Raw genomic sequence first — 230,686 nt, 5'->3', positions numbered from 1 at the left:
GACGAGGGCCTTCAGACGCCGGAGCACCCCGGGCTCGATGCAGTAACAGACGCGGGGGCCGTCGACGTCGCCGCGGATGAGGCCGGCCTCCTTGAGCACCTTCAGGTGCTGCGAGACCGTCGACTGGGCGAGCGGCAGCTCGTCCACGATGTCGCCGCAGACGCAGGCGTTCTTTCGGATCAGGATGCGCACGATCTTCACGCGCGCCGGGTGTCCGAGCGCCTTCGACAGGCTGGCCAGCTCCTCGTCGGCCTCGTCGCCCTCGATCGGCCGGAGGTCTACCTGCTCGCGCGCAGGCGGACAGCAGCGGTCGGCCGCCTCGAGCTTCGCTTTCATCGTAAAGCAACGATAGGAGATGATGCGCCCTCTGTCAACCGGCGGATTTCGCGCCCTGATCCTCGCCGTGAGACGCTCGGGCGTCGAGGAGAGGAGAGCACAGCCCGGAGCGGGGTGGCCTCAGGCGAGGCCAGGCCGCGCGAAGCGGAGCGCGACGGGGCGCAGCCCGAGCACGACGTGCACGAGCGCCGTGAGCGCCGCGCCCGGGAGCAGGTTGAGCGCGATGGTGTGCGTGAGCGCCGGAAGCGCGGTGTCGAGGACGACGGGCGCATCGAGCGACCAAGCCGAGGCGGGGCGGGCGGCGAGGACGAGCGCGACCGAGGCGGCGTAGAGCGCGATCAGACCCGCGTGGAGCGCGTATTCACGCGGCGTGAGCCCGCCGAGGTCCTCGCGGGAGCGCCGCTCCTCGAGCACGTCGAGGATGGCGACGACGAAGGAGGCTGCGACGGCGCCCAGACCGGCCCAGAGGAGGAGACCGGCGCTCGGAGCGAGGTAGAGCGTGCCAACGACGATGGCGAAGAGCGCCGCGTGGATCGTGTGAAGGTGGTGCTCGCGGCGCGAGGCCTCCTGGGCGAAGAGGCGGTATTTCCAGAGATGATAATAGATCCCGTCGATCGCGCCGACGGCGGCGTAAACGGCGAGCAGGATGGATGCGATCTCGTTCATGTCGATTACCTCCGCCGAGGAGGACGGGGTTCGAGCGACGAGGACGCAGGAAATCGAACGAGACGCAGAGCGTCCGAGGAGATGAAGAGGAGCGAAGGGATGGACCGCGAAGGGGGCGGGAAAGCAGCGAGCGCTGGGCCAGGCAGGGAGCGGGAGCTTGTAGTGGACCGGCCAGGAGGACGGGTCGCGCGTCAACCGCAGGAGCAGCGGGGCCCGTTGCCGGGAGCACGCGGCACGCAGTCGATGACGTGCCCGCGCGCGTCGATGGCCACCTCGCAGCACTGCTCCACGAGCGAGCGCAGCTTCTCCCGCCCGCGCTGGACGCGGGACTTCATCGCCGTGAGCGAGATGCCGAGCATGTCGGCCGCGGCCTTCTGGGAGAGGCCTTCGAGCTCGGTGAGGGTGAGGGCCTCACGGTAAGGCGACGGGAGCATGGCGACGAGCGGACCGATCGCCAGGGCGAGGAGATCGGCGGCCCCGTCCTCACCGCTCGGGGGTTCTGCCTCCATCTCGGGGACGTCCCCCTCGACGAGGAGATGCCGCGCGCGGGCCCGGTGGTGCTCGGCGATGGCGCTGCGGGCGACCTGGTAGACCCAGGGGCCGAAGCGCTCGTCGTCGCGCAGCCCACCCACGCCCCGCTGCATGCGCAGGAACACGTCCTGCACGACGTCATCGACGTCGGCCGCCGTGGAGACGCGACGCACGACGAAGGGGCGGAGGCGCGCCTCGAGCTGATGCCAGGCGCCGCGCGCGTCCGCGTCGATCATGCTCGAGCCTCCGGCCGAGCGGGTTTGAGCGCCTCGATCGTCGCGGAGGTGATGTACTGCTCGGCGCCCGACCCGGGCACCCAGTCACGGATGAACTCGCGGCTTTGGGGCTTCACCCCGATGCGTATGTCGGTGAATCCGGCCTGATGCAAGAGCCCCTGGAGCTCGTCGGCCCTCACCGCCCCCGCGACGCACCCGGTGAGCGCGGCGACCTGCTCGCGCAGCGCGGCAGGAAGCTCCGCGGTCGCGAGGACGTCGGCGATCGCAAGCCGGCCGCCGGGCCGGAGGACGCGATAGGCCTCGCGGAACACGGCGGGCTTGTCCGGGGAGAGATTGATGACGCAATTGGAGAGGATGACATCGGCGGTCGCGTCGGCGACGGGCAGGTGCTCGATCTCGCCCAGGCGGAACTCCACGTTGTCCGCGTTGATCTTTCGCGCATTCTCCCGCGCCTTGGAGATCATTTCCGGGGTCATGTCCACGCCGATCACCCGCCCGTCGGGGCCGACCTGGCTGGCGGCGAGAAAGCAGTCGAACCCGCCGCCGCTGCCGAGGTCGAGCACGGTCTCGCCCGGCCGGAGGGCGGCGATCGCCTGGGGGTTGCCGCATCCGAGGCCCATCTCCGCGCCCTCCGGGACGGCGGCGAGGTCTTCGCGTGTATAGCCGAGCTTGAGCGACGCCGCCTGCGCTGGCGCGCAGCAGCTCGGGGCGCAGCAGCCCGTCCCGGCCACGGCTACTTTTCCATAATGATCTCGGACAGCTTCACGGGTCTGGTCGATGGTTCGGTCGGTCATCTCGGGCCTCCTGCCTGGAGGACGGGGATCCGAGCGGATGGACGCAGGAAATCGACCTGGCGCTCGTCGAGCGGCGCGCGAGGCCGGCGCGGAGGCGGCTCCATCGTGGGGCAGTGTGGCTCATGTGCTCCCTGAGGACGCGGACCATCACCCCCCGGCACCGTCCTCCCGCGGCAGAGACCACCACCGCCACCGACCTATTCCTAAGGAACGCGCCGCTGCGGTTCGTTGTCACGCGCCAGCGCCAGCAGGCGGGCGGGACCGGCCGGCTCCTCGGTCACCCAGGGCACGATCGCCACCCTCTTCGCGTGAAGGGTGCGCACGACGTCGATCTGCTCGAGCTCGGCGGCAACACGCTGCTTCAGGCACGGGTCTGCCGAGTCGGTGGCCGCCAGGCTGCCGTTGATGACCCATCCGAACGGCTCGATCTGAGCACGACGCAGATCGGCTTGGAGGCGGGCCGCTTCGGAGACGGGCGTCGTTTCGGCGAGCGTCACCAGAAGAATCTTCGTGTAGCCGGGATCCCGCAGCCTCATGAGCGGTGTGACGAGTCGCATGGACGCCTGCTTCGGCTCCGGACCCGTTCCGATGACCTGCCGGTGATAAGAGCCCGTCGTGTCGAGGAGGAGGAGCGTGTGCCCGGTGGGAGCGGTGTCGAGGACGACAAAGCTCGAGCGAGCCTGGGAGACGATCCGCGAGAACGCCGCGAAGACGGCGACCTCCTCGTAGCACGGCGACCGAAGATCCTCGGCGAGCAAGGCTCTTCCGGCATCATCGAGGCTCGCGCCGCGCGTCGCCATCACGCGGTCCACGTAAGCCTTCGCCTCGGTGGCCGGATCGATGCGGCTGATCGTCAGGTTCTCGATCTGCCCATCGAGCGTCGAGGCGATGTGGGCCGCCGGATCGGTGGTGCTCAGGTGCACGTGGTGACCGCGCGAGGCCAGCTCGGCGGCGATCGAGGCAGCGATCGTCGTCTTTCCCACACCGCCCTTTCCCATCACCATCACGAGCCCTCGGCCGGGCATCGCGATCTCGTCGATGAGGGACGAGAGACGCGGGAGCGATGGCCTCGCGATCGGGGAAACGGCATGTGACAGGGCTTCGGCCGCGCGCTCGTCGAGGAGCGCGCGGAGCGCCGGGAGGCCGACCATGTTGAACGCGCGCAGAGGGATGCGCAACGTGGGCAGTCCCTGCAACCGAGGAGGCAGCGCGCGGAGCGCCGCTCGCCCGCGCTCCGTGAGCGCAGCAGCGACGGGATCGGCCTGATCGGCGGCCTCGAACACCGCGTTGATGACGAGCTGTTGGTTCTCGATGCCGATGGCCATCAGCTCACCCGACGTCCGCTCGGCCTCGCGTAGAGCGGCTCGATCAGGCCGTGTCACCAGGACGATCGTGGTGCGAGCGCTGTCGGCCAGCGCGCCCATCGCCGCGGCGAATCGCGCCTCCTGCATCCTCAGCCCCGTGTGCGGACCGAGACACGAGGCTCCCTGCGCGGTCGACTGGAGGAAGCTGGTCCAGGCGCGTGGCAGGCTGAGGAGCCGCAACGTGTGCCCGGTGGGCGCGGTGTCGAATAGCACGTGGTCAAACGCCGCGGACGCCTGGTCGCCGGCGAGCAGCTCGGCAAACTCGTCGAATGCGGCGATCTCGACGGTGCACGCGCCGGCGAGCTGCTCGCGCAGCTCGGCGAGCTGGCCCTCCGTCCAGAGTTTGCGATACGGCGAGATGACGCGCTCGCGGTAGTCGCTGGCTGCCCGCTCGGGATCGATGTTGAGGGCCCAGAGTCGGTCGACACCGGGAACCTCGGTCGGTCGGTTCGAGAGCGCGACGCCGAGCATCTCGTCGAGGTTCGAGGCCGGGTCGGTGCTGACCAGGAGGATTCGCTTCCCTGCATCCGCCAGGCGGATCGCTGTCGCACACGCGAGAGCCGTCTTGCCGACACCCCCCTTTCCGGTGAAGAAGAGGAAGCGACCCGGCTGGTCCAGGAAGATCGTCATCGATGTGGCCTCCGTCAGTCAGATTTATGAGGAGGCGCTGCGCGCGTCGACCGGCTCCTCGGCTCGACGTCGAGCGGACGCGCGCACGCGGGCGGCGCGCTCGCCGTCACCCAGGCGCCACGACCACCATCGCCGCGCGCTCCCCGCCGTCGCTCCCGGCGAGGGAGACGGCGCACGGGTGCGGCGCGAAGCCGCGCGCGAACGCCTCCGACGCGATGACGAGGTGCAGCGGCATGGCCGCGGCGCCGAGCGCGCCGATGCGCTGGGCGGGGCACTCCAGCTGCTGCGGATCGCAGAAGAGCTGCTGCGTGCGCACCGACGCGGCCTGGAGCTCGAAATGGCGGAAGGTCTCGAAGCTGATGTCGGTGAGCATCCAGCCGGCGCGCAGCCCGCGCTCGGCGAGCGGCGCGAGCGCGGCGCGCAGCGCTGCGGTGAGGCCCGTCGCCTGGAACGCGGACTCGTCGTTGTCCGGGCGGGCCCGCTCGTGCGCGGTGGAGAGGCCGACGATCTGCCCGAGCTCGCGGAGGAGCGCGCGCCGAGCGACGTCGGGGCGCGTGAGGACCACGAAGGCCGCGCACTCGCCGGGGACGAGGGCGTCGAGGTTGTCCGGCCGGAAGAGCCGACCCGCGGCGTCGAGCGCGGCGATGCGCGCGGGGTCGTAATCGGTGTGCACGCCGCCGAGCAGCGCCGCGTCGATCGCGCCTCGCGCGAGCGCGTCGCAGAGCTCCGGCAGCAAGAACCCCGGCGCGGCGGGGCCGCGCGTCGAGACCTTGACCGCGATCTCCGGCGCGCCCCCGTACGACTGCGCCCGCGCGGCGAGCTCGGCGGCGACCCGCTGCGCCGGGGCCTCGCCGCCCTGCGGCCGCTGCCCGAGGTGCTCGTCGAGGCACAGGCCCATCTGCAGGCGCAGCCCCCGCGCGGCGGGGCCGAGCTTCTCGAGCGCCTCGCCGAGCGCGCGCTCCGCGAGCAAGACGGCGCGCGCCGCGCCCGTGACGCGCGGATCGAGCGTGGGCAGGAAGCACATCGTGACGCGCTCGCCCTGCCCGTCCACGAGCGGCGACTCGCGCATCGCCGCGGCCGAGGCGCGGTGCGAGAAGGCGGTGTCGATCGAGCGCAGCCCGACGGGCGTGACCGCGCCCGCGGCCACCATGACGGCGAGGGGCCTCACGCTCGCCCCCGCTCGCGCACGATCACGCGCGCGTCCTTCATCCGCCGGGGCGCCTTGACGTGCGCGCGCCAGACCATCTCGACGGCCACCGGCTTCTGCGGGCCGGTGGCGTAGAGGTCGACGAGCACGGTGTCGAGGTGGGGCGCGAAGGCGACCGGCGCGCGGTCCTTCACGTGGAACTCGATCTCCACCTGCACCTTCGGGAGCTCGAAGCTGAGCGCCCCCTCGGGCGTGAGGTTGAGCGTCCGCACCGGCTCGCCGCCCGCGAGCGGAGGATCCGCGATGAGGCCCGGCGAGGCGCAGAGGTTGAAGCGGTGGTCGAAGTCCTCGGGCAGGAACGGCGCGCGGTTCTCCCGCCACGCGGCGTCGTACGTCCCGGCGTACCCGCGGCGCGGCTCCCAGTGCCGGCCGACGGCCCCGATCCCCGCGGGCGGCGGCGCGGTCTTCGCGGTCCGGATCGGGTACGAGGGATCCTCGATGGCCGGCGCCGGCTGGTGGGTGAGCGAGGCCGGCACGCGCGTGACGCCCGTGCCGATCGGGTTGCGCGGCTCCTCGAGGGGCGCCGCGGGATCGTCGTCGTCCAGCCCACCCCAGGCGTGGTCGTAGCGCATGTCGATCTGCTCGATGGGCGCCGGCGCGGTGAGGCCGCCGCCCTTGTCCACCCAGAGCCGCTTGCCGAACACGACGAGCGATTTCCTGAGCGGGCCCACCTCGACGCGCACGTCGAAAGACGGCACCGCCTTGCCGTTCGGCGCGTACGCCGTGGCCACGAAGATCACGTCGGTCGCCGGCTTGAACAGGCAGATGTCGGCCGGGTACGCGACGCTCTCGGGCTTCTTCTCCTCCCAGGGCAGGTCGGCGAGGCGGACCCCGCGCGTGCGCTCGGGGGGCGCGAGCTCGAGGCTGCCGTCGCCCTGGAGCTCGAAGCTCGCCTTCACGATCGTGACCAGCTGCTCGCCGTCCCGGTCGACGAGCAGCTGTGGGTGCGCGGCGAAGTCGGTCTTGTTGTCGAGCGGGGGCTGGCTCATCGCGGGCGCATTATCGACAGGATCGGAGGCGATGTCTCTCCGAGTTCGACGGAGGCGCGCGCGATCACCCGGCCATGGCCGCCTCGGCGGCGTACGCGTCGAGGCCGTGGCCGCGCAGCATCGCCTCCACGAGCGCGATCGGCTCGGCGCAGGCCGGGTCGTCCGCGCCCTCCCCTGCGATGACCGCCGGCAGCGCCCGGGCCACGACGAGCCGCACGGCGCGATCGCGGAGCGCGAGCGAGAGCGGCAGCGCCCCGAGCAGGCGGTGGCCGTGCAAGGCCGCGCGGAGGGTGAAGCGCTCGCGGTCGCCGACGCGCGCGCGCACGGGCGAGAGGAGCAGCGCGCCGAGCAGGTCGGGCTCGCCGAGCGCCAGGGTCGCGTCCGCGATCCACCGCGTGGCCCTCCGGGCGAGGTCCCGCTCGCTCCGCCAGGAGGCGTCCTCGCGCGCCCGCCGCGCCGCGCGGCCGTGGAGCGCGGCGAGCCAGGGCGCGAGCGCCGCCGGATCATCCAGCGGATCGGGCCGCTCGAAGCGCGCGATCGCCCCGACGGTGAGCCCCTCGGCCTCGAGCGCGCCGGCGAGCGAGAAGAGGCCCGCGGCGACGTCGGGCGGGGGCGCAGCCGCGGCGAGGCGCCGCGACCAGGCGACCACCTCGGCGCGGGAGGCGGTCACGCCGGGCGCCACCTGCGCGCGCTCCGGCAGCCGGGCGACATCGATGCGCTCGTCCAGATCCCCCCGCGTGATGAGCCGCGGATCGAGCAGCGGCGCGCCGCCGGGGCGGCCCACGCTGGCGAGCACGCAGGCGCACTCCACGGCGACCGAGACGCGCACCGACTCGCCGTCGTCGATGAAGCTTGTCGGGAAGGTGCGGCACCCCAGCGGCTTGGCCTCGGGCCCGCCCTTCGCGTGGAGCGAGCAGCGCCCCTCGCCCTCGAGGTAGGCGCACCGGCCGTCCCGCATCGCCACGACGGAGGCCGCGCACGGCCACGTCCCGCGCTCCGGCGTGAAGGCCCGCTCGTGGCGCGCGCCCCCGCTCAGCACGTCGGGGCGCAGCGCCCGCGCCCGCGCGGCCTCCTCGGGATCGAAGAGGATCGAGGCGTAGATCCGGCAGCAGCTCCCGCGACCGTCGCAGTGCAGGCCGAAGTCGGGCAGCACCTCCAGCGGGCGCTCGCGAGGATCGCGCTCTCCCGGGTCGAGCGCGGGCGCCGCGGGCGCCGCGGCACGCCACGGCCCCGCGTCCTCGCCGGCGTCATCCGCTCCGAGCAGCCCCGCGGCGTGCAGCTCGGCGAAGAACGCCTGCGCGGCGGGCACACGCGCGTGTGCGCCCTCGCGGGCCGCCGCGATGACGATGCCCTCGACATCGCGCGTCCCGTCGGCCGCGGAGAGCAGGACCCACTCCCGTGGGCCGAGCTGGAGCAGCTGCCCGGTGCGGACGTCGTGGAGAATGACGCGTTCCTCCTCGCCGACCACGTGGCGCCGCGCGAGCACGTGGTCGGCGAGGCGAGGGCGCGCCGGCGGCGTGCTCGGGCTCACCCGAGCGACGCTATCCGACGCCGGCGGCAGCGCGCCACCGAAACGAGGCGCGGCGGCGCAGGCCGCCCCCGCCGCGCTCTCCCCGGGCGGCGCGCGACGGCCGCGGCGGCGCCCTCAGCGCACGCACTTCACCCATTGGGCGTTGCTGACGATCCCGTCGCTCAGGTTGAGTACGCCTCGGAAGGAGGGGTCAAAACACATTTCCTGCCAATCCACAGAAATCGCTCAGCACCGCCGTCTCAGCTCCTGCTCGATGTGCCGAGTCGCAGACCCTACGCGCCTTTGGCAGGCGCAACGCGCCTGAACGCACCGGGCGACCGCGGGTTCCCGTGCCCTGACAATTCTTCGATCAGCCTTAACCCGTGACGTCCCGCGCGCAGAGCACCCACCGATCGTAGTTGACACCGAAAATGTGAACGTTCACAGTGCATTCCTGCGGGTGTCCTTTGTCCTCCAGATCCATTCCGATGGTAAGACCAAGGAGTGGTTCGGGCTCCAGGGACGCGGAGGGTAGACCCCAGCCACCGGGGCGCACTGTGGGAAGAACGCGCCGCCAGCTTTGCGGCAGATCACGGGGACAACGGCCGGGTAAGGGCGACGCCGCGCGTGATGTCAACACGTTCTTGAATGTGAATCAGCAAGGAGACCAGCCGTGAAAGAGACGAAGTCCTGGCGCAAGGGTTGGGCGGTCGTGGCGCCCTTCGTGTTGGCGCTGCTCGCGATGACGGGGTGCAACGAGAAGAGCGAGGGGACGGGCGCCGCGCCTGCCGAGGGCGGCGGCGCGAAGCCGAAGATCGTCAAGCTCGCCTTCGTCACCAACAACGCGTCCGAGTTCTGGAAGATCGCCCAGGCGGGCGTCCGGAAATATGAGCAAGAGAGCAAGGTTCAAGTCGACGTGAAGATGCCGTCGAACGGCACCACGGAGGAGCAGAACCAGATCCTCGAGAACCTTTCGAGTCAGGGCTACGACGCCATCGCCGTGAGCGCCATCGCGCCGGCCGATCAGGTCCCGGTGCTCAACAAGGTGGCCGGGAAGAGCAAGCTCATCACGTTCGACTCGGACGCCCCGGCGTCGAGCCGCCTTCTCTACATCGGGACCAACAACCACGAGGCCGGCAAGGCGCTCGGCGCGCATATCGTGAAGCTGCTCCCCGAGGGCGGCAAGATGGCCGTGTTCGTCGGCACGCTCTCCGCGGACAACGCGAAGCAGCGCCTGCAAGGCATCCAGGACGCGATCGCCGGCAAGAAGATCGAGATCGTCGACAAGCGGGAGGACAACACCGACCGCGCGAAGGCGCGCTCCAACGTGGAGGACATCATCAACGCGCACCCGGACCTGAAGCTCGTCGCAGGCCTGTGGTCTTACAACGGCCCCGCCATCGCGGCCGCCATCGAGGCGCTCGGGAAGAAGGGCAAGGTCCTCGCGGCGGTGTTCGACGAGGAAGAGGAGACGCTCACGGCCATCGAGAACGGCACGATCTCGGCCACGGTCGTCCAGAAGCCGTTTCAGTTCGGTTACCTGGCGAGCAAGTGGGCGCATGAGCTCTCGGTCAAGCCCGACACGGCGATGGGGCAGATCCCGGCCAACAAGAGCATCGACACCGGCATCGACCTGATCGAAAAGACCAACGTGGCGACCTTCAAGCAGCAGCTCGCCGAAATGAAGAAGTGAGCGTGACAGCGTCGGCTCCGGATCTGCTCGCGATGCGCGCGATCACCAAGCGGTTCGCCGGGGTGGTCGCGCTCCAGGGCGTCTCTCTCTCGCTGAAGCCGGGCGAGGTGCTCGCCCTCATGGGCGAGAACGGCGCCGGCAAGAGCACGCTCATGAAGATCCTCGGGGGCGCCCTGCAGCCCGACGAAGGCGAGATCCGCATCGACGGGAAGAACGTCGCCATCGAGAGCGTGCGCGCCGCCAAGCGCCTCGGCATCGCGCTCATCCACCAGGAGCTGATGCTGGCGCCGAACCTGGACATCGCGGCCAACATCTTCCTCGGCAACGAAGGCGGCGCGACAGGGCTGCTCCTCCGTCCGCTGCCGAAGGGCGACATGGCCGCCCGCGCCAGTGAGCTGCTCCTGCGCGTGGGCTTGCGGCTCCCGCCCTCGACCCCGGTGTCCGCGTTGACCGCCGGTCAGATGCAGATGGTCGAGATCGCCAAGGCGCTCGCCCTGAGCGCGCGCATCCTCATCATGGACGAGCCGACTTCGTCGCTCACGAGCGGTGAGTCCGAGCATCTCTTCGGGATCATCCGCAAGCTCCGGGCGGACGGCATCGGCATCGTCTACATCTCGCACCGCATGGAAGAGGTCATGACGCTGGCCGACCGCGTGACGGTCCTGCGCGACGGCCGCCACGTCGGGGACCTCACGCGCGCGGGAGCGACGCGCGAGCGGATCGTCTCCATGATGGTGGGCCGCGAGCTCAGCGCCCACTACTTCCCGGAGAAACGGCCCCGTGCGTCGACCGAGCCCGTGCTGGTGGTCGAAGGGCTCGTCGTGCCCGGCGCGCCCGCGCAGATCTCTTTCTCGGCCGGACGCGGGGAGATCCTCGGCTTCGCCGGCCTGGTCGGCTCGGGCCGCACGGAGCTCATGCAGACGATCTTCGGTGTCACGCCGGCGCTCGGGGGCCGCATGACGCTCGAAGGCAAGGAGTTTGCTCCTCGAAAACCCAGGGACGCCATCGACCGCGGCGTCTACCTGGCGCCGGAGGATCGCAAGCGCCACGGCCTCGTGCTGCCGCTCAGCGTCGCAGAGAACACCTCCCTGCCCGACATCGGCAACTACAGCCGCTGGGGGTTCCTGAACAGGGAGACGGAGCGCCGGGTCGCCGAATCGGAGGTGGAGCGCTTGAGGACGAAGACGCCCGGCATCCGTCAGCCCGTCGTGAACCTCTCCGGCGGAAACCAGCAGAAGGTGGTGCTCGGGAAATGGCTGGCCATGAACCCGCGCGTGCTCATCCTGGACGAGCCGACGCGGGGCATCGACGTGGGCGCCAAGGCCGAGATCTACCGCCACATGACCGCCCTCGCGGATGAAGGCATCACGATCTTGATGGTCAGCTCGGACATGGAAGAGATCATCGGAATGAGCGATCGCGTCGCCGTCATGCACGAGCGGCGCATCAAGGGCGTGCTGCCGCGGGAACGGCTCAGCCAGGAGCGGATCGCGACCTTGATGACGGGGCACGCCGACAAGGAGGATCTGTCGTGAGGCGCGAGCTCGGGATGACCATCGCGCTCGTCGTGATGTGTCTGGGCCTCTACATCTCGAACCCGGATTTTCTCGGGCAGTCGAACTCGATCAACACCCTGCGGCAGATCTCGATGCTCGGGATCTTCGCGATCGGCATCGGGTTCGTCATCATCGCCGGCGGCATCGATCTGTCGATCGGGTCCGTGATCGGCCTGACGGGCGTCCTCATCGCCAAGCTCTCGTCGACCCAGCTCGGCGGCCTGGGTTACCCGCTCTGGATCGGCATTCCGGTGGCGCTCGGCGTGGCGCTCCTGATCGGCCTCGGCCAGGGCCTGTTGATCACGCGGCTCAAGCTGCAGCCGTTCATCGTCACGCTCGGCGGCATGCTGTTCTTGCGCGGCGTCTCGCAGACCATCGCCGGCGGGGGCACGCTGAGCCTCGGTGGCTCGCCGCTGCTCGCCCTCGCGAACGGCGGGCTGCTCAAGAGCGGGAGCGACGCGCTCGTCCCGTATCCGCTGCTGATGTTCCTCGCCGTGGGCGGCGTGGCGGCCTATGCGCTGCACTTCACGGTGTTCGGTCGTTACGTTTACGCGATCGGCGGCAACCGCGACGCGGCCGAGTACTCCGGCATCAACGTGAGGCGGGTGGAGACGTCGACCTATGTGATCTCGGCGGGCCTCGGCGGCGTGGCTGGCGTCTGCTACGCGTCGTACATCGGGCAGATGTCGCAGCAGGTCGGCATCGCGTACGAGATGTACGCGATCGCCGCGGCCGTGCTCGGCGGCTGCTCGCTTCGCGGGGGTGAAGGCACGGTGCTCGGCATCATCATCGGCTCCGCGGTGATGCGCGTCATCGACAACGGCATCAACATGTTTCAGCTGCCGTACGAGGACGCCGACCGCATCCAGCGCATCTGGCGCCTGGACCCGAACTGGACCTTCATCATCATCGGCGCCGTGATCCTCGTCGCCGTGATCCTCGACCAGATCGTGCACATCGTGCAGACGAAACGGCGCATCCGGCATGCCTCCGCGGGCGCCGCCGAGGCGGCGCCGAGCCTGCAGGCGGCCGCGGCGGTCAGCGCAGCTGGGCCGCCCGCCGCGAGAGCGCCCGATCGCGAGAGCGTCTGAGCTTTCCGGCGACGGGAGACGAACCGGCAGGTCGCCAGGAGCGCCCCGCCCTGACCCTCAGAGAAGTCGTTGCCTCCTCAGCCCGGCGGTCCGGCCTGACGGGCGCCGGAGCTTAAGACCCCTGTCGCCCGCCCCGTCTCGGCGCCATGACGGGTCCATGTCAGTCCACTCGAAGAAGACGTCTATCGGCCTGTCCAGCAACAGCAGGCCGAAGAACAAGAACAAGCGACATCACTGGAAGCGCTACCGCGGCCAGGGCAAGTCACACCACGGGTGATCGCGTCATGGCGAGGTGAGCCGGCGAGCATAGCCCGCCGCCGGGCCCACGAGCGCGGCGGCCGCGATCACGCCGCGCGCCCGGAGCGTATCCCGGGGCGAGCGCGCCTCCGGCGGCGCGACAAACGCCTCGAGCCAGGCCTCGGCCGGCGGCCGCGCCAGCACCCCGCCGAGGTCGAACAGCGAGAGATCCGAGACCCCGGCCGCCTCGGCGGCGGCCACGTCCTCGCGGAGCTCGGCGACCGAGCGGTAGACAGGCTCGTCGCCGAGCGCGCCTTTGCCCACGGCGCCCAGCGAGGCGCCCGCCCTCGGACCGAACCGCCGGGCGGCGGCGCGGCACCCCCAGGCGAGCAGCGCGAGCGCGTCCTCCCGGCCGAGCGCGCCGCGCGAATACCCCTCGAACAGCGACGTGTACAGCATCGCGCCGACGCGCCCCCACGACGGCGCGGACACGGGCGTCCCGAGCAGCCGCTCCCAGCCGCGTTCCGGCCCGTCGCGCCCGTCCGCCAGGACGAGCGGCACGATCGCCGCCGAGGTCGCCACCCCGCGCGCGTGCACCGCGCCCGCCAGCTCGGTGTACGCGCGCTGCGCCTCGTCCCACCGCGGGCTCCCCCGCGCTCCCCGCGGCCCACCGCCGAGCAGATCGAGCGCGCCGCGCCCCCCCGCGAGCGCCCGCCGCACCGCCTCGATCGGCGGCTCGAGATCGAACACGACCTCCGTCGCGGCCAGGCGCCGCGCGTCGAGCGCGTCCAGCAGCCGCGCGACGAACGCGCCGAACGCCGCCGCATTGCCGGCGCTCGCCCAGCGCCCGTCCTCGTCCGCGATCATCGGCCACACCGCGACCGACACCCCCGCGTCCGCGCACGCGGCCACGAGATCCGGCAGCCCCGCCGCGGTCTCCGGCCGCACCGCGATCGAGAGCTCCAGCGCATACCGCCGTAGCAGCGCGAGCGTCCCGGGCGCCCGCACCACCTCGAGCGGCAGCAGCTCGCTCCAGATCCGGCGGCGGGGCGTCACGCCCCCCGCCCGCGCCGCGGCGCCGCCTGCGCTCGGTCGCCGCCCGCGCCGCCCGCGCCGCGGCGCCGCGGTTTCCTTCCGAACGCCCCAGAGCCCCCGCTACACTCGCGCGTCATGAAGATCCTCTATGGCGTCGTCGGCGAAGGGATGGGGCACGCCATGCGCTCGCGCGTGGTGATCGAACACCTGCTCGCGCAGGGACACGAGCTCGAGATCATGGCGTCGGGCAGGGCGACCGACTTCCTGTCCAAGCGCTTCGCGGGGGTGAACCGCATCCACGGGCTCCACATGATCTACGAGGAGAACCGGGTGCGTCGCGGCAAGACGCTGTGGTCCAACGTGCTCTCCGGCGCGACGGGCACGCCGAAGAACATCGCCGCGTACTTCGAGCTCATCAAGGACTTTCGCCCCGAGCTCACCGTCAGCGACTTCGAGTCGTGGACGTACCTCTACGCCAAGCTCCACCGGCTGCCGATCCTCTCGGTCGACAACATGCAGATCATCAACCGGTGCACCCACGACGCGGAGATCCTCGCCGGCCACGAGGCGGGTTTCCAGCTCACGCGCGCGTTCGTGAAGAGCAAGCTGCCGTTCTGCAACCACTACGTCATCGCCACGTTCTTCCGCCCGCCGGTCCGCAAGCAGGAGACGACGCTCGTGCCGCCGATCCTCCGCCCCGAGATCATCGCCGCGAACCGCCGCCCCGGGGAGCACCTGCTCGTCTACCAGACCGCCGAGGGGAACGACGCGCTGTCGGCGACGCTCGCGAAGACCGGGCTCGAGTGCCGCATCTACGGGATGCGCCGGAACATCACGGAGGAGCAGGTCGAGGGCAACCTGCGCTACCGCCCCTTCAGCGAGGAGGGCTTCATCGACGACCTCGCCTCGTGCCGCGCCGTCATCGCCGGCGGCGGGTTCACGCTGATGGGGGAGGCGGTCTACCTGCGCAAGCCGATGCTCGCCGTCCCCCTCGGCCGCCAGTTCGAGCAGGTGCTCAACGCCCGCTACCTCGAGCGCGAGGGGTTCGGCCGCGGCGCCGATTCGCTGGACGACCCGGCCGTCGTCGCGGATTTCGTGAAGGCCATCCCGGCCTGTGAAGAGAAGCTCGCGAGCTACTCCCAGGACGGCAACCGGAAGCTGTTCGAGGTGATGGACGGCCTGCTCGATCGCGCGCACGCCGGCGTGCTCTGAGCGCGGAGCGGCGGCCGGCGCGCCGCGCTCCGCCGGGATCCCTCCCCTACTTCGGCCTGCAGCCCTTGAGGTCCGAGCCGGAGACGCCGTTGCACTCCTGGTCCGCGGGGCAGTCCGTCTGCTCGACGCACGTCTTCAGGCACTCGAGCGCCGCGCTGTCGTCGGGCTTGCCGCAGACCGCACCGCTCTCACACTCGCCGTCGGCGCCCTCTTCCTCACACGCCTCGCCGAGCGCCGCCTCGCCGCCGCAGCCCCACGCGAGCAGCGCGCCGACGAAGAGCCCCATCCCGATCCACCTGGTTCGCATGCATGACCTCCCTTGTCTTCAGCCCACCTGCAGGCGGCAGGGGCGCGGCGGCGCCGCTCACCTGATGGCGCGGCGCGCGCTCGGCCCCCTCCGCACGCAGCCCGATGCTACCGCGCGCTGCGGCTCTTGACGCCCTGGCGCTGGCTCCACGACGCCGATGCCGTCTCCTCGATCCGGATGAGCACGGCGGTGATGTTGTCGCGGCCACCGTTCTCGTTGGCGCAGTCGATGAGCTTGCCGCACGCGTCGGCGAGCACGGCGTTGTCCTCGACGATGCGCGCGATCTCGCGATCGTCCACGAGCCCGTGGAGGCCGTCGGAGCAGAGGAGGAACACGTCGCCCGCCTCGACGCGCTCCGCGCGCAGATCGATGTCGACGCTGGGGCCGATGCCGAGCGCCCGGGTGATGACGTTGCGGGGCAGGTAGGCGAGGTCGCGCTCGGTGAGGTCGGGCCGCTCGAGGAGCGCCTCCGCGATGAGCGAGTGGTCGCGGGTCAGCTGCGAGATATCGCCGTTGCGGAGGAGGTAGCAGCGGCTGTCGCCGGCGTGGGCGACGTAGAACTTCCGCTCCCGCGGCGAGAACGCCGCGGCGACGACCGTGGTCCCCATCCCGCGGTAGAACCGCGAGTCGTCGGCGTGCGCGAAGATGCGCGCGTTCGCGTACGTCACGGCGGCGCGCAGCCTGTCGCCGGTCGACGCCTTGCGCCGCTTGCCGTTCGCCTCGCGGAAGTAGCCGGCGATGGCGCTCGCGGCGATCCGGCTCGCGACCTCGCCGGCCTCGTGCCCGCCCATGCCATCCGCGACGACGTAGACGTTGAACTCGGGGAGGAGGATGTATCGGTCCTCGTTGTGGACCCGCTCCCTGCCGACGTCGGATAGACCTGCCGCGGTGGCGCGCATTCGCCCCGAGTCTAGACGACGCTTGGCCCCCCAGGGAACTAGGTTAATCTCCCCGCCATGTCCGACCTCGTGATCGACAACCCGTATACCCTCGAGGAAGCCGTCCGCCGGCCTCTTGCAGACGAGGCCGCCGTCGACCGCCTCCTCGACACGGCGACCGCCGCCGCGCGGCGCTTCTCGCGCACATCCATCGCCGAGCGCGCCGCCCTGTGCCAGCGCGCGGTCGAGCACATCGAGGCCAACACCCCGTCGATCGCCGCCGACATCACCCGCATGATGGGCAAGCCCCTGCGCCAATCCCGCAATGAAGTCGCGGGGATGGCCAAGCGAGCCCGGCACATGATCGCGATCGCCGAGGGCGCGCTCGCCGATGTGATCCTGCCGGAGCTCCCCGGGCTCGAGCGGCGGATCGTGCGCGCTCCCCTCGGTGTGGTCTTCAATCTCCCCGCCTGGAATTATCCGCTCCTCACCGCCGTGAACGTGGTCATCCCCGCGGTGCTCTCGGGCAATGTGGTGCTGCTCAAGCACTCGCCGCGCTCGCCGCTCTGCGGAGAGCACTTCGCGACGGCGTTCGCGGAGGCCGGCGCGCCGCCCGGCCTCGTCCAGGCCTTCCACTGCAGCCACGCCACGTCCGAGCGCATCGCGTCGGACCCGCGGGTCAACTTCGTCGGTTTCACCGGTTCCGTCGAAGGCGGACGCCGGATCTATGCGGCCACATCGAAGAAGGTGGCCGTCGACGCCGGCCTGGAGCTCGGCGGGAAGGACGGCGCCTACGTCGCGGCCGACGCGGACCTGGAGAAGGCGGTGGACGGGATCGTCGACGGCGCCTGTTACAATGCCGGACAGAGCTGCTGCGCTGTCGAGCGCGCGTATGTTCACCGCGACCTGTATCCGAAGTTCGTGGAGGCCGCGCTGGAGCTGATGAAGCGTTACGTCCTCGGCGATCCGACCGATGAGCGGACGAACCTGGGTCCGATGGCGCAGCCTCACGCGCCGGCGTTCCTGGAGGCGCAGGTGAAGCAGGCGCTCTCCCGGGGGGCGAAGGCGCTCTGCGGCGGCCGGGCGACCCAGGTCGACGGCCGCGGCCGCTTCTTCGAGCCGACGCTCCTCGTGGACACGGCGCCCGATCTCGACGTGATGCGCATCGAGTCGTTCGGGCCGGTGCTGCCCGTCGTGCCCGTTTCGTCCGACGAGGAGGCGCTCGCGCTGATGAACGACAGCGATCTCGGGCTCACCGCGTCGGTCTGGACGCGCGACCGCGAGCGCGCCGCGCGGCTCGCGCGCGAGCTCGACGTCGGCACGGTCTACATGAACCAGTGTGACACCCTGGATCCGGCGCTCCCGTGGACGGGCGCGAAGAACAGCGGCAAGGGCGCGACGCTCTCGACGCTCGGGTTCCTGCACCTGACGCGGCCGAAATCGATCAACTTCAAGATCGGCTGAACTCCCGGGCGCGCGGCGCGGCGCGAACACCGCGCCTCGCGCAGCCCGCGAGCAGATGAGCTCGAAGGGACGGCTTGCGCCGGGGGGGAAGTGCGGTATCCCGAGGCGATGGAAACTCAAGAGATCTATCGCGGGCGCCTCATCGATCACGTTCAGCTCGTCGTGGCCGACCTGGCGGCGAGCAAGAAGTTCTATCGTGCCGTCTTCGAGGTGATCGGGATCCCGATCGCAGGCGAGGCCGACGATTACTTCTGGGCCGACGAGCTCTTCATCTCGAGCGCGGACTCGCCGGCCGCGACCGGCGTGACCACCGGCCGGACGCACCTCGCGTTCCAGGCGAGCGACCGCGCGACGGTCGATCGGTTCCACGCCGCCGCGATCGCCGCGGGCGGCAAGGACAACGGCGCTCCGGGCAAGCGCCCATACCACCCCGGCTACTACGCGGCGTTCGTGCTCGACCCGGATGGCAACAACATCGAGGTCGTCCACCACGGCCAGGCAAACAGGTCGGCGGACGCGATAAAGATCACGTTCTGATCGCGAAGATGTCGCGAGAGCGTTGAAGAGCCGACACAGAATCGATTGAGATCGGCACGGGCGCCAGCGCATCGCCGCTGCTCCTCCCGCGCTTCTTTCCCTGCTCCCCCTCTCGGCGCCTGCTCGTCTCTCCTCAGACGGACTGCCCTGCTGGCTCTCCATCGATGCAGACCCGCTTCCTGGCGACGGGCCTCGGCGCGACGTCGTTCAGGACCACCCCGAGGATGCGGCGATCGCCGAGCTGCTCGGCGGCCCTCGTCAGCGACGACGCCCGGGTCAGCGAGGCGCGCGCGACGAGGACGATGCCGTCGGAGGCGTCCTCGATGACGTTGGCGTCGCCCGAGCCAAGGACCGGAGGGCCGTCGATGACGACGTAATCGTGGTAGCGCCGCAGCGTCCGCATCGCGGCCTCGAAGTGGACCGAGTGGAGCGCCGCGGGATAGCTCGCCTCGGGCGAGGGCTCCGCGAGCACCGAGAGCGACTGGCTGACCGCGATGACGCCCAGCGGGCGGATCTCGCCCGCCATCCGCCGCCGGAGCTGCTCCGAGAAGCTCGCGTGCGCGGGCAGCCGCAGGCCGAGCGTCGCCGCGACGCGGGGGCACGCGAGGTGGCCGTCGACGAGCAGCACCCGGGCGCGCTCGGCCTCGGCGAGCGTCATCGCGAGGCGGACCGCGAGCGCAGTCTTGCCCTCGGCCCGGCCGGGGCTCACCACCGCGACCGCGAGCGGCTCGCCCGCCCGCCGCTGATCGAGCCGGTGCCGGAGGACCCGGAGCGCCGCGAGCGCGGGCGCGGGCGCGCCCCGGAGCAGCTCGAACACGCCGTGCCCCTCGGGATCGAGGTCCGCGCCGATGATCTCCACCTCGGGCCCATCGAACGCGGGGCCGCTGGCGCGCGCAAACGAGCGCACGCCCATGCAGGCGAGCGGCGCCTCGGGCGCGCTCCAGGACGACCGGTCGGCCACCTCGCAATCGCCGAGGTCGAGGCCGTCCCGGAGCGTGTCCTCCGGGGCGGCGGCGGCCGGAGCGGCCTCGTCCGGCGCGCCGGACGGCTCTGCGCCGTGCCCGAGCCCCCAGGGCGGCGAGGCGCCAGGCCCAGCCGCGCCAGGCGGGTCTGCGCCATGCCCGCGCCCGTCGGGCGGCTCCGTGCCGTACTTCGGCTCGACGGGCGGCTCCGCGTAGTACGCGGGCACGATCGTGCGCTCGCGGAGCGGCGGGCGCGCCGGGAGCTCCGGCATCGCGGCCAGCAGGGCGGGGCCGCCGAGCGCGTGGATGTCGCCGCCGTCGTAGAGCGTGTCGTTGAGCAGCACCCGGGCCCCGGCGACGCCGAGCGCGAAGAAGAACGTCACCGCGGCGCCAGCGAAGAAGACGCGGCCACGCCCCCGGTCAGGGCGGCTCGGCAGGTAGGCCTGGTCGAGCACGTCGAGCTCGGTCTCGCTCTTGTTCTCGGCGGCGTCCGCGGACAGGTCCGCCGCCCGCTCGTTGGCCTGAACGGTCTTCAGGTACTCGCGCGCCCGCTCGAGGTCGAGGCGGAGCCGGTGCCACTCGGTCTCGAGCTCGATCACGCGCTCCTCGGCGCCCCCGTCGGCCGCCCATGGCGGCGCGCGCGGCGCCTCGCCCCTGGCGGCGCTCTCCGCCGGCGCGCGCGGCGCCTCGCCCCCCGCCGGCGCCCTGCCCCCTCCCCCGCGCGCGCGCAGCCCCGCGATCTGCCGGAGGAGCGCGGTCCGCTCCGCCGAGAGCGCCGCGCGCCTCGACGGGGTGAGCGCGCGCGCCTCGCGCGCCTCGCCGATCGACGCCTCGGTGACGCCCGCGCGCACGAGCCCGAGCGCGCTCTCGGCCGCGGTGAGCTGGCTCTTCGCCGCCTCGACGCGGCGCTTCGCGGCGACGGCGTCCGGGTGGATGGGGGTCACGGTCGTGAGCTTCTCGGCGAGCGCCGCCTCGGCTGCCGCGACCGCGGCGACCGCGGCCGTGCGGGCCCGCTGCGCCTCGACGACGCTCTGGGGCAGCGGCTGCCCGGGCGCCGCCGCTGGGGATCGCCCGGCCCCGAGCAGCGCCTCGACCCGCGCGAGCTGCCGCTCGAGCGCCGCGAGCTGCGGATCGACCGGGCGGACAGGCTGCGCTGACGACAGGGCGCGCCCCAGAGCCGCGGGCGCGGGGGCGCCGGGCGAGCCGAGCGGCTGGGGCGCCGGCGCATACGGAGAGTCGTTGAGCCCCCACTGGAACTGCGGATTCCTGGCGAGGAACGTCGCCAGCGCGCGGCTCGCCGCGTCGACCTTGGAGCTGGCCTCGGCGAGCTCCTTCCGCAGGAAATCGCGGGTCATCGTCGCCGTGCCGAGGCTGTCGCGGCGGTAGTCGTCGAGCAGGATCTGCGTGAGGCGGGCGGCGACCTGCTGCGCCACGTGCGGATCGTCGTGGGTGAACGAGACGACGTACGTATCGCTGCTCTGCGCGCGGAAGCCGACGTGGTTCTTCATCTCCTCGACGGCCTCGACCATCGAGCGGGCGGTCTTCTCCGGGTAGAGCCCGAACGCCTCGACGACGCCGGCGAGCGTCCCGCGCGCGGTGAGCGCGTCCTTGAGCTTCGACCCGAGGCGCGCCGCGCGCGCGGTGCTGCTCTGGGGATCGCGGCCGGTCTGGATGGTGTCGCGGTAGAGGATCGTGGCCTCGCTCCGCCACACCCGCTTCGTGGCGAGCGCCAGGGCGAAGGAGATCGCGAGTCCGACGGCCAGCATCGCGGCCGCTCCGCGCCAGTACATCCGGACCCTGCCGAGGACGCTGATCGCGCGATCCAGGCGCTCCCGGGGTGTGCTCTCCGTGCTCAGGCTGGCCATGGTGTTCCTCGCCCCGCGGGCAGCGCGTCCAGCGCCGCGCGGCGCGGAGGGCGCGCGCGCGGGCGCTCCGCCTCCGCACGGCAAGGCGCGTGCTCGCGGGCGCGTCACCCCGGGACGCACCCGGCTCGGCGCCACCACGCGGGCTGACCGCGTGAGAGAGGGCCGATGCCGACGCACGCCATGGACATTCGGCGTCCGGCGCGCGCGGCTCGCTGCGCGGACGCTCCCGGGAAGGCGGGCGCTTGTCGCGACCGCCCCGCGTCGAGGGAGGCGGGCTCGCCAGCGCGGCGAGCCCTGGTCCTCGTCACAGCCGCTGCGAGTAGTACTCGATGATCAGCTGAACCGCGATGGGGAACGGGATGCTCGTCTCGTCCGGGAGCGCGGCCACGCGCGCCTGCCGGGCGTCCTTGTCGACAGCGAGCCACGTGGGGGCCTCCATGTCCGTCCTCGCGAGGCCCTCCACGACGGTCCGGTGGTCACGGCGCTTCTCGCTCACGCTCACCGTCTCTCCGGTGGTGACGCGGTAGGAGGGGATATCGACGCGCTTTCCGTCGATGAGCACGTGCCCGTGCGCCACCAGCTGTCGCGCGGCCGGGATGGTGCGCGCGAAGCCCGCGCGGAAGATGACGTTGTCGAGCCGCCGCTCGAGCAGCTCGATGAGCTTCGCCCCGGCGGCGAGATCGCTCCTGCGCGCCTCGAGCATGAGCGTCTTCAGCTGCGTATCGGTGAGGCCGTAGTTGAGCCTGACCTTCTGCTTCTCGCGGAGCCGCAGGGCGAACTCGCTGAGCTTCTTGCGGGCCTGTCCGTGCTGCCCGGGCGGGTAAGGCCTCCGCTCCGTCTTCCTGGCCGACAGCCCGGGGAGCTCGACCCCGAGCGCGCGCATGACCTTGACGCGAGGTCCGGTATAACGGCTCATGCCCGGGCCCTCCCCAGGGACGCGCGCGCGTCGCGATGGTGGAGCGCGGCGCCGCAGGGCGCCGGTGCGTCAACGTAGTCCTGGATGTTCATCGAGCTTCTCTGTCCTTGTGCATGGGTCTTGCTGTTACTTGTTATGGAGGTGTTACCGAGGGTGCCATCGAGGGCTCACACGCGCCGGAGGTGGCGGAGGATCGGGAACTGCGCTTTACGGAAGAAGCGCGCGAGTCCATTCGTGGTCCGGATGCGGGCGCCGAGCGGCTCGGGATAGTCGTTATCGCCCAGGACGCGCAGCCATGGAAACGTCTCGACGATGCCTCCCTCTCGGTGGAGCTCGACGTGACGCGCGCCCCTCGCCGCGGTGGGACGGAGCTGGAGGCACGGGCTCGCGTCGAGCAGGAGCTCCACGTCCTTGGCGAGGCGCAGGGAGACCTGGGTCAAGAAGGCGCCGATCCGCTCGGGGCCGAGATGGGAGAAGAGGCCGAGGCCGAGGATCAACGTGGGCCAGTCCTGCGCGTCGGCGAGCTGATCGATCCAGTGATCGCAGCCGGGGGACGCCGTGGCCAGCGCATACCGTGACGTCTGCGGGGCGCGCCGGGACTTCCACGCGACCACGCGGGGAACGTCGATGTCGATCCAGTGGAGCTGCCCGTTGTCGACGCGCGAGAACCGGGTGCACGGCCCGGAGAAGAGCCCGATGGCCAGCCCGTCCGGGTGACGGCGGAAGAAGTCGTCCACGACGTCGTCGACCAGCCGCGTGCGGGTCGCGAGGGGGCGGAGCTCCTGTTCCGTGAAGCCGGCGCGCTCGACCTCGAGCACGCGGGCGAGCTGGCGCGCTTCCTCGTCGTGGAGCCCGAGGTCGGGAAACGCGTCGGAGGCGTACGCGCACGCGGCGACTCCCGCGAGCTCGCGTCGAGCAAACGAAGGGGCAGCGTCGATACTGAAAATCATTTTCACTTTCGTTACAGGGACGAGCGTCACGTGTCAAGCAGCGAACAGCCGGCGATCAGCCGCGACCCCACCCAGGTTGAGCCCGGCGGACCTCACCCAGGTTGAGCCCGGCCGGCGGACCTCACCCAGGTTGAGCCCGGCGGACCTCACCCAGGTTGAGCCCGGCGGACCTCACCCAGGTTGAGCCCGGCCGGCGGACCCCACCCAGGTTGAGCCTGCGACCCAGGTTGAGCCTGCGACCCCACCCGCCCCGCCTCTTGACGGCCGACAGTCGAGAGCTATCTTTTAGATATATCTTTTAGAATATCGACCCGGCCGCCACAGGGCCGCCGGGCCGTGGAGCCGGGGCGGTCTGCGCACGAGCGCGCGGCAGCTGAGTGTTCGCCGCCGTGGTGGTCCGCCGCCTAGCCAGAGAGGGATTTTGTCTATGTTCTGGGGATACGAACACCATCACTGCGCAGGCCCGCGAGGGCCGAGGGGGGGTCCGTTCGGGAGGGGTCGGCCCGGCATGGGTGGCGGCCCGCCGGGCTGGTGGGGCGACTGGTTCGGAGGGCCGCCGCTCCGCGCCGATCGCGGCGGCGTGCGCTACCTCGTGCTCGACGTGCTCGCCGAGCGAGCTCGCCATGGCTACGAGGTCATCCAGGCGATCGAGCAGCGCAGCGGCGACACCTACCGGCCGAGCCCCGGTGTCATCTATCCGACGCTGCAGATGCTCGAGGAGCTCGGCCACGCGCGCGTCATCGAGGCCGAGGGGCGCAAGATCTACGAGATCACCGACGCGGGGCGCGAGGACCTCAAGGCGAACCGCGAGTACGTCGACGAGTTCTACGAGCGCTTCGTCGAGACCTCGTGGGAGCGCTTCGCCGAGGATTTCGGCGACGTCATGAAGCGCATCGGCTCGCTCATGAAGATGCTGCGCCACGCGATGCGCCGGGGGCGCATCACGCCGGCTGTGCTCGCGCGCACCGTGAAGGTGCTCGACAAGGCGGCGGCCGAGATCGAGGAGCTGCTCGCCGAAGATCCGGAGGGGCGCGCCGGCCGGCGCCCGTGATCCGCGCCGCCGTGGAATCAGGGCGCGACGCGCTCAGGCACGCTCTCGAAGCAGAACACCCGCCAGGCGTGTGGCTGGCCAGGACGCACGAGCTCCGTCACAGCGCCGCGCGTGAACTCCGCGACGACACCGCGCCAGAACGCCAGAGCGCCCCGGTTCCCCTCGGCGACGCGCACGGTCCACTTCCCGGGGAGGCCGTTCCATAGGAGGCACGCCGCCTGGCGGCCCACGCCAGAGCGGCGATAGCGGCGAAGGACGAAGAACTCGGCCACATCCAGGGTGTCCGGGTCCTCCACCGCCGGCGAACCGCGCGTCACCAGCACAACCCCCGCGACGCGCCCGCCGCATCGAATGAGAAACGCGAACCGCCGCTCCCGCTCCGACCAGTAGAGAGGGAGCTTGGGGTAGCCGAAGCGCCCGTCCTGCCCCAGCTCGATCGCGGGGAACACATCGCTGAGATCGTGAATGTACAGCTCGAGAAGGTTGGACAGGATCACCGCATCCGCCGGCGTCGCCGCGTCCAGAGAGACCGTCTGCGCATCTGCCATATCCAGTTCTCCCATCCGCCAGCGCGCGCTCGGGCGCTCCTCGGCGGCGCGCAACGCCTCGTCGCACGCGTCGATTCACGACGACAAGCACCTTCGCTCGCCAGCCGCGCGCCGAGCGACGCGGCCTGCGCTCCTCGGCTCAGCCGAGGAAGCCGCGCGCGCGGGCGATCGCCTCGATCGCCGGCCTCCGCCGCTCCAGCTCCTCGACGTCCTTGACGGGAAGGAACCGGGCCGCGAGGCCCTCACGCGGGACGCGAACGAACCGGGCCGGCAGCCCGAACGTGACCTCGTTCAGGATGCGCTCGAACTGGATCGCCTTGCGGTCGTCCACCTTCTTCTCGACCTCCACATAGATCCAGTCCAGCGCGAGCGTGCTGAGCGCCTCGGCGCTCGCCAGGAAGGTGTTGGTGTTGAAGACGGGCACGACCTTCGGATCGAACCCGACCGGCAGCCGGAAGTCCTCCGCCATCACCGGTCGGCCGTTCCACCGGAACGGCCCACCGCCCTTGTCGCCGCCCTTGTCGACCACCTCGACGGAGAGCGGCCCGCCGTGGCCGAGGTGCCAGCCGAGGAGGACCGGATCGACGGTCGCGCCGAGGTTGTCGAGGTTGGCGATCCAGACGATCTTCCCGCCGCGGGCGATGAAGCGGCCGAGGAGGCCGCTCTCGCGGAGGGCATCCGGGAGATCGCCGTGGCCGGTGGCGTAGACGCTCGGCTCGCCCGCCTCGTCCAGGAACAGCCCGCCTTCCGGCGTCAGGCGCAGCGAGACGTGCTGCTCGAACGTGGCGCACAGATCGCCCGGCTCGTCGAGGCGCGGGCCAAGCGCCGCGCGGATCGGTCCGTTCGTCGCCTCGCTGGTCATCAGCCACAGCGGGACCGGGACCCCTGTCGTGCGCCGGAGGTGATCGCTCTCGGCGAGGCGCAGATCGAGGAAGGTCCGACCGGGCAGCACCTCGACGAGCGCCTTGACCACGCCGCCCATCCGGGTGGCCATCCCGCCGGCGAGGACGCAGAGGGCGACCTCGCCCCGGCGCAGCGCGGCCAGGCCCGCCTCGCGGCAGCGGGCGTGCTCGGGCGTGCCCTCGGCGGGCAGGTCGGCGACATCGCCGGGCGCGGGCGGCTCGACCGTGCCCTGGAGGCGGTTGCGGGCGTCCCGGTCCTTGCCGATGGACGCGGCCCACCGGGCGACGCGATCGGGGTCGAACCCGCGAGCCCGGAGGCGAGCGAGGAGAGGGCCAGGGAGCGCGGCGATCTGCTGGGTGAGGGAAGACACGGTATCCTCAAAAGACCACGAGGCGATGCGCGTGGCAACGGCAGTCAGCGGCCGGTCGACTCCAGGAACAGCTCCTCCACCGCCGCCGCGGTTGCCGCGCGCTGGAGCCAGCGTCCCAGGACGTCCACGTCCGTCTCGCGGAGGATCCGGCCCCGCGCCTCCTCGCTCGCCGGGACGCCGCGCGCGTCCAGCAGCATCAGGATCGCCGCCGACAGCCGCCCCACCGCCTGCTCCGCCCGCGCCTGCTCCTGCTCTGCCCGCGCCTGCTCCTGCTCGATCCGAGCCTCGGCGGCCTCGATCATCCCCTCCAGCTTGCCTACCAGCTCGCTGGCGGTGACCAGCTCGGCGGTATCCGCGTAAAAACGGAGACGCCCCGCCTCCACCGCCAGATCCAGATCGAGGACCTCCGATCGGTACCGCCCGGCGCGCGAGGGGATGCTCTCGTAGCGCCGCTCTCCGGTGGACGGTAACCGGTGAGCTTTGAGGTGCCCGCGCGGGATGTCGTAGATGAAGTACTCACGGATCCCGAGGGTCGCGTAGCGCACGACGTTGTCGACGAAGTCCTTGCGCCAGTTGCCGGCGTAGTGCACCTCGATCGCGAGGTCGATCCCCTTGCCCTCGGCGCTGACCATCCAGCAGAGTCGCGGGGTGGGCTCGACGTCGGTCACCGCGATCACGTCGGGCGTGAAGCCCTTCTCGCCCGGATAGTGGACCTTCATCTCGGCGCCGATGTAGACGCGCCGCCCGCGCCGGCCGAACCAGGCGCGGAGCGTGTCGCGGGCTTCCACCTTGGCGTCGAAGTGCGGGTCCCCTTCGGCCATGGCCAGGCGCTCGTCGATCTCCTCCTGGGACATGGAGTCGACGAGCGCCGCGATCGCCTGCTGGCGCTGAGCGGGCGACATCGCGGCCCACTCGGCCTCCGTCGGGGCGCGCGGCGCCTCGGCCGGGATGGGCGCCGCTGCGGGGTCGACGGGCTTGCGGATGGGAGCCGACATCCCGCCCAGCATACCACCATTCCAGGGCGCTCCCGTCGGACGACCTGCCAGGCCGCGCCGCGGCCATCCCAGGAGCGCCCGGCGCTCGCGGCGCGCTCACCCGAGGAACCGGAGCAGGACGTTGAGCAGCACGAGCACCAGGGACATCCCGCCGCACACGAGCGCGACCTCCCTCCCGGACACGCGCACCACGACGCGGCTGTCCTCGGCCCGCGCGGCGCCGTAGAGCGCGGCGGAGGCGCCGAACACCATGTAGAGGATGTCCTTGTAGGCCCACGAGAGGAAGAAGATGCCGATCAGCGCGCCGCACAGGCTCACGAAGATCGCCGGCGCGAACCGCCTCGCCGTGGGGCCGACATCGACGTCGCCCAGCCAGATCGACAGCGGCACCTTGATCGACGCGTACAGGACGAGCGCGAACAGGCACATCCCGAGCAGGCCCGTCTCGGCCGCTGCGAGGAGATACGAGTTGTGGGCGGTCAAGCCGAGCGACGACTCGTCGCCGAACTGCCCTGCGCCGACGCCGATCCCCTTCGTCCGGCGGATCATCTCGAACGCTTCCCGGAGCAGCTCGACGCGCTCGCCCGAGCTCTCGCTCGCCTCATCGCCGCTCCGGCCCCCGAGCAGGAGCATGGGCGGCCCGACGAAGCAGGCGGCGATGACGCCGAGGGTCCCGCTCCGCCGGATGAAGCTGATGCCGAGGACCGCCAGGTACACGATGACGCCCGAGCGCGAGCGCGACAGGACGACCATCGCGCCGATCGCCGCGATGACGGCCGTCACGGGGAGCGCGCGGAGCGCCCCGGCAACGCGCGAGATCAGCCGATCCGTGAGCAGGACGGGAAGCGTCAGCGCGCGGCGCGCCCCGCAGGCCCGCGCGGGCCCTGGCGCAGCGCCGCCGGGCGGCGCGCCAGCCGACGAGGGTGAGCCCCCGCGGACGGACCTGCGCGGCCGGCGCGGGCCGAAGCGCCGCTCGGCGAGCGCGATCGCGAGCGGGATCGACATTCCGGCCATCAGCGAGAGCTCGTTGGGATCGGCGAGCGAGCCGCGGTAGCGGACGCGGCCATCGATGGTCGACGTGCCGAGCGGCCCGGGGCGCTCGCACCGGTAGTTGCCGTCGGGCACGGGCGCCTCGATGCGGCAGTCGAGGTTGGTCTCGCAGGGGCGCCCATCCGGCTCGAGCTCGCCCTTGCCTTCCCAGTCATCGGGAGCCGCGATCATGCAGCCGTGGGGCTGGAACGCCTGCACGATCGCGACCACGGTCGTGAGGACGGCGCAGCCGACGAGCGTGATCGCGAGCGCCCGCAGCCCTCGCGGCGAGGCGGCGGCGACGGCGACGGCGACGAAGATGCCCGCGACGGTCGCGAGCTGCATTCCGCGCTCCTCGAGCGCGGTCGGGCGCTTCAGCGCGGTGGTCAGCGCTGCCCAGGCGAGGAACGCGAGCGCATAGACGACCTGAGGCGCGAGCGTCGGTTTGAGCCGGCGCCACACGACGTCGAGGGCGACACAGAGCAGGGTGATCCCGAACGCCGCGTGCACGAGCGGAATCCCCGAGAGCGCGGGGATGAACTCCTGCGGCTTGATGATGACGAGCGCGCACAGCGCGCACACGACCCACGCTGCCATGGTGTGGCGCGCCGTTCGCGTGGCGCGCGCCGCGCACGGGCGGCCCGCGCCGCGCCCTCGTGACGGCCGCGCGGAGGCGCCCTGCGCGGGCGCGATGAGGCGCGGCGCGCATTCCCCCCTTCCGCGCGACGGATCTAGCACCGCGGGCCCGAGCGGCACGCGGGAAGAGCGCCAGTGCGCGCGCGAGGAGCAGGCGCGGAGCGCGGCGGCGGGATCGGCGCTTGCTGGAGCGCCATCGCATCAAGGAGGCTGGAAACCGCATGTGCTCCCGCTGTGTCCGGATTGCCCTGCTCTGCTCCGCGCTCACGGTCCTCATGGCGCTCCCGGGCTGCGGCGCGGGCGCGCGCGCACCACGCGTCGATTTCGATGCGGAGCGTCGCGCGACGAGCGCCTATGCGGTCGGCCCCGGCGACGTGCTGGAGGTGCGCGCCTGGAAGAACGAGGCGCTGAGCCAGCGCGTCACGGTGCGACCCGACGGGTTCATCACGATCCCGCTCGTCGGCGACGTCCTGGCGTCGGGGCGCACCGTCATGGGCGTCGCCGAGGACATCGCGACGCAGGCCGCCAAGTTCTATCATGAGAAGCCGGTCGTCAGCGTCGAGGTGGCAGAGCTCCACAGCTACCGGGTCTACGTGATGGGCGAGGTGTCGCGTCCTGGCGAGTTCACGCCGAGGGCGCAGATCACCGTGCTCCAGGCGCTCGCCCTCGCGGGCGGATTCACGCGCTTCGCCGATCCCGACGAGGTGGTGATCGTCCGGCGCGACGCGATCGGCGAGCGCAGGATTCCGTTCGTGTTCGATGAGGTCGTCGGGAAAGGCGATCTCCGCGGGGATCTGCCGCTGCAAACGAACGATACCGTGGTGGTGCCGTAGGAAGGCCCGCGACGAACGCGCATCGAGCCCAGCAGAGCGTCAGCCGGACGCAGAAACTATCTGACGAGCCGGAGCTACCCTGACCGCTCCCGCTCTGCACGCGAGAGAATGAGGCGAATCAGAGCGGCGAGCTCAGCCGGCGGCTCCCGGCACTGGTCGAGGTAGCGCTCGGCCAGATCCATACGGTCCGGCCGCTTCCGCGCGCAGGGAATCGTGCGATGGAGCTCCTGGAACACGAGCTTCCCGGAGACGTGCTTCCGCAGCTCGTCGAGATCGTCCTCGCGGGCTCGCAGGAACGCGAGCCGCTCTCGAAATACCTCGCGCGCAGTGTCTTGCGCACCGAACGCGCTCGCCCAGGTCGCGAGCGCATCCTCGGCGTTCACGGTCGCGAGCGCCTGCACGGCGGTGAGATAGCTTCGGCCGACGAAGCTCGGCTGCGCTCCGTGGGCATCGGCCAGGCGCCGCACGGTCCAGTTATGCGCTCCGATCGGAAGCGCCTCGCGATAGAAGCCGCGGATGCGATCGGCCACCGCGTCCACCGTGTCCCATCCCTCAGCCACACGGCCTTCGCGTCGCCACAACTCCCTCCGCAGCACGCTGAGCCACCCTTCCGGATCCAGCAGGTAGCTCTCCAGGTCGTAACGAGAAAGCCGGTAGCAGGTGCCGTCGAATGACGGCTCCGACTGGCGCGCGAGCTCCTCGTCCGGCGTGAAATCCCTGTCCAGAATGCCGTATACGGGCACCGGCGTGCCGCGCCGCCTGAGCTCCTTGACGGCGTCCTGCACGTACTTCCAGCCATCCTGGGCGTGAAATGTGACCATCCGTCCGAGATCGCCGAACCATTCCTTGTAAAAGAACTCGTCATCTCGGTAGTCCTCGCCCTCGCAGATGATCGCGATGCCTGCGCCGCTCCGCAGGACAATTTCGAGCTCGTCGAGGCTCTTGTAGCCGCTCATGGTGCGCCCTCGTCGGGCACGTCGAAGCGACTTTCCGGATAATCGAGGCTCTTCACCTCCACCGGTGGAACGCTGCGCACGATCTCCGGTGAGTGCGTCGCGAGGAACACTTGCATCTCGAGGAGGCGCGCGACACGCCGCAGCTGGGCGAGGAGCTGACGCTGCAGGGTCGGGTGCATGCTGATCTCGGGCTCATCAATGAACAGCACGCCGTGCGGCCGCTTGCGTCGCGCGATCTCGCCGAGGAGCATCACGCACTGCCGCTCGCCCGAGGGGAGCTGGTCGAGCATCACTTCCGCGGGTTTGCCGGATGCGTCGTTCCAGGGCGCCGTCACGCGCACCCTTCCCTCGCGAACGAACACCTTGCGCCCGGGACCGAGCGCTTCTTGGAGGAGCTCGACCGATCCCGCCAGTTCCCCGGGGTCCTCTCCGCGGCTCTTTCGTTCGAGGTCCAGGTAGTTCTGCCAGACCCAGAGCTGCTCGAGGGAGCCAGTCCACTGGCCCGATGGACTGTACCGGGAGAGCCACCGCGTCTCAGCGGGCGGGGGTTCGATGGTGCCGCCACGGACAGAGCGGAGCTCGCGGTCATGGGGAAAGTAGATCAGGCCGCCGACCGGCTGTGCCCTACCCTGCTCCACCTCCTCGAGGTGACGACGCAGCCCTTGGATGTATGTCCTCGCGGACAACTGGCTCGACGCACCGCCGTCCTCCATCTTCACATGGAGTCTGCCATCGATGAGGTGGAAGCCTCGCGGGGAATAGCGAGGTGCCTTCTCGTAGACGATCGTGCAGGGCAACTGCTCGCCTACAAAGCGTTCGCTCGGCGTTGGCTCGATCGTCAACGACACGAGCCCAGCCTCGTCGAGGATCGGCGCCGGTCTCTCAGGCTCGACAACAACGGCGAGCATGGCTTCGATGACGTCGAACACCGTCGTCTTCCCCGACCCGTTGCTCCCGACGAGGACGACGCGATCCCGGGCGTCGCCCGTGACCGGATCGGTAAAGTCGAGGACGTGCTTGCCCCGGAAGCAGCGCAGGTCGTGGATCTCGAGGCTCCTCACGCGCATGACGGTCCTCCCTCTACCTCAGGCAGTACCACGGCAGAAGGGCCATGGGCCGAGCGAGCGCCTCATGAACGCCGATCTGCGAAGCCGATCTGAAAAACGGACGAAGTCCACGTGGACACGCGACCGCTCGCCCGCAGCGCGCAGGTGTCGAGCTCCGCGACTGGCCCCCCCACCCGCCTCGACGTCGTACCGCCGCAGCGCCCGCCACACACCGGCGGCGGGGCGTCTACGGCCGGGCGTCTGCTGATGATGCGCGGCCGCGATTTTGGCATCCTGGACAGGATGCGCCCCGAGGCCACGCCGCTCGTCGCCGTATTGACCCTCGCGTTGCCGGTGATCCTCGCGGCGTGTGCCCCCGCGAGCCCCGGCCCCCCGGGCCCCGCCGGCAAGGCCGCGGCGGCGCCAGGCACGCCAGCCCTCGCGGTGGCCAGCGCGCCTTCTGGCCCGGGAACCCCTGGGCCTGCCGGCGCCGCGTCCGCGGGAGCGGCGCAGGCCGATGGCGCGCACGGCGCCGCGCCCTCCCCCGCCCCAACCGAGTCGGCCCCCGCCATCTCGGCCGACGAGGCCGAGGCGATCCTGTTCCCGGGCGACGCCGCCGCCCACCGGGACGCCATCGACGCCTGCCGGCGCGGGAACGGCGGGACAGCGGCCGCGCCAAGCCCAGCGCACGAGCGCATCCGCTGCCTGCTCGCGCTCCGCTACCAGGGCGACCCGCAGGCCGCAGCGAGCGCCACCGCGCTCTTCGACCAGAACGGCAGCGTCGCCGGGCTGGAGCGGGAGCACATGATGGATGGCGGTTACCGCGGCATGCTCCACCTCGTCCCGGAGCTGCCGGTGCGCGCCGAGCGCCGCCATCTCGAGTGGACGGTGTCGGCGATCGCCGACTTCGACGCCTTCGTCGCGGATCTCGCGGCCACGGCCAGCTCGCCCGTGCGCTACCGGCACCGCGCCCTCGCGCTCCGGTACTTCCGGTCCGTGCGGGCGCGGACGCCTTCCGCGTATGCCTCGGGCTGGACGGTCGCGTACAACCTCTCCGGCTCGCTCCACCGCTCCGCGGACGACGTGCGGGAGACGCTCTTCCACGAGCTCTTCCACCTGAACGACGGCGCGCACGGCGGGTGGTCGCAGGCGGCGCTCTCGCCGATCTACGACGGGATCGTCGCGCGCTGCGGGACGAGGATCACCTGCCTCACGCCGTACTCGCCGAACGAGACCATCGTGAAGGGCGGCACGTATTACTCGTTCCAGCCTGGAAACGGCGTGGTGGAGTACGCCGCCGAGCTGGCGATCCGCTACTACCGCGAGCAGCGCGCGGCGCTCCGCGGCAAACAGCTCGCGAAGGCGCCGTTCAAGTGCGGCCCGCCGGAGAACGCGCGGGCGTGGTCGCTGCTCGCGGGAGAGTTCTTCGGCGGCGCAGATCGGGTGGCGCCCTGCCGGGAAGGACCTCCGGCAGCGCCCTGAGCCACACCGCAGCACGCGCTTTCATCCTCCAACATGCTGGGCATGCCGTGACGAGGGGGCGCAATCCCCATCGGAGGCCCGGTCGCGCGCAGGCGCGTCACCCCAGCTGCGACCGGTGGACGATCGAGGGTCGCGGCAGCTCGAGCGGCGGCATCGGATCGAAGAGCGAGCGCTCCGCGTCGGCCACCTCCTCGGCCGAGAAGGGCCGGAGGGTCTGGCAGAACTCGACCATGATGCCGTTGGGATCGATCGTGCAGATCGAGCGGCAGAACTCGCGATCTCGCTCGGTCACCTCGAGGCCGTGCGAGAGCCACCGCGCGAGCATCCGACCGTAAACCTCGCCCGTCGGGGCGCTGAAAGCCAGGTGGTTCATCCACACCGGCAGCCCGAGCCCTGTCGAGAGATCGGTCCTGAAGCGGCCCCGCACCGTCTCCTCGTGCAGATCCCAGAACGCCAGCAGCGGACCATCGGGCTCGCTGGTCCGATACAGGGCGTGCCTCGCCCAGCCCCCGTCGCGGCTGCCCTCGTAAGGCACCGCGATGACCTTCACGAGACGGAACCCCATGGCCCGGGTATAAAACCGGTGTGTGGCGACCAGATCGCTGGTCGCCAGCGCGATGTGATGCACCGCCATCGTCCCCCCCTTTTCGTGCATGTCGAGGATGCCACGAGCCGGAGCGCTCGTTCAAGCTGGATTTCGAGCGCGGCGGGATCGGCGCTGAGCCCCCGGGCGTCTGCGCTATCCTCGGCGCACGCCATGTCCGACGGCGATCTCGTGTTCGCATCCATGCCTGCCGGGCTCATCGCCTTCGCCTCGTCGTGCGGAGTCCCGCAGGAGGATCTCCTCCGGGCGGCCGGCGTCTCGCCCGAGGTCCTCGCCGCGCCCGACGAGCTCGTGCCGTATGCATCGCTCTTCTCGCTGTGGGAGGTCCTTCTCCAGCGCCTCCCCGGCGAGCCGCTCGGGCTGCGTTATGCGCGCTGCATCCCGGTTTCGGTCGTCGGCATCGTGGGGCACGTCCTTCGCCACAGCGAGACCGTGCGGCAGGGCGTCGCCGTCTATGGCCGCTTCTGCCGGCTGATGGACCCGCACCTCCGCATCACGCTCGAGGAGCACGGCGGGGTCGCCCGGCTCGCGCTCGAGCACGAGCCGCGCGTCGTCGCCATGGCCGAGCCGATCGAGATGATGATCGCGACGCTCGCGCGCTTCATCGCGCTCTACCTCGGCGGCTCGGCGCGGCCGATCGAGGCGCTGTTCCGCCATCCTCGCCGGCACCCGCCGTCTCTCTACGAGGAGGCGATCGGGGCCCCCGCCCGCTTCGACGCGGGCGCCACGGGCCTCGTCTACGATGCGCGTTTGCTCGACGCGCCCCTCGTCGGCGCGGACCCGTCGGTCCGCGATTACCTCGTTCGCCACGCCGAGCAGCTCCTCGCCGCGCGCGCCGCGCCCGCCAGCGCCGCGGCGCTCGACGCGCGCGTGCGCGCCCGCATCGACGAGCGGCTCGACCGCGGCGACGTGGACCAGGAGGGGGTCGCGCGCTCTCTGGGCATGAGCACGCGCTCGCTCCAGCGCGCGCTCAAGGACATCGGCACGTCGTTCACGGCGCAGCTCGACGAGGCCCGGCGGGAGAAGGCGCTCGATCTCGTCCGCCGGCCTGACCTCGCCCTCCAGGAGATCGCGTTCCTGCTCGGCTATGGCGAGCCGCGCCACTTCTACCGCAGCTTCCGTCGCTGGACGGGCACGACCCCGGGAGAGTACCGGCGCGCCCGCGCCCGGTAGCTCCGCAACCCCGAAAGACCTCGACGGCCTGGTCGATGAAATCGAGGTGCTGCTGCGTGAGGGGCAGGCCGGCGCGCTGGTTCGCGGCCATCTCGCCGAGCGTCCGCGCGACGTCGCGGAGCTGCGAGAAGCGCGAAGCTCGACGAGAGGGGCATCGTGCCCTTGCCCAGCCCGTTGATCATGACGTGGCTCGCGATCCGCTGCGTGCCGGCGCGCAGGCAAAGCGCGTGCTCGCCGCCATCCCGTGAATGGCCGCAAAACCGCGATCGATCAACGCGATGAACGCAGCGTTCGCCTTCTTCGCCGAGCCTCCGCGCTCGAACACGCGGATGGCTTCGCCGTACGCCGTGCGCCACGTCAGCACGACCATGCCGGCGACGAGCCGCACGACGCCATCGGGCTTCGGACCAGCGAGCTCGACCGCGAGCGCCTCGACCGTCTCATCCCCGATTTCGCGGAGGCGCGCCTGGAGCGACGGGCTCGCCGCGACGACGCGCCCCCAGCCGACCGTCTGGCTGTCGATGCGAGCGAACGGATGTTTCTGCTCGCACAGCCTGTCGACGAGGCGGCGGAGCGCGTCGATCGGCGACTGCCCTTGCGGCCTCTCGCCGATCGCCTCGCGCAAGAGCCGCTTCACCTCGTCCTCGCGATCGAAGAGGAGGTCCTCCTTGCGCGCGAAGTAGTTGAACACCGTCATCTTGGAGACATGGGCGGCGGCGGCGATCTCCTCGACCGTCACCGCGTCGAAGCCGCGCGCGAAGAACATCGCCGTCGCGACGTCGGAGATCCGCTGCCTGGTCTCGCGCTTCTTGCTTTCCCGGAGCTCGCCCATGGATCGAATCTTAGACTAAGACAAATATTTGACTTGCGCAAACATTTACCGAGTCTAACATTTGGATCATGACGCACGACGTGGTCATCGTAGGCGCCGGCCCGGTCGGGCTCTTCCTCTCAATCGAGCTCGCGATCGCGGGCGTGAAGCCGCTCGTGCTGGAGCGGCTCGTGGAGCCCGACCGCACGATCAAGGCCGCCGGGGTCGGCGCGGTGGCAGCCGAGGCGCTGGAACGACGCGGGCTCGCGCGTGCGCTCGACGACGAGCGCCGCGCCACCATGGCGCGGATGATGCCGGCGCTGAAGGCGCGCTTCGGATCTGGGACGATAAAGAGGCCAGGAGGCCATTTTTCTGGGATGTTCTTGATTGACCAGGACCTCCAGCGCGACCCGGAGCGCCTCATGCGTCTCGTGCCGCAAGAGGCGCTCGAGAGGATCCTGAGCGCGCGCGCGACCGAGCTCGGGATCGAAATCCGTCGCGGCATCACGGTGGAAGGCTTCGAGCAGGACGACGACGGCGTGACCGCGCAGACGAGCGCGGGCCCGCGGAGCGCGAAGTACCTCGTCGGCTGCGACGGCGGCCGGAGCCGCGTCCGCAAGCTCGCCGGCTTCGAGTTCCCCGGCACGGATCCGACCATCACCGGCTATCAGGCTGTCGTCGAGCTCGATGCGCCCGAGAAGCTCGCGATGGGTTGGCATCGAACGCCGCGCGGCCTCGTCGCGTCCGGACCGATGCCGGGGCGCGTCTTCACGGCGGAGTTCAACGGGCCGCCGCCCCATCGGGATGCGCCGATCACGCAAGCCGAGGTCGAAGCGGCGATTCAGCGCGTGAGCGGCACCGACGTCAAGATCCTGTCGATGACGATGGCGACGCGCTGGACCGATCACGCGCGACAAGCGACGAGCTACCGAGCTGGCCGCGTCTTTCTCGCCGGCGACGCCGCGCACGTCCACTCGCCCTTTGGCGGCCAAGGCTTGAACCTCGGCCTCGTCGACGCCGCGAACCTCGGTTGGAAGCTCGCCGCGGCGGTGAAGGGGCGCGAGCATCTCCTCGACTCGTACACCGCCGAGCGCCATCCTGTGGCCGCGCGCGTCCTCGAAAATACCCGCGCGCAAGTCGCGCTCATGCGACCTGACCCGCTGACGAGCGCGCTCCGCACCATCGTGAGCGACCTGATGAAGCTGCCCGAAGGCAACCGCTACCTCGGCGAGATGCTCTCGGGCGTCGGCATTCGTTACGACCTCGGGGACGACGACCCGCTCGTCGGCACGCTCGCGAAGGACCAGCTCCTCACGCTCGAAGGCGGCAGCGAAGAGCGGCTCTACGTGCTGATGGAGAAGGGCGGCGGCCTCTTCATCTCGCCTTCGGAACGGTCACTCCCGCGCGACGTGCACGTCGCACGCACCAACGACGGCCCGTCGATGCTCGTCCGTCCCGACGGCTGCATCGCGTGGACAGACGCGTCGTCGAAGTCGCTCGACGACGCGCTCGCGCGCTGGTTCTGAAGGAAAGCACCGGATTGCGACGGTTCGCCCCTGCGGAATCGTCCCGCCGGAGATTGCTGGCGCGCGGAACCTGGGCGGCCGCGAAGCGGGATGCTCGGAAAAAATCTACAATCGCCGGCGCGCGCGAGGGCCCATGGTGCTTGCATGACCCGACACGAGCCCCACGCTTTTCATCTCTCCGACACCTACGTGCAGCTCCTCGACGGCGGCGCCGCGAAGCTGATCCCTGTGGACGCCGAGTTCTGGGCGAAGATCGGCGAGCGCGAGGAGCTGCACGCCGGCCGCATGGTGGGCCTCTTTCACATGAACGAGAGCCCCGATCACCGCGAGGTCCACCCCCGTGGCGACGAGATCCTGATCCTGCTCTCCGGCTCGGTCGACGTCGTGCTGGAAGACGAGGGCGGCGAGCGCGTGATCCAGCTGCGCGATCAGGGCACGTGCATCGTCCCTCGCGGCGTCTGGCACGGGCAGATCGTGCGCTCGCCGAGCGTGATGATCTTCATCACGCCCGGCGAGGGTACTCAGCACCGCGCGTGCTGATCCCACGCGATGACCGGTAACATCACGCTTTGGAGCGCGCTGGAGCGCGTTGACGCGAACCAACGATTCTGCGTCGCGGCTTGACACTGAACCACGGCGCTCGCTTGACAATCCATGGGGGATTTGCTTCGCTCGTCGTGGGCGTTGCGCCCATCCTTGGACGTGACTACGGCGTCCGCCGAGCTGAACGACTTCGCATGATCCACGATGCTCCGCCTGGAGCGGTGAGCGACCGCTTCGACATGGTCACGCGCGCAGAGCGCGCAGATCTCGGCGCCCTGATGGATGTCGTCGTCGCGCAGGCATGGGCCGCGACGCCGTTCATCTACTCCAACGACGTCGAGGACGCCTATCTGGAGATCCTGCGGGAGACCCCCGCGTTCACGTTCGGCCTCGTCGAGAGGGCGACGGGGCGCCTGGCCGCGGTCGGTAACGCCGCTCCGGTCGCCGTGCTAAGCGACGATCTGGCGGCGCTGCCCGACGGCGGCTGGAGGTGGCAGGTCCTCCGTGCGAAGGCGGTCCGCGACGGCGACCCGCCAACGCACCTGGGCGCCTTCACCGCCTCGGTGTCGCCGCTGTTCCGCGGCCAGGGCGTGAGCGCGCTCGTGCTCGCCGGCTTCAAGGCCCTGGCGAGGCGATCGGGCCTCGCCGGCGTGCTCGCCCCGGTGCGCCCCCCGTCCAAGGCATCCTGCCCAGGCATCGACATCGAGGAGTTCCTCGATCGCGCCCGAGAGGACGGCTTGCCCACCGACCCGTGGATCCGAACGCATGTCCGCGTTGGGGGCCGGATCGCCGGGACTCCCCGTTGCGCCCTCGTGGTCGACCTGGAGCTCGATTTCTGGGAGGTCTGGCTCGGCAGGCCTATCCTGCCTTCCGAGCGGTCTTTCGAGATCCCCGGCGGCCTTGCCCCCGTGTACGTCCAGGGTCGGCGCGGACGTTATGAAGAGCCAGCCGTCTGGATCGTTCACTCGCTCTGACCCAGAGCTGCTGGACCCGACTGGCGATGTGGATTTCGGGCCCTATGGCCGCCCAGCACAGGCCTCGTCGCTGTCCCATCGGGGGTGCACCAGCCGCTCGGCGGTCGCAACCGTGCCTCGCGCGTCGGTCACCACCCCCCTGATCCGGAGCGGTTGGCCGATGGCACAAGCTGGCTCGCGGAGCACGGCCGGCCATCCGATGAACTCGCACCGGCCGTCCTCGAGCTCCTCGAGCTCGATTCTCCCCCGGCTGGTCGTCGCCGAGGACGGATCGCCGATCACGGTCGTCGTGACCTCGAGCTGGGCGCCCTCCGGCTCCAGGCCGAGCGTCCTGACGCTCGTCCACACGTGCCAGCCGCCCTGCGCGCCGTGGGCGAGCTCGACCTCCTGGCCGTCGGCGAGCGGCTCGAACTGCCACTCGCCGGTGCCGAGCTCGGCGATGCCCTGCGCCGGCGGCTCGTCCCCGCCGGCACAGCCAGGAGCGAACGCGAGGAGCACGACGAAACCGGCGGCGGAGGTCGAGCTGGCCACGGCGTGGACTCCTACGAGCGCCGGCGGCGGCGCGCGGCCGCCAGCAGCCCGAGAAGCGCGCCGCTGAGACCGACGGCGCCGCCAGCATGACCGCCGGCGTTGCAGCCTCCAGAGGCGGCCCCGACGGCGGGCGGCGGCACATCGACCGGCCGGCCGCCCGGCAGCGAATCGGGCAGCGGCGGGACGCGCCGGTCGTAGAAGGACGTGGGGACGGGCTCGTCGGGAAGCACGCAGGTCGTCGTGCGGCTGCCGTCGGCGGCGATCGTGCCTACCGCCACATAGCCGGTCGAACAGCGGCAGGTCGGCGTCATGTTCATCGGCACGCACTCGCCGTTCCCGCCGCAATCGAACGTCGCGCAAGGATCCGCGAGCGGCGGCGCGTCAGGGAGCGCCCGGTCACCCGGGTTGAGGAACGACATGCGGAGGTCCTGGCAGGTCACCGTCGGCCGACCCGACGGATCGAACGTCGTGCGCGCGGTCGTCCCGGGCACGCACGCGCAGGCGGCGACGGGCTGGGCGCCGTCCGCGCCCTCGACGACGCGGCACAGGCCGCCTGCGCCGCACGCCGCGAAGTCGCACGGCGACGCAGCGCCGGCAGCCTCGGCGCCCGGCGGGCCCACGCACAGGTCGCGATCATCGACGTAGCGCGGGAGCAGGCGGGTGTTCGACACAACGGGACCGTCGGTGCGCCGGAAGATCGGATCGACGGTCATCTCCTCGGGCGACAGGCGGGTATAGAGCCGGGTGATCGTCGCGTTGCCCTCCAGCAGCGGCAGCAGCGCGTCGCGCGCGGCCAGCTGATCCTCGTCCGAGGTCATCGTGTTGCGGACCTGCTCGGCGATGTCGGTCGTCGGTCCGCTCATCTCCGTGACGAACCCTCGACCGCCGGCATCGTCGACGCCGCGCGCGACGAGCGCCGTCCAGTTCGTCTGCACCGGCCACTGGTTCGCGCTCCAGACGATCTGGTTGTCGTCGATCTCGACGTCCGGCCAGTTGGCCGGCCCATAACGCCGGTCGCCGAGGATCATCACAGTGATGCCCATCTCCGGCTCGGCCGCGATCGCCGTCAGCCGGATCGGGATCGACGGCGACCCCGACGGAAGCGTGAAGCGGAACGGCTGGATGTCGGTGACCTCGGCGTCCGGCTGGAGCCGCAGCGCGAGGAACTTCATCCCCTCGCTCGTATAGATGCGGATGTACGGCACCATCGCGTCGTTGACGCGGAAGTTGTTGTCGCGAAGCCAGGCGACGAGCGCCGTGGGATCGGTCGACTCGACAACGGCCACGTCGTACGGGCCGACCTCTTCCCGGATGTGCACCGTGACGTCGCCGTCGTCGGCGCCGTCCGCGGTGCCCCCGCCCCCCGCGGATTCGGGGAAGGCGGGGTAGCAGCTCGGGTCGTCGGGCCACTGGAACTGCGGGCCCGTCGCTGTATCGAGGGCGGTGAGCGCAAGCTGCGGGAACACAGCGAGGCTCTCCACCGCCGGCACCTCGGCCAGCGGGACCACCCAGGCGAAGTCCGGCGCCGCGCCGGCATACTGGATCTGCGTCACCATCGTGACCGAGCCGTCCTGGTTCGTCGCGAACAAGATCCGCTCCGCGGTCTGGTCCACCGGCTGTCGTCCGCAAAAGAATCCGCCGCACGCCTCGGCGGGTCGTGGCGCAGTCATCAGCGCCGCCGCCGCCATCACCGGAGCCATCCATAGCTTGCGCATGGTCTACATCCTCCTCGCCCGACCGATCGGGCGAACGCCCCCCAGGCAAACACAGTGCCATGCACAAGAAAAGGCGATTCCTGAGTACGACGCCGGGGGCGACCGATCCAGGCGAGCGCGCGTCAGGCCACCTCCATGGCCCGCATCTCGACGAGCTGACACCAGCGCGCCAGTCGACGTCGACGCGCCACACGCGCGGCGCCGTCTCGATCTCCTCCCAGGCCGCCGTCGACGTCGGCGCTGGCGGCGATGGTCGCTCCGGCCTGGATGCGGAACCCATCCGGGCCCACCGCACCCGCGAGCTCCTCGCGCAGCGTCACCGGCGCCGAGAGGCGCGCGCCGCAGGCGGCCGTGCCGCCGCCGCCAGACTCCAGGATCGAGAGCACGTGGGTCAGGCACTACGGGGCTGTGCCCATTCGCATGCTGCCGACCTTGTGCGTCCTCGGCCTGTTCGTATAAGCTTGGCGCGTGGACCTGCGCGATTTGCGCCACGTGTTGGGCGAAGTGGTCACTCCTGCCTTGTTCGCCGCTCAAGAAGGGCGGCCGGGCACGCGGCCACGGCTGGCGAAGCTCCATCAGGCCGCGCAGGAGCTGATGCCCGAGGCGTGGGTGGATTTCGAGGGGCGAGCGTTGCTGGCGGAGATTATAGCGCACACGCACGAGACCGCGGACCTTCACGCGCTGCGCGAGGCGAAGCTGGCCGCCTTCGCAGACCTGCTTCGACGGCGGATCTCTCAACTCGAAGCCCAGGGAGCCCACCCGTCGGCGTCCGAGGCCCCCGGCGCTGCGCCACGCGCCCCGGCCAAGCCAACGACCAACGACGAGGCGAGCGCGGACGGGGCGCCCCGCTCGACAGAGCCCGCCGGCACGGGGCTGAAGGCGCGGAGGCCATGGCTGCTCGGCGCTGGCCTGGGATCGTTCGTCGTGTTCGGCGCGCTTGGCGCGCGCGCCCTCATCTCGCGTTCAGAGGAGCAGGATTGCCCCTCCGGGTTCTACCGGCGCGGCGACGCCTGCGTCAGTCCAGACGACCCGCTCGAGCGCTACGCGAATTGCATCCTTCGGGACGTCAAGACCTCCACGTCGAGCGACAAGGGCACCCTCGTGCAGGTGAAGGTGGACGAGGCGAAACGCGGCGCGGCCAGCGCGCTCGAAGTGAAGAACAAGTTCGAACAGAGCGTCGAGTCGAACACGGATCGCTGCGTCGTGCTGGACGTCTCGGCGCGCTGCTTCGCGCTCGCGACGGGTGATAAAAACATGCCCGCGCTCCCGCGTAGTTGCATGGAGGGAGCTCTTCCGGAGCAGCCCTCGGCGCAACCTTCGGCCCAGTCGCCGAGAACCCAGCATCCGAGCGCGCCGCCGTCGCCGCCTTGCGTCGTCGACCTCGCCACGTTCAACCTTGGCAAGCCGGAGTGCCCAGACAAGTCGAAGAGCCGTGCGGCGACCGACGCCGAAGCGAGACAATTGGCGACGATCCACCGGAACTGCGGCGCTTTCACGGTCGTCTCCTGTGAGCCCTGACGCATGAGCCGCGCGCTCTGCGTCCTGCTGCTCGCGGCCCTCTCGTTGGTGGTTCGCCGTGCGCACGCAGACGGCTTCATTTCCCTCGAACTGCAGGTACCTCTCAAAGAAGAGCCTGCTCATCTGTGTATCGTCACGGCCCGCGCCACGAAGCTCGTCAATCCGGACAAGAAGACGTCGTCGTACAGTTCGTTACCGCTCAAGGCGTTAGCGCTCGACGAGCAGGGGCGCATAACGGCCATCCCACAGGAGGCGGAGAGCAATCCCGCGCTCGAAGGGGTTTCGCGAGCACTGACGATGGCGCTCCCCGCAAGAGCTTCGCCGGGGGCCGACGGGGATGACCAGGAGCTCTCTGCCTGTGCCGAGCCCTTCGCCGAATGCGACGCGCGGCTAGACCAGACTCCCGCCATACGCGAGTGGTTCGACAAGGACCTTCTGGACAAACAGAAGCTCGATCTACACGTCACGTGCGGATGGAACGTCGCGCGTCCCAACAGCAGAGGCTCGGTGGTCTTCGTTGGTCTCAACCTGATCCACGGCGCGGATGCTCCCATCACCGAAATCAGGCTCGACGGGACCGTAGCGGCGATCCGCTTCGCCGGGACGCTCGGAGGCGCCGAAGCCGCTGCGGTCCGGGTAATCGGCGGCCACTACGCGCCTAGCCTGACGGTGTTCACCACCAGCGGGCGCGCCGTGCTCCCGCTGCAGCCGCGCTGCCTGACCTCGGTTGCACAGCTCCCTCTGGTCTCCGGTATTGCCACCCAGATTCGTCGCGTCACCCTGGAGCGGCAGAACGCAAGCGCCCGACCGCTTCGCGTGTGCAGACCTGAGATTACCGAGCAGTCGTTCGTGATGCGCCTGCCCGTCCACGACGAGCGCGTCGAGACTCGCATCAAGGCGGAGCTGGGAGCAGACGCGACGCTCGAGGCGCACTGGTTCGAACCGACGCCGCCGTCACAGCTCAGCATGCAGCTGAAGCAGGTCGGCTTCTCCTGGCGGCCCGACTGCGCCTACCCGTTCAGCTCTCTTGGATGTCCGCGAGCTTGGCTGGAGGGCATCGAATGCTCCCAGCGAGAGCCATCGACCGAGGGGACGTGCGCTTATGCGTGTAGCGCCGCCGGGTCGTTCAAGCTGCCTACATCCGTGGAGTTTTCAGCCGATGAGTCTCGACAACGCTGGCCCGATCGGCTGGGGCGTCCGGCGGAAGAGCTGTTCGGCCTCCCCGATACTCGCGTACGGCAAATCGCAGTGGATTTCTCGAGCTGGCGCAATCTACCGGACATCGAGCGCGCCAGCATCGATGGAGTAGAGGTTCAGCTACCTGATCGCAGCACCACGTTCATCGACCTGCGTGGAAAGATCTTCAACCTGAACCAGACCCCCGGCCAGAATGTGGAGCTGCCAAACCAGGAAATCTCGGCGGTGAGCTTCGCCTGTGGTGCCCCAGTACAGTACCGCGTGCGCGGCCTCCCGCGCTACTCGCCCCACGGAACAGTCGACGTCGAGGATGGCCGAGTTGTCGTCCGCTCCCCCGCGTGCGACGATTTTGCCCACTGCTCGAGCATCGAGTCAGCGCTGAGCCTCGGGCTCCTCAGCCGCGGCCCCCAGGACGGCATCGCTTCGTCCAAATTTGGAACTGGACTCTACGTCCAAGGCGACTTGATGGCCAAGTACATCCCATGGGGCGGATGGTGGTTTGGAGGCGCCGGCTATACGTTCGGCATCGGGAGCCGCGAGTACGTCGCCGCCGACGACACCGGATATCATCAAAAATGGGCACCGTACGGCCGCATCGGATATCGTGTTGCGATAGGTGTGCGTTCCCTGGATCTTCGCCCCGTGATACCGCCGGCGCAACTGGGGATAGGCATCGAGGGGGGCTATGGCCACGTGCTCACCCTCGGCCGCGCGAGCGCCATGGGAGGTGACTTTTACCTTTCGCCCAACGCTTTCGTCCGCTTTGGGCGCGCCGCGATCGCCTTCAGAATGCTCTGGTTCGAAGAGCTTGCATTCATCGACGAGCGCGCGTCCGAGCTGCTGCGCGCCTCATCGACCACGTACTACGGCTACGAGCTTCGCTACCACTTCGACCGCAATCCTTGAGCCGAGATCGTCGGCCAGGACGAGGCGTGAGCGCGACGGCCGCGCTCCGCCTCCGCGGCGGATGTGGGGCAATGTGCTGGGAAACGGGAGCGAGAAGCCGCCCAGCGTGTCGTGGACGGGCTCCCTCAATGCCTGGATGGGTTGCGAATACAGCGTCACCATTCCGGGAGGGAGCCATTCGCTCGGGTTGAGCAACTGGGTTGGCGCCGCGCGCCGCCGCGTTGGCATGGAGCGCGCTTGGCCTCCTTCGGATACCGCGGGAATAGCGCGCTTGTCGGCCTGGAGAGCGGCGCCCTCGCTGGTACGCGTGTTGCCAACACCGCCCGTGATGTGGCCAATGAGATCTGTTCATCTCGCATGGTTGACGCTCGCCGCCGTGGCGTGCGGCACGGATCCGGTGGCGGTGGACCCGCGGACAACCTCGCAGCTGGTCCTCGAGGGAGGGCTCGTCGCGGAGTCTCCGAAGGTCATCGTGCTGGTCGTCGATGACGCGGACACGGCCGAAGCCGCGCAGCTCCGCGAGCGCGTCGCCCAGAGCGTGCGCGCAGGCCTCCTTGCCGTGATCGAATCGCGGTGGGGAACATGCGGCAGCGCGGATCCGGCCCAGTGGCACCCCGGCGATATCCGGGTGGTCGTCGCGCGGCCGAGCGCGCCCGACGCTGCGGCGCTCGTCACGTCGAGGGAAATCCCCGCGCTCGCGTGGACCACGCAGACCTCGCACGAGGAGGAGGTCGAGGCGGTGATGGCAGGCGTGACAGAGGCGCTGGGACAGCGGCTCGCCGAGCCCGGGGAGGAGTACCGCCCGCTACGGACGGCCACGCGCGCGCTGGAGCTCGTCACGGGCGCGCGCGCACCCGTGGGGGATGCCGAGGTAGCCCTCGTCAGGTCGCTGCCCCAGGACAGGATCGCGAGGCTGCTCGTCGCGAGCACGCGCGACGACGAGGGGCCCGGGCTCGTCGCCGACGAGGTACCCAGCCAGACAGCGCTGTCGATGACCCTGGACACGGAGGTGGTCGGGCCTTTCACCGCGCCCGATTGGACCTGTCACGCCATCGACGAAGGCGGCGGGCGACTCGCGGCGTGGAGCGAGCTCGTGAGCGCGGAGCCGATCGCCTCGAGCTGCGACGATCAGCACACGTGGGACATGCTCCTTCACCCGGGCTTCGCCGATTGCGGCCCCATCTGCCAGGCCCACCCGCTCGCCGTGGACGCCGGAGGCGTGGTCGCTTGCAAGATCATGATCGATCAGGCCGATCTCGAGCGCTGCGATGCCGCGCTGGGTCGGCGCGATCCAGGCGAGCAGCCCACGCTCGTCGAGCGCGGCGGCAAGGAGCTGCGCCGCTGCGAGGTCGTGCAGCTCGCCGGCGCCGACCTGGAGAGCTGCCGGCATTCGCTCGATTGTCCAGGATGCCCGAGCGGCTTCTGCGCGACCGAGGTGCCGGAGCTCGTGTCGCAGTGGCGCTGCGGGCCCTCGGAGCACCCATGGCCGCTCCGGTTCATCGGCGGCGCGCTCGAACGCCGTGGAGGGTGGATCAACATCACCTGCAGCACCGAAGCAGCGGAGTGAGAGACCACACCGTCCGGCGCGCCGTGTCCGGTCGTCGACACCTCGTTCCGAACCTGACAAATCCTCTCATTTTGTTGACATTGCAGCGAAGAATAAATTGAACAGGGAGACGGGGAGATTGATGGGATTCTACTCCCCGTCTCCCCGCCTCCCTGTGAATTCTCCCGGAACGGAACCAGCGGAGTCGGGTTCAGTCGATGAGGGTCCAGGTGGCCTTGGCGGTGCAGCCGTAGGCGTCGAGCGCGCCGGGGTGCGAGAGGGGGACGAGCTTGGTCTGGCCCTTGGCGAGCGGCCCGGTGACCGAGCGGGTGTAGGGCCCAGGATCGCCGTAGTAGTGCGTGACGGTGAAGGTGATCTTCGCCGTGTCCGGAACGCCAAAGAGCGAGGTGTTCTTGATCGCCGCGTTCGGGTTGAAGATGCTGGGAAAGGTGATCGAGCAGGAGAGGTTCACGGTCTTCGTGACCGGGCCGCCGCCGTCATCCCCCCCGGGGCCGATGATCGCCTCTGCGCCCTCACCCACGACCTCGGCGACGTCGCTCGCGCCCTCGTCAGCGCTGTCGGCGTCGAGCGGCTCGGCGACGCAGCCGACGAGCGAGAAGGACGAGATGAGCGAGCAGAGGAGCAGGTTCTTGAGTTTCATGGTGATGTCTCCTTGGGTCGGGGTTCACGCTCACGAGATCACGTGTCAGCGGCCTCTGGCGATACCGAGTCGCCCGGGAGGCCCTTGTCGCTGTCTCGCGGCGTCGCATTCCGATAGAGCAACCGGCGGGCCAGGTTGTCGGGGCGCTTCGGAAGGCCGCCCGGCGCGCCCAGGATCCACGGGGAAGACGGCTTTTTTCGGGGTTTTCGCGCTCGTCCGCGCGGCGCCGGGGGGGGGCACCCGCGCGGCGCGGTGGAGGTCAGAGCCCCCACGCCGACGGCGCGAGCCTCCACCACGTGACTTCTCAGGTGCTCTCTGGCCCGGGAGGCCGGGGCCGGCTCAGGCTCTGTGCTCGTTCGACGGGTCGGCGCCGCCCGCGTTCCGCAGGCTGTGGAGGGAGCGCGGCGCCTTCGATGCACGAGCCCGAGGAGTCGAGCGCCCGTCCGTCGCGATCCGGCGGCCTCCTTGACGGCGATCGGCGCCCCATGGGATCGTCGGACATGCAGGCCGAGGCGCGATTCTCCGAGGCGCGCAGCGTGCAGCGCGCTGCTCGGCGCCCGGGTGGTCCTGCCGTGGGCGGGGCACCTCGGTGAAGCTCGAGGAGCGTTGATGCTGGCGCCGAACGATCATCCCCCCTCTTTCTCGTCGGCGCCTCCGAGGGTTCACGCCGCGTGCGTCGGTGTCCTGGTTGGCCCCTGCGTCGTGCTCGCCGTCCTCGCGGGCAGGGAAGTGGCCGTCCCGTGGTTCGTGATGGAGGCGGGCTTGCTCGTCGCGCTCCTCTGCGTCGCCGCCGCGGCCCGCAGCGCTGCGCTGCGCGTCTCTCTCCCCCTCTTCGTTTTTCCGCTCGCGTACCTGTTCTTCCGCATGACCCGGGAGGGGATGACGTGCCCCGACATCCCCCCTTCCTGGTACGCATGGCGAGAGTGGTTGCCGATGATCGGGCGCGTGTTCGGGCTCCTGTCCGCCGTCGTCGGCGCCTTCGGGGCGGTGTTCTTCGCTGCCATGGCGAGCACCATGGTCCGCGTGCCGCCGCGCGCTCTCCACGCGGTGAGCGTCGCCGTCCTCGCGCTGACCACGGGCCTCCTTGCCGTATCGACCGCTCACGCCGTGCGAGAGCCCGATCCGGAGGATCACATCGCGTCCCTCCCGACCATCGGAGTCGTCCCGCCCATCGAGGGGGAGCCCTCGATGATCGACGAGGGCCCGTCGGACCCGTCCGGACCGCCCCTCGTGACGCGCATCCACGACGTGACCATCGGCCGGCTGGGCGTGCGCCGGTTGTGCCCGAGCCTGTCCGAGAGGTGTTTTCTCGATGTGGAGGAGGCCGGGAGGCCTTTCGACGCTCACCTCGTGACGTGGCTGTCTCAGCGCGGCACGTACACGATGGTCGACCCCGAGGCGTGCCGGCAGCAGCCGGGCTGGGTCAATCCCCGCGATTCTTTCATCATCCGCCAGGCGTCGCCGCTCGTTCGCGAAGCGTCTCTGTTCGCCAAGGACCGCGAGCTGGGCGAGCTGCTCATGCTCGACGGAGCGATCTACGATGCCCATCGCGGCGGCGAAGCAGGTCCGGTCGTCCTCGCGGCGCCGCGGTTCTTCGCGATGCCCGCGTCCATGCGCCTCGTCGCAGGCGTGATCGGCGCCCACCGGCGCGCGATCGCCGTCGCTGCCTGCGGAGCGCTGCTCTCCCTGGCGCTGCTCCGCCATCGCTGGCGCGCCCGCCGCGCCCTCGCGCGGATCGCGGGGGCGCGGGCCGCGGTGCTCGCGGAAAACGGCTGGCTCGACTTCGCGGACGGCTCGCCTCCCGTGCGCGCCGCAGACCGCGGCTTGCCGCCCGGACCGGTGGTGGTCCTCGGACCGACGTCCGCGGGCACGTACCGCGGAGGGGCTCTCTCCGGCGCCGAGATCGTCGCCGGAGAGCAGGCCCGGCTGCTCGAGCGAGGGAGCGCGCGGATCGCGCAGCTCGACGTCCTCGTCTTCTTCGTCGCGGTGCTCGCGCCGCTGCCGCTGCTGACCGTCGCGGTCACGCTGGGCCTCTGGTAGCGCCCTGCCCGCCGTTGCGCGCCCCATGCGGGTGCTAGGGTGGCGCTCATGTCGAACGCGCTCCGAGCGACGCTCCTGAGCCTCTTCGGCAGCCTCGCCCCGAGCTGTGCCTCGCCGGGCCTGCTCGCCGCGACGGCGGCGCCCGAGGCGCCCGCCGATCTCGTGATCTCCGCCGGCGTCGTCCGGACCATGGACCCCGGGAACCCGCGCGCCGAGGCGGTCGCCGTGCGCGGCGAGCGGATCGTCTTCGTGGGCAGCGCGGCCGACGCGAAGGCCTTCGTCGGGCCGGGGACGCGCGTCGAGGAGCTGCCGGGGCGCGCGGTCGTGCCCGGCCTCGTCGACGGGCATGCCCATCTCTACGGGCTCGGGGTCGCGCTGGAGACGCTGAGCGTGCGCGGCGCGAAGAGCGCCGAGGCGGCGGCGGCGCTCGTGGCCGAGGCGGCGAAGGCCCGCCCGAGGGCCGAGTGGATCACCGGGCGCGGCTGGGACCAGAACCTCTGGCCGGGCGCCGCGTTCCCCACGCACGCCCCGCTCGACGCGGCGGCGCCGGAGCACCCGGTGGCGTTGCGCCGCGTCGACGGGCACGCGCTCTGGGCGAACGCGGCGGCGATGCGCGCGGCCGGGGTCGGCCGAGGCACGCAGGATCCGCCGGGCGGGCGCATCCTGCGCGACGCCGCGGGCGAGCCGACAGGCGTCTTCATCGACAACGCGATGGGCCTCATCGAGGCCGAGGTCCCGGCCGACCCGCCCGCCGTGCGCGAGCGGCGCATCCTGCGCGCGGCCGAGGCGGCGCTCGCGTCCGGGCTCACGGGCGTGCACGAGATGGGCATCGGCGACGAAACCGTGGCCGTCTACCGCGCGCTCGCCGCCGCCGGGCGGCTGCCGATCCGCGTCACCGCGTACCTCGCCGGCGAGGGGAACCTCGATGGGCTGAAGGCGCGCGCGCCCGACGTGGACCCGACGGGCACGGCGATGTTCGTGCTGCGCGGGGTCAAGCTCTTCGCGGACGGCGCGCTCGGCTCGCGCGGCGCGGCGCTGCTCGCGCCGTACGCGGACGAGCCCTCGACGAGCGGGCTCCTGCTGATGGATCGCGAAGCGCTCGCGCGCGCAGCGCGGATCGTCGCGGACGCGGGCTTCCAGCTCGCTGTGCACGCGATCGGCGACCGCGCCAACCGCGCCGTGCTCGACGCGTTCGAGGCGCTCGGCCCGGAGCGGGCGGCGGCGCTGCGGTTCCGGGTGGAGCACGCGCAGATCCTCTCGCCCGACGATCTGCCGCGCTTCGCGGCGCTCGGGGTGATCGCGTCGATGCAGCCGACCCACGCGACGAGCGACATGCCGTGGGCGCCCGCGCGGCTCGGCGCCGATCGCCTGAAGGGCGCCTATGCCTGGCGATCGCTCCTGTCGTCGGGCGCGCGCGTCGTGTTCGGCTCGGATTTCCCGGTGGAGGACGCCTCACCGCTGCTCGGCATCCATGCCGCCGTGACCCGGCAAGATCTCTCGGGCCACCCCCCGGGCGGGTGGATGCCCGAGGAGCGCCTCGACCTCGACGAGGCGCTCCTGGCCTTCACCAAGGCGCCCGCGTACGCGGCCTTCGCCGAGGGCCAGCGGGGCCGGATCGCGCCTGGCTACGTGGCCGATCTGACCGTCCTCGGCCGCGATCTCTCGCCCGATCGCTCGCTCGTCGACACGCCGATCGACATGGTGGTCGTCGGCGGCCGCGTGGCGCACGCCCCGGCGCCGCGGTGAGCGGCGCGCGCTGCGCTTCGTCCGGACCGCCATGAGACCTCACGGCCGACGCATGCAAACGACGAACGAAAGGAGGAATGAGCACCGATGCTTGCACGCTACCAGATCGTCCGCGGGCGCCGTCCGGAGGGTGATCCGCTGCCAGAGGGCAAGCGGTACGACACGCGCAAACACACGCACCACGTCCTGAGGCCCACCCCGGAGATCGTCGAAGAGTTCCTGTCGGATCCCTCGCAAGCTGGCTTCAAGAGGTTTCGCGCCGCCTACTTCGCGGTGCTCGACAAGAGGTTTGCGGAGCAACGACCGTACTTCGACGCGCTGGCGCAGGAGGCCCTGCAAGGCGACGTGTTCCTCGGCTGCAACTGCCCCACGGCGCGCCAGCCCGAGGTCCGGCATTGCCACACGTGGCTGGCGCTGGAGTACCTCGCCCGCAAGTACCCGGACCTGGACGTGAGGTTCGATGCGCGGTGAGCGGCGTTCACTCACGCCCGCGGCGAGCGAGGCCGCTCGGACGTCGCGCGTTCGCAGGGTGCGGCGAGGGCCCCGCGGTTCAGCGCCGCATCCGTGAGCAACAGTCGTCCGCCTCGGGAGCGGCGACCGCGGGCCGCGCGCCGCTCGAGTCGGACAGGTCGTCCTGCTCGTCGGGGTAGCGGATGCGCTCGTCGCCGGCCTTGGCGCGCAGCCCGGTGCTGCGCCCCTTGGGCTCCTCCCATTCCTCCTGGCGCCCGAGCGCGGTAGCGCCGGCCGACTCCGACGGGGTGGTCACGGGGCCTTGGTCGGACGGACACCGCGCGGCGCGCCCCCGCCTGGCGCCGTCCGTCGCAACATTGGCGCCCGACGCCGCTGCCGCAGCGGCGCGCCGAGCCCATCCTTGCGTCGATCCCGGTGAGGCGCCGCGCGCCCCCGGGATCGAGCCCCCCGCCGAGGTACGCCATGAGCCAGTTGCCCCGAGGCCCGCGCAGCCGACTTCTTACGACCTACAAGTTCCTCACCCGTCCGTTCGAGCTCCTCACGCATTGCGCCGCCACCTACGGCGATGTCTTCAACGTCCCCGTGCTCAGCGGCGACGTCGTGATCGCCGGAGGCCCCAGGACGGTGCAGGACGTGATGACGGCGCCGCCCGAGACCTTCCTTCCCTTCGCCACCAAGGCGATCGCGCCGCTCGTGGGGGAGCACTCGCTGCTCATGCTCTCGGACGAGCGCCACAGGCGCGAGCGGAAGCTGCTGACGCCGCCGTTCCACGGCGATCGCATGCGCGCCTACGCGGCGGCGATGGCGGACACCACCGCGCGACGGCTCACCGAGGCGGCGCGCGCGCCCCGCGCCATCGCCCAGGAGCTCACGCAGGCGATCTCGCTCGACGTCATCATCCGCGCCGTCTTCGGCGTGGAGGAGCCGTCTCGAACGAGCGCGTTCGCTCGGGCCGTCGTCGCCATGACCGACGCGCTGACCCCGGCGCTGACCTTCCTGCCGCCCTTGCAGCGGGAGCTCGGCGGCCTCGGCCCCTACGCGCGCTTCCGCCGGCGCGTCGGCGACCTGGACGCCCTGTTCCGGGCGCAGATCGAGCGGGCGCGCGCGGCGCCGGGCGACGACATCCTGAGCCTCATGGTCTCGGCCCGTTACGACGACGGATCGCGCATGAGCGATCAGGCCATCTTCGACGAGCTCCGGACGCTGCTGTTCGCCGGGCACGAGACCACGGCGCTCGCCCTCGCGTGGGCCCTCGATCACGTGCACCGCCACCCCGGCGTCCTCGCGCGCCTCCGCGACGAGATCGACGCCCTCGGCCCGGAGCCCGACCCCGAGCGCCTCGCTGCCCTGCCCTACCTGGAGGCCGTGTGCAAGGAGGCGCTGCGCATCTATCCGATCGTCACCGAGTCCCCGCGCCTCCTGGCGCAGCCGTTCCGCCTCGGCGAGCACGAGCTCCAGCCGGGAACGGGGGTGGCGCCCTGCATCCTGCTCGTGCACCACCACCCCGAGCTCTACCCCGAGCCGTCCCGGTTCAGGCCAGAGCGCTTCCTGGAGCGCAAGTTCTCGCCGTTCGAGTACCTGCCCTTCGGCGGCGGACACCGCCGCTGCATCGGCGCGGCCTTCGCGATGTTCGAGATGAAGATCGTGCTCGGCGTGGCGCTGTCAGCATGGGAGTTCCGCCTGCTCGACGAGCGTCCGCCCCGCCCCGTGCGCCGCAATCTGACGCTGAGCCCCTCGGGCGGCGTCCCGCTCGTCGTACGCGCCCGGGACCGCAGCCGTCTTGATGCCGTCGCCGCCTGATCCTGGCGCGAGGAGGCGCACGGGAAGCCCCGGCACGGGAGCGCGCCACCGTGGATGCGACGACACGGCGGACATGGAGGAGAGCGAGAAGATCACGACATAAAACCTCCGTGCTCTCAGCGCTTCGGCGATCGTCGGGGGTGGTTCTGGAATAGAGGGGCTCCCCCGCTTGCCGCATCGCCCCCATGCCGAGACGCCTCCTCCGCTCGACCGCCGCCTCCTCTCCCTGTGCATCTCTCTCTGGACCGGTCGTGCCGATCGGCGCGGCCACGGGCGCCCCTCGGCAGCGCGCCCCGGGCCCATCGCGTCACGCGCGGCCGCTCACCCGGCTCGGATGGGCTGCCGCGCTGCTCCTGGCGGCGCCCTCGTGTGAATCGGTCACCCCCTCGGGTTCGCCGCGCCCCTCCGCGGCGGCGCAAGCCCGGCTGGAGCTGCACGCCGGCGATGCCGACGTCTGGGCCTTCAGCGCGCGCGTCCAGGGCGCCCTCGCCGGAGCGGGCACGCTGGAGGACTGCGCGATCCGGGTGGGCGGCGACGTGTTCCCCGCGGCGATCGAGCAGCAGCGGTTCTTCGCGGACGTCCCGCTGCTCGAGGGCGAGAACGAGATCGTCGCGCGCTGCCGGGTGGCGAGCGCGGGCGACCTGGACTCTCCGCCCGTCACCTACCGCGTCCGGCTGGAGGACACGCCGCGCGCCCGCGCCCGCGCCGCGCTGGCCGGCGGCAAGCTCGTCCTCGACGCGACGAGCAGCGAGCCCAGCGAGCGCTCCCGCGCCGACATCGTCGCCTTCGACTGGTTCCGCGTGCGCGGCGGCGCGGCGCCGGAGCCGCTCGGACAGGGCGCTCGCCTCGAGCTGCCGGCGCCCGACGCCGGCGGTCAGGCGCTGGTCGAGCTCAGGGTGCGCGACGAGCGCGGCCGAGGCGACGCCGCGCGGGTCGCGCCGCCGCTCGAAGCCGCCTCCGGCAGGGCCGCACCGGCGTGGATCGACGACGCCGTCCTCTACGGCGTCGTACCGCCGTTCTTCGGCGATCCGCCGCTCCGGAGCGTCCGCGCCGCCCTCCCCGCGATCGAGCGGCTCGGCGTCACGGCGATCTGGCTATCTCCACTCTTCGCCGCGCCCGAGGGCGACTTCGGGTATGCCGTCACCGATTACTTCAGCGTGCGCCCCGACTACGGGACCGAGCAAGATCTCCGCGAGCTCGTGGACGACGCGCACCGGCGCGGCCTGCGCGTGCTGCTCGATCTCGTGCCCAACCACACCTCGGCCGAGCACCCGTATTTCCGGGAAGCCGAGCGGCGTATGCGCCACGCGCACAGCTTCGCCTTCTACGATCGCGACGACGGCGGGGAGCCGACGCATTACTTCGACTGGGAGCACCTGCCGAACCTGAACTACGACAGCGCCGAGGTGGCGCGCTGGATGCTCGAGGCGTCGCTGCACTGGGTGCGCCGGTTCGACATCGATGGCTATCGCGTCGACGCCGCGTGGGGCATCAAGCAGCGGCGGGGCGAGCTCTGGTCCCCCTGGGCCGCCGAGCTCCGGCGCGTGAGCCCGCATGTCGCGCTGATCGCCGAGGCCTCGGCGCGCGATCCGTACTACCTGCAGAACGGCTTCGACGCGGCGTATGACTGGACCGAGGAGCTCGGACACTGGGCCTGGAAGGACGTGTTCGGCGCGCCGCGGGGCATCGCGGCCCGGCTCGGCGCGGCGCTCGCCGCCACGGCGGCGCGCTCCGCGCGCCCCGAGCGCACGCTCAGGTTCATCAACAACAACGACACGGGCGCCCGCTTCGTCACCCGCCACGGGCCGGGCCTGACGCGCGTCGCCGCGGCGGCGCTGCTGACGTTGCCGGGCATCCCGTGCGTCTACACGTTCGACGAGCTCGGCGCCGAGTACGAGCCTTACGGCGGCCTCGCCCCGGTCTCACGGCCCCCGCGCGGCCAGCTGGCGCGGCATTACGAGCAGCTGATCCGGCTCAGGCGCGGTGTCGCGGCGCTCCGGTCGCCGGGACACATCACGGTGCACGCCGGGGGGCCGGACGACGAGGTCTTCGCCTATGTCAGGCACGGTGACGACGCGTCTCGCTTCGCGCTCGTGGTCCTGAATTTCAGCGAGCGATCCGTGAAGAAGCGGCTCACCGTCCCGGAGCCGTTCGCCGCCCACGCGCGAGGCGGCCTGCGCGACGCGCTGAGCGGCGCCGGCGCGCATCTCCGGGCCGGCGCCCTCGCGCTGGACCTCGCGCCCTGGGACGTCCGCGTCCTCGTGCCGCGCTAGGACGAAGAACGAACCCCGCGCGTCAGCTGGGCGCTCCTCGCGCCCTGCCGCGCCGGGCCACAAAAAAACAGAGCGCCCATTCGACGGCGGGGGGGGGAAGCCGTCACGGGCGCTCTGCCGTGGTTACCTAGCAGGACACGGGCCAGGGCTTCTCCGTACTTATTTCAAGGACTTACCCATCAGGAAGTCCCTGAAGCTTTCGATCCTGAGAGCTCCGCTTGCAGACCTGACGGATGCGCTCGCGTCGCGGCCCAGGGCGGGGTGCGGTGGCGGTCCAGCGCGATCACCGCTCGTCGTCGCCGGGCTCGACGCTCGCGCCACGTTTCGCGCCTTTTCACGGAGCTCGTGAGCGCCTCGCTTCAGGTCGTGATTTGCTTGCGCGCGACCAGGAGCGAGCGGCCGTTCGAGCCAGGTGGGAGCAGCTCGATGTCCGTGAAGCCGGCCGCGGCGACCAGCGCATGCAGCTCGCTCGGGCGCAGGCTCGCGCCGTTCGAGGCGAGGAGCAGGCATAGCGAAAGCATGGCCGGCACGACCGGGCCGGGGACGTCGTCGGAGAGCAGCGTCTCGCTGATCACCACCCGGCCGCCCGGATCGAGGGCGGCGTGCACGTTGCTCAAGATGAGCGCGCGTTCGTCGGCCGACCAGTCGGCGAGCACGGCGGACAACAACACGACATCGGCGCCGCCAACCTCGCGCGCCCATGCTGCATCGCGCGCGTCCCCGGGGATGCAGCGAACGCGCTCGGATGCGCCGGCACCGCGGATCCGCCGCTCGGCATACGCGCAGGCGAGCTCGAGATCGACGAGCGTGATCGCGAGCTCGGGTAGCGCGGCGGCGAGCTCGAGCGCGACGGCGCCTCCCCCACCGCCGAGATCGACGAGGCGACGGCTCGACGTCAGGTCCACGCGCGCCGCCAGCTCGGTCCCGGTCCCCGCGCTCGAGCGATCCATCGCCGCCAGGAAACGCTCGAGCTCGGGCGCGCTGTTCGCCATTGCCCGGTAGCCGTCGTCCTCGCCTCGCGCGAACGCCCACAGCGACGCCTGCGGCCTCCCGGCGCGGATCGAAGCCGGCAGGTGCGCGAACAGCGCGTAGAAGTGCTTCCATTGGTGACTCAGGACCGGGACCAGCGAGGCCGGACCATCGACCGTCAGCGCCGCGCGCGCCAGCTCGGTCGCGCGATAGCCGTCCTCCGTGCGATCGAGCAAGCCGAGCGCTGCGAGAAGCTCGAGCAACCGCTCGAGCGGAGCGGGCGCTGCGTCGAGGCGCGCCGCGAGCGCCGCCGCGATGGCAGGCCCGCCCGCCGTCGCGTCGAATACTCCAAGCTCGACCGCCGTGAACAGGCTGGCCGACAGCGCGTAGCCGACGACGAGACGCTGGAGCTCCGCAGCCTCCACTACGCCACCCGTCCCTTCCTCGGGGCGCCCGCGCGCTCCAGCGCGGCCGCGAGGGCGTCGACGACGAGATCGCACTCCTCCTCGGTGCAACACGGGTGAGGCCCGATCCGCACGCCGGCATTCGGGCGCGCGTCGACGTCGATGCCCTGCTCGCCGAGCGAGTCCACGACCGCGCCCGCGACGGCCTCGTCCATCGGCACGCACACGAAGCCCCCGCGCGCGGAGGCATGCGACGGCCGTCGCATGAAACCCGCCGACGTCGCGGTGCCCGATCCATCCCGGATAGGCGGGTTCCCATCCCGCGGCGAGCTCGGGGCGCACGTAGGCGAACGCGAGGCCGGTCCCACCGCCGCACATCCACTTGTAGAGGCCGCCCACCAGCACGTCGGGATCGAGCACGCCGACGTCGATCGGGACCACGCCGACGGCCTGGAACGCATCCAGGATCACGAGCGCACCCGCGCGCCGCGCCGCCGCCACGAGCCGAGCGGCATCGAGCAGCGCGCCGGTCCTCGGCGACACCATCGCGATCGCGATCGCGGCGACGCGCTCGTCGAGCACGGCGGCGAGCTCCTCGGGCTGGAACCCACGACCGTCAGCCGGCGCGATCTCGACGATCTCGAACCCGCGCCGCTCCTGCGCGGCCCACAGGTAGCGCGACGAGTGAAAATCGATCGTCGAGATCACGATACGCCGGCGCTCGCCCCTCGGCTCGAGGCACGCCGCGATCGTCCCCTGAGCCGCCGTCGCGCTGCCGTGCAGCCCCACCGACCCCGGCGCGGCGCCGAGCAGCTCCTCGATCGCGCGTGTGGTCTCGAACATCGCCTGGATCCACGGGCCGATCGAGCGGCTGCGAAGGTGGAGCGTGCGGACGTACTCGTCGAGATCCTGCTGCACATCGCGCGGCAACGGCCCCAGGCACTGCGACGCGAAGTAGCGCCGCTCGCCGAGCAGCGGGAACCGCGAGCGGGCAGCGAGCACGGCGTCGGTCATCGCGGATACCAGAGCTGATACATGGCGTCGAAGAAGCGCCACGACGCACGCGCGACGGCCTCCGCGCCGCGCCACGCGCGCTCGGCCTCGCTGGCCCCCGCCGGGACGAGCCTGGCCAGCTCGCGCGCCTCGTCGACGTGCTCGATCTCGAGCTCCTCGTGCAGCGTGAACCACGGCATCGCATCCGCCGCGATGAGCTCCTGGCGGCGCAGCAGGTCTCCTACGCGCGCGTCCACCTGCCGGCCGTACACCTCGATCAGGATGCTGGCGCCGATGCCCACGTGGGGATCGGGATCGGCGTAGACCGCGTCCAGCTCCTCGAGGAGCTGCCGGCCCGGCGCGAACATGTCGACGCCGTCCTGTTCCGGCGGCCGGTGCGCCTCGAGCGCGGCCACCATGCGCTCGAACAGCACGCGGTGGGCCTTGTTGTCGTAGTCGCCGTGGCCGAGCTCGTCGTCGAGCTGCTTGGCGAGGACCGATCGCGCACGGTCGTCGCTGATGCGCGCTACGACGGCGGCGAGCCGGCGCGGAAACGGCCACCGCAGCGCGGTAGCCATCGGTGGCGACGGCTCCCGCGAGGTAGCGCTCGACGCGGTCGCGGACGACCTCGTCGTTCGGCAGGTAGTGCGAGATCGGGACGTGCAGCGTCGCGACCCCGGGGCGCGCATCGCCGGCCACGAGCGAGAAGCAGGAGCCGATCGGCTTCGACAGGAAGGGGCCACGGTGGCCGACCACCGCGTCGAAGTACGCCGTGGCGGCACCCGGCGTGTACGTGCGCGCCGCGGCGAACGCCCGCTCGAGCTCATCCGCCGTCACCGCGTGGTGGCGGTAGTAGATCTTGACCCGCGCCGTCGGGCCATCGCTCAGATCGAGCGAGAAGAACGCGAGCCGATCGAGATCGGGACCGCGCTGCCCGGCGACCGTGGTCAGCGCCGACCAGGCGGAGCCGAGCCGGAGGCGGTGCAGCGCCTCCTCGACGAGCGCCGCCGCGCGCGCGGGGCCGCGCACGTTCGGGTTGACGTAGACCTTGAACTCGGGCGCGCGGCCCGGCCAGAAGGAGACGGCATGCCACAGCGCGAACACGCCGTCGGGGTCGTCGGGGAGAAACAGGTCCTCGATCGCGGCCAGCCGGTCGGTGGCGGCGCCGTGCTCGCGGGCCAGCCGCGCCGTCAGCGCCCGCGCCGCGCGCAGGTTGGCGGCGTTCGACGGTGGATCACCTTGCGCCTCGAGCAGGATGCGGAGCTCGGGCCGATCACCGCCGACGACGAACGACAGCTCGAACGGCGTGTGATCGTCGCCGATGTCGGAGGCGTATGACGGCCGGCGGCCGACGGGCCGATCACCCCACGGGCGCAGCAGCCGTTCGAACAGCGCGATGATCTCGTGCTGGCGCTCTTCGAAGCCGAGCGCGCGGCACACGGGGAGGAGCAACGATCGGCCGAGTTCGATGTGGGTGGGGCCTTCGTGCGAGTGGATCATGGTACGTCTCGTCCTGTGATCACGTGGGCGCAGTCCCGTCGGTGATGCGCAGCCCGCGACCGAGCCGGTGCTCGGGATCGAACCGTCGCTTCGCGGCGACGACCTCGGGCCAGCGCTCGCCGTAGTGCCGGCGCCAGTCGTCGGGGGTCAGCTCCACCGCGCTGATCGGGTAGAGCGTCGCGCCGATCGCGAGCGCGCGTTCGTAGAGGGCGCGGTTGTCGCGCGCGAGATCGGCCGCACGCGCGGGCGTCCCCGGGACCGCGTTGCGGAGCACGTCGAACAGCAGCAGCTGCTCTGCGTCCGGGACGCGACACAGCGGCGCACGCAGCCGTGATCGTGCGAGCGGGGTCAACAGCACGAGCCCGCCGCCGAGATCCGCGCGCTGGAGCGCGGCCAGCTCGGCGGCGATGAACGCCTCCGCGCGGCCGGCGGGCACGATCACGTCGATCCACGGGTGCGGCACCGTCCACATGCCCGCGCGCTGGAACTCGGCGACCACCGCGTCGGTGCGCGCGACGAATGTGGCGAAGTCAATCCGACGATGCCTGTCGCGCGAGATGTTCGGCGTCGAGCCACCCGAGCGCGTTGATGAGCTCGAGGCGCGAGCGCACGCGCAGCTTGGCCTGCGCATGCGCGAGATGCGTGTTGACGCTGGAGACGCTGATCCCGAGCTCGTAGGCGATCAGCTTGTTCGAGTGGCCGAGCGCGGCGTACCCGGCGACCTGGCGCTCGCGCGTGCTGAGGACGCGGGCCGGACGCGCCGCGGGATCGTTGCGGCGCGCGATGAGAAAGCGCCGGCCGTCGCTCTCAAAGCGCTCGAGGAGCGACCACCGGCCTGCGACGAGCCCCTGCCAGATCTCGACGGCCTCGTCGGCGTCGCTCCGGCGCAGCGCGCCGCGCGCACGGTCGATCGCCAGCGCGGCCCGGCGCAGCTCCTCGCGCATCGGCGCGGGCTTGGCCGCGATCTCCGCGTGAAGCACGGATCCATCAGGCGCGAGCACGGCCTCCGCGGTGTCGCGCGCGACGAGGCTCCGCAACCGGAGGCCGGCCGCCATGTGGGCGGACAGTCGGGTCCACAGCTCGCGCCGGCCGGCCGCGAGCCGGGTCTTGCGAGGCAACGCGAACCCCAGCACCGCGAACCGCGGCCCGGGATCCGCCGCGATGAGACCGAAGCCATCGCGCGCATCGACCGATCGCAGCCTCGGGCGCTCGTCGACGGGACGCGCGAAGTGGTCGCTGAGCAGCGCCACCGGGAACGAGCGCAGGCGTCGCCAGATGTGGGCGTCGTCGAGCGCGAGCGCCTCGCGTACGACAACCTCCGGGTAGCCACGCAGGTCCGCTGCGAATGCACGGAACGTCGCGCGTTGCTCGTCGAACTCGGCGATGAAGGCCGCGACGGCGCGCGCCGAGCCCCAGGCCGGGCCCGCGGCATCGACGATGCCCTGGAGCCACGCTTCGTTGCCCCCTTCTACCCGGTACGCCGCCTCGATCACGTTGACGAAGTCGAACCGCCGCCGCATCTGAACCGCTCCACAATCGTATCGCGATAGCGCCGCAACCTCCGCGTGACGCCCGTCCAGATCCAGGCGGCCGGCGACGAAAGCCCCATGCGCGCCCGCTCTCGACGCCGACAAGCCGAGGAATCCCGACTACTTCGCGTGGACGCTCGAGCTCTCCCGCCGCGGCAGCGTCATCGCGATCGACAACGTCGTGCGCAAGGGGGCGGTCATCGACCCCGAGAGCGCCGATCCCAACGTCCAGGGGGTGCGCCGCCTGAACAAGCTGCTCGCCGCCGAGCGACGCGTGAGCGCGACGGCGATCCAGACCGCGGGCAGCAAGGGATACGACGGCCTCGCTGTCGCCCTCGTCACCGAGGATCCGTAGCCGCAGCGGCCGAGCCTCTGCCGGGCGCTCCTCGCGCCCTCCCGCGCCGGCCCACAAAAAACAGAGCGCCCATTCGACGGCGGGGGGGAGCCGTCACGGGCGCTCTGCCGTGATTACCTAGCAGGACACGGGCCAGGGCCTTTCCGCACCGTTTTCAAGGATTTACCCCTCAGGAAGTCCCTGAAACTTTCGATCCTGAGATGATCGCTTGCAGACCTGGCGGATGCGCTCGCGCTGCGTCCCCAGGGCCGCGCGATGACGGTCCAGCGCATCACCGCTCGTCGTCGCCCGGAGCGACGTCTTCCGCCGCCTCGGCATCGGGCTCACCCTCTGATGAGCTGCTGCGCGGAGCTCGCGCTCGAGGAATGCTTCGGTCGCGTCGGTCGGGGGTGGCATGAGCGCGGAGAGTCCGGTGATGCACGAGAACGTGGAGGGCCTGCGGGCGGCTCTGGAGCAGCTCCGGATGGTGACGGAGCGGATGGCCGCCGCGGTCACGTACTGCAGCCGCGACCTGCGTTACCTCTGGGTGAGCCCGGAGTACGCCGCGTGGATCGCGCGGCCCGTAGCGGAGATCGTGGGGCAGACGATCGTCGAGGTCCTCGGCGCACAGGCGTACGATGATCTCAAGCCGTACTTCGACCGTGTGCTCCAGGGAGAGCGCGTGGAGTATGAGCAGCAGCTCCTCTTCCGAGGCCTGGGCCTGCGCTGGATCAAGGCGATCTACGTCCCCACCCACGACGCACACGGGACGCCGGATGGCTGGGTCGCCGTGGTCACCGACATCACGCGCCGCAGGGAGCTCGAGGAGATGCTGCGGGAGTCCGATCGTCGCAAGGACGACTTCCTCGCGATGCTGTCGCACGAGCTCCGCGGCCCGCTCGCGCCGATCCGCAATGCGGTGGCCATCATGCGCGTCCTCGGCCTGGAGGATCCAAAGTTCGTGTACGCGCGCGACATCATTGATCGGCAGGTCTCCCACATGGCGAGGCTCGTCGACGATCTGCTCGACGTCTCACGCATCAGCCGGGGGAAAATCGCGCTCCAGCGGGAGACACTGGAGCTGGCTGACCTGGTACAGGAGGCGGTCGAGGCCACCCGCCCGGTCATCCAGACCCCTGGACACACGCTCTCGGTCACCCTCCCGGCCGAGCATCTCCGGATCGAAGCGGATCGGATCCGCATCCTCCAGGTGATCGTCAATCTGCTCACCAACGCCGCCAAGTTCACGCCGCCGGGCGGACGCATCGGGATCGAGGTGAGCCGCGCGGAGACCGGAGAAGCCGTCATCCGGGTGACGGACACCGGGGTGGGCATCGAGGAGGCGATGCAACCGCGCGTGTTCGAGGCGTTCGTGCAGGAGACATCCGATCTCGCGCGCTCCCAGGGCGGGTTGGGCGTCGGCCTCTGGCTGGCGAAGCAGCTTGTCGACCTGCACAGCGGGCGAATCGACGTCGAGAGCGCGGGACGGGGGCGGGGGGCCGCGTTCACCGTGACGCTGCCGGCGCTCCCCAGGAGCGCGCGCGAAACGCAGCCGGCCGGCCTGCGCGAGCCGACCGCCGGGAGCCCGCTGCGGATCCTCGTCGTCGAGGACAACCTGGACACGGCCGAGAGCCTCAAGATGCTCCTCGAGCTTCATGGCCACGAGGTGTGGATGGAGCACGATGGGCTCGCTGCGATCCATGCGTTTGGCCGTCTATGCCCCGACATCGCCTTCATCGATCTCGGGCTGCCGCTCCTCGATGGGTTCGAGGTGGCGAGAAGGGCGCGCCGGGAGCACGGGACGGCGGGCTGCCTGCTCGTGGCGCTCTCCGGCTACGGCCGCGACGAGGACAAGGCCGAGGCGCGGCGCGCCGGCTTCGATCTTCACTTGACCAAGCCGGCCGACACAGAGGCCATCGCCGAGCTGCTCGCCAAGCGCTGCGCGGCGCGCGGTGGGGGCGCGGACCCGTGACCGCAGCGGCCCAGCGGGCGCTCCTCGCGCCCTCCCGCGCCGACCCACAAAAAACAGAGCGCCCATTCGACGGCGGGGGGGAAGCCGTCACGGGCGCTCTGCCGTAGTCACCTAGCAGGACACGGGCCAGGGCTTATCCGTACTTGTTTCAAGGACTTACCCATAGGGGAACCCCTGAAGCTTTCGATCCTGAGATGGTCGCTTGCAGACCTGGCGGATGCTCTCGCGTCGCGACCCCAGGGCCGTATGGCGGCGGTCCAGCGCGATCACCGCTCGTCGTTGTCGCCTGGATCGACGTCTTCCGTCGCCTCGGCTTCCGTCTCGCCCTCGTCCGCCTCCCCTTCCCCGGCGGATGCAGCACCGCCAGAGGTGGGAAACGGCGCGTAGCCTTATCTTGTCGGTGCCGGCGTACCAGTACTTGCATCCCCACGATGCGGGAGGAGTGGCTGCACCGCCTGATGGATGCCTTCGAGCGGCTCGTCCGCGAGCACGAGTTCTTCAGCCATCCCTTCGATGGTCAAATGGGGGAATACCTCGGGACCCGATTGCCACGCTAACCGGGATCTGCACCCATCAACGTTGGGGGCCTATAGCGGTCATGGCATACCGGGCGGAAACGGACGCATCTCGTGTGGCGAACGTGACGACGGGCGTGGATCAGTGGAAGTCGATCGTGACAACCCGCAAGCCACTGATCGAGGTCGTGCTCGAAGCTAAGTTCGCAGCGAACTTGCGCAGGTGCTCGGCAATGCCTTGAAAATCAAGCTTTCCGAGCGAGGGCTGCTCCCAGTGCTTCCGTGGTCCTGAAGAACACAGAACGAGGACGCCGTACTTGGAATTGTTCGCCTTCATGTACGTGCCCACGAGCTGATCACGAATCGCCTCTTCCAACTGAGGAAGGGTCCAACGTTCCGCGATCTTCACCTCGAGCGTCACCGGTCCTTCGCAGCGAGGATTCGCGACTCGAATGTCCGGTTTCTTCTTTCTGGTGACCTCGGGTTCACGAGCGACAGTGTACTGCTGACGGCGAGCGTCCTCAAGGCGTTGAGCAAGAAGGTTCTGGACAGGCTCCTCCAGGATGGGCGCCTTTGCCGGGCTGTAAGCGTCCCGAACGCTGAAGTCGTCGTGAGCGAGGTTCAGCCGAATATCCTCAAGGCGGTTGAGGACAATGCCAAAGAGTTGCGCGACCGTCGTGGGTTCGAGAACAAGGTTGCGCACGAATGCTGCGGCCTGCGTGACCGTCAGCGCACGTGCGGTCGCATCATCAACCGCCCGCACTGCGGCGAGGTGCCGGATCCATTCGGCCCCCTGGGCGAGCCACGGCTCCGTCGCGAGGTGCTCCAAGGCCTCGACGGTCGGGGTCCCTTCCACGCCAGAGAGCCAGGGCAGGAGAGCCGCTCGTAGGTCCTGACAGTGGTCTCGCCGCTCGACGATGTGGGCCCCCTGGTGGACAATGTCGTCCGCCGCCCGGATGTACCTGAAAACTATCGGAATGAGGCAGATGAGTGCGTCCCGATTCGACTTCAGCGGGACGCGTCCTTGCGCCGAGCGCGAGTCCGTAAGCATCCACAGCCGCGAGAACGTCTCTTCAGCGAGTTCGCGCGGCCCGGGGTGCGCGCCGAGGAGTGCCTCGAGCGCGGCGAGAGCCGGCATAGCGTCGAGAGCGAACCACTGACACCACCAGATCGCAAACCGCGCCGGATCGTTCGCCGAAGCCCGACAACGCTGCTCAGCCAGCGCGATGAACTGTATGCGAGGGATAGCGCTCACGCCATCAATAACATCGAGAGTATCCTGGAGAACGCGAACGTACGGAGGGTCGCTGACCAGGAGCAGTTCGGTGAGTTCCGGAGCGCATGCTTGGCGAACAGCTTCTGGCGCTCTCGAAATCTTGTAGAGGACGCGTCCAAGCTCAGGCTCTTGCTTCGGCGGGAGCGCTGCATAGTCAAGTTGAATCGGTGGCCTCAGAACATCTCGAACGAGCTGCGCATGATCTCGCGCCACATTCTCGAACCATTCGGGAAAACGATTCAGACTCCATGGGGCATACTCAACGACGGCGCGCTGGAGCTCGTAAGAGAGCGTCGACACGCTCAGGCCATCGGCGACGTCGAGAGCGATGCCCAGGAGCCCGATGATCGCGTGAAATGGAACCGAATGAGGCTCATGGTCTTCAATGCGTATAGGGCGATTGATCCGCCAGAATGCCTTCAATCCCCGCCGGGTAGCCTCAGCAACTGCTGAGCCATAGCGCTCCGATATTGCCGTGAACGAAATGGTGCCACGCCCTCCGGGCTCTCGAGATCGGCACCGTTCAAACAGGTGAAGCAGCACATCAGATCGCGCGCCGGCAGCGATCTCCGGAAGGATACTATTCAGGATTTGCCGATTCGACTCCAAGGTACGTGTTTCACGAAGAGCTCGGGCACGCTCTCGGAGTCTCATGCGACTGAATGCTTCGCGGGGCACATAGAATGGCGGATTCGCTTTTCGTTGAAGCTTTCGGACCAATGCCTTGTCGCCATGTGCCGCGTCTGACTCCTGTGCGATGCGGCTTAGCACGGCTTCTCTTTGAGATGCGTCTTCGATCCCTCGCTGTGAAAGATGCCATAGACAGTCGAAGGTCAACGCACGCTCTCGTGACTGAGCACGCAATAGGGCGTCTTCAGCAAGCCATGCAAGGTCTTGCGTTCCAAGTCGCGCGCATGCTGCTGTCGCATCCCAATACGTCCGAGCTTGTCGCCGCTGCTCGTCCTCGAATGCACCGATCGCACGCCAGAAAATCGCACGACGTAGCTGCGGATGTCGGTCCAGAGCCGCCGAGACATGAGGCATCGGAGGTCCATCAGGATGGTACCGCGCCTCGTCAATCAATTCGAGCGCTTCTGGTGCCTCGTCCGGAAGGGGTGTTCCATCCTCCACGATAAGCCCCAGGAGTTCGGCAACGCATTCCGCAAGCCAGGCTCCTTGCGGTTCGAGCACCGGTCGACCTGGGCTGCTTGCGGGGGCACGCAGAAGGAGAATAAGACCTGCGAGGAGCTCTCTCCGTTGGTCTGGTGAGCATCGTTCCGGAAGCTTCGGCACGAGGACATCGATACTCGTGATCGTGGATCGCGGTAGACGCGTCACGCGCTGCAGCAGCGCAACCGCGTCGGGTACCGCGAGAAGAGTTGGGAACAATGCTTCCAAGAGAGCGGCTGCCACCTCGGGGTCCTGAGCAGCGGAGGCCGTCAGGAGGTTCGCCAACTGAGCGCGGTCAGCATCTCCTCCGGAATCACGAACCGCACGAATCGCAGCAAGACGAACAATAACCGACGTTGCAGGGCTGAGGGCAATCGTTAGCGCCACATCCGTGAGAATAGCCAGACGACCTTTCGCGATCAGACGCAGGAGGAGCTCACGTAGATGCTCGGGTTCTCCCGACGCAGTCAGAAGCTCTCGAATTGTCGTCGTGAGCTCAACGCATGCGAATCGTCGAAGACCGATGGAGTCGAAGTGATGGAACACGCGTTCGCGATCACGGAATCTATCCGCGTATGCGCGGAGGATGTTACGCCGCTCATCCGCGGGAATGCCTGATGGATCCCCCTCATCGACAAGGTACTCGGGGGCGATCCGAGTTGCGAGTCGTCGAATCTCCGGATCGAAAAGCGCGAGCCACGCGAGGATCGCCGTAAGGTTCCGCGGAACGACCGTGCGTCCGGAGCTTTCACGAAAGAAAAGGGCATTGAGATCGCTACGTGGGAATCCGTCCTTCAGCATCTGCGCGAGACGCGCGGCGGCCAGGTACTCGTGGACGGTACGGTGGTGCACGCGAACACGGCCGTATGTTGCTTCATCAAAGAGACCGCGGGCGAGCAAATCTTGGAGCTCCTCGTTTCTCCAGTCGCTCAACACATCCTTCGGGTCGAGCGCATCAACCGCGCGCGGATCAACGTCGTCCCCAGGCACGAGGAAGGCGCTGCGCCGAGCGAGCGATGCCACGAGCGATATAGTCGCCGCGCCGTCTTTGGCCCTTGCGGCAGCGATCAGAGTTGGCCGCCCCTGTTTCTCTTTGAGTCGCTCATCGATATTGAACTCCACGAGATCGCGAAGGCTGCCGAGTCGACCCTCCGTGGTCCAGTAACGGCTAAGCCAGCGCACGTCGAGCGGTCGCTCGAGGAAAGACCAGGCATTGGCATCGCGAACGGCTTGAAGGAACGCGGCAACATCAGTCATACCCCAGTGAACGCAAAGGGCCGTCACCTGTGCCTCGGTCAGCGGCGCGAGCTGGACCAAAGCGAACAGTTCGGCGCCGCGCAATGGCGGCGCCAAGCGCTCCGCGAGCGTGCGAAGCTCGGCGTCGTCGGCCGAGCGCCAATCACTCGCCCGGCTCGAGACGATGAGACGGGCTCGCGAGAGGTTGTGATCGAGTTCATCGCACAGGTTCGAGAGCGCGTCCGAAAGTGTGCGACCACGCAAGGCCGACTCGTCGACAGCGTCGAGCATGAACCACGCCTCTCCATCCGTCGCGCTCCGCCACGTCCGGAATAGCTGCGGATCGGCCGCAAGCGTTCGCTCTGCTCCGCGGGACGCTAGGGCATCGACAGGTAAAAAAAACGCCGCGTTACCAGATTGCACGATCGATGTGACGCACCCCCGAAGCTCGGCCGTCTTACCAATGCCGGCCTCGCCGAGGACGACGACACACGACTGCTCGAGCAGCTGCGCCCATCTAATCGGGCCGACGCCGAAACGCCGACGATCAGTGAATGCGATGACATTCGATACGTCGTCCGGGACGCGGACGAAGGTCCGGTCGAGGGGGATTATCTGGGATTCCTTAGGTCGATTCATGCCCGTGAGCGAGGTCGAACCTCGGCCGCCTCACTCCACGAATGAGCTGACCACTGAGCTGAACGCAAGTCAAGTAACAGTCGCATCCCGCTCTCTCGGTACGCGGGGTGACGACGCTCAACGTGGTCTCGAGAGGTTGGCAGAGGACGTCGACCGTCTCGCCCGTCGCCGCGCTCAACCCGACCGGAAGCGCCCGTCTGGGCCACGGTACCGGTCCACGCTCGGGTCGTAGCGGGAGCGCCCCTTCGCTAGCGCACCGACACCCCAGGTGGCGAGACTAAGAAGACCAAGGCCGAACAGCACATCTCCGGCCGAGGTCGAGGTGCGTGGCGGTGTAGGAGGAGCCGGAGCGGGTTGACGAAACGCAGGCGTGACTGGCGTACGTGCGAGCGCAACACGCAGCTTTTCGACAGCCTCGCGCATGCGGGCCGCTCGGAGACTCGCGTCGTACTGCGCACGCTTGGTCGGGTCGGAGAGCACGTCGTGCGCCGCATTGATCCTCTTGAAGCGATCACCTGCTGCCGGATCGCCACCGTGCAGGTCGGGGTGATGCTCCTTCGCCTTCGCTCGGTACGCCGACCTGATCTCATCGGCGGTTGCGTTCTCGGCCACGCCTAATATCTGGTAGTTGTTATTCATCGGGCCCTCCTTTTCGCTGATGGCTGCTTTTCATACTGATCCAGTTCATCGTCCCCGAGGAAGTGCGCTATCGTGGCGACCCCAGTCACCGCGGCGACACCCGCCAGTATCGAAGCCGTGCGACTCGACTTCTTCGCCTCCCCGAGTTCGTTCTGCAGATCGCCGACCCGCTTCTTGAGCTCGGAGAAGTCGGCGACTGCGCGCGCGAGCGCCCGCTGGTAGCGAAGTAGCTCCGCGGTCTGGGCCGCGTGCAGCGTCTCGAGCTCCTTGAGCCGTCCGCTCGCGCGCTCGGCGATCACGGCTGCGTTCTTCCCGCTCTCCTCGGCGACACGGCGCGCATGTTGTTCACGTTCCAGCGTCTCGTTCAGGGAGCGGACACGCGCGTCGAGATCGCGGTTCTTCTGCTCGTACTCAATGAGGCTCTTGACTGCTTCCTCGTAATCAGCACGGCGAACGAGACCCTCACCTTCGCGAAGTCGCTCCTCCGCCGTCGTCCCCCGGACGAGCTCCGCCAAATCCACGCCCAGCGCCGGCGCGAGGCACTGCAGAGCCTCTAGCGTGGGCTCGCGGTTACCTCTGATCACGCGCGAGATGAGCGATCGATCGAGCCCAGAACGCGTGGCGAGCCAAGCCTGAGACGCGTCCGGGCCGCGAGCTTCAAGTAGCTGCCGAAGTCGCTTCCCGAAGGGCAGAACTGAACCATCGTCAAGCATGCAGGGGGCAAGCTAATTGCCGCCGGCATGAAAGCAAGTACCTGGACGATGACGGTCGTCAATGACATCGTCAACCATCGGATAACACTGTATTTTTATGGCGAACCTAGTTTCGCAGAGCAATCTTTCGGGCCTCTGTGCCTGTATCCGCGGGGATCGGATGGGCGCTCAACACCTCGTTACACTCTTCGCGTGCCCGCTCGGCCTCCGTTCGGCGTCCTCGTTCCGGGCCCGTCTCGATCCCGCACGCCGCGCATTGAGCGCGCGGCTCGGCGCGATGCGCCTCTCGATTTCCGAACGCGACGAGGCTGGAGGTCGCCATCTTACGCCTCACCTGAGTACGGAAGCCCTCGTGACCGCGGGGCTCGATGCGCTTCTTCGGGCGTCCGGAACACGCGGAGCCTCGCCTCGCTCGCGGCCCGCTCCCGAAACCGTCGTGCACTGGGCGCACGCTTCTCGCTCGGCTCTCGCCCGACGGTTTCGCCATCGCTCTCGTCACCGCGGAGCCGTAACCGCCGCGGCCCGGCGCTCCTCGCGCCCTCTCGGGCCGGCCCACAAATAACAGAGCGCCCATTCGACAGCGGGGGGAAGCCGTCACGGGCGCTCTGCCGTGGTTACCTAGCAGGACACGGGCCAGGGCTTCTCCGCACTTGTTTCAAGGACTTACCCGTAAGGGAGCCCCTGAAGCTTTCGATCCTGAGATGGTTAGTTACAGACCTGGCGGATGCTCTCGCGCCGCGGCCCCAGGGCCGTGCGGCGGCGATCCAACGTGATCACCGCTCGTCGCTGTCGCCCGGATCGACGTCTTCCGCCGCCTCGGCCTCCGTCTCGCCCTCGTCCGTCGCGCCGGCCTCGCCTTCCTCCCCTTCCCCGGCGGACCCGGCGCCGCGGGAGGTGGGACGCCTTGTGGATGGCCTCCTCGTGCTCGGCGCAGAGCAGGAGGCGATCGGAAACGTCCTAGACCAGACCAGCGTAGCCGTTCCCCGCGCGGATCGCCATGAGCCGCTTCTGGCCCTGGGGCTCTTCTTGACGCAGCGATCGAAGAAGCGGAGGAGCGTTTGCCGGTGCAGGGCGGCCTCGACTGCCGGCTTCTCGAAGGTCGCGGCGGCCCGCTCCTAGTACAGCGTTCCCCAAGTTCGTCCCTGGATCGGCGATGTGCCAGCCCCGCTACGAGCTGAGCCGGCCGGGCTTACGAACAAGGCGAGTTCGTCGCTGGCCGTCGATGCAACGCCAGCGGCGCAACGTCAGCGCCGGGCCAGCTACTCGATAGGCGCGAGCGTCCAGGGGAAGTCGGTCATCATCAACTTGAGCAAGTCCTGCCACAGGCCGCGGAAGCCGGTCTTCTCCCACTTGCCGGTGTGGGTTGCGATCTCGAGCGTCCAGAGGTGGACGGTGTCACGGCGCAGTCTGGCGTGCGCGATTGGGTCGGTTTCAGGACCCGACTCGATGATCACCAGCTGCCCGTACTTCCGGGCCCTCAGGTGGGGCAGTCCGTGCGCTTCGAGGTAGGAGCGGACCGCGGCGGCGTGCTCCGGGGCGGCGTGCGGCTTGGACATCGGCCCGCACGGAAGCTCAGGCTGCGTACGATGGCAAGGTCGCCCTCCACTGGCCGCGGAACTTCCAGCGGAAGGGCCGGGCTTGGTGCGCGTTCCAGTGGCGCACGAAGCCGAGCACGCACCGGCTCAGCTCCTCGGCGGAGGCGAAGGAGGCGTGCTTGAGAACCCGACGGCTCAGGATGCTGAACCACAGCTCGATCTGATTGACCCACGACGCGTGGATGGGCGTGTAGACGAAGTGGAAGCGCTCGCCGTGCCGCGCATTGAACTCGTTCCACCTGGCGCCGTGGTGGATGTTGAGGTTGTCCCAGATGATGTAGACCTCGCCCGTGGGGTAGCGCTTCGCCACCTCGTCCATGAACGCGAGCAGATCGGCGGCGGTGCGTGTCGGTCCACAGCGCGACACCACCTCGCCCGTCTTGACGTTGAAGGCGCCGATCAGCGTGAGCGTGCCGTGGCGTTGGTACTCGAACTCCCGGCGTGCGGCTTTTCGGCTGCGGCACGGCTGCATGGGGAACCGATGCTCCAGCGCCTGCATGCCGGTCTTCTCATCGACGCACAGCACGGTCGCGCCTGCGGGAGGCTCCAGGTACAGCTTGCAGATCACCTCGACCTTGGACCGGAAGTCCGGGTCCGGGCTGTGCAGCCACAGCCGGACCCGATGCGGTCGGAGGCTGGCTCCCTGCAGCACGCGCCAGACCTCGGTGCGGCTCAGCTCCACCTTGGTCTCGAGCTTCAGGGCCTTGGCCAGCTGGTCCAGGGTCCAGACCTGCTCGAACGGGACCTTGTGCTCATCGGGGCGGCAGCAGGCCAGCTTGATGAGCTCGTAGTGCACCGCGGTCGCCACGCGCGGCGGTCGGCCCGTGCGCGGCTTGTCCTGCAGCACCGCCTCGTCCGCGATCGCTGCGACCCGGTTGCGCCACTTGCGCACCGTCTTGATGTCGCAGCCTACGGCACGCTGGATCTGCTCGTTGCTCCATCCCTCGTCGGCCAGGAGCGCGATCCGGGCACGCTGCGCTTCGCGCTGCGAGGTCTTGGGCGAACGCGCCGTCTGCTGCAGCTTCTGGCGCAGCGGCGCGGGCAGCAGGACGGTTTTTGCGCGAGCTCGGGGCACCTACGCGCGTGGGACCTGCCCCGAGCCGAGGGCTTCAAAAACGCATGCGGTCGCAGGTGACCCGGCAACCTCGCCTCGCAGAACTCAATGCGCTGCGCGTGCTCGCCACGCTCTGGCCGCGCACGACCCCGATGGGCTCGGCTGGCTCACCTCGGATCCAGGGACGAACTTGGGGAACGCTGTACTAGCGCTGCTGCGCAGCTTGCCAGCGCGATTGCGCGACGCGCAGGAGCTCGAACAAGCCTTGCGCCGTGACGACGAATCAGCGCTTGAGCCCGGTCCGCGCGAGCCCCTCCACGAAATACCGCTGCGCGAACAGGAAGAGCACCACGAGCGGCAACATCGCGAGGGAGGCGCCCGCCATGAGCACGGCCGGCTCGCCGCCGTAGGCGTTCTGGGTGCCGGCGATCATCTGCTGGATGTTCATCTTCTGCGGAGAGGTGATGTAGACGAGCGGCCCGAAGTAGTCGTTCCAGGCGGCCTTGAGCCCGAGGACCGCGAGCGTGGCGATGGCCGGCCCGGCGAGGGGGAAGACCACCCGCGTGAACGTCTGGAAAGGGTTCGCGCCATCCAGCGTCGCGGCCTCGATGAGCTCGTCCGGAATGCTCGCGAAGTACTGCCGCATCAGGAAGATCGCGACCGCGCTGCCCGTCGCGCCCGGCACGATGAGCGGATAGTAGGTGTCGATCCAGCCGATCCGGGCGAAGCCAACGAACTGCGGGATCAACGTGACCACGCTCGGCAGCATCATCGTCGACAGGAGCGCGGCGAAGATCGCGTCGCGCCCCGGAAAACGGAGCTTCGCGAAGGCGTAGCCGGCGAACGAGGCGGTGAGGAGGCCGCCGAGGGTGGAGGGGACGGCGATGAGGAGCGTGTTCCAGGTGCCGCGGAGGATGTCGATCTCGGCGAAGGCCTGCCGGTAGTTGGCGAGCGTCGGGCGCGCCGGGATCCAGCGGATCGGGACCGCGTAGATCTCGTCCGCCGGCTTCACGCTGGTGCTGATCATGAACGCGAAGGGCGCGAGCACGAAGACGGCCACCAGCGCGAGGACCGCATAGGAGAGGAGCCGGAGCGCGCGGCGCCCTCGGGACCTCCGGCCGCTACTCATCGTGCACCCAGCGCCGGGCGAGGCGGAACTGGAGCACGGTCACGATCATCACGAGCGCGCCGAGCACCCAGGCCATCGCCGACGCATAACCCATCTGGAAGTACTGAAAGCCGGTGAGATAGAGATAGAGCATGAACGTCGCCGAGCGGAACTCCGGGCCGCCGCGCGTCATCACGTAGACCTGATCGAAGCTCTGCAGCCCGCCGATGACGCTGGTGACGGCGATGAAGAACGTCATCGGGCTGATGGCCGGCAGGGTCACGTGCCGGAAGCGCTGCCAGGCGTTCGCCCCGTCGAGCTCCGCCGCCTCGAGCAGCGATCGCGGCACGCCCTGGAGCGCGGCCAGGAAGAGGACCATGTTGTAGCCGAGCCCGCTCCAGATCCCCATCACGACGAGCGCGGGCTTGACGAGGTGCGGGCTCGAGAGCCACGCGGGCGGGTCGGCGACGCCGAGGGCGCGGAGGTACGTGTTGATGAGCCCGTAATCGGCGTTGTAGATCCACTTCCAGAGCAGCGCCGCGGCCACGATCGAGCACACGGAGGGGATGAAATAGACGGTGCGGAAGAACCCCTCGAGCCTGAGCTTCTGGTTCAACAGGAGCGCGAGCAAGAGGGAGATGGTGATGCCGATCGGGACGCCGAGGAGGTAAAAGGCCGTGTTGGCGAGCGTCCGCCAGATGAAGAAATCCCGGGCGAAGAGGCGAGCGTAGTTGTCGAGGCCGACCCACTGCGGCGGCGTGAGCACCTCGAAGCGGGTGAAGCTCAGATAGAGCGACGCCAGCATCGGGCCAAGCGCGAACACGACGAAGCCGAGCACGGGGATCGCCACGAACGCACAACCCCAGCGCGCGTCGGCGCGGGCGCGCGGTATCTGCTTCTTCAACGCGCTGCCTCCGGTCCGGGGTTGTTCTCCCGCATGGTTTGCTCGACGAGCGGCGCGAGGGCCGGGAGCAGCTCGCGCGCGCGCAGTTCGCCGCGCCAGACCTGGGGGATGAAGCTCGAGAAGACCTCGTGCCAGAAGGCGTTGGGCATCTCGGTCTCGGGGCTCGGGCGGCTCGTCTCGGCGGCGCGCAGGAAGACCTCGGCGTGGGCCGGCCGCTGCCCGGGCTGGAGGAAGGCGGCGGTCGCGGCGACCGATCGCTGATTGGGCACCTGGAGCCCGGATCGGGCCAGCTCGCTTTGCCCCTCGGGGCCGGCCAGGTACTCGATCAACGTGAACGCCTCGGCGATGCGCCGGCTCGCGGCGCTGACGGCGAGCCCCACGGAGCCCGACCAGCTCACCGAGGTCATGCCCGGCTTCGGCACCGGCACGGGCGCGACATCCCAGTCGAAGCGCATCCGGCGGTACCGCGGGACCATCCAGCGACCGTCGATGTGCATGGCGACGAGCCCGGCCTCGAAGAGCTCGCTCTGCCCGGCGCCGCCGCTGCGGGCGAGGTTGGGCGCCACCTGATGGCGGAGGGCCAGATCCGCGCACCACTGCACCGCGTCCATCGACACGTCGGAGTCCATGAGCCACCGGCGCTGCACCGCGTCCACGATCTCGCCGCCCGCCGACCACACCGCGGCTTCATAGGGATATCCGGTGATCCCCCAGTGCTGGACATACCCTTCGCGGTACGTGAGCGCGCGAAAGGCGGCGATCGCCTGGTCCCAGGTCATCGGCACCTCGGGATCCGGCGCGGGCACGCCGCGGCGGCGCAGCACGTCCTTGTTGTAGTAGAGCACCGTGGGGCCGATGTCCTTCGGCAGCGCGTAGAGGCTGCCCTCGTGGAGGACGCGGCCATTCCAGCGATAGCGGTCCAGGGCGGTCGGCCAGATGTCGGCGAGGTCGAGGGTCCGACTCTCCTGCACGAGACCGTCGATGTCGCGCAGGACGCCCTGACTGACCATCTCGCCGAACGCGCCGTCGGGCACGTAGAAGACGTCGGGCGCGCGCTTCGCCACGATCATCAGCCGGAGCTTGTTGAGGTAGTCGTAGCCGACGCCGGGCACCTGCGTGTACTCGACGTGGATCTCCGGGTGGATCCGCTCGAAGGCGGCGAGCGCCGACCGCATGATGGCCCGCTCCTCCGGCATCCCCCAGCCGACGAAGGTGATGGTCGTGCGCGCGACGTGCGAGGGGGGATCGGCCTTCGAGGCGCATCCGGCGGGCGAGATGGACGCGCACAAGACCACGAGCCGGAGCGCGCGACGGGCCATCTCAGACCCGCTCCTCGGTGCGCGGATCGAACAGGTGGACGTGCTCCGGCGCGGCGGCCAGCGCCACGCGCGCGCCGACGGCCGGCGTCGTGCCGCGATCCAACCAGCGGCACACGATCGCGGCCTCGCCGACGCGCAGGTGGACGTACGACTCGAACCCCATCGCTTCGACCATCTCGACGTCGCCCTGCACGCCGAGCGAGGCGCCGGCGGGCGCCGGGCCGAGGTGCTCGGGCCGGACCCCGGCGATCACCCGGCCCTCGCGGTGCTCCGGTGTCCTCGGCAGCGCGAGCCGCACGCTCGGCGCCGAGAGCACCGAGGTCGGGCCGTCGAGGCGGAGCTCGGCGGGGATCAGGTTCATCGGGGGTGCGCCGATGAACGTCGCGACGAAGACGTTGGCCGGCCGGTCGTAGAGCTGCTGCGGGCTGTCGTGCTGGAGGAGCGCGCCTCCGTGGAGGACGGCGATCCGCTCCCCGAGGGTGAGCGCCTCCGTCTGATCGTGGGTCACGTACACGAACGTCGTCCCGAGGCGACGATGCAGGCGACGGAGCTCGGCGCGCATCGAGCTGCGCAGCGCGGCGTCGAGGTTCGAGAGCGGCTCGTCCATGAGCAGCACGCCCGGCTCGCGCACGATGGCGCGCCCGATGGCGACGCGCTGCTGCTGGCCGCCCGAGAGCGCCCGCGGCTTGCGATCGAGGAGGTGATCGATCGCCAGCGCGCGCGCCGTGGCCTCCACGCGGCGCTTCACCTCGTCGCGCGGCACGCGGCGGAGCGCGAGCGAGAACGCCATGTTCTCGAAGCACGTCATGTGCGGGTAGAGCGCGTAGCTCTGGAAGACCATGGCGACGTCGCGCTGCTTCGGGGGCACGTCGTTGACCACGCGGCCGCCGATGGAGAGCGTCCCGCCGTCGACGTCCTCGAGGCCCGCGATCATCCGGAGCGTCGTCGACTTGCCGCACCCGGAAGGCCCGACGAGCACGAGGAGCTCGCCGTCCTCGACGCGCAGCGACAGGTCCTCCACGATGGGCGCGCCCCCCTGGTAGCGCTTGTACACATGCTCGAACGCGATCGCGGCCACGCTTCCGCCTCCTCGGCGCCGCTGCTCGTGAACCGCGGCGTGGGCGAGATCAAGCTGCCGGGCGAGCGCCGCCTTCGCGTCGCCGGGCGAGCCCCCAGCTGAACGCCGAGCCGATGATCTCGGCCAGATCCGCGACGTCGTGACCGCGCGCGACGATCTCTTCCGTGATCACGCTGCCAATGTGGCCGGCTACGCCGGTGACCAGGACGCGCATGAAACCTCCTAACTTTGTGGCCGGGGCTCACGCTCCGCGACGTAGCGCGCGAGCGCGTCGTCGAGCGACGGCAACAAGAGCCCGCGGCCGCTCCCGAGCGCGCTGTACCGCGGGCGCGGCGCGGCCAGGCCGAGCGCGCGGCTCGGGCAGCGCACGAGCCGCGTCGCGGGGACGCGCGCGAGCGCCGCGCTGCGCGAGGCGAGCTCCGCCCAGCTCGTGGCGTCCCGGTTGGCGAGGTGCCAGATGCCGCGCTCGCCGTCGATCAGCAGATCGAGGGTCGTGTGCACGAGATCCGGGACGTAGGTCGGCGAGACGATCACGTCGTCGGCCGCGTGGAAGCTCCGGCCCTCGCCGAGGGCGCGCAGCGCGGCGCCGACGAAGTTCGCTTCGTCCCAGGGACAGAAGAACGCGGCGGTGCGCACCACCAGCGCCTCCGGGAGGATCGCCAGGACGTTCCACTCCGCCGTCGCCTTGCTGCGGCCGTAGACGTTGAGCGGCCGCGCGGGATCGGTCTCCACGTACGGCGAGCGCTGCGCGCCGTCGAAGACCAGATCGGCCGAGAAGGTCACGAGCCGTGCGTCCCGCCGGCGACACGCGATCGCGAGCACGGCGGGCCCCAGCGCGTTCTCGCGCTCGCAGCGGTGCGGCTCGCGCTCGGCCTCGTCGACGCGCACGAACCCCGCCGTGTTGACGACCGCCCAGGGGGCGAACCGGTCGAGGGCGCGCTCGACCGACGCGGGATCGGCGATGTCCATCTCGTCGCGCCCGATCGTGCGATGGGGCAGGCCGCGCAGCGCGCACAGGCGCGCGAACGCGCGGCCGAGCGTCCCCTTCGCGCCGGTGATCAGGATGGGCGGGCCGGCGGCGGCCGCCTCGGGCGCGGGCGCGACGGCCGCGGCCGGACCGTACGTCAGCCGCTCGGGGCGCCGCCACCAGCCCGGCGAGGCGAGCACGGGATGCTCGAAGCGATCGCCGCGCGCGAGCGCGGAGACCAGCCGAGCGAGCGCCGTGGGCCGCGGCTCGGGGCCGCGCACATCGAACACGCCCGGCTCGTAGTGCCCGCGCTCCTCGGTGACGAGGCAGCTCCAGTCGAAGCAGCCGAGCAGCGACCACGCGGTGACCGCGCGCACGTCCGCGCCCGCTGCGCGCGCCGCCTCTGCGGCGCGGAACGCCTCGACCAGCCAGCGAAGCTGCTCCTCGCGCGGCCCGCCGAGGTGCACCTCGCTGATCGCCACGGGCCGGCGGTAGCGATCCCAGACCTCTTGGAGCCGCGCGCGGTGCCCGTCGATGCCTCCGGCGACCGCACGCACGGCCTCGACGTCGGCATACGCGTGCTCGCCGTTTCCGCCGTGCGACCAGGCGGGGTAAGAGGCCAGCCGCTCGTCGAGGAAGCGCTCGCTCGTGATGTAGTAGTTGATGCCGAGGATGTCCGGCGGACAGGGATCCTCGACGAACCACGCGAGCTCGGCGGGCGAGGCGCCCCACCCGAGGAGCAGCGGAAACAGCGGGTGATCACCGTCCACGCGCCCCGTGAGCAGATCGAAGCTGAGCCAGCGCCGGTGATTCTCGTGCTCGGCCTGGTACGCGAGCAGCGGCGTGCTCATCGTCTTGCCGACATCCTCGGTCTGGATCAGGCGCGCCCGGGGGATCACCTCCCGGATGGCGCGCATGGCGAGCGCGATCGCGCGGCACTCGGTGAGCAACGCGCGCACGAACGTGCGCGGATCGCGGCCGTGCGGGTACCAGTGCCCGTAGAGGCCCGAGAAGCGGGCCGTCGTGAGCGGCTCGTTCACCGGCGTCCAGTCGGTGACCCACGGATAACGCTCGGCCGCCGCGCGGGCGAAGCGGGCGAGCCCCTCCGCGAAGCCCGGATCGACGAGGCTCGTGTAACGCGGGCCGCTGCCGTGGTGGACGAGCCCGACAATGGGCCGCACCTCGAGCGCCCGGAGCCGCTCGATCCGCGCGTCGGCCCAGCCGAAGTCCAGGCGCTCCGGCCGCTCGGGGGCCGTCCGCTCCCAGAGCACGGGCATGCGCAGCGCCTGGATCCCGAGCGCGGCAAAGCGATCGAGATCCTCGAGGCGGCGCGCGTGCCCGCTCCGCTCGAGCTGGTGGTGAACCACGTCGCCGACGCGGTTGACCGTGCACTCCACCCCGCCCCAGATCTCGAGGGGCGCCCTCGCCTCTTCCGCCATGGTCAAGCCGCCTTGGCCGCGGCGAGCTGTCGGTTGGGCACGCCGGCCAGCTTGGCGTAGAGGGTGAGCGCCTGCGCCACCACCTGGTCCATGTTGTAGTAGCGATAGGTCCCGAGCCGCCCGGCGAAGTGGACGCCGGGCGTCTCCCTGGCGAGCTCCTCGTACCTGCGGTAGAGGGCCGCGTTCTCCGGCCGCGGCACGGGGTAATACGGATCGCCCTCGCCCTTCGGGATCTCGTAGACGATGGTCGTCTTCGGGTGCACCTGGCCCGTGAGGTGCTTGAACTCGGTGACCCGGGTATAGGGGTTCTCGTTCGGATAATTGATGACCGGCGCGTCCTGGAACCTCTCTTGATCCTTGGTCTCGAAGTGGAACTCCAGGGATCGATACGGCAGCCTTCCGAAGCGATAGTCGAAGAAGGCGTCGACGGGGCCGGTGAAGATCACCTCGCGATGAGGGATCACGCTCTGCATCTCGCGAAACGGGGCGTTGAGCAGGATCTTGATGTTCGGGTGATCGACCATCCGCTCGAACATGCGCGTGAAGCCGTGGAGCGGCATGGCCTGGTAGGTGTCGGTGAAGTACCGATCGTCGCGGTTGCTCCGCACCGGCACCCGCGCGGTCACCGCGGCGTCGAGCTCGGACGGGTCGAGTCCCCACTGCTTCCGGGTGTAGTGCTTGAAGAACTTCTCGTAGAGCTCGACGCCGACCTTGCTGACGATCACGTCCTCGCTGGTGCGGATCTGCTCGCGTCGCACGGCCCGGGACGCGAGGAACGCCTCCACCTCGGGCGCGCTCAGGCGCAGGCCGTAGAGCTGGTTGATGGTGTCGAGGTTGATGGGGATGGGGACGAGCTGCCCGTCCACCCAGGCGCGCACGCGGTGCTGGTACGGGCGCCACTCGGTGAACTGCGAGAGGTACTCGAAGACCTCCCGCGAGTTGGTGTGGAAGACGTGGGGGCCGTACCTGTGCACGAGGACGCCGGCGGCGTCGTGGTGATCATAGGCGTTGCCGCCGATGTGCGGGCGGACATCGCAGAGCACCACCTTCTTGCCCGAGCCGCGCGCGAGCCGCTCGGCGAGCACGCAGCCCGCGAAGCCGGCGCCGACGATGAGATAGTCAAACATCGGCGCCCTGCCGCGCCGCCGGGCGCCGGCCCACCATCAGCACACCGTCGAGCAGCTTCTCGATCTTCGACCATGTGGCGTCCCACGATCCCTGCGCGAGCAGCGCGTCGGCCCGCGAGAGCCGCGCGGCGTGGTCGTCGGCGAGGTACGCCTCGACGGCGGCCACGAAATCGCCCGCGGTGTCGGCGATGCGCGCGAGGCCGAGCTCGCCGTAGGGCCGGACGACATCGCGGATCGACGTGGAGACGACGGGCTTGCCGCCCGCGAGGTACTCCGGCGTCTTGGTGGGGCTGATGAAGCGCGTGGCCTCGTTGCGCGCGAACGGAAGGAGCGCCACGTCCCAGCCCGCGAGGTAGGCGGGCAGCTCCTCGTAGGTCTTCTTGCCGAGATAGTGAATGTTGGGCGCGCGCGGCAGGCTCGCCGGCTCGATCTTCACGACCGGACCGACGAAGACGAGGTGCCACCCAGGCCGGGCGGCGGCCACGCCGGCGATGAGATCGAGATCCATGCGCTCGTCGATGACGCCGAAGTAACCGAGCCGCGGGCCCGGGATCGTGGCCTGATCGGCGGGTGGCGCGAGCGGCCGGCGCGCCGCCGAGAAGTGGGCGATGTCGACGCTGCTCGGGAGCAGGTGCACGTTCGCGTGCAGCGCCCTCTTGGACTCGTAGAGGCTGCGCCCTCCCGTGAAGACCACGTCGGCGCGGCGGAGCAGCTCGGCCTCGTGATGCTTGAGCGCGGGCGGCGCCCCGGCGAACGCGGAGAGCTCGTCCATGCAGTCGTACACGACCGCGCTGGCCGCGAGGTGCCGCGAGAACAGGAGCGCCATCGGCGTGTAGTACCAGAGCACGTGATCGTCGATGCCGAAGCGATCGAGCATGTCGTCGACGAGATCGCGCTGTAGCGCGTGGATCCGCGCGTCGTCGAGGCCTTTTGGCAGGTGCGGCGTGACGACGCGCACGCCGTGGCGATCGACGGGCGCGGCCTCGATCCGCGGCGGCCCGTCGCTCCACATCGGCTCCTCGAAGAAGAACACGCGTCGCGTGCGCGCGCAGCGCGAGAGGAGGTGCTGCGGGCGCTGGAAGACGAAGCTCCAGCGCAGGTGCGAGAAGCAGACGACGTCCGGCCGCCGTTTCGGGCTCATGCTTGTCCTCCTCGGTGGCGGCCGCGGCGCGGCTGATGTGCACGAGCGTGCCGCCGGGGAGGGGCAATACAAGGAACGTACCTGAGGGCCACGTCCATCGCGGAGCTCGGCCGCCTCTCAGCCGCCCGGTTTGGCGAGGCTCCGTTTGAACATCACTCCTCCCCGGCGATCACCTCGTCCATGATGATGCCTTCCTGGCGCGGGCCGGCGCACTCCGCGAGCTCCATCGGGTCGGGGTGCACCTGCCCGACGACCCGGCCGCGCGTGGCGGCGGCGATGGCGTCGATCAGGAATTTCGGCGTCCGATCGGCGTAGAGAAGCCCGTTGGCCTCCTGGTAGGTATCGGTGAGCTGCGTGTAGCAGAAGCCCGCGAGCAGCGGTGTCGCGCGCACCACGGCGAGGAGGCGCTCGTACGCCCGCTCCAGCGCCGCGGGGTTATCGGCGGAGGTGTATCCCCACGTGCCGGGGCGGCGGAGCGCGATACCGCCCATCTCCGAGAGCACGATCGGGTGCTCCAGCTTGCGCGAGTGGCCGTCGAGCACGAGCACGCGGCCCCCGGGGCGCTCGCGCCGGAAGAGCCGCGGGCGACACTCGCCGCCGTCGTAGCGCTGGGCGATCCGGGCCGGATCAGGATCGTAGTCATGAATACCGATGATGTCGGTGGCCACGGCCTCCCAGCCGTCGTTGCCGATCACCGGGCGCGTCGGGTCGAGCGTCTTGGTGAGGTGATAGAGCGCCTTGACCCCGTGCCGCTCGCGCGCGCTGTCCGGCAGGTTGGGCACGCCCCAGGACTCGTTGAAGGGCACCCAGGCGATGACGCACGGATGGCTGAAATCGCGGTTGATCGCCTCCGTCCACTCGCGCGTGAGGCGCTCGATCGAGAGGGGCGTGAAGCGGTAAGCGCTCGGCATCTCCTCCCACACGAGCAAGCCCAGCCGATCGGCCCAGTAGAGATAGCGCGGATCCTCGATCTTCTGGTGCTTGCGTGCGCCGTTGAACCCCATGGCGCGCGTGAGCTCGATGTCGCGCCGGAGCGCGTCGTCGTCGGGCGCGGTCATCCCGGTCTCGGGCCAGTAGCCCTGATCGAGCACCATCCGGAGCACGATGGGCCGCCCGTTGAGCACCACGCGGTCGCCCTGCACCGCGATGGACCGGAGCGCTGTGTAGCTGTGCACGCGATCGATCGTCTCGCCGTCGCGGGTGACGAGCTCGATCTCGGCGTCGATGAGCGTGGGTGACTCGGGGCTCCAGAGCAGCTGGTTGCGCGAGTCGTCGATGCCCGGATCGGAGAGCGCGATCCGGCGGTGGACCTCGCCGAGCACCACGGCGTAGCTGTCCTCGGCGAGCAGCGCGCCGTTCGCGGTGAGGCGCAGGCGCAGCCGCAGTCCGTCCCGGCGCTCGCCGCCGATCCTGGCATAGAAATCGAGCTCCCATCGGTCGAGGCTCGACTGCCAGCGGAGCGCCGCGATCGAGCTCGCGGGCACGCGCTCCATCCACACCGTCTGCCAGATGCCGGTCGTGCGCGGGTACCAGATGGAGTGCGGTTCGAGCTGCCAATCCTGCTTGCCGCGCGGCTTGGCGAGGTCGAGCGGATCGTCCTCTGCGCGCACGACGATCTCGACGGCGCGCGCCGAACCGACGAGGTCGGTGATGTCGACGCTGAAGGGGGTGTAGCCGCCGGTATGATGCGCCGCGCGGCTCCCCGCGACCCAGACCGTCGCGTCGTAGTCGACGGCTCCGAAGTGCAGCATCAGCCGCTCTCCACCGCGGAGCTCCGGCACCGCGATGGTGCGCCGGTACCAGACGGCGCGGAAGAGGCCGCGCGCGCCCACGCCGCTCCGTGGGGTCTCCGGCGCGAAGGGGACCTCGATGAAGCCCTCCCAGCCGACGTCGGCCGGCTCCCGGAAGCGCGCCTCGGGATCGAGCGCGAAGCTCCACGTACCGTTGAGTGATTCCCACCCGGCGCGCCGGAGCTGCGGCCGCGGGTAGCCATGCGCGCGCCCGCCGGCGGTGGAGAGGTCTGCTCCAGGGGGGGGCTCGGCGGAGACGGACGGGCGGTTCATCCTTCGAGGTGCTTCCTTTGCTGTACGGCGGGGCAGACCTTACAGCGCCTCAGGCGTCACGCCATGCCGCCAGCGCGGGTTTTGATCCGCGCGGTGGCGCAGACTTCATCGACGCGAGAATACCGGACAATCACCGTCTCTCCATGAGTCCGGGAATTCCGGCTATGGGGGCGGGCCGAGCGGCAAGCAGGCAAGTAGCCTCGAGCGGTGGCTGGCTCTGACAGGGAAGCTGCTCGCCGCGAGCTGGTCGAGCCTCACTCGGCGTAGACGGCCACCGTCGCGGTGCACGAGGCGTTGCCGACGCAGCCGGCGCGGAAGGTGTAGTAGTCCGAGAGCGCCGCGACGTGGGTCGTCTTCGGCATCTCGGAGCAGCCGATCGTCTCGGCGGAGTCCACGGCGACCTGGACGCCGTTGCGATCGAAGAGGCGGATATACGACATGCCCGAGCGGCTTGCCCCGTAGAGCACCGCCGCGCAGGTGCCGAAGGAGATCGTCTCTCCGGCGTTGAAGAAGTACGCCTGGTCGACATAGTTGGTCGTGGCGTAGTTCGTGCTGCTCCTCGAGTACGAGAAGGTGCCTTTGCCGTGCGCGATCGCGACCGTGCCGCTGCACGAGGAGAAACCGTCACAGCCGGCCCGGATCTGGAAGGGCCAGCCCGTCGACGACGTCGTATAGCGGATCTGCGCCGAGATCGACCCCGAGGGGCCGTCGTTCGCCGAGGCCACCTGCACGGGCGACCCGGAGCTCAGGTCGAAGAGGCGGAGGAACGTGTCGCCCGAGGAGCTGGCGCCGACGATGCCGGTCGTGCCGATCATCACGCGCCTGTTTGGGTTGATATTGAGGTTGAAATTGGCCGTGTTCACGGTGGCGTTGTTGGTCGCGCTCCGGCTGAAGGAGAAGAGCGATATCGCCTCCTCCGCCTCGCCGACGACCTCGCTCTGCTCCTCTTCGCTGAGCGCCTCTGCCGCGCAACCGGCCGAGAGCGTCATTGTCAGGGCCAAAAGGACTTGTTCAAACGAGCGGGTGTTCATGTTCTCCTTCGCTGCCTTTCTCTGGGGTCGCGCGGGCGCGTGAGCGGATCTCGCGGGCGCGCGCGTGCGGGGACTCTGTTCGTTCCTGCGCGGGCGGAACCCGCGGGCGCGTCAGGGGACGTCACCTCGAGAGGCGTCGCGTGGCCTGCGCGGTAGCTCGATCGGATTCAGCGTACCGCCAAGCACAGCCGTAGCAAAGCCCTTGCGATCACCCGACCAGCGGGCGAAGGAAGTCTTCGAGTTGCTCGAGCGTGCCCGGGGAAGCGCGCCATCCGATGTAGCCGTCCGGGCGGACCAGCACGAGCGCATCGCCGTCGACGCCATAGCCAGCGCGCGCGTGCCTGTCCGTATCGACGAGGGCGCGCCGGCTGGCTGGCTCCCCCGGCTGCACCACGGCGCGCGCGTGCACGGCGGGGCCGTACCGGGCGTTCACCCGAGCGACCATGTCCCCGTGGGCCGCGCCGAAGGCGAGCAGCGTGAAGTGCGGACCACGGAACACATCGAACAGGCGGACGGGCGCGCCCTCGGCGTCATGACAGGGCGCATCGGGCGCTCGGTCCCCGGCGAGGACGCGCGCCGGCGCGCCGTGATCGTCGCTGGCCGCGTCGCGGGCCAGCGAGCTCCCGCGGTAGCTGATGTCGAGCTGCTGTGTCTCCGGGCCGCGCCGCACCTCGCCCGGGCTTCCCTCCGCGGTCCGGCGATGCAGCCTCGAGGTGAGGCCGAGCATCGCCGCGGCGACGGGAAGCCGCTCCTCTTCGTAGGTGTCGAGCAGCGCCGCGGGCGCTCCCGCCAGCACCTGGCCGAGCTTCCAGCCGAGGTTGTAGGCGTCCTGGATGCCGGTGTTCAGGCCCTGCCCGCCGGCCGCGGGGTGCACGTGCGCGGCGTCGCCGGCCAGGAACACCCGGCCGACCCGGTACCGGTCCACCATCCGCACGCTGGGCCGGTAGAACGACAGCCAGCTCGCGTCGTGCAGCCGGACATCCGTGCGGCCGGTCCGCTCGTGGAACAGCCTCTGGACGGCCTCCACCGTCAGCTCGGGCGCCTCGTCGCCATGGATCGGTATCAGGATCTGGAAGCGCTCCGTGCCGGGCAGCGGGCACAGCGCGACCGGGCCGCCGAGCGCTTTCGGCCACGCGTGCCAGCGCTCGCGGTCCAGCCCGTCGGCGCGGACGTCGCCCACGAGCGCCCGGTCCGCCTCCAGCGTCTCCCCCTGAAAGCCGACGCCGAGCGCGCGTCGCACGAAGCTGCGACCCCCGTCCGCGCCGACGAGGTAGCCGGCGCGGACCCGCTCCGTCTCGCCCGCCCGGACCAGCATGGCCGTCACGCCGTCGCCGTCCTGCTCGAAGCCGGTCAGCTCGGTCGCGAGCTCGACACGGACGCCGTGCTCCGCGAGCCGGGCGCGCAGGATCTCCTCCGTCTGCCATTGCCCGAGGAGCAGGATGTTCGGATAAGGCACGTCCGGCGCCGGCGCGCGGCGCTCGAACATGGCCCAGTCGCCGAGCACCGCGGCGCCGTCGTAGGCGCGGATCAGCGGGTAAGGGGCTCCGGCGGCCATCGCCGCGTCGACCACCCCGAGATCGTCGAGGACCTCGAGGGTGCGCGGCTGCACGCCCTTTCCGCGAGAGCCGGCGAAATGGGCAGGCGCCTTGTCGACGATCCGGCACACAACGCCGCGGCGGGCCAGATCGCACGCGAGGGTCAGGCCGGTGGGCCCCGCCCCCGCGATGAGGACATGCGTGCTCAGCGACGGATTCATTGGCTGTCTCCTGTCAGGTGAAGTCACGCCATCTTGGAAGCTGTCGCTTGCCTCGTCAGCTTGCGTTCTGCCAGCATGGTGTCATGCGCAAGCGGGACGCTGTCACGCCGCGGAAACAGCCGACGCAGGACCGGTCGCGCGCGACGGTCGAGGCGATCCTGCAGGCGACCGCTTACATTCTGGTACGGGACGGGTACGCGCGGCTGACGACGAACCGCGTGGCCCAGCGGGCCGGGGTGAACGTCGCGTCGCTGTACCAGTTCTTTCCGGGCAAGGAGGCGCTCGTGGCCGAGCTCCACCGCCGGCACATCGAGCAGGGCCGCGCGGCCGCGGCCGCGGCCGCGGTGCTCGCCGCGCATCAAGGGCAGTCGCCCGATCGGGTGGTCCGGACGATCGTGGAGGCCGGCATCGCCGCCCACGCGGTGGAGCCCGAGCTGCACCGCGTGTTCCTCGAGCAGATGCCGCGCATCAGGGCGACCCGTTCCGCGGCGAGCGAGGGCTTCCTTCTCGAGGAGGCAAAGCAGCTCCTCGCGGCGTGGGGCTGCCCGGCGCCGGACGTGGAGCTCGCGTGGTGGATGATGCAGACCGCGGCGCACGCGGTCGTGCATCAGGCGATCGTCGAGCGGCCCGACGACGTGCGCTCCGGCGCGCTGGCCGAGGAGCTCGTGCAGCTGCTCGAGCGCTACCTGCGAGGGAAGCAGACCCCAGGGCCCCGCGCCGGCGGGGGGCGGGAGGACATGTGATCTCGCCGAGGCCGCCGAGGGCGACTGCCCCGCGCGACGTCCGCGTGCTCAGCCGGGCGTGGCGATCTCGTCGTAACCGCGGCCGCTGAACTGGAGGAGGCAGACGCCGTGGCCGAATGGATCGGCCAGGCGGAGCATGCGCCCCCACGCCGCCACCTCGATCTCGGCTTCGGGGACGGCGCCTGCCTCCTGCGCGCGGCGCGCGGCGGCATCGAGATCGTCGACCACGAAATCGAGGTGGACCGGCGTCCAGTGACGCCGGTAGTCGCGCGGGGACGCGCCGGCGGCAGGCTCGCTGCCGGCCGGCTTCACAAGGAGGTAGATGGGAGCCGCCGCGCCGAGGAGCTCGACCCCGGAGGCACCAAAGCGCCGCCCGACGCGCAACCCGAACGCACGCGTGTAGAACGCGATGGCAGGATCGAGCGCAGGAACATCGATGTTGACGAGCAGGTCAGACATGGGATGAGGGTAGCAGCAGGGCACGTCGCGACCCAGCCTCCGGTTCACGGCCGCCCCTCGGGTGCACGCCGTTCGGGGATCGCGCCGACGACCTCGCCGGGTGTTCCCTTCGTATTCGCTCAGGTGGGTGCCTCGTCCAGGGCCCCCTCCGCGACCTCGGCGGAATACAGCTCCGCAAGCGCGGCGAAGCCAGGCTGACACGCGTCCATCAACGCCCGGCGCTCTCCGGGCGCGAGCTCGCTGAAGCGCGAGCGCGCCGGACGCACGATGCCCGCCATGCGTTCGATCCAGGCGTCATCGGCGTCGACGCCGATGAACTCCATCAGGCGAGCGATGGTCGGGCGCGGCGCTCGACCGAAGTCCTCGTAACGAAGCGTCAAGAGCCGCCCGGGCGCGACGCCCGAGAGCTCGTCGAGCCCGGTCACGATCTCGCCGGACCAGTAATGACCGCACAGCGGCAGCGGCGTCTCGTAGCGCAGGAAGGCTTCGCGATCGAAGCGCTCGGGCAGGAACGGCATCAGCTCCTCGGGCACGTCGTCCACATAGGCGCGGTCCCTCGATTCCCACGGGTCGACGCCGAGGATCTCGGTCAATTGAACCGCGATCAACGCCATACGAAACCCCAGGTGACGGCTCATCGAGATCGCGCAGGTGCGGCCGTCGCGCACCAGATGCACGAAGCGAGCGTCGGGAAAGCTCTTGATCAGCCGGCGAACCAGCCGCAGCGAGCCCCCGGAACGCTCGACCCACGTTCGCTTGCCGAAGCGGCGAGCGAGGAACCCGAACACCTGCTGATAGTGCTGGCCGACCGCCGCCGTCGGCAGGGTGGCGACGAAGCGCTCGAGGTCGTCGAACAGCGCCTCCGGCTCGTCGCACAGGTGCGGAAGCGCGGTCTCCAGGATGGCCGGCACACCCGGCACGCCGCCGAAGCGCGAGAGCGCCGCCGGCCGATACAGCACCTCGTCCATCATGACGTCGTGGCGCCGCATCGTCGCCAGCTTGGGCTGGATGCCCGCGACGATCCGCCAGAGCTCGTCCGCGCCGATCGGAGGGTCGGGGAAGCACAGGGAGATCCGTCCACCGAGGTCGGTGGCCAGCGAGAAGAACTCCGAGATGCTCAGCAGGTCCGGATGCCGGCGCACGAGGTTCGACAGCATGGTCGACCCACAACGCCCCGTCCCCACGATGAAGAGCGGCCCCGGCGAGCTCATGTCAGCGTGCCACCGGGAGGTTCTTGCGGGTCTCTTCGAGGACCTGAAAGTACCACTGGCAAAGCGCCACGAGGGGCACCTCGGCGTACGCAAAACGCTCGCACCCCCGGAGCGCCGCGTCCGTCCGGGTTCGCTCGAAATGCTTGTGACCGATGATGTACGAGCCGTAGAAGTCCATCCGCTTGTCGAGCTGCTGATCGAGCCAGGAGAAGTCGTCACGCCGGTCGATGAACATGGGCGCGTGCATGCCGAGCAGCTCGAACATCGCGCGCACCGTCGCGCCGGTCTTCCATGGGAATGGATGCGTCAGATGAAACACACCATCGCATGCGTCCTGCAGGGCAATCGCGACGGCCTCCTGGACGACCGCATCGACCGGAACGAGGTTCAGGTCGCCATCCGGGTCGACCCTCATCCGCACGGGGGACCGCGAGAGCAGGCCCCTCTGGGTGCGCTCGATCATCCCGCGGAATTGCACGAGCTGGCGAAAGAAGCCATAACAGCCCGAAAACGAGGTCGCCCCGAGCGTGCGGCTATGCCCCACAACGATGCTGGGGCGAAAGATACGAACGCGACCGTTCGCCCAGGATGCGACGAGCGTCTCGGCGTCGATCTTGCTTTGCTCGTAATGGTTGTTTGTCGCGTTGCCGCGGCTCTGCACCTCGGGGATCGCCCCCGTCGCTCGCCCTGCGACGTACGCCGTGCTGATGTAATTGAACGTCCTCGCCCCGAGCTGCTCCGCGAGGGCGAGGACGCGGCGGGTGCCCTCGACGTTGGTCGCCTTGATGACGTCCACGTGACGATCCTCGTATTGCAACGATGCTGCGGCATGCCACACCTGCGCGACGCGAGCACCGATCGGCTCGCGGATGCCGCAATCTTGCTCGACGACGTCACCGGCGACGACACGGCACCTGTCGACCTTCGCGAGCACATCGGTCGCTTCGTAAAGGGTTGCAGCATGGTGGATGGACTGGCGGAACCTCTCGACCGCTCCGGTGTCGCCGGGTCGGACCAGCGCCACGATCTCGTCATCGGTCCGCCGCAGCAGCTCCAGGACGAGCGCACCGCCGACAAACCCGGTCGCCCCGGTCACGAGATGCGCTTCCTTCATGGCGGAGAAGGAGCGTATCGCGTGGCCAAGGCGACCGGAAGGGCCCTTCCCCTCAGGCCGTCATCTCGCTCTGGGCCGCTTCGTCCGGGCGCCCTGCCAGGAGCAACCTCGAGGCCGGCCGCACGATCTCCTCGATCGCCCGCGCGGCCGCCTGGCTGCGCGCCGCGGCGCCGAACCGCCCGTGCGCCTCGAGCTGCGCACCTCCTGCGCTGTCGCCTCCCTCGAGCTCCGCGCGCCCGAGCCCCGCGAACACCTCTTCCACCGCCGCCCGCACCCGCTCGCCGCCCGCGCGGATCGCCCACGCCACCGTGCCCCACGCGAGCTCCGCGTGCCGCGCCTCGTCCGCGGCGATGATCGCGAGCGCGCTCCGCACCGCCGGGTCCTCCGCTGCGCCGAGCTCCTCGGCCGCGACAACCGCCGCGATGGTCTCGCCGATGCAGCCTTCCTTCGCCGCGCGCGCCGCGATCGACGCGAGATCTGCCTCGACCTCCACCCGCCCGTCGAAGGGAAACGCGCCCGGCGCGATCGCCTCGCCCGCATAGGCGCTCGCGAGGGCGAAGCAGAGGCGCGCGTGACGGGCCTCGTCGAGCGCCGCGCGGTGCGCCTCCTCCACGAGATCGGCCGGCGCGCCCGCGGCGAGCAGCTCGAGCGCGAAGCGGCCGAACGAGGCCACGGACGCGTGCTCGAAGAGCGCGTCGCGCGTCCACGCCGCGGCCAGCGCCGCCCGCAGATCGGCGGTGAGATGATCGATCCTCGGCGCGACGGCCTCAGGCGCGCCCCACCCGGCGCCGCCGCGGGCGCGGACGAACGGCGCTGTCCGCGCCGCCTCCTCGACGAGGTACGGGCGCCCCTCGCACATGGGGATGAAGTACGTCTGATAGCAGCACTGGCCGTCCTGCAAGGCTCCATCGCTCTTGACGCTGTGAGATCCGAAGCCGGACTGATTGAGGATTTCCTGCCCTTCCGACCGCGAGGGGCACGCGACAGGCTCGCTCCCGCCGGCACCTCCGCCGCCCCCGGCACCCCCCTCGCCGCCAGCATCTCCGAGGCTGCTCGCATCGTCCTGCGGCCATGCGAAGCAGGCCACCTTGGACACGGGTTCGGGATCCTCGGGACAGCTGCTGTAGGTATTGGTGCAGCCGGCCGCGCCCGCCGCAGCGGGGAGCGCGAGCAGGGCGAAGAGGCGATGGGCAAGCGTGCGTCGGAAGGTATGTGCGGTGTTCATCGGGGACCTCGTTGATGAAGAGCAGGGCTTGACGCGCTTGCACGACGCATGCCTCCGCGAATCCAGGCCCAATTCGAGCCCTCCGCGCCGGCAGAGTATGGTCGGACGGTCATGGGGGGCGCGCAGCTTTACGCCCTCTCGCGGATAGGGCACGTCCCCTTCCATGGAGGAGCCCCGAACACCGACCGACGCGCAGCCCCCCGCCCCCGAGGCCGAACCGCCGGAGTCGCTCGAGGCGCTCGTGCCGAGGCGCAGGCTCTGGCCGGTCTTCGCGGTGCTCGGCCTCGTGATCGCGGCGGCGGGCCTCCTCGCCTTCCGCTCGATGACGGCGACCGATCCGCTGCGCATCCTCGTGGCCATCGATCTCGACGGGTACTGGTGGGAAGGGTCGCAGCCCGCGGGGAGGCTGGCCGACGAGCTCGGCGAGCACCTCGCGGAGCTCGGGTTCGATCCCGTGAAGGGCGGCGACCCGAAGGTGATGAAGGCGCTCGAGAGCGCCAGGGACCCGAAGGAGGCCGCGAAGGCGCTCGGCGCCGGCTTCATCATCGAGGCGCGCCTCGCGCCCGAGATCGTGGAGCACCCCATCAAGGAGGGTTACTTCGAGCTCCGGGTCGACGCGCCGGTGACGCTCACGTTCCTCGACAAGGGCACGTCGACCGAGCGGCGGATCCGCGGCTACTCCGGGGCGACGAAGAAGGACCGCGCGATGGCGCTGCTCGCGAACTCCATGGCCTCCCAGGCGCTCGACGCGGTGATCGCGCAGCTCATGGACCACCCCTCGGTGCGCGAGATCACGGAGGGATCGGACATCAAGCTGCTGGAGCGGCTGGCGTCGGCGCGCAGGTTCGTGAAGGACCGCGCCGCGAACCTCGACCGGGCCGCCGGCGCGTACGCCACCCGCGCCAAGGAGATCGAGGCCGAGGAGCAGGGGCGCGTGACCTTCCTGTCGCCCCAGGCGGCGGAGGACCTGCTCGTGGGCACGGCCGAGGGCGGCTATTTCGTCAAGACGGCCGATGTCTCGGTGTTCCACTCGGTGAGGTCCAAGGACCTCGCCCGCAGCGAAGCGCTGGAGACGGTCGAGTGGCGGCCGCTCGATCGGCCGGCCGTCCCCACGACGGATCCCGGCGCGGTCAAGCCGACGTGGAGGGGTTATCACGTGTACTCGTATCCGTCGTCGCAGCGCGACGGCGACCGGGTCGCGCTGGTGGAGGACTTCTTCGGCTGGGCGAAGACGATCACGGTCGTCGACCGATCCGGGCAGAGCAAGCGCGTGCGCGTCGATCCGGAGCACCGCTTCGTCGACCCGAAGCTCGCCCCCGGCGGCAGGTTCGTGGCGGTCTACGATCGCCCGGAGGCGGACGCGCAGGCCGATCTGATGGTGCTCGACACCGACGGCGGCAAGGAGGTGTTCGGCCTCCACACCGAGAACGAGTCGCTCGGCGGGTTCGCGTGGCTCGACCAGACGAGGCTCGCGTTCGTCTACGTGCCCGACGCGTCGGAGGGCGACGCGCCGCACCTCGCGGTGGTCGACGTGGGCAAGCAGCCGCTGTCGATCGAGCGCCCGTTCCGCGCGAAGCCCGGGGAAGACCTGCGCAACCCGGCGGCATCGAGCGACGGGACGAAGATCGTGTGCGTCGTCGACGGCGACGAGCCGGGGATCGCGGTCATCGACACGACGACGTGGCGCCGGAAGGTGTACGCGGCCCCGGGCGGGGCTTCGTGGCCCGCGTTCTCGCCCGACGCCGCGCGCGTCGCGTTCGAGACGCGGGGCGCGGGCGGCACGGACATCGCGGTGCTGGCGCTCTCCACGGGCGAGATCAAGAAGCTGACGGTGGGCTCCGCGACGGAGCGGGTGCCGCGGTTCTCCGCCGACGGGAAGCGCGTGCTGTTCGAGGTGCGGTACCGCGACCCGGTGTTCCCGCAGAAGCGGTCGATCTCGCGCATCGCGAGCGCGGCGGTCGAGCCGTGACCGCGCCCCTCCTCCCTCCGCAGCACGGAGCCAGCGCCCCGCCGCCGGAAGCCGCCGCCCCGCCGCAGAACACCGGCGCCCCGCCGCAGCCGCAGAACACCGGCGCCCCGCCGCCGGACGCCGCCGCTCCTCCCGGCGAGGAGAGCGCCGCGACCGCGATGTTCTACCGCATGTCGGCCGAGCGCCTCCGCGCGCGCTGCCTGTGGAGCGGCCTCGCGCTCGCGCTGTCGGCCCTGGTGCCGTACGAGGTCGCTTACGGCCACGGGATCTTCGTGTGGAGCGTGCTCCCCGAGCTCGCGCCCGCCGCCCAGGTCGCCGCGCTCGCGCCCGCGATCGCCGGCCTGTGGCTGCTCTTCCTCGGCGCGCGCACCGAGCGGCGCGCGGGCCTGCTCGTCGAGCGGCCGACGTCGCGCGCCATCGCCGTGCTCGCCGCGTTCGTGGCCGTGAACGTCGCCGTGTGGATCGGCCGCCGGAGCTCCGCGTGGGACATGCTGCCGCTGCCGGACAGCCTCGTGACGCGGCCGGCCCCGTTCCTCGCGGTCTTCGCGTTCACCGCGGCGGGCGTGGTGCTGCGCTTCCACGCGCGGGCGCGCAGGGGCGGCAGCGCGCTGCTCGTCGCGTCGCTCGCCGCGGCGCTCGTCTTCTACCTCTGGCCATCGCGCGGCGAGATCCCCGCGCAGACGATCGCGCGCGCCGCCGTGCTCGTCGCGACGCTGCCCGACGCCCGCTTCCAGCTCGGCTACGGCATGGTCCTGCTCTTCGTGCTCGGCCCGCTCGCGATCGCCCTGCTGGGCCTCGCGTACGCGCGCCGCGTGCCCCGGCGCGAGCACCCTGGCCTCGCGATCGCGGCCGTGTGGGCCATGCCGGGCCTCATGCTGCTCTTCGTGTACCGCGCGTTCCTCTCGGGCGGCTGGGGCGTCGAGGCGGGCACCGTCGCCTTCTTCGCGCTCCTGCTCGCCGCGGTCGTGGCGGTGCTCGCGTCCGCGATCGAGGTGCTCGCGCTCGGCGTGATGGTGCCCGAAGCCGAGCTGGAGCCAGGCATCGGGGCCAGCGCGGGCGGGGCCCGGCCGATCGTGGCGGCAGGCGCGGCCGCGGCCTCGGTCGCCGCGCTGCTCGGCGCGCTGCTCGTGCTCGGCCGCCCCGCGCCGAAGGGCGTCGACTGGAGCCTCGGCGCGCCCACGGCCGAATGGGACAAGGTGTACGGCGAGCTCTTGCCGAGCTGGGAGCGCGCGCGCATCGCCCGCGACGCGCACGCGCGCAGCGGACGCGCGCAGGGCACGGGCGCGGAGGCGCAGGTGCTGACCAGGGCGCGCAGCCGCGAGATGCTGGCGGTCGCCAGGGCGCAGCCCGACGGTAAGGACGTCGCCGCGGCGCTCGCGACGCTGGCCGCTCAGGTGGACGATCTCGAGCTCTCCGGCCGCGCGTTCGGCCGGCTCGTCGCCGAGGCCAACGACGCGGCGCGACGCGCCGGGCTCGGGTACTACCTCGACGCGGCCGTCAATCTCGGTGTCACGGCCGACGGCGCCACGCGGCGCTTCTACACAACGCCTTACCGGGTCAAGGAGGTCCACGCCTACCGCGTCGGCGGCGACCGCTTCGCGACGCTCCTCGTGGAGCCGATGACGGACGAGCGCCGCGTCCACCTCGGCTTCTCGCGCGACCAGGATCCCTTCGCGCTCGTCCTCGGCTCCGAGGTCCGATCCTATGCCGAGCGGTTCGATCAGGAGGGCGCGACGTGCCACGCGGCGGCGGACGGCGCGGACGGCGCTCGCGCCGGCGCCCTCGCGCGCTGCGACGCCGCGCTCGCGAAGCTGCGCGAGCGCCTGGGCTCCACGCTCGAGCGGGCCGTGCTCGCCGGCACCGAGCGGCACGAGCTCCAGCACCAGATCGACGGCCCTCACCTGCCCCTCTCGCCCGCGGTGACCGAGCTGCTCGCCGGCTTCTCCGACGAGGCGCAGGACCGCGTGAGCCGCGAGCTCTCCGCGTACATCGCCGAGATGACGGCCGGCGACGCGCCGCCGCAGCTCACGCTCGTGCACCTGTTCCCCTTCGGCGTCGTGGCCCGCGGCGGCGCCGAGCACCGGGTGGCCACGCTCGTCCTCGAGACGCTCTCCGGGAGGAAGCTGCGCTTCGGCGCGCGGCAGGTCGATCCCGAGACGTACGCGCAGGCGTTCGACGAGCAGGTCCGCCGCGGCGACGACGAGCTGCGCGAGGCCGCGCGGCGGGGCTACCGCGAGCACTTCGGGGTAGATCTGCAGGAGCCCGTGCGCGAGTGACCGCCCCTCTCGCCTGGAAGCGCCGGCGCCGCAGCCAGCCCCGCTTGGAAGCGCCGGCGCCGAAGCCAGCCCCGCTCGCCTGCGCGCCTCAGCGCAGGACGCGCGTCTCCCGCGCCGCCGACAGCGCCGCGCCGCCGGCCCACGGCTCCACCCGGTCTCCCAGCGAGGCGCGCACCTTCGCGACCTCGTCCCGCGTGATGGCGGGCGCGCTGTTCCCCCAGCTCGACCGGACGTAGGTGAGCACCAGCGCGACGTCCTCGTCCGACAGCGTGACGCCGAGGTTGGGCATCACGTCGTTGTAGAGCGCGCCGTTCACCTCCATCGGACCGGCGGCGCCGAGCAGCGTGATCCGGATCGGCGTCTCCTTGTCCTCGAGCAGCCATGACGAGCCGGTGAGGGGCGGATAGCGGCCCGGCTTCCCCTCCCCCCTGGCCTGGTGACAGTTGGCGCACGAGCGATAATAGATCTTGCCGCCCTGGGCGAGGTCCTCGGCCGGGACGCCGGAGGCCGCCACGCCGCCCGTCGGCGTCCGGGCGTCCAGCTTCCGGAGGACCATCCACGGCAGCGCGAGCACGCCGAAGGCCACGATCAGCATGATCACCACGACGTGCGCCGTGCTCTGCGCTCCGTCTCGAGCGTCGTCGCGCTTGCTTGTTGGACCCACGGGGTGCTCCTCCGCCGCAGGTGAAGCGCACACGTCCGCGGCCGTCAAGGATCCCCTGACGCCCGCGGACGCGCCTCGGCTCGACGCGGCTACGCGGTCGCCGTGGCGACGGCGACCCCGGCGCTCTCGCTCCTCGCGGCGGCGGCGCGCGGCGCCTTCTTGCGGGTGACGCTGCGCCGGCCGTCGATGCTGACGGGCGCGTCCCCGTCCACCGTCACGCGGCGCACCACGCGGACCTGATCGCCGTAGTCGTTGATCGCGTAATGCTGCGTGGCGCGGTTGTCCCAGACCGCCACGTCGCCCGCGGCCCAGCGCCAGCGCACGGTGTTCTCGAGGCGCGTGACGTGCTCCTGGAGCACCTGGAAGAGGTGCGTCGAGTCGTGGGACGAGACGCCGAGCAGCCGCTTGACGAAGTGGCCGAGCACGAGCGACCGCTCCCCGGTCTCCGGGTGGACGCGCACGACGGGGTGCTCGGTCTCGTACACGGTCGACGTGAACACCTCCTGGTAGCGCCGCACGTCGTCCGCCGACGAGTTCGGCTTCCGCGCCTGGTAGTCGTACTCGTTGCTGTGGACCGCCCACAGCGTGTCGGCGAGCGCGCGCAGCGCGGGCGGCAGATCCTGGTACGCGGCGACCGTGTTGGCCCAGACGGTATCGCCACCGTACGCCGGGATCACGAGCGCCCGGAGGATCGAGGCCCTCGGGTAGGCGTCCACGAACGTGACGTCGGTGTGCCAGGAGTTCGCGCGCCCGCCCTCCCGCGAGTCGAGCTCATGGATGGTTTCGGTGCCATTGACCACGGGCACCGTCGGGTGCGCGACGGGCTTGGCGCCGAACAGCGTGGTGAGCGCCTCCTGCGAGCCGTCGTCGAGGTGGTGCTGGCCCCTGAAGAAGATGACCTTGTATCGCAGCCAGGCTTTCCGGATCTCGCTCACGGTGGCGGCGTCGAGATCGCCGCTGAGGCGCACGCCGCGCACCTCCGCGCCGATCCGGCCAGCGACGGGGACGATCTCGAGGACGTTGTTGCTCTGGTTCTGTGGTGCGCTCATGCGGAATTCTCCTCGTGGCAGAGAAAGCGAAAAGGGTGCTGGGATGGCGTCGCGGTATGGTGGTCGGCTATCGACCAGTCGGCTCAGTGCGACGCCGGTTTGTGTGCGATGGCGAAGAGGCGCTTCCCCTCGAGCCGGATGCCCTCGGGCGTCCGGAAGGCCTCGAGCTCGCGCTGGATGTCCTCGATGGCCTGGCTGCGCACCGACTCGGGCAGGTGGCCGAGGAAGTTGCCGAACGAGCTCGCCTGCGAGAAGGCGATGGCGGCGCGCCCGTCCGGCTGATGGTGCACGTTCTCCTGGGCCTCGATCTTCTGCACGGTGAAGCCGGCGCCCCCGAGCAGCCCGGCGAGCTCCACGGCGGTAACCCAGTGGGGCGTCCCATCCCGGGACTCCGGATAACGCGCGTAGGGCTCGCGCGAGAGCACCTCCCGCTTGATGGCCTGCAGGCGGTTCGGGTGATCCTTCGCGCCCGTGGTGAGCCCGATCCGGCCCCCCGGCTTGAGCAGGCGGTGGATCTGCCGCAGCGGCTCGGTCTTCTCGGGGAGCCAGTGGAAGACGGCGTTGAGGTACACGACGTCGAAGCTGCCGGAGGGGAGCCCGTCGAGCGCGTAGGCGTTGCCGACCTGGAAGGAGAGGTTGGCCTTCGCCTTCTGCTGGGCGATCTGCACGCGCAGCGGCAGCGGGTCGATCCCCAGCACCTTCCCGGTCGGCCCGACGAGGCCCGCCACGTGCTCTGCGAGCAGCCCGGTGCCGCTGCCGACGTCGAGCACGTGATCGCCGGGGCGGACGCCGAGATCGGCGATCAGCCGCTTTCCATGGAGGAACTGCCGATCGGCGCTGCGCACCTCGTAGTCCTGCGCGAGCTGGGGCGTATCGAAGACGAGACTGAGACCACTCATGCAACGGCTCCGTGAAAAGGTTGTTCTCTGGCGCGCTGGGCGGGGTCACGACCCGGGCGGCGCACCACCGCGGGCCCGGGCGGCGCACCGCCCAGCGCGCCCTCCGTGCCGGGTCGCTTCTCCGACGCGCGTCGTCGTCGTCGGCGGCGTATCGCACGCGCCGTGCCAGGCATTTCCACGCGCTTCGGCCGGACTTCGGGCGCCAGGTGCTGCGTCACGAGCACGCGGTCAGCAGCGCCTGCTGCCGAGGCCGCACCGGGCCCGCAGCGACCTCGCGAGCATGGCGCCGGAGCGGCGCAAGAGCGCGGCGGACAGGCCATGCCGGGGGTCCAAGCCGTGAACGATCCGGCGCTGGACGCGCGGTGTACAGCAAGAGTGGACCATTCGATAGGTTCACTTGTTTCAGAGGGCGCCCTGCCCTCATCGGGCGCTGTCGGTTCCAGCGCTCCTGTCCGCCCGATCGTCGATTGATCGACGTTCACATCCCTGCAAAGGCAGACGACCGGTGACCGGATGAAGCGCGCGATGCGGGGCGATGCGCGATGCGGCATGGCGAAGGCGCGACTCCACGCTCCCAAGCGCTCCTCTCCTGTGGCAGACTGCGCGCATGCTTTTTCATGTCGTGAGGAACGGTTCACTCGTCGGCGCGCTGCTGCTCGCGGCGGGGTGCAGCTCGGGCGGCGGGCAGGCGCAGCCCGAGGGCGAAGGGGGGTCGGGCGCCACGGTGGGCAGCGGCGGATCGGGCGCGCAAACGAGCGGCGCAGGCGGCGCGGGTGGCGCCGGCGGCGCGGGCTGCGCGGAGTTCGCGATGCCAACCGACGTGGACTGCGCTGCGCCGCTCGACGGCGTGCTGCCGGTGGACCTGCGCTGTACGGGGCTCTACGGGAACTTCGATCAGCGCGAGCCCGCATGCGGTGTGCTCGAGTACAAGCCTGCCGTGGAGCTCTGGAGCGACGGGGCCAAGAAGCGGCGCTTCGTGTCGATTCCGAAAGGGCAGCAGGTGGACACGAGCAATCCGGACGCGTTCATCTACCCCGAGGGGACGCAGTTCTGGAAGGAGTTCAGCGTGACGGGCGCGGGCGGCGCGCAGCGGCTCGCGGAGACTCGCCTCCTGCGCAAGACGGCCGCCGGCTGGGTCTACACGAGCTATGTGTGGTCCGAGGACGAGAAGCAGGCGATCCAGATGCAGAACGACTTCGGCGTGGACGATCTCTACGGCACCGGCCACACGGTGCCGAACCGCGATCAGTGCCAGGAGTGCCACGTCGGACGCGCCGATTACGTCCTCGGCTGGGACGCGCTGATGCTCGGCACTGGCGCCCAGGGGATCTCGGCCGAGACGCTGGTCGAGCTCGGCGTGATCGCGGACGCGAGCAATCTCGCCCTCACGATTCCTGGCAACGAGGTGGAGCGCCAGGCGCTCGGCTACCTGCACGCCAACTGCGGCGTGAGCTGTCACAACGACCTCCCCGAATCGGCGGCCCACGATACGGGCCTGTACCTGCGGCTCGAGGCGGGCGAGCTCGGCGACGTGATGGCCACGGACGCCGCCCGGACGGGCATCAACAAGCGCCCCGCGGAAAACGCGAAGTATGAGGGCCTCACAAACCCCGATCCCGCCAACTGGTACGACATCCGGCCGGGGGACCCGTCGCGCAGCTTGCTTGTCGCCCGCCAGGTGCTCCGCGGCTTCGAAGGGCAGATGCCGCGCATCGGGACGCACGAGGTCGACGAGACGGGAGTGGAGGTGGTCTCGCGCTGGATCCAGGAGATGAAGGAAACCTACCCGCCGCCTGGACCCTAGTACGGTCACGCCCAGGTCCGTCTCCGGTTGCGTACAAAGTGGTGCCGAGCTGCCCGGCCCCGTGGAGTGCCCCTCACAGGCGCCAACCAAGCTCGTTCGGTCACGCTCAGGCACGAAGCCCGCTCCCCCCCCCACCATCGGGCCCCCACGTGAACGTCAACGTCAACGTCAACGTCAACGTCAACGTCAACGTTTACGTGAACGTGGTCGTGGTCGTGGTCGTGGTCGTGGTCGTGGTCGTCAACGGTCAGCCGTAAACGACCACGACCACGACCACGTAAACGTAAACGTTAGGAGATAGGAGAACGCGGCGCGAAGCGTGGTTAACGCCTATGCCACGGGGAGAGCAACGGGATCGATGTTCGGGATGCCAGAAGGGAGGCGGAGCGCCCCGGGCATGCTCTGACGCCTCGGGGTGCGGTGCGGGGCGGAGGGCGCTGATGTCGCCCCCCGATCCCCGAATGTCGTGAGGCCCGCAGCTCGGATTCCCGCCGGCCTCAAGCGTTCGCCAGGATCAGGTCGGTCCCGGGGCGCCGTCCGTGATCCATTTGCGCAAGATCTCGAGCTGCGCCGGGCTGACCGTCGGCCCCCCCGTGCTGGGCGGCATCACGCCCGAGATGCACTGCGCCGTGGAGGACTGCTGGCAACCCGCGGCTTCCGCCTTGCCGGCGGCCTTGAGGTAGAGCCAGCTGTGGTCGGGGTCGCCCGGGACGACGAGCTTGAACTGGCCGCCGCCGCGGGAGGCCACGTTGACCAGACCGTCGACGATCTCCTTGGAGCTGAGGCGGCCACCGAGCGACAGCCCCGCGTTGGGGCCCGACTCGGCGTGGCAGCCGCTGCACAGGTTCGTCGCGCTCTCGAAGATGGGCCGCACCTTCTCGTGGAAGTATCCGGACTCGTCCGGCAAAGGCGCATTGGGATCCCTGACATCCTCGGGGTCCAGGTTCTCCTTGATGATCTTGATCTCGGTATCCATCTCGCGGCACTGCGCGACGAGATCATCCTTCAGCTTCTGATCCGTCGGCAACAACCCCTTGGCGCGCCGGTACTTCTCCCACACGTTGTCGATCCAGCCGTGGAGCTTCCAGAACATGTAGTTGTCGATGTTCGCGTTGGTGTTGTTCACACCGTGCGTCGTGTTGCCCGGCCGCGCCCACTTGGCGTGCAGAACGAAGTGGAGGCCCACCCACGGCATGTTGGTCGCCCCCGCCAGCTTCTGCCCCACGTTGCACTGAAGCCAGAAGCCGAGCTCGCCTTCGTCCTTGAACCTCGCGAGGTTCTCGGGCTTGTCGATCTCATCGCCGATCTTCCCGGCTTCGAGGGCGGCCGAGTCCCAGTTCTTCCACGCGGAGCGCCACTGGGACGGCACATCTTCCGCCTTGGTCGGGAACTTGGTGAAGCCCGTGAACTGCTCTTTATGATTGGGCCAGAGCTGCTGCAGCGCCTGGATCATGTGGCGGTGGAACACGAGGAACTGATAGCCGTCACCGGCGGACTGACAGTTCTGATCTTGCGGGACCAGCTGTTTGAATTTGCAGATGCCCACCTTGCTCCCGGCGCCCCCGAAGTTGCAGGCGCGGATCGCGTGCCACTCGACGTGAGCGTCCTGCCACCGGTTCTCATACATCCAGTCCAGCACCTGGGGCTGCACCGTCGTATCAACGATGTCCGGGCTGTTGTTGCCGGGCGGAAAGAACTCCGCCGGGCCATCCTTCATGTTGGGATCCGAGTCGCTCGGGTGGGGCATGTACCCGCTCACGCAGTGGTCGTACGCGGGATGGTCGTCCGGACCGCCGCCGACACCGGCACCTCCGGTGCCCGCGCCTGAGCCCGAGCCCGAATCCGCGCCCGTGCTCGCTTGCGAGCCCGCGCCGGTGCCCGCGCCAGAGCCTGAGTTCACGCTCGATTGCGAGCCCGCGCCGCCCGTCCCGCCCGTCGCGTCGGGTCCTCCCGCGCCGCCCTCCGACGCGCCGCTCAACGAGTTGCCATCGTCGCCGGCGCACGCGCTGAGCAACAACGCGGCCAGCGCGGCGAGCGTGGCCAGGCCCCGCCGGGATGAACGGGTGTCGGTCGCAGAACCCTGGTGCAGGTCGATAAATCGCATGTCGCTCTCTCAGGCTCTCAGGCCGTTAGGCTCAGTCCGTCAGGCGCAACCCGCCTCACCTCGGGCAGGTAACACCACTCTACCAGCGGCACGCGAACTTCGTCAACGGTGTTAACGAATGTACTGTACTCGTGTATTTATAAACCTTGTGAACGCTCACAGGCAGTCTGTGCAGTGAGGGCGGCCCTTTCGACGCGTGGTGACTCGATAGCCGGGCCGTCGGCTTCAGATGTCGAGTCGAGCGAGGCGACGTGCTAGCGCCGGTGTCTCAGCGGACGTGGATATCCGGCTTCGGCGCCGCGGCCATCCCCTCCCCGATATGGAAGCTCGGGTGAGGCGGCTGGTTGTAGGCGCCGTTTTGCCACGAGATGGCAACGCGGTACTGCGGATCGTGCATCAGGGTGTAGATCCGGTTCGTCGCGACCTGGTTCGTGGTGAAGATGCGTATGGAATCGCCGCAGCGGAAGATCACCTCTTCACGCCAGTCGCCCAGGATGTCGGCGCTGAGCGTCGGCGAGCTCTTCGTACCGTTGTTCGAGGTACACCCCGCGGCCGTGAAGTTCCCCCCTTGGCCGTCGGCCTGGCGGATGCCGTTGCCGTCGAGGAGCTCCCGGCTCAGGTCCGCGTCCCACCAGATGAGGAAGTTGCTCGACGCAGGGCGGCTCCCGACGCGATCGCCGTCCGAGCCGCGCAACAGCTCGCTGTTGTTGACCCACGCCTCGCTGCCGGGGCTGCGCGGGTCGACATCCGCCGCCACGCCCCGGCCAGGGCCCTCCTCGCCGCCGTTGCCTGGCCCCTTCCATACGACCTCGCACGTCCGGGCGTCGCGCATGGCGTAGGCGGGCGACTCGCCGCCCTCGTACGGCTGGAACACCTCGAGGCCAGGGCGCGACGGGATGTGATCCGTGACGTGCAGCGCGTCGCCGTGAGCGTAGTAGTCCACCGCGCAGAGGCCCTTGCCGTCGTCGTCGAACGTGGCGCCGCCGTTGATGATCTCCTGCTGCGGGTCGTCGTCCACGTTCGCGACGCTGATGGAGTGGCAGCCCTTGCCGCCGAACGCCTCGTTGGCGCGGCTCGAGCTGGAGTCGAACGTCCAGAGGTTCGAGAGCGCGCCGTCGCGGTAGTTCCAGGCCGAGAGCGTCGTGCGCGCGTAGTATCCGCGCCCGAACACAACGCTCGGGCGCCCCGTGTCGTCGAGGAACGCGATGGTGCCGACGAAGCGGTCGACGCGGTTGCCGTAGCACTCGTTGTTGCCCCAGCTGCACACGTCGCCGCGCCCGACCTTGAACTCGGTCGTGGCGAGCTCTGCGCCGGTGTCTCCGGCGAACACGGTGAGGTACTCCGGGCCGGTGAGGATATAGCCGTCGTTGTTGCGGTAATCCTTGGAATCGTCATCGCCGGCCGCGGGCCCCTTGCTGAGGTACTCGCCCCTGCCATCGCGCGTCCCCGGCGCCGTCTTGACGGCCACCTCCGCCTTCCCGTCGCCGTCGAGATCGTACACGAGGAACGGCGAGTAGTGCGCTCCGGCCCGGATGTTCACGCCGAGATCGATGCGCCAGAGCCGCTTGCCGTCGAGCGAGTACGCGTCGAGGTAGGTCTTGCCGGTGCGGCCGGCCTTCGAGTTGTCCTGGAGGTTCGAAGGATCCCACTTGAGGATGATCTCGTAACGCCCGTCGCCGTCCACGTCTCCCACGCTGCCATCGCCGCTCGAGTACGTGTAGCCGTCCCCTGCGGGCGGCGGCGTCGTCGGGATGGACAGGGCTCCATCCTTCCACACGGTCGCGGACTCCGACTCGCCCTGCTCGACGCCGCCGATGACGGGGCGCACTGTGTAGACCGAGCTCGGAGAACCGTCGCGGTCCACGAGGTTCGTGGAGTCCGCGAGCGGCGCGGCGTTGACCTTGGCGCCGTCGCGGTAGACGTTGAACGCGATGTCGTCGGGGTCGTAGCCGAACAGGCGAAAGCCCACGTACGTGCCGCCTTCCGTGGGCACGGCCACGACACCGCGATCGAGGTCTTCCATCTGCGCGAACCCCGTCGGTTCGCCCGCGCCCGCGCCCGCGCCGCCGCTGCCGGACGCGGCGCTGGTCCCGGCGGTGCCGCTGCCGGACGCGGCGCTGGTCCCGGCGCCGCCGCTGCCGGACGCAGCGCTGGTGCCCGCGCCGCTGCCGCTGGACGCCGCGCCGGTCGCGCCGCCGCCCGTCCCGGCGCCCTCCCCGCCGGCCCCGTCCGAGCCGGTTCCGGGTTCACCGCTCGATCCGCATGCCAGGTGAGCGGAAGCGAGCGAAAAGCAAATCAAGAAAACAGGTCGTCTCATGCATACCTCGCGCGGCCCCTCATCGTCCGGTCGGCGCCTTGCCTCCCGGCCGTGAGCGGAATGGTGGCCTCGTTTCTCACCCAGGTTGTGAGAGCAGGGCGAAGTCAGTCATGAGAATTGCACGGGACGCACGATTTCTCGCGCATTGAAATTTTACCGCCACGCACCTGAGGACAATAACGCCGCACCGAGCGATGCCCGAGCAGCGCCTCGATCACCTCGTTCCACTGCGCGAAGCGGGGCGCCGGTCCCTCGCCGCCGTGCCGCTCGCCGAAATGCGCCACGCCGCGATCACTCATCGGTCTGCTCCTTGCCATCCCTGCAATCGATCGTCTCTCGCAGCGCGGGACGGGCTCCCCTGCCGCGATGCCAGGCTGTTCCCTGCGCGCCTCGGCGCCGCGCTCGCACAGCGCGACGATCCGTGGAGGCGCGCCAGCCGAACGCATCCGTTATAACGGATTTTATCTCCGCCATGAAGGATAGAACCGCGCTGCTCGCCGGGTGAGCGGACCCCCTCTCAAGAAAATAAGTCGTCTCATGATACCTCGCGCGGTCCCTCATCGTCCGGGCGGCGGCTCGCCTCCCGGCCGTGAGGGGCAAAGTCCGTCGCATGAATCGCACGGGCCGCACGATTTCTCGGGGCGTTGGAGAGTTGCCACCCCGCACCGCACCTCCGCCAGGACAACGGGCTCGACTGGCCCGAGCCGGTCAGGGCAGCAGGTGCTCGCAGTCGAACCAGCTCACCGCGAGAACCGTTGCCGGGGTGGCTCTCGCTGCGGCCTTGACGTTCTCGCGCCGGAGCCCAAGCCAACCCCCGAGCTGCCCGCCATGAGCCCCGTCGTGTATGCGACCCTCTGCGTCCTCGTGCCCCTCGCCTGGGGGGTGATGGTCGTCTGGGTCTCGAACCGCGTCGAGGCCATCGTGGCGCGGCGGAGGGCGCACGCCGGCAAGGCGGACCCGCCGCTCCCGCCCACTGAGTACCATATCTGAGCGGGGCGCCATGCTCGAGATCAGCCTTCATGCTGGCGTGGGACACCCCGTCTCGCTGGTGATGCTGGCGCTGATCGGGCTCTTCATCGGCTACATCGCGGGGATGTTCGGCGTGGGCGGAGGCTTTCTGCTCACGCCGGTGCTGATCGCGATCGTGGGCGTGCCCGCGCCGGTCGCGGTCGGCTCGGCGCTCTGCCAGAAGTGCGGCACCTCGATCGCGTCCTTCCTGAAGTACCGCCACCTCGGGCGCGGCGAGCCTCGCATCGATCTCGTGATGCTCGGCGGCAGCCTGATCGGCGTGGACGCCGGGACGCGCCTGCTCGCCCACCTCTCCGAGCGCGGGAGGTGGGTGGTGCTCGGCCGCCCCGTCCCGGCGGTGACGCTCGTACTGGACCTGGTCTTCATCGTGCTGCTCTCGCTCACGACCGTCTACGTCGCGCGCGACGCGATCCGGGCGCGCGGGCGCGAGGCGCCCCGGGGCGACGTGACCATCCCGGGGCCGCTGGTGACCCGGATCCGGATCCCGCCGTTCATCGATCTCCCGGGCGTGGGACTCGAGCGGGTTTCGGTCCCGATGATGGCTTACCTCGGCTTCGTGCTGGGCGCGGCCTCGGGGCTCATGGGCATCGGCGGCGGCGTCCTCTTCATGCCGATCCTGCTCTACGGCTTCGGGCTCTCGGTGCGCAACGCCGCAGGCACGGGCGTGCTGCTCCTCTTCGTGACCGTCGCCGTGGGCACGTTCGAGCAAGCGCTCCATGGCTTCGTCTCGCTCCGCCTCGCCCTGGCCCTGCTCGTCGGCTCCTCCGTCGGCTCCCAGCTCGGCGCGCTCACCACCAACGTCCTCCCGAACCGGATCCTCCGCCTCCTCTTCGCCGTGCTCGTCGCCGCGACCGTCGTCATGATCGCGGTGGACCTGGGTCATCTCCTGATCGGCCACCAGGGGGGCCGCTGATCCAGCTGGCCCGCGCATCCGCCGCGCGGCGCGCGCTGGCGACCGATGTACGCCGTCACGAGCAACAGCCCGGCTGACATCGCCAGCGAGAGCGCCTTCTGGCAGCCCCATGCCGATCTGCCCCTCTCTCCGAGGCGCCTCCTCGTCGCCGTCGTGGCAAGCGCGGAGGAGGCAGAGAGGGCAATGAACAGATGAGCCCGCTCACCCTCTGTTTTACGGGCCGTGATCTCCGCACAGCTCGCCCTGCTCTCTGCGCGGCGCCCCGCTTGCCGTCGGCCGGTCCTGGCACCAAGCCAGTCGTATGAAGTTCTCCGTTCTCGCTCTGGCCGGCCTCGGCGTCGCCATGCTCACGACGGCGTGTAGCAAGGAGGACCGAGCCCTCGCGGAGGAGCGCCCGGTGCAGCCCGCGAGGGTCGAGCGGCAGCCCGTCGAGCCGCCGCTCACGGCGACCGAGGTGCCCGTGCCAGGCGACTTGCCGGCGTTCGTCGTCACCGGGCCGCTCGGCGCGTGTCCACGAATGGTGTTCCTTCACGGCATGTGCGGGCACGGGCTGGGCTACGTGCAGGCCTTCACGAGGACGGCGCGGGAGCACGGCGGTGTGCTCGGGCTCCAGGGCGACGTGCCTTGCGGCGCCGACCGGGTGTTCAGCAAGTACTCGCCCGACGCCGAGGAGCAGGACGGCCGCATCCGGAGCGCGCTGGCGGCGTGCGGCGGCGAGGCGGAGGACCTCGTGATCATCGGTTACTCGCAGGGCGCCTATATCGCGGAGCGGCTCGCGGAGCGGTGGCCGGAGCGGTACTCGCGGCTGGTGCTGCTCGGCGCGCCCACGACGCCCTCGGCCGCGCGCCTCCGGGACATCCGGGGAGCGGTGATGATCAGCGGCGAGCTCGACGCCACGTACCGCATGAAGGAGGGCGCGAGCGGGCTCCTCGCCGCCAAGATACCGGCCGTCTACCGGGAGATGCCCGGCGCGCACCACGGAGCGCTGCCGGACGCCGAGCGGGTGATGGACGAGGCGCTCGACTGGCTCGACGAGAACGCGCGGCCCCGCCTCTGACATGGGACCCGGCGCGCGTGTGTTATGGATCTCGCGCAGCTGGTCGAGCGCGCGCCCTCCGAGGTGCCGCGGGACGTGGCAGGCAAGGAGAGCAGCCGTGGAGCGAAAGAACTATCCTGCGCTGGGTGATCCGGTGGGTCCGTACGTTCATGCCGTCGAGCACCACGGCTTTCTGTTCCTTTCAGGGCTGACGGCCTTCGGCTCGCCCGCTCAGAAGGGCAGTGTGTCCGAGCAGGCCGAGGCGATCTTCTCCCAGATCGCGAGCATCGCGCGCGCCGAACGGGTCGGCCTGGACGCGATAGCCAAGGTGACGATCTTCGTCACGAGCCTCGACGATATCGGGGCGCTGCGAGAGACCCTGTTACGAATCTATGGCACCGCGCTGCCGGCGAGCTCCCTGGTCCGTGTCGCCGGGCTCTTCTCCCCTGATCTGAAGATCGAGGTGGAGGCCGTGCTCGCCGTCTCTTGAGCGCCCGACCGGCGGCGCGGGCCGGGATCACACGGCGGGCGCCGCGCCTTCTGCGCGGGAGCACGCATCGACGTCCTCCCAGAACGTCGGGTACGTCTTCGCGACGCAGGCCGGATCCTCGATGGTGATCCCCGGCCGGCACAGCCCCAGGATCGCGAAGCTCATCGCCATGCGGTGGTCGCTGTAGCTGCGCACGAGCGCGGGCGTCAGCGGCCGAGGCTCGATACGGAGCCAGTCGTCGCCGTGGGTCACCTCCTGGCCCAGGCGGCGGAGCTCCGCGACCGTGGCGGCGAGGCGGTCGGTCTCCTTGATCCGGATGTTCGCCACATTCCGGATCGTCGTCGGCCCCTCGAGGAGCGGAGCGATCGCGGCCAGCGTCATCACGGTGTCCGAGATGTGGTGCATGTCGACGTCGATGCCGCGCAGGCGCCCATCGCTGCGCACGGTGGTGGCGTCGGCTTGCCGGCTCACGCGCGCGCCTGCCTGCTCCAGGAGCTCGACGAACCGGTAGTCTCCCTGCAACGCCCCCTCGGCAAGACCGGGCACGGTGATGGCGCCGCCCGCGGCCGCGGCGAGCGCGAACGGATAGCTCGCGGACGACGCGTCGGGCTCGATCGGGTACGCCCGCGGGCGGTACCCCGCGGCGGGATGGACCGTGAACCCGCCCGCGGCCTCGTCGATGCGACCGCCGAAATCCGCGACCATGCGCCGCGTGATCTCGACGTAGGGGCGACTGACCAGCTCGCCGGCGACGCGCAGGTCGATGGCCGCGTCGGCGAAGGGGCCTGCCATCATCACCGCCGAGAAGTACTGGCTGGAGCGATCGCCGCGCATCGTCATCGTGCCGCCCTTCAGCCGGCCGCCCCGGATCCTGAGCGGCGGGCACCCGGTCGCGCACTCCACGTCCGCCCCGAGCTGCCTCAGGCCGTCGACCAGATCGGCGATCGGCCGCTTCGCCATGTGCTCATCGCCGACCAGCACCACCTCGCCCGGCACGAGGCACGCGAGCGCCGCGAGGAACCGCACCGTGGTGCCGCTGTTCCCGATGAACAGCTCGCGCCCCGGCGCGCGCAGCCGGCCCCGCCCCCCCTTCACCACCAGCGTGTGCGGCCCGGCGTCCTCGATCCCGATCCCCAGCGCTTCCAGCGCGGACCGCATGTGCCGCGTGTCGTCGCTATGGAGCACCCCCTCCAGCGTGCTCTCGCCGTCGGCGAGCGCAGCCAGCACGAGCGCGCGGTTCGTGATGCTCTTCGAGCCAGGGACCCGCCAGATCCGATCCGGCGGCGAGGACAGCGGGGTGATGGGCAGAGGACCGGCAGGGATCATGGGGGCGGCGGACTATAGCGGGGCGCAGATTCGTGCGCCACGGGCTCATCGCCTCGCGCGACGGAGCCCGGATCACACGAATTGTCGCGCCGCCGCGCCTCACTGCGGCGCGTACGCCTTGAACTCGCCGCTCGCGTGCAGCAGCGCCATGAAATACAGCATGCCGTCGTCCCCGTGGATCGGGCACCGTTCAGGCCGCCTCGCCGTGCATGACACGCCATGATCCGACGCGCGCAACAGCGCCGCGGCTTGGTTGCGAACACCCCAGCTCAGGACGAACGCGGACGGACAGTGATGCTCACGACCGCACACGCGAGAGCGCCAGGGGCGTCACGCAATGAACAGTGACCATGGAACAATCTGGGCTCTCTGCAAGGCGAATTCACACACCGCTTTCCTCGCCCCAATCGCCGACCGCCGCCCACGACATGGTCGCGGTCGATCGCGCCAGCCCGAACCGCCCAGCCCGATCGAGCGCAATGACGCCCCCGGTGATGTCGAGGCGCTCCGCCAGGTGCGCGATGATCCCGCTCGCCGCGTCGACCGCGCCGATGCCCGCGCGCATCCGCTCCACGGCCGAGTGCGCCACGGCGAGCCGGATCATCCCCTCGCCGTGGCCGGTCGTCGACACGGCCCCGGCCTCGTCGTCCGCGTACGTCCCTGCCCCGATGAGCGGCGAGTCCCCCACCCGCCCGACCCGCTTGTTGACGGTGCCGCCCGTGCTCGTCGCCGCGGCGGTGAGCCCGCCCTCGTCGAGCGCCACCGCGCCGACCGTGTTGCCCGCCCAGGAGGTCGCGCGGATGCCTTGCTGGGCCGCCGCGAGCGCCTCCCGGGCCGCCTCCGTGATGAGCGCCGCCTCGCCCACGGGCGTGAACCCCTTCGTCCGCGCGAACCGCGCGGCGCCGTGCGCGGCGTACAGCACGTGCCGGCCGTCCTCCAGCGCCGCGCGCGCGATCGCGATCGGCTCGGCGAACTCCGAGAGCGCGCAGACCGCGCCGGCCCTGAGCCCGCGGCCCTCCATGATCGACGCGTCGAGCTCGACGTGGCCCTCCTCGTTGAGGCACGCGCCCGTGCCCGCGTTGAAGAGCGGATCGTCCTCGAGGACGCGCACCGCGCGCTCGACAGCGTCGAGCGCGCTGCCTCCCTCGGAGAGCACGCGCGCTCCCTCGCGCGCCGCGCGGAGGCACCCCGCCGCATGCAGCGGCCGCCGCTCCGGAGCGACGTTGCCCGCGCCGCCGTGGACCAGGACGGTGCGCCGCCCGCCGCGCCCGCCCAGAGAATGGATGACGTGCTTCACGACCATGGCACCCTACCGCGGCGCGCGCCCGGAGGTCCACGCCCAGCCGACGCTCACTCGGGCGGGAGCGCGCTCCGCTTGGCCTTGAGATCGTAGGCCATGCCGCACGGCAGCGCCGCGACCACCGGCGCGACGCTGAGCTCTCCGGCGACGAGGTCCTCGCACCGAGACCCCGCCGTGGGCACGAACTCGAAGGACATCGTCGCCTTGAACCCCGCGACGTCATCCCCTCTGCCGCCGAGCTGCCCGAGCGCCCGGTCGCGGCGCTCGACGGAGCACGGCGGCCCCGGCGGCGCGTCGCCGGCGCGCATGTCCACCACCACGCGCCCGTCGATCGAGAAGCCCACCTCGTCGTCGTCGATGACGCCTGCGATCACGCTGGCGCCGTTGTTCCAGTAGAGGGCGCCGTCGCCGCGCGCGAGCTCGACGTCGAACTCCCACAGGCGCTTCGCGCCGAGCGCCCCCTCCCCGCACGTGTTCGCCGTCTGCGTCCCGACCACGTGGAACTCGCCGAGCGCGGTCCCCCGCTCCGGCGCCTCTCGATCCCCGAAGGCGTCGGCGCACGCTGGAAGAAGGGGCAACGCCGGCAGCAGCGCGAGCAGCAGCATCCGCATCGAGCCCGCGTACCAGACGGGCACGGCGCAGGACAAAAAAGCGCTCCCAGGCAATGGAAATAAAAACGGGTCGGGTGCTTTGCTCGCACCCGACCCGTCCCGTGGGCCTCTACCGGAGGCCTTCTGGACCCCGCTTGATCCCGCCTGTGCGGCGCCCCCCCTGTCCCATCGCGACGAGCATTCGGCCCCGGAGCACCGGTGAGAATCGTTGCCGGAAGACCTGAGTCTTCCTCGATTCCCTCTCTGCCGGCCTCGCGGAGGTCGCGATGGCAGTCAACAGGTTATCGAGCGCCGGACCTGGCCGAGCGCGGTAGCGTTTTGCAAGGCCCCGATGACCCTGCGTCCACGCTCCACGAGGGTCAGCCGTTCCCAGCCTCCGGTATAGAAGAGCCACTGGTACTGTGCATGGTGTCCATCCCTCCTCCGGCTTGCCGGCACCCCGCGCCGGATCGAAAGGGATCGTCCGGCATGGCAAGGGTGTTCGATTGCGGATCAGCGGAGAGCCCGCCGATCTGGTGTCGACCCCGGCACCGTGGTGCTCCACGGCAGGACCATCCTGGAGCTGATGCTCCGTCCGAGGCCGAGGACCAGCGTATCACCGCTGTTCAGGCGAGCAAGGGGCTCACGCACCGAAACATCGAAAGCGATTCTCTTCCATTCCATCCATGTCCACCCCATGTCCACCCACGGTCCGCATCGTCCCACCGCTCCCACCGCGTCTCGCAGCGCAGCCGGGCAGGCGTCGTTCGACAACGCACACTCCACGCCGCACGCCGCACGCCGCCGGGCAGGCGTCACCGGAGAAGCAGCCAGGCAGGGCGAGGTTCAAGGCGCGTCTCGGCAGGACGAGGCGCGGCGCGCTCCAGCGAGACGACGTGCAGGACGCAAGCGCGCAGCTCTGCCGGAACAGGTCCGGTGGAACAACGGCGAGGACGTCGCGCGGCGGATCAGCGCGCCGTGACCGGGCCCCGCGCGCGTCAGACGTGCGCGAACCAGCTCGCCTCCTCGCCCTCCGGCAGCGCCGTGGCGAGGACCGCGAGCATCGCGTCGATCTCTTCCTTCGTGTGGACCCCGCTGCGCAGGATGGCCGCCGGGCCGTCGCCCCCGGGCACCACGACCGACTCCACGGCGAGCGCGGTGTTGACTCCGTAGCCGTAGGACGCCAGCGTCACGACCGCGGTGGCTTCCCGGTCGTCGAGCAGCCGGCGGATCGTCAGCGTGCGCCGCACGCGCTCGCTGTCCTCGGCCCACGACGCGAGCCACGCGCGCGCCGGCTCGTCGAGGCCGACGAGCACGAGCTGCGCGGGAGGCAGCGCGTCAGGGTCGGCCGCGGCGACGGCGGCGCGGTGAAAGCCCCGCACCTCCCGGCACCAGAGCGGCGGCGCGCCGTCGACCCGCACGAGAAAGCCGTAGGGGCCCCGGGCCCCCTCTCGCTCCGAGCCCCCCGAAGAAGCGGAAGAGAAACTGTCGTTCGACACGAAGGGAGACGATACACGAGCTCTGCTCGGCGGAGGAAGCCCGCTCAATTGCGCAGCACGTCGAGCCGACATGGCTCCGCCCCGGTCACACCGGTCCCACGCACGCCACCTGGGTACGCCCGCCGATGCCCATGGCGACCACAACGAGAGCGCCACACTCCTGGGATTTCGGCTAAGGTGGCCCCGCCTCCCCCGTGGAGCCCGTCCGGGACGGGGTGCGTCCTGCACCTACGGCGTCGCCCCGGCCGACGGGCTCCAGCCCGCAGCGGCGGGTCGGGGCGGCGGCAGCAGCGCCCGACGCCGGGCGCGCTGCCGTGGAAGGCCGGCGAAGAGGCCCGCCGGCGCGTCCCGCGTCACCTCGATCCCGATCCGAACCGCAGGCAATGAAGCTCACGTCACAACAAGTCATCGAGATCGTCATCGCGCTCTGCGCCTACTTCGGCGTCGCGTTCGCGCTCAACTGGTTCGCCCCGTCGCGGCTCCGCATGCTCGCGCGGTACAGCACGGTCGCCGGCGGCGTCGCGCTCTTCTTCTATGGTCTGGACCGGTACATCGACGAGCACGCCCGCGCCGTGGACATGGCGAAGGTGGCGATCGCGATGGGCGCCGCGCTCTGCGTCTTCTACGAGACGCACCGCGAGGGGATGCGCCGGCCGATCGCGGAGCGCTGGAAGCGGTTCGCCGGCGTGGCGCTCGGTGTCGCCGCCATCATCGCGTACTTCAACGGCTTCCGCTTCGGCTATCCCAAGTATTACCACCGCTGGGATCAGTTCCATTATTACATGGGGGCCAAGTACTTCCCGGAGATGGGGTACGACGGCCTCTACAAATGCGCGCTGATCGCGCAGGACGAGCTGGGCCTCGTCACGTACACGAACGAGGACACCGGGCGGCAGGTCAAGCTGGACATGGCGAAGGAGGTGCGCCACCCGGACAAGAAGATCCGGAACCTCGGTGGCGACAACCTCCTCATGCCGGCGAGCGAGGTGCTCAGCACGCCCGAGATCTGCAAGGCGCACTTCTCACCGGAGCGCTGGGACGCGTTCAAGGCCGACGTGCAGTTCTTCCGGACAGCCTCGGACAAGGGCTACTGGGAGGACATGCAGAAGGACCACGGCTACAACCCGCCGCCGGTCTGGACGATCATGGGTAAGTTCTGGGCGGACCTCCAGCCGGCCAGCACCCGCTACCTCCAGTTCCTCGCCGGCTTCGATATTTTCTATCTGCTCGGGATGTTCGCCGCCCTCTACTGGGCCTTCGGGTGGCGGGTCTTCGCCGTCGCGGCGATCTTCTGGGGCTGCCAGTCGTCGGCGCCGTTCTACTGGACGGGCGGCGCGTTCCTCCGGCAGGACTGGCTCTTCTACCTGGTCCTCTCGGCCTGCCTCATCCGGAAGCGCTACTTCAAGCTCGCGGGCGCGAGCATGGTCTACGCGGGCCTCCTGCGCATCTTCCCGGGCCTGCCCGTGATCGGCTGGCTCACCGTCGCCGGGATTCACCTCGTCCGCCACAAGCGCATGGCGAGGTCGCACGTGCAGGTGCTGATCGGCGGCGTCCTCGCGGCCGCCGTGCTCATTCCGGTGAGCATGAAGGTCTCGGGCACGGACTCGTACCGGCAGTTCTACGAGCACACGCTCAAGGTGCACGACCAGACGCCGCTGACGAACCACATGGGCCTCCGCGTGCTCGTCGGCCACGAGCCCGGCACAGGCGTCGAGTCCGGCCGCATGAAGTACACGAAGGACACGAAGCTCGTCGATCCGTTCGAGGTCTGGAAGCGGATGCGCAACGAGCGCTACGCGAAATACCGCTGGATCGCCTACGGGATCATCGCCGCGACCCTGGCGGGCTTCGTCTACGTGTGCCGGCGGGTCCGCTCGCTGTGGGTGGCCCAGTGCCTCGCCCAGATCTTCGTCATCCTGCTCTCGCAGCTCACCTGTTATTACTATTCATTCATGATCTTGAGCGCGCCGCTCACCCGGGTGAAGCGCCAGATCGAGGTACCCCTGTTCGGCCTGGCGGCGCTCAGCCAGTTCATCTGGATCACGTTCAACTACAACGACGACAAGTACACGGTGCTCACCGCTGTCTCACTCGCCTTCTGCTATTACCTGCTCTGGATCTTCTCGGGTAAGACGATGCCGTGGGCGCGGCAGCCCGAGCCGGCGAGCGAGGACGGCGGAAAGCCGACGGCCCAGCAGGCCTGAGGCGCTCGCCTCCTGCTGGGTCGCCACGGCAGCGCCTCCCATGCCTGGAAGTGCCTGGAAACGAACGATGACAGAAGCAGCGCGAGAGCACCCCGACGAGCGAAGCGACGTCCAGGGAGACGAGGCCCGGCCCAGCGATCCTGGGGCGGCGGCCGACCGGGGGAACACGCCGGCCCCGCCGCGCGGCGACGACCGGGCGGTCCACGCTTTCCGGAAGGTCCCGCGGACGGGCGTCATCTACGTGACGACCGAGGCCGCGCGCCTGGGCTTCAAGGCGGGCGCCGACGAGGGGACGGACGGCTGGTGCAACCTCGGGCAGGGCCAGCCGGAGACGGGCCCGCTCCCGGGCTCGCCCGCGCGCTGCTCGGCGGTGCCGATCTCCGGAGACGACCAGGAATACGCGCCCGTGGCCGGCCTCTGGGAGCTGCGCGAGGCGATCGCGTCGCTCTACAACCGCGCGTACCGGCGGGGCATGCCGTCGCGCTACACGGCCGAGAACGTGGCGGTGTCGGGCGGGGGTCGCATCGCCCTCACCCGCGCCGCGGCGGCGCTCGGGCAGATCAACCTCGGCCACTTCCTCCCCGACTACACCGCCTACGAGGAGCTGCTCGACGTCTTCCGGCTGTTCTCGCCGATCCCGATCCTGCTCGAGGGCGAACGCGGCTACTCGTTCTCCGTCGGCGACCTGCGCCGCGAGATCCTGGGCCGCGGCCTGAGCGCGATCCTCGCCTCGAACCCCTGCAACCCGACCGGGAAGCACGTGCGGGGCGAGGAGCTCGCCGCCTGGGTCCGCACCGCGAAGGAGCTCGATTGCGCGCTCCTGCTCGACGAGTTCTACTCACACTACATCTACGGGATGGGCGACGTCGCCCCCATGGAGAGCGCCGCGCGCTACGTCGAGGAGGTCGACCGCGATCCGGTCGTGATCTTCGACGGCCTGACCAAGAACTGGCGCTACCCCGGCTGGCGCGTCACCTGGACGCTGGGGCCGCGCGAGGTCATCGAGGCGGTGGCGAGCGCCGGCAGCTTCCTCGACGGCGGCGGCTCCAAGCCGATGCAGCGCGCCGCGGCAGAGTTGCTTACCATCGAGCACACCCGCGCCGAGACGACGGCCATCCACCGGACGTTCTCGCACAAGCGTGAAATCATGCTCGAGGGGCTGCGCAGGATCGGCGTCACGGTCGACGCGGAGCCCGAGGGCACGTTCTACGTCTGGGGCTCGGTCGCGGATCTGCCCCCGGGGCTCTCCGACGGCTACGGCTTCTTCCGGGCGGCCCTCGGGGAGCGGATCATCGTCGTGCCGGGCGAGTTCTTCGACGTCAACCCCGGCAAGCGCCGGGCGGGGCGGCCGTCGCGGTTCCGCCACCACGTCCGCTTTTCTTTCGGCCCGAGCGAGGATGTCCTCGTCCGGGCGCTCGGGCGGCTCGAGCGCATGGTAGGCGAGCGTCGCCGGGCCTGACACCGGCGGCGCCGCGCAGGGGAGCGGGAAGACGGGGCCGAGCGCCAGGTCTTGTCGCGCTGCACGTCTTCCGACATGGTGGGGGAGCGCGTGGCCAAAGATCCGTGGAGTGATTGGAACGACGACGACCCGGGGAACTTCCAGCCGGGCGATACGATCGGCCCCTATGAGCTGCTGTTCCCTGCAGCCGTGGGCGGCATGGCCGCCGTGTGGGCTGCGCGGCTCAGGCGGCCCAACGGCTCCGTCCAGATCGTCGCCGTCAAGCTGCTGTCGGACGCGATGCGCGGGGATGACGACGCGCGGGCGATGTTCCTCGACGAGGCGTGCACCGCGTCGCGGATCCTCCACCCGAACGTCGTGCACATCCTCGCGTACGGCGAGGTCCGCGATCGGCCGTACCTCGCGATGGAGTGGATCGACGGCGCCCCGATCGCGAAGATCTTCTCGAACCAGAAGGCGAAGCGCGCGCTCTTGCCGCTCGGCTGGGTGCTCCACGTGATGATCGACGCGTGCGCCGGGCTGCACGCGGCGCACGAGGTCCGCGACGACACGGGCGAGCTCCTCAACCTGATCCACCGCGACGTCACGCCGGAGAACGTGATGGTGACGTTCGACGGCATGGTCAAGGTCGTCGACTTCGGCGTCGCGAAGACGCGGGCGCGCGCGCAGACCAGCCGCGTCGGCGCGATCAAGGGCAAGACGGGGTATTTCTCGCCCGAGCAGGTCATGGGCGGGGCGCTCGACCGCCGCAGCGATCTCTTCTCGATGGGCGTGCTGCTCTACCTGCTGGTGACGGGCCACACGCCGTTCCGCGGCAAGGGCCCGCTGGAGGCGATGCAGCAGATCGCCAACCGCAACCCGCAGCCGCCGCGCGAGATCATGCCCGAGGTCCACCCGGAGCTCGACCGCATCATCATGCGCGCGCTCGCCAAGAACCCGAACGAGCGGTACCAGACGGCCGCGGAGCTGCGCCGCGATCTCGAGCAGGTGAGCGCCGCGGTCCGCGAGAGCTACACCGACAAACAGGTGGGCCAGCTCGTCCGCGATCTGCTCCCCGGGGTCGCCGAGGCGCGCAAGGAGCGGATCGATCAGGCGCTCGACGAGCTCGACCGGATCCTCGCCGAGCGCGCCCACCCTCAGAAGCCGCAGGCCTCGCGCCCCGAGGACGCGACCGAGGTGATGCTGCGGCGCATCTCCATGCTGCCGATCCTGCAGGACGGCCCGGAGTCGACGGAGGGCGGGGGCGCGGCCGACGCGGCGCCGCCCTCGTCCCCGGCAGGCCCCGCGAGCTCGCGCATGTCGGGGCCCGCGAGCTCGCGCATGTCAGGGCCCGCGAGCTCGCGCATGTCGGGACCGGCAAGCTCGCGCATGTCGGGGCCGGCCAGCTCACGCATGCCGGCGCCGACGAGCCCGCGCCGCGCGAACGCCGACCCGATGCGCAAGTCGAACCCGGACGCGACGCGCAAATCGACCCCGGATGCGACCCGCAAGTCGAACCCCGACGGAGCAGGCTCGCCGCTCGATTTCCCGGCGGGGCTTTCGCCGCTGCCGCTGCTCCCGCCGCCGCTGCAGGTGGGGCCGCCGGTGCCCCCGGGGCCGGCGGGTTACGTCGGTCCGGCGGCGCACGCGAGCGGCCCCGCGAGCGCTGTCGCGTCCGCGCCCGAGCGCCGCGCGTCCCCGCCCGCGAAGGGATCCTCCGTCCGCGTGGCGTTGCTCGCGCTGATCGTCCTGGGCGTGGTCGCAGCCGTTGCGCTCCTGCTGCTCGCGCGTTCCGGCCGCATGCCGCTCGGCGGTGTGGTGGTGCCTTCCGCCAGCCCCAGCGCGTCCGCGCCGACGGTGCAAGCGCCCGATGCCGGCGCCGATGCCGCGGCGAAGGCGGACGCGGCAGCGACGGCGTCGACGGTCGCGAGCGACGCCGTCGCGGACGCCGCGGCCCCGACCGATGCAGCCGCAGCCGAGCTGATCACCGACGCGGCATCCGCGGCCGCCCCGGCCGACGCGGCCGCGGATGCCGCGGTGCCCGCCGATGCAGCCCCCCCTCTCCCGAGCGGGCAGCCGGCGTACGTCCCCGGCGCCGCACCCGCGCCGGGGGCGCCGTACCCGGGCTCCTCGGTCACCCCTGCGCCGCGCGTCCCAGGGCCCCTGCCCACGCCGTCCGTCACCGGGTGGCCTCCGCCTCGGCCCGCGAGCCAGCCCGGACTGCCGGCGACTCCGCCCGTCTCCACGCTGCCGCGCGGGCCCGTCCCCGGCCAGGCGCCGCCTCGACCGCGCCCCGCTGCGCCCCCCCTCGACCTGGCGCCGCGGTAGCGCCTTCGGACCGGGCGCGGCTGCCTCCCCCGCAGCCCGCGCGGCCGGCGCGTCGCGCTCAGTCCTCCTTCGGCTTCTCCGGCTGCGCCTCGTCGGGCGGCGGGGGCGGGGTGGCGCGGGCCGCAGCTTTCTTCAGCGACGACTCCGCGAGCGACACCAGCATGGCGAGGTTCACCGGCTTCGAGAGCAGGAAGATCGCGTGCCGTCGCAGCGCGCGGATGCGCGCCTGCTGCGACTCATCGGCCGTCACGACGAAGACGGGCGTGTCGCGGTTCAGCGCTCCCTTGGCCGAGAGCGACTCGAGCACGCTGAAGCCGTCGATCAGCGGCATGTGCAGATCGAGCACCACGAGATCGAACTTGCGCGCGGAGAGCCGGCGCAGCGCCGGCGCCCCGCCGTTCGCCTCCTCGACGTCGCCCAGCGTACGGAGCGAACGCGCAAACATGGCTCGGATTGCGGCGTCGTCGTCGATGACGAGGATGCACGTCACAGCGTCATGATCGCACGGACGCAGAAGCCCTGGAAGCCCGCCGCCAGCCCCCGCATCGCCCGGAACGCGCGTACGCAACCGTGCACAGCGCCGGTGGCGCGCGCAACGCAGACGGACGCGTCGCCAGCGCAGATCCCGTGTTCAGCGGTCCTGGTCGAGACATGGACGCCACGTACGGGCTGCGGTAAACGCGGGGCTGGACGTCATCGACCCCGCGCACCGCAAAGGAACGATCCCATGGGCAAGTTCACCCTCACGCACGAGATCAACTGCAACCTCGAGACGTTCTGGAAGCTGTTCCTGGACAAGACTTTCAACGAGGAGCTCTACAGGAAGGAGCTCGGTTTCCCCGAGTTCACGATCACGGAGCAGGTCGAGACGGCGACGGAGATCATCCGGAGGTCGGCCGGGAAGCCGAAGATGAATTTGCCCGGCCCCGTCGAGAAGCTGCTCGGCTCCGGGTTCCGCTACACCGAAGAGGGCAGGCTGAACAAGGCGACGAACGTGTGGACCTTCAAGCTGACGCCAAGCACGCTGGCCGACAAGATGCGCAACGAGGGCGTGGTGCGCGCCGAGGCCATCGGCGACAACAAGGTGCGTCGGATCGCCGAGATCACGATCGAAGCGAAGGTGTTCGGTGTCGGCGGCATGCTCGAGAGCAGCGCCGAGAAAGAGCTGCGGCAAGGGTGGGAGGTCAGCGCGGTCTTCATGAACAAGTGGATCGCTCAGGGCAAGACGGCTTAGCCGGGCCAGCGGCGATCGGCCGGCCCCTGCCGCGCACCGCCTGGGGCGCCTGACGCCGGCGCTGCCCGACGAACGGACGGCGACGCCGACGAGAGGGGGACGAGAGGGGGACGACGGGGATCACGAGCGGCCGTCTCGCGGCCGCCATCCCGCGAACGAGCGAGGGCGCCCCCCTGCACGTCCAGGGTCAAAGCGGGAGATCTGCGGCTCCGGCTCTTGCTGCGGTGGCGTACGGGAACCAGGGCCACGGCATGGAGCACGTCGTCATCATCGGTGCCGGCTTCGGCGGCCTCTACGCGGCGCGGGCGCTCCGGCGCGAGCCGGTACGGGTGACCGTGATCGACCGGCACAACCATCACACGTTCCAGCCCCTCCTGTATCAGGTCGCGACGGCGGGCCTGAGCGCGAGCGACATCGCCACGCCCATCCGCCACGTGCTGCGCAAGCAGAAGAACACGAGCGTGATCCTCGCCGAGGTGAAGGCGATCGATCCCGTCCAGAAGCGGGTGATCTTCGAGGACGGCGAGCTCGGCTACGACAAGCTGATCATCGCGGCGGGGGCGTCGCATTCGTACTTCGGGAACGACGCGTGGGCGGCCGTCGCGCCCGGGCTCAAGACCGTCGAGGACGCGCTCGAGATTCGCCGGCGCGTCCTCCTCGCCTTCGAGGCGGCCGAGCGCGAGCCGGATCCGGCGCGGCGGAGCGCCTGGATGACGTTCGTGGTGGTGGGCGCGGGCCCGACGGGCGTCGAGCTCGCCGGCGCCCTCTCGGAGCTCGCGAGGCACACGCTCGTGCGCGAGTTCCGACGCATCGATCCGAGCAAGGCCCGCATCCTCCTGCTGGAAGGGGCCGGGCAGGTGCTGCCGTCGTACGTACCGGAGCTCGGCGAGAAGGCGCGACAGCAGCTGGTCTCGCTCAACGTGGAGGTGCGGACGAACTGCCGCGTCACCGACATCGACGAGGAGGGGGTCTCGATCGGCGACAAGCGGATCGAAGCCAGGACCGTGCTCTGGGGGGCCGGCGTGGCGGCGTCCGCCCTCGCCCGCACCCTCGGAGCGCCGCTCGACCGGGCAGGGCGCGTGCTGGTGGCGCCGGACCTGACGGTGCCGGGTCACGAGGACATCTACGTCATCGGCGACCTCGCGTCGCTGAAGCAGGAGGACGGGACGCCCGTGCCCGGCGTGGCGCCCGCGGCGATCCAGGGAGGGCGCCACGCCGCGCGCTGCATCGCGCGCACCCTGCGGGGGCTGCCGCGGCTGCCGTTCCGTTACAACGACCGGGGATCCCTGGCGACGATCGGGCGCGCCGCGGCGGTCGCCGACTTCGGCAAGCTGAAGCTCTCCGGGTTCCTGGCGTGGCTCGCGTGGCTGTTCGTGCATATCCTCTTCCTGATCGGCTTCCGTAACCGCTTCCTGGTGCTGTTCTCGTGGGCCCTGTCCTACGTGACCTACGAGCGCGCCTCGCGGTTGATCACGGGCGAGATCCCGCCGCTCCTGGAGGACCATCACGCGCCGGCGCTCGAGGCGCGCATGGACGGTGGCGCCGTGAGGAGGCACCAGCCGATGGAGCCCGCGCGCACGCGCGCATAGCCGCCGCCCGAGAGCACACACGCCGCCCGCCGGCGTCCTGCGCTCGTCTGGACCTTGGCGACGGAGCTGCGTTAGCGTCATCGACCATGACGACCCATCCCGGACAGGGCGCCTCGACGCACCCGTGGCGAGCGCTCCTCGCCAGCGCAGCACCCCTCGCCGCACTCCTGCTCAGCGCCCCCTCCGCCTTCGCGCAGGCGCCTCCTGCGTCCTCGCCGCGCGCAGGCGCCGAGCCGCAGCCCGCGCCCCACGGGGCCCCCGCTCCGTACGGCGCGCCTGCCCCGTATGGGCAGCAGCCCGGCTACTACCCGCCGCCGGGATACGCCCCGCCTCCGGGATACGCCCCGCCGCCGGGATACGCCCCGCCTCCGGGATACGCCCCGCCTCCGGGATACGCCTCGCCTTCCGGCTCGTATCCGGTTGGCCCGAGGATCATGAACTACGAGGAAGGGCAGGCCGTCCCGGAGGGTTACCGCGTCGAGGAGAGGGCGCGCCGCGGCCTGGTCATCGGCGGCGCCGTGACGTTCGGCGTCACCTACATCCTCTCGGCGATGGTCGGGCTCATGGCGGAGAGCGTTGACAGGGCGAGCGGCGGAAGCGGCGAGAGCTTCCTCCCGCTCTACATCCCGCTCGCCGGCCCCTTCATCACCGTCGGCACCGCCGATGCGAAGGGCGGCGGCGTCTTCGTCCTCATGGTCGACGGGCTGGCTCAGGTCGCCGGGGCCGCGATGTTCATCGGCGGCCTCGCCGCGCCGGAGAAGAAGCTCGTCCGCAACGACGTCGCCCTGTCGGTGAAGCCGATCGTCACGGGCGACACCGTCGGGCTCGGCGTCTCCGGCTCGCTCTGAGCGCGCGCCGCCCGCGGCCCGGCGTCACGGCGCGACGGGCGGCGTCTCATCCATCGTCTTGACGGCGCGCTTGGCCCTGCGGCGCACGTCGACGTGCAGCGACTCGTCGAAGTTGATGGCCGAGAACGCCGCCCGCGCCTCGATGTTCTTGCCGAGCGCGGCGTACGCCTCGGCCTCGTTCCACCGCAGCTTCCAGTCGCGCTTCGCGAGGTCCGGGAGCTTCGCGGCGTCGGCGATGATGTCCGGGTACCGCTGCTGCTTCCCGAGCTCGGTCCAGTACTCGGCCCGGAGGTCGTCGTCCCCGGGCGCGAGCGCGACGGCCGCCGCGAAGCCCGCGAGCGCGTCGTCGATCCGGCCTGCGACCAGCTCGGCGCGGGCGAGCGAGCGGCGCGCGCCGGCGCTCTCGGGGTGAGCCGCGACGAAGGCGGCGAGCGCGGGGATCGCCTCGTTGACCTTCTGGATGTCCGCGGGATCGCTCGGCCAGAACCGGAGCGAGAGCGCCGCGAGGTCGCCTGGGTCGCTCTCCAGCGCGCGCTCGACCGCGGCGGGCACCTCCGCGCCGCGGCCCGCCTGGGACAGGCACTTGGCGAGCTCGACCCAGGCGCCCGACGAGGACGGCGCCGTCGCGACGAAGGCCTCGGCCGCGGCGAGCGCCTCGTCGGTGCGCCCGAGCGAGCGGAGCGCGGCGATCCGCGCGAGGTGCGCGCGCTCGCGGCTCGCCCCTTCGCCCGAGGCGGCGACGGCGCGCTCCGCTGCAGCCAGCGCGACGTCGTGGCGGAGCTCGCGCTCGTGGTAGGCGAGCTGCTCGAGATAGAACGCGCCGTCGCGGGGCGCCGCGTCCCACTGGCCCGCGAGGTACTCGAGCACCGCGTCGGAGCGCACGTAGACGAGCGAGGCCGCGTCGCGCGGGTTCTCGTAGATCGGCAGGAGGACCCCGAGCTGGACCATCGCGTCCAGCGCCGGCTGGCAGTCGGGCTTCGCCTCGAGCGCGAGCACCATCTCATCGAGGGCGGCGTCCTTCTTCTGCATCGCCAGGTGCACTTGCCCGACCGCCACGTGGTAGTCGGCGTCCCCCTGGAACGTCTTTCGGATCGCCTGGAAGCTCTTCAGCGCCGCCGGGTGATCGCCCATGTTCGCCTGCGCCGAGGCGAGGTTCAGCCGCGCGGCGTGATCGTCCGGATCCATCGTGATGATGCGCTTGAGCGCCGAGATCGCCTTCTCGTAATCGCGCTCGCCGAACGCCTTCTGCGCGCGCTCCCAGACCGGAGCCTTGTCGAGGAACGCCTCGAACTGCGAGACGAGCGTGCTGTTCTGCTTGCGCCAGACGCCGCTCTTGCCGGGCTCGGAGTTCGTGAGGAAGTCTTTGATCCACTTGCGGGCGGCGTCGATGCTGAGCCCCTTGTCAGCCAGCCCCTCGAACTCCCCCCGAGGCACCGGCATGCGCGCGGGGATCCCCTGCCGGCGCGCCGTGGTCTCATCCAGGCCGATCAGCACCCAGTCGCTTTGCTCGCTCATGATCCAAGGACGGTAGCCGCCGTGCCCCGCCGGGATCAAGCGACGTCTCGGCGCGTCGGGCGCGCTCGCGCGCTCCCCGCCAGCGCGCGCAGCGGCGCTTCAGGAATAGAACCAGGCCAGCAAGACGAACGCCATGAAGGCCGCCGCCGCGACGGCGAGCGCGAGCGCGCGCGGCACGCCGAGGAGCATCGGCCGGAGGCTGGCCTGAAACGCGACGGCGTCCGCGGCCGTGGGCGGGCCGATCGCGTCGCCCGCAGCGTCGCCCCGGACGGCGAGCGCGGCGTAGGGCACGCCTGCCGCGTCACGCCTCGCGGGGTCGGCGCCCATGAACGGCTGGGCCGCGCCCGCATCCCCGGGCGCCGGAGTGAGCCGATGCTGGGCAGCGCTCACGTCCCCGGGCGCCGGCGTGAGCCGATGCGGGGGCGCGCCGAAATCCGAGGGCCTCGACGCGGCGGGGGACGCCAGGTGATCGAGGCCGAGCTGGGCGAGGATGGCCCGCTGCTCGTTGCCCCACGCGACAGGCAGCGCCGTCATCTCGGGCGCGAGCGTGAGCGGCGCGGACATCACCTTGTGCATCGCCCGCTCGAGCGCGAGCGCCTCGTCGAGGCGGAGCGACGCGCGCTCCGGGGCGGCGCTCGCGGAGAGGCGCAGCGCCTCGGTGGCCATCTCGGAGAGGTGAGCAGCCACCTTGGACAGCGCCAGCTTGCGCTCGGCGTGGGCGACCGCGAAGCGGGCCTCCTCGCGGAGCCGGAGCGCCTCGGTCGTGAGGCGGTCGACCTCCGCGTGCAGCGGCCTCGCCACTCCCGGCGCGCCCTGCGCCGTGAGCGGTGTGTCGGCGTCGTGATCCACGGAGAACACGGCCACGGCAGAGATCGAGGGCGTCGCCTCGTTCCCGGACGTCGCGCGCAGCTCGTTCCCCGACACCAGCAGCGGCTCGCTGTCCCGATCGGTGAGCGATCCATACGAGGGCAGGCTGCTGCGGCGCCGTGCTCCGCCCGAGCTGGAGGACCCGGGATCTGCGCGCACCCTGCCGTTGCTGCCGACGACGACCGTCGCCTCCTCGGCCGTCTCGGAGGCGATCGGTCCGCGCCGGTCGAGGTCGTCGTCCGCGGCGTCCGCCTCGCGCGGCGTGAGGCCGGTCGGCGGCGGGGACAGCGTCCCGCGGCGCGCCTCGATGTCCGTCGCGTCGTCGTTCTGAGCGCGCGCGTCCCCGCCCCCGCGGAGCCGACCGGGGGCGTTCGCCCCCCTGCCCCGCGGATCGGCCGAAGGCCGGCGCGGGATCGCCTCGGCGGTCGAGAGCGAGGGGCGCGGCGCCTTGGCGACCCCGGCGAAGCCGCCGGTGACGGCGCGCTCGAACCAGCGCATCTGCCTCATCGCGTTGCGCCGCACGAAGCGCCCGAGCGCCTCCTCGTTCCCCTCGTGGTACCCGTGGCTGTGCAGCCAGCCCTCCAGCCGAGCGAGGATCTCGTCCGCGCTCTGGAAGCGCGACGGCGGGTCCCTCTCGAGACAGCGCATCACGATCGACACGAGCTCCTTGTCGATCTTCGGCCGGAGCTCCCGCAGGTCGGCCGCTGGCTGCGTCGACACGTTCCGCAGGAGCTCGTAGTCGCTCGTCGACGGCCACGGGTGCTTGCCGGTGAAGAGCTCGAACAGCACGACGCCGAGCGAGAACAGGTCGGAGCGCCTGTCGGCGGCGCCCCCGCGGGCCTGCTCCGGCGCCATGTACGTCGTCACGCGCCGGCGCGCCCCGACGGCCGTCGTCATCACGCGGAGCGACGATTTGGCGAGCCCGAAATCGGCGATCTTCACCTCGCCCTGGAACCCGACGAGCACGTTGCCCGGCGTCAGATCGCGGTGCACGAGGTTGAGCAGCGCGCCGGAAGGCGAGCGGAGCTCGTGCGCCGCGCTGAGCCCGCGGCAGAGCGTCGCGCCGACGTGGACGACGAGCCGCTCGGAGAACATCTCGCCGGTGTCGAAGACGGTCTTCATGAGCCGCGCGAGGCTCACGCCCTGCACGAGCTCGACGGCGAAGTACCACCCCTGCTCGTCCGTCCCCCAGCCGGCGACCTCGACCACGTTCGGGTGCTTGAGCGCCGCGGTCGTGCGCACCTCGTCGAGGAACCGGGTGGAGACGTTCTGATCCTCGGCGAAGTGCGGGTGCAGCCGCTTGACGGCGAGCAGCTCCCCAGGCCGGTGCGGACCTGCCGACCTGCAGAGATCAACGCGGGTGGTGGCCCCGGATGCGATCTCGGCAAGGAACTGGAACGAGAGCGCAGCCGGCGCGGGCTCGGGGAGCCGAGACATGCAGGGAGAAGTCTAGCGGGCGACGGCCCCCACCGGAAAGAGCCTCAGACGCCCGCGCGCACCGCGGCGATCGCGGCGGCGACCCCGGAGGGGGTGGCCTTGAGGTGCACGTCCAGGTGGTCATCCTTGGTCTTGAGCGCACGGACACCGAGCACCGGCGCGCAGATGCGCAGCACCCGCACGACCGCCGGATTCCCGCCGAGGGCCGGGATTTTGAGGAGATCCAGGGTAATCCTGTCCCCCTTCGCGTCGATCAGCGCGGCGGGCCGCTTGGGCATGAAGGAGACGAGATCGCCCGGCTTGTTCAGGTCGATCGCCCCCGAGCCGATCAGCCCGGCGATCGGCGAGGCCTCGTCGCCCATCACCTGCAGCTTGAGGTCGGCGATCCGCAGGCCGACCTGGATCGCGTCCGCGCGCACGTCGAGCTCCTCGGCGAAGGCCGTGAACGAGGCCCGGATCGGGGCGCCCATGATCTTCACCGTCAGGGCGAGGCGCAGGCCCGGGGGCGCGGCCTCGATCACGATGTCCTTCGGCGCGCGCTTGCCGCCGCTGAGCTCTCGCGCCAGATAGCGCAGCGCATCGATCGGGACGCCGAACCGCAGGCGGAGCGCGCCGCGGAGCGCCCTCGCGATCTCCTCGGGGTGCGCCTTGAGATAGTCACCGGCGTGGCGAAGCAAGACCTTCGGATCGGGCTTGGGCATCGTTGGGGCCGCTACGATTGCCCGGAGTCGGGCCAGCGCGCAAGGGGCGAGCGCGGTCCGCCGGGAGGCCCTCGACGACCGGAGGTCGCTGTTCGAACGGGGGCGACTCGGTCACACTCGGGCCCGATGCAGACCAGGATCCTACTTGTCATGGCGACAACAGCGCTCGCGATCGGCTGCGGATCGGCCGACGCGACGCTCGAGTGGACGCCGAACGGAGGCGGGGGCGGTGGCCAGGGAGGCGATGACGATGGCCGCGGCGGCGATGGCGACGGCCAGCACAGCGGCGGGGGCCAGAATGAGGGCGGGGGTAAGGGCGATGGCGGCGGCGGCGCGCCGAGCGGCGAGGACGGCGGTTCGAGCGGCGGCGGGGCGCCGGGAGCCTCCTGCAACCCACCTCCGGCGTGCGACGCGGCGCCGCCCGATCCGGGCGAGGAGCTCGCGTGGAATCACCCGTCTTCCTACGTCATCGCGGGCGCTGGGAGCCCCAACCACCGCGGACGCGACCTCTACCTGACGCCGGACGACCCGCAGTGGATCATCGGAAAGTTCTCCTACGGGATCACGGACAAGGACCTGAAGGATGAGCGGGTCGACGTCTATCTGCTCCGCGGCTGCGGCGGAGAGTGGGAGCGCCTCGGCTCGGCGACCACGACGGAAGCGGACTCGGCGCACCGCGCTGTCGAGGGCGTCAGCGACGACGGCGGCCGCGTCTACTTCGAGATCCCCGCGGCGCAGCGGCTCGGTCCGGGCCGGCACCGGGTCCACCTGGTCGTCCGCGGTGACCTCTCGAGCACCGACCTCTTCATCGAGGTCGTCCCGCGGGGCGCGCCGATGTTCGTCAGCGACGTCGATGGGACGCTCACCGGCACGGAGACCGAGGAGTTCACCTCGCTCCTCCTCGGCGAGCTGCCCGGCGTGCACGCGCACGCCGCGGCGGCGTTCCACCGGCTCACGTCGAAGGGCTATCGCCCGATGTACCTGACCGCGCGGCCGGAGTGGCTCGTCCAGCGCACGCGCGATTTCCTCGAGGCGTATGGCTTCCCGCCTGGCATCGTGCACACCGCGCTGAGCCTGACAGGCGCGACGGGCGACGCCGCCGCGGAGTACAAGACAGCGGAGCTGGAGCGGCTGTTCGACGGAAGGGAGATGCTGCCCGCGTGGGCCTTCGGCAACACGGCGACCGACGCCGAGGCCTACGACAACGGCGGCGTGATGCCGGTCGCGCGGCGCGTGTTCTACCGGTTCGACGATGAGGCGCACGGCGGCCGTCGCATCGACGGCTACAACGAGCTATTCGCCGAGATCGACGCGCTCCCCAGCCTCTGCGATTGATCCGCCCCGCCGGCGCGTCGACCCGTCAGCCGGACGCCTGCTCGGTCCGGGCGCCGCTCGCCGGCGCCTCCGAGGCGGCCGCGGCGCCGGCCGGCGCTTCGACGCGACCGCCGATCGAGCGGAGGAGCTCGCTCACCGCGGCGTGGGCGCGCTCGCGCAGGTCGTTGACCCGCGCGCCCTCGCGGCCGTCCTGGCGCACGGCGATCGGCGCGCCGACCCGGACGCGGACGATCCGCAGGGTGCCGTCGCCGGTGTCGAGGGCACCCTTCTTCATGAGGAGGTGCGTGCCGTCGATGGCGACCGGCACCACGGGCACGCCGGCGCGGACGGCTGCATAGAAGCCGCCGTTCTTGAACTGCCGGAGGATGCCGTCCTCGCTCCGCGTCCCCTCGGGGAAGACGAGCAGCGGCTTGCCGCTCTTGAGCACCTCCTCGAACCGCGAGATCGCCTCGACCGCGGCGCGGGAGCCGACCGTGCGATCGACAGGCACATGACCCGCGAGCCGGAGGTGCCAGCCGAGGAATGGGATCTTCATGAGGGAGCGCTTGGCGGCCCACTTGAAATCACCCGGCAGCACGGCGCCGAGGGCAAGGATGTCAAGCAGGCTCTGGTGGTTGGAGCAGTAGACGAACACCCCGGGAGGGACGTTCTCGAGTCCGCTCGTCTGGATCTCGATATCGAGCCCTCGCGCGCTCGCCTGACACCAGCGTCGCATGGCCCACAGGCTGGCCGAGCGCTGCGGCGTGAGGGGGCCCAGCGTCAGAGACACGGTGCCGTACGCCATGGTCCTGAGGGTGAAAGGGACCCACTGGCGCGTCGCCAGCCATGCGCTCCTGAGATCCATACTACAGCGCTTACCACTCTCCATGTCGGGCGAAAACGCGTAGCGTCTTGCGCACTGGCGCTGCGTGCGAGCGGCGTTGCTCGACTCCGGATCGCCGCTTCGCGGCCGGAGAGATCCGCGATCCGGCGCTCGCCCACCTCGGAAGTTCGCCATGGGCCAGGACCGCTCCGCGGGCCAGGGGGGCGGCTCGAGCGACGCGCTCTTGCGGTGGCGTGCGGTTACGGCTCGAGCGGCGGCGTGAGCAGCCCCCAGCCGACCGTGGCCGGCCGCCCGGCGCGCTCGAACTTGACCGTGTACAGGCCTGTCTCCTCGGCGCTCTGCACGACGGCGGGGCGCAGCGCGCCGACCCATTCGGCCCAGACGCTCGCCCCGATCTTCAGCTGCGGCTTGACGGGGAGCGGACGGAGGGCCGACTCGTCGGCGAGCAGCGCGGCGCCACCATAACCGAGGGCAAACCACCGTGCGGAGCTGCTGGACAGCGACGTCAGGACGGCGCCTGGCTCGGCCGCGGGACCGCCGAGCCGCGACACGAGCAGCACGTGGCGCCACGTGTCGCCGTCCTTCCATGCGGCGAAGTTGCCGGGGGCGAGCCCCGCGGTCTGCACGACGAAGCGAACGCCCTTGAGCTGCGCGAGCGGGGTCCGCGGGTCCATGTCGGTGTAGCGGACCTCGATCTTGTCCTTCACGAAGCGGGTGAGGACGGCGTGCTTCATGACGCCGTTCCACTCCGTAAGCAGCGGGTCGTGGGGCCGGAGGCGGGGCGCGTCGGGCACGGGGATGACGTAGCCCGGGTGAACCTTGTACGAGGGTCCACCCCTCCCCTCGACGATGAGGTCGTCGCCGTCGAAGCCGACCACGGTCGCCGCATACAGCACGAGCGTGGACCCGAGCTTTGCCCCGGCGAGCATCCGCTCCGAGAAGGTGAACACGCGGCGGCCTGGCTCGAGCTTGATCGGGTACGGCGGCAGGCCGAGCGGGTTCGACGCGTGCGCCGCGCCGGTCGGCGTCGAGGTCTCCGCGAACGCAGGCCGCGGCAGCGCAGCGACCGGCGGACTCTGAGAGGGCATCGGCGTCGGGGTCGACACCGGCGCCGACTCGCACGCGGCCGCGAAGCTCGCCGCCAGGAGGCAAGCGAGCGCCGCGAGCACGCCGCGGGAGCGCGGCGCTCGGGGCCCGGGGCATCGCATCGCGCGGCGCTCGCGATCCTTCGCGGTGGCGCGACGCAGCCTGCGGGACCCGGCCCCGAGACCGCCGGGACGTCGGTCAGCCATCGCGGGCGAGCATGGACCGCGAAACGGACGACGGCGAGCAGAAAGGGACGGGAGAAGGACCCGGCGAAGCGTCGCCGGTCGACGTGACCGCCCGCGTCAGAGCCGGAGAAGGAGGGCGCCGCGGTGCGGCGGAGCACCGCGCTCCTCGCGACGTGCTCGGCGTCTCTGCGCTACCCTGCGGCGCGATGAAGCGCGCGTTCAGCGTCGATGAGCTCAAGCAGACCGCGCCGCGCCTCGCCGTGGAGCGCCGCGCCGTGCGCTTCCAGGACGTCGACGCGGCCGGGATCGTCTTCTATCCGCGGGTCCTCGAGTATTTCAGCGACGCGTACATGATCGCGCTGAAGGAGCGAGGCATCGACCTTCCAGCGATGATCGCGGGCGGCACGATCAAGCTGCCGCTCGTCCACGCCGAGGCGGATTACCTCCTGCCGCTCCGGTTCGGTGACGCCATCGAGGTCGAGGTGCTCGCGCCGAAGCTCGGCGACACGTCGTTCACGGTGGGTTACCGCGTGACGACGGCGGGCCGGGTCGCCGCCATCGGGCAGACCGTGCACGTGTGCATCGACGGCGCGCGCTTCACGCCGTGCCCGCTCCCGGGCGATCTGCGCAGCGCGCTCGCCTAGCCACGCCGAGCGACGGCCGCTGGACGGCGCGCCGGGCGCTAGCGTGGTGGGAACGGGGCGAGCGCTGCCGCGAGCTGCGCCGCCGCGCCGGCGCGATCGAGCTTGCCCGCCGCGGTGAGCGGCAGCGCCGCGACGGCGCAGAGGCGCCGCGGGCGTTTGTGGGGGGCGAGCCGCGCCGCGACGACGGCCGCGAGGTCGCCGAGCAATGCGGGCGAGGGTGCGGCGCCGCCCGCCTCGCACGGCGCGGCCTGCTCGGGGACGATCGCCGCGGCGACGACCTGGCCCCAGCGATCGTCCGGCACGCCGAACACCACCGCGCCGGCGACGCCCTCGCAGGACGCGAGGACCTGCTCCACCTCGGCGGGATAGACGTTCTCTCCGCCGGTCACGATGAGATCGCTGCGGCGCGCCGCGACGTGCAGCCGCCCGGCGGCGTCGAGCGCGCCGAGATCGCCGGTGACGAACCACCCGGCGCCGTCGACCGAGAGCTCCGGCGCGCGGTCGGGGCCGCGGTAGTAGCCACGGAACAGCACCGGGCCGCGGATCTCGATGCGGCCCACGCCGTCGCTGCCGGCGCCCTCGATGCGGAGCTCGACGCCGGCGATCGGGGAGCCGGAGCCCGGCTCTGTCGCGCGCGGATCGCGCGGGCGTTGCACGGTGACCTGCGAGCACGCCTCGGTGAGGCCGTACGTGGTGAGCGCGGGGACCCCGCGGCGCGCGCACTCGTCGAGCGCCCGCTCCGGAGCGCCCGCGCCGCCGACGAGCACCGCGCGGAGCCGGGCGAGGACGTTGTCGCGATCGGTCTCCAGCAGCGCGAGCAGCATCGTCGGCACCACGGAGAGCAGCGTCGCGCGGTCGCGGACGATCGAGGCGAGCACCGAGGCGGGCTCGAAGCGAGGCGCGAGGATGACAGCGCGGCGCGCGAGCAAGCAGCGGGTCACGATCGAGAGGCCGCCGACGTGGCAGAGCGGAAGGCAGAGCAGCCAGCGATCGTCGTCGCGCACGCCGAGGTTGGCCGCGCTCCCCTCGGCGGCGGCGAGGAACGCGCGGCGCGAGAGCACCGCGCCCTTGGGACGCCCGGTGGTGCCCGAGGTGTAGACGATCGCCAGATCGCCGGAAGGGTCCGGCGGCGGGACGCGCGAGGCCTCGGCGGCGCGCGCCCCGCGCTCGCGGAGCGCGCCGATCTCCGGCGCGGCGTCGTCGAACAGGGCGGCGAGCGCAGGCTCGCGCAGCACGAGGTCGGGGCGCGCGTCGTCGATCAGGAGGCTCGCCTCGCCGGCCGTGAGCCGGGGATGGATCGGGACGAGCACGGCGCCGAGCGCGAGCAGCGCGTGGAGGACGATCACGGTCCCGAGCGCGTTCGGGGCGACGAGCGCCACGCGGGCTCCCTGCCCTACCCCCGCGCGGGCGAGCCGGGCAGATACGGCCGCGACCGCGGGCGCCAGCTCGTCGAAGCGGAGGGCGCCGCCGGGGCCGACGCCGAGGGCCGGGACGTCGATCGCGCGCGGCGCGTCCTCCTCGGCGCCGCCGAGGACGATCGCTGTCCGGGCGGCGATCGCGGGATCGCGCACGGTATCGAGGAGGCTCAGTCCGTCCATGGCCGGATGCCGAGGCCGGGCTGATCGCTGGCCGCGACCAGGCCGCCCTCGCGGAGCTGCGGGATCCGGATCGCGGGCCACGCCTCCAGGCCGGCGTGCGCGTCGAGGCCGCACGCGAGCGGCGCGCGCGGCAAGGCGAGCGCGAGCTCACACGAGGCGGCGAGCGCGATGGGCCCGTCGAAGAGGTGCGTCACCACGGCGTCGATGCCGCGCGCCTGCGCCCTGCAGCCGAGCGCGTGCGCGCGCATCAGGCCGAGCATCGCGGGCTTCAGGATGAACGCGGCGCAGCCTTCCGCTTCGAGCAGGCGCTCCGGCATGCCCTCGACCGCGAGCGACTCGTCGGCCGCCCACGGGACCTCGCGCGCGCCGAGGTGATGGAGGAGCTCGGGCGCGACCGGCTGCTCGACGAAGCGCGGGCCGAGCGGCGCGAGGAGCGCGAGCCGGCGGGGCGCCTCGTCGAGCGACCACGCCGCGTTCGCGTCGAGCCGGAGCTCGACGCCCGGGTGCTCCCGCCGCAGCGCGCACAGCGCCTCGAGGTCGCGCGCGAAGCCGTCCTCCCCGCGCGAGCGGAGCTTCACCTTGATCGCGCGGACGCCGCGCGCGGCGAGCGCACGCGCGCGCTCGAGCATCTCCGGCAGCGCCACCGAGGTCGTGAGCAGCCCGTTCACCTGGACGTCGGCGTAGCGCCCGTGTCCGCCGAGGCACGCCGATAACGAGAGGCCGAGGCGCTGGCCCAGCAGATCGAGCAGCGCCGTCTCCAGGGCGAAGCGCGCCGCCGGTAGATCCCGCAGCCGCGATGTCAGCGGCGCGAGCGCGCGCAGGATCGCCGTCGCCGTCGCCGTCGGCGGAGCGCCCTCGGCCGGCAGGTCGATCGCGCCGAGCGCCCCCGGCAGCTCGGCGAGCGCGCGCTGGTCGTCGTCGGCCGCGTCGGGTGAGAAGCCTGGGAGCGGCGTGGCCTCACCCAGGCCGACGCGCCCCTCGTCGTCGGTGAGCGACAGCACGAGGCCCCTGCGCGCGCCCTCGAGGACCCGGGACGCGAGGCGGGCATCGACGACGCGCATGATCCCTACAGCTGGGCCGCGAGGCCGAGCGAGAAGAGCAGCGCATAGGCGAGCAGCAGCTTCGCCGTCCCGGCGAGGCAGTCGTTGAGCGGCCGGCCGTCGGTCGTCGCCAGCACCCGGAGCAGGCGCACCGCGCGAGGGAACGTCGCGAACACGAGGAGCGTCCACCGACGGCCCTCGCCGACGGCGAGCGCGACCGGCACCGCGTAGGCGACGGCGAAGAGCATCGCGTATTCGATGACGCCCGCGCGGCGCCCGAGCCGGACGGCGAGCGTGCGCTTGCCGGCGACGACGTCCGTCTCGCGATCGCGGACGTTGTTGACGACGAGCACGGCGGTGGCGATGGCGCCGATCGGCACGGCCGCCGCCCACGCGAGCGGCGGGACCGAGCCGAGCTGGACGAACGCCGTACCGCAGACGGCGACGAGGCCGAAGAACACGAACACGAAGAGGTCGCCGAGGCCGTGATAGCCGAGCGGGTACGGACCGCCGGTGTACGCGACGCCAGCGAGGATCGAGACGACGCCGATCACCACGATGGGCCACCCGCCCACGAACGCCAGGTACACGCCGAACGGCAGCGTGAGCGCGATCGTGACGAGCAGCCCGGCGCGCACCTGACGCGGGGTGAGCAGCCCCGCCTGCACGGCGCGCGTGGGGCCGAGCCGCTCGTGCGTGTCGGCGCCCTTCTCGTGATCGAAGACGTCGTTCGCGAAGTTCGTCGCGATCTGGATGAGCATCGCGCCCGCGAGCGCCGAGAGCGCCGGGCCGAGCCGCATCCCGCCGAGCGCGTAGGCGACGGCCGTCCCGACCATCACCGGCGCGAGCGCCGCGGTGAGCGTCGCCGGCCGGCACGCGAGGAGCCACGCCCGGAGCGAGCCGGGGCGCACGCCACCCGGGGCCGCTGCGCCCGCCGTCTGAGGGGCCGCCGCGGCGCTCACGATCCCCTCTCCAGCTCGCGGGGCCCGCGCGCCCTCGCGGCGGCGCGAGCGCTCCCGCGCTGCGCGGCGCCCTCGCCGGACGCGCCGCGCGCGACGTCGTCGGGTGCGGGACTCGTGTTCGCGTTGACCTGGCTCATGATCGTGGATCCCTCTCGGCAAGCTCGGGGTTCTCGGCGCGCGCGCCGCTCATGGAGTCTGCAGATCGGCCGCCGCGCCGTCCGCGGCCGGCGCGCTGACCAGGACCGCGACGTCGCGACGAACGTCGGACCAGAGCCGCGCCACGCGGGCGGCGCCGTCGTGGGGCGGCACCACCGCCTCGATCAGCGTCGCGCCCGTCCGCTGGTACCCCGCGGCGAGCGCGCGGGCGAGCTCCCCGGCGGTGCCGGCGCGCTCGTAGGCGAGCCCGAACATCGCCGCCGCCGGCGCGAAATCGAGGTGCTGCGGCATCGTGAAGCACCGCTCGAGCAGCTCGGCGCCGCGCCTGGCGATGGGGAGGTGCTCGAAGATGCGGCCGCCGTCGTTCTGGACCACCACGATGACGAGCGGCGCTCGGCCGTCGCCCGCTGCCTTCGCGGCGAGGAGCAGCCCGGTCAGATCGTGCAGCAGGCTGAGATCGCCGAGCAGCAACGTCACCGGCGCGGCGGCCGCCACGCGCGCGCCGGCCGCCGCCGACACGAGGCCGTCGATCCCGCTCGCCCCGCGCTGGTGCAGCACGCGCAGCGCGCGCGCCGACGGCGGGCAGTACGTGTCGAGGTCGCGCACCGGCATGCTGTTGCCGATCGCGAGCAGCGAGCCCGCAGGGCACGCGCTGGCCACCATCCGGGCGATGGCGCCCTCCGTCAGCTCGTCCCCGGCGCAAGCGCGCGCGGCGTGCGCCGCCGCGATCTCGCCGGCGCGCGCGAACGTCGCGGCCCAGTCCCGCCGCCCGCGCCCCAGGCTCAGCGCCGCCCCGGCGAGGCGCGCCGCGAGCGCCTCGCACACCTCCACGGGCTCGCCCATCACGAGGGCAGCCGCGGCGCTCGTCGGGTCGTTCCAGCCGTGCGCGGAGACGACGACGCGGCGGGCGCTCGTGTGCTCGGCGATGTAGGTCGCGTAGCCGGCCGACGTCGGCGGGGCGCCGAGCTCGAGGATGAGGTCGGGCACGTTCGCCGCGCGGAACTCGGGCGCGCGGAGGAACGAGTCGAACGACGCCGGCATCACGACGCCCTCGGTGAGGCCGCCAAAGCAGATCTGGCTCGTGCCCTCGACGAGCACCGGGAAGCCTGTCGCGCGCGAGAGCGCGAGCACCGCGCGGCGCGCGCGCGCGTCGTCCTCTCGGCTCTCGGCGGGGCCGCACACGATGAGACCCCGCTCCGCGCGCGCGCAGCGCGCGGCGAGCTCCTCGATCGCGCGCCCATCGACCCCGGCGCGGGCCGACACGACCCGCGTGCCGGCGCGGCGCATCAGCGCCTCCCAGTCTGCCTGCCATGGCTCGGGCCCGGCCGCGTCGACAGGCTCGAGCGGCTTTCGGAAGCGCGCGTTGATGTGGACCGGGCCCGGCGTCGGCGACAGCGCGCGCGTGACCGCCTGGGCCGCGATGCGCGTCACCGCGCGCAACGCGAGGGGCGACGGATCCGGCAGCCCGAGCTCGGCGAAGTGACGGACGTGGTCGCCGAAGAGCTTGGTCTGATCGATGGTCTGCGCGGCCGCGGCGTCGGCGAGCTCCCACGGGCGGTCGGCCGTGATCGCGATGAACGGGGTGAAGCTCTGGCGCGCCTCGATGATCGCCGGGAGCGCGTGCGCGCCGGCGGTGCCCGAGGTGCAGACGAAGACGCTGGGCCGTCCGGTGACGCGCGCCTGCCCGAGCGCGAAGAACGCGGCGGCGCGCTCGTCGACGACGCTGTGGCAGCGCACCTCGTCGCTCTCCATCGCCGCGATCGCGAGCGGCGTGGAGCGCGAGCCGGGGCAGAGGACCAGGTCGCGCACCCCGGCCTGCGCGAGCGCGCGGACGAACAGCTGCGCCCAGGCAGAGTGGAGGTTCGACCCGCCCATCACCGCCCCCAGAGGCCCTCTCTCGCGCGCACCTCAGGCCCCCTCGGGCGTCGCGACGAAGAGGCACACGACGCCCATCGTGAGCGGCTCCACGCGGAGCACGCGCAGCCCCGCGCCGCGCATCAGCTCCGCGAACTCGTCCGGCGGCGGGAACCTCGCGATCGAGTCCTGCAGGTACCGGTACTCGTCCTTGCCGGAGATCGCGCCGCCCACGTACGGGACGACCGTGTGGATGTGGAAGCGCGCGAGCTTGCCCATGAGCCCGCTGCGCGGCTCGCTGAGCTCGAGGATCGCGATGCGCCCCCCGGGCCGCGTGACGCGCGCCATCTCGCGGAGCGCCCGCGCGCGATCCGGGACGTTGCGGATCCCGAACGCCATCGAGATGGCGTCGACGCTCGCGTCGCCGAGCTGGAGCTGCTGCGCGTCGCCGACCTCGAGATCGATCCGCCCGGCGAGCCCCGCGGCCTCCACCTTCCGGCGGCCGACGCCGAGCATCCCCTGCGACGGATCGACCCCGATGACCTTCACCTCGTGCTCCCGCGCGATCGCGATCGCGAGATCGGCGGTGCCGGTCGCGAGATCGAGCACCGTCGCGCCGGGCGAGAGCTCGAGCGAGCGCACCGCGCGCCGCCGCCAGCCCTGATCGAGTCCCAGCGAGATGACCCGGTTCAGGAGGTCGTACCGCTCCGCGATGCCGTCGAACATCTCGCCCGTGCCGAAGCGGCGCCCGCCGCGCGGCGCCTGATCCTGGCTCGCCTCGCTCATGTCCCGCTCCCCGCCTGGTGCACCGCGCGCGGCGCCTCGGCTCGCTCTGCGGCGAACCGCTTGCCTTCGCCGGACGGCGGCGGGGCGGACTCCCCGCCCGCCGTCGACGTGCCGCCGATCGCGCGCTTCCGCTCGTGGAGCCGCATGTGGCCTCGCTGGATGCCCTCGCTCGCGAGCGCGCGCAGCGCCGCCAGGTTGGACGCCAGCCCGACGGACGCCAGCACCACCGCGAGCTCGCGCGCGCTCTTCGCGCCCACGAGCTGGAGCGCGGCGCGCACGCCCGCGTGCACCTCGGTCGCGCCGCCCACCGTGCCGACGGCGAGCGGCAGCTCCGCCCGCCCCACGAGCCCGCCGGGGATGCGCTCCCACGTGCTCAGCGGCCGGTACCGGCCGCCGATCGCCGCGTACGCGTGCGCGCCCGCCTCGATGGCGCGGAAGTCCTGCCCGAGCGCGACCGCGGCCGCGTCGAGCCCGTTCATGAAGCCCTTGTTGTGGGTCGTCGCCCGGTACGGATCGAGCTCCGCGAAGCGGCTCGCCCGCGCGATGCCGCTCGCCACGTCCGCGCCCCCGAGCGCGTCGTCCGTCACGGTGGCCGTCACCCGGACGAGGCGACGGACGGTCAGGTTGGAGAGGATCCTCAGGCCCAGCGTCCCGCCGGCGATGCGCTGCACGAGCGGCGCCACGGCCTCTGCGACGGTGTCGACCAGGTTCGCGCCCATGGCGTCGCCGACCTCGACGTAGAGGTGCACGACGAGCACGCCGAGCTCCGCCGAGAGGACGCGCACCTCGAGATCGCGGCAGCCGCCGCCGCGCGCCACCATCCTGGGGATGGCCGCGTCCCCGGCCGCGAGCAGGCTCGCGCGGGCCGCCTCCAGCCGGCCCGCGGCCGCCTCCGCGTCCGGCACGTCGTCGAGCTGGACCTGGGCGGTCATGATCGGCGGGTCCGCCTCGCCGGAGAAGCCGCCCGACCGCCGGACCATGCGCGCCGCGTTCGACGCGGCGGCGATGACGCTCGGCTCCTCCACCGCCATCGGCACCAGCACGTCGCGCTGGTTCACGCGGAAGTTCAGCGCCAGGCCGAGCGGGAGCGCGTGCGTCGCGATGACGTTCTCGCACATCCGATCGGCCACCGCCGTCGGCAGCCCTCCCCCGCTGGCGAGGTGCGCGAGCGCCTCCTCGTCGAGCAGACCGAGCGCCTGGATCGCGCGGAGCCGCTCCTCGAGGCACCGCTTGTAGAAGCCGCTGATCCGGCTGGACACGTGTTGGCTCATCGGGTGTCTCCGCGCGCCGCGCGCGCTCGCGAGCGGGGCGCGCGCCCCGCGCACTGCATCAAGGGGTTCGTCATCGCCGCTCACCGCTTCCGCCGGGGCGTCGACATCGCGACCCCCTCCAGCGCCGCCTTCGCCGGGCTCTCCGGGAGCGGCTCGATGCTCCGCACCGCGTCTCCGCACAGCCGGGACGCGAGCTCCAGGCAGTCGTCCACGACGCGCTTCTCGACCATGATGTGCGCGATACGCCGGCCGAGCTCCGGCTCGACGGCCGCGTCCTCCGACGCGCAGTGCGCCTCGAGGGCGGGCGTGAGCTCGCGGTCGCGCTCCATGGCGAGGAGCAGCGGGTACGTCATCTTGCCCTCGCGCAGATCCGTGAGCAGCGCCTTGCCGGTCGCCTCCGGGTCGCCGGCGAAGTCGAGGACATCGTCGACGAGCTGGAACGCGACCCCGAGGCTCGTCCCGAAGCTCTCGAGCGCCTTGCAGAGCGGCTCGCTCACGCCGCCCGCGCGCGCCCCTGCGAACATCGCCCAGCGGAACAGCGACGCCGTCTTGCCGTCGACGATCTGGAAGTACTCGCTCGTGCTCGTGCGCACGCGGCCCCGCGACGCGAGCTGGAGCGCCTCGGCCACGACCATCTCCTTGATCACGAGGAGCACCCGCTCGAGCACGTCGGTCATGCCGACCGCCTGGATCTTGGAGAGCGCGTCGAGCAGGAGGTAGTCCCCGCCGAAGATCGAGGCGGCGTTGCCGTAGATGACCCTCGCCGCGTCCGCGCCGCGCCGGCGGTCGCCGAGGTCGACGACGTCGTCGTGCAGCAGCGTCGCGTTGTGGACGAGCTCGACCGCGACCGCGAACGTCCGCGCGGCGTCGTTGAAGCCGCTCCCGATGTGGGAGGCCAGCGCGACGCAGATGGGCCGCAGCCGCTTGCCGTTCAGGCCGAGCAGGTGCCGCGCGCTCTGGTGCGCCGGCGTCTCGCCGTCCAGCCCGACCTTCTCGATCTCGCGCTCGATGTCGCCGAGGTCCCCGTCGAGCAGGCGCCTCAGCTCCGCGAGGCGCGCAGCGAGCGCGTCGAGCCCTCGCCCAGCGCACATGCCTCCGAGGCTCGAGACGACATCGCTCCGCTGGACCGTCCCAGTAAACGTTGTAGTCGCAGTCATCCCATCTCCACCTGGAAGCACGAGCGCACGCTGCGCCCCGCACCGCGCGGGGCCCCCGTGACGGTCGAGCTCTCCGAAATCACGGTCCCGCTAGGCGCCTCGCCGGGAACGCACGGCGCGGATGGGGAACCGGACCAGATCCCCGAACCGCGAGAAATCCACGGTCCTGCTCTTGATGAACCCGTCGAGCGCCGCCTGCGCGACGATCACGAACGAGAGGAGCCGCTCCACTCGATCGAGGCTGAACCGGGCGGCGTCGGTGGGAGGCAGGCCCTCGAGCAGCGCCGAAGCCCGCTCGAGGCGCTCCCTCACGGAGTCGGCGATCAGCCGCTCGCGCTCGGCGAACACTTTGGAAATCATCTTCCAGAAGTCCGTCTCGGCCTCGAAGAACTCCTTCCGCTCGCCCGGTTTCCATACTCTTCGTACTACACCCCACCTTTGCAATTCTGTCAGCGACATACTCATTGCGCCGGAAGAAACCTGCAGCCGCTCGCCGATCTCGGCGGCGGAGAGGGCTCCGCCTTCAATGAACAGGACGGTCCAGATCCGCCCGAGCACCCGGCGGAAGCCCCAGTGCTCGATGACGTCGCCGATCGCATCCGCCGCGAGCAGCTCCGCCTGGCGATGGATGTCGCTTGCGTGGCTCATGAAAGTTTCAAAATTTTCTGAAAGAACTGTGTGGGCCTGGTTGCGCCGGCGTCAAGACATTCCCGACCGTTCTCGCCACGCAGCGCGGACGAGCGGGGTGATACGTGGCGTGAATCGCGCGTGAATCGCGCGTGAACCCCGCGTGAACCGCTCTCGACGGCGCTAGCTCACGCCCGGATCCGGGCCATGAGCTCCCGGTTTTGCCGGAGCAGCGCCTCGGGCATCCGCGAGCCGAACGACTCCAGGAACGCCTCGCGATCGCGCGCCTCCTCCAGCCACGCGTCGCGATCGATGGCGAAGAGCTCGCGCATGGCCTCGTCGTTCACGCCGAGGCCGCTCGTGTCGAGCTCGCCGTCCGTGGGCATGATCCCGACGGCTGTGTCGTGTCCCTTCGCCTCCCCGCGCACGCGCGCGACGATCCAGCGCAGGACGCGGAGGTTCTCGCCGAAGCCTGGCCAGAGGAGCGCGCCCGCCTCGCCCTGCCGGAACCAGTTCACGTGGAAGATCTTCGGGAACGCCGCGCGGTTCTCGCCGAGCTCGATCCAGTGCCGGAAGTAATCGCCCATGTTGTATCCGCAGAAGGGGCGCATCGCCATCGGGTCGCGGCGGACGACCCCGACCTTCCCGGTGGCGGCCGCGGTCGTCTCCGAGGCCATCGTCGCGCCCAGATAGACGCCGTGGGCCCAGCCGCGCGCCTCGCAGACGAGCGGCGCGAGCCGCGCGCGCCGTCCGCCGAAGACGATGGCCGAGATGGGCACGCCCGCCGCGGCGTCGAACTCCGTCGAGATGGACGGGCACTGGCGGGCCGGCGCGGTGAACCGGCTGTTCGGATGCGCCGCAGGCTCCCCGCTATCGGGCGTCCACCGGCGTCCCCTCCAGTCGGTGAGCACGGGCGGCACCGGACCGTCGAAGCCTTCCCACCACGGCGTCCCCTCCGGCGTGAGCGCCACGTTCGTGAAGATCGAGTTCCGGGCCAGCGTCGCCAGGGCGTTCGGGTTCGTCCTTGAGCTCGTCCCCGGCGCCACGCCGAAGAAGCCGGCCTCGGGGTTGATCGCCCAGAGCCGGCCATCCCGGCCGATCCGCAGCCAGGCGATGTCGTCGCCGACGGTCCACACCTTCCACCCCTTCTGGGACGCCGGCGGCACCAGCATGGCGAGGTTCGTCTTCCCGCAGGCGCTCGGGAACGCCGCGCAGACGTACGTCACCCGCCCTCCCGGGTCCTCCAGGCCGAGGATGAGCATGTGCTCCGCGAACCACCCTTCGTCGCGCGCCATCGTGCTCGCGATGCGCAGCGCGAAGCACTTCTTCCCGAGCAGCGCGTTGCCGCCATACCCGGAGCCGACGCTCCAGATGAGCCGCTCCGCCGGGAAATGGCAGACGAAGCGGCGCTCGGGGCTCAGGTCCCCGAGCGAGTGCAGCCCCCTGCAGAAGTCATCGGAGCTGCCCAGCGCATCGAGCGCGACACGGCCCATACGGGTCATGATCCGCATGCTCGCCACGACATAAGGGCTGTCGGTGATCTCGATTCCGACCTTCGCCGAGGGCGACCCCACTGGGCCCATCAGGTACGGGACGACGAACATCGTCCGCCCCTTCATCGCCCCGTCAAACAGCCGTCCAACCCGCTGCGAGGCCTCGTCCGGCGACATCCAGTTGTTCGTCGGGCCCGCGTCTTCCTTGTCGCGAGTGCAGATGAACGTGAGGTGCTCAGTCCGGGCGACGTCGGTCGGGTCGCTCCGGTGAAGATAGCAGTCGGGGTATCTCTCCCCGTCGAGCGCGAGGAGCGTACCGTCGCTCAGCATCCCCTGGATCAGCGTTCGGTTCTCCGCCTCGGAGCCGTCACAGAAGACGACCCGATCAGGCCGCGTCTGATGGGCGACCTCGTCCACCCACGCTGAAAGTTTCCGGTTTTGCATACGACTGCGAGCCTAGCCCGAGCGAGAACCTCCGCCAAGTGACAGTACTATTGTAGTATTTCGTCAAATCTGGACGATCTGGCAGAGGGCGTGGCGTGGCAGCCGGCCGGCGTTCACGGGTCGGATGGGCTCAGTTCACGCGAGGCGAACGCAGGGACGTTCGGCTATGCTGGAGACGTGCAGCGTGTCGTCGACCTCCCTGATCGGGGCAGACTGATCGTCGCCACCGACTTCCAGGGCAATGTCGCGGATTTCGAGCGAATCGCCGATGTCTTCGAGCAGGCGGCGACCGGCCGTGACGGCGCGGTCCTCGTGATCACGGGCGACCTCGTCCACGGACCCGAGCTCGACGAAGGTGAATGGCCCGACTACCTGGGCTCGTTCTATCGAGGCGATTCCGTGACCTTGTTGAAAAAGGCGAGGAGTCTCGCGGAACGCCACCCCGGCAGGGTTCACTACCTGCTCGGAAACCACGAGCACGCGCACGTGGGAGGTCCGGTGGTGGCGAAATTCTTCCCGGACGAGGCGCTGCGGCTCGAAGATCTCCTCGGCCCGGAAGACACGCTGGCGATGCGAAGCTGGTTCCGCGGGTGGCCGTTCGTGGCGGCCGCGCGCACGGCCCGGCTCGTCATGCTCCACGCGGCGCCGCACGCCCGCATTCACAGCCGGCAAGATCTCGATCGGCTCCCGCTCGACGGGTTCCTCGACGTGCCGCTCTCGGAGATGAGCCTGCACGGGACGCTCGGCGCGCTGCTCTGGGCACGGAGCACATCGAGCGACCGCGCCTATGCCTTCCTCCGCGCGATCGACCCGGACGCTCGCGTCGCGATCTACGGGCACGACGTCGCGCGCGAGGGGTATGCCACCGAGCGCGAGCCGCTGCTCTGCCTGTCGACGAGCTTCGGTTGCTACGACGGCGACAAGCTCTACCTGGAGTGGGATCTCGCCGAGCCCGCGGAGAGCGCGGCCGACGTCGCCTGGCGCGGGCTCCGGTCGCTGTACCCCGACGCGCCGCGCGTCCACAGCGAACCCTGATCGTCCCGACGAGAACGCCGCCAGGGCGCTAGCGACCGAGCTCCTCGACGAGGGCCGCGACGCCTTGGTCGATCTCGGCGTCGGTGAGGTAAGGCGCGGGGCCGATGCGGAGCACGTCGCGCCGGGCGTCGACGAGCACGCGCCGGGCGCGGAGGCGCTCCACGACGTCGCCCGCTCGCGCCGAGCGAACGGCGACGAAGCCGCCCCGGCGCTCGGGCTCGCGGGGCGAGACGACGTCGCCGCCGCGGCCCGCGGCGTCGAGGAGGTCGAGGATGCGCCCGGTCTGCCGGAGCGATATCGCGCGCAGCCGCGGGACGGTGAGGCCGAAGCGATCCCAGTGCTCGATCACCGCGGCGGCGCGGTAGAGCGCGGAGGGGTCGAACGTGGAGCCCGCGAATCGCGCGCCCCCGGGCGCGTACGCGACGCCGCCGCTGCTGCCCGCGAGCGAGCCGAAGTCGGCGAACCAGCCGGTGAAGACCGGGCGCAACCCGCAGCCGCGCGGGACGCGCATCCAGCAGACCCCCTCGCCCATCGCCGCGTACTTGTAGCCCCCCGCGACCGCGAAGACGTGAGGCGCCGCGCTTCCCCACGCGAGCGGGACGACGTTGAACGCGTGGTAGGCGTCCACGAGCGGGACGGCGCCGATCTCGGCCGCGCGCGCGACGACCTCGTCGAGCCGCGGCACCACCGTCGCGCTCTCGAAGAGCACGGCCGAGATCGCGAGCATCGAGGTGCCCGGCCGGAGCGCGGCGAGCAGCCGGTCGGCGAGCGCGTGGCGCGGCTCGACGCTCACCCAGTCGATCTCGACGCCCTCCTCGGCGAGGCGGGCGAGCTGGCGCCTGAGCGAGTGAAACTCGCCCTGCGTGGTGACGATCCGGAGCCGCTCGCGCCGAGGGAGCGACGTGATCAGCCGGTAGACGAGCTCGTGGGTGTTCTGGCCGAAGGCGATGGCGTCGCCGCGCTCGAAGCCCATCCGCTCCAGGATCGCCGCGCCGACCGCCGAGAGCCTCGGCAACACCGCGGCGTCCCACTTGCCGTCGACGAGCCGCGCGGCATCGTCGAAGCATGCGGAGAGCGCGTCGCGCGCCACATCCGGCCAGGCCTGGTGGGAGTGCCCCGTGAGCAGGATGCGCGGCGCCGCGTCCCCCGCCGGCGCGAGGAACCGCGAGTACGCCGCGCGAAACGCGTCGAGGTCGAGAGAGAAGCCCTGTTCCACGTCTCCTTGCATTCCAGCTCTTCGGTCGCGACATCGCGCGGCGAACACGCAGGGCGACGAGGCCCCGTACGCGCTGCCGCTTAACCCACTTCGATGCCCACTTCCACCCAGTCGGTCCGTGGGGTGCGGTGCGTTGCGCAGGATGCGTGGATTGCGTCCTCAACGCGCGTGGCGCGGCCTGGAGCGCTCTGCCACTTGCCCCACGCGCGCGCCGACAGCCCAGGCGGCCGGACGCGAGAGGACCCGCTTCTGCACGAAATCGAGCCTCAACAGGGCTGGCTCCTCGCCCCGCCATGACGTGCTCGCCGGGGCGAGGCGGCGGGACGCGCGGCGGGGGCGCGCCTCCGGCCGGTCCGATCATCGTAGGGGGAGGTAGCTCTCTCGGAGCCATGTGGAGCGGCATGCGCTCCGGATCGAGGTGGGAGGTTCCATGAAGGGCGAGGATTGCAGCGGCGTGGGAGGGGGGCCGGCGCGTCGTCGCGCTAGACTGCGCAACCTGCCGATGCGACCGCGCGCGGAATACCTCGAAGGGCTCGTCGACCTCACGTCCCACGACGACCCGAACGTCCGGCGCGCGCTGTTCCGGCAGACGATCGCCTCGCTGGCGCTGGTCGATGCGCTCGATGGATCGACCCCGCTCGACTCCCTCAGCCCGGATGGCCTGCTCCGGAGCGTCCAGACCGCCATGGCCGACGGGCTGCTCGACGATCTGAGCTGGCTCGCGCCGGCCGCGGCGAGCGTGGCGCTCTATGAGATCGCCGGGGCGCTCCCGCTCGGGCCGGAGCGGCGCGAGCTGGGCAGGCGCGTGCTCGGACAGCTCTATGCCGGCAACGCAGCGACGTTCGTCGCCCTCGCGACGCGCATGGCGGCCGGCTCGGCCCGCGGCCTGTCCGGGGCAGGGATCCGCGCCCGCGTGATGCTCTCGCTCTGGCTCCCCGCCGGCACCGACATCCCGGTCGAACCGCTCGCGCTCCTGCTCGCCTCGCGGCGCGAGCTGTCGCGCGACTGGATCGCCGCGCCGTCGACCGGCTCGCTCCCGGAGCGACGGCTCGCCGCGCGCCTGATCGAGCGCGCCGCCCGCGAGGCGACCCGCCGGGCCATGCAGGGCGACGATCTCCCGCTCCGGCTGTTCCGCAACGTCGGCGACGGGCGGCGGCGCGACCTCGACCGCAGCGCCGACGGGATCGCGCTCGCCTGGCAGACGCTCCTCGCCGATCGCGAGCCGCTCGTGTGGCGCCACGTCGCCGCGGCGCGAGGGCTGCTCGCCGGGGTGCTGCCCGACTTCGCCGAGGAGGTGCGCGCGCTGCTCGCCCAGGATCTCTCCCCCACCGAGTGGCGGCGCGGCGCGGCGTCGCTGGCCGCGAGCATCGCGGTGGATCCGGACGGCGCGCTCGGACGCGCCATCGAGCTGCTCCGGAGCCCGCTGCTCGCCGCGGACCCGGGCATCGCCACGGCGATGGCCTGGGGGCTCCCCGTCGCGGCCGACGCGGAGCCCGAGGCCGCCGACGCGCTGCTCGACGAGATCGCGCGCACGTCCCCGATGGCGACCGCCGAGGCGATCGTCGAGCTCCGGCGCGAGCTACGCGGCGTGATGAGCCGCGGCGAGCCGCTCGGCGCCCGCGCCGCGGCGCGCTGCGCCCGCGCGCTCGAGGACGCGCTCGAGGCCCCGCCCAGCGCGCACGTCCGCGACGACGGGCTCGCGGCGCTGGCGCGCGTCATCCACCGCGACCTCTCGATGGACAGCGCCGGGGTGGCGCTGCTGCGCGGCGCTCTCGACAGCGCCGTCGCGGCGTTCGTCGAGACCGGCCCGCGCGACGCGCACGGCCGCGCGCTCGAGGCCTACGCCCTCGCGACCGAGGTGGTGGGCGCGCTCGAGGAGATCGAGCTCTGCGAGCACGACGACGCGCAGAGCACCGCGGCGCGCAGGGCCGCGGTGGGGCTCGTGCGCGAGCTGGACGCCGAGCTGCTCGGCTCCGGCCTGCTGAAGAGCCTCCTGCTCCTGAACCGGCGGCCGAGCGACGACGCCACCGGGGTCGCGTCCCTGGATGATCTCGACGAGCGGCTCGCCCGCTGGCTGCTCCGCGCCGAGGGGCCCGCCGCCCGGGCGAGCGCCTCGCCGCCCCTGCACGTCACCGTGCACCAGCGCAACCTGCGCGCGCTCATCCACCTGATCGACGGCGAGAGCACCGACTTCGGCAGCGAGCCGGAGCTCAAGGCGCGGGTGCTCGCCCGCTGGACGGGCGCCATCGGCGTGCTGCTCGACCGGCTGCGCGCCGAACGCGGCTCGTCGCTCCGCCGCGCCATCGCCGCCTCGGTCGCCCGCGGCCTCGACGCGCTCGTGCGCGAAGGCGCCGCCGACGCGGCCGACATCTTCTTGCACGCGGCGATGCGCGGCGGCGACCCCGACGACCTCGACGTGCTCGGCCAGGCGAGCATGCACCCGGACGTCGCCCAGCTGCTGCGCGCCTACGCGCGGTTCGCGCGCGGCGGGCGCGAGGGCGGCGCGCGCGCGCCGGAGGGCGACGCCGCGGCGTCGCGCCGGTCGACCCGGCAAGGCGGCCTCGACGCGGAGCTCGCCGAGGCCGAGCGCGCGCGCGTGGCGCTCGAGCGCATCGCCGCCATCGAGGCGCTCGTGACGGCGCTCCCTGCGGGCGCGTCGCAGCGCACGGAGATCGTGCGGGGCGCGCTCGCCCGCCTCGCGCGCGCGCTCGGAGCGATGAACGCGGCCCGCGCGCTCAGCGCGCTGACCGGCGCGGGCGACGGCGACGCGGACGCCTCGCCGCTCGCCGCCCTGGACGAGGCCCTGACGCGCCTCGCGCAGCTGACCGCGGGCGCGCGCCGGCGCTGCGGGGAGCACCCGGCCTCCGCGCCCTCCGGCGCGACCGAGCCGCTGCGCCTCGCCATCGAGGTCGCGCTGCAGGAGGAAGGCGACGCGGAGCCGAGCGTCGCGGCGCCGATCGAGGCGCTCGTCTCGGCCGCGCGCGCGAGCATCCCGAGCGCGCTCGCCGACGTGGTCGCCCTCGTCGTGCCGCGCGTCCTGCTGCTCCCGGTCCGGCGGCAGAGCGCGCCGAGCGCCGTCGCCCTGCCCGAGCAGCCGCTGCCGGCGTGGCTGCCGAGCCGGCGCACGCTCGGCGGCTTCTACGTGCACCGCCAGCTCGGCGGCGGCTCGCTGGGGACGGTGTTCGTCGTCACCCGCACCGAGGAACGACACGATCCGTCGGCGGAGCGCTTCGCCCTCAAGGTGCCGGAGTACGATCACACGGCGGCCAGGAGCGTCTCGGAGGCCGACTTCCTCCGCCTGTTCCGGGAGGAGGCGGGCGCGCTGCTCTCGCTGCCCGATCACCCGAACCTCGCCGGCTTCGTGACGTTCGACGCGGGCGCCCGCCCCAAGCCGATCCTCGTGATGGAGCTCATCGAGGGCATCCGCTGCGACAAGCTGCTCGACGCTCGAGGCCTCACCTCGCGGAGCGCGGTGGCGCTGCTCGACGGCATCCTCGCCGGGCTGGAAGCCATGCACGCCGTCGGCGTCGGGCACCTCGACATCAAGCCGACGAACGTGATCCTGCGCGGGGGACGCGAGCCCGTGCTCGTCGATTTCGGCCTCGCCGGCCGCCACATCCGCCCTGGCTGCGCCACCGGCTGCTACGGCGCCCCGGAGATCTGGGGCGTCGTCCCCGCCGGGGTCACGCCGACGCCGCTCACGGCCGACGTCTACAGCTTCGGCTGCCTCGCCTACGAGATCCTCACCGGCAAGACGCTGTTCGACGCGCCCACCGAGGTCGCGCTCATCACGGCGCACGTCACGCACGACGGGCTCCCTGCGCCCATCAAGCGCATCGCCGACGATCCGAGGACCGCAGACATCGCGGCGTTCATGTATGCCTGTTTACGACACAACCCGAACGATCGCGCGAACGCCTCCTCCCTGAGGGAAATGCTGCTGCGGATCACCGGCCAGCTCGCCGACCTGAGATGGCCGCTCGACGACGAGCGCGCTGCCAGGCCCAGCATCGGTGGACATCGGAAAGTCCATACAGGAAATTCCTGATGCGTTTTTCCTCTGAATCCTGTCGGCTCAAAGAAGGATTTAAGCAGTAGGTTGTTTCTCGGCGGCGCGTTCGGGGGGCCGCGTATCAGGCCGCCATGGCCCCCGGGTCAGCGCTGCTCGATCCCCATCGACGTCCCGGCGCACCCCGGCGGCCAACCTTTCTCGATCGCGGCTGAGCGCTGGAATCGCGCCCCGCGATGCTCTAAGGGCGGCGTCGTTGGTCTCTGCGCTGAAACCGCCTCGCGACGAAGCCGAGCTCCGGTGCCGGGCGGCCGCGCTCGCCGGCCTGACGCTCGCCGATCTCGCACGCGCGCTCGATTGCGCCGTGCCCCGAGGCGGCGTGCGCACGAAGGGCGCCGCCGGCACGCTCGTCGAGCGCGCGCTCGGCGCGACGGCCGGCTCGACGTCGAGGCCCGACTTTCCCCACCTCGGGATCGAGCTCAAGACGATCCCCGTCGAGGTCACCGGGGCGCCGCAGGAGTCGACGTTCGTCTGCTCGATCTCGCTGTCGGACGCCGATCGTGCGGAGTGGGAGACGTCGCGCGCTCGCGCGAAGCTCGCCTGTGTGCTCTGGGTCCCGATCATCGCCGCTCCGGGCCGGCCGAGCGAGGAGCGACGGCTGGGCGCCCCGCGGCTCTGGCGGCCGACGGACGCGCAGGAGCGCGTCCTGCGCGCCGATTTCGAAGACCTGATGGGGCTCATCGGCATCGGCGCCGTCGAGGCGCTCACCGCGCACGCGGGGCGCTGGCTCCAGGTGCGGCCGAAGGCCGCGAGCGGGCGCTCGCGGACGCTCGCGTTCGGACGCGACGGGGAGATGATCGCCGCGCTGCCGCGCGGCTTCTACCTGCGCCCCAGCTTCACCGGCGCGATCCTCAGCGATCCGGCCGCGATCCCGGCGTGACCGGAGAGCCCCCGCCGCGAACGGGCGGCCCGGCGCGCGTCACTTGCAGGGGACGACCTTCTTGGAGCCGTCCGGCATCGTGGCGGTGCACGTCTCCAGCGAGAGATCGTCGTTCACGGTCGGCGTGACGGTGCGCGGCGCCGGCGCATCCACGGCAGCCCCTCCAGCTTCCGTTGGGCGCGTGCGCCCTCGGCCGCCCGCGCCGGCGCGCGGCGGCTTGCCAGCGCTGGCGCTCGGCGACGTCGTCCCCGCTGCGGACGGCCCGCTCCCCGCGTCCGCCGCTGTCTCGGTGGAGCTGACGCCCGCATCCAATGCGCCTGCGTCCACCTCGCTCGCGCTCGCCGCGCCCGCGTCAGCGGTCGCTGCGGTGGCCGCAGGGACAGCGACCGTCGGGATCGCGGCGGCCGTGTCTGGCGTCTGCGGAGCCGTCGCCGTCGGCGCGCCGGGAGCCGCGGTGTCGCCTGACGAAGGCGCGTCCGCCGGAGCGGTCGCCTCGCTCCCTCCCACGGCGAACCGGCTGCGCTGGAACTGGAGCGCGCCCCACGCGCCCACGAGGACGGCGACGGCCCCGACCCCCACGTAGAGCAGCGTGCGCCTGCGGCGCGGGGCCTCTTCCTCGACCGGAGGCGTAGAGCTGCCCGTGCGCGCGCCCCTGTCGCTCACCGACGGCCCGCCGCTGCTCGTGCGCGAGGCGCGCGACGTCCGCGTCATGGCCGCCCGCGAGGCCGGCGGAGGCATATCGAGCTCCACGGCGTGCTGGCGAAGGATCGCGCCGATGGTCGTGCGCGTCCCCGGAGCGGCGTACGGCGCGAGCGCCTGAACGAACTCCGCGATCGACTGGAAGCGATCCTCCGGCTCGCGCGCGATCGACTTCTCGATCACCTCGACGAGGCCCTCCGGCACCTCGGGGCGGAGGTCCTGGAGCGCCTCGGGCGGCGACGTGTAGATCTTCGCGCACAGCTCGGGGAAGCTATCGGCGACGTACGGCGGCCTGCCGCCGATGATCTCGAAGAGGCACACGCCGAGCGCGTAGATGTCGGTGCGAGGATCGACGCTCTTCGAGGAGCGCATCTGCTCGGGGGACATGTAGAGCGCGGACCCGAGGATCGTGGTCGTCTGCGTGAGCGAGACGTTGCCCGTGTCGCCGGTGAGGATCTTCGAGACGCCGAAGTCGAGCACCTTGATGTGCGGCGCGCCGTCCGGGCGCGTCGTCAGGAACAGGTTCGCCGGCTTCAGATCGCGGTGGACGATCCCGAGCGCGTGCGCCTCCGCGAGCGCCTCGCACGCCTGGACGATGTGATCGATGCACTCGCCGATCGCGAGCGTGCCCGCCTCGGCGGCGTGGCCCGCGAGGTCCACGCCGTCGAGCAGCTCCATGACCATGTACGGCTCGCCGCTGTCGAGGGCAGCCACGTCGAGCACGCGCACGACGTGGTGCGTCTGCAGCTTGGCGACCGTACGCGCCTCGCGCATGAACCGCTCCGACGCCTCGGTGTACGACATGAACTCCGGGAGCAGGAACTTGATGGCGACGCGCGTATCGAGATCGAGGTGCAGCGCCTCGACCACGAGGCCCATGCCTCCACGGCCGATCGTGCGCTCGACGCGGTACTTGCGCGCAATGACGGTGCCAGGCGCGATCGTGTAGACGTTGTCAGCCTTCGGTTCCCCCGGGCCGAGCGGAAACGCAGCCGTCTCCGGGCCGACCGAGACTTCTCCTTCGGTCGAGTCCGGCTCACCAGAGGAGGGCGCCATCGAGCTAAGGTATACACGTCGCGCTTCTCCGAAGCGATTCCCCTCACGCCGCAGGAATGCAAAGAGCTGCGAAAAACCGCCTCCCAGGTGGGACGCGGGCGCGGAACAGGCGGAATCAAGCGCAGCCCAGGGCCAGCCTGCGCGCCGCACGCACCGCCGCGCCGCGGACGAAGCGCCCCCGCGCTCCGATTGTGAGCGCCGATGACCGAAAGGCCGTTCCTTCAGGTTCGGCTCGGCGGTCAGCCCGCGCTCATGGCCTCTCGCCTCTCAATGCCGGTTGACAGCGAGCTCAACGGGTGCGCGCAGGCGGAGTTCGGGATCGGCGCATGTTCGCCGTCGAGGAGGTCCGGTGCGGCCCCTCCGTGCCGTGCGCCGGGGTTTGCCGCGTCGCCTTGAGATTGCCGAGATCGGCCTCGATCTCGACGCCGAGCGCGCGGCATCGACGGATGAGCCGCTCCAGATCGACCCCCGCCTCGATCAGCAAGCCCGAGGGGGGCGACGGATCGACGAACATCTCGGCCGCCGGCCTCCGCGTGCGGAGCAGCTCGCGGATCTCGGGATCCTCGATCCAGAGGAAGCCAGAGGCGCCGACGAAGCTCGCCTTGCCGATGACGACGCTCGCCTGGATGAGCATGCGCGAGATGGTGTCCGGCAGCGGCGCGACCGCCTCGATGCGAGCGCGCAGGGCGTCGCTGTCGAGGCCCACCGACAGCGCGCGCGCGATCGACGGCGGCGTGAGCAGGAGATCGACCTGATCGCCGACGCGGCCGATCTCGGCGAACGACGAGAGCCCGAGCACGGCAGCGACCTTGGCGCTCAGGCCGACGCGCAGCGCGTGCGCCTCGACGAACTTGCTCTTGCTGTTGTCCGAGCTCGGCGCGGAGCCCGCGAGGAGCGCCCGCCCGCGCGGCGTCAGCCGGAGCGCCAGCTCCGCGCTGGCCACGTCCTCGGCGCCGCCGAGATCGATGATCCCGAGCGCCGGCAGCGACTCCAGCGCGATCCGCCGCGTGATGTCGGGGACCTCGGGCGCCTCGACCGAGGCGCGCTCGGCCCAGCGACGGACCAGCCGCTCGACCCCGGCGATGCGCTCGTCCGCCGCCAGGTAGCCCTGCAGCGACTGCCAGGGGACCCAGCGGCCCTCGCCGAGGTCGTGCAGCGCATCGAGCACCATCTCGCGGAGCGCGCCGATGGGGCTCGCGTCGCGGTTGTCCGACGCGACCCGGAGCACCTCCCGCTCGGCGCGCGCTTCATCCCACGCGCCGCCGCGGCGCCACGTCGTGAATAGGAGCGGCGTCAGCTCCTGCACCTGGAGCGAGCCGGGCGGCGTCGCCGGCGACGCGGCCGAGGCGTCCCAGAGCCCAACGGCGCGCGACAGCGCCGCGACGAGCGCGACGCCCTCGACGTCCCGCCCGAAGCGCTGCGCGAGCCGGACGAGCAGCGATCGCGGCGTCCCGACGCCGGGGCGCACGTCGCTGCCGGGCTCGCGCACGCAGTACGCGAGCGCCAGCGCGAGCATCCCGGGATCCGAGGCGAAGCGAGCGCGCCGCGGGGCGTGATCCTCCTCCAGGACGAACGACCGGATCTGCTCGCGCCGCTTCTCGCGCATGCGGCGGCGATCCGCGCCGACGATGGCGGCCACCTCGGTCGGCACGACGTGCCGGTTCGGATGGATCGGGATGAGGAAGGCGCGGCGCTCGAGCGCGAAGCCCGCGCCGCGGCGGCTCGCCGTCACCCCGCTCGCGCTGCGCAGGCGCATCGGCTCCCGCTCCAGATCGAGAAGCTCCTGCGTGTCCACCTCGCCGCCGACGGCCTCGATGGACTCGAGCAGGCGGCGCTCGACGGGCGCGAGGCGATCGATCTCCTCGCGGAGCCGCTCCGGATCGCTCAGCGTCTCCCACGCGTTCTCGAGGGACAGCGCGATGGGCGGCGTGGCCGGGCGGCCGAGGTAGTGCGTCGCGATCGCGCTCATCGTCTCGAAGGGCGCCTGCGCCAGCAGCGCCCGGATCGCCCGGGGGTCCTCGCTCTCCCAGCTCTTCAGCTGGACGAGGAACGCCGCCGGGAGCACGAGCTCGATGCCCTCGTCGGTCTTGCGCGCGTAGACGACGCCACGGGCGATGAGCGGCTCGAGGCCGGCCGGGAGCGAGGGGACGACGAGCACGCCGCCCGCCTCGGCGATGCGATGGAGCAGCTCGCGGCTGGCGGTCGGGAGCCGCGACGGGTCGCGCACGTCGGGGAGGCCGACCAGCGCCCGCGCCGCCTGAGAAGGCGCGTCGATGCGCTTCGCAGCGTCGATGCGGATCCCCATGCGTGTGATGAGGCCCTTGAGCTCCGACTCTGGGAGGGCGCGGAGGATGGCGTCGAGCCGCCTCGGCGACTCGTCGAGCTCAGCATCATCACTGCTCGCCATGCCTCCCGATTCGCGTGTCACCCGACCTTGCTCCTCATCTGCAGGATGCTCCCGCCCCGACTGCCGTCCGTTGGTCGTGGTCATGCGCTCGACTTGATCTCCCGGATATCCGATGACCCGCGTTAACCAACGGAATAGTCAGCCTCCTACCGTACACCAGGATGCTCGTCCAGCTTCAAGAAATCGAGCACTTTCCTCCTCCGAACACAATTTTCTCCGATCACAATTTCGCTCGCGCTGGCATCGCGGCGCCTCCTTTTCGTTTGTTCTTCGTCTGTTCACCCCGCTGTGGTTCACGTCGTCCTCACACGTTCCTCACACGTTCCTCGCACGTTCCTCGCGTGGTCACGCGCTGTTCGCCCGATTCGCCTCAGGCATCTCGGCCGCGCATCTCGCGCGCTCGTCTCGTGTACCGCGACCGCACGCAACCGCACGCAATCACACGCGCTCGTACGCAATCGCATGCGGCCGCGGGGCAGCGTTCGCGGTCCCGTGGTGCGCCACGCGCGCCTTCGCCTCACGCAACGCCCGACACGATTTGCCGCTCGCTCGACGTCGGCGACGTTCGCGACGTGGGCCGCACAACGTCCGCCGCGCGATTCCGCCTCGGCGTGGCTGGCCCCCATCGCGCGGATTCCGTCGCACGCCACGCTCATGACGCCCCGATGCCGCGCGCCTGTCGTCCTCGTCAGGCGGAGCCGACCGGTTCGCTGGATCGCTCACGAGGAAGGCTCGGTGACGAGCCGCGCTTGCCTTCCCGCGGGCCCACGTGGGAACGTCGCATACCTCCTTGATTTCCCGCCCCTGTTCGAGGCGCACCATGCTGTGCTCCACGCCGCACGCCCGAAGCAATGAGCCCTCCCCCCCGCGCGCACGCCCGCAGATCGACGCCATCAGGCGACTCCTGAGTGACTCGGCGCCGTTTGCGCCCATGGCGTCGAGTGGAGACCCATCTTGATTCTGCGCGACCCAGTCCACGGCTTGATCGAGTTCGAGAGCGGCGAAGCGGCCATCGTTCCGCGCTTGCTCGGCGCTCGCGAGGTGCAGCGGCTGCGGCGCATCCGTCAGCTCGGGCTGACGTCGCTCGCCTTCCCAGGCGCCGAGCACACCCGCTTCTCTCACGCGCTCGGGGCCGCCCACGTGATGCGCCTCCTGATCGCGAGGCTCCGTCAAATCGATCGCGACCTTCCGTTCTGGCAGAGAGTGACCAGCGACCGCGCCCGCGACGCGATCGCCGCAGCGTTCCTGCACGATCTCGGCCACGGCCCGCTGTCGCACCTCTTCGAGGAAGCCATGCCGGGGGCGCTCCACCACGAGCGCTGGACCGAGCGCATCCTGCTCGACCCGTCCTCGGACGTGCACCAGGTGCTCGTGCGCCAGGATCCCTACCTCCCGCAGCGGGTCGCCGACCTCATCGGCGGGCGGCACGAGCTGCCGTACCTCGCCAAGGCGGTGAGCGGCACCTTTGACGTCGATCGCTGCGACTACCTGCTCCGCGACGCGCACGCGACGGGCGTCAGGTACGGCGAGTACGACCTGCCATGGCTGCTCCGCAGCCTCAGGTTCAGCGACGTCCAGGTGGAGATGCCCGGCGGCGGCGCCGCGTCTGCCCCGCCAGCGCCCGCGCTCGCCATCGACGGGACGAAGGGGATGAGCGCGATAGAGTCGTTCCTGCTCGCTCGCTTCTTCATGTTTCAGCAGGTCTATTTCCACAAGACGACGCGCAGCGCGGAGTGGATGATCGGCGCCATCCTCCGGCGCGTCGTCACCCGCCTCGCCGCCGGGGACCGGATCCCCGAGGTCCCCGCGGCCGTCGCGGCGATGGCCGTCGGCGAGATGCCCACCCTGGAGCAGTACCTCGAGCTCGACGATCAGGTCCTGCTCGGGTCCATCCATGCCTGGGAAGCGGCGCCCGATCCCGTGCTGTCCGATCTGGCCCGCCGCCTGCGCGTGCGCTCGCTCTTCAAGTCGGTCGAGCTGTTCCCGGAGCCCGGCGAGTCGCCGTCCGAGCGCGACGCCCGGCGCGCGGCGGCGCTTGAGACCGTGCGCGAGATCGCGCAGAGCGCCGGGCTCGACCCGGAGGTGTACGTCGGCGTCGACGTCGCCGAGGACACGCCCTACGCCGAGGACGCGTCGCTCATGGTCGTCTACTCCAGAGGGCGCCCGCGGCGCCCCGCCGAGGTGTCCTTCTTGCTGGATCGGCTGCGCAACGAGACGATGACTCGCACCCGGATCCTCTTCGCGCCCGAGCTGCGGGATACGGTGCGGGAGGCGCTGATACGCTGATGACCACCAGGAACAAGGCAGCCCGGGGATCGTCCGAGCCCGCGCGCCGCGCCATCACCAGAGCGCTCGCCGGCGTCGCAGCGCTCGCAGCGCTCGCGGGGGCGTCCACGGCGCATGCGGAAGGCGACGGCGCGTACGGCCGGCTGGACGGAGACCTCGATCTGCGCGCGGGCGCGGGCGCCTCGTTCGCGGACGGCGGTCCGGCGCTCTGCGCGCGCGGCGCAGCGGTGTACCTCTCGACCGCCGGCCTGTACGCGCACTACACCGACGCGCTCGGCGCAGAGGGGGCGCCCGTCGCGCGCTCGATCGCGAGCGGCGTCTTCATCCAGCCGCTCTTCCTCGCCCGCTATGCGAGCAATCTCGAGCGCAGCGCCCCCTGGCTCGACCTCTTCATCGATTCCGTGGCGCTCGGCGTGGGCTCGTTCTGGGAAGCGCCGCCCGGAGCCGGGCTCGCCGCGGAGCCCGGGCTGGAGCTCTCGCTGTCGCTCGACGTGCCGCTCCTGGGAGACGCCACGGGCCCGTTCCTCGGCCTGCGGGGCGCGCTCCGCTTTCGCGGGCCGGAGCTCTCGGGCGGCGACGGCCCGCGCGACGCGCAGCGGGCGCTCCTCTCGGTCACGCTCGGCTGGCATCACGTCCTCCGCGCGCACCTCGTCGACGCAGGCGACCGCGCCCCCGCCCAGCGGGCGGCGCAGCGCAACGTGGTCGGCGCGAGGACCCGCTGAGCGCCGCGCTCGACGAGCTGCGCGCGGCGCTGGTGGCCGCGTTCCGCGCCGGGCTGGCAGAGCTCGACCCAGCCGGGCTCGTCGAGCGCGCCCTCGACGCCGAGGCCGAAACGCACCGCGGCCGCGTGTTCGTGATCGCAGCGGGGAAGGCGGCGCCCGGGATGGCCCAGGGCGCGCTCCGCCGCTGGGGTGACAGGATCGCCGGAGGGCTCGTCATTACCGTCGCGGCCCCGGCGCTCGCCGCGCGCGATGAGACGACATCGAGGGCCGCCCCCGAGGAGGCCGCGCTGCGCCCGCTGCGCGTGATGCGCGCGGCGCACCCCATCCCCGACGCGCACAGCGTGGACGCGGCCGAAGCGGCCCTCGCCATCGCGGCCGCGCTCGGGCCCGAGGATCTGTTGATCGCCCTCCTCTCCGGCGGCGCCTCGGCGCTGCTCGCCGCGCCGCCTCCGGGCGTGTCCCTCGCGGACAAGCAGGCCGTCGTCGCAGAGCTCCTGGAAGCAGGCGCGCCGATCCAGGACGTCAACCTCGTTCGCCGCCACCTGTCGCGGATCAAGGGTGGGCGGCTCGCAGCGGCGGCGGCCCCGGCGCGCGTGCTGACGCTGCTCATGAGCGACGTCGTGGGTGGACTCCCGCACGACGTCGGCTCGGGCCCCACCGTCCCGGACCCGACGCGCGTGGAGGAGGCGCTCGCCGCGCTCGATCGCTGGGCCCCTCGGTTCGCGCGGCTCACGCCCGCGTTCAGCGAGTCGCTGAAGCCAGCGGACGCGCGGCGCCTCGAGGCGCGCGTGCTCGCCGATCCGGACAAGCTCGCGGAGCGCGTGGCGGCGGCCCTCGCCGACAGGGCAGGGCTCCGCGCCACCGCCGCCCCCGCCGAGGACGGCGACGCGCGCGCGATCGTGGAGCGTCGCCTCGCGCTCGCGCGCACCCTCGCTCCCGGCGAAGCGGCCGTGATCCCATGCGAACCGACGCTGGCGCTGTCGGCTGACCGCGGGGCTGGCGGCCGCGCAGGATGGATCGCGCTCGCTGCCCTGCGCGACTTGCCACCGGACGTCGCGCTCCTCTGCGCGGCCTCCGACGGCGTCGACGGCAGCTCCGGCGCCGCGGGAGCGGCCGTTGCCCGCGCGGCAGCCGCCGCGACGGACGACCGCACGATCGACTCCGCGCTCGCGCGCTTCGACGACGCCGTCGTTCACCGCGCGCTCGGCACGCGCGTCGAGACGGGCCCGACAGGTCACAACCTCACGGACTTGCACATCGTCGCGCGCGACTTCCTCGGAGGCGCGCGTGTGCGCTGATGCGGCAACGCGCGCTGCGGCGCGGCAGCGCGCGTGAGCTCACGCGGCGGCGCGGGCTGCGCGGCGAGCTCACGCGCGCGGGCGCGATGAGCGGCACGCCCGCCGCGGGGGCGGCGCGCCTTACTGCGGCTCGGTGACCGCGGCCGTGGTGTCGCCCATCGCTTCGCGCACCGCGAGCGCAAGCGCGCAGCTGTTCGCCTGCCGCTGCCGTGCGTCGAGCACGCTCCCCTCGACCGAGGGCGTCCCGCCGATGAGGTTGCCGCTCGCTTCGCGGCGCACCCGCAGGATGGGCTTGCCATCCGACAGCCGCCACACCCCGACCCGCGCCATGTGCGGCACCCCGAGCAACGCCTCGGTGCTCGCCGCTCCCTCGGCCGGCTCGTCGAGAACGAGGAGGTAATACTGCGCCCGCGTGAGGAGCTCCGCCGCGAGCGGAACATCGTCGCGCATCGTGTCCTCGAAGCTGGACTCCAGCAGCCGCAAGCGGAGCTCGCTCGAGGCATCCTGTGCGTCACGCACCCACTCGTCCGAGAGGACGTGCATCGTCCGGTAGGCGACGCGCAGATTGAAGGGCTGCGCGGGCCTGGAGCAGCGCTCGGCCTCGTTGCAGTACTCGCCCGCGGGGCAGTCCCGCGTGCGCTTGCACTCCGCGCCGGCCAGCGGGTTCGGGTTCGGCACACGCAAGAGACACGCAGTGAACGCATCGCGGAGCGACTGCTGCGCGTTCTTCCGGACGGCGTCGACGCCCGTGGCCTCGTCTACCCGGAGGCGCAGGTAAATACCCGCAAGCTCACGGAAATTCCACGTCTTGAGCGCCTCGCGATCCACGAGATCGGCGCCGGCGCTCCGCGCCAGATCGAGGGTCCAGCCCTCCACGCGCTCGCGCATGGGGAACCAGCGCGGGCCGAGCTCGACGGCGACCGCACGCTGGCGCGCCATCAGCTTCTGGCGCGCGCTCTCCATCTGCCCCTGCGACCATTTCCAGTGGAGGATCGCCGAGACCGCCAGGACGAGGGCCGTGTAACCCCAGAACTTCGCCGGGGGCCAGCGCATCTTGGAGCGCGCCTCGCGCGCCTTGTAGACCGACGGCAGGCCGCGCTCGCGGGGCGGCTGTTCAGAGGACATAGCAGAGGCTCCACGCAGGAGGCCCCAGCCCGATCACCCGAGCAAGGCAGCCTCCTCCACGCGAGCCGCGTAGAGGCGAAGGCCGCGCCGAGCGCGCCGCTGGAGCCACCACGTTCCATGGTGACCGAGGCCGCCGGGGGTCGCCCGGCGTGCCCCATCCTTCTGTGCTCGATAGGTCAAGAAGCGGGGATCACTGCGACTTCGGGAGCTTGCTGACCATGAAGCTGACGTTCGGGTAACCGGCGAACGCCGCGGTCTGGAACACGCTCTTCACGACCAGCGCGGGCACGTTCTGATCGACCTGGAGGATGCACACGCCGGGGAACGGCTTGTTCGGCTGCACCTGCTTCCACAGCTCGCGCTTGTTCTTGAGCAGGTTGAAGAGCTCGTCGATCTTCTGAAGCCGCCCGAGCTCCTCGATCGCGCGGGTCGACCCGGCCAGGGCGCCGTCGACGAGGATCTGGTTGCCGTTCACGGCGACCATCGGCGCGTCGATGACGTCCTCGACGTTCTCCGCCTTCGGGAGCTTGACGTTCTTGTCGACAGCGATCTCGCCTGACGCCGAGAAGGACATCAGGAGGAAGATCACGGTCACGACGAGGAAGTCGATGAAGCTCACGAGGTTGAGCCCCGCGTTCGGGCTGCGAGCCCCGTGTCCGGACACCTTGTTCCACACGAACCGGAGCGGCACGCCCTTCATCAGCCGGCGGCCCGGCTGGTGGATCACATGGGCGTGGGGGTTCTTGTGGTGCTTCGGATTGAACCTATCCATGTGCGCGCTCCTGCCTCAGCGGACCGAGAACGTCATGTTGAACACGGGGACCTGCTTGTTCCCATCGGGCAGCCGCATCTCGCGCTTGGGCGCGTAGAGCGCGTCGAGCACCGCGACGATCTCCTTGAAGGGCGTCCGGTTGTCGGTGTGGAGGATGGCCTGGTCGAGCTTCTTGTCGCTCGGATCCCGGTGGCCGCCGTGGGTCTTCCACTCCTCCTCGATCCGCTTCGCCAGCTCGGGGTAGCGGACGATCTTCGAGCTCGCGTCGCCGATCTCGACGGGCGACTTGTTCACCTTGACCTCGTTGACCACCGTCGCGCCCTGCTTCCACACGAGCCCGAACTCGCTCTCGCCGATGTGCAGGTTCAGCACCTTCTCCGGCGTCTGCGGGGTGAGCTCCTTGTTCGGGTCCGGAGGGCCAGGGACCTGGGCGTCCGCGTTCATGCGCGAGTTGGTGACCCAGACCGCCGTGATCAACAGGAATGCAATCGTGACCATCAGCAGGTCGATGAACGGGATCATGTTGATATCGCTGTTCGTCGACCGCTTCTTGCCGCCACCGTCGCCGACGTCTACGCCGCCCATATTGCCTTCCCAACGTGAGCCTGAGCCCACCTATCCAAGTTGTTCCGGGGAACGCCCTGCCCGCAGCTCGCGGTGGGCCACCATGCTGGGTCTGACTTCGTCGCTCTTCCGAAGTTCCCGGGACCCCGGCGGCGGAACCCGCCGTCCGGGGCTTCGAGGCGCGAGAGCGGGCCCAGGCGACATCGCGCGCGGAGGGCGCTCGGCGACCCGGGCCCGCCGAGGACCATCAGGCAGCCGCCTGACCTACTGCTGCGACATTCACCTTCTGACGGTTCGCGACGACGAGGTTGAGGATCTGCACCGACGCCTCGTTGATGTCGTCCTCGATGTGCTGCGTCTTGCCGTTCAGCACGGCGAAGCCGATGAGGCCGATGATGGCCACGCCGAGGCCGAAGGCGGTGCAGTTCATGGCCTCGGAGATCCCGAGCGCGAGCACGCGGGCCTTCTGGCTGGGGTCGACCGACTCGCCGGCGACGGAGCCGAACGACTTGATGAGGCCCGTCACGGTCCCGAGCAGGCCGGAGAGCATCGCGAGGTTCGCGAGCAGCGCGAGGTACGAGGTGCGCGCCGAGATCTTCGGCAGCTCGCGGAGAGCCGCCTCGTCCATCGCCGCCTGGACCTCCTCGTCGGGACGGTTCACCTTGACAAGGCCGGCCTGGACGATGCGGGCGAGCGGGGCGTTCGCCGCCGAACACATCTTCACGGCCTTGGCAACGTCACCCGCCAGGATGCACTTCTGCATGGTGGCGAGAAAGACGTCCTTGTTGATGGACGAGCCGAACAGGTAGAGGGCGCGTTCGACGATGATGCCGATCGTGAGGATCGACCAGAACAGGATGGGCCACATACCCCACCCACCCTCTTTGAAAGCTTCATACGCTCCGTGCATTGCTTCTGTCCTCCAGTTCGCCTCGCGTCCCCGGGATGAGGTTTCGCGCAACTCGATCGGTTCCCTTTGTCAGACTCGTGTTGCCGAGGGGCGGCAGTCTTTCACTCACACGTAAAGACGGATGAGAGGCCTGTTTTGCTTGGCGGCGCTGGCCGTGGACGGCGTGCTGCTGTCGCTCTCTGGCGAGATGCCCACGGGACGCTAGCCGAGCGGCGCTGACCTCTGCAAGAGTCCTGATCGTCTCTTCTGGTGCCGGCGCGCGGCGCCGTCCCAGCTCTCCCACCTGTCGTCCAAGACTGACTTCGCGTCGTCGCGCCAGGGGCCCTTTCATGGCTCTGGGCGCGGCTCCCCGTTCACCGCAGAGCGTGCCGCCTTGTGGCCGAGCTACGCCGACGCGCCCGGGGGACTCGCGCATCTTCGCGATTGAGACCCGGCGCCGTCAAGAGAGATTTGGCCACACGTGAGCGCTCTGATACGGGCAAAACTTTACAACAATCGCGGGGTTATGTCATGATCGGCCGGGAGCGATGCGGGCCGACCTGCGGCAGATGCTGCGAATTTCAGCGGGCGCAGCGCCCGCATGGACCATCGCCGGCCGGATCGCGCGCCGCGGCAGTGCGAGCCGCGTCACCCGAAAGCGAGCGCAGCGACTCATCCGCCCGGACGACGCGGCGATGGCAGAGCACGGTGGCCCGCTCAGACGCCGGCAGCCGGAGCGATTCAGGGGTCTCCGGACCACCCTGTCCGGCCTCGGCGCCGACGGCGCCCGTCCGCGTGGCCGGGGCGAGCTCGCCGTGAGATGCGCTGGTTCTTGCGGGGATTTTCGGCGATCCCGGCCTCGCGGCTCGGGGCGCGGCAGCATCGCCGAGCTTGCACACGGGATCGGGCGGCAGTTATAGTCGCCGCGCCTGGAGATTGTCGGGCTTCTGACGACGCTGAGAAAGGGACTTCGAGGATGCGTCATCTGCTGATGTTGGCGGCCGAGGGTGGTGGCGAAGGTGGGATGTGGGAGGCCATCAAGCACAATCCGACCTTCCTGATCGCGAACCTGGTCGTCTCCGCGGTCGTGGTGACCATCATCATCGAACGAACCGCGTTCCAGCTGGGACGCTACCGCGTGAACTCCAAGGAGTTCTTCGCGCAGGTCAAGAAGCTGGTGGCGGCCGGCAACATCGACCGCGCCATCAAGCTCTGCGACGCGAGCGACTACCCGATCCTGCAGCTCGTCAAGGCCGGCCTGACCCACGCGAACAAGGGGGCCGACGAGATCGACGCCGCCCTCAGCGAGAAGCTGTCCGAGCTCAAGCCGGCCGTGGAGAAGCGCATCGGCGCCCTGTGGTCGCTCGCGAACATCGCGACGCTGATCGGCCTCATCGGGACGGTGTCCGGCCTGATCAACACGTTCGCCTCCATCGCCGCCCAGGGCCTCTCGCAGGCCGACAAGCAGCGGATGCTCTCGAACGGCATCGCGGAGGCCATGTACAACACGGCGTTCGGCCTCGCCATCGCGGTCGTGTGCATGATCGCGCACGTGCTGCTCCACACCCGCTCCAAGAACATCCAGCACGATCTCGAGTCGACGACCGAGCGCGTCTTCAACCTGCTCACGATCAGCAGCAAGCCTGGCTACTAGCCCATGGCGGACACGCAAGACGTCCCGCTCAGCTCGGCGCAGCGATCGAAGATCCGGCGCCTATCGCAGCCCAAGGAGCCCGAAGCCGGGGAGGAGGCCGGCGAGCTCAACGTCGTTCCGTACCTCGACATCATCACGAACATCCTCATCTTCGTGCTCGCCAGCGTGTCGGTGACATTCGTGTCGTCGATCGACACGACCCCGCCATCCATCGGCGGCGGCAAGGTGCGCAGCGAGCTCTCGAGCAAGGCGTTGAACCTCTCCGCGTTCATCACGAGCCAGGGGATCTCGCTGAAGACGTCGAGCGGCAACATCGCGACCGGCTGCCAGGACGTGGGCGGCGGGGTCACGGTGCCGAAGGCGAACGACAGCTATGACTACCCCGCGCTCACGGCGTGCGCGAAGCGCCTCAAGAACGCCCGCCCCGAGTTCAAAGAGGAGACGCAGGTGACGATCACGGCGAACCCGGGCATCGACTACAAGACGATCATCGACGTGATGGATGCGCTGAGGAGCGACGACGGGGAGGTGCTGTTCCCGGAGGTCCACTTCGGGGTGGCCAGATGAGCGCCGAGCAGCGACCTGCCCCGCGGCCGAAGGCGAGCGTCGTCCGCTACAAGGCGGCCCTCCGGAAGGCGATCCGAAGGAACCGGCGGGACCCCGAGATCGACTTCTTGAACATCACGGCGATGCTCGACCTGATGACGATCATCCTCGTCTTCTTGCTGAAGAGCGTGGGATCGTCGGCGGCATCCATCCCGCAGTCGAAGGACCTCACCCTTCCGAAGTCGGTGATGCAGGCCGAGCCCTCCCAGGAGGGCGTCGTCGTCATCGTCTCGAAGTCGCAGATCCTGGTCGGCGAGGATCCGACCCCGATCGTCATGCTGCCCAACCGCGAGCAGCTCGCGCAGTCGGGCGTCGACGCAAAGTACAAGCGCAGCGGCCCGAACGATCTCTACATCGTACCGCTGGCGAACGCCCTGTCCCACGCGCGCGAGACGGACAAGGCCATTCGCGCAGCGAAAGGGCTCGATCCGTCGTCGTCGGAGGCGATCATCGTCGCCGACGCAACCACGCCGTATCGCCTCCTGATCGAGGTCCTGTTCACCCTGGGGCAGAGCGAGTTCGGCAAGTACCACCTGATGGTCCTGAGCGGCGGCCGCAAGCCGTAGCCACCCCTCCCCCGCCCTGCGGTGCCGGAAGGCCCCGCGAGCGCCACTCCAAGCGCGGTTATGGATCCACCCGTGCCCCCACGAGGGCGCGCTCCCCTGCGCGCCCTCATGGCTCGGCCGGTGCTCCTCGACCGGCGCGCTCCCCGTGCGCGCCGTCGTCCGTTCAGTCTACCGCGAACAGCTCTTCCAGGTCGGCCTTGGTGAGCTTCTTCGCGCCGCCCGCGTCCTCGCTGAGGACGGAGGCGACGAGCTGACGCTTCTTGTCCTTGAGCAGCAGGATCTTCTCCTCGATCGTCCCCTCGGCGATGAGCCGGTAGGCCGTCACCACCTTCGTCTGCCCGATGCGGTGGGCGCGATCGGTGGCCTGCTGCTCGACCGCCGGGTTCCACCACGGATCGAAGTGGATGACCGTGTCGGCCGCTGTGAGGTTCAGGCCCGTGCCGCCCGCCTTGAGGCTGATGAGGAAGACCGGCACGCTCGGATCGTTCTGGAAGCGGTCGACGCGCTCCGCCCGGTCCTTCGTGGAGCCGTCGAGGTACTCGTAGGCGACACCATCCTCCTTCATCGCCTTCTCGATGAGCCTCAGCATCATCACGAACTGGCTGAAGACGAGGACCTTGTGCCCGCCCTCGACGGCGTTCGCGATGAGCTCCCGGACCGCGACGAGCTTGCCCGAATCGTCGTCGCCGAACTCCCGCGGCAAGCCGAGCAACCGCGGGTCGCAGGCCGCCTGCCGGAGGCGGGTGAGGCCGGCGAGGATCTGCAGCTGGCTCTTCGCGAGGCCGACGCGCTCGACCTCGCCGAGGACCTGCGCCCGCACCTCGCGCGCGACCTGCAGGTAGAGCGCCCGCTGCTCGCCGGTGAGATCGCAGATCTGATCCATCTCGATCTTCTCGGGAAGATCCTTGGCGACCTCCTGCTTCGTGCGGCGCAGGATGAACGGGTGGATGGCGGCGCGGAGCCGCTGCGCGGTCTTGTAGTCGCCCGCCTCGATCGGGCGCGAGAAGCGGGCCTCGAACTTGTCGAGCGAGCCGAGCAGGCCCGGCGAGACGAAGTCGAAGATGGACCAGATCTCCGAGAGCCGGTTCTCGATGGGCGTGCCCGTCAGCGCGAGCCGGCGCTTCGCGCGGAGCCGCTTGGCCGCCGCGGCGGTGGCGCTCATCGGGTTCTTGATGTGCTGCGCCTCGTCGAGGATGGCGTAGCTCAGGTCGAGCTGCGCGAGGAAATCCTCGTCGCGACGGAGGAGCGCATAGCTCGTGATCACCACCTCCGCGGCCTTCACCTCGTCGATCTGATCCTTGCGATCGGCGCCGTGCCAGAGGGCGACCGACAGCGAGGGCGCGAACCGGGCGAGCTCGCGCTCCCAGTTCGTGACGACGCTCGTCGGGGCGACGATGAGCGCGCGCATGTGCTTCTCCTCCTGCTTGACGGCGAGCAGGAGGGCGAGCGTCTGGACCGTCTTGCCGAGGCCCATGTCGTCGGCGAGCACGCCGCCAGAGCCGATGTCATGGATGAACTTGAGCCACGAGAGGCCCGCCTCCTGGTAGGGACGGAGCGTCGCCTTCAGGTTCCTGGGCCGCTTGGTGCTGCCGATCTCGTCGATGTTGCTGAGCTTCTGGAACAGCTCGCGCGCGGAGGCGGTCACGCTCGATCCGCTCGCGTGCTGGAGCAGCTCGTGCACCCGCCCGGCCTGCGCGAGCGGCAGCCGGCCGTTCTTGCCGGACGCCATCATCAGCTCGACCTCGCGATCGAGCATCGCGCGCACCGCGTCGGGATCGAACGCGGCGAACGACCCGTCCTCGAGGCGGACGTAGCGCTTGCCCTCAGCGAGACAGCGGCGCAGCTCGTCGCGATCGACGCCGACGCCCTCGCTCTCGAAGCTGAGCTTGACGTTCAGCCAGTCCATCCCCGAGGTGACCTTGGCGAACACGCCGATCGGCCTGCCGCGCACCTGCGTGTCGACGAGATCCTCGGGGACGAAGAGGTCCCAGTCGTCGGGGAGCTCGGCGAGCCCCTCGGTCCAGAAGGTGAGCGCCTGGTCGCCGTTCGCGATGAAGCCCTGGCCCGTCTCGTCCGGCCTGAGCCCGAGGGCGAGCAGCTTGCTCGCCGCCTCCTGCTGCGCGGCGATGTCCACGCGGATGCAACGGGCGCGCTTCATCCCCTCCTCGGGCGGCTGAATGAGCACCGGGGGCGACATGCCGTCGGCGCGCACGGCGACCTCGGCGTCGCCGTAGGCGGCGGTCAGCGTGACGCGCGCCTCGATGAGCGAGCCGCCCGCGCGCATGCGGAACGTGGGCACGAGATCGACGACCTCGGCGATCTGGTTCAGGTCGGGCAGCTCCGCGCCGACCTCGAGCGCGATCTTGGGCAGCCCCTGCATGATGATGCGGGCCAGCTCGCTCATCGGCTCGCCGATGGTCGGCGAGCGGAGCAGGCGGCGCATCGCCGCGGGGGATACGCGCTTGTCGATGCGGCGCGCGAGCCCCTCCTGCGTGTCGATGTGCCAGCCCGGCCAGCCCTCGAACCACCCGCCCTGCAGCAGCGAGAAGCGGCGCTTGTCGTTCCCCCGCTCGAAGCTCGTCTTCACGATGATGGTGTCGCCGCCGACGGTCTCGAGATCGAAGCGCGGCCGCAGGCTGTCGTCGCCGAAGCGGAGCTGCATCAGCGCCGGCTCGAGCAGCACGCGCTGGCCCTCGAGCAGCGGGAGAAGCTCGGCCACGTCCTCGCCGCGGATGTCGACGGCCGGGTGGCGCGGGTTGCCGCTCTCGAACCGGGCGAGCAGCCGGAGCGCGTCGCGATCCGGCGTGGGATAGAGCGCCTGCCAGGCGAGCGCCGCAGAGGGCAGCACCGGGACGCGCGCCTCGGCGTCGAGGACGGTGACGGTCAGCGCCCCTTGCCGCACGTGGAGGCGGAACTCCACGCGTCGTGCCCCGGTGACGCCCTCGGGCGGCAGCCAGGCGCCGATCCCGGTCTGCTTGGCCGTCGCGTCCAGGATCGGCGCCGCGAGGGCGACGGGTGAGCCCGGCGGCCCGTGGGTGCCGACGACGGTCGGGACGGGCGCCGCCGGCGTGATCGCCAGGCGCCCGCGGCGGTCGCGACGGCGCACGCGCTTCAGGGCGTCACCGCCGGCGTGGGCGGTCTGCGGGACGAGCGCCGGGATCGGCGGCTCGCGCCGCGGCTGCGCGCCGCGCGCCTGGTCGCGGATGCTGATGAGCAGCGCCGCGACGTGCTTGCAGTGCTGCCCAGCCTTCTGGAACGCCGGACAGGAGCACTGCGACTGGATGCCATCGGGCGATAGCTCGACCTTGACCGGATACGGCTCGGAGTCGGCGGCGCGGACGGTGCCGCTCGCCATCGTCTCGTTGATGGAGATGTCCTCGACGACACGGCGGCGGAAGTACTCCAGCCCGCGGAGGAAGGTGCGGGCGCCAAGCAGCCTTCGCAGGCCACGATCGCTGAGGGTGGAGAGTGCGTCGGAGATCGGAGGCGGCACGTCGTGGGCTCGGGATACGGGTGCGGCGGTGATTCGCCGGGATGGGTCGGGTGAACGGGATCTCTTGGCAAATCCCGCTGGGTGAAGAACCGTCATCAGATGAAGAACGGCAAGAACACGATGATCACGGCGGGTAGCATCTTGATGAGCACGTGGATCGCGGGGCCGGCCACGTCCTTGAGCGGATCGCCGATCGTGTCGCCAACGACGGCGGCACCATAGGTGGGGTTGTCCGCCCGCGCCCCCGTCTCGTCGACAAGGTAGCGCCCACCGTGCGCGCCGGTCGCGATGTACTGCCTCGCATTGTCCCAGATCGCCCCGGTATTCCCCAAGAAGAGCGACCCGAGGACGCCTGCGACCGTCCCGGCCATGATCAAGGCCGCGACTGAATCGGCCGCGACCAGAGGATTATCTTCCGTCCTTGCAAAGCGCAAGGCAAGTCCCACGACGACGGGCACCACCGCGGAGACGAGGGCTGGCGCGATCATATGGCGCAGCGCGGCCCGAGAGACCATCTCGACGCAGGGCTCGTGGTCGCCGACGAAGCCCGGCGGGCGGGCGCGGGCCTGGCGCCTCACCTCGTCGAGGACGCGTCGGCCAGCCTGGAGGACGTTGCGAATGCAGCGGCCGGCCAGCCAGAAGACAAGGAGGATCCCGACCAGGGCGCCGAGATAGACCTCGGGCCGGTCGAGGCGCAGGACCATCGCGGTCGTCTCGCCGCGGATCGGCGCGCTCGACGCCAACGCGCGGCGCCGGGACTCATCGAGGTAGCCGGCGACGAGCAGCAGCGAGGCGAGCGCGGCCACGCCCGCCGTGTACGCCTTCGTGAGCGCCTTGGTCGTGTTGCCGACGGCATCGAGCACGAGGGTGCGGCCACGCACGTCCGGCCGCTCGCGGGCGACGGTCACGGCGACGATGCCGCCCGCGTTGTCCACGATGGGGCCGAACGCATCCATGGCGAGGACGTACCCCGCGGTGCCCAGCATCCCCATCGTCGCGACCGCGGTGCCGAACAGGCCCCCCCCGGCGAGCCCGGAGCGGGCGCCGAGCAGGTAGGAGCCGAAGGTGGCGCCGACGACGACCAGGAGCGGGAGCACCGAGCTCTCGAGGCCGATGGCGAGCCCGCGCAAGACCGCCATCGCGGAGCCGCTGCGGGCCGCCTCGGCGAGCTCGCGCACCGGGCGGTGCCGCTGCTCGGTGTAGTACTGCGTGACGTGCAGCACGCCGATACCGGTGACGATGCCGATCACGCCGCAGGCGAAGAAGATGACCCAGTGGGCGCCGAGCAGCCACTTGGCGGCCCCGGCGATGCCGACGGCGTGGAGGGTGGCCGTGACGTAGAGCCCCCGCACGAGGGCGTTGAAGGCGTCCTCGCGGTCGTCGGTCTTGACGACCATCACGCCGAAGAGCGTCGCGATGAGGCCGAACGCGCGGCTGACGAGCGGGAAGAGCACGACGGCGAGGGCGCTCGGGAGCCCGGCGTTGTTGCGGAAGAGCATCGCGCCGACCACCATGGCGCCCGCGTTCTCGGCGACGGTGGAGGCGAAGACGCCGGCCGCGCGCCCGGCGCAGTCGCCGACCGTATCACCCGCCAGGTCGACGATCGTGGCCGGGTTCTGGAGGTCGTCCTCGTCGAGCCCGACCTCGGCGCCGGCGAGGTCCGCGCCGAGGTCGGCCGCCTTGGAGAAGGTGCCGCCGCCGAGCTGCGCCATCAGGGCGGCGAAGGAGGCGCCGAGCGGGTAACCGGCGATGACCCAGGGGATGGTCGGGGCGAGCGCGAGCGCCTCGGCCGGCTCGGCGCCGAAGCCGCCACGGAACGCGAGGACCGCGGCGAACAGGCCGCCGAGGCCGAGCAGGCTCATGCTCGCGACGAAGAGCCCCGACACGGCGCCGCCGCGGAGGGCGATCTGCAGGGCGAGATCGAGCGAGCGGCGGGCGCCGCTCGCGGCGCGTACGCTGGTGCGGGGCGCGATCCAGGCGGCGACGCGGCCGGTCGCGACCGCGCTGGCCGCCCCGACCGCGAACGAGAGCGTCAACCAGACACCGAGCTCCAGCGCTGGCACCGGGTTGTTCTCCCCGGCGCGCCGGAGGAGGCCGTAAGCGAGGAAGATGGCGCCTCCGAGCATCGCGGAGACCGCGCCGATCACGCCGCTCTGGCGGCGAAAGTACGCCTCCGCGACCCCCTGGATGATCGCGGCGACGCGCTGCATCTCGGGCTCGACCGCGGGGCGTGCGACGACCCAGCGAGCGAGGTAAGCCGCAAAGGCGAGCCCGAGCAGGCCGCCGCTGAGGATGAGCGCAAGCTCCGTCATGACGGGCGGACCGGGCGCGCACCGTGGACGCGCTGCCTCGGCCGGTGAGGGATGATGCGGGTGGTTGCCGTGGTGTCGACAACGGCGCCGCAGGAACCCGCGGTGCAGCGGCGCACGCCTTCCCTACTCCGGCCAGGAGGGCCGCGCAAGCGAAGAAGACGCGCGCGGCGAGGTCATTTCAGGTCCTTCACGTCGCGTCCGACCACGTGGTCCAGCCGGGTCTTGGCGACGAGCGCGCCGACACGCGCGTTGAGCTGCTGGAGCCGCGCGCGCGTCACCTCGCCCTCGGCGTCGACCACGTCGACGCTCGTGGCCCGCCCTGCCCGGAACAGCTCGGATCGGACGCGCATCGACTCCGCGGCCGCCGCGAGCTGGCGCTCCGCTGACTCGATGCTGCTCGCGGTCTTGCTCAGCTCGGAATACGCCGAGGCCACCTCGAGGCGGAGGGCGTCGCGCAGCGCGGCCTTCTGCTCCGCGATCTGCGTGGTGCGGGCGTTCGCCTCGGCGGACGCGCCCGCGGTGGTGAAGATGTCGTTGACGACCCACGTGGCGCGGACGCCGGCGGACCATGTCAGAGCGAACTTGTCCTGCGTCGGGAAGACACGCTGGTTGGGGTTCGCGTAGGTGAGATCGGCGAACCCATCCACGCGCGGAAAGTAGCCGGCCCTCGTGACCGCCTCGGCCTTCTCGAGCGAGTACTGCGTCTCGTCGAGCGCGCGGATCTCGAGGCGCTTCTGGAGCGCCTCCTGGACCAGCGCCGGGAGCGCCTCGGCGGGCGGCTTCGCGGGCGCGCTGCCCATCACGTCGATCCCCAGCGTGAGCGGCCTGTCCTGTGCGGCGCCGAGCGCGATCCGGATCTGGTCATCCGCGACAAGGAGCGCGGCTTGCGCCTCGTTGAGCACCTGCTCCGCGCCGGCCACCTGAGCCTCGAGCCGGAGCACGTCTGCGCGCGAGAGCAGACCCACCTCGAAGGTGCGGCGCGCGTCCTCGACGTGCGCCTTCGCCTGAGACACCGCCTCACCTGCGACGACGACCTGCCCCCTCACGCGGACCCAGTTGAAGAAGGCGACCTTCGCGTCGGCCGCGGCCTGAAGGGTCTCCGCCTGGAGCTCGAGCTTCTTCGCGCTCTCCGCGTGGGACGCAGCCGCATATCCCTGGGAGATGCGGAACACGTAGTCCGAGATGGGGACGGCGAGATTCGCCGCGAGCGAAATGCTGTTGAGGGGCGCCGGAAAGGACAGCGAGGCTGCCCCCACCGGCTGACCGCCGCTGTCGACGACACACTGCCCTTGCACGCCAGGCGGACACGGACCGACCTGGATCAGACCCGTGTTCTGCGCGCCGACCACGCCCCCGAGCCCTGCGCTCTCGACCTCAGACAGACGCGTGTACGTCGCTGTCAGGGTCACCCGCGGAAAGAAATTGACCATCGCCTGGTCGACCTTCGCAGCCGCCGCGCGGAGATCGGCCTGCTTGGCGCGGAGCGACGCGCGCGTCCGCAGCGCAGCCTTCGCGACGTCGTCCGGCGTCAGCCCTCCCGGCTGCGGCGCAAGCGCCGTGGCGAGCGGATCGGCCTTCGGCGCCGCCGGCTGGGCCGCAGCGACAGGAGCGCCCGGGGGCTGCGGTTGGCCCGCGGCAGGAGGCGCCGGGGCGGGCGGCGGGGTGACCGGCTGCGGAGCCGCCGGTCGGGGAGCGGCCGGCTGCCCCGCGGCCGGTGAGGCGATGAGCCCGAGGGCGAGCAGCCCGGCGAGCGTCGAAGCCAGCGAGATGCTGCGTCGAGACGAGGGTGCGGTGCTTTTCATGACCGGTCGGTCACTTATGGGCGGCGAGAGCACCCGTCAAGTCACAGGCGATCCCACGCATCGCGTCTCGGCGATGGCTCGCCTCGCGGTCCGGCGAAGGTGACCGGGCAGCCCGCGCTCTCGGCCCACGGGATGCTTGCGCCCCAAGGCCCACGTCCTACGCAGACCGCGCCACACACCGTCCGGGGCCACGCCGGGCCCGATGGTCTGGTGCGCTCGTCATGCCGTGCCGCAATGGGCCACGACAGCAGGGACGGCGTCACCGATGCGCATCACGGGACTCTCGCCGGACGCGCCCCCCAACCCCGCTCACGCGCGTTGTGGACGGCAGGAATACGTCGCTCTCTCCTCGGCAACACGTATTGCCGCGCGCGATCGGATGGAAGAACATCGAATGAAGTGGCCGCCATCTTGCTTGGCGGCGGACCGGAGGCCCTCATGCATAGACTGCTTGCGTCGCGCCGCAGCTTCTCCCCGTTCCTCGCCATCCTTGTCATCGCATCACCCTTTGCCGCCTGCGCTCCGTGGGAGCTCGGTGAGGACGACACCCCCGACATCGGCGATCCGGGGAGCGTCGCGGTCGCGGCGGAGCCGCCGCCCGCCATCAGCGGCGGAACGCTCGCCGTGAGCAAGAGCGCCCTCCGGGCGGTGGCCGCGGATCCGGATCGCGACCGGGTCTGGATCGTCGATCTCCAGGCGCAGCAGCTGACCGCGGAGATCGCCCTGCAGAAGGGCGACGAGCCGGGCAGGGTCGTCGAGGACAACGCGGGTCGCTTCCACGTCGCGCTCCGCCGCGGCGGCGCGATCGTGACCGTCGACGCGGAGAGCGGGACGATCGTCGACCGTCGCGACGTGTGCCCGGCCCCGCGGGGGGTCGCCTACGATGCGCAGACCGACGCGCTCCATGTCGCGTGCCTCGGCGGCGAGCTCGTCACGCTCCCGGCCGGTCCCGGAGCGGCGACGCGCCGCCTGAAGCTCGATCGCGATCTGCGCGACGTGATCGTGGACGGGGACCGGCTCCTGGTCAGCAAGTTCCGGTCTGCCGAGCTGCTCACCATCGGGGCGGACGGCATCGTCATGGAGCAAAAGAAGCTCCCGAAGTTCAACCTGTTCGGGCAGGAGTTCGCGCCGACCGTCGCCTGGCGAACGATCAAGCTGCCGACAGGCGGTGTCGCGATGGTCCACCAGCGCGCCTTGATCGCGCCCGTCGAGATCGTGGAGGGGGGCTACAGCTCCGGCGGATGCGATGGGAGCGTCGTCCACACCACGGTCTCGGAGGTCGGCACGCCCGACTCCGACGGCCAGCCGAACCTGGCCGCTGCCCTCCCCTCCGCGACCCTGCCGGTCGATGTCGCGGTGTCCGATGACGGTCTCTCGTATGCGGTCGTCGCGGCAGGCAGGAGCGAGATCCTCATGACCAGCCGCGCGAACTTGAACCTGACGGCTGATGCCTTCGAAGGAACCTGCGTCGAGGCGGAGCAGCGCGTGGTCGTGGAAGGCGAGCCCACGGCCGTCGCGTTCGCCGGCGGCTCCGTGGTGGTGCAGACCCGCGAGCCGGCGGGCATCCAGGTCCTCGGGGCTCCCAACACCGCCGGCACCCGCGTCGCCAAGGTCATCACGCTCCCCGGGGAGAGCCGGAGGGACACCGGCCACGAGATGTTCCACCGGAACGCTGCCGGCCCGATGGCGTGCGCGTCATGCCATCCGGAGGGAGGCGACGACAGCCATACCTGGCACTTCAACCCCATCGGAGCGCGGCGCACCCAGTTCGTCAGCGGCGGGATCCTCAACACGGCCCCGTTCCACTGGGACGGCGATATGTCGGGTATCGAGGCCATCATGGACGAGGTCTTCGAGCGGCGCATGGGCGGCATGCACCAGGGACCGCGCCGGGTGAAGGTCTTCGCCCGGTGGATCGACAGCCTCCCCGCTCCGCCGGCGTCGTCGGCGCCCGACGCAGAGGCCGTCGCGCGCGGCGAGGCCCTCTTCCACGACAAGGCCGTCGACTGCGCGAGCTGCCACGCGGGCGCTCAGCTCACGACCAACGACTCATTCGACGTCGGCACGGGCAAGCCCTTCCAGGTGCCGTCGCTGGTCCGCATCGGCGCGCGCGCGCCGTTCATGCACGACGGATGCGCGCCGACGCTGAAGGACCGGTTCACCAACCCCGCCTGCGGCGGCGGCGACCGGCACGGCAAGACGTCCCAGCTCTCGGACGCCCAGATCGACGATCTGGTCGCCTACCTCGAGACCCTCTGACCCCTCCCGGCGGGATTTTCCGCCGGTGAGCCCGCCCGATCGCGCCCCTTCACCGCGAATGATGTAACGAGCGCCGAGCCGCGATATGCTGGCGCGGCGTGAACGTCGCCGAAAAAGTCGCCACCCTCGAAGCGCTCCTCCACCGGGTGCAGCGGAACGCCGCTGCGCCCCGCACCCGGGCGCAGCTCGCGGCCTCCGCCGAGCTCGTCCCGCATCGCGGCGAGGCGCCCGGCGCCATCGCCAACGACACGGCGGGCGCGGCCTCGCCCGACCCCAGGTTCAGCTCGACGGAAACGTCGCCGGCGAACGAAGCACGGCCGGCCGCGAGCGCGATCGCCGCGGGCGGACCGTCTGCGCCGCGCTCCCTCGAGCCCGCCCTGGACGACGTCGGTGGCATCGACGCCTTCAGCCCGGCGGCCGCGCAGGCCTCGCAGAGCGCGGCGGCCAGCGCCGCGAAGCAGCCCGCAGCGGCCGCGAAGGCACCGCAGCAATCTCCGGCGAAGACGCCGCAACAGCCCCCGGTGAAGACGCCCGCGGCGGCCACGCCCGCAGCGAGCGGGGTCAAGGCCGCGGCCGTCAAGCCGGCCGCGGCGACGCAGGCGCGCACCCCTGCGCCGCCTCCCAGCTCCCCCGGGAAGCCGGCCGCCAGGCCCGCCGCTTCGATCGATTTCCCGCGGGCTGACGCCGGCTCCCCCGCCGGTGCTCAGGAGACCTTCCGTCCTCCCGCGGAGGCGGCCGAGCTGAAGCCGAGAGAGGCAGCCAGGACGGCGGCCAAGGTCACCGCGCCTGCGGCCAGGTCAGCTGCCCTGGGCAAGGACGCGCCCGCTGCAGGCGCGGCGGTGCCCCCGGCCCGGGGCTCCAGCCCGCGCGCAGAGACGAAGCCGTTCTTCCCCCACGAGGACGTCGCTGCGCGGCCGAAGGTGGTGGAGAGCGACAGCGAGCTCTCGTTCGCAGGGCTCCTCCCCGACGAGCCGGAACCCGGCCAGAGGCCCGCTGCAGCGCTGAAGCTCCCGGCCGAGCGCAGGGCGGCGCCGGATGCCGAGGCGCGCGCGGAGCGCAGATCCCTGCCCGACCGCGCGGAGGTACACGCCACGGCCGCGTCGGCCGCCGCGGACGACGCCTCCACGCTCGAGGTGGTCACTGCCCGTGGGCCGTCCTCTTCTGGTGAGCCGGTCACCCCCAAGGCGCCGGATCCGATCGCCGCCGCCACGCGGCGCGCGATGGGGGAGCCTTCCACCGAGCGAGAGTTCAGCCGCGAGATGGTCGACGACGAGCCGACCGTGATCCGCGGCATGCTCGAGGACGAGCCCACCGTCATTCGTTCTCGCCCCGAGGGCCTCGAAGACGAGGAGACGGCGGTCCGTTCCGCGCGGTCCGAAGCTCAGGCTATCGCGCGCTCGGTCGCGGAAGAGACCGGCGATGCGTCGCCCGGAGCGCTGTCCAGGGACGCGAGCGACGAAGCGGATCGCAGGTCCAGGCCGAAGGCGGCCGACCGCGACCTTCTCCCGAAGGTCATCACCAAGGACCCGCCCCTCCCGGCCGACAAGGACGTGAAGCCTTCCGACCACGTCACGACGCGGCCGGCCGCGGACGCCGGCATCACCGTGCGACCGCCGCCGCGACCGCGCTCCCGCGTGGGCATCGTGATCGCCGCCGTGGCGCTCCTCGTGGGCGGCGCAGCGGTCGCGTACCGGCTCAGCATGTCTGACTCCGAGCCCGCGCCCCTCCCCAACGTCGCCCCCGACACGTCTGCGGGAGCGACCCAGGGCGCGACAGCGCAGCCGCCGACCACCGAGCCGACGCCCACCGCCGCGCCCACCGAGACGGCGCCCGCTGCACCGTCCGCGGCCGAGACCGCGACGCCGGCAGCGAGCGCTGCGCCCGAAGCGAGCGCTGCCCCCGAGGCGAGCGCTGCCCCCGAGGCGAGCGCTGCGCCGGCCGCAGGCAAGGCCGAGGATCTGCCGCCGGGCCGGGGCCACCTGATGGTCAATTCGCCGGAGCGCGCGTCGGTGTATGTGAACGGCTCGCTCGCCGGAAGCACCGGAGAGACGCTCGACGTGCCTTGCGGGACGCGTTACGTGCGGCTCGGCAAGCTGACGACGGAGAAGACGTCGGACCCCGCGTGGCTCTCCGCCGGCCAGGCGGTCATCGTCGGTTGCCGCAAGCAAACGATCTTGTCGATCACGCCCTCCGCGGCGAGCCCCACGCCCGACCGGCCCACGAAGCGGAAAGGCAGCCCCGCCGGCACCGCCACCCCGGACGGTGAGGGCGCTGCGCCCGCGCCCGCTGAAGAGACCGCGCCCGCACCTGATCCCGCTCCGTAGAAACCCGCGCCCCCGGCCGGTCCGGTCGGGGCCTGCTCCCTCGGGGTCGCCACATGCCCCATGCAGAGGGGCAGGAGCGCGGTGCTAGGCTCCGCGCCCGATGGATTCCGAGACGACTCCCCTTCCCCACGAGGCCGGCGCCGCAGCTGGCGACGCGGCGTCGTCGGCGTCCGTCAGGGCAGCGAGCTCCGGTCCCTTCCCGCTGCGCAGCCCGGCAGGGGGAGCGCCCCTCGACGACGTGGCGGAGACAGAGCTCAGCGACCTCGCGACGATCGTCGCCAGAGCGCGGGCGGCGCAGATCGCCTGGGCGGAGGTCCCGATCAGGGAGCGCGCGGAGCTCATCGCGCGCGTCAAGAAGCGCCTGCTCGCGCGGGCCGAGGAGATCGCGACGCTCGTGCACCGCGAGTGCGGCAAGCCGATCGAGGAGGCCGCGCTCGCCGAAGTGCTCCCGAACGCGGATCTCATCGACTACTGGACCCGGTCCATCGAGGAGCTCCTCGACGACTCCACCGTCGCGCTCGATCCGCTCGCCTACCCCGGCAAGGTCGGGCGCATCCAGAGGGATCCGCGCGGCGTCGTCGCGCTCATCACGCCCTGGAACTACCCTGTCGCGATCCCGCTGCGCACGATCGTGCCGGCGCTGCTCGCGGGCAACGCCGTCGTCCTCAAGCCGAGCGAGGTCACGCCGCGCTCCGGCGCGCTCGTCGCGTCGCTGTTCGACGGGCTGCTCCCGGACGGCGTCCTCGCCGTCGCGCAGGGCGGCGGCGACGTCGGCGCCGCGCTCGCCGGGGCCGGCGTCGATCTCGTCGTCTTCACGGGCAGCGTCGCGACCGGCAAGAAGATCGCCGTCGCGTGCGCCGAGCGCCTCATCCCGACGTCCCTGGAGCTCGGCGGGAAGGACAGCGCCATCGTCCTCGGCGACTGCGATCTGGAGCGCGCCGCGCGCGGCGTCCTCTGGGGCGCCTTCACGAACGCCGGACAGAACTGCGCCTCCATCGAGCGCGTCTACGTCGAGCAGGCGATCGCGGACCGCTTCGTCGCGCGCGTCGTCGCGCTCACGGGGCAGCTCCGGGCCGGCATCGACGTCGGCGTGATGACGACGGCGCGGCAGGCGGAGATCGTAAGGCATCAGCTCGAGGCGGCCGTCGAGGGCGGGGCAGAGATCCTCGCCGGCGGCGCGCCGGAAGAGGGCTCGCTCGCCTTCCCACCGACGGTCCTCAGGGTGGAGCGCGAGGACACGCCGCTGCTCCGGGAGGAGACCTTCGGCCCCGTGCTTCCCATCCTCGTGGTGAAGGACGCCGAGGAGGCGATCGCGCGCACCAACGCGTCCCGCTTCGCGCTCACGACAAGCCTCTGGACCCGCGGCTATGAGCGGGCCCACGCGCTCGCGCGGCGGCTGCGCTCCGGCGTGGTGACGATCAACAACCACGGCTTCACGGGCGCGCTCCCGGCCGCGCCGTGGACGGGGGCGGGAGACAGCGGCTACGGCGTCACGAGCAGCCCACACGCGCTCGCGGAGCTCACGCGGCCGCGCTTCTTGCTCGAGGACCGCAGCAGGGCGAAGAGCGAGCTGTGGTGGTACCCTTATACGCCCGCGCTCCGGACGGTCGCCTTCGCGATGGCGCGGGCGCGCGGTGGAGCCGGATGGTTCGGCCGCGTCAGCGCCCTCGTCGAGCTCGTCGCCGCGCTCGCGAGGCGCATGCTCGGTCGCTGATCCAGAGACCCATCGAGCGAACGCATGCGCCCTCTGATCCTCCTTTCCAACGATGACGGCTACTCAGCCCCGGGTCTGACCGCGGTGCGGGACGAGCTCGCCCGCCACGCCGACGTGGTGGTGTGCGCCCCCGCGGTCAACCAGAGCGCGACGAGCCACTCGCTGAGCCTGCACCGCGTCCTCCGGCTGCTGGAGGCTGCGCCCGGCGTGTTCGCGGTCGACGGGACGCCCGCCGACTGCATCTACGTCGCCCTTCACGCCGGCACGCGCGTGCTGCCGCGGCGCCCCGATCTGGTCGTGTCGGGCATGAACCACGGGCTCAACCTGGGCGCCGACATCTTCTACTCGGGCACCGTGGCCGCCGCGCGCGAAGGAGCGCTCCGCGGCGTCCCCTCGATCGCGCTCTCCGCCGATGCAGGCGCGTCGCTCCCTGCCGCAGCGGCGCTCGGCGTCAAGCTCGCCCTCGCCCTCCACCGCGCCGCCGGGAAGGAGGGCCGCCGGCCAGCGCCGCTGCTCAACGTCAACATCCCCGCGGGCAGCAGCTGGCCCGTGCGGGCCACGCGCATGGGCGCGCGCCTGTACACCGAAGAGGTGATCTTCCGCCGGGATCCGCGCGGGCACGAGTACCTCTGGATCGGCGGCGCGGGCGTGCGCCACGACCTCGTCCCCGGCTCGGACACCGAGGCCTACGACGCAGGGGCCGTCAGCGTCACGCCGCTGACCCTCGACCTCTTCGCCGCGCAGCACGAGGGCATCGCAGGCCTCCTCGCCGCCGAGCTCAACGACGGCCAGGTCACCTGACGTAGCTCGCGTCGCGACGCGTGGAGCGCTTTCCGGCTCGAATGCGCTCGCCTACGCTCGGCGTCATGTTCAACCACGACGCCCTGCCCTCCGAGCACGCGCTCCGTTATCTGAAGGCGCACCTCCGGAACGTCCCGGATTTTCCGAAGCCCGGGATCCTCTTCAAGGACATCACGCCGCTCCTCGCGGATCCGCGGGCGCTCCACATCACGCTGGATCTCCTGGCCCAGCGCTTCGTGGGCGAGCACGTCGACGTCGTGGTCGGCGCCGAGTCCCGGGGCTTCATCTTCGGCGGCGCGCTGTCGGCCCGGCTCAACGCCAGCTTCGTGCCCGTGCGCAAGCCAGGCAAGCTCCCGGCCGCGACCGATCGCGTGGCGTACGCGCTCGAATACGGCAAGGCAGAGCTCGAGATGCACAAGGGCTCGATCAGGCCGGGGGCCAGGGTCCTCATCGTGGACGACCTGCTCGCGACCGGCGGCACGGCCGCGGCCGCGGCCGAGCTCGCGCGCAAGCAGGGCGGCGAGGTCGCCGGCTTCGCCTTCGTCGTCGAGCTCGATTTCCTCGGCGGTCGTGCGCTCCTATCGGAGCGCGCCGGCGACGCGGCGCGGGTCTTCTCGATCGTGCACTTCGCCGCGGGCGAGTGAGCGTTCACTCCTGGCCCACGCCGACCTGCAGCTTGCGCGCGACGGTGCGGCTCGCGGTCGTCGCCCGGGTCGGCCCGCCGACGGGGAACGTGATGACGACCGCGCCTGTCCCGCCCTTGGTGATGCCCCCGCCGTGCGCCCCCACCAGCTTGCCCAGGCTCGCGGCATCGAGCGAGGCGCCTGCGCCGCGCAAGGCGTCGATCGGCCCCACCCCTGGCAGCGCGGTGAGCGCCCCTCGATCGACCGCCGACATCTCGGCGAAGAGGCCGGACGCATAGACGAGCGCCGTCGCCGCCGCGGCCGGATCCGAGCCGCGGAACCAGGCGCCGGCGTCGTGGTAGGGCAGGTGCGCGCAGCGTGCGTACAGGGCGCCCAGCGCCGCGTCGGCCGCGTCGGCCATGCGATCGCCGAGCGCGACGAAGCGCGCCCGGTGCGCGGGATCGAAGTATGCCCGCGCGTATCCGCCGGAGAAACGCGCGGTGATCGCGCGCCACGACGGAGAGCGCCTTGCCTCCTCCGCATCGAACCCGGGGACGATCTCCACGACCCCGTCGGTGATCGCGGCGAGCTCGGCGTCGGCGCCCGACGTCAGCTTGCCCTGCGCGATGAGCGCGCCGAGCCCCACGGACTCGGCGGTCAGAGCTGGTGGCTCCCCGGCGCCGGAGGCGACCTCCGCAGCAGCTGCGCCGCGAGGCATCGCCAGCCAGAGCTCGGCGACCCAGCCCGCGAGCTCGAAGGGCCCCATGGAAGCGCCGGCGTAGATCCGCTTGCGGGCGGCCTCGCAGGTGCGCGCGTTCCGCGCCGCATCCTCGCCAGACGTCGTCTCCGGCTCTGTCGGCGAGGCGGCCGGGGCCTCCCGCGATCGGAGCATGCGCGACGCGAAGAGCGCGACGACGACGACCAGCGCGAGCGCGCCGACGGGGATCACGAGGTGCCGCGCTGGCCGGACCCGGGCGACCGGCGCAGGCGGCGCGAGCGAGCTCACCGCGCGGTGCGCCTGAGCGAGCCGCCGCGCGATGTCGGACGCCTTACGCGTGCGCAGCTCTTGTGGCAGAAGCGGCCACTGCTCGACCAGCTGCTCCAGATCGATGGCAACGGGCGCACCGCGCCCGCGCAGCGCGATCTGGCGCCCCTGCACGCTCACCGAGCCCGATGTTCCAAACAGGCCAAGGGCCTCCTGTACAGCCGCCTCGATCTCCCGCGCGCTGGGGTCGTCCACGATCGCAGGGTAGCCGGATTCGCCGCCGGCATGCCGCCGCTTCTTCACGCCGCCCGGCTGTCACGGTCGCAGGCGCGGGCGGCGACGGAAATGCCGCGGAGGGCCGGCGGACATGGCACATTCCCGCGCGTGCAGAAGACGCGCGTCTACCTGTCGCCGGGCATGTTCGGCTTCGCGACCCTCGCCTCCCTCGAGTATTTCGAGCATTTCATCCGCGCGATCGAGGAGCGGTTCCGCGATCGCGGCCGGATCGTCGAGATCCACGTCTGCGAGGTCCACCCGACGGCCTCCATCCTCCGCCGAGCGGCGAAGCTCGCCCGCCTCGTGGACGAGAGCGCCGGGGACGACGACGGCCCCATCCACATCGTGGGCCACTCGACCGGAGGCCTGGACGCTCGCCTCGTCGCTTCGCCCACGTCACGGCTCCCCGGGAACGCTCACCGCCGGCTCGGCTGGACGAGCCGGCTGCGGTCCGTCACCACCATCAACACGCCCCATTTCGGCACCCCGCTCGCCGCCTTCTTCGCCACGGTGAGCGGCCAGCGCCTGCTCTACGCCGTCACCGCGCTGACGGTGGCCGGCCTCAAGCTCGGCGCGCCGCCGCTCGCCGCCGCGTCGGCGCTGGTCGCCGCCTTCGGCCGGGCGCAGCTCGGCTTCTTCGAGGTCGAGCTCATCGATCGCGCGGTCGAGAGCTTCATCCGCGTGCTCGACGACGCATCGAGCCGCGAGCTGCGCGCCTGGCTGAAGCTCTTGCGCGACGACCAGGGCGCCATCGTCCAGCTCATGCCCGAGGCGATGGATCTGCTCCACGCCGGACTCGAGGACCGCGCGGGCTTGCGGTACCAGAGCGTCGCGACGTACGCGCCACGCAACGCCGTCCGCGACTGGGTATCGGCGCTCCGGTCGCCGTGGGGAGCGATGTCGGCTGCCATCTTCACCGCGCTGTCGAACATCACCGCCCGCCTGAACGAGCACTACCCTTGCCGCTCCCATGACGGCTCGATCGAGCAGAAGCTCGCGCGCGTGCTCGGGGAGCTGCCGCCGCCGGACGCCAACGACGGCGTGGTCCCGCTGGCCTCGCAGGTCTGGGGGGAGCTCATCTGGGCCGGCAAGGCCGACCACCTGGACATCGTCGGCCATTTTCCGGGCAAGGGCGGGCACATCGACTGGCTGGCGAGCGGAGCCCGCTTCAATCGCCTGCGCTTCGACGCGGTGCTCGACCGCATCGTGACCGGGATGGTGGCCGGCGAGCAGAGCGGCCTGACGGAGCACCCGGCGGCGCCGCCGCGCCCGCTCGCGGAGGCGCGCGCATCGGAGCGCGGCGTGGACGTGGGGCAGAGCAGCGCATCGACGAGCTCGGGCGGCGAGCCCGCCGCGTGAGCCGCGGCGGCGCGGCGCGCGCGCTCGATCTGATCACGGCGGAGCTCGTCGAGTGCCGGCGCTGCCCGCGGCTCGTGGCGTGGCGCGAGGACGTCGCGCGAGAGAAGCGGCGCGCTTACCGGGACCAGACCTACTGGGGCCGCCCTGTGCCGGGCTTCGGCGATCCGGACGCGCCGCTCGTGATCGTCGGGCTCGCCCCGGCGGCGCACGGCGGGAACCGCACCGGCCGCATGTTCACGGGCGATCGATCGGGTGACTTCCTCTACGCGGCGCTCTATCGAGCGGGGCTCGCCTCGCAGCCGACGAGCACCTCGCGCGACGATGGGCTCTCGCTCCGGGGCGTGTTCATCACCGCCCCCTGCCGCTGCGCTCCCCCGGACAACAAGCCCACAATCGCCGAGCTCGCGGCGTGCCGCGGGTGGATCGACCGAGAGCTCGCGGCGCTGCATCGGGCGCGCGTCTACCTCGCGCTCGGCAAGATCGGCTATGACGCCGTCGGCGCGCTCGCCCGCTCGCGCGGCGCGTCCGCGGGGGATCGCGCGGAAGCTCACCCGCGCCTCCCGCCGTTCGCGCACGGCGTGGAGGCGGCGATCCCCGATCCGCGCGGCGGCGCCGGGGCGGCGCTGCTCTTCGGCAGCTACCACGTCAGCCAGCAGAACACCCAGACGGGGCGGCTCACCGGCGACATGTTCGACGAGGTCCTGCGCCGCGCCGTCAGCGCGGCGGGGCTTCGCTCCCCCGAGCGATCCGGACGTTAGTCCTGCTTCGACAGGAGCTTCTGCAGATCGCCCGACTGGAACATCTCCGTCAGGATGTCGGAGCCGCCGATGAACTTCCCGTCCACGTAGACCTGCGGGATCGTCGGCCACTGTGAGAAGTCCTTGATCCCTTGGCGCAGCGAGGGATCGGACAGCACGTTGACGTCCTTGAAGTCCACGCCGCACTTTTTCAGGATGTCGACGGCCCGCGCCGAGAACCCGCATTGCGGGAAGGTCTTGGTGCCCTTCATGAAGAGGACGACGCGGTTGCTCTCGACGGTATCCTTGATCGCCTGGTGGATGTCGCTCATGGCTCGTTCCTGATCTCCCGCCGCGAGCGGGATCGCCCATTGTTCAATCTACACAGAAGCGGCGCGTGACTGCCGGGCCGCACGCCGTGGCGTGCCGGCCGGGCTCGCGACGGGACCGCGCTGGGCTCGCCAAGCGGACCACGTGACCGCCCCGCCCCGCGCGCGGTTGTGAACGGGGTTTCTGGTGTCGCCCTCCGCCCGCGTCAACTGGGCTGGAGCGCCGCAGGGGTCCCATGGAGGGCGCAGGGACCCGTGGTTCCTCCGGCGGGTGCGCCGACGGCTTGGTGCGTCTTCGCGAGGAATGGGGGGCGGTAGGCGGCGCCGGCCAGGCTCAGCGCATCCATCGGGGGGCTCGACGGCCGCGGCCGTGTGGGGACACGGGGGGCGCTCGACACCGCGCGCGCCCGCCCGCGAACACGGAAACGTCGAACGCTGGTCGACAACGTGCTCCAGGACCTGTGTGCCCAGGCCGCGGCGACGCCGCTTTCCGCTCGCTGGACGCGCCTCGTGCCATCTGCACCGCAGCGTCTGGCCTCGCGCAGCCAAGTCGTTGTAGAACACGCCCCCACCTCGGCCGTCTTACCGACCGTGACCAGCGGCGGTGAGCCGCCGCGGGTGCGGCGAGCGTCCCATTCTCGCGGCCTCACCCGCACAACCCTGAAGGAGCCTCGTATGCGCTTGCACGTCCTCATCCCAGCGGCCCTGCTCGGCCTCGCGCCCCTCGCCTGCGGCGGCAGCGACCCGGAGCCGAACAACCCGTCGCAGATGCAGAACCAGTACGGGGCGTCAAACCAGTACCCCCCCGGACAATACCCGCCCGGACAGTACGGTCAGCCCACCCAGCCGGGCCAGTACGGCCAACCCACCCAGCCGGGCCAGTACCCGCCGCCGGCCAACACGACCCCCACCCCGGCGCCGACGACGCCGACCGCAACGGGCACGAGCACCGGCCAGGCGACCCCGATCGCGCCGGCCGCGGTCAGCGCAGCGACCCCGATCCTCACCGCCATGGCGGCCTCCGAGGTCCAGGGCATGCAGCCGGAGGGCGGCGCGTTCGCCGGGCAGTTCCAGGACGGCCAGACGCTCGAGCAGCCGTTCAATATCCAGCCGGGCAAGTGTTACTCGGTGATCGGCGTGGGCCTCGGCGTCCAGGAGCTCAACCTGCAGATCGTCGCGCAGCCCGCGCCGATGCTGCCGCCCGTGGTGCTCTCCCAGGACAACACCACGGGACCGAACGCCACGCTCGGTGGCAAAGGCTCTTGCTTCAAGAATCCGCTCCCCGTGGGCGGCCCCGCGAAGGCCATCATGACCGTCAAGGGCAGCGGCCTCGCCGTCGCCCAGATCTACGTGAAGTAGTCGCGCCCCTGCAGGCTGGCGCCGTCTGCCTCAGGTATCGAGGCGCGGCGCCGCCGGTCGCGCCCAGGGACGTCCGCTGCCCTGCGGTCGTCCGCTGCCGCCACGCAGCCCCGGCACCACCGCCTCGCGGCACAGCTCGCGACGGCACGATTGTGCGACCCTACTCACCCCAAGCTCTGCTCGGCAGCGTCGGTGGCCGACGGGCAGGGCTCACCCGGAATGCCGTCGTACGTTTGCCCCTCCACTGTTCGCTGGGGGAGATGCAAGGTACACTCCAAGAGTGAGCTTGCCTTTGAAGTACTCGGCTCCCTGGATCGCCATCGTCGGACTGGCGTCCTGCTCTTTTCGTATGGCCGATGAGTCGACGGGCGGCCGCGACATGCCCGGGGACACCGCTCAACCCACGGTCCTGGCGTTCGAGGAGGAAGGCACGCTCCAGCTCGTGCCAGGGGAGCTGCGCACGGTCTGGGTCACGGGACAACCACCGGCGCCCTACGAGGTGAGCTTCACCCTCCTCGGCGAAGCTGCCGGTGCATGGGTCGACCGCACCACGGCCGTCGCGGACGAAAATGGCAGGGCCTCGGTTCAGCTCCACGCGTCGACCCTGGGAAGCACGTTTCGGCTCCGCGCCGCGACAAAGGGCGGGCCGTCCGCGGAGCTCGGTGTTTCGGTGAGCGCGGAGGGCTTCGGTACGCTCCGCGTCATCCCGGTCTACGAGGGGACGCGCGTCGCGAAGGACTGGACGGCGAGCGTCGTCGCGGAGGCCACCTGCGAGGAGATCGCAGCCGCTGCGCCCGAAGCACCCGTGGGCGCGCTCGTGGCGCACGGCGGTCCGGACGAACCGGTGGTCGTCAAGGGCGCGCCTGTAGGGCCGAGCCTTACCGTCGCCCTGCACAGCGGTCGGATCATGTGGGGTTGCGTGGGCGAACGAGAGCTGCAGGCCGGCTCCGCGCGCGACGTCCGCGTCCCGATCAAGGACCTGCCGATCGATATGGCGGCGGCGCGCCTCGACACGAAGCTGACCCTCGTGACGGCGGAGGGCCTGAGCGCGATGCTCGAAGCAGCGACCGAGCAGCTGCTCGACGCCTTCTTGCCTGCCGGCGCGGAAGCCGCGTCCCTGCTCGACGCCATGCAGCGCACGGCGCCGCCGGACCAGGCGCGCGCGCTCGCCGCGCAGCGGGTCGAGCGTGACTGGGACGCCGCAGCACAGGCGCACCTCGCCGCGCTCCCGATCCCCCTGCGCGACAGGTGTCGTGGATGGGCGCGTACCGGGCTCGCGGGGACGCCGCTCGCGCTCGACGGCCAGCTGAGCGGCGTGGCAGACATGCAGGGACGCGCGCTCTTCGAGGCGAGCTGGCTCGGCAGCGTGACCTCTGACAACGCGGGCGTACCACCGGCACATTTCATGTCGTGGACGGCGGATCCCGGCGACGTGCTCCGGCTCGCGGGGACGCTGACGTGGTCGCCAACCCGAACCATCGGCGGGCTGACGGGGCTCGGGGTCGCAGCGGAGACGGCCGCGGAGTCCGTCCCCGCGGCGCTCGCCGCTGCCGCAGAGTGCCAGGCGCTCGGCGAGCTGCTCGGCGGCTACTCCGACTGCACGAGCGACTGCATGGCGATGCTGTGCGCTGACGGGCTCACGCTCCTGTGGCGTGCTGGAACCGAGGCATCGGAGACAGCCGGGAGGATCGGCGAGATCGTCGTGAACGCTTCAGGCCCTGCGCAGCTCGACAGCTCCGCCGCGCCGATCGCATGGACGGCTGACTGGCTCGGGACCATCCGCGACGGAGGAGGCGAGGAGGTCGGCGTCGAGGGACGGGTGAACGCGGTTTCGCCGGAGGCCATCACCCACTAGCGGATCATCTGGCGGCGTCCTTCGGCTCGCAGCGCAACCGCCACCTCCGGCCCGTTGCGCGCTCGGTCGCAGCGAGCGGGATCGCGCTGGCGCCAACGTCGCTCTGCTTCTCGGGTGCCTTCGCGAAGGCGCCCTGCAGCCTCACCGCCATCGCCTCGACGCACGCGCTGCCTGGATCCAGGCGAAGCCGGAACTCGGCGCCGTCGACGGAGGGAGAGCTTCCGCCGACGTCGAAGCTCGGCGAGCCCTCCAGGCTCGTGTCGAGGAGCCAGCCGTCCTGACCCGGAGCGCAGCGCTCGATCCGCGTATCCGCGAGGTCCTTGCGGCCGAGCGGCACGGCCTCGCCGAGCGCGCCGGTCTCGCGGTCGATCGGGAGCACGTGCCAGGAGCCGGCGCGCACGCCAGGGTCCGGAGCCGCCGAGATGAGCAGGCCGACGCCGCCGCCCAGCGCACGCCGGACCAGGCGCGGAGGATCCACGCCGTAGCCCGAGCGGCCAGGGCGATAGTAGGTCGCCAGCTGCCGCGCGATCCCGAGGTCGGCGCGCCACAGCGCCACGACGTCATACGAGCCGCCGGGCGTCGCGAAGAACCACGTCTCGCCGAGCCGCACGGCGCCGTTCGGAAACGGCCGAAGGAAATTCCCGGCGCGGCCTGCGCTGTCGCGCAACGGAAGGATCGGCAGCCCTTCAGAGGCCGCGAACAGGCTGCAGCCGGCGCCGCGACACACGTGGGTCAGCGCGGCCCGTCCGCCAGGATCGAGGTACGCGCCCCAGGACGCCGCCCCCTGACTCACCACCCCGAGCGCCTCGGCGGCCGACGCCTCATCCGACCAAGGCGAGGCGCTCACGCCGCTGGAACGCACCCCGCCATCCGGGTCGAAGCGATCGTCGAAGCGGAGGAGCCAGCGCCCGGCGCGCGCCCAGTCTGCGCCTCGCTTGCCCCATGCGTAGGCGCGCATCGTCACGATGTCGTACGGAGCCCCGTTATCGAGGCCTATCTCGTCGGCCCCGCGCTTGGGCGGCGGCGTGTTGCGGAAAGGAGCCCACGGCGACGTCGGTATCTCCGTCGACGCCGAGCGCGTGACCGACGAGGCCGGGCGCGCTCCCTCGGCGCGCGCGGCAGGCGCGGCGGGAGGCTTGTCCGGCAGCGGCGGCGTCGAGGAGCCGAGGGCCGCGCAGCGCATCGCGATCGGGCTCCCCGCGCGGAGCGGCGTCTGGAGCACCGGCGGCGGCTTCGCCTCGGCGAGATCGTCCGGCAGCGCCGTCTTGCCCCAGCCGACCCGGATCCAGCCCCTGAAGACGCAGCCGACGGGGCCGCACGCGCGCGTCCTCGACGCCGCGGTGTCGGCGTCCCGCTCGGGCAGATCGAGCGAGCGCCAAGTCATGCCGCCGTCCGTCGACTCGGCGGCGCGCTCGCCTTCTCCGAGGGAGAACGCGAACCGCCCAGACAAGAGCGCGCCCGTGCCGTCCTGGCGCGGCGCCCCCGCGGTCACCTTCCCGCTCTTCGCGTCGATCCGAACGCCCACGATCGGACCGCCTGCCTCTACCCAGCCGCCGATGACGCCGGGCTCACGCTCCTCGAACCCTTCGATCCACATGCCGTGCTGCAGATCGCGCGCGGTGCTGCGCGGCTTGGGCGGGAGGATCAGCGGGACGGTCGTGACGTCGCTCCCCTTGAGCAGCGTGAGCTGCCCCGACGCGTCCAGGCGAGGCGGCGAGAGGACGGCGATGCGGCCGTCGGACAGCGCGACGACGCGCTCGATGCCGACGTCTCGCGCGGGCGCGCGGACGTGGATCTCGCGGGTGCGCCCGTCGGCGGCGACGACGCAGTACGCACGCCCGGCACGCTCCGCGCTGTCTTCGCTGCAGGAGCCGCGGATCACCAGCGCGCCGTTGCCGCTCGCGACCACGAAGCGGGGCTCGTCGAAGCGCATCAGCCGGCGCATGCCGAGCGGCGGCTGGAAAGCGTACAGGGTCGTCGGCCCCTCGCGCTCGCCGCACACGAACCCGAACGACGCCCCCGCGCGGATCGCATGGCAGGCCGCCTCTCGCTCCGGATAGGCGTCGGGCGCGACGTCGATGACCGCCCCGTCGCGCAGCGAGACGCGCGCCAGGGCGCCGCCGCGAGCCACCACCGCGGTCGTGCTCGAGTCGGGCCACCCGTCCTCGACCGCGGCGCGGAGCGGGCGCCTCCCGAGAGGCCCCTGCGCGCGCGCCGGCGGCTCCTGCACGTCGTCGGAAGCCTCCAGCGTGCGGTACGTCACGCCGCCGCGTGCGTCGACCGCGTAGAGCCCGCTCGCGGTCATGACGGCAGGATCGCCGCCGACGACGGCGACAGAGGTCGGCCGCGCGTCGATCTCGACCTCACGCCAGGTGGCCCCTGCGTCGAACGTGACGAGCAGGCCGCGCAGATCGGCCTCGACCAGGGCGCGCCATCCGTCGGCGAACGCGATCTGGCCGTACGTGCTCGCCGGTGGGAGCGGGCCGAGCGGCATCGCCGCGCCCGTCTGCGCGTCGATCGCGAGGAGCCGGTGGCTGTGCGAGAGCCGCGCGTAGAGGCGATCGAACCCCGCGAGGATCTCGTTCGCCTCCGACGGCAGCTGCACGAGCGGCTCGAGCGGGGCGAGCCACGCCTGGGCCCGCCAGAGCTGCGCGCTGCCGCGGCTCGAGGCGTGGAACAGGTACCCGCCGCCCAGGCGCGTCGGCAGCTTGAGCGAGGTGATCTGACCTGACGGCAACAGGTCGGCGGCGCGCTCCAGCGATCCATCGTCGTGCGCGACGACGCGCATGCGATCGATGAGCACCCGCTTGGCCCCCGCCTCGCTGGCCACCACCCCGCGCTCTCCGACGAGATCCGGGAGCAGCCGCGATGGAGTGACCATGGTCACGAGCGCCCCCTGCGAGGATCGCCCGCCCGTAGCCGGGCGCGACGCTTGCCCGGAAGCGCTGCGATCGCTCGACGCCGGTCCTCCGGAGGGCGCCATCGCCGCCTGTCCACCGCACCCTGCCGCGCTCGCGCAAAGGAGCAGCGCCATCGCGGAGCGCCGCGCCGCGCCCGGCATCCGCCGAGGAATCGGCGCGCGCAGCCGCCCGTCGGGCTCACTCATGACGGACGATGCTAGCGCGGCGGTCCAGGCGCCGCACCGTCCTTGCGGGCGCCCGCGTCAAGGTTCAGCCGCGGCTCGCGTCGCGCGTCTCTGCAGCGGTGGCCCACGCCGGTCGCGCATCGCACGCCCAGCGCCGGAGCAGCCGCTGCACGCGCGGCTCCGGCGACGAGCATCTCCGCTCACCGATCGGACGACGGCCGACGCGCGTTCACTTGCCCTTTGCGGAGCACTGCATCGCGCACATCAGATCGCCGACCGCGCACCCGCAGCCGCCGCGCTTCGCGGGGGCCGGAGCGGCCGGCGCCGGGGCGGCCGCAGCAGGCGACTGCTTGCCTGCGGTGCTGCCGCCGGTGTTCGGTCGCGGCGTCGGCCTCGCGTTCGGGCGCGCCCCTGCTGCCGTCGGCGTGGCGCTCGGCGCGGCGCTCGCGACCGGCTCTGCCGTCGCGGTCGCCGACGCCGTCGCCGGCGCGGTGGGCGCGGGCGCCGGCGCCGTGTCGAGGGGCGCCGTCGTCGCCGGCGCGGCGGCCGTGGGCGGCGCGGTCTCGACCGCGGTGGGGGCCGGCGTGCTGCCCCCGCCCTTCATCAGGAAGAAGACACCTGCGATCGCGATACCCGCGATCGCGATGCCCGCGGCGATGATCAACGGGGCGCGGTTCTTGGAAGGGGCCTCGCCGACGTTCGGCGGCGCGACCGACGGCGCTCGCGCCGTGGTGACGATCGGCGCGCTGAGCTGGAACAGGCCGCCGTCGTTGGCGACGATGCTCGCGACGGGCGACGGCGCTCGGACGCCAGCTCCCGACGCGAGGGCCTTCAGGTCGATGAGGCCGGAGTCGTCCGAGGCGCTGACGGCCGCCCGCGCCGGGGCCGGAGCGGCGGCCTTCGCCGTGAGGGCGCTCAGCGAGAACAGCATCGAGTTCTCGTCGCGCTGGCCAGGCGCGGCGCCGCTCTTGAAGAGCGGAGCGCTCGTGGCCACGTCGTCGGAGCTGGGCCGGTGCGCCTCGACGCCCGGGCTCGCGCCGAAGAGATCCTGCGTCGGACGCGCCGGATCGCGACGCACCGCCGCTGCTCGAGGAGCGGCCGCCGCGACCGACTCGACGCCCGGGGAGGTCTGCCCGAGGGCCGCTCCCCCGCTGGGCGCGGACGTCGACTGCACCGGCGCCGCTTCCTGCGCGGCCACGGAGGCAGGAGCGCTGCCTGCATGCAGGGCCGCGACGATCGTGTCGATCTGGCCGAGCGGCTGCCAGTCGGCCATGCCGTCCGCCCAGACGTACGTCTCGGCGTTGATCACCCCCGACTGGTAGCTCGTGACGATCTCGGCCAGCGCCATCGAGCGCTGATCGCCGTCCGCCACGTTGACCAGGTACGTCGTCCCGTCATTCGGAACGCTCGTGCCGGAGACCGGATCGGCGACCCCGCCGTTGGTCGTCACGCCCGAGCTGTTCACGAGGATCGTCGCGCCGCATTTGCGGCACTTGATCTTGACGGTTCTGCCTTGGACCTTCTCGTCCGAGACGGTGTATTTCGACTGACAGGACTGGCAGGTGATCTTCATTGGGGGCTGGCCCGCTGGGGTGTAGTGCCGGCGAGGCGTCGCGTAGAGTTTACCTTGATGCCGCGCCGGTGGCTCGCTCTCTGACGTGCCAGTCGCGCGTCTGATCTCGCAGCTCCGCTTTACGATAGCCGAGGTCGTCGTCCCTTCGTAAAGCACAAAGGGACGGACCTCCAACGAGACCGTTGTCGGGGTGCGGCGCAGCAGCGCCCAGATCGGGCTCCGGAGTGCGACCAGCCGCCTCGCGGGGCGGCTCAGGGGCCCATCCGCGCGGGGAGGCGCCTCACACTCGACGCGCCCGCGCGACCCGTGATTGCTGCGGCACTGCGAACCTGCGGTGTGGCGGTGTGAGCTCGCGGCGCGGCGCGGTGTGGCCTCGCGGCGCAGAGCGGCAAGGAGGCTCCGTCAGGCGTCGCCGCGCGCGGAACCGAGCTCTTCCAGGACGGGCTCGTCCGTGACGACCGGCACATCGTCGACCGGGTCTTGCGGCTCGGCGCTCTCGCTGTGCCCCTGGGCCTCGTGGCTCCCCACGTGCTCCCCGTACGCCTGCAGCTTCGAGTACAGGCCGCGGCGGCTGATCCCGAGCACGCGGGCGGCGCGCTGTTTGTTGCCGCGCACCGCCTCGAGGGTCAGCAGGATGAGCTTGCGCTCCGCGTCCGCCAGGCGCGTTCCGACCGGAAGGCGCAGCACGAGCGGGTGCTCGGCCGCTTCGCCGGCGTCCCGCGACGGCTCGGCCTCGTGCGCGCCCGCCTCCCCCGGCCTCCGCGGCATCGAGGCTGGGCCGATGGAGGACGGCACGGGCTGCGCGCCGACGTGCGACGGCACGGGCTCGGAGGGAACCACCAGGTCGGCGGCATGAACGATCGGCACCGAGAGCGGCTCGGCCGGCTCGGCAGGGACGACCGGAGCCGCCACCCTCGCCGACGGGATGCTGTCGTAGGAACGCCGGCCCGAGCGCCGCTCGATCCGGCCCTGGCCGAGCTGGACGTCGTTGGCCGAGACCAGCTCGTTCGAGGCGAAGAGCGCCGTCTGCTCGATGACATTGCGCAGCTCGCGGACGTTGCCCGGCCAGTCGTGCTCGGTCAGCCGCTCGACGGCGGCGTCCGAGAGGCGGCGGGCCGGGGTGCCGTAGCGCTTGGCGAACTTCAGCAGGAAGCGCTCGGCGATGGGCAGGATGTCCTCCCTGCGCTCGCGCAGCGGCGGCAGCGTCACCGTGAACACGTTGAGCCGGTAGTAGAGGTCCTCGCGGAAGACGCAGTCGTCGACGAGGTCGAGCAGGTCCTTGTTCGTGGCGGCGACGACGCGGACGTCGGCCTCGATCTCCTTGCGGCCGCCGACGCGCGTGAACCGGTACGTCTCGAGCACGCGGAGGAGGCTGACCTGCACGGCCGCGTCCATCGTGCCCACCTCGTCGAGGAAGACGGTGCCGCCCGCCGCCGCCTCGAACTTGCCCTCCGCGGCCGCGAACGCGCCGGTGAACGAGCCCTTCTCGTGGCCGAAGAGCTCGCTGCCGATGAGCTCGCGCGGGATCGCGCCCGTGTGGACCGGCACGAACGGGCCCGCGCGGCGGCGGCTCCGGTTGTGGATGGCGCGCGCGACGAGCTCCTTGCCCGTGCCGCTCTCGCCGACGATGAGCACGGGGGCCATGGTCGCGGCGACGCGATCGATGCGGGTGAAGACCTCCCGCATCCGCGGCGAGCCGCCGATCATCCCCTCGAACACGAGCTGCCCATGGAGGGGATCGTCGTCGTCGAACTCGGTCGGCGGCGACGAGAGGAGCTCGCGCACGAGCAGCACGAGGCGCGCCGGATCGAGCGGCTTCTGGAGGTAGTCGGCCGCTCCCAGCTTGAGCGCGTCGACGGCGCTGGTGATCGACGCCGCGCCGGTGACCATGACCACGTGGGGCGGCGGCGCCTTCGGCTCGGGCCCCTCGAGCTCGCCGGGCGAGAGCCGGCGCATCAGATCGACCCCCGTCATGCCCGGCAGGTTGAGATCCGTGACGAGCACGTCAGCCGGCGTCCGCTGGTGGATCTCGAGCGCTTGCTCGCCGCTCGACGCAACGACGACGTCGAGCCCTTCATGGCGCAGCACCGCCTCGAGGATGGCCGCCTGGTCGGGCTCGTCCTCGACGAGGAGCACACGGCCGTGATGGCTGTGGCTCCGATGCGGCGAGCGCGCTTGTCCGCGCGGAATTGCAGCTGAAACTGCGTTCGGTCCCAAAGCTTCCCTCCCAGCTCGGCGGACGGACGGCTCGGCCCCGTGCGAGTTGAAACGTGCCGTTAAACTTGTACCTCGCGGGGCCTCGTATCAACTCGGGAGTTGCCTCCTTCTCGGGTGCAAAGCCCCCCTCACATACCGTCCGCGACATGCCGTGCCTGCCCGACGGATGTGGCGCCCCTGGCTCACTGACTCCTGTGGTGACACGCCGCCGCGCGCATCACCAGCGCTCGATGATGCCGCATGCGATGCGATCGGCCAGCGCCATGCACGTAAGCATCGGATTCACTGCCGGACTTCCAGGAAAGATGCTCGTGTCAGCGACGTACACATTGTCCAGATCGTGGCAGCGCCCCTCCTCATCGACCACCCCGTCCCGCGGGCGCCTCGACATCCGCGCCGTACCGAAGGCGTGATTCGCCGCGGTGATCGTGTCGCGCCCGTCGAGCCGTTTGCTCTTCAGGATCTCGGCTTCTTTGGGCGACGTCAGCTCGTCGGGCACGCCGTGCAGCCCGGGCAGTATCGACGAGGCCCCCGCCGCCCAGCAGATGTCGGACAAGATGCCGAGACCGCGCTGGATCTTCTCGACGTCGCGCGGTGCGTAGTCGAATCGCACATCAGGGTCCCAGCTGCCGCGCTTCGGACGCACCGTCCCGCGCGACTGCTCGGCTGCAATGATGACGTCGAACGGCGCCATCCGGTTGTATGTCCGGAGATGACGCTGGTAGTCGTGCCCGAGGCCGGGAAATCGCGCGGCGAGCACGGCCGGAGGCGACCAGAGGACCTCCAGCTTGATCCCTTGCTCGATGAAGTGGAGCGAGTGATAGCCCTGGGTCGCGCCCTCCCATGGATCGATGGGCTCCGGGAACACCGCCATGATGGCGAGCCCAGGGTGGAGCTGCAGCTCGTTGCCCACATGGCCGCTCGAGCCGGCGGCGCCGCTGCGGAGCAGGATGAGGGGGGTCGCCATGCAGCCGGCCGCGAGCACCACGAGCTCCGCCCGTATCTCGACGGGCGCCCCCTCGCGCCAGGTGAACGGCTCGATCGTGCGCCCGCGCATCCCGGTTGCGCGCCTGCCGGCGAGCAGCAGGTGCTCGGCGCGCACGCTGGTGAAGACGCGGGCGCCCGCCCGGATCGCGGCGGGGACGTACGAGACGTCGGTCGACATCTTTGCGCGGTTGCGACACCCCGTGAAGCACTCGCCCGAGCCGCGGCAGCCGCGCACGTTGCGGTGGGTCGGCTCGCTCGACAGCCCCAGCGCGTCGCAGCCGCGCTTGAAGCGCAGGTTGCGCTCGCCCTGCACCTCCATCGGCGTGGGCGAGACGCCGAGCAGGCGCTCGACGCGATCGTAGTGGGGCAGCAGCGCGTCCAGGGTGAGCGAGGACGTGCCGGTCCGCTCTGCCCACTTGTCGAACACCCAGGCGGGCGAGCGCGCGCAGATGGCCGAGTTGACGACCGAGCCGCCCCCGAGCGCGATCGCCTGCATGGTCGGGATGAGCATGCGCCCGCGGGCGGCGCGCATCCCGCCCTCGCGCAGCGTGCGCGAGAGCGACTCGCCCGGCTCCTGGCGGAAGTCCTCCACCCCGAACGGCGGCCCCTCCTCGACGAGGATCACGTCGCGCCCCGCCTCGGCGAGCTCCTTGGCGACGACCGCGCCGCCCGGACCGGAGCCGACGACGAGCACCTCGCACGACGCCCGCACCTCGCCCTCGTAGTCGGCGAACACCTTCACCTGCGAGCGCGGCTCGTCGGGCGCGAGCGGCTCCACCGCGCCCCGCGATCGGAGCGTCGCCTCGGAGAGCGAGCGCCGCTCGCGGGCCACGGCGCGAGGCGGCTCCGGGAAGGCGGGGAGCTTCACGCCGTCACCCCCGACGCGAGCGACGGGGGCGCCGCGGCGGCGGGCTCACCCGCCGCTCCGCCGGCGGCGCGGCGCTCGAAGGGCGTGGCGCAGCAGGCGACGCCGATCGCGCCGGCGACCTTCTCGTTCGCGAGATACCCCATCGAGAGCATCGTCCGCAGCGAGAGGAACGTCACCCGCCGGAGGTAGATGCAGCTCTGCGCCATCGACGCGAGCACCGCGATGCGATCGGCCTGCGGGAGGCGGGTGAAGCGCGCGCGGCGCGGCCCGAAGACCCAGGGCGAGAGCTCGACGAAGTGGAACAGCAGCCGCATGTAGGGCCGGAGAGGCCGCGGTGTGCGCGCGACGTAGCGGTCCACGTACTCGACCAGCCCGGCCTCCGTGCCGGAGACCGGGATCGGGCCCCCGGCCGGGAACAGGGCGTCAGCGCAGGCCGCCACGATGGCCCGCTCCTTCACGGACAGCGCGGAAGAGGGCGCACCGGGGGCCGACGCCCTGCGCACGAGGAAGACCGCGGCGAGGGCGAGCGCCGCCAGGACAACGACGGGAACGATCACGGGCAGGTGCGCAACGAGCTCGCTCATCACTCGACTCCTTCCTTGTCAGCACGGGAAGCCGTCGCCGTGGCTGCCTCGACAGCGTAGCCCTACAGTCAGAGTGCGCAATTTCGTTCGCACTGCGTCCGGGTGTTCGCACACCATCCTGTCCCGATTTACGCAGCTCGACGTTGTGGCTGTGACAATCGCGGTATCGTCGGCGCCCGATGAGCGACGAGCCCGTGACCGCAGTGGGGAGGAGCGAGGAGGTGGGACACGACGAGTCCATCGAAGGCGAGGAGCCGTCCGGAGCCGAACGCCACAGCTCGCCGGCGCGCGATCTTCGAACCTGGCTCGCTGGCGCTCCCCTCCCCGCCTCGCTGGAGCTCACGCTCGGGCTGCTCGCGCCGATGGTGATCACGATCGCGGCTGCGCTCCGCGTCGCGAGCTTCACGATCGACGACGCGTACATCTCGTTCCGGTACGCGGAGAACCTCGCGAACGGAAACGGGCTCGTTTACAACGTGGGCGAGCGCGTCGAGGGCTACACGAACTTCCTCTGGACGGTGCTCCTCGCCGCGGCGGTGAAGCTCGGCGCGGCGCCGGCGGCGGCGGCGAAGGTGCTCGGCGCCGCGTGCGCCGCAGGTGCGCTCGTCCCGACCTACCTCCTCTCCCGGCGGCTGCGTCCGTTCTCGAACGTGCCCTGCCTCGCGACGTGGCTGCTCGCGATGAGCGTCCTCTTCTCCGGCTACGCGGTGTTCGGACTGGAGACGCCGCTGTTCCTGCTGCTCACGCTCGCGGGGACCGAGCTCTTCTTCCGCGAAGAGGACGCCGCCAGCGACGACAGCGGCGCTCGACCCGCGCTCGTCTCATGGCTCCCCTGGTCCGGCGCGGTGTTCGCGCTCGCCGCGCTCACCCGCCCGGAGGCGCCGCTGTTCCTCGGGTTGCTCGTCGTCTGGCACTCGGAGCAGGCGCTCTCGCGCCGGAGCGTGCTGCGCCTTGTCGCGTTCGCGCTCCCGGTCGCCGCGCACCTCGTGTGGCGGCACAGCTACTACGGCGCGTGGCTCCCGAACACGCTCGCCGCGAAGACGGGCGACTTCGCGCAGCAGATCCAGGGAGGGGGCGACTACGTCCGCAAGTACGCGCAGCACGCCGGCGCCTTCCTGTGGCTCGGGATCCTCTCGGTCGCCTCATCCATCGTCCACCGGCGCCGGAGCGGCCTCGCGATCGCGTCGATCGCGCTGCTGTTCGGCGTGTACGTCGTCGCGGTGGGCGGCGACTGGATGCCTTACTTCCGGTTCCTCGCGCCCGCGGAGCCGTTCGCGTTCCTGCTCGCCGACGACGCGGTCCGCGCGATCGCCGCGCGCCGCGAGCGCGTGGCGTCGCTCGCGATCGCGGCGTTCGGCGCGATCACGATCGCGACCCGCGCCGGCGAGCTCGTGCGGGCCCAGCGGAACCTCCTCGTCAACGACAAGGGCTTCTGGGACGACGCCGCAGGGCGCTCCGCGGAGTGGCTCGTCCAGAACGCGGAGCCTGGCCCCATCGCGCTCGCCGACATCGGCTACATCGGTTACCGCACGGGCTTCCCGGTCGTGGACCTGCTCGGGCTGCTCAGCCCCGAGGTCTCCCGCCTGCCGGGCGCGTACACGCACAAGGTCGGGGCCGGCTACACCGACGCGATCTTCGCGAAGAACCCGCGTTACTTCTTGCTCATCTCCTCCGCGATCGACTGCAAGAGCCCGACGGTGCCCTCCTCCCGCGCCTCGTACGACGACCCCAGGTTCAAGGCGGACTACAGGCTCCGCCAGGCCATCGCCCTCCGGAAGGGCGGCGCCTGGTGCATCTACGGGAAGACGTCGTATCCCTGACGAGCGCTCCGACGCAGCCCGCGCGTCGCCGGAGCGCGCGCCTCATCTCGCGCTTCGCCTCGCGGCCCCTTCGCGCCGCGCCTCACGTCCGCGCCGGCGCTCCGCCTCGCTCCGCTTCCGCGTCGGCCGCGTGGGCCGCCCAGAAAGCGCGCACGTCCTCGATGCGGTCGGTCCGGCGCGCGTCGGGCAAGCTGTCGAGCAGCACGCGGCCGTAGCCGCGCGTGCGGATCCTGCGGTCCAGGATCGCGACGATGCCGCGATCCGTGCGCGCGCGGATCAGCCGGCCGAAGCCCTGCTTCAAGGTGATCGCGGCCTGAGGCACGCTGTAGGCGATGAACGGGTTGCCGCCGCCCTGCTCGATCGCCGTGCACCGGGCCGCGACGACGGGATCGGTCGGCACCGCGAACGGGAGCTTCTCGATGATCACGAGGCGCAGGGCCTCGCCGGGGACGTCCACGCCTTCCCAGAAGCTCATCGTCGCGACGAGCACCGCGTGCCGCTCTGCGCGGAAGCGGCGGAGCAGCGCGCCCTTCGGCGCGTCCCCCTGCACGAGCAGCGGGGCCTGCCGCCCCGGAGCGCTCCCATCCGCGCGGGCCACCGCCGCGGCGCGCCCGAGCCGGACGCGGAGGGCCGCGGCGAGCGCGTTCATGGCGCGGATCGACGTGCAGAGGAGGAACGCGCCGCCGCCCGTGATGCCGATGAGCTCGGCCGCGCGATCGGCGACCCGCTCGACGAACGCCGCGTCGGTCGCCTCGGGGAGGTCGCGCGGCGTGTAGAGCAGCGCGGCGGTCGGGTAGTCGAAGGGCGAAGGGACCTCGAGCTCGTCGACAGGGACGGACACGTCCTCGTCGAGGCCCATCCGCGAGCGGAGGAAGCGGAACCCCGCCCCGGCGGAGCCGCCCGTCGTCAGCGTGGCGCTCGTCAGCACCACGGCGCCGATCCGCTCGAAGACGTGCTCCCGCAGCATGTCCCCGAGATCGACCGGCGACGCGCCGAACGAGACGGCGCGGCCGCGCACCTCGACCCACGTGACCTGGTTCGTCGCGGGGTCGACGATCCGCGCCGCGTCGTCCCGCAGCTGCGCGGCGCGGTTGCCGACGAGCTGCACCGCCTCGCTGATCGCGTTCGCGCTCGCGTACGCCGCGAGCGCCTCGAGGTGGTCGTCGAGGCGGTGGTACGCGTCGAGCAGCTCGCCGGACCAGGCGTCCCTGGCGAGCGGGCTCCGGGCTTCGCCGCGATCCCCGCCGCCGGCGGCGCCGCCCAGCGAGGCGAGCCGATCGAAGAGCGCGTCCGCGGACTCGCGCACCACGGCCGTGATCGCCGTCCCCTCGCCCCGCCCGAGGATGCGATCGGCGAGGCCCGACGCGATGAAGGCCCGGTCCGCGTCGCGCAGCATCGAGTCGACCCGCGCGCGAGAGACGCGGACGCCGAAGAAGCCCGTCGCGATGTCCTCGAGCTGGTGCGCCTCGTCGAAGATGACCGCGTCGTACGGCGGGAGCGCGCCGGCGCCGGCGAAGCCGCGGCGCGCTCCGGCGATCTTCAGCGCGAGATCCGCGAAGAAGAGGTGGTGGTTGACGACGAGGAGGCGCGCCGCCTCGCTGTCGCGCTTCATCCGCGTGACGAAGCACCTCTCGAAGTGCTCGCACGAGGCGCCGAGGCGCGTCTCGCTGGACGACGCGACCTCTCGCCAGAGCGGATCCCCCTCGGCGAGGTGGGCGAGCTCCGCGACGTCGCCCATCTCGGTCTCCTGCGCCCACGCCTCGATCAGCGGCAGCGAGCGCCCCGCGATCCCGGCGCCCGCGCCGGGGCTGGTCCGGAGCTCGCTGAAGCGCCGCAGGCACAGGTAGTTGCCGAGCCCCTTCACCAGCGCCGCGCGCGGATCCAGCCGGAGGTGCTCGGCCACGAGCGGCAGGTCCTTCGTGTAGATCTGGTCCTCGAGCGCCTTCGTCGCGGTCGAGACGACGACCTTGCGACCGCTCAGGATCGCGGGCACCAGGTAGGCGAGCGTCTTGCCCGTCCCGGTGCCCGCCTCGCAGAGGAGGATGCGGTCCTCCGCGAGCGCGCGCTCGACGGCGCTCGCCATCGCCACCTGCCCCTGTCGGTCCTCGTACCCGTCCAGGCCGCGCGCGAACGGGCCCGACGGCCCGAGCAGGCTCGCGGCGCGGTCGAAGGGCATCGCGTACCGCTCAGCGCGGCAGGGCGGTCTTCTCCAGCGAGAGGGCGAACCCCACCTCGCTGACGGCGAGCTCGAGCGACGCCACGCGCTTCTCGAAGTGGACCTCGCACCACGTATCGAGCGTCCGCTCGGCGTCGCCGGGGTCGCGGACGTGGCGGAGGGCGGCCTCGGCCTCGGTGTAGCCACGCGCCACGGCAGGCTCGGCCATCCCGCGCGCGCGCTCGAAGAGCAGCTCGTCCGCCGCACCCGGGAAGTCGTTGCGCTGCGCGCGCACGACGAACCCGACCCGCAGCGGCTCGGCGCCCACGACGATCCCCGAGTCCATGAGGAGGTTCTCCCGCACCCGCTCCGCGACCTGCACGGCGTCGCCCCGGGTGCGGTAGACCTCGAATCCGGCCTGGAGCAGGGCCTTCTTTATCTCCGCGGGTGTCGGCATCTTCCGCTGGTTTCCGGCTACCCCCAGCTGTCAGCAGGAACATCCATCGCAAAATTGCGGGTGCCTCGTCAAGCCGACAGCGCCTACCCCGTGTGGCGCTCTGGCGCGCCGGCGCGCTCCTGTGGGCTCAGGAGCTCGATCGCGGCGACCTCGAGGGGCCTCCTTCCAGGCCCCCCAGACCGTTGATGCCCTCCCGACCCTCCAGGCCATCCAGGAAGCACACCCCAACGATCGATCCATCGGGCTCGTCTTGCACCCACATTATCCTACCCGGACGTGGGCTTCTGCCGTCGAGCCAGACCGTTAGCTCGGTACCGGGATCGAGTGAATTTTCTATCACCACCCTGAGCCCGCCGACGCTCACGTTCAGCGTCCAGCCGGCGACGGCGCGCTCGCCGGTCTCCAGGCGTACCCGTTCGCTCAGCTCACGGCGTGGGCTCCTGCGACGGTTGGCCAGGAGCTCAGGCGGAATCTGGAGTGACGGGGGTGTGAGGGTTCTGCGTCGAATCACGAAAGAAAATTACAAGCACACGCCGTGCCCGGGGACAGAAATGTGAGCTCCGGTCGATATTCAGTATGGACGGGAGCTGCGTCCTGCGCGGTGCACGAGGATGCGCCCTCTACGGCGGTCCTCAGTGCGCGTCGGCGTGATCGGGCTGGTGGCCGGAGCCGTCGCTCGGCTCCTCGAAGACGGAGACGGGCTCGAGCAGGGAAAGCTGCTCGCGCTTGATGCCTACGCCCTTGTCGGAGAAGAAGAGGTCGTTCTCCTGAAGCCGCGAACGCACACGGGCGATGAACAGGATAGGCATGCCCGCCTGCGTGTAACCGAGCTGCACGAGCGTGCCCTTCGGCCAGTTGCCGCCGTCGAACGCGAGCTCCTTGCGAAGCGTGTAGAACCCTTCGGCGGGGAGGCGCTGCAGGGAGTCTGCCCACGTCGTGCCCCGGAACGCGACGGCAGGGCCGTGGAAGTGCCAGCGGTTGTGAACGTTGTGGTCGGGCGTCGTCACCGTCGGCAGACCGTTGTCCGAGTGGTTGTGGAAGGAGACGATGGTGCCAGCAGGCACCTTGTCCTCGTGTCCGGGGAGCGGCTTTGTCGTCAGGTAGAGGCCGCAATCGGGGAGGTGTGACTTCGAGCTTGCCATGGCATGTGCCCCTAGCCCCGCTCCCGACCGCCGTAAAGACACGCCGTCGACGCCGTGCTATGCCGCGCCAGGCCAAGGCGGGAGGCCGCTCGAAGAGCGAGCGGCGCACGCCCCGGGAGCGAACCCTTCGTGAACAGACTGAGCCAAATCTTCGGCGCCGCCATCATCATCGCGATCGCCGTCGTCTTCATCGTCCAGTTCCGCCCGAGCACGGGGCCCGTGCAGTCGGCCGGGAACACCTGCGCGGTCGAGGTCCGAGGCAGCTGCATCTCCTCGATCGACTTCAACGCGTCGAAGAACCTGCTCGCGATGCGGAGCCCCGACGAAAACCGCCTCCGGGCGATGGGTTACCGGCGGCTCACGGCGGAGGGGCTCTACGAGCGGTGGCTCCTCAACGAGGACGCGAAGCGCCTCGGGATCACCGTCTCGGACGACGAGCTCACGAGCGAGCTCGTGGCTGGCAGGGTGCATGTCTCGCTCCCGGCAGACAAGATCCGCCAGGTCGGTTACGCCCTCAGCCTCCGGGAAGACCTCACTCGCTACCTGGACGTCCGCAACCGGCAAACGAAGAAATTCGACAACAAGCAGTACGAGAAGCAGATCCGGAACATCACGAAGATGAGCCCCACGGACTTCCGCGATTACCAGCGGAAGGAGCTCATCGCCGCCCGGATGCGCGAGCTCATCCGGGCGCGGGTGCGGGTCGGCGAGAATGAGGCGTTCGAGCAGTTCTCGCGCGAGAAATCCACGAGGACGCTCGCCTATGTGCGCTTCGACCGGCGCTTCTACAGCGATCTCATCGTGGACACGTCGGAGAAGGCGATCCAGGCCTGGGCCGACAACAACAAAGAAGAGCTCGACAAGGCCTGGGAGGGGCGGAAGGCGCAGTATCAGCCCGAGTGCCGCGTCACCCGAGTCCTCAGGGTCGAGGTGAAGCCCGAGGAGGCCGAGCAGGGGCCGGAGGCGGGCAAGGCCGCCGCGAAGGCGCGGATCGAGGGCGCGGTCCAGCGCCTCAAGAAGGGCGAGAGCTTCGCCGACGTGGCCCGCAGCGCGAGCGACGATCCGAGCGCGGCGCGCGGCGGCGAGCTCGGATGCGTGGCCAAGGGGCGCCTGAGCAAGCCTGTCGAGGACAAGCTCTTCGAGATGAAGGCGGGCGATGTGTCCGACCTCATCGAGACCGAGGATGGCTTCCACGTCATCAAGCTCGAGCAGATCGCGAAGGACGCCGAGGCCGAGAAGATCGGCCGGCAGGAGACGGCGCGCGACCTCTACATCGCCCACGAGTCGGAGCGGCTCGCGGCCGAGGCCGCGAAGCAGGTGCTCGCCGCCGCCGCGGGCGGCAAGTCGCTGGAGGACGCGCTCGCCGCGTACATGGCCCAGCTCACGCCGGCGAAAGCGAAGGAGAAGGAGGGCGCCGCGGCGCCGGGCGCGAAGGCGGGCGGCGCGGCGAAGCAGGACGGCAACAAGGACGCGGGCGCGAAGGAGGGTGGCGAGGCCGGGGAGGCGCGAGCTCCCTACACGATCGCGACGCACCCGAACCGGCCCACCGTCGAGACGAGCCTGCCGTTCAACGTCTCCGGCTCGCCCATCGCCGACGCGAGGGACAGCACCGAGGCCGCGCGCATCGCCTTCCAGCTCGACAAGCCGGGCGACCTGCCCAAGGACGTCGTGGCGCTGGCGAACGGTTATGCGGTGATCCAGCTCAAGGAGAAGACCTCTGCGAGCCAGGAGCAGTGGGACAAGGATCGCGAGTTCTACACGTCGGCCATGCGCGCCGCGAAGCAGAACGACGCGCTCATCGGGTACGTGCGCCTGCTGAAGTCGACGATCGGCAGCGAGGTGAAGTACGACCAGAACCTCCTCAAGGAGTCCAAGCCAGCCGAGGACGGCTCCGGCGAGCCGCCGCTGCCGCTCGAAGACGAGGGGGAATGACGTCGCTCCCGCTGCGTGACGCGCGCGACGTCGTCCTCTCGAACGGCCTCAAGGTCGTCCTCGTCCCGCAACCGCACGTCCACCGGGCGGTCGCGTCGCTCTACCTGCGCGTCGGCTCGCGGTTCGAGAGCCAGCAGAACAACGGGATCTCCCACTTCCTGGAGCACATGGTGTTCCGGGGGACGCCGACGCTGCCGACCGCGCACGCGCAGGCGCTCGCCTTCGAGCGCCTCGGAGGGACGCTCTACGCGGCGACCCACGTCGACCACGGCGTGATGAGCATCTCCGTACCGCCGACGAACCTGGAGCCGGTGCTCGCCCTGCTGGGCGAGGTGGCCACGTCGCCTCGCTTCACAGCGATCGAGGTCGAGCGCGGCATCGTGCGCGAGGAGATCCTCGAGGACCTCGACGACGAGGGACGCGACATCGACGCGGACAACAACGCGCGCGCGCTCATGTACGAGCGACACCCGCTCGGGTTCACCATCACGGGCGACATCGAGGCGCTCGATCGCTTCGACGAGCCGATGCTGCGCGCCCACCACGCCCGGCACTACACGACGGCGAACGCGGTGCTCTGCCTCGCGGGGCGGCTCGATCCCGAGGCGTGCGCGCGGGTCGCCGAGCGGCACTTCGGCGCCATGCCGCGCGGCGAGCAGGTGCCCGCCGCGCCGCCGCCCAACGCGCAGAAGAAGCCGAGGTTCCGCTTCATCGAGAACCAGTCGAGCCAGACCGATCTGCGGATCGCGTTCCGGGGCGTGAGCGAGCGCGATCCGCGCGAGCCCGCCGTGGAGATGCTGCTCCGCGTCCTCGACGACGGCATGTCGACGCGGCTGTACGAGCGGATCTGCGATCGGCTGGGCCTCTGCTACGACGTGTCGGGGATGTTCGAGGCCTACGAGGACGACGGGGTCGTCGACATCGCCGCGGGCGTCCAGCACGACCGCGCGACCGTGGTGGTCCGGGAGATCTTCGCGCTGCTCCGCGAGCTCGCCGAGGTCGGCCCGCGCGAGGACGAGCTCGCCAAGGCGCGCGACCGCCACCTCTGGTCGGTGGAGGCGATGCTCGACGACGCCGAGGCGACCGCCGGCTTCCATGGGCTCGCCGCGCTCGCCGACATCACGCGCACCCCGGAGGCGCGGCACGAGGAGCTCGCGCGCGTCAGCGTCGCCGACGTGCGCGACGCCGCGCGCGCGCTGTTCCGGCCGGAGCGCCTCACCGTGGTGGCCGTGGGCCTGCTCCGCTCCTCGGAAGAGGCGAAGCTGGAGAAGGTCGTCCGCTCGTTCGGTTGACCCAGCGCGAGCCAGGAGCCGCGGCGCACCACGGCAGCGGCGATCGAAGAGGAAGCAGGAAGCAGAAGGAGCCCCGGTAAGGAGGCGGCCGTCGATGGGCGCCCCCGTGCGCATGGCTGGCCACGGCTGCCCGCTGCACGGGAGCCTGCTCCGCCGCGCGACCCGAGGGTGCCCACGCATGTCAGCGGGGGCCTTCTCGGTGAACCGAGCGCGTTCAGGGCCTTGCTCAAACTATTTGCATTCATGCGCATCAACACATATACATGAGCCATGGTCTCGGTCGCAGAGACGCCGGCCCAGCCGGAGGAGGCGGTCGCGCGGTGCGAGCTGTACCGGCTGCTGGCGGATCCGGTGCGGGTGCGGCTCCTCGGCCTGGCCGCGGCGGAGGAGCTCGCCGTCGGGGAGCTCGCCGAGCTGCTCCGCGAGGGCCAGCCGAAGATCTCGCGCCACGCGGCCGCGCTCCGTGAGGCGGGGATCCTGCTCGCCAGGCGCCAGGGGACGTGGACGCTGCTCCGCCTGGATCCGCGCGCGACGACCGATCCCGTGGTCGACGACGCGGTGCGCGCGGGCCAGCGCGCGTGCGCGGCGGACGGGACGCTCGCGCGCGTCGAGGAGGTGCTGGCCGCGCGCGACGCCGAGACGCGCGAGTTCTTCGCGCGCGGGGGGCGGCCGTTGCGCCCGGGGCCGCCGGCCGAGCTCGCCGCCTACCTCGCGGCCCTCGCGCCGCTCCTGCCCCACCGGCGGCTGGCGGTCGACGCGGGCACCGGCGACGGGGCGCTGCTCGAGGTGCTGTCGCCCGTCTTCGATCGCGTCGTCGCGCTCGATCGCGCGAGCGCGCAGCTGCAGCTCGCCGGGGAGCGCCTGCGGCGGCGCAGCCTCGAGAACGTCGAGCTGGTGTGCGGCGAGATCGACGGGCCCGAGGTGATCCGGGCCGTGGCGCGCGCGCTCGGCGGCGATCCTCCGGAGGCGGGCGAGGCCCTCTCCGGGGGCGCCGACGTTGTCTTCGCGGCGCGCGTGCTGCACCACGCGCCTCAGCCGGCGAAGGCGATGCGCGCGCTCGTCGAGCTCGCGCGGCCGGCCGCGCCCGGCCGCGGCGACGGCGCTCACGCCCGCGGGGGCGCGGTGTGCGTGCTCGATTACGAGGCGCACCACGATCAGGCCCTCCGGGAGCAGGAGGCGGACATCTGGCTCGGCTTCTCGCCGGGCGACCTCCGAGGCCTCGCCGAGGAGGCCGGGCTCTCCGGCGTCGAGCTCCGGCGGCTGCCGTCCGCATGGCAGGGCGAAGGCCCGGATCGACACCTGGTTTGGCAGCTGCTCGTCGGCTGGCGCGGCGCGCGCACAAGCGCATTCACCGAAAAGGCAAAGGGACACCATGACTGCTGAGAAGAAGCTCTCCTACAAGGTCGCCGACATCACGCTCGCGGACTGGGGTCGCAAGGAGATCCGCATCGCCGAGAAGGAGATGCCCGGGCTGATGGCGCTCAGGGCGGAGTACGGCCCGACGCAGCCGCTCAAGGGCGCGCGCGTCGCCGGCTGCCTCCACATGACGATCCAGACCGCGGTGCTGATCGAGACGCTGGTGGCCCTCGGCGCGGAGGTCACCTGGACGAGCTGCAACATCTACTCGACGCAGGACCACGCGGCGGCGGCGATCGCGGCGGCCGGCATCCCGGTCTTCGCGTGGAAGGGCGAGACCCTCGAGGAGTACGACTGGTGCATCGAGCAGCAGCTCTACGCCTTCAAGGGCGGCAAGGGGCCCAACATGATCCTCGACGACGGCGGCGATCTCACGATCGTCGCCCACGAGAAGCACCCGGAGCTCTTCACCGGCGCCGACCCGATCCGCGGGCTCTCCGAGGAGACGACGACCGGCGTGCACCGGCTCTACGAGATGCACCGCGCGGGCAAGCTGAAGGTGCCCGCGATCAACGTCAACGACTCGGTGACCAAGAGCAAGTTCGACAACCTCTACGGCTGCCGCGAGTCGCTGGGCGACGGGATCAAGCGGGCCACCGACGTGATGTTCGCCGGCAAGGTCGCCGTCGTGTGCGGCTACGGCGACGTCGGCAAGGGGTGCGCGCAGTCGCTGCGCGGCCTGGGGGCGCGCGTGATCATCACCGAGATCGACCCGATCTGCGCGCTGCAGGCGGCGATGGAGGGCTACGAGGTAAAGCGCCTCGAGACCGTCGCCCCGGTCGGCGACATCTTCGTCACGGCGACCGGCTGCGAGGACGTCGTCCGCGCGGAGCACATGATCGCGATGAAGGACGAGGCGATCCTCTGCAACATCGGGCACTTCGACTCCGAGATCCAGATCGCGTGGCTCGAGAAGAACCCGGAGATCAAGGAGGAGAGCATCAAGCCGCAGGTCGATCACTTCATCTTCCCGGACGGCAAGCGGCTGATCGTCCTCGCGCGCGGCCGGCTCGTGAACCTCGGGTGCGCCACTGGCCACCCGTCGTTCGTGATGTCGACCTCGTTCTCCAACCAGGTCCTCGCGCAGATCGCCCTGTGGACCGAGAAGCACACGATCGGCGTGCACCTGCTGCCGAAGAAGCTCGACGAGAAGGTCGCGGCGCTGCACCTGCCGAAGCTCGGGGTCGAGCTGACCCAGCTCACGACGGAGCAGGCGAAGTACCTGGGCGTCCCCGCCGAGGGCCCCTTCAAGGCCGAGAACTACCGCTACTGAGCGGCGGGCTTTCGGCGCCTCCGCCGCTGGGGTAGGCGGCCGATCGATGGATCCTCGCCATAGCAAGGACGAAGCCCAGCGCACCCTCGACACCTACGCCTCGACCTGGGGCGAGGATCTCGCCCTCCGCGTCTACACCTCGCGCCTGCTCGGCGCCGATCCGTCGCTCGTCCTCCACGGCGGCGGGAACACGAGCGTCAAGAGCACGGCCGTCGACCTGCTCGGCGATCGCGTCGAGGTGCTCTTCATCAAGGGCAGCGGGTGGGACCTCGCGACCATCGAGCCGCGCGGCTTCCCGGCGTGCCGCCTCGCGCCGCTCCAGCGCGCTTGCGCGCTCGAGGCGATGACCGACGAGCAGATGGTCGCGCTGCTGCGCGGCCAGATGCTGGATCCGGCGAGCCCGACGCCGTCGGTCGAGGCGCTGCTGCACGCGATCATCCCCGCGAAGTTCGTCGATCATACGCACGCGGACGCGGTGCTCGCGGTCATCGATCAGCCCGGCTCGGCCGAGGTCGTCCAGGCGATCTACGGGGACGGCGCGCTCTTCGTGCCGTACGTCATGCCCGGCTTCGCGCTCGCCCGCCGCGTCGCCGAGCTCGTCCGGGAGCGCCTCGCCCGAGGGGCGCTCCCGTCGCTGATGATCCTCGACAAGCACGGCGTCTTCACGTGGGGAGACACCGCCGAGGAGAGCTACACGCGCATGATCGACGCCGTCACGCGCGCCGAGCACTACATCGCCGAGCGCAGCGTGATCGTCTCGCACCCCACGGTCGTGGCGGATCCGGACCTCCGGGCCGCCATCGGGCCGGTCGTCCGCGGAGCGCTCGCCCGCGCGTCGGGGCGCCCCTGGGTCTGCACGCTCCGCACCGGCCTGGAGCTGCTCGCGTTCTGCGCGCGCGACGATCTGGCCAGAGTCTCGCAGATCGGCTGCGCCACGCCGGATCACGTCATCCGCACCAAGGCGCGGCCGCTCGTCATCCACGGCCACGACATCACCGACACGGCGCGCTTCCGCGCGACCGTCGAGCAGGCCATCGCGAGGTACGTGGACGAGTACCACGAGTACTTCCGCCGCTCCTGCGCGGCGCGGGGCGTCGTCCGCGACGAGCTCGATCCGTTCCCGCGCGTGCTGCTGTTCCCCGGGGCGGGCGCGCTGTGCGTGGGCGGCTCCCGCGCCGAGGCGGAGATCGTCGCGGACGTCTACGCCCATACCGTCTCCGTGATCGAGGCCGCCGAGGCGCTCGGCGGGTACCAGCCGGTCCCGGAGCTCGATCTCTTCGACATGGAGTACTGGAGCCTCGAGCAGGCGAAGCTGAAGCTCGGCGCAGGCCCGCGGGGCCAGCTCGATCGACGGATCGCGCTGATCACGGGCGCCGCCTCGGGGATCGGCCACGCGACGGCGGCGGCGTTCCTCGCCGCGGGGGCGCACGTGGCGCTGGCCGATCGCGACGAGGAGTCGCTCGAGAAGGCCGCCGCCGAGCTCGGGGGCCGCTACCGCGGCCGCTGCATGAAGGTCGCCTGCGACGTGCGCAGCGAGGCGAGCGTGCACCGCGCGTTCGCGCAGTGCGCGGCGCACTTCGGCGGCGTCGACGTCGTCGTGTCGAACGCCGGCCGCGCGTTCTCTGGATCCCTCCACACGTCCGAGGGGCACGAGGCGCTGTGCGCGTCGCTCGAGCTGAACCTGCTCGGCCACCAGAACGTCGCCCGCGCGGCGGCGCGGGTGCTGCTCGCGCAGGGCTCAGGCGGCGCGATCCTGTTCAACGCGTCGAAGAGCGCGTTCAACCAGGGGCCCGATTTCGGCCCCTACGGCGTCGCCAAGGCGGCGCTCGTCTCGCTGATGCGCCAGTACGCCGTGGACCTCGGGCCTCAGGGCATCCGGGCCAACGCCGTGAACGCCGACCGGATCCGCACCGCGCTCTTCGGCGCCGGCTTGCTGGAGGCGCGCGCCCGCGCCCGCAACGTCTCGGTCGACGACTACTTCCGCGACAACCTGCTCCGGCGCGAGACCACCGCGGCGGACGTGGCGCAGGCCTTCCTCTACCTCGCGACCGCCGAGGCCACGACGGGCTGCGTCGTGACCGTCGACGGCGGGAACGCCGCCGCTTTCCCGCGCTGAGCCGGTCGGCTCAGCGCGCCTACGCGCTCGCCCCGCCGCCGCCCTCGCCGAGCACGGCCTCGTCGAGGGGCTTCTGGGCGTCGAGCCGGATCTTCTTCCAGTCCCCCGAGCGGAACTTCCACACCATGGTCGCGGCGAGGAGGACCACGTAGACGACGCCGGCGCCCCAGATGCCCATCAGGCCGAAGCCGAGCGTGATGCCGAGCAGCCACGCCAGCGGGACGAGGCAGGTGAAGTGCAGGATGAGCTCCACGACCATCACGAACATCGTGTTGCCCGCGCCGAAGAGCGCCTGCGTGAGGATCATGCCGACCGCGACGAGCGGCGTGCAGATGCCCATGATCTGGAGCGGCCGGAGCGCCGCGGCCTGGACGAGCTCGCTGCTGCTGGCGAACGCGAGGATCTGCGGCGCGAAGATCGCCTCGAGCAGGCCGACGACGCCGAAGATCGCGAGCCCCAGCCGGACGCTGGTCCAGCCGAAGCGCGCGGCCTTGTCGCCGTCCTTCTCGCCGAGCGACTGCGCGACCAGCGTCGCCGTCGATGTGCCGAAGGCGAGGCAGGCCGTGAACGTGAGCTTCAGGATGCCGACGATCACCGTGGTCGCGGCGCCGTACACCGGCTCCGCGCGGCCGCCGGGACAGAGCGGCGAGACGACGCCCGCCGGCGCGACCTGGTCGAGCTTGCTGGCGATCGCGTAGAAGAGGGCGAAGCCCGTCATGATCGCGACGGTCGCGACGGCGCTCGGGATCGACAGCCGGAGGATGGACCAGACGAGCGGGGCCGAGAGCTTGCTCGTGGCGAACGGGCGGTAGCGGCGCCGGTACTCCGGCAGGAGCGCGTACGCGAGCATGATCGCGAGGCCGACGTAGGTCGAGATGAAGCCGGCCATGCCCGCGCCGGCGATGCCGTACTTCGGGATGCCGAGCGAGGCGTTGCCGAAGATGAGCAGGAGGCAGAGCACGATGTTCAGCGCGTTCATCGCGAGGGCCGAGATCAGGTGGATGTGCGTCTTGCCGATCCCGTCGAAGAACGCCTTCAGCGCGAACGTCGCCGCCATCGACGTCACGCCGAGCAGGCGCCAGCCGAGGTAGTCGAGCGCCGCCTGCCGCGCGTCCGGCACCTTGATGATGACGGACAGGATGTACGGCATCGTCAGGTACCCGATCGCGGAGAACACGACGCCGGCGACGATCGCGAAGAACAGGGCGTTCGCGAGGACCGCGCCGGCGTCCCCGGGGCGATTCTCGGCGAAGCGGCGCGCCGTGAACGCCTGCGTGCCCACCGAGATCGCGCTGAGCGAGCCCCCGAACAGCCACAGGACGATCAGCGACGGCAAGAGCGCCGCGTGCGCGTTCGAGGACTCGGGGCACGGCAGGTGCGCGAAGAAGACGATGTCGACCTCGTTGACGATGCTCTGGGTGAGCATCGCCGCCACGGTCGGCAGCGCGAGCCGCAGGATGGCGCGATGGGGTGGGCCCGAAGTAACGGCGTTCGAACCCGGCGCGGACAAGGCGATCTGAGCCATCGCAGGCTGCGCGGTATACAACGCCGCGGCCCATGCGCGAGCGAAATGCGCCGCGCGACGCGCGGCTACTCCGCTTTCGCGACCCGGGACCGCCGCTTGTGACGGCGCCGCTTCGCTTCGCTGCGATCCTCGTGCGCGTCTTTCGCCGCCGTGTCAGCCTCGCCACGCGCGGGTGTCGGGGCGGCCGACTCGCGCGCCGCGGACGAGGACGATCGCTCGCGCGCCTTCGGCTCGCGCTTCGCGACCTCGCGGGAGGCGCGATCCGCCGCGCCGCGCGCCGCAGGTTTGTCGGCCTTCGGCGCCGGCGCGCGCGCGGTCATCGCCGAGGCGCGCCGGGCGGGCTCGTCCCTCACGGGCGGCTTCGCCGCGTCGCTCTTCGCGATGGCGGCCTGCGCAGGCGACACGAACGCCGCAGGCTGCGCGGCTCCCTCTCGGAGCGCGGCGGCATCGGAGCCGGCGGGCACAGCCGCGAGGGCCGAAGGCGTGGCGCTCCCCTGCCCTGCCGCGCTGGCCGCCGCGAGCGCTGCCGCGACGGACGCCGGCGCGTAGGAGGCTGCCGCGAGCGCGCCGCCCGCCGGCGCCTCCGCGGCTGCGGCGAGCGACTGCGCCTCCGCAGCTGCCGCCGGCGCCTCCGCGGCGACCGCCGGCGCAGCGGGCTGCGCCTCGTCGCCCGACGACGCGGCCGCCTCGCCCGCAGCGCCGACGAGCGCAGCGACCGCGGGGACACGGGCCACCAGCTCGCGCCCCTTGCCGACGACCAGCACGCCCGCGAGCGTCATCGCGGCGGCGACCGCGGCGAACCCCATCGCGCGGCGGCGGGTGCGCGCGCGAGCAGGTCGCCCCAGCGCCTCCAGGATGGCCTTTCGCATCTCGGCGGCGCTCTGGAAGCGGACGCTCGGGTGACGGGCCAGCGCGCGCATCACCAGATCGTCGACGAACGTCGGGATCTGCCGGGTCGGCGCGCGCTCGCGGAGGCGCTCGGGGCTGCCCTTGATCTTCGCGTCGATCAGCGCGACGAGGCTCTGCTCGACGAACGGCAGGCGCCCCGTGAGCATCTCGTAGAGGACGCAGCCGAGCGCGTAGAGATCGGCGCGCCCGTCGATGCGCCCCGACGCGGCCTGCTCGGGGGCCATGTACTCGGGCGTCCCGACGATCGCGACCGCGGCCCGGGCCGGCCCTTCGCCGGCGCCCGTCTCGTCCGCGACGCCGTCGGCCTCGCCGCGATCGTCGGCGAGGCGCTTCGCGAGCCCGAAATCGAGCAGCTTCAGGCCGGCGTCCGCGAGGGAGAGCGCCCCCTCGGCGCCGCGCGGGCGCGTCATGAAGAGGTTCTCGGGCTTGATGTCCCGGTGAACGAGCCCCTCGGCGTGCGCGAGCTCGAGCGCGCTCAGCACCTTGGCGGCCATCGCGAGCGCGTCCCTCCAGTCGATCGCGCCGCCGCGGACGAGCAGGGCGTCGAGCGTCTCGCCCTCCAGGAGGTCCATGGCGCAGAACAGCCGGCCGTCCGCGGCCATGCCGAAATCGTGGACCTTCACGAGGTGCTCGTGGGAGAGGCGCGAGAGGACGCGGGCCTCGCGGCGGAAGCGGCTCGCGATCACGTCGGTCGCCGACTGCTCCGCCGAGACGACCTTGAGCGCCACGCGGCGCGCCAGATCGACGTGCTCCGCCTCGTGGACGGTGCTGCTCGCGCCCGTCCCGATCTCGCGCAGCAGCCGGTAGCGCGTGCCGGGCAGCGTGCCGTCGTCCACGCGCTCGGCGGAGGCCATGGCCTCGGCGCGCGGGCTCACCGGCGTGACGGCCGTGGCGCGATGGGCCTTGGCGGCGGCGACGAGGGCCGCGAACTCGCCGCGCGAGCGCCCCGGCTCGCCAGGGAACAGGCGCTGCATCAGGTGCGCGGCCCGCGCGCGCACGCCGCGTTCGCCGCCAGGCAGGGCGACCGCCGCCCCGAGGAGCGCGGCGAGGTCGCGCGCGGCGGCGCGGCTCGACGGGTACCGGGCCTCGCGGTCGAAGGCCGTGAGCCGCCCGATGGCGGCGTCGAGCGCCGACGGGGCCCCGAGCGACAGCGCGATCGGCGGCGGGTCGTTCTGGTTGCGCGCGACCGCGGCCATGTGCGTCTGCGCGTCGCCCTGGAGGAACCGGCGCCCGGCGCACAGCTCCCAGAGCATGATCCCGAGCGCATAGAGATCGACCCGCGCGTCGCCCGGGTCGCCGTTGGCGACCTCCGGCGCGACGTAGCCCGGCTTCGCGAAGACGACGCCCGCGACCGTGTGGCAGCGCCGGTTCTGCCCGCGGGCGGTGCCGAAATCGATGATCTTCACGTCGCCGGCGAAGCCGAGCATCACGTTCTGCGGCGACAGATCGCGGTGGACGATGGCGAGCGCGGCGCCCGACGGGTCCCTGCGCTCGTGCACGTGGGCGAGCGCCTCGGCGATCATCGTCGCGATCGCGACCGCCTCCGCCCAGTCGAAGCGGTGCCCGAGCTGCACCGCGCGGGCCCGGACCTCGCCGAGGCTCCGGCCCTCGACGTGCTCGACCACCGCGTACGGCTCCCCCGTCGCGGGGTCGACGTCCGCCTCGATGACCTGCGCGACGCCTGAGTGCTGGAGCTGCGCCTGCACACGCGCTTCGTCCAGGAAGCGGGCGATGTAGCTCGGATCGGACGCGTGCTCGCGGCGGATGATCTTCACGACGACGGGGCGCTCGGCGCCTTCCAGCCCGGTCGTGGAGGCGAGGAACACCTCCCCCATGCCTCCCCGAGCGATGCGCCGCAGGAGCACGTAACGGCCGAGCGGCCGGGGAACATCATCCGCGGCGAAGCCGCTCTTGGTGGGCTCGTGCGAGGGCGGAGGAACCGGGCGAGGCACGGTCGCGGAGGAGTTCGCCATGAAGCGAACCTACCGGATGTAGGACAAGGTGGGCCAAGTTCGCGCGAAACGCTGCGCGACGTGGAAATCGCCCGTGCTCCTGCTGGCGCGGGCCGCTCGAACCACCGTTTCGACACAGGGGATCTTCAACTTATCCACAGAGTTATCCACACCCTGTCGACAAGTGGCGTCCTCCGGGCGGTACCCTGGAGAAGCGTCGGGATCCGTCCAGGAAGACCCCGAAGTGCCGCGTTCCCGCGGGGATCCGGGCCATTGCTCTCCCTGCACGCCTCGGCTAATCCTTGGCGAGGGATGTCGCGACACGCTGTCCAGCGCCTGATGACCGTGCTGACGTTCGCGTTGGCGCTGGTCCTGCCGCTGACAGCGCGCGCTGCGATCGTCCCCGTGTGCGAGGACGACCGGATGACGATCGTCGCCCCGCCGGACGAGCCGTCGTGCACCGTCTTGACCAGCGTCGACGATGCGACGGGCGAGACGAGGTACGCGCCCATCTGCGATCCCCGCGGAGCTTCCTCGGTCGCTCCGCCCCGCACCCTCCCGATCACCGACGCGCGGATCGACGCGGCGCCAGGCTGCGCTGGGAGCGATGGCGGGCCGATGGTCGGGCCGAACTCGCGGCACCCCGGCCCTGTGAGCGAGCTCTCCAGCGCCCCGCAGCAGGCGTTGCTCCTTCCTGACCTCGTCCTCCCTGCTCCGCACGCGTCGGTCTCGCTCTCCTCGTTCGCGGCGGTCTCCGGAGGACCGCGTCCCGGCGTCGCGCAGGGCGTCTACCACCCGCCTCGATGAGGCGAGCTCGCCGGCAGCCCGCCCCCGATCGCGCCGCGTGGTCTCTCGTGGACCGCAGCTCTCGGCGCGAGGGCGGCGCTGCCGCGAGGTCCGGAGCGCTTGCCGGTCTGACCCGAGCCTCCTAGGCGCTGGTCCGGTCCCACGTCGCGCAGGCTCGCCCTCTCGAGGGCGACGTGCAAGCCGCGCCCGAGGCCGGTCGCTGGCGCCGGCGTGAGGGGTCGAGAGCGGTCCTGGCGCTCCGCCGGGGGCTGCGCCGCGCGCACGCGGCGGAGGCTCCCTCGGCCCGGGGTGGCTCGCCGCCCCGGGAGGTCACGATTGGCGATCTTGTCGCGGGCGCTGCACCCGGTGCCGCGCCCGCGTTGAAGGAGGGGCCCGCCTGGCGGAGCCCCACCATGTTGAGAGAGGAAACATCATGAACAAGGGAACAGCCATCGTCGGCTTTCTTCTCTGCTTCATCGCAGGGATGGGGCTGATGTGGAGCATCGATCGGAGCGCCGGCTCGCGCGGACCTCACGAGATCGTGAGCGCTGACGACGGTCAGCCGTGGACCGACGAGGACGCGGCGGTCCCGGTGTCGTCGAAGGACCCCATGTGGGGCACGCGGGCGGCGCCGGTGACGATGGTCGTCTTCAGCGACTTCGAGTGTCCGTTCTGCAGCAAGGTCGAGACGACGATCAACCAGCTCAAGGACAAGTACGGTCCTGAGAAGCTGCGCATCATCTGGAAGAACAACCCGCTCCCCTTCCACAAGAACGCGCGCCCGGCGTCGCTCGCGGCCGAGACCGTGTTCCGCCTCGGCGGCTCGAAGGCGTTCTGGAAGTTCCACGAGCTGGCCTTCCAGAACCAGAAGAGCCTCACGCCCGAGAACTTCGAGAAGTGGGCCGGCGACGCCGGCGTCGACAGGGCGAAGTTCAAGGCGGCGTTCGATCGGCAGGAGTACATGGCCAAGATCGACGCCGACATGGCGGTCGGCAAGAGCTCGGGCGTCACCGGCACGCCCGCCTCGATCATCAACGGCGTGTTCCTGAGCGGCGCTCAGCCGATCGACAAGTTCACGTCCGTCATCGACGAGCAGCTCAAGGCCGCGCAGGCGGCGGTCGCCGCCGGGACCAAGCCCGACAAGGTGTACGCGAAGCTCGCAGCGGAGAACAAGGCGAAGGCGCCGCCGCAGAAGGACCGCGAGCGCCCGCAGGAGGACGACAAGACCGTCTGGAAGGTGCCCGTCGGCGACGCGCCGGCGAAGGGCCCGGCCACCGCGCTGGTCACCATCGTCGAGTGGTCCGACTTCCAGTGCCCGTTCTGCTCCAAGGTCGTCCCGACCCTCGACGAGATCCTCACGACCTACGGGGACAAGGTCCGGGTCGTCTGGAAGAACAACCCGCTCCCGTTCCACCAGCGCGCCGAGCCCGCGGCTGAGCTCGCCATGGAGGCCCGCGCGCAGAAGGGCGAGAAGGGCTTCTGGGACGCGTACTACCTGCTCTGGAAGAACCAGCAGAAGCTCAACGACGAGGACCTGCTCGGCTACGCCAAGGAGCTCGGGCTCGACGTCGAGAAGGTGAAGGCCGCGATCGCCACCAAGAAGTTCGGCGCGTCCATCGCCGCCGATCAGGAGCTCGCGGACGACCTGCAGGCGTCCGGGACCCCGCACTTCTTCATCAACGGCCGCCGGCTCGTCGGCGCGCAGCCGCTCGACAAGTTCAAGGCGATCATCGACGAGGAGATCAAGAAGTCGGAGGCGCTGCTCGCCAAGGGCGTCGCGGCCAAGGACCTCTACGCCGAGATCATCAAGGACGGCAAGGAGCCGCCGCCGCCCGAGCGCAAGGAGGTCTCCGCGCCGGCGCCGAACAGCCCGTGGAAGGGCGGCGAGAAGGCCAAGGTCGTGATGCAGGTCTTCTCGGACTTCGAGTGCCCGTTCTGCAAGCGCGTCGAGGACACGGTCTCCCAGATCTCGAAGACCTACGGCGACAAGCTGAAGATCGTGTGGCGCCACCGGCCGCTGCCGATGCACAAGAACGCGCCGCTCGCGTCCGAGGCCGCGCAGGAGGCCTACACGCAGAAGGGCAACGCCGGGTTCTGGGCGTACCACGAGGTGCTCTTCAAGAATCAGGGGCAGCCGGACGCCTTCTCGCGCGCTTCGCTCGAGAAGTACGCCGAGGAGCAGGGCCTCGACATGACGAAGTTCAAGAAGGCGCTCGACGCGAACACCCACAAGGCGTTCGTGGACTCCGAGAACTCCGTGGCGGACAAGGCGGGCATCAGCGGGACGCCGGCGTTCGTCGTGAACGGCTACTTCATCAGCGGCGCGCAGCCGTTCTCGAAGTTCAAGAAGCTCATCGACAAGGCCATGAAGGAGGCCGGCGAGACCGCGCCCGCCGGGCTGCCCGCCAAGAGGCCGGCGCCCGCCACGCAGCCGGCCGCCGCCCCCGCCGCGCCGAAGTGAACCGCCGCTGCGCGGTTCGCTCACTCCCCTTCCCCTGACCCTCCCTGAAGCCCACCCGACGGGCGGCTCCCGCTGAGCGGCCGAGCCGCCCGCCTCCCCGCGCGACGCGGGCTCAACCTCCTTCTGCGCGCGTCGCTCGTGAGGCGCCGGCGCGCCGCTCCCACGGGAGGCGGCGCGGCGAGCCGCCCGCCCGCCGCCACCCGCTCCATGGTTGCGGCGTCAGCCGGTGGTGCGGAACCGCGAGCGCCCCTCGGAGATCCACCACGCGCGGTAGCGCTCCTGGGCGGCCTCCCGCTCCTGCCGCGGCAGGTCCTCGTAGTACCCGAAGTACTCCTTGGTGACGCCCTTCAGCTCGTCGATCGCCGCGCGGCGGATGGCGGGCTTCTCGTGCGTGAGCGCGTCGATGATCCACTCGATGCGATGGCGCTCGCCGTTCCTCGACCACCACGACAGCCACCTGCGCGCGTCTCGGCCGAGATCGTCCCGCGTGACGACGACCAGCGCCCGCGCCGCCGCCTCGACGATCGCCTCGTGAGGGTCGGTGAGCGCGCTGATGAGCGCCGGCACGCTGGCTCCCGAGCGGATCTCGGTCATCGTCTCGATGGCCGCGAGCCGCCGCGCGGGCGCCTCCTCGCGATCGCGCGCGATGTGGTCGAGCCCCTGCAGGATCGGGCCGCCCGCAGGCGGCGCCGCGATCAGCGAGGCGGCCGACTGGATCGCGATCCGCCGCACGGCGATGCTGTCGTCGAAGAGCCGTGGGAGCAGCGCGTTGGCGGCCTCCGGGTACGTCAGCTCGCCGAGCACGTGCGTGGCCCACAGGCGCACCTCGGGATCGGGCGAGGAGCTCCGCACGGTCATGAAGGGCAGCGCCGGGCGCCGGATCGCGACGATGAGCTCGAGCAGCGGCCCGCACTGCGAGGCGGGGGGCACGGTGGCGACGATCGCGGCGCCCTCCGGGCCGGCGAGCTGCTCACGGAAGCGCTGGCGATCGACCCGGAGCGGACCGGGAAACCGCGCGGCGACGACCGAGATCGCCGTGTCGCCGTTGCGCACGAGCTCGGCGAACGCCCTCGCGCCGGCCTCGCCGCCCGAGAGGACATGTTGAAGGAGCGAGGTGTATTCCGCGCGCAAGTCGCCGGCCGGCGACGGCGAGACCGCGGCGCGCCGCTCGGACGGGGGCCTCGCGTACGCCGTGGCGGTCTCGACGGCAACAGGCGTACGGCGGCGCCATGAAGGCCGCCCCGTGGCCGGCGCCGGCCCGAGCTCCCGGTGCTCTTCTGCGCCCGGCGTGATCGAGCTGTCGAGCATCCACGGAGGCCGTGAGTACCGCTTCGTCCGCGCCTCTTCCGGCTCGCCGAAATCGAGGTCCTCCGACGCCGAAGGGACCGGCGCGGCGGGGATCTCGAGGTCGGGGATCTCGTCGATGATCGCCGGCGCCGACGACGCCGCGGCGCGCGGCGCAGGCAGCGGCGTGATCGCCGGCATCATCGGCGCTGTGACCGCCGGCATCATGGGCGGCGTGATCGCCGGCATCATCGGCGCCGTGACGGCCGTGCCGGAGACGACGTCCGCGTCCACCTCGAGGCCCGACCGGAACTGCGGCTCGGAGCCCATGCGCTGCGCGTGCGGCGTCGGGGCCGGCGGGATCGTCGAGCTGAAGGCCATCGCATGCGCGACACCTTCGTCCGGCCGCACGGGCTCGGTCTCCACGCCGGTGCCGCGAAGGCCGAAGGCCCGCGCGACGGCGTCGATCCCGGAAGCGCCGTCCTCCGTTGTCCAGCCGCCCTGCGGCCGCACGGCCTGCGGCGCGGCGTCGGAGGGCTCGGCGGGCGGGGGCTCTCCCGCGTCGCGGTCTGCATCCGCCGCAGGCAGCTGCGCGCCCGCGGCGGCGACGTGCGAGCCGTGCGCGTCCGCGCGGACCATGCTGCTCAGCTCCATGAGCGCGGCGCGGGTGCGGAGGGAGAGCGGTCCCTCCGTGGCCTGCTCGTCCATCGGCGCAGCGGCGTCGTCAGAACGGGCGGGCGCGGGATGCGGCGGCGCGGGATGCGGCGGCGCGGGCGCCTTCTGCTGCGGCGTGGCGGCCTCGTGGGGCGCCGGGCCGTCGCTTTGCTGGGCTCCGCCGCTGCGGTTCTGCTTCTTCCGCAGGATGAGCCGCTCCAGCACCGTCGCCGCGATGCCGGCGAGCGCGATGAGGTCTCCGATGCTCGAGAGCTCGACCGAGGTGGCGCCGTCGTCGCCGTAGACGAGCGCGACGACGCGGCTGCGCACGACGATCGGGACCACCGCCACGGCGGCCGCATGGACCTTCCTTCCGAGCTCGCGCTGGAGCTCGGCGTCAGGCGCGCTGCCGGCGACGGCGGTGACGACCGGCGCGCGGAGCGCACGCGCCCTGGCGAGGGCGCTCGGACGTTCGAAGGGCACGGCGATCTTCGTGACGCGCTCGCGCTCGGCGCCTGGACCTGAAGCGTTGCGGCCTTCGGCGCGCTCGCCGTGCACCGTGAACAGGACCGTGTACTCGAAGTACTGTTGAGCGAAGTCGAAGAGGACCCCGAGCACCTCTTCGCTCGATCCGACGGCGGCGAGCGCCTGCTCGGCCATGGCCAGCGTGAAGGGGCCTTTCCGCTTCGGCGCGGCGGACGCAGACCGTCCCGCCTCCCGCATGGCGACCTTCGCCGCCGGCGCGCTCGAGGAGAGCTCGCGTCGCTCCGCCGGAGTTGCCGCAGGTGCCGACACTGCGGGCGCCGGCGCCGCAGGCGCTGACGGCACGGGTACCGGCGCCTCAGGTGTCGAACCTGCGGGTAGCGATGCCGCCGTTGTCGACGCCGTGGACGCGGATCCGTGGGGCTGCTGCTGGAGCGCCGCAGCGGCTCCCGGCAGCGGCTCTTGCTGCGGCCGGTGTGCAGCAGAGGCCCGCTTCAGCCAGCCCGTCAGGAGCCGAGTGCCTGGCGCTGGCGAACGCACGCTGGACAGCGCCGACGCCGGCGAAGCCGCTGCTTTCGGGGCCGGCTCCGGGATTTCGACGGGCGGCGCCGGGGCTTCCACGCGCGGCGGCGTGCGCGCGGCCTCCGATGGCGCCAGCGGCGAGAGGTGCGGCGCGAGCTGCTCGGAGCGCGGCGTCGGCACTGCCGGCTCGATCGCCGGCTCTTCCTGCAGCGCGGCCGCCTGGCCGGTAGGCGCGGCCGCTTCACCAGGTGCTGGCGCGGCGCGCTGTGAAGCGACCGCCTCGACCCGAGGCATGTGCGCCTCGGGATTGCGGAGCAAGGAGAGATCGAGCGGATACGCAGCGACGACCGTCGGCTCGTCATCCATCTCATGAAGCGGCGGCTTCCTCGGCGTGGGCACCGCCTCGTTGAGCGAGACGTCCGCGACGACCGTGTCCTCGTCGTAGATCGAGGTCAGCGATTCGACCGTCGGAGCATCCTCGATGCTGGGTCGCTGTTGCTGGGTCTCAGCGGCATCCTCGGGCTCGTCGACGCTGGCCAGCGAAGCCGCATCGACCCCTGGAGGTGACGTGGGGCGGACCCCTGCCGGTGAATCCGCATCGGCGCCGAGGGGCGAGGCGGCAGCGAGCTCGGCCGATGGATCCGCGACGACCTCGGCAGGCGAACTCGTGTCGATCTGCGCGGACGAGCTCGCGTCGACCGCCGCGTGCGGAGCCGCGTCGGTGCCCGCAGGTGAGGCGGGCGGCGGCGCCGGCGCCGGCGGGACCGCAGGGCCAGGCTCGTTCGCCGGGTGCGGCTCGTTCGACTCGTCGGGGCTCGGCTCGGCGCGCGCGTCGAGCTGCTTCACCAGCCGCGACAACCGCCGCTCCAGGGCCACGCCGTAGTGCTCGGCGAGCGCCTGGCGGATGCGCACCAGCGGCGCGGCGAGCTGCCGCAGGCTGACCCCCAGCGCGAAGCTCAGCTCCTCCGCCACGGGCAACGCGAGGGGCTCTGCCGTGGCGATGACGAGCGTCGCCTCGCGCTGCGGGGCTCCCGTCGCTGCCACGTCGAGGCCTGCGCGTACGTCGAGGGGGAACACGCGGTGCTGGACCGCAAGATCGACGGGGATCGTCCGGAGCACCTCGGGCGACGCGGGCCGCAGCCGGCCCACGGCGGGCGGGAGCCCGAGGCTCTCCGCGAGCAGCGCCGTGAGCTCTCGCTCACGCACCGCACCCAGCTCCAGCACATTCGTGGCGAGATCGCCGCCGTGGAGCACTTGGCGGGCGATCGCCTCCTCGACCACCCGCATCGAGGTAACCCCATGCTGCACGAGGAGAGAGCTCAGCGTCGGCATCGAGGCGCATTCATCGGTGGGCGGTGGAAGTTGGAGCACGCTCGCGACGTGCGGCCCCGTCCATCCTAGACGAAGTCTTCATCGGACACGATCCGCGCGTTGCGAGCCCAGGGCAGGATCTCATCCGTCATCGCCGCTCGCGCTTGCCGCACGGCCGCGATCCGTCGTTTCGGTCGAGCCGGGGGGCGAGCCCCGCCGAACGCCGCCGAGAGAGCACGTGAATCGCAGCCCCGTCGCGGAGAGCCCCGAGGCCGGCTCCGTGGAGCCGCCGTCCGCGCGCTCGGACGACGGCTCCACGGTCAGCCCGCCCCCGTGCGCGCCGAGGATGCCACGCGCGATGGCGAGCCCGAGGCCCAGCCGCTCTCGACGGCGCGGCGCGACAGGGTCGGCGGGGATCGCCGCCCGCTCGCCGAACGGATCGAGCAGCCGGGCGAGCGGCTCGGGCGCGACGGGGCCGGCCTCGTCGATGACGGTCACCATCGCCTCGCCGCCAGAGATCGAGACACGCATCTGCACGGGGCGATCGCGCGAGCGCAGGATGGCGAAGCCGAGCACGTACTCGAGCGCCACCCGGAGCAGCTCCGGATCCCCCTCCACGGGCGCGCCCCCGTCGGGCTCGGCGTCGAAGGAGATGCGCACGCCGCGCGCGGCGGCCGCTTCCTCGAGATGCCCCGCCGCGCGGCGGGCGAGCTCGCCAGCATCACACGAGGCGATCGCCATGGGACGGCTGGCGTCCTGGCGGAGCCAGATGGAGTTGTCGAACTCGTCGAGCAGCCGCTTCAGCCGCTCGCCCGCGCCGCGCACGCGCTCCAGCATGTCCCGCGGGGCCGCCCCGAGGTCCTTCTGGTAACGCAGGAGATAGTGGACCCCGGCCAGCATGGTCGCCAGCTCGCCCCGAAGATCGTGGCCCACACGCGCGAAGAACTCGTCATCCATCCACATAAACGCCTGCTCCGAATATGCAGCAGCGCGGACCGCGAGCATCAGACGAGCAAGCCAACTGTCGTCGGGGCTCCCCCGAAACAGCGGTCGCCGGAGGCTGGGGGTGAACCGCGCAGAGACCCCCATCTGCGCTGGACAGTTGATGGTTGCGGATAAGCGACCTGGGCACAAGGTGTACCTGGGGTTCAGGTTCCGCCTCCACCAGCGCAGGGGGGCCTTTCCAGAAACGCCGGCGGGAGGCCGTTGCTCTTCGTTGCTCTCCTTCCACGCTTCCGCGCATCACAGCGCATCGAAGCCCGAGCACCTGGGGAGCGCTGTCAGCCGAGCCGCGAGCGGGGGAGCATGTCCGAGGCAGAGCGCAGAGAGTTCACCGAGCATCACGACGAGCAGGGAGACGAGGATACCCTGGTGATCGAGCGGCGGCGCCGGGTCCTCATCGTCGATGATGATCCCGATTTCCTCGTCATGGCGGAGGCGGCGCTCGCTGCGCACGGCTTCCTGGTAGAGCGGGCAGCCGGCGGGTTGCGTGGCGTGTTCCTCGCGACGCAGGACGTGCCGGATGTGATCCTGTGTGACCTGAGGATGCCCGGCATCGACGGCTTCGTCGTCGCCGAGGCGCTGCGCGCCGATCCGGCGACCCAGCACGTCGCCATCTTCGCGTGCACTGGCCGGCGCGATCTCGAGGCCCGCGCCGCCCTCAACGCCTCGGCGTTCGACGGTGTCCTCGTGAAGCCGGTCGACTGGGACAGCGCCGCTCGTTTGCTCCACGAGATCGTCGGCGTCCGCCGCCCCTACGGACCCACCTAGGGCACGTCAGGAGCAACCTGAAACCCCTTCAGGGCAAATGCAGGATAACCCCTGCGCGGGAGGGGAAATGCCCGGCATTGTGCCCGCAATCAGGTATACAAACATGACGTGACCCGAGCGGATCGCCCCCCTACATGACCCTGCGTGAGAGGCCGGCCGAGCGATGCCGGAGCCCCTTACGATCGATCGGGCGGCGCGGCGCGCCGAGGAATGGAAAGGTTCACTGGGATGGAAGTGAAGTCTGATGACAACGCGGTCTCGCCGCTCGTCCTGGTCGTGGACGACTTCCAGGACAACCGGGAGATGTTCGCGGAGTACTTGTCTTTCTCCGGGTTCCGCGTGGCCGAGGCGGCGACGGGGCGCGAGGCGCTCGACCGCGCCTTCGAGCTGATCCCGGACCTCATCCTGATGGACCTCTCGCTCCCCGAGATCGACGGCTGGGAGGCGACCCGCCACCTCAAGAGCGATCCTCGCACCATGAGGATCCCCATCGTCGCCCTCACCGGTCACACGCTCGCGGGGCACTCGCGCGAGGCGAAGGACGCGGGGTGCGACGCCTTCCTGACGAAGCCGTGTCTGCCGGACACGCTCGTGCTCGAGATTCGCCGCCTCCTGTCGCGCGGCAGCGCGTCATCGCAGCCGGAAAGCGCGCCCTGACGCGCCGCGAATCCCCCTCCACGGAACCGGCGAAACCTACACAGCGCGCACGAGCCCGCGAGATCCGCGAGGCGCGTGCCCTCCGCGAGACCGCGGCGAGACTGCGGCGAGACTGCGGCGAGACTGCGAATAACGCACCTGCGCTCCCGCGCTGCCAGGACTTGACTGCGGCACCACCTGACTATTCTCGGCCCGGTCTTTCTGGCTAACTGAGTGCTTGAGAGGCACGAGGGGACAAGAATGGCGGGGGTGACGAGAAAAAAAGCCGGGAAGAACGCGGCGGACGGCGCGGACGCAGCGCACGGCCGCACGCTCCGCGGGCGCACAACGGCGGCGCCCCTGCGCGCTCCGAAGCGGGGCTCGACGTCCGCCGCGGCGAGCGGGCCTCGATCCGCGGGACCGGCGACCTTGCGCGCCAGGGCGCCCAGGCGATCGAAGGCGGACGCGGAGCGGCTCGCCCCGCGGGGCGACGCGGCCAAGCGCGAGCGGATCATCGAGGAGCAGCGCCAGCTCCTCGAGCGCCGCGCGGAGGCGGCAGAGCGCATCCTGCGCGAGACCGTATCCACCATCTCTCACGACCTCAGGAACTCGCTGAGCGTGATCGTCGTGAGCGCCCGCATGCTGATGCGATCCGTCCCTCAGGAGGGCCCGGGCAGGCGGCAGCTCGAGGCGATCACCCGCGCGGCGGACGAGATCAACCAGCTCGCGCAGGACCTGATCGACGCCATGAGCATCGAGAGCGGATCGCTGAAGGTCGGCAAAGGCGCGCACGAGGTCGAGCCGATCCTCGACAAGGCGATCGAGCTCATGGCGCCCACGGTCGCGCTGAAGCCGCTCGAGATCGCGAAGGAGCTGCCGCACGAGCTGCCGCCCATCGCGTGCGATCGGGAGCGCATCGTCCAGGTCATCGCCACCCTGCTCGGCAACGCGATGCGCTTCACGCCGAAGGGCGGACGCATCACGGTGCGCGCCGAGCCGTCGGGCACCGACGCGCGATTCTCGATCTCCGATACAGGGCCTGGCATCTCCCCGGAGCAACGACCGCTGCTCTTCGCTCGCCACGCGCCCCCTCGAAGGCCCATGGGACAAGGGATGGGGCTCGCGGCGTTCGTCACCAAGGGCATCGTGGAGGCCCACGGCGGTACGATCTGGGTCGAGAGCTCGCCCGGCCAGGGGAGCACGTTCTTCTTCACCATCCCCGCCGCCGGGCTCTCGGTGCGCACGGCCACCTGAAGGGCACGAGCGTCACCGGGGCGCGCCCCGAACGCCGCGCGCGATCAGGCGGCTCCCCCTGACACCGAGCGCGCGCAGCGGGTGCGCGCGGCGTCAGGCCGGTCCGAGCGCCGAGAGCCAGCGGCGGAGGATCGTGCGACCCTCGGACAGCTTTCGGAGCGACGACCACTCGTTGCGCTGGTGCGCCTGGGCGTTCTCGCCGGGGCCGAAGTTGACCGCAGGCACCCCGAGCTCCGCGAAGCGGGCCACGTCGGTCCACGCCTGCTTCGGCTCGACCGCGGCGACGCCCGCCTCGCGCAGCGCGACGACGAGCGGGTGCGACGCGTGCGGCGGCGCCGAAGGGCTGAGGTCGCGCCAGGCGATCTCGGCGCGGCCGTCCACGAGCGCCTCGATGGTCCGCTGCGCCTCCTGGATCGACGTCCCAGGCGGGAAGCGGTGGTTCAGGTTCATCGTGAACTCGTCGGGAACGACGTTCCGCCCGCGCCCGCCCTGCGCCATCGTCGCCGTCGTCACGGCGCGGTAGACGAAGCCGTCGATCTCGACCTCGCGCGGCGCGAGCGCGGCGAGCTCGCACAGGAGCGGGCCAGCCTTGTAGATGGCGTTCTCCCCTTGCCACGGCCGCGCGCTGTGCGCCGTCCGCCCGCGGAACGTCAGCCCCGCGTGGAGCGACCCGCTCGCGCCGAGGCTCAGCCGGTTGTCGCTCGGCTCGAGGCACACCGCGAGATCGAGCGCGCGCAGGTCCGGCTCGCGCTCGATGACCAGCGCGAGCTCGTTCTCCAGGTACGGCCCCTCCTCCCGCGCGTAGAACACGAGCGTCAGATCCACGCCCGCGATCGCCTCCCGCTCGCCCTCGACGAGGTCGAGCATCAGCGCGAGCCCCGACTTCATGTCGCTCGCGCCGGGGCCGTAGAGGCGATCCCCCTCGATCCGCGGCGGCCCGTCGTGCGAGGTGCGCACCACGTCGAGGTGCCCGGCCAGCGCGATCTTCGGGCCGCCCGTGCCCTGCGTCACCTGCACGACGAGCGAGTCGCCGTGGCGGCGCACCGGCGCGGCGAGCCGAGCCCGACCGAGCCGCTCCGCCACCGCGCAGCACAGCTCCTGCTCTTCGCCCGTGGGCGACGGGACGGAGCAGAGCCAGAGCAGCGTGTCCGCGAGATCGGCCGCGGCCGCCGCGTCCGCGTCGGCGCGCGCGCTCACACCGGCACCGCGAAATCTCGCAGCGCCGCGTTCAGCGACACCTTGCGATCCGTCGCCTCGCTCCGCTTGCCGATGATGAGCGCGCAGGGGATCGAGAATTCCCCTGCGGGGAAGCGCTTCGGCCGCGTCCCCGGGATCACCACGCTGCGCGCGGGCACCCGGCCGCGGTGCTCGACGACCTCCGGCCCCGTGACGTCCAGGATCGCCGTCGACGCGGTGAGCACCACGCCGGCGCCGAGCACCGCCTCCTCCTCGACCACGACGCCCTCCACCACGATCACGCGGGAGCCCACGAAGACGCCGTCCTCGATGATCACCGGCCGCGCCCCCGGCGGCTCGAGCACCCCGCCGATGCCGACGCCCCCGGCGAGGTGCACCCCTCGCCCGATCTGCGCGCAGCTGCCGACCGTCGCCCAGGTGTCGACCATCGACCCCGAGCCGACCCACGCGCCGATGTTCACGTAGCCGGGCATCACGATCGCGCCCTGCTCGAGGAACGCGCCGTAACGCACCGTCCCCGGCGGGACGACGCGCACGCCCGCCTTGTCGAGGCCGCGCTTGAGCGGGATCTTGTCGTGGAACTCGAAGGGGCCGACCTCCATCACGCTCATGCTGCGGAGCGAGAAGTAGAGGAGGATCGCCTCCTTGATCCACGCGTGCGTCACCCACCTGTGCGGGGCGCCCTCGCCGGTGGACGCCGCGCCTTCGCCGCCCGCCTGCGCGGTCTTGTCGGGCTCGGCGACGCGGAGCAGGCCTTGATCGAGGCTCTCGATCGTGCGGAGGACCGCGGCCTCGTGCGCGGGCGAGCGGAGGAGCTCGCGGTCGCGGAACGCCGCCTCAACGAGGGACTTCATGGATTCTTCGGTGGCCATGGCGCCGCCTTTAGCACGGCCGAGCCAGCACCGGCACCGGGGTCAGAACGTCATGGTGACGACCCGCCCGCCCGTCCCCTCGACGAGCTCGATGCGCGCGCGGCGCGCGACGACGCGGGCCACGGCGGCCGCCCGCTCGCCGCCGTCGCGCAGCACCACGTCGAGGGCGACCGCCGGCGCGCCCTCGCGCGGGCCGCGCTCGGCGATGCGCACCGTCGAGCGCCCGTCCGAGAGGCGGGACACGGCGAGGTGCGGGCTGGCCACGCCCGCGGCGCTGACCATGCCGACCGCGAGCTCCATGAGCCCGCTCACGGCGCGCACGTCGCCCTCCACCTCGTTGGCGCGGCCATCGGAGGAGGCGACCGAGATGCCGACAACGGGCCGCCCCTCGGCCGGGGCGGCGCTCCAGTTGCGGAGCACGTCGATGAGATCGAGCGGCGTCGGGCGCAGCTCGAGGGTCGCGATCACGAGCTCGGACAGGCGAAGCGCGCCGCTCAGCTCCCGGGCCGTCCTGCGCACCGACGCCTCGAGCCCGAGGCGCTGCCGCGCGTCGATGCCGCGCTCGGAGCCGCCGCGATCCGCGCGGCCGCGGCCAGAGCCGCGCGCCGGCGGGGCGCCCGCCGCGGCGCGGGACAGCTCGTCCGTGAGGCGCGCGACCTCGACGCCCGCGTGGCCGAGGACCGCGCAGGCGGCGTCGGCCGCCGCGGCGTCGGCCGCCACGGCGGCGTCTGTCTCGACGAAGCCGTCGCGGACCGCCGCGGACAGGCTGTCGAGGGCAACGACGAGCGCCGCGCACCCCTCGCACACCTCCGGCAGCGCGAGCGCGACCCCGCGCGGCCCGACGCGGCGCGAGCCGAGCAGGTGCGCGAAGCTCTCGATGCCTGCCGCGCCGTCCCGCGCCGCGCCGAGCGCAGCCGCGAGCCGCTCGCCGAGCATCAGGCCGTCGCGCTCGGGGCGACCTCGTAACCCGCGAAGAAGTAGCCGATCTCCCGCGCGGCGGTCGCCGGCTTGTCGGACCCGTGGACCGCGTTCTCGCCCACGTTCGCCCCGTAGAGCTTGCGGATCGTCCCCTCCGCCGCCTTGGCCGGGTCCGTCGCGCCGATGACCTCGCGGTACTTGGCCACCGCGTCCTCGCGCTCGAGCGCCATCACGAGGATGGGGCTGCGCGACATGAACGTCACGAGCTCGTCGAAGAAGCCGCGCCCCCGGTGCTCCGCGTAGAAGCCCTCGGCCTCCGCGCGGGTAAGGTGGATGCGCTTCATCGCTTTGACCGTGAAGCCCTCCTGCTCGAGGCGGGCGACGATCGCGCCGGCCGTATTCTTTTCCATCGCATCAGGCTTGATGATTGAGAGTGTTCGCTCGAGGGCCATGGGCGGCCCAGTTAGGCGAAAACGCCGAGCGTTGCAAGCGCCACGCATTCCGTCCTGAAAGGCCGCCGCCCGCCTCGCTGCACGACCCGCCGCCCGGCCGCGCTTCCGTCATCGCCGTCGGTCCCCCCGGACCGCTCCAGGCTGCTCTCCCGGCCGCGCCCCCCGGGTGAGGATCGGCCGCGTCCGATGCGCCCGCCGTCCGTCTCGGATCTCCGCGCTCTCCTCGCGCTCGCGCTGCACCTCGTCCTTGTCGCAATTCCGTCTCGCGAGGGCGACGCGCGACACGCGCGATCGCCATCAAGCTGTCACAATGCGCTGCTAGATACATCCGCCATGCCGAGCCATGTGCTCATCGTGGAGGACGAGCGCGACCTGCAGCGCGTCCTCACCTACAACTTCCGTCAGGCTGGGTTCGATGTGGTGTCCGCGGGGAGCGGAGAGACAGCGCTCCGGGCGGTCAAGGAGGAGCGGTTCGATCTCGTCCTGCTCGACCTGATGCTCCCGGACATGTCGGGCACGGAGATCTGCCGCCGCCTCAAGCAGAACCCGCAGACCTCGGCGGTGCCCGTCATCATGGTCACGGCCAAGGGCGAGGAGATCGACCGGATCGTCGGCTTCGAGCTCGGGGCCGACGACTACGTCGTCAAGCCGTTCAGCGTGCGCGAGCTCATCCTGCGCGCGCGGGCGATCCTCAAGCGCTCGGAGAGCCCGGCGTCGGCGCCGGAGAAGTTCGATTTCGGCATCCTGCGGGTCGACCGCGCCGCGCACCGGGCCTGGGTGCAGGAGGCCGAGATCGCGCTGACCGCGCTCGAGTTCCGCCTGCTCATGATGCTCTACGATCGCCGCGGGCGCGTGCTGTCGCGCGATCTCCTGCTCGACGAGGTGTGGGGCTCGCACGTCGACGTCACCGCGCGCAACGTCGACACCCACGTGAAGCGCGTCCGCGAGAAGCTCGGGGCGGCGGGCGACTACATCGAGACCGTGCGCGGCGTCGGCTACCGGTTCCGCGCCGAGCCCGAGATCGCCTAGAGGGCCCATGCGCTTGCCGAGGGGGCTGGGTATCGGCGCGAAGCTCGCGGCGGGGACGGTGCTCGCCCTCCTCGTCGCTGGCGTCCCGATCGAGCGCCTCGCCGCGCGCGACATGGAAGCGGCGCTGCTCGCGGAGCACAGCCCGCGCGCGGCCGTCGACGCCGCGCTCCTTCGCTCGCGGCGCACCCTGCTGCTCGGCATGGGCACCATGATCGTCGTCGCCGTCTCGGTCGGCTCCGCCACGGCCTTCTTCGTCACGCGCCCGATCCGGAGGCTGACCCGCTTCGCGCAGGCGATGTCCGAGGGCGACCTGTCGACGCGCGCCCCGCTGCGCGGCTCGGGCGAGCTCCGCCAGCTCGCGCGCGCGCTGAACCACCTCACGAGCGAGCTCTCCCGCTCCACCGCCGAGGTGCGGACGGAGCGCGCCCTGCTCGCGGGCATCCTCGACGGGATGAGCGAGGGCGTCCTCGTGCTCGATCGCGACGGGAGGATCCTCCTCGCCAACCGGGCGCTCCGCGCGATGGCCTCCCTCGGCGAGGACGCGCTCGGCCGATCGGTCATCGAGTCGATCCGCAACGCGCGGCTCACCGAGGCGATCCAGCTCGCCGGCCAGCGGGACGAGCCGGTCGACGCCGAGGTCGAGCTCGGGCGGACGCTGCCGAGGCGGCTGCTCGTGCGCGTGTCGCGCCGGAAGGGCCCGGAGCGGCTCGGGCACGATGAGCGCGAGGCCCTCGCCGCGTGGGGCGCGGATCACGACGGCGCGTCCGCCGAGCCGGGGCTCATCGCGGTGTTCCACGACGTCACCGACCTCCGCCGGCTGGAGACGATCCGGACCGACTTCGTCGCCAACGTGTCCCACGAGCTGCGCACCCCGGTCACCGCGATCAGCACCGCCGCCGAGACGCTGCAGCTCGGCGCGCTGAAGGACCCCGACGAGGCCGCCGAGTTCGTCGACGTGATCGATCGGCACGCGAAGCGCCTCCGCCACCTCGTCGACGACCTGCTCGACCTCTCGAAGATCGAGGCGAAGAACTTCCGCCTCGCGCTGTCGGAGCTCGACATCGCCCCCGCCATCGAGCACGTCACGCAGCTGCTCGCCGAGGCGGCGCGCCGGCGCAGGGTCACGCTGACGGTCGACGCCTCCGCGCTCCCGCCCGTCCGGTGCGACCGCCGCGCGCTCGAGCAGGTGCTCATGAACCTGCTCGACAACGCCATCAAGTACGCGGGCGAGGGAGCTCACGTCACGGTGAAGGCGCGCTCGGCCGATCAGCAGGTGACCCTCGCCGTCGTCGACGACGGCCCCGGGATTCCGCCTCACCACCTGGGCCGCATCTTCGAGCGGTTCTACCGGGTCGACGCCGGCCGTTCACGCGATCTGGGCGGCACCGGGCTCGGCCTCGCCATCGTGAAGCACCTGGTCGAGCTGATGAACGGCTCGATCGAGGTCGAGAGCGCCATCGGCCGCGGCACCCAGTTCACCGTCCGCCTGGCGCGCGCCGGGTGATCCACGCGAACCACGCAAAGCCAGGAAAGCGCGGTGCTCGCTGTTCCACCTTGCCGTCACCGAGCTGTCACAAACCTCGATTACGCCTTGCTGTGCATGGCTCGAATTCTGCTCACCCTGGCGATGTTCCTCCTGACCGCGGCGTGCGGTCGCTCCGATGCCCCCCAAGACACCGGCTCGCTCCCCGGCGCGAAGAAGGACACCGCGCCGCAGCCGACCGCTGACGGGGACATCACCTTGACGGGCGCGGGCGCGACGTTCCCGTACCCCCTCTACACGAAGTGGATCGCTGAGTTCCAGAAGGCCAACTCCAAGGTCAAGATCAACTACCAGTCCATCGGCTCCGGGGGTGGGATCCGGCAGATCACCGAGCGGACCGTCGACTTCGGCGCCACCGATGCCCCGATGAACGAGGAGCAGCTCGGGAAGGCCGCCGGCATCCTTCACCTGCCGACGTGCCTGGGCGCGGTCGTGCTGACCTACAACCTCGAGGGGGTCCCGTCTGGCCTGAAGCTCACGCCGGAGGCGGCCGCGCACATCTTCCTGGGCAAGATCAAGAAGTGGAACGACCCGGCCCTCCAGAAGGAGAACCCGGACGTGAAGCTCCCCGACAAGGAGATCGCGACGGTCCACCGCTCGGACGGCAGCGGGACGACCAAGATCTTCGTCGACTACCTGAGCGCGGTCAGCCCGGACTGGAAGAGCGGACCCGGGAGCGGGACGAGCGTCAACTGGCCTGGCGGCCTCGGCGCCAAGGGCAACGACGGCGTCTCCGCCCTGATCACGAGCACGCCCGCCTCGATCGGCTACATCGAGCTCGCGTACGCGATGCAGAACAAGCTCACGTTCGCCTCGCTCAAGAACAAGAGCGGGAAGTTCATCACCCCGTCGCTGGAGAGCACGACCGCCGCGGGCGCCGGCGCCGCCGCCAAGATGCCGGACGACCTCCGGATCTCGCTCGTGGACGCCGAGGGCGAGGACGCATACCCCATCGCCGGCTTCACGTACCTGCTCGTGTACCAGGAGCAGAAGGACCTCGCGAAGGGCAAGGTGCTCGGCAGCTTCGTCAAGTGGGCGATGCAAGACGGCCAGAAGTTCACGAACGACCTCCATTACGCCCCGCTGCCCGCGGCTGTGGTCGAGAAGGTCAACAAGAAGCTCGCCGCGCTGGTCGGCCCTGACGGCAAGCCCCTGCTCGCCCCATGACCCCAGGAATGC

General features: G+C 71.3%; 173 protein-coding genes and 4 pseudogenes (1 of these 177 only partly in view). 71 read left to right on the top strand and 106 right to left on the bottom strand.

Going from position 1 to position 230,686, the window contains the following annotated elements; translation table 11 throughout:
- The 8 genes from WME95_RS17390 to WME95_RS17355 form a co-directional block, all read right to left on the bottom strand.
- A protein-coding gene (locus WME95_RS17390; RefSeq protein WP_437909486.1) for an ArsR/SmtB family transcription factor crosses the window boundary here: on the bottom strand, nucleotides 1-336 show its 5' portion. It extends 12 nt beyond the left edge of the window; the window shows 336 of its 348 coding nt (coding positions 1-336); the start codon lies at nucleotides 334-336; its stop codon lies beyond the left edge, outside the window.
- Nucleotides 337-456: 120 nt separating this feature from the next.
- Entirely contained in the window at nucleotides 457-1,002 is a 546-nt protein-coding gene (locus WME95_RS17385; protein WP_437909485.1) for a hypothetical protein, read from the bottom strand.
- Between the two features lie 191 nt (nucleotides 1,003-1,193).
- The gene (locus tag WME95_RS17380) at nucleotides 1,194-1,769 is read right to left on the bottom strand and encodes a sigma-70 family RNA polymerase sigma factor (protein ID WP_437909484.1); all 576 of its coding nucleotides are present in this window, start codon (nucleotides 1,767-1,769) and stop codon (nucleotides 1,194-1,196) included.
- The gene (locus WME95_RS17375) at nucleotides 1,766-2,563 is read right to left on the bottom strand and encodes an arsenite methyltransferase (RefSeq protein ID WP_437909483.1); all 798 of its coding nucleotides are present in this window, start codon (nucleotides 2,561-2,563) and stop codon (nucleotides 1,766-1,768) included. Before WME95_RS17375 ends, WME95_RS17380 begins: the two co-directional genes overlap by 4 nt.
- Nucleotides 2,564-2,766: 203 nt before the next feature.
- Nucleotides 2,767-4,557, bottom strand: a complete 1,791-nt coding sequence (gene arsA / locus WME95_RS17370) for an arsenical pump-driving ATPase (protein WP_437909482.1) — start codon at nucleotides 4,555-4,557, stop codon at nucleotides 2,767-2,769.
- 106 nt (nucleotides 4,558-4,663) lie between these two features.
- Nucleotides 4,664-5,725, bottom strand: coding sequence for a beta-ketoacyl synthase N-terminal-like domain-containing protein (locus WME95_RS17365; RefSeq protein ID WP_437909481.1), 1,062 nt, complete (start codon nucleotides 5,723-5,725; stop codon nucleotides 4,664-4,666).
- The gene (locus tag WME95_RS17360) at nucleotides 5,722-6,753 is read right to left on the bottom strand and encodes a DUF2169 family type VI secretion system accessory protein (protein ID WP_437909480.1); all 1,032 of its coding nucleotides are present in this window, start codon (nucleotides 6,751-6,753) and stop codon (nucleotides 5,722-5,724) included. The genes WME95_RS17365 and WME95_RS17360 overlap by 4 nt, the downstream gene beginning before the upstream one ends.
- A gap of 64 nt (nucleotides 6,754-6,817) precedes the next feature.
- On the bottom strand, nucleotides 6,818-8,284 hold the full coding sequence (locus WME95_RS17355) for a YkgJ family cysteine cluster protein (RefSeq protein WP_437909479.1): 1,467 nt from the start codon (nucleotides 8,282-8,284) through the stop codon (nucleotides 6,818-6,820).
- A gap of 652 nt (nucleotides 8,285-8,936) precedes the next feature.
- Here WME95_RS17355 and WME95_RS17350 point away from each other — a divergent pair.
- From WME95_RS17350 to WME95_RS17340, 3 genes are read left to right on the top strand one after another with little or no spacing between them, the layout of a single operon-like run.
- Nucleotides 8,937-9,956 carry a sugar-binding protein gene (locus WME95_RS17350; RefSeq protein WP_437909478.1) on the top strand — a complete coding sequence of 340 codons (1,020 nt, stop codon included), beginning with the start codon at nucleotides 8,937-8,939 and terminating at the stop codon, nucleotides 9,954-9,956.
- A gap of 32 nt (nucleotides 9,957-9,988) precedes the next feature.
- Nucleotides 9,989-11,491, top strand: a complete 1,503-nt coding sequence (locus WME95_RS17345; protein ID WP_437555411.1) for a sugar ABC transporter ATP-binding protein — start codon at nucleotides 9,989-9,991, stop codon at nucleotides 11,489-11,491.
- Nucleotides 11,488-12,603 (top strand): ABC transporter permease, encoded by a 1,116-nt coding sequence (locus WME95_RS17340; protein ID WP_437909477.1) that lies wholly within the window; start codon nucleotides 11,488-11,490, stop codon nucleotides 12,601-12,603. The genes WME95_RS17345 and WME95_RS17340 overlap by 4 nt, the downstream gene beginning before the upstream one ends.
- Nucleotides 12,604-12,885: 282 nt before the next feature.
- Here the strand turns inward: WME95_RS17340 and WME95_RS17335 are convergent, their stop codons facing one another.
- Nucleotides 12,886-13,896, bottom strand: coding sequence for a hypothetical protein (locus WME95_RS17335; protein ID WP_437909476.1), 1,011 nt, complete (start codon nucleotides 13,894-13,896; stop codon nucleotides 12,886-12,888).
- Nucleotides 13,897-14,010: 114 nt separating this feature from the next.
- On the opposite strand from WME95_RS17335, the gene WME95_RS17330 reads away from it, so the two are divergent.
- Nucleotides 14,011-15,087, top strand: a complete 1,077-nt coding sequence (locus WME95_RS17330) for a glycosyltransferase family protein (protein WP_437909475.1) — start codon at nucleotides 14,011-14,013, stop codon at nucleotides 15,085-15,087.
- A gap of 46 nt (nucleotides 15,088-15,133) precedes the next feature.
- Here WME95_RS17330 and WME95_RS17325 read toward each other — a convergent pair whose 3' ends face one another.
- Both WME95_RS17325 and WME95_RS17320 read right to left on the bottom strand, forming a co-directional pair.
- Nucleotides 15,134-15,394 (bottom strand): hypothetical protein, encoded by a 261-nt coding sequence (locus WME95_RS17325; protein ID WP_437909474.1) that lies wholly within the window; start codon nucleotides 15,392-15,394, stop codon nucleotides 15,134-15,136.
- A 107-nt stretch (nucleotides 15,395-15,501) separates the two neighbouring features.
- The gene (locus WME95_RS17320; RefSeq protein WP_437909473.1) at nucleotides 15,502-16,293 is read right to left on the bottom strand and encodes a Stp1/IreP family PP2C-type Ser/Thr phosphatase; all 792 of its coding nucleotides are present in this window, start codon (nucleotides 16,291-16,293) and stop codon (nucleotides 15,502-15,504) included.
- 57 nt (nucleotides 16,294-16,350) lie between these two features.
- On the opposite strand from WME95_RS17320, the gene WME95_RS17315 reads away from it, so the two are divergent.
- Together WME95_RS17315 and WME95_RS17310 are read left to right on the top strand one after the other, a co-directional pair.
- Nucleotides 16,351-17,736: an aldehyde dehydrogenase family protein gene (locus WME95_RS17315; protein WP_437909472.1), complete on the top strand. Its 1,386-nt coding sequence runs from the start codon at nucleotides 16,351-16,353 to the stop codon at nucleotides 17,734-17,736.
- 108 nt (nucleotides 17,737-17,844) lie between these two features.
- Entirely contained in the window at nucleotides 17,845-18,273 is a 429-nt protein-coding gene (locus WME95_RS17310; protein ID WP_437909471.1) for a VOC family protein, read from the top strand.
- A 133-nt stretch (nucleotides 18,274-18,406) separates the two neighbouring features.
- On the opposite strand, the gene WME95_RS17305 is transcribed toward WME95_RS17310, so the two are convergent.
- The 3 genes from WME95_RS17305 to WME95_RS17295 form a co-directional block, all read right to left on the bottom strand.
- Nucleotides 18,407-21,100 carry an exopolysaccharide transport family protein gene (locus tag WME95_RS17305; RefSeq protein WP_437909470.1) on the bottom strand — a complete coding sequence of 898 codons (2,694 nt, stop codon included), beginning with the start codon at nucleotides 21,098-21,100 and terminating at the stop codon, nucleotides 18,407-18,409.
- Nucleotides 21,101-21,404: 304 nt separating this feature from the next.
- A complete protein-coding gene (rpsD, locus tag WME95_RS17300; protein WP_437909469.1) occupies nucleotides 21,405-22,016 on the bottom strand; it encodes a 30S ribosomal protein S4 in 612 nt (203 codons plus the stop codon).
- A gap of 167 nt (nucleotides 22,017-22,183) precedes the next feature.
- Nucleotides 22,184-22,966: a class I SAM-dependent methyltransferase gene (locus tag WME95_RS17295; RefSeq protein WP_437909468.1), complete on the bottom strand. Its 783-nt coding sequence runs from the start codon at nucleotides 22,964-22,966 to the stop codon at nucleotides 22,184-22,186.
- Between the two features lie 508 nt (nucleotides 22,967-23,474).
- Here WME95_RS17295 and WME95_RS17290 point away from each other — a divergent pair.
- On the top strand, nucleotides 23,475-24,017 hold the full coding sequence (locus WME95_RS17290; RefSeq protein WP_231864867.1) for a PadR family transcriptional regulator: 543 nt from the start codon (nucleotides 23,475-23,477) through the stop codon (nucleotides 24,015-24,017).
- A 17-nt stretch (nucleotides 24,018-24,034) separates the two neighbouring features.
- Here WME95_RS17290 and WME95_RS17285 read toward each other — a convergent pair whose 3' ends face one another.
- From WME95_RS17285 to WME95_RS17270, 4 genes are all read right to left on the bottom strand, one after another.
- Nucleotides 24,035-24,619, bottom strand: a complete 585-nt coding sequence (locus tag WME95_RS17285) for a GNAT family N-acetyltransferase (RefSeq protein WP_437909467.1) — start codon at nucleotides 24,617-24,619, stop codon at nucleotides 24,035-24,037.
- An 85-nt stretch (nucleotides 24,620-24,704) separates the two neighbouring features.
- Nucleotides 24,705-25,838 (bottom strand): UTP--glucose-1-phosphate uridylyltransferase, encoded by a 1,134-nt coding sequence (locus WME95_RS17280; protein ID WP_437909466.1) that lies wholly within the window; start codon nucleotides 25,836-25,838, stop codon nucleotides 24,705-24,707.
- A gap of 44 nt (nucleotides 25,839-25,882) precedes the next feature.
- The gene (locus tag WME95_RS17275; protein ID WP_437909465.1) at nucleotides 25,883-26,833 is read right to left on the bottom strand and encodes a Uma2 family endonuclease; all 951 of its coding nucleotides are present in this window, start codon (nucleotides 26,831-26,833) and stop codon (nucleotides 25,883-25,885) included.
- A gap of 96 nt (nucleotides 26,834-26,929) precedes the next feature.
- Nucleotides 26,930-28,459 carry an O-antigen ligase family protein gene (locus WME95_RS17270; RefSeq protein WP_437909464.1) on the bottom strand — a complete coding sequence of 510 codons (1,530 nt, stop codon included), beginning with the start codon at nucleotides 28,457-28,459 and terminating at the stop codon, nucleotides 26,930-26,932.
- Nucleotides 28,460-28,719: 260 nt separating this feature from the next.
- On the opposite strand from WME95_RS17270, the gene WME95_RS17265 reads away from it, so the two are divergent.
- The gene (locus tag WME95_RS17265; RefSeq protein WP_437909463.1) at nucleotides 28,720-29,331 is read left to right on the top strand and encodes a polysaccharide biosynthesis/export family protein; all 612 of its coding nucleotides are present in this window, start codon (nucleotides 28,720-28,722) and stop codon (nucleotides 29,329-29,331) included.
- A gap of 74 nt (nucleotides 29,332-29,405) precedes the next feature.
- Here WME95_RS17265 and WME95_RS17260 read toward each other — a convergent pair whose 3' ends face one another.
- Both WME95_RS17260 and WME95_RS17255 read right to left on the bottom strand, forming a co-directional pair.
- Nucleotides 29,406-30,116, bottom strand: coding sequence for a hypothetical protein (locus tag WME95_RS17260; RefSeq protein ID WP_437909462.1), 711 nt, complete (start codon nucleotides 30,114-30,116; stop codon nucleotides 29,406-29,408).
- Nucleotides 30,117-30,283: 167 nt separating this feature from the next.
- Nucleotides 30,284-31,354, bottom strand: a complete 1,071-nt coding sequence (locus WME95_RS17255; RefSeq protein WP_437909461.1) for an AAA family ATPase — start codon at nucleotides 31,352-31,354, stop codon at nucleotides 30,284-30,286.
- A gap of 111 nt (nucleotides 31,355-31,465) precedes the next feature.
- Between WME95_RS17255 and WME95_RS17250 the strand changes: the two genes are divergently transcribed.
- A complete protein-coding gene (locus tag WME95_RS17250) occupies nucleotides 31,466-32,815 on the top strand; it encodes a hypothetical protein (RefSeq protein ID WP_437909460.1) in 1,350 nt (449 codons plus the stop codon).
- A gap of 97 nt (nucleotides 32,816-32,912) precedes the next feature.
- Here WME95_RS17250 and WME95_RS17245 read toward each other — a convergent pair whose 3' ends face one another.
- Entirely contained in the window at nucleotides 32,913-33,449 is a 537-nt protein-coding gene (locus WME95_RS17245) for a VOC family protein (RefSeq protein ID WP_437909459.1), read from the bottom strand.
- Nucleotides 33,450-33,572: 123 nt separating this feature from the next.
- On the opposite strand from WME95_RS17245, the gene WME95_RS17240 reads away from it, so the two are divergent.
- Nucleotides 33,573-34,592, top strand: a complete 1,020-nt coding sequence (locus tag WME95_RS17240) for an AraC family transcriptional regulator (RefSeq protein WP_437909458.1) — start codon at nucleotides 33,573-33,575, stop codon at nucleotides 34,590-34,592.
- Nucleotides 34,593-34,770: 178 nt separating this feature from the next.
- On the opposite strand, the gene WME95_RS17235 is transcribed toward WME95_RS17240, so the two are convergent.
- Nucleotides 34,771-35,424 carry a TetR/AcrR family transcriptional regulator gene (locus tag WME95_RS17235; RefSeq protein WP_437909457.1) on the bottom strand — a complete coding sequence of 218 codons (654 nt, stop codon included), beginning with the start codon at nucleotides 35,422-35,424 and terminating at the stop codon, nucleotides 34,771-34,773.
- A gap of 68 nt (nucleotides 35,425-35,492) precedes the next feature.
- Between WME95_RS17235 and WME95_RS17230 the strand changes: the two genes are divergently transcribed.
- The 3 genes from WME95_RS17230 to WME95_RS17220 all read left to right on the top strand — a co-directional run bounded on the left by WME95_RS17230 (nucleotide 35,493) and on the right by WME95_RS17220 (nucleotide 38,446).
- The gene (locus tag WME95_RS17230) at nucleotides 35,493-36,929 is read left to right on the top strand and encodes an FAD-dependent monooxygenase (RefSeq protein WP_437909456.1); all 1,437 of its coding nucleotides are present in this window, start codon (nucleotides 35,493-35,495) and stop codon (nucleotides 36,927-36,929) included.
- 144 nt (nucleotides 36,930-37,073) lie between these two features.
- A complete protein-coding gene (locus WME95_RS17225) occupies nucleotides 37,074-37,469 on the top strand; it encodes a cupin domain-containing protein (protein WP_437909455.1) in 396 nt (131 codons plus the stop codon).
- A gap of 197 nt (nucleotides 37,470-37,666) precedes the next feature.
- Nucleotides 37,667-38,446, top strand: a complete 780-nt coding sequence (locus WME95_RS17220; protein WP_437909454.1) for a hypothetical protein — start codon at nucleotides 37,667-37,669, stop codon at nucleotides 38,444-38,446.
- 42 nt (nucleotides 38,447-38,488) lie between these two features.
- Here WME95_RS17220 and WME95_RS17215 read toward each other — a convergent pair whose 3' ends face one another.
- The 3 genes from WME95_RS17215 to WME95_RS17205 form a co-directional block, all read right to left on the bottom strand.
- Complete coding sequence (locus WME95_RS17215; RefSeq protein ID WP_437909453.1) at nucleotides 38,489-38,977, bottom strand: hypothetical protein; 489 nt, start codon at nucleotides 38,975-38,977, stop codon at nucleotides 38,489-38,491.
- Between the two features lie 11 nt (nucleotides 38,978-38,988).
- Nucleotides 38,989-40,692, bottom strand: coding sequence for a DUF2330 domain-containing protein (locus tag WME95_RS17210; RefSeq protein ID WP_437909452.1), 1,704 nt, complete (start codon nucleotides 40,690-40,692; stop codon nucleotides 38,989-38,991).
- A 122-nt stretch (nucleotides 40,693-40,814) separates the two neighbouring features.
- The gene (locus tag WME95_RS17205; RefSeq protein WP_437909451.1) at nucleotides 40,815-41,078 is read right to left on the bottom strand and encodes a hypothetical protein; all 264 of its coding nucleotides are present in this window, start codon (nucleotides 41,076-41,078) and stop codon (nucleotides 40,815-40,817) included.
- A gap of 82 nt (nucleotides 41,079-41,160) precedes the next feature.
- On the opposite strand from WME95_RS17205, the gene WME95_RS17200 reads away from it, so the two are divergent.
- The 3 genes from WME95_RS17200 to WME95_RS17190 all read left to right on the top strand — a co-directional run bounded on the left by WME95_RS17200 (nucleotide 41,161) and on the right by WME95_RS17190 (nucleotide 45,880).
- Nucleotides 41,161-42,210 (top strand): hypothetical protein, encoded by a 1,050-nt coding sequence (locus WME95_RS17200; protein WP_437909450.1) that lies wholly within the window; start codon nucleotides 41,161-41,163, stop codon nucleotides 42,208-42,210.
- Between the two features lie 3 nt (nucleotides 42,211-42,213).
- The gene (locus tag WME95_RS17195; protein WP_437909449.1) at nucleotides 42,214-44,313 is read left to right on the top strand and encodes a hypothetical protein; all 2,100 of its coding nucleotides are present in this window, start codon (nucleotides 42,214-42,216) and stop codon (nucleotides 44,311-44,313) included.
- 337 nt (nucleotides 44,314-44,650) lie between these two features.
- Nucleotides 44,651-45,880, top strand: coding sequence for a hypothetical protein (locus WME95_RS17190; RefSeq protein ID WP_437909448.1), 1,230 nt, complete (start codon nucleotides 44,651-44,653; stop codon nucleotides 45,878-45,880).
- Nucleotides 45,881-46,070: 190 nt separating this feature from the next.
- On the opposite strand, the gene WME95_RS17185 is transcribed toward WME95_RS17190, so the two are convergent.
- Nucleotides 46,071-46,520, bottom strand: coding sequence for a hypothetical protein (locus tag WME95_RS17185; RefSeq protein WP_437909447.1), 450 nt, complete (start codon nucleotides 46,518-46,520; stop codon nucleotides 46,071-46,073).
- 609 nt (nucleotides 46,521-47,129) lie between these two features.
- On the opposite strand from WME95_RS17185, the gene WME95_RS17180 reads away from it, so the two are divergent.
- From WME95_RS17180 to WME95_RS17170, 3 genes are all read left to right on the top strand, one after another.
- Nucleotides 47,130-48,560 carry a hypothetical protein gene (locus WME95_RS17180; RefSeq protein ID WP_437909446.1) on the top strand — a complete coding sequence of 477 codons (1,431 nt, stop codon included), beginning with the start codon at nucleotides 47,130-47,132 and terminating at the stop codon, nucleotides 48,558-48,560.
- Nucleotides 48,561-48,608: 48 nt separating this feature from the next.
- A complete protein-coding gene (locus WME95_RS17175; protein WP_437909445.1) occupies nucleotides 48,609-50,306 on the top strand; it encodes an amidohydrolase in 1,698 nt (565 codons plus the stop codon).
- Between the two features lie 87 nt (nucleotides 50,307-50,393).
- A complete protein-coding gene (locus WME95_RS17170) occupies nucleotides 50,394-50,777 on the top strand; it encodes a hypothetical protein (protein WP_437909444.1) in 384 nt (127 codons plus the stop codon).
- A gap of 79 nt (nucleotides 50,778-50,856) precedes the next feature.
- On the opposite strand, the pseudogene WME95_RS17165 reads toward WME95_RS17170, so the two are convergent.
- Nucleotides 50,857-51,042 (bottom strand): annotated as a pseudogene (locus WME95_RS17165) (DUF899 domain-containing protein); the annotation flags it as partial.
- Nucleotides 51,043-51,239: 197 nt separating this feature from the next.
- Between WME95_RS17165 and WME95_RS17160 the strand changes: the two are divergent.
- Nucleotides 51,240-52,577 carry a cytochrome P450 gene (locus WME95_RS17160; protein WP_437909443.1) on the top strand — a complete coding sequence of 446 codons (1,338 nt, stop codon included), beginning with the start codon at nucleotides 51,240-51,242 and terminating at the stop codon, nucleotides 52,575-52,577.
- A gap of 185 nt (nucleotides 52,578-52,762) precedes the next feature.
- On the top strand, nucleotides 52,763-54,850 hold the full coding sequence (locus tag WME95_RS17155; protein ID WP_437909442.1) for an alpha-amylase family glycosyl hydrolase: 2,088 nt from the start codon (nucleotides 52,763-52,765) through the stop codon (nucleotides 54,848-54,850).
- A 359-nt stretch (nucleotides 54,851-55,209) separates the two neighbouring features.
- Here WME95_RS17155 and WME95_RS17150 read toward each other — a convergent pair whose 3' ends face one another.
- The 5 genes and pseudogenes from WME95_RS17150 to WME95_RS17130 form a co-directional block, all read right to left on the bottom strand.
- A complete protein-coding gene (locus WME95_RS17150) occupies nucleotides 55,210-57,237 on the bottom strand; it encodes an aminotransferase class V-fold PLP-dependent enzyme (RefSeq protein ID WP_437910994.1) in 2,028 nt (675 codons plus the stop codon).
- Entirely contained in the window at nucleotides 57,234-57,794 is a 561-nt protein-coding gene (locus WME95_RS17145) for an iron-containing redox enzyme family protein (protein ID WP_437910993.1), read from the bottom strand. Before WME95_RS17145 ends, WME95_RS17150 begins: the two co-directional genes overlap by 4 nt.
- Nucleotides 57,795-57,873: 79 nt before the next feature.
- Nucleotides 57,874-58,716 (bottom strand): annotated as a pseudogene (locus WME95_RS17140) (tryptophan dimethylallyltransferase family protein); the annotation flags it as partial.
- A gap of 19 nt (nucleotides 58,717-58,735) precedes the next feature.
- Nucleotides 58,736-59,215, bottom strand: coding sequence for a hypothetical protein (locus WME95_RS17135; RefSeq protein ID WP_437909441.1), 480 nt, complete (start codon nucleotides 59,213-59,215; stop codon nucleotides 58,736-58,738).
- A gap of 31 nt (nucleotides 59,216-59,246) precedes the next feature.
- On the bottom strand, nucleotides 59,247-60,236 hold the full coding sequence (locus WME95_RS17130) for a helix-turn-helix transcriptional regulator (RefSeq protein ID WP_437909440.1): 990 nt from the start codon (nucleotides 60,234-60,236) through the stop codon (nucleotides 59,247-59,249).
- Between the two features lie 100 nt (nucleotides 60,237-60,336).
- Here WME95_RS17130 and WME95_RS17125 point away from each other — a divergent pair.
- Both WME95_RS17125 and WME95_RS17120 read left to right on the top strand, forming a co-directional pair.
- Nucleotides 60,337-60,600 (top strand): annotated as a pseudogene (locus WME95_RS17125) (O-methyltransferase); the annotation flags it as partial.
- Nucleotides 60,601-60,994: 394 nt separating this feature from the next.
- On the top strand, nucleotides 60,995-62,551 hold the full coding sequence (locus tag WME95_RS17120; RefSeq protein WP_437909439.1) for an ATP-binding protein: 1,557 nt from the start codon (nucleotides 60,995-60,997) through the stop codon (nucleotides 62,549-62,551).
- 657 nt (nucleotides 62,552-63,208) lie between these two features.
- On the opposite strand, the gene WME95_RS17115 is transcribed toward WME95_RS17120, so the two are convergent.
- From WME95_RS17115 to WME95_RS17040, 16 genes are all read right to left on the bottom strand, one after another.
- Nucleotides 63,209-67,387, bottom strand: coding sequence for a hypothetical protein (locus WME95_RS17115; protein ID WP_437909438.1), 4,179 nt, complete (start codon nucleotides 67,385-67,387; stop codon nucleotides 63,209-63,211).
- 174 nt (nucleotides 67,388-67,561) lie between these two features.
- Nucleotides 67,562-68,026 (bottom strand): J domain-containing protein, encoded by a 465-nt coding sequence (locus WME95_RS17110; protein ID WP_437909437.1) that lies wholly within the window; start codon nucleotides 68,024-68,026, stop codon nucleotides 67,562-67,564.
- On the bottom strand, nucleotides 68,023-68,739 hold the full coding sequence (locus WME95_RS17105; protein WP_437909436.1) for a helix-turn-helix domain-containing protein: 717 nt from the start codon (nucleotides 68,737-68,739) through the stop codon (nucleotides 68,023-68,025). The genes WME95_RS17110 and WME95_RS17105 overlap by 4 nt, the downstream gene beginning before the upstream one ends.
- A 1,259-nt stretch (nucleotides 68,740-69,998) precedes the next feature.
- Nucleotides 69,999-70,295, bottom strand: a complete 297-nt coding sequence (locus WME95_RS17100) for a hypothetical protein (protein WP_437905973.1) — start codon at nucleotides 70,293-70,295, stop codon at nucleotides 69,999-70,001.
- A 16-nt stretch (nucleotides 70,296-70,311) separates the two neighbouring features.
- The gene (locus tag WME95_RS17095) at nucleotides 70,312-71,409 is read right to left on the bottom strand and encodes an IS630 family transposase (protein WP_437905972.1); all 1,098 of its coding nucleotides are present in this window, start codon (nucleotides 71,407-71,409) and stop codon (nucleotides 70,312-70,314) included.
- A 262-nt stretch (nucleotides 71,410-71,671) separates the two neighbouring features.
- Nucleotides 71,672-72,517, bottom strand: coding sequence for a carbohydrate ABC transporter permease (locus tag WME95_RS17090; protein ID WP_437909435.1), 846 nt, complete (start codon nucleotides 72,515-72,517; stop codon nucleotides 71,672-71,674).
- Nucleotides 72,510-73,400, bottom strand: a complete 891-nt coding sequence (locus WME95_RS17085) for a carbohydrate ABC transporter permease (protein WP_437909434.1) — start codon at nucleotides 73,398-73,400, stop codon at nucleotides 72,510-72,512. The genes WME95_RS17090 and WME95_RS17085 overlap by 8 nt, the downstream gene beginning before the upstream one ends.
- Nucleotides 73,397-74,719: an ABC transporter substrate-binding protein gene (locus WME95_RS17080; RefSeq protein WP_437909433.1), complete on the bottom strand. Its 1,323-nt coding sequence runs from the start codon at nucleotides 74,717-74,719 to the stop codon at nucleotides 73,397-73,399. Before WME95_RS17080 ends, WME95_RS17085 begins: the two co-directional genes overlap by 4 nt.
- A gap of 1 nt (nucleotide 74,720) precedes the next feature.
- Nucleotides 74,721-75,797 (bottom strand): ABC transporter ATP-binding protein, encoded by a 1,077-nt coding sequence (locus tag WME95_RS17075; protein ID WP_437909432.1) that lies wholly within the window; start codon nucleotides 75,795-75,797, stop codon nucleotides 74,721-74,723.
- A 49-nt stretch (nucleotides 75,798-75,846) separates the two neighbouring features.
- Nucleotides 75,847-76,011 carry a hypothetical protein gene (locus WME95_RS17070; protein ID WP_437909431.1) on the bottom strand — a complete coding sequence of 55 codons (165 nt, stop codon included), beginning with the start codon at nucleotides 76,009-76,011 and terminating at the stop codon, nucleotides 75,847-75,849.
- A gap of 8 nt (nucleotides 76,012-76,019) precedes the next feature.
- A complete protein-coding gene (locus tag WME95_RS17065) occupies nucleotides 76,020-78,203 on the bottom strand; it encodes a family 1 glycosylhydrolase (protein ID WP_437909430.1) in 2,184 nt (727 codons plus the stop codon).
- Between the two features lie 2 nt (nucleotides 78,204-78,205).
- Nucleotides 78,206-79,330 carry a UDP-galactopyranose mutase gene (gene glf, locus WME95_RS17060; RefSeq protein ID WP_437909429.1) on the bottom strand — a complete coding sequence of 375 codons (1,125 nt, stop codon included), beginning with the start codon at nucleotides 79,328-79,330 and terminating at the stop codon, nucleotides 78,206-78,208.
- A complete protein-coding gene (locus WME95_RS17055) occupies nucleotides 79,323-80,471 on the bottom strand; it encodes a glycosyltransferase family 1 protein (RefSeq protein ID WP_437909428.1) in 1,149 nt (382 codons plus the stop codon). The genes glf and WME95_RS17055 overlap by 8 nt, the downstream gene beginning before the upstream one ends.
- 152 nt (nucleotides 80,472-80,623) lie before the next feature.
- Nucleotides 80,624-82,534 (bottom strand): glycoside hydrolase family 2 protein, encoded by a 1,911-nt coding sequence (locus WME95_RS17050; RefSeq protein WP_437909427.1) that lies wholly within the window; start codon nucleotides 82,532-82,534, stop codon nucleotides 80,624-80,626.
- Between the two features lie 254 nt (nucleotides 82,535-82,788).
- Complete coding sequence (locus WME95_RS17045) at nucleotides 82,789-83,523, bottom strand: hypothetical protein (protein ID WP_437909426.1); 735 nt, start codon at nucleotides 83,521-83,523, stop codon at nucleotides 82,789-82,791.
- Nucleotides 83,524-83,773: 250 nt separating this feature from the next.
- Complete coding sequence (locus WME95_RS17040) at nucleotides 83,774-85,321, bottom strand: FAD-dependent oxidoreductase (RefSeq protein WP_437909425.1); 1,548 nt, start codon at nucleotides 85,319-85,321, stop codon at nucleotides 83,774-83,776.
- Nucleotides 85,322-85,404: 83 nt separating this feature from the next.
- On the opposite strand from WME95_RS17040, the gene WME95_RS17035 reads away from it, so the two are divergent.
- Complete coding sequence (locus tag WME95_RS17035) at nucleotides 85,405-86,064, top strand: TetR/AcrR family transcriptional regulator (protein ID WP_437909424.1); 660 nt, start codon at nucleotides 85,405-85,407, stop codon at nucleotides 86,062-86,064.
- Nucleotides 86,065-86,112: 48 nt separating this feature from the next.
- Here the strand turns inward: WME95_RS17035 and WME95_RS17030 are convergent, their stop codons facing one another.
- The 4 genes from WME95_RS17030 to WME95_RS17015 form a co-directional block, all read right to left on the bottom strand.
- Nucleotides 86,113-86,523: a VOC family protein gene (locus tag WME95_RS17030; RefSeq protein ID WP_437909423.1), complete on the bottom strand. Its 411-nt coding sequence runs from the start codon at nucleotides 86,521-86,523 to the stop codon at nucleotides 86,113-86,115.
- 119 nt (nucleotides 86,524-86,642) lie between these two features.
- The gene (locus tag WME95_RS17025) at nucleotides 86,643-87,734 is read right to left on the bottom strand and encodes a sulfotransferase family protein (protein ID WP_437909422.1); all 1,092 of its coding nucleotides are present in this window, start codon (nucleotides 87,732-87,734) and stop codon (nucleotides 86,643-86,645) included.
- 1 nt (nucleotide 87,735) lies between these two features.
- Nucleotides 87,736-88,848, bottom strand: a complete 1,113-nt coding sequence (locus WME95_RS17020; protein ID WP_437909421.1) for an SDR family oxidoreductase — start codon at nucleotides 88,846-88,848, stop codon at nucleotides 87,736-87,738.
- A gap of 52 nt (nucleotides 88,849-88,900) precedes the next feature.
- Complete coding sequence (locus WME95_RS17015) at nucleotides 88,901-90,073, bottom strand: ferritin-like domain-containing protein (protein ID WP_437909420.1); 1,173 nt, start codon at nucleotides 90,071-90,073, stop codon at nucleotides 88,901-88,903.
- Between the two features lie 163 nt (nucleotides 90,074-90,236).
- On the opposite strand from WME95_RS17015, the gene WME95_RS17010 reads away from it, so the two are divergent.
- Both WME95_RS17010 and WME95_RS17005 read left to right on the top strand, forming a co-directional pair.
- Complete coding sequence (locus WME95_RS17010; RefSeq protein WP_437909419.1) at nucleotides 90,237-92,042, top strand: hypothetical protein; 1,806 nt, start codon at nucleotides 90,237-90,239, stop codon at nucleotides 92,040-92,042.
- Entirely contained in the window at nucleotides 92,039-94,318 is a 2,280-nt protein-coding gene (locus WME95_RS17005) for a hypothetical protein (RefSeq protein WP_437909418.1), read from the top strand. Before WME95_RS17010 ends, WME95_RS17005 begins: the two co-directional genes overlap by 4 nt.
- A gap of 88 nt (nucleotides 94,319-94,406) precedes the next feature.
- Here the strand turns inward: WME95_RS17005 and WME95_RS17000 are convergent, their stop codons facing one another.
- The 3 genes and pseudogenes from WME95_RS17000 to WME95_RS16990 all read right to left on the bottom strand — a co-directional run.
- Nucleotides 94,407-94,982, bottom strand: a complete 576-nt coding sequence (locus WME95_RS17000; protein WP_437909417.1) for a c-type cytochrome — start codon at nucleotides 94,980-94,982, stop codon at nucleotides 94,407-94,409.
- 89 nt (nucleotides 94,983-95,071) lie between these two features.
- Nucleotides 95,072-96,031 carry a TauD/TfdA dioxygenase family protein gene (locus WME95_RS16995; RefSeq protein WP_437909416.1) on the bottom strand — a complete coding sequence of 320 codons (960 nt, stop codon included), beginning with the start codon at nucleotides 96,029-96,031 and terminating at the stop codon, nucleotides 95,072-95,074.
- 83 nt (nucleotides 96,032-96,114) lie between these two features.
- Nucleotides 96,115-96,942 (bottom strand): annotated as a pseudogene (locus WME95_RS16990) (class I SAM-dependent methyltransferase); the annotation flags it as partial.
- Between the two features lie 610 nt (nucleotides 96,943-97,552).
- Between WME95_RS16990 and WME95_RS16985 the strand changes: the two are divergent.
- On the top strand, nucleotides 97,553-98,734 hold the full coding sequence (locus WME95_RS16985) for a hypothetical protein (protein WP_437909415.1): 1,182 nt from the start codon (nucleotides 97,553-97,555) through the stop codon (nucleotides 98,732-98,734).
- A 514-nt stretch (nucleotides 98,735-99,248) separates the two neighbouring features.
- Here WME95_RS16985 and WME95_RS16980 read toward each other — a convergent pair.
- From WME95_RS16980 to WME95_RS16970, 3 genes are all read right to left on the bottom strand, one after another.
- Nucleotides 99,249-100,838, bottom strand: a complete 1,590-nt coding sequence (locus WME95_RS16980; RefSeq protein ID WP_437909414.1) for a hypothetical protein — start codon at nucleotides 100,836-100,838, stop codon at nucleotides 99,249-99,251.
- Nucleotides 100,839-101,106: 268 nt separating this feature from the next.
- Nucleotides 101,107-103,155: a rhamnogalacturonan lyase gene (locus tag WME95_RS16975; RefSeq protein WP_437909413.1), complete on the bottom strand. Its 2,049-nt coding sequence runs from the start codon at nucleotides 103,153-103,155 to the stop codon at nucleotides 101,107-101,109.
- Between the two features lie 104 nt (nucleotides 103,156-103,259).
- On the bottom strand, nucleotides 103,260-103,454 hold the full coding sequence (locus WME95_RS16970) for a hypothetical protein (protein ID WP_437909412.1): 195 nt from the start codon (nucleotides 103,452-103,454) through the stop codon (nucleotides 103,260-103,262).
- Between the two features lie 529 nt (nucleotides 103,455-103,983).
- Between WME95_RS16970 and WME95_RS16965 the strand changes: the two genes are divergently transcribed.
- The 4 genes from WME95_RS16965 (at nucleotide 103,984) to WME95_RS16950 (ending at nucleotide 106,623) form a co-directional block, all read left to right on the top strand.
- Nucleotides 103,984-104,145: a hypothetical protein gene (locus tag WME95_RS16965; RefSeq protein ID WP_437909411.1), complete on the top strand. Its 162-nt coding sequence runs from the start codon at nucleotides 103,984-103,986 to the stop codon at nucleotides 104,143-104,145.
- A gap of 10 nt (nucleotides 104,146-104,155) precedes the next feature.
- Nucleotides 104,156-105,097: a sulfite exporter TauE/SafE family protein gene (locus WME95_RS16960; RefSeq protein ID WP_437909410.1), complete on the top strand. Its 942-nt coding sequence runs from the start codon at nucleotides 104,156-104,158 to the stop codon at nucleotides 105,095-105,097.
- 301 nt (nucleotides 105,098-105,398) lie between these two features.
- Entirely contained in the window at nucleotides 105,399-106,154 is a 756-nt protein-coding gene (locus tag WME95_RS16955; protein ID WP_437909409.1) for an alpha/beta hydrolase, read from the top strand.
- A 97-nt stretch (nucleotides 106,155-106,251) separates the two neighbouring features.
- The gene (locus WME95_RS16950; RefSeq protein WP_437909408.1) at nucleotides 106,252-106,623 is read left to right on the top strand and encodes a RidA family protein; all 372 of its coding nucleotides are present in this window, start codon (nucleotides 106,252-106,254) and stop codon (nucleotides 106,621-106,623) included.
- A 27-nt stretch (nucleotides 106,624-106,650) separates the two neighbouring features.
- On the opposite strand, the gene aroA is transcribed toward WME95_RS16950, so the two are convergent.
- The 4 genes from aroA to WME95_RS16930 all read right to left on the bottom strand — a co-directional run bounded on the left by aroA (nucleotide 106,651) and on the right by WME95_RS16930 (nucleotide 111,338).
- A complete protein-coding gene (aroA, locus tag WME95_RS16945; protein WP_437909407.1) occupies nucleotides 106,651-107,949 on the bottom strand; it encodes a 3-phosphoshikimate 1-carboxyvinyltransferase in 1,299 nt (432 codons plus the stop codon).
- 382 nt (nucleotides 107,950-108,331) lie between these two features.
- Nucleotides 108,332-109,252, bottom strand: a complete 921-nt coding sequence (locus WME95_RS16940) for an isoaspartyl peptidase/L-asparaginase (RefSeq protein WP_437909406.1) — start codon at nucleotides 109,250-109,252, stop codon at nucleotides 108,332-108,334.
- A gap of 47 nt (nucleotides 109,253-109,299) precedes the next feature.
- Nucleotides 109,300-109,860 carry a hypothetical protein gene (locus tag WME95_RS16935; protein WP_437909405.1) on the bottom strand — a complete coding sequence of 187 codons (561 nt, stop codon included), beginning with the start codon at nucleotides 109,858-109,860 and terminating at the stop codon, nucleotides 109,300-109,302.
- Nucleotides 109,861-110,837: 977 nt separating this feature from the next.
- Entirely contained in the window at nucleotides 110,838-111,338 is a 501-nt protein-coding gene (locus tag WME95_RS16930; RefSeq protein WP_437552882.1) for a hypothetical protein, read from the bottom strand.
- 383 nt (nucleotides 111,339-111,721) lie between these two features.
- Here WME95_RS16930 and WME95_RS16925 point away from each other — a divergent pair, with 383 nt between their 5' ends.
- From WME95_RS16925 to WME95_RS16915, 3 genes are all read left to right on the top strand, one after another.
- Nucleotides 111,722-113,542 (top strand): hypothetical protein, encoded by a 1,821-nt coding sequence (locus WME95_RS16925; RefSeq protein WP_437552881.1) that lies wholly within the window; start codon nucleotides 111,722-111,724, stop codon nucleotides 113,540-113,542.
- Between the two features lie 67 nt (nucleotides 113,543-113,609).
- On the top strand, nucleotides 113,610-115,001 hold the full coding sequence (locus tag WME95_RS16920; protein ID WP_437909404.1) for a pyridoxal phosphate-dependent aminotransferase: 1,392 nt from the start codon (nucleotides 113,610-113,612) through the stop codon (nucleotides 114,999-115,001).
- Nucleotides 115,002-115,091: 90 nt separating this feature from the next.
- Nucleotides 115,092-117,308 (top strand): protein kinase domain-containing protein, encoded by a 2,217-nt coding sequence (locus WME95_RS16915; RefSeq protein WP_437909403.1) that lies wholly within the window; start codon nucleotides 115,092-115,094, stop codon nucleotides 117,306-117,308.
- 58 nt (nucleotides 117,309-117,366) lie between these two features.
- Here WME95_RS16915 and WME95_RS16910 read toward each other — a convergent pair whose 3' ends face one another.
- Entirely contained in the window at nucleotides 117,367-117,798 is a 432-nt protein-coding gene (locus WME95_RS16910; RefSeq protein WP_437552878.1) for a response regulator, read from the bottom strand.
- Nucleotides 117,799-118,035: 237 nt separating this feature from the next.
- Between WME95_RS16910 and WME95_RS16905 the strand changes: the two genes are divergently transcribed.
- From WME95_RS16905 to WME95_RS16895, 3 genes are all read left to right on the top strand, one after another.
- Nucleotides 118,036-118,542, top strand: coding sequence for a DUF2505 domain-containing protein (locus WME95_RS16905; RefSeq protein ID WP_437746490.1), 507 nt, complete (start codon nucleotides 118,036-118,038; stop codon nucleotides 118,540-118,542).
- Nucleotides 118,543-118,793: 251 nt separating this feature from the next.
- A complete protein-coding gene (locus WME95_RS16900) occupies nucleotides 118,794-120,131 on the top strand; it encodes an NAD(P)/FAD-dependent oxidoreductase (RefSeq protein WP_437909402.1) in 1,338 nt (445 codons plus the stop codon).
- An 86-nt stretch (nucleotides 120,132-120,217) separates the two neighbouring features.
- A complete protein-coding gene (locus WME95_RS16895; protein ID WP_437909401.1) occupies nucleotides 120,218-120,979 on the top strand; it encodes a hypothetical protein in 762 nt (253 codons plus the stop codon).
- Between the two features lie 24 nt (nucleotides 120,980-121,003).
- Here WME95_RS16895 and WME95_RS16890 read toward each other — a convergent pair whose 3' ends face one another.
- The 3 genes from WME95_RS16890 to WME95_RS16880 form a co-directional block, all read right to left on the bottom strand.
- Nucleotides 121,004-122,494, bottom strand: a complete 1,491-nt coding sequence (locus WME95_RS16890) for a tetratricopeptide repeat protein (protein WP_437909400.1) — start codon at nucleotides 122,492-122,494, stop codon at nucleotides 121,004-121,006.
- 99 nt (nucleotides 122,495-122,593) lie between these two features.
- Nucleotides 122,594-124,798, bottom strand: a complete 2,205-nt coding sequence (locus WME95_RS16885; protein ID WP_437909399.1) for a protein kinase domain-containing protein — start codon at nucleotides 124,796-124,798, stop codon at nucleotides 122,594-122,596.
- A gap of 44 nt (nucleotides 124,799-124,842) precedes the next feature.
- Nucleotides 124,843-125,499 (bottom strand): hypothetical protein, encoded by a 657-nt coding sequence (locus WME95_RS16880; protein WP_437909398.1) that lies wholly within the window; start codon nucleotides 125,497-125,499, stop codon nucleotides 124,843-124,845.
- 150 nt (nucleotides 125,500-125,649) lie between these two features.
- On the opposite strand from WME95_RS16880, the gene WME95_RS16875 reads away from it, so the two are divergent.
- The gene (locus tag WME95_RS16875) at nucleotides 125,650-126,834 is read left to right on the top strand and encodes a lipin/Ned1/Smp2 family protein (protein ID WP_437909397.1); all 1,185 of its coding nucleotides are present in this window, start codon (nucleotides 125,650-125,652) and stop codon (nucleotides 126,832-126,834) included.
- A gap of 25 nt (nucleotides 126,835-126,859) precedes the next feature.
- Here the strand turns inward: WME95_RS16875 and WME95_RS16870 are convergent, their stop codons facing one another.
- Nucleotides 126,860-127,678: a lysophospholipid acyltransferase family protein gene (locus WME95_RS16870; RefSeq protein WP_437909396.1), complete on the bottom strand. Its 819-nt coding sequence runs from the start codon at nucleotides 127,676-127,678 to the stop codon at nucleotides 126,860-126,862.
- A gap of 218 nt (nucleotides 127,679-127,896) precedes the next feature.
- Nucleotides 127,897-128,745 (bottom strand): hypothetical protein, encoded by an 849-nt coding sequence (locus WME95_RS16865; RefSeq protein ID WP_437909395.1) that lies wholly within the window; start codon nucleotides 128,743-128,745, stop codon nucleotides 127,897-127,899.
- Between the two features lie 389 nt (nucleotides 128,746-129,134).
- Between WME95_RS16865 and WME95_RS16860 the strand changes: the two genes are divergently transcribed.
- Nucleotides 129,135-129,572: an acyl-CoA thioesterase gene (locus WME95_RS16860; RefSeq protein WP_437329771.1), complete on the top strand. Its 438-nt coding sequence runs from the start codon at nucleotides 129,135-129,137 to the stop codon at nucleotides 129,570-129,572.
- A 38-nt stretch (nucleotides 129,573-129,610) separates the two neighbouring features.
- Here the strand turns inward: WME95_RS16860 and WME95_RS16855 are convergent, their stop codons facing one another.
- From WME95_RS16855 to WME95_RS16815, 9 genes are all read right to left on the bottom strand, one after another.
- The gene (locus WME95_RS16855; RefSeq protein ID WP_437909394.1) at nucleotides 129,611-131,170 is read right to left on the bottom strand and encodes an AMP-binding protein; all 1,560 of its coding nucleotides are present in this window, start codon (nucleotides 131,168-131,170) and stop codon (nucleotides 129,611-129,613) included.
- Entirely contained in the window at nucleotides 131,158-132,231 is a 1,074-nt protein-coding gene (locus WME95_RS16850) for a mandelate racemase/muconate lactonizing enzyme family protein (protein WP_437909393.1), read from the bottom strand. Before WME95_RS16850 ends, WME95_RS16855 begins: the two co-directional genes overlap by 13 nt.
- Before the next feature lie 5 nt (nucleotides 132,232-132,236).
- Nucleotides 132,237-133,172 carry a 1,4-dihydroxy-2-naphthoate polyprenyltransferase gene (locus WME95_RS16845; RefSeq protein ID WP_437909392.1) on the bottom strand — a complete coding sequence of 312 codons (936 nt, stop codon included), beginning with the start codon at nucleotides 133,170-133,172 and terminating at the stop codon, nucleotides 132,237-132,239.
- Nucleotides 133,173-133,358: 186 nt separating this feature from the next.
- Nucleotides 133,359-135,203, bottom strand: coding sequence for a 2-succinyl-5-enolpyruvyl-6-hydroxy-3-cyclohexene-1-carboxylic-acid synthase (gene menD, locus WME95_RS16840; RefSeq protein ID WP_437909391.1), 1,845 nt, complete (start codon nucleotides 135,201-135,203; stop codon nucleotides 133,359-133,361).
- Between the two features lie 33 nt (nucleotides 135,204-135,236).
- Nucleotides 135,237-135,968, bottom strand: coding sequence for a bifunctional demethylmenaquinone methyltransferase/2-methoxy-6-polyprenyl-1,4-benzoquinol methylase UbiE (gene ubiE, locus WME95_RS16835; RefSeq protein WP_437909390.1), 732 nt, complete (start codon nucleotides 135,966-135,968; stop codon nucleotides 135,237-135,239).
- Nucleotides 135,965-137,239: a hydroxymethylglutaryl-CoA reductase, degradative gene (locus tag WME95_RS16830; RefSeq protein ID WP_437909389.1), complete on the bottom strand. Its 1,275-nt coding sequence runs from the start codon at nucleotides 137,237-137,239 to the stop codon at nucleotides 135,965-135,967. The genes ubiE and WME95_RS16830 overlap by 4 nt, the downstream gene beginning before the upstream one ends.
- A gap of 80 nt (nucleotides 137,240-137,319) precedes the next feature.
- A complete protein-coding gene (locus tag WME95_RS16825; RefSeq protein WP_437909388.1) occupies nucleotides 137,320-138,330 on the bottom strand; it encodes a polyprenyl synthetase family protein in 1,011 nt (336 codons plus the stop codon).
- Nucleotides 138,331-138,486: 156 nt separating this feature from the next.
- A complete protein-coding gene (locus WME95_RS16820) occupies nucleotides 138,487-139,044 on the bottom strand; it encodes a GbsR/MarR family transcriptional regulator (protein WP_012235639.1) in 558 nt (185 codons plus the stop codon).
- 167 nt (nucleotides 139,045-139,211) lie between these two features.
- Nucleotides 139,212-140,960: a phosphoenolpyruvate carboxykinase (GTP) gene (locus WME95_RS16815; protein ID WP_437909387.1), complete on the bottom strand. Its 1,749-nt coding sequence runs from the start codon at nucleotides 140,958-140,960 to the stop codon at nucleotides 139,212-139,214.
- A 177-nt stretch (nucleotides 140,961-141,137) separates the two neighbouring features.
- Here WME95_RS16815 and WME95_RS16810 point away from each other — a divergent pair, with 177 nt between their 5' ends.
- Nucleotides 141,138-141,995 (top strand): metallophosphoesterase, encoded by an 858-nt coding sequence (locus WME95_RS16810; RefSeq protein ID WP_437909386.1) that lies wholly within the window; start codon nucleotides 141,138-141,140, stop codon nucleotides 141,993-141,995.
- Between the two features lie 28 nt (nucleotides 141,996-142,023).
- On the opposite strand, the gene WME95_RS16805 is transcribed toward WME95_RS16810, so the two are convergent.
- The gene (locus WME95_RS16805) at nucleotides 142,024-143,223 is read right to left on the bottom strand and encodes a kynureninase/PvdN C-terminal domain-containing protein (protein WP_437909385.1); all 1,200 of its coding nucleotides are present in this window, start codon (nucleotides 143,221-143,223) and stop codon (nucleotides 142,024-142,026) included.
- 418 nt (nucleotides 143,224-143,641) lie between these two features.
- On the opposite strand from WME95_RS16805, the gene WME95_RS16800 reads away from it, so the two are divergent.
- On the top strand, nucleotides 143,642-147,259 hold the full coding sequence (locus WME95_RS16800) for a protein kinase domain-containing protein (protein WP_437909383.1): 3,618 nt from the start codon (nucleotides 143,642-143,644) through the stop codon (nucleotides 147,257-147,259).
- Between the two features lie 217 nt (nucleotides 147,260-147,476).
- Nucleotides 147,477-148,160 carry a DNA mismatch repair endonuclease MutH gene (gene mutH, locus WME95_RS16795; protein ID WP_437909381.1) on the top strand — a complete coding sequence of 228 codons (684 nt, stop codon included), beginning with the start codon at nucleotides 147,477-147,479 and terminating at the stop codon, nucleotides 148,158-148,160.
- Nucleotides 148,161-148,199: 39 nt separating this feature from the next.
- Here mutH and WME95_RS16790 read toward each other — a convergent pair whose 3' ends face one another.
- Together WME95_RS16790 and WME95_RS16785 are read right to left on the bottom strand one after the other, a co-directional pair.
- Nucleotides 148,200-149,915: a serine/threonine-protein kinase gene (locus WME95_RS16790; protein ID WP_437909379.1), complete on the bottom strand. Its 1,716-nt coding sequence runs from the start codon at nucleotides 149,913-149,915 to the stop codon at nucleotides 148,200-148,202.
- Nucleotides 149,916-150,204: 289 nt separating this feature from the next.
- Complete coding sequence (locus tag WME95_RS16785; protein ID WP_437909377.1) at nucleotides 150,205-152,322, bottom strand: hypothetical protein; 2,118 nt, start codon at nucleotides 152,320-152,322, stop codon at nucleotides 150,205-150,207.
- A gap of 954 nt (nucleotides 152,323-153,276) precedes the next feature.
- On the opposite strand from WME95_RS16785, the gene WME95_RS16780 reads away from it, so the two are divergent.
- From WME95_RS16780 to WME95_RS16770, 3 genes are read left to right on the top strand one after another with little or no spacing between them, the layout of a single operon-like run.
- A complete protein-coding gene (locus WME95_RS16780) occupies nucleotides 153,277-154,608 on the top strand; it encodes an HD domain-containing protein (protein WP_437552852.1) in 1,332 nt (443 codons plus the stop codon).
- Nucleotides 154,608-155,330, top strand: a complete 723-nt coding sequence (locus WME95_RS16775) for a hypothetical protein (RefSeq protein WP_437909375.1) — start codon at nucleotides 154,608-154,610, stop codon at nucleotides 155,328-155,330. The genes WME95_RS16780 and WME95_RS16775 overlap by 1 nt, the downstream gene beginning before the upstream one ends.
- A 32-nt stretch (nucleotides 155,331-155,362) precedes the next feature.
- The gene (locus tag WME95_RS16770) at nucleotides 155,363-156,628 is read left to right on the top strand and encodes a DUF4147 domain-containing protein (RefSeq protein WP_437909373.1); all 1,266 of its coding nucleotides are present in this window, start codon (nucleotides 155,363-155,365) and stop codon (nucleotides 156,626-156,628) included.
- Nucleotides 156,629-156,748: 120 nt separating this feature from the next.
- Here WME95_RS16770 and WME95_RS16765 read toward each other — a convergent pair whose 3' ends face one another.
- The 4 genes from WME95_RS16765 to WME95_RS16750 all read right to left on the bottom strand — a co-directional run bounded on the left by WME95_RS16765 (nucleotide 156,749) and on the right by WME95_RS16750 (nucleotide 159,957).
- Nucleotides 156,749-157,753, bottom strand: a complete 1,005-nt coding sequence (locus tag WME95_RS16765; protein ID WP_012235628.1) for a hypothetical protein — start codon at nucleotides 157,751-157,753, stop codon at nucleotides 156,749-156,751.
- Between the two features lie 190 nt (nucleotides 157,754-157,943).
- Complete coding sequence (locus WME95_RS16760; protein ID WP_020735583.1) at nucleotides 157,944-158,525, bottom strand: ExbD/TolR family protein; 582 nt, start codon at nucleotides 158,523-158,525, stop codon at nucleotides 157,944-157,946.
- A gap of 15 nt (nucleotides 158,526-158,540) precedes the next feature.
- On the bottom strand, nucleotides 158,541-159,110 hold the full coding sequence (locus WME95_RS16755) for an ExbD/TolR family protein (RefSeq protein ID WP_437300011.1): 570 nt from the start codon (nucleotides 159,108-159,110) through the stop codon (nucleotides 158,541-158,543).
- 226 nt (nucleotides 159,111-159,336) lie between these two features.
- Nucleotides 159,337-159,957 carry a MotA/TolQ/ExbB proton channel family protein gene (locus WME95_RS16750; RefSeq protein ID WP_231864858.1) on the bottom strand — a complete coding sequence of 207 codons (621 nt, stop codon included), beginning with the start codon at nucleotides 159,955-159,957 and terminating at the stop codon, nucleotides 159,337-159,339.
- A 1,012-nt stretch (nucleotides 159,958-160,969) separates the two neighbouring features.
- Here WME95_RS16750 and WME95_RS16745 point away from each other — a divergent pair.
- From WME95_RS16745 to WME95_RS16735, 3 genes are read left to right on the top strand one after another with little or no spacing between them, the layout of a single operon-like run.
- Complete coding sequence (locus WME95_RS16745) at nucleotides 160,970-161,632, top strand: MotA/TolQ/ExbB proton channel family protein (protein ID WP_272098212.1); 663 nt, start codon at nucleotides 160,970-160,972, stop codon at nucleotides 161,630-161,632.
- 3 nt (nucleotides 161,633-161,635) lie between these two features.
- Nucleotides 161,636-162,199, top strand: coding sequence for an ExbD/TolR family protein (locus WME95_RS16740; protein ID WP_437909370.1), 564 nt, complete (start codon nucleotides 161,636-161,638; stop codon nucleotides 162,197-162,199).
- On the top strand, nucleotides 162,196-162,804 hold the full coding sequence (locus WME95_RS16735; RefSeq protein ID WP_012235622.1) for an ExbD/TolR family protein: 609 nt from the start codon (nucleotides 162,196-162,198) through the stop codon (nucleotides 162,802-162,804). The genes WME95_RS16740 and WME95_RS16735 overlap by 4 nt, the downstream gene beginning before the upstream one ends.
- A 163-nt stretch (nucleotides 162,805-162,967) precedes the next feature.
- Here the strand turns inward: WME95_RS16735 and WME95_RS16730 are convergent, their stop codons facing one another.
- The 3 genes from WME95_RS16730 to WME95_RS16720 all read right to left on the bottom strand — a co-directional run bounded on the left by WME95_RS16730 (nucleotide 162,968) and on the right by WME95_RS16720 (nucleotide 170,411).
- Nucleotides 162,968-166,297, bottom strand: a complete 3,330-nt coding sequence (locus tag WME95_RS16730) for an SNF2-related protein (protein WP_437552846.1) — start codon at nucleotides 166,295-166,297, stop codon at nucleotides 162,968-162,970.
- Nucleotides 166,298-166,392: 95 nt separating this feature from the next.
- Nucleotides 166,393-168,609: a sodium-translocating pyrophosphatase gene (locus tag WME95_RS16725; RefSeq protein WP_437909367.1), complete on the bottom strand. Its 2,217-nt coding sequence runs from the start codon at nucleotides 168,607-168,609 to the stop codon at nucleotides 166,393-166,395.
- 173 nt (nucleotides 168,610-168,782) lie between these two features.
- Nucleotides 168,783-170,411 carry a TolC family protein gene (locus WME95_RS16720; RefSeq protein WP_437552844.1) on the bottom strand — a complete coding sequence of 543 codons (1,629 nt, stop codon included), beginning with the start codon at nucleotides 170,409-170,411 and terminating at the stop codon, nucleotides 168,783-168,785.
- Between the two features lie 438 nt (nucleotides 170,412-170,849).
- Between WME95_RS16720 and WME95_RS16715 the strand changes: the two genes are divergently transcribed.
- The 5 genes from WME95_RS16715 (at nucleotide 170,850) to WME95_RS16695 (ending at nucleotide 178,153) form a co-directional block, all read left to right on the top strand.
- The gene (locus WME95_RS16715; protein ID WP_437909365.1) at nucleotides 170,850-172,670 is read left to right on the top strand and encodes a c-type cytochrome; all 1,821 of its coding nucleotides are present in this window, start codon (nucleotides 170,850-170,852) and stop codon (nucleotides 172,668-172,670) included.
- A gap of 98 nt (nucleotides 172,671-172,768) precedes the next feature.
- Nucleotides 172,769-174,994 (top strand): hypothetical protein, encoded by a 2,226-nt coding sequence (locus WME95_RS16710; protein ID WP_437909363.1) that lies wholly within the window; start codon nucleotides 172,769-172,771, stop codon nucleotides 174,992-174,994.
- A gap of 100 nt (nucleotides 174,995-175,094) precedes the next feature.
- The gene (locus WME95_RS16705) at nucleotides 175,095-176,708 is read left to right on the top strand and encodes an aldehyde dehydrogenase family protein (protein ID WP_437909361.1); all 1,614 of its coding nucleotides are present in this window, start codon (nucleotides 175,095-175,097) and stop codon (nucleotides 176,706-176,708) included.
- Between the two features lie 24 nt (nucleotides 176,709-176,732).
- Nucleotides 176,733-177,509, top strand: a complete 777-nt coding sequence (gene surE, locus WME95_RS16700) for a 5'/3'-nucleotidase SurE (RefSeq protein ID WP_437552840.1) — start codon at nucleotides 176,733-176,735, stop codon at nucleotides 177,507-177,509.
- A 41-nt stretch (nucleotides 177,510-177,550) separates the two neighbouring features.
- Nucleotides 177,551-178,153, top strand: a complete 603-nt coding sequence (locus tag WME95_RS16695; RefSeq protein WP_437909359.1) for an adenine phosphoribosyltransferase — start codon at nucleotides 177,551-177,553, stop codon at nucleotides 178,151-178,153.
- 4 nt (nucleotides 178,154-178,157) lie between these two features.
- Here WME95_RS16695 and WME95_RS16690 read toward each other — a convergent pair whose 3' ends face one another.
- Complete coding sequence (locus WME95_RS16690) at nucleotides 178,158-179,420, bottom strand: hypothetical protein (protein ID WP_437909357.1); 1,263 nt, start codon at nucleotides 179,418-179,420, stop codon at nucleotides 178,158-178,160.
- An 81-nt stretch (nucleotides 179,421-179,501) separates the two neighbouring features.
- Here WME95_RS16690 and WME95_RS16685 point away from each other — a divergent pair, with 81 nt between their 5' ends.
- Together WME95_RS16685 and WME95_RS16680 are read left to right on the top strand one after the other, a co-directional pair.
- The gene (locus WME95_RS16685) at nucleotides 179,502-180,752 is read left to right on the top strand and encodes an esterase/lipase family protein (RefSeq protein WP_437909355.1); all 1,251 of its coding nucleotides are present in this window, start codon (nucleotides 179,502-179,504) and stop codon (nucleotides 180,750-180,752) included.
- Nucleotides 180,749-181,510 (top strand): uracil-DNA glycosylase, encoded by a 762-nt coding sequence (locus WME95_RS16680; protein ID WP_437552836.1) that lies wholly within the window; start codon nucleotides 180,749-180,751, stop codon nucleotides 181,508-181,510. The genes WME95_RS16685 and WME95_RS16680 overlap by 4 nt, the downstream gene beginning before the upstream one ends.
- Here WME95_RS16680 and grxD read toward each other — a convergent pair.
- The gene (grxD, locus tag WME95_RS16675) at nucleotides 181,507-181,821 is read right to left on the bottom strand and encodes a Grx4 family monothiol glutaredoxin (RefSeq protein ID WP_437552835.1); all 315 of its coding nucleotides are present in this window, start codon (nucleotides 181,819-181,821) and stop codon (nucleotides 181,507-181,509) included. The genes WME95_RS16680 and grxD overlap by 4 nt on opposite strands.
- A gap of 672 nt (nucleotides 181,822-182,493) precedes the next feature.
- Here grxD and WME95_RS16670 point away from each other — a divergent pair.
- Both WME95_RS16670 and WME95_RS16665 read left to right on the top strand, forming a co-directional pair.
- Nucleotides 182,494-183,177 (top strand): hypothetical protein, encoded by a 684-nt coding sequence (locus tag WME95_RS16670; RefSeq protein ID WP_437909352.1) that lies wholly within the window; start codon nucleotides 182,494-182,496, stop codon nucleotides 183,175-183,177.
- A 280-nt stretch (nucleotides 183,178-183,457) separates the two neighbouring features.
- Nucleotides 183,458-185,032 (top strand): hypothetical protein, encoded by a 1,575-nt coding sequence (locus tag WME95_RS16665; RefSeq protein ID WP_437909350.1) that lies wholly within the window; start codon nucleotides 183,458-183,460, stop codon nucleotides 185,030-185,032.
- Nucleotides 185,033-185,036: 4 nt separating this feature from the next.
- Here WME95_RS16665 and WME95_RS16660 read toward each other — a convergent pair whose 3' ends face one another.
- From WME95_RS16660 to WME95_RS16640, 5 genes are all read right to left on the bottom strand, one after another.
- Nucleotides 185,037-188,138 (bottom strand): hypothetical protein, encoded by a 3,102-nt coding sequence (locus tag WME95_RS16660; RefSeq protein ID WP_437909348.1) that lies wholly within the window; start codon nucleotides 188,136-188,138, stop codon nucleotides 185,037-185,039.
- A 208-nt stretch (nucleotides 188,139-188,346) separates the two neighbouring features.
- Complete coding sequence (locus WME95_RS16655) at nucleotides 188,347-189,690, bottom strand: zinc-ribbon domain-containing protein (protein ID WP_437909346.1); 1,344 nt, start codon at nucleotides 189,688-189,690, stop codon at nucleotides 188,347-188,349.
- Nucleotides 189,691-190,092: 402 nt separating this feature from the next.
- A complete protein-coding gene (locus WME95_RS16650) occupies nucleotides 190,093-191,826 on the bottom strand; it encodes a sigma-54-dependent transcriptional regulator (protein WP_437909344.1) in 1,734 nt (577 codons plus the stop codon).
- 298 nt (nucleotides 191,827-192,124) lie between these two features.
- The gene (locus WME95_RS16645; protein WP_437909342.1) at nucleotides 192,125-193,762 is read right to left on the bottom strand and encodes a GMC family oxidoreductase; all 1,638 of its coding nucleotides are present in this window, start codon (nucleotides 193,760-193,762) and stop codon (nucleotides 192,125-192,127) included.
- Nucleotides 193,759-194,346 carry a gluconate 2-dehydrogenase subunit 3 family protein gene (locus WME95_RS16640; RefSeq protein ID WP_437909340.1) on the bottom strand — a complete coding sequence of 196 codons (588 nt, stop codon included), beginning with the start codon at nucleotides 194,344-194,346 and terminating at the stop codon, nucleotides 193,759-193,761. The genes WME95_RS16645 and WME95_RS16640 overlap by 4 nt, the downstream gene beginning before the upstream one ends.
- A gap of 179 nt (nucleotides 194,347-194,525) precedes the next feature.
- On the opposite strand from WME95_RS16640, the gene WME95_RS16635 reads away from it, so the two are divergent.
- Complete coding sequence (locus WME95_RS16635) at nucleotides 194,526-196,166, top strand: hypothetical protein (protein WP_437909338.1); 1,641 nt, start codon at nucleotides 194,526-194,528, stop codon at nucleotides 196,164-196,166.
- A gap of 82 nt (nucleotides 196,167-196,248) precedes the next feature.
- On the opposite strand, the gene WME95_RS16630 is transcribed toward WME95_RS16635, so the two are convergent.
- The 4 genes from WME95_RS16630 to WME95_RS16615 all read right to left on the bottom strand — a co-directional run bounded on the left by WME95_RS16630 (nucleotide 196,249) and on the right by WME95_RS16615 (nucleotide 199,920).
- Nucleotides 196,249-198,342, bottom strand: a complete 2,094-nt coding sequence (locus tag WME95_RS16630) for an ATP-dependent DNA helicase (protein WP_437909336.1) — start codon at nucleotides 198,340-198,342, stop codon at nucleotides 196,249-196,251.
- Nucleotides 198,343-198,352: 10 nt separating this feature from the next.
- Nucleotides 198,353-198,778, bottom strand: coding sequence for a hypothetical protein (locus WME95_RS16625; protein WP_437552825.1), 426 nt, complete (start codon nucleotides 198,776-198,778; stop codon nucleotides 198,353-198,355).
- A gap of 127 nt (nucleotides 198,779-198,905) precedes the next feature.
- Complete coding sequence (locus tag WME95_RS16620) at nucleotides 198,906-199,289, bottom strand: PilZ domain-containing protein (RefSeq protein WP_437909334.1); 384 nt, start codon at nucleotides 199,287-199,289, stop codon at nucleotides 198,906-198,908.
- Nucleotides 199,290-199,410: 121 nt separating this feature from the next.
- A complete protein-coding gene (locus WME95_RS16615) occupies nucleotides 199,411-199,920 on the bottom strand; it encodes a hypothetical protein (RefSeq protein ID WP_437552823.1) in 510 nt (169 codons plus the stop codon).
- A 129-nt stretch (nucleotides 199,921-200,049) separates the two neighbouring features.
- On the opposite strand from WME95_RS16615, the gene WME95_RS16610 reads away from it, so the two are divergent.
- The 5 genes from WME95_RS16610 (at nucleotide 200,050) to WME95_RS16590 (ending at nucleotide 207,949) form a co-directional block, all read left to right on the top strand.
- Nucleotides 200,050-201,852, top strand: coding sequence for a peptidylprolyl isomerase (locus WME95_RS16610; RefSeq protein WP_437909332.1), 1,803 nt, complete (start codon nucleotides 200,050-200,052; stop codon nucleotides 201,850-201,852).
- A complete protein-coding gene (locus WME95_RS16605) occupies nucleotides 201,849-203,144 on the top strand; it encodes a M16 family metallopeptidase (protein ID WP_437552821.1) in 1,296 nt (431 codons plus the stop codon). The genes WME95_RS16610 and WME95_RS16605 overlap by 4 nt, the downstream gene beginning before the upstream one ends.
- Before the next feature lie 270 nt (nucleotides 203,145-203,414).
- Nucleotides 203,415-204,527 (top strand): ArsR/SmtB family transcription factor, encoded by a 1,113-nt coding sequence (locus WME95_RS16600; protein ID WP_437552820.1) that lies wholly within the window; start codon nucleotides 203,415-203,417, stop codon nucleotides 204,525-204,527.
- Nucleotides 204,517-205,833: an adenosylhomocysteinase gene (ahcY, locus tag WME95_RS16595; protein ID WP_437552819.1), complete on the top strand. Its 1,317-nt coding sequence runs from the start codon at nucleotides 204,517-204,519 to the stop codon at nucleotides 205,831-205,833. The genes WME95_RS16600 and ahcY overlap by 11 nt, the downstream gene beginning before the upstream one ends.
- A 46-nt stretch (nucleotides 205,834-205,879) precedes the next feature.
- Complete coding sequence (locus WME95_RS16590) at nucleotides 205,880-207,949, top strand: bifunctional aldolase/short-chain dehydrogenase (RefSeq protein WP_437552818.1); 2,070 nt, start codon at nucleotides 205,880-205,882, stop codon at nucleotides 207,947-207,949.
- A gap of 19 nt (nucleotides 207,950-207,968) precedes the next feature.
- On the opposite strand, the gene WME95_RS16585 is transcribed toward WME95_RS16590, so the two are convergent.
- Together WME95_RS16585 and WME95_RS16580 are read right to left on the bottom strand one after the other, a co-directional pair.
- Nucleotides 207,969-209,474 carry an MATE family efflux transporter gene (locus WME95_RS16585; RefSeq protein WP_437909328.1) on the bottom strand — a complete coding sequence of 502 codons (1,506 nt, stop codon included), beginning with the start codon at nucleotides 209,472-209,474 and terminating at the stop codon, nucleotides 207,969-207,971.
- 65 nt (nucleotides 209,475-209,539) lie between these two features.
- Nucleotides 209,540-212,356 (bottom strand): protein kinase domain-containing protein, encoded by a 2,817-nt coding sequence (locus WME95_RS16580; protein ID WP_437909326.1) that lies wholly within the window; start codon nucleotides 212,354-212,356, stop codon nucleotides 209,540-209,542.
- Nucleotides 212,357-212,647: 291 nt separating this feature from the next.
- On the opposite strand from WME95_RS16580, the gene WME95_RS16575 reads away from it, so the two are divergent.
- Both WME95_RS16575 and WME95_RS16570 read left to right on the top strand, forming a co-directional pair.
- Complete coding sequence (locus WME95_RS16575; protein WP_437909324.1) at nucleotides 212,648-213,142, top strand: hypothetical protein; 495 nt, start codon at nucleotides 212,648-212,650, stop codon at nucleotides 213,140-213,142.
- A gap of 412 nt (nucleotides 213,143-213,554) precedes the next feature.
- Nucleotides 213,555-215,582, top strand: coding sequence for a DsbA family protein (locus tag WME95_RS16570; RefSeq protein WP_437909322.1), 2,028 nt, complete (start codon nucleotides 213,555-213,557; stop codon nucleotides 215,580-215,582).
- Between the two features lie 219 nt (nucleotides 215,583-215,801).
- Here WME95_RS16570 and WME95_RS16565 read toward each other — a convergent pair whose 3' ends face one another.
- Nucleotides 215,802-219,857: a HEAT repeat domain-containing protein gene (locus tag WME95_RS16565; protein ID WP_437909320.1), complete on the bottom strand. Its 4,056-nt coding sequence runs from the start codon at nucleotides 219,855-219,857 to the stop codon at nucleotides 215,802-215,804.
- Nucleotides 219,858-219,977: 120 nt separating this feature from the next.
- Nucleotides 219,978-220,799 (bottom strand): sensor histidine kinase, encoded by an 822-nt coding sequence (locus tag WME95_RS16560; protein WP_437909318.1) that lies wholly within the window; start codon nucleotides 220,797-220,799, stop codon nucleotides 219,978-219,980.
- Nucleotides 220,800-221,141: 342 nt separating this feature from the next.
- Here WME95_RS16560 and WME95_RS16555 point away from each other — a divergent pair, with 342 nt between their 5' ends.
- From WME95_RS16555 to WME95_RS16545, 3 genes are all read left to right on the top strand, one after another.
- Entirely contained in the window at nucleotides 221,142-221,606 is a 465-nt protein-coding gene (locus WME95_RS16555) for a response regulator (RefSeq protein ID WP_012235586.1), read from the top strand.
- Between the two features lie 228 nt (nucleotides 221,607-221,834).
- A complete protein-coding gene (locus WME95_RS16550; protein ID WP_012235585.1) occupies nucleotides 221,835-222,263 on the top strand; it encodes a response regulator in 429 nt (142 codons plus the stop codon).
- A 240-nt stretch (nucleotides 222,264-222,503) separates the two neighbouring features.
- A complete protein-coding gene (locus WME95_RS16545) occupies nucleotides 222,504-223,496 on the top strand; it encodes a sensor histidine kinase (protein WP_437552811.1) in 993 nt (330 codons plus the stop codon).
- 93 nt (nucleotides 223,497-223,589) lie between these two features.
- On the opposite strand, the gene dapE is transcribed toward WME95_RS16545, so the two are convergent.
- Genes dapE through ndk form a run of 4 tightly spaced genes read right to left on the bottom strand, consistent with a single transcriptional unit; the run spans nucleotide 223,590 to nucleotide 226,935 of the window.
- Nucleotides 223,590-224,693, bottom strand: a complete 1,104-nt coding sequence (dapE, locus tag WME95_RS16540; RefSeq protein WP_012235583.1) for a succinyl-diaminopimelate desuccinylase — start codon at nucleotides 224,691-224,693, stop codon at nucleotides 223,590-223,592.
- Nucleotides 224,690-225,565, bottom strand: a complete 876-nt coding sequence (locus WME95_RS16535; protein ID WP_437552810.1) for a 2,3,4,5-tetrahydropyridine-2,6-dicarboxylate N-succinyltransferase — start codon at nucleotides 225,563-225,565, stop codon at nucleotides 224,690-224,692. Before WME95_RS16535 ends, dapE begins: the two co-directional genes overlap by 4 nt.
- Nucleotides 225,566-225,607: 42 nt before the next feature.
- Nucleotides 225,608-226,501 (bottom strand): hypothetical protein, encoded by an 894-nt coding sequence (locus tag WME95_RS16530; RefSeq protein WP_437552809.1) that lies wholly within the window; start codon nucleotides 226,499-226,501, stop codon nucleotides 225,608-225,610.
- Nucleotides 226,501-226,935, bottom strand: a complete 435-nt coding sequence (ndk, locus tag WME95_RS16525; protein ID WP_437552808.1) for a nucleoside-diphosphate kinase — start codon at nucleotides 226,933-226,935, stop codon at nucleotides 226,501-226,503. The genes WME95_RS16530 and ndk overlap by 1 nt, the downstream gene beginning before the upstream one ends.
- Nucleotides 226,936-227,268: 333 nt before the next feature.
- Between ndk and WME95_RS16520 the strand changes: the two genes are divergently transcribed.
- The 3 genes from WME95_RS16520 to pstS all read left to right on the top strand — a co-directional run bounded on the left by WME95_RS16520 (nucleotide 227,269) and on the right by pstS (nucleotide 230,674).
- Nucleotides 227,269-227,964 (top strand): response regulator, encoded by a 696-nt coding sequence (locus WME95_RS16520; protein ID WP_437536566.1) that lies wholly within the window; start codon nucleotides 227,269-227,271, stop codon nucleotides 227,962-227,964.
- A gap of 7 nt (nucleotides 227,965-227,971) precedes the next feature.
- Complete coding sequence (locus tag WME95_RS16515) at nucleotides 227,972-229,468, top strand: ATP-binding protein (protein ID WP_437909311.1); 1,497 nt, start codon at nucleotides 227,972-227,974, stop codon at nucleotides 229,466-229,468.
- Between the two features lie 96 nt (nucleotides 229,469-229,564).
- A complete protein-coding gene (gene pstS / locus WME95_RS16510; RefSeq protein WP_437909309.1) occupies nucleotides 229,565-230,674 on the top strand; it encodes a phosphate ABC transporter substrate-binding protein PstS in 1,110 nt (369 codons plus the stop codon).
- The last annotated feature ends 12 nt before the right edge of the window (nucleotides 230,675-230,686 follow it).

The sequence above is a fragment of the Sorangium sp. So ce327 genome (assembly GCF_051530205.1).
Taxonomy (GTDB): domain Bacteria; phylum Myxococcota_A; class Polyangia; order Polyangiales; family Polyangiaceae; genus Sorangium; species Sorangium cellulosum_B.
The sequence above is the reverse complement of the archived record's forward strand: the minus strand, read 5'-3'. Positions and strand labels throughout refer to the sequence as shown.

What these genes read in the sequence shown, in the direction of transcription:
- WME95_RS16725 (WP_437909367.1), bottom strand. Translation starts at nt 168,609, where the DNA reads ATGACGGAGCTTGCGCTCATCCTCAGCGGCGGCCTGCTCGGGCTCGCC.
- WME95_RS16995 (WP_437909416.1), bottom strand. Translation starts at nt 96,031, where the DNA reads ATGAGCGCACCACAGAACCAGAGCAACAACGTCCTCGAGATCGTCCCC.
- ahcY (WP_437552819.1), top strand. Translation starts at nt 204,517, where the DNA reads ATGACTGCTGAGAAGAAGCTCTCCTACAAGGTCGCCGACATCACGCTC.
- WME95_RS16760 (WP_020735583.1), bottom strand. Translation starts at nt 158,525, where the DNA reads ATGGATAGGTTCAATCCGAAGCACCACAAGAACCCCCACGCCCATGTG.
- WME95_RS17020 (WP_437909421.1), bottom strand. Translation starts at nt 88,848, where the DNA reads ATGAAGGAAGCGCATCTCGTGACCGGGGCGACCGGGTTTGTCGGCGGT.
- WME95_RS17225 (WP_437909455.1), top strand. Translation starts at nt 37,074, where the DNA reads ATGACCCGACACGAGCCCCACGCTTTTCATCTCTCCGACACCTACGTG.
- WME95_RS16545 (WP_437552811.1), top strand. Translation starts at nt 222,504, where the DNA reads ATGGCGGGGGTGACGAGAAAAAAAGCCGGGAAGAACGCGGCGGACGGC.
- WME95_RS16885 (WP_437909399.1), bottom strand. Translation starts at nt 124,798, where the DNA reads ATGTCTCGGCTCCCCGAGCCCGCGCCGGCTGCGCTCTCGTTCCAGTTC.
- WME95_RS17230 (WP_437909456.1), top strand. Translation starts at nt 35,493, where the DNA reads ATGACGCACGACGTGGTCATCGTAGGCGCCGGCCCGGTCGGGCTCTTC.
- glf (WP_437909429.1), bottom strand. Translation starts at nt 79,330, where the DNA reads ATGTTTGACTATCTCATCGTCGGCGCCGGCTTCGCGGGCTGCGTGCTC.
- WME95_RS16705 (WP_437909361.1), top strand. Translation starts at nt 175,095, where the DNA reads ATGGATTCCGAGACGACTCCCCTTCCCCACGAGGCCGGCGCCGCAGCT.
- WME95_RS17050 (WP_437909427.1), bottom strand. Translation starts at nt 82,534, where the DNA reads ATGAACCGCCCGTCCGTCTCCGCCGAGCCCCCCCCTGGAGCAGACCTC.
- WME95_RS16565 (WP_437909320.1), bottom strand. Translation starts at nt 219,857, where the DNA reads ATGCCGACGCTGAGCTCTCTCCTCGTGCAGCATGGGGTTACCTCGATG.
- WME95_RS17145 (WP_437910993.1), bottom strand. Translation starts at nt 57,794, where the DNA reads ATGGCTACCGCGCTGCGGTGGCCGTTTCCGCGCCGGCTCGCCGCCGTC.
- WME95_RS17320 (WP_437909473.1), bottom strand. Translation starts at nt 16,293, where the DNA reads ATGCGCGCCACCGCGGCAGGTCTATCCGACGTCGGCAGGGAGCGGGTC.
- WME95_RS17035 (WP_437909424.1), top strand. Translation starts at nt 85,405, where the DNA reads ATGCGCAAGCGGGACGCTGTCACGCCGCGGAAACAGCCGACGCAGGAC.
- WME95_RS16735 (WP_012235622.1), top strand. Translation starts at nt 162,196, where the DNA reads ATGAGCGCCGAGCAGCGACCTGCCCCGCGGCCGAAGGCGAGCGTCGTC.
- WME95_RS17065 (WP_437909430.1), bottom strand. Translation starts at nt 78,203, where the DNA reads ATGGCGGAAGAGGCGAGGGCGCCCCTCGAGATCTGGGGCGGGGTGGAG.
- WME95_RS16580 (WP_437909326.1), bottom strand. Translation starts at nt 212,356, where the DNA reads ATGGCGAACTCCTCCGCGACCGTGCCTCGCCCGGTTCCTCCGCCCTCG.
- ubiE (WP_437909390.1), bottom strand. Translation starts at nt 135,968, where the DNA reads ATGAGCGAGGCGAGCCAGGATCAGGCGCCGCGCGGCGGGCGCCGCTTC.
- WME95_RS16535 (WP_437552810.1), bottom strand. Translation starts at nt 225,565, where the DNA reads ATGGCCACCGAAGAATCCATGAAGTCCCTCGTTGAGGCGGCGTTCCGC.
- WME95_RS16750 (WP_231864858.1), bottom strand. Translation starts at nt 159,957, where the DNA reads ATGTGGCCCATCCTGTTCTGGTCGATCCTCACGATCGGCATCATCGTC.
- WME95_RS17080 (WP_437909433.1), bottom strand. Translation starts at nt 74,719, where the DNA reads ATGGCCCGTCGCGCGCTCCGGCTCGTGGTCTTGTGCGCGTCCATCTCG.
- WME95_RS17160 (WP_437909443.1), top strand. Translation starts at nt 51,240, where the DNA reads ATGAGCCAGTTGCCCCGAGGCCCGCGCAGCCGACTTCTTACGACCTAC.
- WME95_RS16695 (WP_437909359.1), top strand. Translation starts at nt 177,551, where the DNA reads ATGCGCTCGCCTACGCTCGGCGTCATGTTCAACCACGACGCCCTGCCC.
- WME95_RS17155 (WP_437909442.1), top strand. Translation starts at nt 52,763, where the DNA reads ATGCCGAGACGCCTCCTCCGCTCGACCGCCGCCTCCTCTCCCTGTGCA.
- WME95_RS17310 (WP_437909471.1), top strand. Translation starts at nt 17,845, where the DNA reads ATGGAAACTCAAGAGATCTATCGCGGGCGCCTCATCGATCACGTTCAG.
- WME95_RS17120 (WP_437909439.1), top strand. Translation starts at nt 60,995, where the DNA reads ATGAGCGCGGAGAGTCCGGTGATGCACGAGAACGTGGAGGGCCTGCGG.
- WME95_RS16755 (WP_437300011.1), bottom strand. Translation starts at nt 159,110, where the DNA reads ATGGGCGGCGTAGACGTCGGCGACGGTGGCGGCAAGAAGCGGTCGACG.
- WME95_RS16570 (WP_437909322.1), top strand. Translation starts at nt 213,555, where the DNA reads ATGAACAAGGGAACAGCCATCGTCGGCTTTCTTCTCTGCTTCATCGCA.
- WME95_RS17315 (WP_437909472.1), top strand. Translation starts at nt 16,351, where the DNA reads ATGTCCGACCTCGTGATCGACAACCCGTATACCCTCGAGGAAGCCGTC.
- WME95_RS16590 (WP_437552818.1), top strand. Translation starts at nt 205,880, where the DNA reads ATGGATCCTCGCCATAGCAAGGACGAAGCCCAGCGCACCCTCGACACC.
- WME95_RS16560 (WP_437909318.1), bottom strand. Translation starts at nt 220,799, where the DNA reads ATGTGGATGGATGACGAGTTCTTCGCGCGTGTGGGCCACGATCTTCGG.
- rpsD (WP_437909469.1), bottom strand. Translation starts at nt 22,016, where the DNA reads ATGAGCCGTTATACCGGACCTCGCGTCAAGGTCATGCGCGCGCTCGGG.
- WME95_RS16960 (WP_437909410.1), top strand. Translation starts at nt 104,156, where the DNA reads ATGCTCGAGATCAGCCTTCATGCTGGCGTGGGACACCCCGTCTCGCTG.
- WME95_RS16605 (WP_437552821.1), top strand. Translation starts at nt 201,849, where the DNA reads ATGACGTCGCTCCCGCTGCGTGACGCGCGCGACGTCGTCCTCTCGAAC.
- WME95_RS16935 (WP_437909405.1), bottom strand. Translation starts at nt 109,860, where the DNA reads ATGCGGATGCTGCTGCTCGCGCTGCTGCCGGCGTTGCCCCTTCTTCCA.
- WME95_RS17380 (WP_437909484.1), bottom strand. Translation starts at nt 1,769, where the DNA reads ATGATCGACGCGGACGCGCGCGGCGCCTGGCATCAGCTCGAGGCGCGC.
- WME95_RS17055 (WP_437909428.1), bottom strand. Translation starts at nt 80,471, where the DNA reads ATGAGCCCGAAACGGCGGCCGGACGTCGTCTGCTTCTCGCACCTGCGC.
- WME95_RS17110 (WP_437909437.1), bottom strand. Translation starts at nt 68,026, where the DNA reads ATGAATAACAACTACCAGATATTAGGCGTGGCCGAGAACGCAACCGCC.
- WME95_RS17330 (WP_437909475.1), top strand. Translation starts at nt 14,011, where the DNA reads ATGAAGATCCTCTATGGCGTCGTCGGCGAAGGGATGGGGCACGCCATG.
- WME95_RS16515 (WP_437909311.1), top strand. Translation starts at nt 227,972, where the DNA reads ATGCGCTTGCCGAGGGGGCTGGGTATCGGCGCGAAGCTCGCGGCGGGG.
- WME95_RS17360 (WP_437909480.1), bottom strand. Translation starts at nt 6,753, where the DNA reads ATGAGCCAGCCCCCGCTCGACAACAAGACCGACTTCGCCGCGCACCCA.
- WME95_RS17045 (WP_437909426.1), bottom strand. Translation starts at nt 83,523, where the DNA reads ATGACGCTCTCGGCCGGTTGCGCGGCAGAGGCGCTCAGCGAAGAGGAG.
- WME95_RS17195 (WP_437909449.1), top strand. Translation starts at nt 42,214, where the DNA reads ATGAGCCGCGCGCTCTGCGTCCTGCTGCTCGCGGCCCTCTCGTTGGTG.
- WME95_RS17245 (WP_437909459.1), bottom strand. Translation starts at nt 33,449, where the DNA reads ATGGCGGTGCATCACATCGCGCTGGCGACCAGCGATCTGGTCGCCACA.
- WME95_RS16800 (WP_437909383.1), top strand. Translation starts at nt 143,642, where the DNA reads ATGAAGGGCGAGGATTGCAGCGGCGTGGGAGGGGGGCCGGCGCGTCGT.
- WME95_RS16870 (WP_437909396.1), bottom strand. Translation starts at nt 127,678, where the DNA reads ATGGATCTCAGGAGCGCATGGCTGGCGACGCGCCAGTGGGTCCCTTTC.
- menD (WP_437909391.1), bottom strand. Translation starts at nt 135,203, where the DNA reads ATGGGCGGGTCGAACCTCCACTCTGCCTGGGCGCAGCTGTTCGTCCGC.
- grxD (WP_437552835.1), bottom strand. Translation starts at nt 181,821, where the DNA reads ATGAGCGACATCCACCAGGCGATCAAGGATACCGTCGAGAGCAACCGC.
- WME95_RS16890 (WP_437909400.1), bottom strand. Translation starts at nt 122,494, where the DNA reads ATGAGCGAGCAAAGCGACTGGGTGCTGATCGGCCTGGATGAGACCACG.
- WME95_RS17385 (WP_437909485.1), bottom strand. Translation starts at nt 1,002, where the DNA reads ATGAACGAGATCGCATCCATCCTGCTCGCCGTTTACGCCGCCGTCGGC.
- WME95_RS16600 (WP_437552820.1), top strand. Translation starts at nt 203,415, where the DNA reads ATGGTCTCGGTCGCAGAGACGCCGGCCCAGCCGGAGGAGGCGGTCGCG.
- WME95_RS16670 (WP_437909352.1), top strand. Translation starts at nt 182,494, where the DNA reads ATGCGCTTGCACGTCCTCATCCCAGCGGCCCTGCTCGGCCTCGCGCCC.
- WME95_RS17170 (WP_437909444.1), top strand. Translation starts at nt 50,394, where the DNA reads ATGCTTGCACGCTACCAGATCGTCCGCGGGCGCCGTCCGGAGGGTGAT.
- ndk (WP_437552808.1), bottom strand. Translation starts at nt 226,935, where the DNA reads ATGGCCCTCGAGCGAACACTCTCAATCATCAAGCCTGATGCGATGGAA.
- WME95_RS16805 (WP_437909385.1), bottom strand. Translation starts at nt 143,223, where the DNA reads ATGCAAGGAGACGTGGAACAGGGCTTCTCTCTCGACCTCGACGCGTTT.
- WME95_RS17305 (WP_437909470.1), bottom strand. Translation starts at nt 21,100, where the DNA reads ATGGCCAGCCTGAGCACGGAGAGCACACCCCGGGAGCGCCTGGATCGC.
- WME95_RS17100 (WP_437905973.1), bottom strand. Translation starts at nt 70,295, where the DNA reads ATGTCCAAGCCGCACGCCGCCCCGGAGCACGCCGCCGCGGTCCGCTCC.
- WME95_RS16880 (WP_437909398.1), bottom strand. Translation starts at nt 125,499, where the DNA reads ATGCCCAAGCCCGATCCGAAGGTCTTGCTTCGCCACGCCGGTGACTAT.
- WME95_RS16895 (WP_437909401.1), top strand. Translation starts at nt 120,218, where the DNA reads ATGACGACCCATCCCGGACAGGGCGCCTCGACGCACCCGTGGCGAGCG.
- WME95_RS16745 (WP_272098212.1), top strand. Translation starts at nt 160,970, where the DNA reads ATGTTGGCGGCCGAGGGTGGTGGCGAAGGTGGGATGTGGGAGGCCATC.
- WME95_RS16965 (WP_437909411.1), top strand. Translation starts at nt 103,984, where the DNA reads ATGAGCCCCGTCGTGTATGCGACCCTCTGCGTCCTCGTGCCCCTCGCC.
- WME95_RS17375 (WP_437909483.1), bottom strand. Translation starts at nt 2,563, where the DNA reads ATGACCGACCGAACCATCGACCAGACCCGTGAAGCTGTCCGAGATCAT.
- WME95_RS16865 (WP_437909395.1), bottom strand. Translation starts at nt 128,745, where the DNA reads ATGCCCTCTCAGAGTCCGCCGGTCGCTGCGCTGCCGCGGCCTGCGTTC.
- WME95_RS16790 (WP_437909379.1), bottom strand. Translation starts at nt 149,915, where the DNA reads ATGGCGCCCTCCTCTGGTGAGCCGGACTCGACCGAAGGAGAAGTCTCG.
- WME95_RS16530 (WP_437552809.1), bottom strand. Translation starts at nt 226,501, where the DNA reads ATGCTCGGCGAGCGGCTCGCGGCTGCGCTCGGCGCGGCGCGGGACGGC.
- WME95_RS17175 (WP_437909445.1), top strand. Translation starts at nt 48,609, where the DNA reads ATGTCGAACGCGCTCCGAGCGACGCTCCTGAGCCTCTTCGGCAGCCTC.
- WME95_RS17150 (WP_437910994.1), bottom strand. Translation starts at nt 57,237, where the DNA reads ATGACCGACGCCGTGCTCGCTGCCCGCTCGCGGTTCCCGCTGCTCGGC.
- WME95_RS16640 (WP_437909340.1), bottom strand. Translation starts at nt 194,346, where the DNA reads ATGAGCGAGCTCGTTGCGCACCTGCCCGTGATCGTTCCCGTCGTTGTC.
- WME95_RS16785 (WP_437909377.1), bottom strand. Translation starts at nt 152,322, where the DNA reads ATGGCGAGCAGTGATGATGCTGAGCTCGACGAGTCGCCGAGGCGGCTC.
- WME95_RS16860 (WP_437329771.1), top strand. Translation starts at nt 129,135, where the DNA reads ATGAAGCGCGCGTTCAGCGTCGATGAGCTCAAGCAGACCGCGCCGCGC.
- WME95_RS16720 (WP_437552844.1), bottom strand. Translation starts at nt 170,411, where the DNA reads ATGAAAAGCACCGCACCCTCGTCTCGACGCAGCATCTCGCTGGCTTCG.
- WME95_RS17115 (WP_437909438.1), bottom strand. Translation starts at nt 67,387, where the DNA reads ATGAATCGACCTAAGGAATCCCAGATAATCCCCCTCGACCGGACCTTC.
- WME95_RS16955 (WP_437909409.1), top strand. Translation starts at nt 105,399, where the DNA reads ATGAAGTTCTCCGTTCTCGCTCTGGCCGGCCTCGGCGTCGCCATGCTC.
- aroA (WP_437909407.1), bottom strand. Translation starts at nt 107,949, where the DNA reads ATGATCCCTGCCGGTCCTCTGCCCATCACCCCGCTGTCCTCGCCGCCG.
- WME95_RS16875 (WP_437909397.1), top strand. Translation starts at nt 125,650, where the DNA reads ATGGCGACAACAGCGCTCGCGATCGGCTGCGGATCGGCCGACGCGACG.
- WME95_RS17220 (WP_437909454.1), top strand. Translation starts at nt 37,667, where the DNA reads ATGATCCACGATGCTCCGCCTGGAGCGGTGAGCGACCGCTTCGACATG.
- WME95_RS16635 (WP_437909338.1), top strand. Translation starts at nt 194,526, where the DNA reads ATGAGCGACGAGCCCGTGACCGCAGTGGGGAGGAGCGAGGAGGTGGGA.
- WME95_RS16970 (WP_437909412.1), bottom strand. Translation starts at nt 103,454, where the DNA reads ATGAGTGATCGCGGCGTGGCGCATTTCGGCGAGCGGCACGGCGGCGAG.
- WME95_RS17210 (WP_437909452.1), bottom strand. Translation starts at nt 40,692, where the DNA reads ATGCGCAAGCTATGGATGGCTCCGGTGATGGCGGCGGCGGCGCTGATG.
- WME95_RS17190 (WP_437909448.1), top strand. Translation starts at nt 44,651, where the DNA reads ATGAGATCTGTTCATCTCGCATGGTTGACGCTCGCCGCCGTGGCGTGC.
- WME95_RS16740 (WP_437909370.1), top strand. Translation starts at nt 161,636, where the DNA reads ATGGCGGACACGCAAGACGTCCCGCTCAGCTCGGCGCAGCGATCGAAG.
- WME95_RS17180 (WP_437909446.1), top strand. Translation starts at nt 47,130, where the DNA reads ATGCTGGCGCCGAACGATCATCCCCCCTCTTTCTCGTCGGCGCCTCCG.
- WME95_RS16825 (WP_437909388.1), bottom strand. Translation starts at nt 138,330, where the DNA reads ATGTGCGCTGGGCGAGGGCTCGACGCGCTCGCTGCGCGCCTCGCGGAG.
- WME95_RS16660 (WP_437909348.1), bottom strand. Translation starts at nt 188,138, where the DNA reads ATGAGTGAGCCCGACGGGCGGCTGCGCGCGCCGATTCCTCGGCGGATG.
- WME95_RS16830 (WP_437909389.1), bottom strand. Translation starts at nt 137,239, where the DNA reads ATGAGCCAACACGTGTCCAGCCGGATCAGCGGCTTCTACAAGCGGTGC.
- WME95_RS17290 (WP_231864867.1), top strand. Translation starts at nt 23,475, where the DNA reads ATGGGTGGCGGCCCGCCGGGCTGGTGGGGCGACTGGTTCGGAGGGCCG.
- WME95_RS16585 (WP_437909328.1), bottom strand. Translation starts at nt 209,474, where the DNA reads ATGGCTCAGATCGCCTTGTCCGCGCCGGGTTCGAACGCCGTTACTTCG.
- WME95_RS16905 (WP_437746490.1), top strand. Translation starts at nt 118,036, where the DNA reads ATGGGCAAGTTCACCCTCACGCACGAGATCAACTGCAACCTCGAGACG.
- WME95_RS17270 (WP_437909464.1), bottom strand. Translation starts at nt 28,459, where the DNA reads ATGGCAGCGTGGGTCGTGTGCGCGCTGTGCGCGCTCGTCATCATCAAG.
- WME95_RS16615 (WP_437552823.1), bottom strand. Translation starts at nt 199,920, where the DNA reads ATGGCAAGCTCGAAGTCACACCTCCCCGATTGCGGCCTCTACCTGACG.
- WME95_RS16775 (WP_437909375.1), top strand. Translation starts at nt 154,608, where the DNA reads ATGACCACCAGGAACAAGGCAGCCCGGGGATCGTCCGAGCCCGCGCGC.
- WME95_RS16980 (WP_437909414.1), bottom strand. Translation starts at nt 100,838, where the DNA reads ATGCGATTTATCGACCTGCACCAGGGTTCTGCGACCGACACCCGTTCA.
- WME95_RS16900 (WP_437909402.1), top strand. Translation starts at nt 118,794, where the DNA reads ATGGAGCACGTCGTCATCATCGGTGCCGGCTTCGGCGGCCTCTACGCG.
- WME95_RS16820 (WP_012235639.1), bottom strand. Translation starts at nt 139,044, where the DNA reads ATGAGCCACGCAAGCGACATCCATCGCCAGGCGGAGCTGCTCGCGGCG.
- WME95_RS17010 (WP_437909419.1), top strand. Translation starts at nt 90,237, where the DNA reads ATGGAGGAGCCCCGAACACCGACCGACGCGCAGCCCCCCGCCCCCGAG.
- arsA (WP_437909482.1), bottom strand. Translation starts at nt 4,557, where the DNA reads ATGACGATCTTCCTGGACCAGCCGGGTCGCTTCCTCTTCTTCACCGGA.
- WME95_RS16925 (WP_437552881.1), top strand. Translation starts at nt 111,722, where the DNA reads ATGAAGCTCACGTCACAACAAGTCATCGAGATCGTCATCGCGCTCTGC.
- WME95_RS16920 (WP_437909404.1), top strand. Translation starts at nt 113,610, where the DNA reads ATGACAGAAGCAGCGCGAGAGCACCCCGACGAGCGAAGCGACGTCCAG.
- pstS (WP_437909309.1), top strand. Translation starts at nt 229,565, where the DNA reads ATGGCTCGAATTCTGCTCACCCTGGCGATGTTCCTCCTGACCGCGGCG.
- WME95_RS16655 (WP_437909346.1), bottom strand. Translation starts at nt 189,690, where the DNA reads ATGAAGATCACCTGCCAGTCCTGTCAGTCGAAATACACCGTCTCGGAC.
- WME95_RS16940 (WP_437909406.1), bottom strand. Translation starts at nt 109,252, where the DNA reads ATGGTCGTGAAGCACGTCATCCATTCTCTGGGCGGGCGCGGCGGGCGG.
- WME95_RS16630 (WP_437909336.1), bottom strand. Translation starts at nt 198,342, where the DNA reads ATGCCCTTCGACCGCGCCGCGAGCCTGCTCGGGCCGTCGGGCCCGTTC.
- WME95_RS17030 (WP_437909423.1), bottom strand. Translation starts at nt 86,523, where the DNA reads ATGTCTGACCTGCTCGTCAACATCGATGTTCCTGCGCTCGATCCTGCC.
- WME95_RS16815 (WP_437909387.1), bottom strand. Translation starts at nt 140,960, where the DNA reads ATGCAAAACCGGAAACTTTCAGCGTGGGTGGACGAGGTCGCCCATCAG.
- WME95_RS16625 (WP_437552825.1), bottom strand. Translation starts at nt 198,778, where the DNA reads ATGCCGACACCCGCGGAGATAAAGAAGGCCCTGCTCCAGGCCGGATTC.
- WME95_RS17345 (WP_437555411.1), top strand. Translation starts at nt 9,989, where the DNA reads ATGCGCGCGATCACCAAGCGGTTCGCCGGGGTGGTCGCGCTCCAGGGC.
- WME95_RS17130 (WP_437909440.1), bottom strand. Translation starts at nt 60,236, where the DNA reads ATGCGGCGGCGGTTCGACTTCGTCAACGTGATCGAGGCGGCGTACCGG.
- WME95_RS16575 (WP_437909324.1), top strand. Translation starts at nt 212,648, where the DNA reads ATGTCGCGACACGCTGTCCAGCGCCTGATGACCGTGCTGACGTTCGCG.
- WME95_RS17325 (WP_437909474.1), bottom strand. Translation starts at nt 15,394, where the DNA reads ATGCGAACCAGGTGGATCGGGATGGGGCTCTTCGTCGGCGCGCTGCTC.
- WME95_RS16975 (WP_437909413.1), bottom strand. Translation starts at nt 103,155, where the DNA reads ATGAGACGACCTGTTTTCTTGATTTGCTTTTCGCTCGCTTCCGCTCAC.
- WME95_RS16520 (WP_437536566.1), top strand. Translation starts at nt 227,269, where the DNA reads ATGCCGAGCCATGTGCTCATCGTGGAGGACGAGCGCGACCTGCAGCGC.
- WME95_RS17240 (WP_437909458.1), top strand. Translation starts at nt 33,573, where the DNA reads ATGTCCGACGGCGATCTCGTGTTCGCATCCATGCCTGCCGGGCTCATC.
- WME95_RS17025 (WP_437909422.1), bottom strand. Translation starts at nt 87,734, where the DNA reads ATGAGCTCGCCGGGGCCGCTCTTCATCGTGGGGACGGGGCGTTGTGGG.
- WME95_RS17295 (WP_437909468.1), bottom strand. Translation starts at nt 22,966, where the DNA reads ATGATTTTCAGTATCGACGCTGCCCCTTCGTTTGCTCGACGCGAGCTC.
- WME95_RS16555 (WP_012235586.1), top strand. Translation starts at nt 221,142, where the DNA reads ATGTCCGAGGCAGAGCGCAGAGAGTTCACCGAGCATCACGACGAGCAG.
- WME95_RS17090 (WP_437909435.1), bottom strand. Translation starts at nt 72,517, where the DNA reads ATGAGTAGCGGCCGGAGGTCCCGAGGGCGCCGCGCGCTCCGGCTCCTC.
- WME95_RS17040 (WP_437909425.1), bottom strand. Translation starts at nt 85,321, where the DNA reads ATGAATCCGTCGCTGAGCACGCATGTCCTCATCGCGGGGGCGGGGCCC.
- WME95_RS17105 (WP_437909436.1), bottom strand. Translation starts at nt 68,739, where the DNA reads ATGCTTGACGATGGTTCAGTTCTGCCCTTCGGGAAGCGACTTCGGCAG.
- WME95_RS16765 (WP_012235628.1), bottom strand. Translation starts at nt 157,753, where the DNA reads ATGTCCTCTGAACAGCCGCCCCGCGAGCGCGGCCTGCCGTCGGTCTAC.
- surE (WP_437552840.1), top strand. Translation starts at nt 176,733, where the DNA reads ATGCGCCCTCTGATCCTCCTTTCCAACGATGACGGCTACTCAGCCCCG.
- WME95_RS17015 (WP_437909420.1), bottom strand. Translation starts at nt 90,073, where the DNA reads ATGAACACCGCACATACCTTCCGACGCACGCTTGCCCATCGCCTCTTC.
- WME95_RS16715 (WP_437909365.1), top strand. Translation starts at nt 170,850, where the DNA reads ATGCATAGACTGCTTGCGTCGCGCCGCAGCTTCTCCCCGTTCCTCGCC.
- WME95_RS16550 (WP_012235585.1), top strand. Translation starts at nt 221,835, where the DNA reads ATGGAAGTGAAGTCTGATGACAACGCGGTCTCGCCGCTCGTCCTGGTC.
- WME95_RS17275 (WP_437909465.1), bottom strand. Translation starts at nt 26,833, where the DNA reads ATGTCGGCTCCCATCCGCAAGCCCGTCGACCCCGCAGCGGCGCCCATC.
- WME95_RS17070 (WP_437909431.1), bottom strand. Translation starts at nt 76,011, where the DNA reads ATGCGCGTCCTGGTCACCGGCGTAGCCGGCCACATTGGCAGCGTGATC.
- WME95_RS17235 (WP_437909457.1), bottom strand. Translation starts at nt 35,424, where the DNA reads ATGGGCGAGCTCCGGGAAAGCAAGAAGCGCGAGACCAGGCAGCGGATC.
- WME95_RS17185 (WP_437909447.1), bottom strand. Translation starts at nt 46,520, where the DNA reads ATGAAACTCAAGAACCTGCTCCTCTGCTCGCTCATCTCGTCCTTCTCG.
- WME95_RS16850 (WP_437909393.1), bottom strand. Translation starts at nt 132,231, where the DNA reads ATGCGCGTCGTCGATGCCCGCCTCGCGTCCCGGGTCCTCGAGGGCGCG.
- WME95_RS17255 (WP_437909461.1), bottom strand. Translation starts at nt 31,354, where the DNA reads ATGCGCGTGAGGAGCCTCGAGATCCACGACCTGCGCTGCTTCCGGGGC.
- WME95_RS16855 (WP_437909394.1), bottom strand. Translation starts at nt 131,170, where the DNA reads ATGGACGGACTGAGCCTCCTCGATACCGTGCGCGATCCCGCGATCGCC.
- WME95_RS17265 (WP_437909463.1), top strand. Translation starts at nt 28,720, where the DNA reads ATGTGCTCCCGCTGTGTCCGGATTGCCCTGCTCTGCTCCGCGCTCACG.